The sequence below is a fragment of the Halosegnis longus genome (assembly GCF_009663395.1).
GTDB classification, from domain to species: Archaea; Halobacteriota; Halobacteria; order Halobacteriales; family Haloarculaceae; genus Halosegnis; species Halosegnis longus.
Map to the genome: position 1 here is coordinate 442,091 of NZ_QKNW01000001.1, position 215,595 is coordinate 657,685.

263 protein-coding genes and 3 tRNA genes (1 of these 266 running past the window's edge) are annotated in these 215,595 nt (G+C 66.1%); 128 read left to right on the forward strand and 138 right to left on the reverse strand.

Translation table 11 applies throughout. The features are described from left to right. Positions 1-138: the 5' portion of a MaoC/PaaZ C-terminal domain-containing protein gene (locus DM818_RS02415; RefSeq protein WP_075938253.1), read on the reverse strand. 300 nt of this gene lie to the left of the window's left edge; the window shows 138 of its 438 coding nt (coding positions 1-138); it begins with the start codon at positions 136-138; its stop codon lies off the left edge, out of view. 44 nt (positions 139-182) lie between these two features. Beyond that, positions 183-1,562 (reverse strand): NAD-dependent succinate-semialdehyde dehydrogenase, encoded by a 1,380-nt coding sequence (locus DM818_RS02420; protein WP_123123901.1) that lies wholly within the window; start codon positions 1,560-1,562, stop codon positions 183-185. 85 nt (positions 1,563-1,647) lie between these two features. On the opposite strand from DM818_RS02420, the gene DM818_RS02425 reads away from it, so the two are divergent. Continuing rightward, a complete protein-coding gene (locus tag DM818_RS02425) occupies positions 1,648-1,872 on the forward strand; it encodes a hypothetical protein (RefSeq protein ID WP_075938251.1) in 225 nt (74 codons plus the stop codon). Here the strand turns inward: DM818_RS02425 and DM818_RS02430 are convergent, their stop codons facing one another. From DM818_RS02430 to DM818_RS02440, 3 genes are all read right to left on the reverse strand, one after another. After that, on the reverse strand, positions 1,873-2,562 hold the full coding sequence (locus DM818_RS02430) for an SDR family NAD(P)-dependent oxidoreductase (protein ID WP_075938250.1): 690 nt from the start codon (positions 2,560-2,562) through the stop codon (positions 1,873-1,875). 49 nt (positions 2,563-2,611) lie between these two features. Further along, entirely contained in the window at positions 2,612-2,848 is a 237-nt protein-coding gene (locus DM818_RS02435; RefSeq protein WP_075938249.1) for a hypothetical protein, read from the reverse strand. 69 nt (positions 2,849-2,917) lie between these two features. After that, positions 2,918-3,565: an adenylate kinase gene (locus DM818_RS02440; RefSeq protein WP_123123900.1), complete on the reverse strand. Its 648-nt coding sequence runs from the start codon at positions 3,563-3,565 to the stop codon at positions 2,918-2,920. Between the two features lie 195 nt (positions 3,566-3,760). Here DM818_RS02440 and DM818_RS02445 point away from each other — a divergent pair, with 195 nt between their 5' ends. Continuing rightward, positions 3,761-4,786, forward strand: a complete 1,026-nt coding sequence (locus tag DM818_RS02445; protein WP_123123899.1) for a deoxyhypusine synthase — start codon at positions 3,761-3,763, stop codon at positions 4,784-4,786. 5 nt (positions 4,787-4,791) lie between these two features. Here the strand turns inward: DM818_RS02445 and DM818_RS02450 are convergent, their stop codons facing one another. The 5 genes from DM818_RS02450 to DM818_RS02470 form a co-directional block, all read right to left on the reverse strand. Continuing rightward, the gene (locus DM818_RS02450; protein WP_123123898.1) at positions 4,792-5,913 is read right to left on the reverse strand and encodes a thiamine pyrophosphate-dependent enzyme; all 1,122 of its coding nucleotides are present in this window, start codon (positions 5,911-5,913) and stop codon (positions 4,792-4,794) included. 292 nt (positions 5,914-6,205) lie between these two features. Then, positions 6,206-7,762, reverse strand: coding sequence for a TrkH family potassium uptake protein (locus DM818_RS02455; RefSeq protein ID WP_075938245.1), 1,557 nt, complete (start codon positions 7,760-7,762; stop codon positions 6,206-6,208). 115 nt (positions 7,763-7,877) lie between these two features. Continuing rightward, on the reverse strand, positions 7,878-8,564 hold the full coding sequence (locus DM818_RS02460; protein ID WP_075938244.1) for a potassium channel family protein: 687 nt from the start codon (positions 8,562-8,564) through the stop codon (positions 7,878-7,880). 56 nt (positions 8,565-8,620) lie between these two features. Then, a complete protein-coding gene (locus tag DM818_RS02465; RefSeq protein WP_075938243.1) occupies positions 8,621-9,064 on the reverse strand; it encodes a universal stress protein in 444 nt (147 codons plus the stop codon). Further along, the gene (locus DM818_RS02470; RefSeq protein WP_075938242.1) at positions 9,057-9,416 is read right to left on the reverse strand and encodes a hypothetical protein; all 360 of its coding nucleotides are present in this window, start codon (positions 9,414-9,416) and stop codon (positions 9,057-9,059) included. Before DM818_RS02470 ends, DM818_RS02465 begins: the two co-directional genes overlap by 8 nt. 746 nt (positions 9,417-10,162) lie before the next feature. Between DM818_RS02470 and DM818_RS02475 the strand changes: the two genes are divergently transcribed. Further along, positions 10,163-10,906: an Lrp/AsnC family transcriptional regulator gene (locus tag DM818_RS02475; protein WP_075938241.1), complete on the forward strand. Its 744-nt coding sequence runs from the start codon at positions 10,163-10,165 to the stop codon at positions 10,904-10,906. A gap of 208 nt (positions 10,907-11,114) precedes the next feature. Here the strand turns inward: DM818_RS02475 and DM818_RS02480 are convergent, their stop codons facing one another. The 6 genes from DM818_RS02480 to DM818_RS02505 form a co-directional block, all read right to left on the reverse strand. Beyond that, the gene (locus DM818_RS02480) at positions 11,115-12,047 is read right to left on the reverse strand and encodes a tyrosine-type recombinase/integrase (RefSeq protein WP_123123897.1); all 933 of its coding nucleotides are present in this window, start codon (positions 12,045-12,047) and stop codon (positions 11,115-11,117) included. Then, entirely contained in the window at positions 12,047-12,256 is a 210-nt protein-coding gene (locus DM818_RS02485; RefSeq protein WP_153952258.1) for a hypothetical protein, read from the reverse strand. Before DM818_RS02485 ends, DM818_RS02480 begins: the two co-directional genes overlap by 1 nt. A 460-nt stretch (positions 12,257-12,716) precedes the next feature. Then, the gene (locus tag DM818_RS02490) at positions 12,717-13,619 is read right to left on the reverse strand and encodes a glycosyltransferase (protein WP_075938240.1); all 903 of its coding nucleotides are present in this window, start codon (positions 13,617-13,619) and stop codon (positions 12,717-12,719) included. 202 nt (positions 13,620-13,821) lie between these two features. After that, the gene (locus tag DM818_RS02495; protein ID WP_123123896.1) at positions 13,822-15,117 is read right to left on the reverse strand and encodes an O-acetylhomoserine aminocarboxypropyltransferase/cysteine synthase family protein; all 1,296 of its coding nucleotides are present in this window, start codon (positions 15,115-15,117) and stop codon (positions 13,822-13,824) included. 92 nt (positions 15,118-15,209) lie between these two features. After that, complete coding sequence (locus DM818_RS02500; protein ID WP_123123895.1) at positions 15,210-16,214, reverse strand: halocyanin domain-containing protein; 1,005 nt, start codon at positions 16,212-16,214, stop codon at positions 15,210-15,212. Positions 16,215-16,218: 4 nt separating this feature from the next. Beyond that, the gene (locus tag DM818_RS02505; RefSeq protein ID WP_123123894.1) at positions 16,219-17,361 is read right to left on the reverse strand and encodes a multicopper oxidase domain-containing protein; all 1,143 of its coding nucleotides are present in this window, start codon (positions 17,359-17,361) and stop codon (positions 16,219-16,221) included. Positions 17,362-17,513: 152 nt separating this feature from the next. Here DM818_RS02505 and DM818_RS02510 point away from each other — a divergent pair, with 152 nt between their 5' ends. Genes DM818_RS02510 through DM818_RS02520 form a run of 3 tightly spaced genes read left to right on the forward strand, consistent with a single transcriptional unit; the run spans position 17,514 to position 18,786 of the window. Further along, a complete protein-coding gene (locus DM818_RS02510) occupies positions 17,514-18,143 on the forward strand; it encodes a helix-turn-helix domain-containing protein (protein ID WP_075938236.1) in 630 nt (209 codons plus the stop codon). Next, on the forward strand, positions 18,140-18,508 hold the full coding sequence (locus DM818_RS02515; RefSeq protein ID WP_153952259.1) for a winged helix-turn-helix domain-containing protein: 369 nt from the start codon (positions 18,140-18,142) through the stop codon (positions 18,506-18,508). Before DM818_RS02510 ends, DM818_RS02515 begins: the two co-directional genes overlap by 4 nt. After that, a complete protein-coding gene (locus DM818_RS02520; protein ID WP_075938234.1) occupies positions 18,505-18,786 on the forward strand; it encodes a DUF7521 family protein in 282 nt (93 codons plus the stop codon). The genes DM818_RS02515 and DM818_RS02520 overlap by 4 nt, the downstream gene beginning before the upstream one ends. Here the strand turns inward: DM818_RS02520 and DM818_RS02525 are convergent. Then, entirely contained in the window at positions 18,778-20,064 is a 1,287-nt protein-coding gene (locus DM818_RS02525) for an MFS transporter (RefSeq protein ID WP_153952260.1), read from the reverse strand. The genes DM818_RS02520 and DM818_RS02525 overlap by 9 nt on opposite strands. Before the next feature lie 84 nt (positions 20,065-20,148). Between DM818_RS02525 and DM818_RS02530 the strand changes: the two genes are divergently transcribed. The 6 genes from DM818_RS02530 (at position 20,149) to DM818_RS02555 (ending at position 25,951) form a co-directional block, all read left to right on the forward strand. Continuing rightward, on the forward strand, positions 20,149-20,889 hold the full coding sequence (locus DM818_RS02530; RefSeq protein ID WP_153952261.1) for a proteasome assembly chaperone family protein: 741 nt from the start codon (positions 20,149-20,151) through the stop codon (positions 20,887-20,889). Positions 20,890-20,963: 74 nt separating this feature from the next. After that, positions 20,964-22,472 carry a phosphoenolpyruvate carboxykinase (ATP) gene (locus DM818_RS02535; protein WP_153952262.1) on the forward strand — a complete coding sequence of 503 codons (1,509 nt, stop codon included), beginning with the start codon at positions 20,964-20,966 and terminating at the stop codon, positions 22,470-22,472. A gap of 47 nt (positions 22,473-22,519) precedes the next feature. Next, entirely contained in the window at positions 22,520-23,353 is an 834-nt protein-coding gene (locus DM818_RS02540) for an ion transporter (protein ID WP_153952263.1), read from the forward strand. 38 nt (positions 23,354-23,391) lie between these two features. Further along, positions 23,392-23,940, forward strand: a complete 549-nt coding sequence (hpt, locus tag DM818_RS02545; protein WP_075938230.1) for a hypoxanthine/guanine phosphoribosyltransferase — start codon at positions 23,392-23,394, stop codon at positions 23,938-23,940. 113 nt (positions 23,941-24,053) lie between these two features. Next, entirely contained in the window at positions 24,054-25,451 is a 1,398-nt protein-coding gene (locus tag DM818_RS02550; protein ID WP_123123890.1) for a uracil-xanthine permease family protein, read from the forward strand. 41 nt (positions 25,452-25,492) lie between these two features. Beyond that, positions 25,493-25,951: a hypothetical protein gene (locus DM818_RS02555; RefSeq protein WP_123123889.1), complete on the forward strand. Its 459-nt coding sequence runs from the start codon at positions 25,493-25,495 to the stop codon at positions 25,949-25,951. Here the strand turns inward: DM818_RS02555 and DM818_RS02560 are convergent, their stop codons facing one another. Continuing rightward, complete coding sequence (locus tag DM818_RS02560; protein WP_123123888.1) at positions 25,952-26,674, reverse strand: hypothetical protein; 723 nt, start codon at positions 26,672-26,674, stop codon at positions 25,952-25,954. 51 nt (positions 26,675-26,725) lie between these two features. Further along, positions 26,726-27,595 carry an aminotransferase class IV gene (locus tag DM818_RS02565; protein WP_153952264.1) on the reverse strand — a complete coding sequence of 290 codons (870 nt, stop codon included), beginning with the start codon at positions 27,593-27,595 and terminating at the stop codon, positions 26,726-26,728. 75 nt (positions 27,596-27,670) lie between these two features. Between DM818_RS02565 and DM818_RS02570 the strand changes: the two genes are divergently transcribed. The 4 genes from DM818_RS02570 (at position 27,671) to DM818_RS02585 (ending at position 29,373) form a co-directional block, all read left to right on the forward strand. After that, positions 27,671-28,177: a DUF5817 domain-containing protein gene (locus tag DM818_RS02570; protein ID WP_123123887.1), complete on the forward strand. Its 507-nt coding sequence runs from the start codon at positions 27,671-27,673 to the stop codon at positions 28,175-28,177. Then, positions 28,174-28,617, forward strand: a complete 444-nt coding sequence (locus tag DM818_RS02575) for a hypothetical protein (RefSeq protein WP_235907903.1) — start codon at positions 28,174-28,176, stop codon at positions 28,615-28,617. The genes DM818_RS02570 and DM818_RS02575 overlap by 4 nt, the downstream gene beginning before the upstream one ends. A gap of 136 nt (positions 28,618-28,753) precedes the next feature. Then, positions 28,754-28,972: a hypothetical protein gene (locus DM818_RS02580; RefSeq protein WP_075938224.1), complete on the forward strand. Its 219-nt coding sequence runs from the start codon at positions 28,754-28,756 to the stop codon at positions 28,970-28,972. Continuing rightward, positions 28,969-29,373 carry a PIN domain-containing protein gene (locus tag DM818_RS02585; protein WP_123123886.1) on the forward strand — a complete coding sequence of 135 codons (405 nt, stop codon included), beginning with the start codon at positions 28,969-28,971 and terminating at the stop codon, positions 29,371-29,373. Before DM818_RS02580 ends, DM818_RS02585 begins: the two co-directional genes overlap by 4 nt. A 92-nt stretch (positions 29,374-29,465) precedes the next feature. On the opposite strand, the gene hmgA is transcribed toward DM818_RS02585, so the two are convergent. Beyond that, the gene (gene hmgA, locus DM818_RS02590) at positions 29,466-30,707 is read right to left on the reverse strand and encodes a hydroxymethylglutaryl-CoA reductase (NADPH) (protein WP_123123885.1); all 1,242 of its coding nucleotides are present in this window, start codon (positions 30,705-30,707) and stop codon (positions 29,466-29,468) included. A gap of 85 nt (positions 30,708-30,792) precedes the next feature. Between hmgA and DM818_RS02595 the strand changes: the two genes are divergently transcribed. The 5 genes from DM818_RS02595 (at position 30,793) to DM818_RS02615 (ending at position 37,137) form a co-directional block, all read left to right on the forward strand. Further along, on the forward strand, positions 30,793-32,319 hold the full coding sequence (locus tag DM818_RS02595; protein WP_123123884.1) for an amidohydrolase: 1,527 nt from the start codon (positions 30,793-30,795) through the stop codon (positions 32,317-32,319). Between the two features lie 149 nt (positions 32,320-32,468). Beyond that, positions 32,469-33,593: a quinolinate synthase NadA gene (nadA, locus tag DM818_RS02600; RefSeq protein WP_172977328.1), complete on the forward strand. Its 1,125-nt coding sequence runs from the start codon at positions 32,469-32,471 to the stop codon at positions 33,591-33,593. Further along, a complete protein-coding gene (locus tag DM818_RS02605; protein WP_075938219.1) occupies positions 33,590-35,086 on the forward strand; it encodes an L-aspartate oxidase in 1,497 nt (498 codons plus the stop codon). The genes nadA and DM818_RS02605 overlap by 4 nt, the downstream gene beginning before the upstream one ends. After that, entirely contained in the window at positions 35,076-35,885 is an 810-nt protein-coding gene (nadC, locus tag DM818_RS02610; RefSeq protein WP_394351326.1) for a carboxylating nicotinate-nucleotide diphosphorylase, read from the forward strand. Before DM818_RS02605 ends, nadC begins: the two co-directional genes overlap by 11 nt. 73 nt (positions 35,886-35,958) lie before the next feature. Next, entirely contained in the window at positions 35,959-37,137 is a 1,179-nt protein-coding gene (locus tag DM818_RS02615; RefSeq protein ID WP_153952265.1) for an MFS transporter, read from the forward strand. Here DM818_RS02615 and DM818_RS02620 read toward each other — a convergent pair. From DM818_RS02620 to DM818_RS02630, 3 genes are read right to left on the reverse strand one after another with little or no spacing between them, the layout of a single operon-like run. Further along, entirely contained in the window at positions 37,119-37,595 is a 477-nt protein-coding gene (locus DM818_RS02620; protein ID WP_153952266.1) for a GNAT family N-acetyltransferase, read from the reverse strand. The genes DM818_RS02615 and DM818_RS02620 overlap by 19 nt on opposite strands. Then, positions 37,592-39,106, reverse strand: coding sequence for a 2,3-bisphosphoglycerate-independent phosphoglycerate mutase (gpmI, locus tag DM818_RS02625; protein WP_075938216.1), 1,515 nt, complete (start codon positions 39,104-39,106; stop codon positions 37,592-37,594). Before gpmI ends, DM818_RS02620 begins: the two co-directional genes overlap by 4 nt. Before the next feature lie 36 nt (positions 39,107-39,142). Next, positions 39,143-40,168, reverse strand: coding sequence for a hypothetical protein (locus DM818_RS02630; RefSeq protein WP_075938215.1), 1,026 nt, complete (start codon positions 40,166-40,168; stop codon positions 39,143-39,145). A gap of 91 nt (positions 40,169-40,259) precedes the next feature. Here DM818_RS02630 and DM818_RS02635 point away from each other — a divergent pair, with 91 nt between their 5' ends. Both DM818_RS02635 and DM818_RS02640 read left to right on the forward strand, forming a co-directional pair. Next, a complete protein-coding gene (locus DM818_RS02635; protein WP_075938214.1) occupies positions 40,260-41,516 on the forward strand; it encodes a DNA double-strand break repair nuclease NurA in 1,257 nt (418 codons plus the stop codon). A 178-nt stretch (positions 41,517-41,694) separates the two neighbouring features. Then, the gene (locus DM818_RS02640) at positions 41,695-42,876 is read left to right on the forward strand and encodes an outer membrane protein assembly factor BamB family protein (protein WP_172977276.1); all 1,182 of its coding nucleotides are present in this window, start codon (positions 41,695-41,697) and stop codon (positions 42,874-42,876) included. Here DM818_RS02640 and DM818_RS02645 read toward each other — a convergent pair whose 3' ends face one another. Both DM818_RS02645 and DM818_RS02650 read right to left on the reverse strand, forming a co-directional pair. Continuing rightward, positions 42,877-43,212 carry a DUF7113 family protein gene (locus tag DM818_RS02645; protein WP_123123877.1) on the reverse strand — a complete coding sequence of 112 codons (336 nt, stop codon included), beginning with the start codon at positions 43,210-43,212 and terminating at the stop codon, positions 42,877-42,879. It abuts the gene before it with no gap. 36 nt (positions 43,213-43,248) lie between these two features. Next, positions 43,249-43,725: a GNAT family N-acetyltransferase gene (locus tag DM818_RS02650; RefSeq protein WP_075938211.1), complete on the reverse strand. Its 477-nt coding sequence runs from the start codon at positions 43,723-43,725 to the stop codon at positions 43,249-43,251. A gap of 229 nt (positions 43,726-43,954) precedes the next feature. Between DM818_RS02650 and DM818_RS02655 the strand changes: the two genes are divergently transcribed. Beyond that, the gene (locus DM818_RS02655) at positions 43,955-46,552 is read left to right on the forward strand and encodes a valine--tRNA ligase (RefSeq protein WP_123123876.1); all 2,598 of its coding nucleotides are present in this window, start codon (positions 43,955-43,957) and stop codon (positions 46,550-46,552) included. Positions 46,553-47,085: 533 nt separating this feature from the next. On the opposite strand, the gene DM818_RS02660 is transcribed toward DM818_RS02655, so the two are convergent. Then, on the reverse strand, positions 47,086-47,820 hold the full coding sequence (locus DM818_RS02660) for a DUF1405 domain-containing protein (protein WP_123123875.1): 735 nt from the start codon (positions 47,818-47,820) through the stop codon (positions 47,086-47,088). Positions 47,821-47,919: 99 nt separating this feature from the next. Between DM818_RS02660 and pdxS the strand changes: the two genes are divergently transcribed. Further along, positions 47,920-48,825: a pyridoxal 5'-phosphate synthase lyase subunit PdxS gene (gene pdxS, locus DM818_RS02665; protein ID WP_075938208.1), complete on the forward strand. Its 906-nt coding sequence runs from the start codon at positions 47,920-47,922 to the stop codon at positions 48,823-48,825. Here the strand turns inward: pdxS and DM818_RS02670 are convergent. Further along, positions 48,822-50,345 carry an HPP family protein gene (locus tag DM818_RS02670; RefSeq protein WP_123123874.1) on the reverse strand — a complete coding sequence of 508 codons (1,524 nt, stop codon included), beginning with the start codon at positions 50,343-50,345 and terminating at the stop codon, positions 48,822-48,824. The genes pdxS and DM818_RS02670 overlap by 4 nt on opposite strands. 101 nt (positions 50,346-50,446) lie before the next feature. Between DM818_RS02670 and DM818_RS02675 the strand changes: the two genes are divergently transcribed. Continuing rightward, on the forward strand, positions 50,447-50,758 hold the full coding sequence (locus DM818_RS02675; RefSeq protein ID WP_075938206.1) for a putative quinol monooxygenase: 312 nt from the start codon (positions 50,447-50,449) through the stop codon (positions 50,756-50,758). 10 nt (positions 50,759-50,768) lie between these two features. Here DM818_RS02675 and DM818_RS02680 read toward each other — a convergent pair whose 3' ends face one another. After that, positions 50,769-51,494, reverse strand: a complete 726-nt coding sequence (locus DM818_RS02680; protein WP_075938205.1) for a nucleoside phosphorylase — start codon at positions 51,492-51,494, stop codon at positions 50,769-50,771. Between the two features lie 101 nt (positions 51,495-51,595). Between DM818_RS02680 and DM818_RS02685 the strand changes: the two genes are divergently transcribed. Beyond that, positions 51,596-52,684, forward strand: coding sequence for an NADH:flavin oxidoreductase/NADH oxidase (locus DM818_RS02685; RefSeq protein WP_123123873.1), 1,089 nt, complete (start codon positions 51,596-51,598; stop codon positions 52,682-52,684). 1 nt (position 52,685) lies between these two features. Here the strand turns inward: DM818_RS02685 and DM818_RS02690 are convergent, their stop codons facing one another. The 6 genes from DM818_RS02690 to DM818_RS02715 form a co-directional block, all read right to left on the reverse strand. Further along, positions 52,686-53,222: a SprT-like domain-containing protein gene (locus DM818_RS02690; protein WP_153952268.1), complete on the reverse strand. Its 537-nt coding sequence runs from the start codon at positions 53,220-53,222 to the stop codon at positions 52,686-52,688. Further along, positions 53,222-54,562 carry a glutamyl-tRNA reductase gene (gene hemA, locus DM818_RS02695; protein WP_153952269.1) on the reverse strand — a complete coding sequence of 447 codons (1,341 nt, stop codon included), beginning with the start codon at positions 54,560-54,562 and terminating at the stop codon, positions 53,222-53,224. Before hemA ends, DM818_RS02690 begins: the two co-directional genes overlap by 1 nt. Next, on the reverse strand, positions 54,559-55,206 hold the full coding sequence (locus tag DM818_RS02700; protein WP_075938201.1) for a precorrin-2 dehydrogenase/sirohydrochlorin ferrochelatase family protein: 648 nt from the start codon (positions 55,204-55,206) through the stop codon (positions 54,559-54,561). The genes hemA and DM818_RS02700 overlap by 4 nt, the downstream gene beginning before the upstream one ends. Then, positions 55,203-56,288: a siroheme decarboxylase subunit beta gene (gene ahbB / locus DM818_RS02705; RefSeq protein WP_153952270.1), complete on the reverse strand. Its 1,086-nt coding sequence runs from the start codon at positions 56,286-56,288 to the stop codon at positions 55,203-55,205. Before ahbB ends, DM818_RS02700 begins: the two co-directional genes overlap by 4 nt. 44 nt (positions 56,289-56,332) lie before the next feature. Next, positions 56,333-56,737, reverse strand: a complete 405-nt coding sequence (locus DM818_RS02710) for a DUF5778 family protein (RefSeq protein ID WP_075938199.1) — start codon at positions 56,735-56,737, stop codon at positions 56,333-56,335. Positions 56,738-56,868: 131 nt separating this feature from the next. Next, the gene (locus tag DM818_RS02715; RefSeq protein ID WP_075938198.1) at positions 56,869-57,063 is read right to left on the reverse strand and encodes a cold-shock protein; all 195 of its coding nucleotides are present in this window, start codon (positions 57,061-57,063) and stop codon (positions 56,869-56,871) included. A gap of 99 nt (positions 57,064-57,162) precedes the next feature. Between DM818_RS02715 and uppS the strand changes: the two genes are divergently transcribed. Both uppS and DM818_RS02725 read left to right on the forward strand, forming a co-directional pair. Beyond that, on the forward strand, positions 57,163-58,071 hold the full coding sequence (uppS, locus tag DM818_RS02720) for a polyprenyl diphosphate synthase (protein ID WP_123123872.1): 909 nt from the start codon (positions 57,163-57,165) through the stop codon (positions 58,069-58,071). A 162-nt stretch (positions 58,072-58,233) separates the two neighbouring features. Then, positions 58,234-59,547, forward strand: coding sequence for a metallophosphoesterase (locus tag DM818_RS02725; RefSeq protein ID WP_153952271.1), 1,314 nt, complete (start codon positions 58,234-58,236; stop codon positions 59,545-59,547). Positions 59,548-59,684: 137 nt separating this feature from the next. Here DM818_RS02725 and DM818_RS02730 read toward each other — a convergent pair whose 3' ends face one another. Beyond that, positions 59,685-60,293 carry an undecaprenyl diphosphate synthase family protein gene (locus DM818_RS02730; protein ID WP_123123871.1) on the reverse strand — a complete coding sequence of 203 codons (609 nt, stop codon included), beginning with the start codon at positions 60,291-60,293 and terminating at the stop codon, positions 59,685-59,687. Positions 60,294-60,372: 79 nt separating this feature from the next. Between DM818_RS02730 and DM818_RS02735 the strand changes: the two genes are divergently transcribed. From DM818_RS02735 to thrS, 5 genes are all read left to right on the forward strand, one after another. Further along, positions 60,373-61,254, forward strand: coding sequence for a Vms1/Ankzf1 family peptidyl-tRNA hydrolase (locus DM818_RS02735; RefSeq protein ID WP_153952272.1), 882 nt, complete (start codon positions 60,373-60,375; stop codon positions 61,252-61,254). Positions 61,255-61,296: 42 nt separating this feature from the next. Then, positions 61,297-62,322, forward strand: coding sequence for a DUF1611 domain-containing protein (locus DM818_RS02740; protein ID WP_153952273.1), 1,026 nt, complete (start codon positions 61,297-61,299; stop codon positions 62,320-62,322). Between the two features lie 23 nt (positions 62,323-62,345). Next, positions 62,346-63,335 carry a dipeptide epimerase gene (locus DM818_RS02745; protein ID WP_153952686.1) on the forward strand — a complete coding sequence of 330 codons (990 nt, stop codon included), beginning with the start codon at positions 62,346-62,348 and terminating at the stop codon, positions 63,333-63,335. 27 nt (positions 63,336-63,362) lie between these two features. Continuing rightward, complete coding sequence (locus DM818_RS02750; protein ID WP_233571930.1) at positions 63,363-63,788, forward strand: PaaI family thioesterase; 426 nt, start codon at positions 63,363-63,365, stop codon at positions 63,786-63,788. 233 nt (positions 63,789-64,021) lie between these two features. Continuing rightward, positions 64,022-65,965, forward strand: a complete 1,944-nt coding sequence (gene thrS / locus DM818_RS02755) for a threonine--tRNA ligase (RefSeq protein ID WP_153952274.1) — start codon at positions 64,022-64,024, stop codon at positions 65,963-65,965. 1 nt (position 65,966) lies between these two features. Here the strand turns inward: thrS and DM818_RS02760 are convergent, their stop codons facing one another. Genes DM818_RS02760 through trkA form a run of 6 tightly spaced genes read right to left on the reverse strand, consistent with a single transcriptional unit; the run spans position 65,967 to position 73,390 of the window. Beyond that, positions 65,967-66,968, reverse strand: coding sequence for a hypothetical protein (locus tag DM818_RS02760; RefSeq protein ID WP_075938192.1), 1,002 nt, complete (start codon positions 66,966-66,968; stop codon positions 65,967-65,969). A gap of 46 nt (positions 66,969-67,014) precedes the next feature. Continuing rightward, complete coding sequence (locus tag DM818_RS02765) at positions 67,015-68,016, reverse strand: hypothetical protein (protein ID WP_075938191.1); 1,002 nt, start codon at positions 68,014-68,016, stop codon at positions 67,015-67,017. A 36-nt stretch (positions 68,017-68,052) separates the two neighbouring features. Next, positions 68,053-68,883, reverse strand: a complete 831-nt coding sequence (locus DM818_RS02770; RefSeq protein ID WP_075938190.1) for a PspA/IM30 family protein — start codon at positions 68,881-68,883, stop codon at positions 68,053-68,055. A gap of 44 nt (positions 68,884-68,927) precedes the next feature. Further along, positions 68,928-70,526: a TrkH family potassium uptake protein gene (locus tag DM818_RS02775; protein ID WP_394329550.1), complete on the reverse strand. Its 1,599-nt coding sequence runs from the start codon at positions 70,524-70,526 to the stop codon at positions 68,928-68,930. Positions 70,527-70,577: 51 nt separating this feature from the next. Beyond that, the gene (locus tag DM818_RS02780; RefSeq protein WP_123123868.1) at positions 70,578-72,062 is read right to left on the reverse strand and encodes a TrkH family potassium uptake protein; all 1,485 of its coding nucleotides are present in this window, start codon (positions 72,060-72,062) and stop codon (positions 70,578-70,580) included. After that, positions 72,059-73,390, reverse strand: a complete 1,332-nt coding sequence (trkA, locus tag DM818_RS02785; RefSeq protein ID WP_153952275.1) for a Trk system potassium transporter TrkA — start codon at positions 73,388-73,390, stop codon at positions 72,059-72,061. The genes DM818_RS02780 and trkA overlap by 4 nt, the downstream gene beginning before the upstream one ends. A gap of 270 nt (positions 73,391-73,660) precedes the next feature. On the opposite strand from trkA, the gene DM818_RS02790 reads away from it, so the two are divergent. Continuing rightward, a complete protein-coding gene (locus tag DM818_RS02790) occupies positions 73,661-74,605 on the forward strand; it encodes a transcription initiation factor IIB (RefSeq protein ID WP_123123867.1) in 945 nt (314 codons plus the stop codon). A gap of 244 nt (positions 74,606-74,849) precedes the next feature. Here the strand turns inward: DM818_RS02790 and DM818_RS02795 are convergent, their stop codons facing one another. The 26 genes from DM818_RS02795 to DM818_RS02920 form a co-directional block, all read right to left on the reverse strand. Then, positions 74,850-75,044 carry a hypothetical protein gene (locus DM818_RS02795; RefSeq protein WP_075938186.1) on the reverse strand — a complete coding sequence of 65 codons (195 nt, stop codon included), beginning with the start codon at positions 75,042-75,044 and terminating at the stop codon, positions 74,850-74,852. A 116-nt stretch (positions 75,045-75,160) separates the two neighbouring features. Further along, positions 75,161-76,633 (reverse strand): preprotein translocase subunit SecY, encoded by a 1,473-nt coding sequence (secY, locus tag DM818_RS02800; RefSeq protein WP_075938185.1) that lies wholly within the window; start codon positions 76,631-76,633, stop codon positions 75,161-75,163. A 1-nt stretch (position 76,634) separates the two neighbouring features. Continuing rightward, on the reverse strand, positions 76,635-77,129 hold the full coding sequence (locus DM818_RS02805; protein WP_075938184.1) for an uL15m family ribosomal protein: 495 nt from the start codon (positions 77,127-77,129) through the stop codon (positions 76,635-76,637). Further along, entirely contained in the window at positions 77,129-77,593 is a 465-nt protein-coding gene (locus tag DM818_RS02810; RefSeq protein WP_153952276.1) for a 50S ribosomal protein L30, read from the reverse strand. The genes DM818_RS02805 and DM818_RS02810 overlap by 1 nt, the downstream gene beginning before the upstream one ends. Next, positions 77,593-78,228 (reverse strand): 30S ribosomal protein S5, encoded by a 636-nt coding sequence (locus DM818_RS02815; protein ID WP_123123866.1) that lies wholly within the window; start codon positions 78,226-78,228, stop codon positions 77,593-77,595. Before DM818_RS02815 ends, DM818_RS02810 begins: the two co-directional genes overlap by 1 nt. Beyond that, entirely contained in the window at positions 78,225-78,770 is a 546-nt protein-coding gene (locus tag DM818_RS02820) for a 50S ribosomal protein L18 (protein ID WP_075938181.1), read from the reverse strand. Before DM818_RS02820 ends, DM818_RS02815 begins: the two co-directional genes overlap by 4 nt. A gap of 2 nt (positions 78,771-78,772) precedes the next feature. Further along, positions 78,773-79,213 carry a 50S ribosomal protein L19e gene (locus tag DM818_RS02825; RefSeq protein WP_075938180.1) on the reverse strand — a complete coding sequence of 147 codons (441 nt, stop codon included), beginning with the start codon at positions 79,211-79,213 and terminating at the stop codon, positions 78,773-78,775. Continuing rightward, positions 79,206-79,913 (reverse strand): 50S ribosomal protein L32e, encoded by a 708-nt coding sequence (locus DM818_RS02830; protein WP_075938179.1) that lies wholly within the window; start codon positions 79,911-79,913, stop codon positions 79,206-79,208. The genes DM818_RS02825 and DM818_RS02830 overlap by 8 nt, the downstream gene beginning before the upstream one ends. After that, a complete protein-coding gene (locus tag DM818_RS02835; protein WP_075938178.1) occupies positions 79,913-80,449 on the reverse strand; it encodes a 50S ribosomal protein L6 in 537 nt (178 codons plus the stop codon). Before DM818_RS02835 ends, DM818_RS02830 begins: the two co-directional genes overlap by 1 nt. Next, positions 80,439-80,831 (reverse strand): 30S ribosomal protein S8, encoded by a 393-nt coding sequence (locus DM818_RS02840; protein WP_075938177.1) that lies wholly within the window; start codon positions 80,829-80,831, stop codon positions 80,439-80,441. Before DM818_RS02840 ends, DM818_RS02835 begins: the two co-directional genes overlap by 11 nt. A 3-nt stretch (positions 80,832-80,834) precedes the next feature. Next, complete coding sequence (locus tag DM818_RS02845; protein ID WP_075938176.1) at positions 80,835-80,996, reverse strand: 30S ribosomal protein S14; 162 nt, start codon at positions 80,994-80,996, stop codon at positions 80,835-80,837. After that, complete coding sequence (locus DM818_RS02850) at positions 80,993-81,511, reverse strand: 50S ribosomal protein L5 (RefSeq protein WP_075938175.1); 519 nt, start codon at positions 81,509-81,511, stop codon at positions 80,993-80,995. The genes DM818_RS02845 and DM818_RS02850 overlap by 4 nt, the downstream gene beginning before the upstream one ends. Further along, a complete protein-coding gene (locus DM818_RS02855) occupies positions 81,508-82,206 on the reverse strand; it encodes a 30S ribosomal protein S4e (RefSeq protein ID WP_075938174.1) in 699 nt (232 codons plus the stop codon). Before DM818_RS02855 ends, DM818_RS02850 begins: the two co-directional genes overlap by 4 nt. Then, a complete protein-coding gene (gene rplX / locus DM818_RS02860) occupies positions 82,203-82,556 on the reverse strand; it encodes a 50S ribosomal protein L24 (RefSeq protein WP_075938173.1) in 354 nt (117 codons plus the stop codon). Before rplX ends, DM818_RS02855 begins: the two co-directional genes overlap by 4 nt. Beyond that, positions 82,553-82,951: a 50S ribosomal protein L14 gene (locus tag DM818_RS02865; protein WP_075938172.1), complete on the reverse strand. Its 399-nt coding sequence runs from the start codon at positions 82,949-82,951 to the stop codon at positions 82,553-82,555. The genes rplX and DM818_RS02865 overlap by 4 nt, the downstream gene beginning before the upstream one ends. Continuing rightward, positions 82,951-83,280: a 30S ribosomal protein S17 gene (locus DM818_RS02870; RefSeq protein ID WP_075938171.1), complete on the reverse strand. Its 330-nt coding sequence runs from the start codon at positions 83,278-83,280 to the stop codon at positions 82,951-82,953. Before DM818_RS02870 ends, DM818_RS02865 begins: the two co-directional genes overlap by 1 nt. Beyond that, the gene (locus DM818_RS02875) at positions 83,271-83,546 is read right to left on the reverse strand and encodes a ribonuclease P protein component 1 (RefSeq protein WP_075938170.1); all 276 of its coding nucleotides are present in this window, start codon (positions 83,544-83,546) and stop codon (positions 83,271-83,273) included. The genes DM818_RS02870 and DM818_RS02875 overlap by 10 nt, the downstream gene beginning before the upstream one ends. Before the next feature lie 4 nt (positions 83,547-83,550). Then, positions 83,551-83,760: a 50S ribosomal protein L29 gene (gene rpmC, locus DM818_RS02880; RefSeq protein WP_075938169.1), complete on the reverse strand. Its 210-nt coding sequence runs from the start codon at positions 83,758-83,760 to the stop codon at positions 83,551-83,553. Then, positions 83,760-84,689: a 30S ribosomal protein S3 gene (locus tag DM818_RS02885; RefSeq protein ID WP_075938168.1), complete on the reverse strand. Its 930-nt coding sequence runs from the start codon at positions 84,687-84,689 to the stop codon at positions 83,760-83,762. The genes rpmC and DM818_RS02885 overlap by 1 nt, the downstream gene beginning before the upstream one ends. After that, positions 84,689-85,150: a 50S ribosomal protein L22 gene (locus tag DM818_RS02890; RefSeq protein WP_075938167.1), complete on the reverse strand. Its 462-nt coding sequence runs from the start codon at positions 85,148-85,150 to the stop codon at positions 84,689-84,691. The genes DM818_RS02885 and DM818_RS02890 overlap by 1 nt, the downstream gene beginning before the upstream one ends. After that, on the reverse strand, positions 85,150-85,572 hold the full coding sequence (locus DM818_RS02895; RefSeq protein WP_075938166.1) for a 30S ribosomal protein S19: 423 nt from the start codon (positions 85,570-85,572) through the stop codon (positions 85,150-85,152). Before DM818_RS02895 ends, DM818_RS02890 begins: the two co-directional genes overlap by 1 nt. 2 nt (positions 85,573-85,574) lie before the next feature. Beyond that, on the reverse strand, positions 85,575-86,303 hold the full coding sequence (locus tag DM818_RS02900; protein ID WP_075938165.1) for a 50S ribosomal protein L2: 729 nt from the start codon (positions 86,301-86,303) through the stop codon (positions 85,575-85,577). Then, entirely contained in the window at positions 86,304-86,552 is a 249-nt protein-coding gene (locus tag DM818_RS02905; protein ID WP_075938164.1) for a 50S ribosomal protein L23, read from the reverse strand. Continuing rightward, on the reverse strand, positions 86,549-87,295 hold the full coding sequence (gene rpl4p / locus DM818_RS02910; RefSeq protein ID WP_153952277.1) for a 50S ribosomal protein L4: 747 nt from the start codon (positions 87,293-87,295) through the stop codon (positions 86,549-86,551). Before rpl4p ends, DM818_RS02905 begins: the two co-directional genes overlap by 4 nt. After that, positions 87,292-88,302 (reverse strand): 50S ribosomal protein L3, encoded by a 1,011-nt coding sequence (locus tag DM818_RS02915; RefSeq protein ID WP_075938162.1) that lies wholly within the window; start codon positions 88,300-88,302, stop codon positions 87,292-87,294. The genes rpl4p and DM818_RS02915 overlap by 4 nt, the downstream gene beginning before the upstream one ends. 7 nt (positions 88,303-88,309) lie before the next feature. Next, positions 88,310-89,176, reverse strand: coding sequence for a putative RNA uridine N3 methyltransferase (locus tag DM818_RS02920; protein WP_075938161.1), 867 nt, complete (start codon positions 89,174-89,176; stop codon positions 88,310-88,312). 208 nt (positions 89,177-89,384) lie between these two features. Between DM818_RS02920 and DM818_RS02925 the strand changes: the two genes are divergently transcribed. From DM818_RS02925 to DM818_RS02945, 5 genes are all read left to right on the forward strand, one after another. Then, positions 89,385-89,455, forward strand: a tRNA-Gly gene (locus tag DM818_RS02925). A gap of 53 nt (positions 89,456-89,508) precedes the next feature. Further along, positions 89,509-89,856 carry a hypothetical protein gene (locus DM818_RS02930; RefSeq protein WP_153952278.1) on the forward strand — a complete coding sequence of 116 codons (348 nt, stop codon included), beginning with the start codon at positions 89,509-89,511 and terminating at the stop codon, positions 89,854-89,856. Next, complete coding sequence (locus DM818_RS02935; RefSeq protein WP_153952279.1) at positions 89,853-90,797, forward strand: hypothetical protein; 945 nt, start codon at positions 89,853-89,855, stop codon at positions 90,795-90,797. The genes DM818_RS02930 and DM818_RS02935 overlap by 4 nt, the downstream gene beginning before the upstream one ends. Continuing rightward, entirely contained in the window at positions 90,794-91,414 is a 621-nt protein-coding gene (locus tag DM818_RS02940) for a hypothetical protein (protein ID WP_123123864.1), read from the forward strand. The genes DM818_RS02935 and DM818_RS02940 overlap by 4 nt, the downstream gene beginning before the upstream one ends. 221 nt (positions 91,415-91,635) lie before the next feature. Next, a complete protein-coding gene (locus DM818_RS02945) occupies positions 91,636-93,069 on the forward strand; it encodes a PAS domain S-box protein (RefSeq protein WP_075938158.1) in 1,434 nt (477 codons plus the stop codon). Between the two features lie 102 nt (positions 93,070-93,171). On the opposite strand, the gene DM818_RS15340 is transcribed toward DM818_RS02945, so the two are convergent. Then, positions 93,172-93,435, reverse strand: coding sequence for a DUF7386 family protein (locus DM818_RS15340; protein WP_075938157.1), 264 nt, complete (start codon positions 93,433-93,435; stop codon positions 93,172-93,174). A gap of 336 nt (positions 93,436-93,771) precedes the next feature. Here DM818_RS15340 and nadE point away from each other — a divergent pair, with 336 nt between their 5' ends. From nadE to DM818_RS02975, 6 genes are all read left to right on the forward strand, one after another. Continuing rightward, complete coding sequence (gene nadE / locus DM818_RS02950) at positions 93,772-94,578, forward strand: NAD(+) synthase (protein WP_079988940.1); 807 nt, start codon at positions 93,772-93,774, stop codon at positions 94,576-94,578. 169 nt (positions 94,579-94,747) lie between these two features. After that, the gene (locus DM818_RS02955; protein ID WP_075938155.1) at positions 94,748-95,065 is read left to right on the forward strand and encodes a thiamine-binding protein; all 318 of its coding nucleotides are present in this window, start codon (positions 94,748-94,750) and stop codon (positions 95,063-95,065) included. 42 nt (positions 95,066-95,107) lie between these two features. Then, complete coding sequence (locus DM818_RS02960; protein ID WP_153952280.1) at positions 95,108-95,842, forward strand: SDR family NAD(P)-dependent oxidoreductase; 735 nt, start codon at positions 95,108-95,110, stop codon at positions 95,840-95,842. 39 nt (positions 95,843-95,881) lie between these two features. Continuing rightward, a complete protein-coding gene (gene mch, locus DM818_RS02965) occupies positions 95,882-96,814 on the forward strand; it encodes a methenyltetrahydromethanopterin cyclohydrolase (RefSeq protein ID WP_153952281.1) in 933 nt (310 codons plus the stop codon). Continuing rightward, positions 96,811-97,296 carry a hypothetical protein gene (locus tag DM818_RS02970; protein WP_153952282.1) on the forward strand — a complete coding sequence of 162 codons (486 nt, stop codon included), beginning with the start codon at positions 96,811-96,813 and terminating at the stop codon, positions 97,294-97,296. Before mch ends, DM818_RS02970 begins: the two co-directional genes overlap by 4 nt. Positions 97,297-97,332: 36 nt before the next feature. Beyond that, complete coding sequence (locus tag DM818_RS02975) at positions 97,333-97,995, forward strand: HAD family hydrolase (protein ID WP_075938151.1); 663 nt, start codon at positions 97,333-97,335, stop codon at positions 97,993-97,995. On the opposite strand, the gene DM818_RS02980 is transcribed toward DM818_RS02975, so the two are convergent. The 5 genes from DM818_RS02980 to DM818_RS03000 are packed head-to-tail and all read right to left on the reverse strand — an operon-like array spanning position 97,966 to position 102,721. Further along, positions 97,966-98,895, reverse strand: coding sequence for a M48 family metallopeptidase (locus DM818_RS02980; RefSeq protein WP_075938150.1), 930 nt, complete (start codon positions 98,893-98,895; stop codon positions 97,966-97,968). The two genes, DM818_RS02975 and DM818_RS02980, sit on opposite strands and share 30 nt — an antisense overlap. Continuing rightward, the gene (locus DM818_RS02985) at positions 98,895-100,511 is read right to left on the reverse strand and encodes a GTPBP1 family GTP-binding protein (RefSeq protein ID WP_153952283.1); all 1,617 of its coding nucleotides are present in this window, start codon (positions 100,509-100,511) and stop codon (positions 98,895-98,897) included. The genes DM818_RS02980 and DM818_RS02985 overlap by 1 nt, the downstream gene beginning before the upstream one ends. 44 nt (positions 100,512-100,555) lie before the next feature. Beyond that, a complete protein-coding gene (locus tag DM818_RS02990; protein WP_075938148.1) occupies positions 100,556-101,443 on the reverse strand; it encodes a DMT family transporter in 888 nt (295 codons plus the stop codon). After that, a complete protein-coding gene (locus tag DM818_RS02995; RefSeq protein WP_153952284.1) occupies positions 101,430-102,122 on the reverse strand; it encodes a phosphoglycolate phosphatase in 693 nt (230 codons plus the stop codon). The genes DM818_RS02990 and DM818_RS02995 overlap by 14 nt, the downstream gene beginning before the upstream one ends. A gap of 29 nt (positions 102,123-102,151) precedes the next feature. After that, a complete protein-coding gene (locus tag DM818_RS03000) occupies positions 102,152-102,721 on the reverse strand; it encodes a J domain-containing protein (protein ID WP_079988939.1) in 570 nt (189 codons plus the stop codon). Between the two features lie 76 nt (positions 102,722-102,797). Here DM818_RS03000 and DM818_RS03005 point away from each other — a divergent pair, with 76 nt between their 5' ends. Then, the gene (locus DM818_RS03005) at positions 102,798-103,010 is read left to right on the forward strand and encodes a hypothetical protein (RefSeq protein WP_075938145.1); all 213 of its coding nucleotides are present in this window, start codon (positions 102,798-102,800) and stop codon (positions 103,008-103,010) included. On the opposite strand, the gene pyrF is transcribed toward DM818_RS03005, so the two are convergent. Genes pyrF through DM818_RS03025 form a run of 4 tightly spaced genes read right to left on the reverse strand, consistent with a single transcriptional unit; the run spans position 103,007 to position 105,272 of the window. Next, a complete protein-coding gene (pyrF, locus tag DM818_RS03010; RefSeq protein WP_153952285.1) occupies positions 103,007-103,804 on the reverse strand; it encodes an orotidine-5'-phosphate decarboxylase in 798 nt (265 codons plus the stop codon). The two genes, DM818_RS03005 and pyrF, sit on opposite strands and share 4 nt — an antisense overlap. Before the next feature lie 42 nt (positions 103,805-103,846). After that, on the reverse strand, positions 103,847-104,419 hold the full coding sequence (locus DM818_RS03015) for a mechanosensitive ion channel family protein (protein WP_075938143.1): 573 nt from the start codon (positions 104,417-104,419) through the stop codon (positions 103,847-103,849). Positions 104,420-104,463: 44 nt separating this feature from the next. Further along, on the reverse strand, positions 104,464-104,832 hold the full coding sequence (locus DM818_RS03020; RefSeq protein ID WP_153952286.1) for a hypothetical protein: 369 nt from the start codon (positions 104,830-104,832) through the stop codon (positions 104,464-104,466). Beyond that, the gene (locus DM818_RS03025) at positions 104,832-105,272 is read right to left on the reverse strand and encodes a DUF2240 family protein (protein WP_075938141.1); all 441 of its coding nucleotides are present in this window, start codon (positions 105,270-105,272) and stop codon (positions 104,832-104,834) included. Before DM818_RS03025 ends, DM818_RS03020 begins: the two co-directional genes overlap by 1 nt. Before the next feature lie 89 nt (positions 105,273-105,361). On the opposite strand from DM818_RS03025, the gene DM818_RS03030 reads away from it, so the two are divergent. Beyond that, positions 105,362-105,736: a 30S ribosomal protein S8e gene (locus tag DM818_RS03030; RefSeq protein WP_153952287.1), complete on the forward strand. Its 375-nt coding sequence runs from the start codon at positions 105,362-105,364 to the stop codon at positions 105,734-105,736. A 30-nt stretch (positions 105,737-105,766) separates the two neighbouring features. On the opposite strand, the gene DM818_RS03035 is transcribed toward DM818_RS03030, so the two are convergent. Beyond that, on the reverse strand, positions 105,767-106,762 hold the full coding sequence (locus DM818_RS03035) for a phosphate uptake regulator PhoU (RefSeq protein WP_075938139.1): 996 nt from the start codon (positions 106,760-106,762) through the stop codon (positions 105,767-105,769). A gap of 269 nt (positions 106,763-107,031) precedes the next feature. On the opposite strand from DM818_RS03035, the gene phoU reads away from it, so the two are divergent. Next, a complete protein-coding gene (phoU, locus tag DM818_RS03040; RefSeq protein WP_075938138.1) occupies positions 107,032-107,712 on the forward strand; it encodes a phosphate signaling complex protein PhoU in 681 nt (226 codons plus the stop codon). Here phoU and DM818_RS03045 read toward each other — a convergent pair. Together DM818_RS03045 and DM818_RS03050 are read right to left on the reverse strand one after the other, a co-directional pair. Next, on the reverse strand, positions 107,702-108,046 hold the full coding sequence (locus tag DM818_RS03045; RefSeq protein WP_075938137.1) for a hypothetical protein: 345 nt from the start codon (positions 108,044-108,046) through the stop codon (positions 107,702-107,704). The two genes, phoU and DM818_RS03045, sit on opposite strands and share 11 nt — an antisense overlap. After that, complete coding sequence (locus DM818_RS03050) at positions 108,039-109,265, reverse strand: NAD-binding protein (protein ID WP_153952288.1); 1,227 nt, start codon at positions 109,263-109,265, stop codon at positions 108,039-108,041. Before DM818_RS03050 ends, DM818_RS03045 begins: the two co-directional genes overlap by 8 nt. A gap of 71 nt (positions 109,266-109,336) precedes the next feature. On the opposite strand from DM818_RS03050, the gene DM818_RS03055 reads away from it, so the two are divergent. The 5 genes from DM818_RS03055 (at position 109,337) to DM818_RS03075 (ending at position 113,008) form a co-directional block, all read left to right on the forward strand. Beyond that, positions 109,337-110,560, forward strand: coding sequence for a potassium channel family protein (locus DM818_RS03055; protein ID WP_123123855.1), 1,224 nt, complete (start codon positions 109,337-109,339; stop codon positions 110,558-110,560). Further along, on the forward strand, positions 110,557-111,717 hold the full coding sequence (locus DM818_RS03060; protein ID WP_075938134.1) for a TrkA C-terminal domain-containing protein: 1,161 nt from the start codon (positions 110,557-110,559) through the stop codon (positions 111,715-111,717). The genes DM818_RS03055 and DM818_RS03060 overlap by 4 nt, the downstream gene beginning before the upstream one ends. A 23-nt stretch (positions 111,718-111,740) precedes the next feature. Continuing rightward, complete coding sequence (locus DM818_RS03065; protein WP_123123854.1) at positions 111,741-112,082, forward strand: ferredoxin; 342 nt, start codon at positions 111,741-111,743, stop codon at positions 112,080-112,082. 152 nt (positions 112,083-112,234) lie between these two features. Next, a tRNA-Leu gene (locus tag DM818_RS03070) sits at positions 112,235-112,319 on the forward strand. A 191-nt stretch (positions 112,320-112,510) separates the two neighbouring features. After that, on the forward strand, positions 112,511-113,008 hold the full coding sequence (locus tag DM818_RS03075) for a DUF5813 family protein (protein ID WP_123123853.1): 498 nt from the start codon (positions 112,511-112,513) through the stop codon (positions 113,006-113,008). Here DM818_RS03075 and DM818_RS03080 read toward each other — a convergent pair whose 3' ends face one another. Beyond that, positions 113,009-113,200: a hypothetical protein gene (locus DM818_RS03080; protein ID WP_075938131.1), complete on the reverse strand. Its 192-nt coding sequence runs from the start codon at positions 113,198-113,200 to the stop codon at positions 113,009-113,011. Between the two features lie 41 nt (positions 113,201-113,241). After that, positions 113,242-114,432, reverse strand: coding sequence for a redox-regulated ATPase YchF (locus DM818_RS03085; protein WP_123123852.1), 1,191 nt, complete (start codon positions 114,430-114,432; stop codon positions 113,242-113,244). A gap of 645 nt (positions 114,433-115,077) precedes the next feature. Here DM818_RS03085 and DM818_RS03090 point away from each other — a divergent pair. Then, positions 115,078-115,617: a putative phosphothreonine lyase domain-containing protein gene (locus tag DM818_RS03090; RefSeq protein ID WP_123123851.1), complete on the forward strand. Its 540-nt coding sequence runs from the start codon at positions 115,078-115,080 to the stop codon at positions 115,615-115,617. A 12-nt stretch (positions 115,618-115,629) separates the two neighbouring features. Here the strand turns inward: DM818_RS03090 and purQ are convergent, their stop codons facing one another. Then, positions 115,630-116,319, reverse strand: a complete 690-nt coding sequence (gene purQ, locus DM818_RS03095) for a phosphoribosylformylglycinamidine synthase I (RefSeq protein ID WP_123123850.1) — start codon at positions 116,317-116,319, stop codon at positions 115,630-115,632. Continuing rightward, on the reverse strand, positions 116,316-116,570 hold the full coding sequence (gene purS / locus DM818_RS03100; RefSeq protein ID WP_075938127.1) for a phosphoribosylformylglycinamidine synthase subunit PurS: 255 nt from the start codon (positions 116,568-116,570) through the stop codon (positions 116,316-116,318). The genes purQ and purS overlap by 4 nt, the downstream gene beginning before the upstream one ends. 120 nt (positions 116,571-116,690) lie before the next feature. Here purS and DM818_RS03105 point away from each other — a divergent pair, with 120 nt between their 5' ends. After that, positions 116,691-117,629, forward strand: a complete 939-nt coding sequence (locus tag DM818_RS03105; protein WP_123123849.1) for a formyltetrahydrofolate deformylase — start codon at positions 116,691-116,693, stop codon at positions 117,627-117,629. Here the strand turns inward: DM818_RS03105 and DM818_RS03110 are convergent. After that, positions 117,626-118,654 carry a phosphoribosylaminoimidazolesuccinocarboxamide synthase gene (locus tag DM818_RS03110; RefSeq protein WP_123123848.1) on the reverse strand — a complete coding sequence of 343 codons (1,029 nt, stop codon included), beginning with the start codon at positions 118,652-118,654 and terminating at the stop codon, positions 117,626-117,628. The genes DM818_RS03105 and DM818_RS03110 overlap by 4 nt on opposite strands. Before the next feature lie 699 nt (positions 118,655-119,353). On the opposite strand from DM818_RS03110, the gene nreA reads away from it, so the two are divergent. After that, a complete protein-coding gene (gene nreA / locus DM818_RS03115) occupies positions 119,354-120,619 on the forward strand; it encodes a DNA repair protein NreA (RefSeq protein ID WP_123123847.1) in 1,266 nt (421 codons plus the stop codon). Positions 120,620-120,656: 37 nt separating this feature from the next. After that, positions 120,657-120,785 carry a hypothetical protein gene (locus DM818_RS15280; protein WP_268891805.1) on the forward strand — a complete coding sequence of 43 codons (129 nt, stop codon included), beginning with the start codon at positions 120,657-120,659 and terminating at the stop codon, positions 120,783-120,785. On the opposite strand, the gene DM818_RS03120 is transcribed toward DM818_RS15280, so the two are convergent. Then, on the reverse strand, positions 120,782-121,228 hold the full coding sequence (locus DM818_RS03120; RefSeq protein ID WP_123123846.1) for a DUF302 domain-containing protein: 447 nt from the start codon (positions 121,226-121,228) through the stop codon (positions 120,782-120,784). The two genes, DM818_RS15280 and DM818_RS03120, sit on opposite strands and share 4 nt — an antisense overlap. Before the next feature lie 39 nt (positions 121,229-121,267). Beyond that, positions 121,268-121,552, reverse strand: a complete 285-nt coding sequence (locus tag DM818_RS03125; RefSeq protein ID WP_075938122.1) for a DUF5789 family protein — start codon at positions 121,550-121,552, stop codon at positions 121,268-121,270. 91 nt (positions 121,553-121,643) lie between these two features. Here DM818_RS03125 and DM818_RS03130 point away from each other — a divergent pair, with 91 nt between their 5' ends. Then, positions 121,644-121,928 (forward strand): transcriptional regulator, encoded by a 285-nt coding sequence (locus DM818_RS03130; RefSeq protein ID WP_075938121.1) that lies wholly within the window; start codon positions 121,644-121,646, stop codon positions 121,926-121,928. Here DM818_RS03130 and DM818_RS03135 read toward each other — a convergent pair. Genes DM818_RS03135 through DM818_RS03145 form a run of 3 tightly spaced genes read right to left on the reverse strand, consistent with a single transcriptional unit; the run spans position 121,921 to position 124,185 of the window. After that, positions 121,921-122,433 (reverse strand): hypothetical protein, encoded by a 513-nt coding sequence (locus DM818_RS03135; protein WP_123123845.1) that lies wholly within the window; start codon positions 122,431-122,433, stop codon positions 121,921-121,923. The two genes, DM818_RS03130 and DM818_RS03135, sit on opposite strands and share 8 nt — an antisense overlap. 29 nt (positions 122,434-122,462) lie before the next feature. Continuing rightward, positions 122,463-123,320, reverse strand: a complete 858-nt coding sequence (locus tag DM818_RS03140; protein WP_123123844.1) for a carbohydrate kinase family protein — start codon at positions 123,318-123,320, stop codon at positions 122,463-122,465. Between the two features lie 49 nt (positions 123,321-123,369). Continuing rightward, entirely contained in the window at positions 123,370-124,185 is an 816-nt protein-coding gene (locus DM818_RS03145; protein ID WP_123123843.1) for a DUF63 family protein, read from the reverse strand. Positions 124,186-124,276: 91 nt separating this feature from the next. Here DM818_RS03145 and DM818_RS03150 point away from each other — a divergent pair, with 91 nt between their 5' ends. Genes DM818_RS03150 through DM818_RS03165 form a run of 4 tightly spaced genes read left to right on the forward strand, consistent with a single transcriptional unit; the run spans position 124,277 to position 127,645 of the window. Continuing rightward, a complete protein-coding gene (locus DM818_RS03150; protein WP_075938467.1) occupies positions 124,277-124,657 on the forward strand; it encodes a hypothetical protein in 381 nt (126 codons plus the stop codon). A gap of 42 nt (positions 124,658-124,699) precedes the next feature. Continuing rightward, positions 124,700-125,335, forward strand: a complete 636-nt coding sequence (gene deoC, locus DM818_RS03155; RefSeq protein WP_123123842.1) for a deoxyribose-phosphate aldolase — start codon at positions 124,700-124,702, stop codon at positions 125,333-125,335. 50 nt (positions 125,336-125,385) lie between these two features. Next, on the forward strand, positions 125,386-126,666 hold the full coding sequence (locus DM818_RS03160; protein ID WP_123123841.1) for a tRNA (N(6)-L-threonylcarbamoyladenosine(37)-C(2))-methylthiotransferase: 1,281 nt from the start codon (positions 125,386-125,388) through the stop codon (positions 126,664-126,666). Between the two features lie 55 nt (positions 126,667-126,721). Continuing rightward, complete coding sequence (locus DM818_RS03165) at positions 126,722-127,645, forward strand: acetamidase/formamidase family protein (protein WP_153952289.1); 924 nt, start codon at positions 126,722-126,724, stop codon at positions 127,643-127,645. Between the two features lies 1 nt (position 127,646). Here the strand turns inward: DM818_RS03165 and DM818_RS03170 are convergent, their stop codons facing one another. Continuing rightward, entirely contained in the window at positions 127,647-128,567 is a 921-nt protein-coding gene (locus DM818_RS03170; RefSeq protein WP_075938115.1) for a cation diffusion facilitator family transporter, read from the reverse strand. An 80-nt stretch (positions 128,568-128,647) separates the two neighbouring features. On the opposite strand from DM818_RS03170, the gene larC reads away from it, so the two are divergent. Next, a complete protein-coding gene (gene larC / locus DM818_RS03175) occupies positions 128,648-130,054 on the forward strand; it encodes a nickel pincer cofactor biosynthesis protein LarC (RefSeq protein ID WP_153952290.1) in 1,407 nt (468 codons plus the stop codon). On the opposite strand, the gene DM818_RS03180 is transcribed toward larC, so the two are convergent. After that, positions 130,051-130,779: a hypothetical protein gene (locus DM818_RS03180; protein WP_075938113.1), complete on the reverse strand. Its 729-nt coding sequence runs from the start codon at positions 130,777-130,779 to the stop codon at positions 130,051-130,053. The genes larC and DM818_RS03180 overlap by 4 nt on opposite strands. Positions 130,780-130,855: 76 nt before the next feature. On the opposite strand from DM818_RS03180, the gene radB reads away from it, so the two are divergent. Next, on the forward strand, positions 130,856-131,554 hold the full coding sequence (gene radB / locus DM818_RS03185; protein ID WP_075938112.1) for a DNA repair and recombination protein RadB: 699 nt from the start codon (positions 130,856-130,858) through the stop codon (positions 131,552-131,554). 1 nt (position 131,555) lies between these two features. On the opposite strand, the gene DM818_RS03190 is transcribed toward radB, so the two are convergent. Then, on the reverse strand, positions 131,556-131,975 hold the full coding sequence (locus tag DM818_RS03190) for a pyridoxamine 5'-phosphate oxidase family protein (RefSeq protein WP_075938111.1): 420 nt from the start codon (positions 131,973-131,975) through the stop codon (positions 131,556-131,558). Between the two features lie 96 nt (positions 131,976-132,071). Between DM818_RS03190 and DM818_RS03195 the strand changes: the two genes are divergently transcribed. After that, a complete protein-coding gene (locus tag DM818_RS03195) occupies positions 132,072-132,392 on the forward strand; it encodes a tRNA-binding protein (RefSeq protein ID WP_075938110.1) in 321 nt (106 codons plus the stop codon). Between the two features lie 20 nt (positions 132,393-132,412). Here DM818_RS03195 and DM818_RS03200 read toward each other — a convergent pair whose 3' ends face one another. Then, positions 132,413-133,270 (reverse strand): isoaspartyl peptidase/L-asparaginase, encoded by an 858-nt coding sequence (locus DM818_RS03200; protein ID WP_075938109.1) that lies wholly within the window; start codon positions 133,268-133,270, stop codon positions 132,413-132,415. 229 nt (positions 133,271-133,499) lie between these two features. Here DM818_RS03200 and icd point away from each other — a divergent pair, with 229 nt between their 5' ends. After that, the gene (gene icd / locus DM818_RS03205) at positions 133,500-134,762 is read left to right on the forward strand and encodes an isocitrate dehydrogenase (NADP(+)) (RefSeq protein ID WP_075938108.1); all 1,263 of its coding nucleotides are present in this window, start codon (positions 133,500-133,502) and stop codon (positions 134,760-134,762) included. A 70-nt stretch (positions 134,763-134,832) separates the two neighbouring features. Here icd and DM818_RS03210 read toward each other — a convergent pair whose 3' ends face one another. From DM818_RS03210 to DM818_RS03230, 5 genes are all read right to left on the reverse strand, one after another. Continuing rightward, complete coding sequence (locus tag DM818_RS03210) at positions 134,833-135,171, reverse strand: cupin domain-containing protein (RefSeq protein ID WP_075938107.1); 339 nt, start codon at positions 135,169-135,171, stop codon at positions 134,833-134,835. Between the two features lie 24 nt (positions 135,172-135,195). Continuing rightward, positions 135,196-135,822: an anthranilate synthase component II gene (locus DM818_RS03215; RefSeq protein WP_075938466.1), complete on the reverse strand. Its 627-nt coding sequence runs from the start codon at positions 135,820-135,822 to the stop codon at positions 135,196-135,198. Between the two features lie 321 nt (positions 135,823-136,143). After that, on the reverse strand, positions 136,144-137,610 hold the full coding sequence (locus DM818_RS03220) for an anthranilate synthase component I family protein (RefSeq protein ID WP_123123840.1): 1,467 nt from the start codon (positions 137,608-137,610) through the stop codon (positions 136,144-136,146). Positions 137,611-137,649: 39 nt separating this feature from the next. Continuing rightward, positions 137,650-138,120, reverse strand: coding sequence for a helix-hairpin-helix domain-containing protein (locus DM818_RS03225; protein ID WP_123123839.1), 471 nt, complete (start codon positions 138,118-138,120; stop codon positions 137,650-137,652). A gap of 25 nt (positions 138,121-138,145) precedes the next feature. Next, positions 138,146-138,946 carry a shikimate dehydrogenase gene (locus tag DM818_RS03230; RefSeq protein WP_075938104.1) on the reverse strand — a complete coding sequence of 267 codons (801 nt, stop codon included), beginning with the start codon at positions 138,944-138,946 and terminating at the stop codon, positions 138,146-138,148. An 82-nt stretch (positions 138,947-139,028) separates the two neighbouring features. Between DM818_RS03230 and DM818_RS03235 the strand changes: the two genes are divergently transcribed. The 5 genes from DM818_RS03235 to DM818_RS03255 are packed head-to-tail and all read left to right on the forward strand — an operon-like array spanning position 139,029 to position 143,124. After that, a complete protein-coding gene (locus DM818_RS03235) occupies positions 139,029-140,396 on the forward strand; it encodes a sodium:calcium antiporter (RefSeq protein ID WP_075938103.1) in 1,368 nt (455 codons plus the stop codon). 45 nt (positions 140,397-140,441) lie between these two features. Continuing rightward, positions 140,442-141,356: a rhomboid family intramembrane serine protease gene (locus DM818_RS03240; protein WP_123123838.1), complete on the forward strand. Its 915-nt coding sequence runs from the start codon at positions 140,442-140,444 to the stop codon at positions 141,354-141,356. Then, entirely contained in the window at positions 141,356-142,096 is a 741-nt protein-coding gene (locus DM818_RS03245; RefSeq protein WP_123123837.1) for an endonuclease V, read from the forward strand. The genes DM818_RS03240 and DM818_RS03245 overlap by 1 nt, the downstream gene beginning before the upstream one ends. Positions 142,097-142,120: 24 nt before the next feature. Beyond that, positions 142,121-142,942, forward strand: coding sequence for an SDR family oxidoreductase (locus tag DM818_RS03250; protein WP_123123836.1), 822 nt, complete (start codon positions 142,121-142,123; stop codon positions 142,940-142,942). Beyond that, on the forward strand, positions 142,939-143,124 hold the full coding sequence (locus DM818_RS03255) for a hypothetical protein (RefSeq protein ID WP_123123835.1): 186 nt from the start codon (positions 142,939-142,941) through the stop codon (positions 143,122-143,124). Before DM818_RS03250 ends, DM818_RS03255 begins: the two co-directional genes overlap by 4 nt. Here DM818_RS03255 and DM818_RS03260 read toward each other — a convergent pair. Next, positions 143,121-144,161 (reverse strand): ArsA family ATPase, encoded by a 1,041-nt coding sequence (locus tag DM818_RS03260; protein WP_123124585.1) that lies wholly within the window; start codon positions 144,159-144,161, stop codon positions 143,121-143,123. The two genes, DM818_RS03255 and DM818_RS03260, sit on opposite strands and share 4 nt — an antisense overlap. Before the next feature lie 87 nt (positions 144,162-144,248). On the opposite strand from DM818_RS03260, the gene cofH reads away from it, so the two are divergent. Then, positions 144,249-145,622 (forward strand): 7,8-didemethyl-8-hydroxy-5-deazariboflavin synthase subunit CofH, encoded by a 1,374-nt coding sequence (gene cofH / locus DM818_RS03265; protein WP_153952291.1) that lies wholly within the window; start codon positions 144,249-144,251, stop codon positions 145,620-145,622. Positions 145,623-145,721: 99 nt separating this feature from the next. Here cofH and cofG read toward each other — a convergent pair whose 3' ends face one another. The 5 genes from cofG to DM818_RS03290 form a co-directional block, all read right to left on the reverse strand. Beyond that, positions 145,722-146,807, reverse strand: coding sequence for a 7,8-didemethyl-8-hydroxy-5-deazariboflavin synthase subunit CofG (gene cofG / locus DM818_RS03270; RefSeq protein ID WP_075938096.1), 1,086 nt, complete (start codon positions 146,805-146,807; stop codon positions 145,722-145,724). A gap of 189 nt (positions 146,808-146,996) precedes the next feature. After that, positions 146,997-147,605, reverse strand: a complete 609-nt coding sequence (gene cofC / locus DM818_RS03275; protein WP_075938095.1) for a 2-phospho-L-lactate guanylyltransferase — start codon at positions 147,603-147,605, stop codon at positions 146,997-146,999. Then, positions 147,606-148,385 carry a hypothetical protein gene (locus tag DM818_RS03280; RefSeq protein WP_123123833.1) on the reverse strand — a complete coding sequence of 260 codons (780 nt, stop codon included), beginning with the start codon at positions 148,383-148,385 and terminating at the stop codon, positions 147,606-147,608. Then, positions 148,363-149,541, reverse strand: coding sequence for a tubulin/FtsZ family protein (locus DM818_RS03285; protein WP_172977277.1), 1,179 nt, complete (start codon positions 149,539-149,541; stop codon positions 148,363-148,365). The genes DM818_RS03280 and DM818_RS03285 overlap by 23 nt, the downstream gene beginning before the upstream one ends. 101 nt (positions 149,542-149,642) lie before the next feature. Then, entirely contained in the window at positions 149,643-150,632 is a 990-nt protein-coding gene (locus tag DM818_RS03290) for a complex I NDUFA9 subunit family protein (RefSeq protein ID WP_123123832.1), read from the reverse strand. 87 nt (positions 150,633-150,719) lie between these two features. Here DM818_RS03290 and tmk point away from each other — a divergent pair, with 87 nt between their 5' ends. Beyond that, positions 150,720-151,298, forward strand: coding sequence for a dTMP kinase (tmk, locus tag DM818_RS03295; RefSeq protein WP_075938092.1), 579 nt, complete (start codon positions 150,720-150,722; stop codon positions 151,296-151,298). Here tmk and DM818_RS03300 read toward each other — a convergent pair. The 3 genes from DM818_RS03300 to DM818_RS03310 are packed head-to-tail and all read right to left on the reverse strand — an operon-like array spanning position 151,287 to position 152,618. Continuing rightward, the gene (locus DM818_RS03300; RefSeq protein WP_123123831.1) at positions 151,287-151,766 is read right to left on the reverse strand and encodes an NUDIX hydrolase; all 480 of its coding nucleotides are present in this window, start codon (positions 151,764-151,766) and stop codon (positions 151,287-151,289) included. The genes tmk and DM818_RS03300 overlap by 12 nt on opposite strands. Continuing rightward, positions 151,763-152,077, reverse strand: coding sequence for a hypothetical protein (locus tag DM818_RS03305; protein WP_075938090.1), 315 nt, complete (start codon positions 152,075-152,077; stop codon positions 151,763-151,765). Before DM818_RS03305 ends, DM818_RS03300 begins: the two co-directional genes overlap by 4 nt. A 37-nt stretch (positions 152,078-152,114) precedes the next feature. Then, positions 152,115-152,618, reverse strand: a complete 504-nt coding sequence (locus tag DM818_RS03310; RefSeq protein ID WP_075938089.1) for a hypothetical protein — start codon at positions 152,616-152,618, stop codon at positions 152,115-152,117. A gap of 87 nt (positions 152,619-152,705) precedes the next feature. On the opposite strand from DM818_RS03310, the gene DM818_RS03315 reads away from it, so the two are divergent. Both DM818_RS03315 and DM818_RS03320 read left to right on the forward strand, forming a co-directional pair. Next, positions 152,706-154,331, forward strand: coding sequence for a DUF255 domain-containing protein (locus DM818_RS03315; protein WP_075938088.1), 1,626 nt, complete (start codon positions 152,706-152,708; stop codon positions 154,329-154,331). A 48-nt stretch (positions 154,332-154,379) separates the two neighbouring features. After that, positions 154,380-155,186 carry a TrmB family transcriptional regulator gene (locus DM818_RS03320; protein ID WP_075938087.1) on the forward strand — a complete coding sequence of 269 codons (807 nt, stop codon included), beginning with the start codon at positions 154,380-154,382 and terminating at the stop codon, positions 155,184-155,186. Here the strand turns inward: DM818_RS03320 and DM818_RS03325 are convergent. The 3 genes from DM818_RS03325 to DM818_RS03335 form a co-directional block, all read right to left on the reverse strand. Next, a complete protein-coding gene (locus tag DM818_RS03325; protein ID WP_153952292.1) occupies positions 155,183-156,505 on the reverse strand; it encodes a prenylcysteine lyase family protein in 1,323 nt (440 codons plus the stop codon). The genes DM818_RS03320 and DM818_RS03325 overlap by 4 nt on opposite strands. 45 nt (positions 156,506-156,550) lie before the next feature. After that, positions 156,551-157,480 carry a GTP cyclohydrolase MptA gene (gene mptA / locus DM818_RS03330; protein WP_075938085.1) on the reverse strand — a complete coding sequence of 310 codons (930 nt, stop codon included), beginning with the start codon at positions 157,478-157,480 and terminating at the stop codon, positions 156,551-156,553. A gap of 66 nt (positions 157,481-157,546) precedes the next feature. Next, positions 157,547-158,359 carry an NAD(+)/NADH kinase gene (locus tag DM818_RS03335; protein ID WP_075938084.1) on the reverse strand — a complete coding sequence of 271 codons (813 nt, stop codon included), beginning with the start codon at positions 158,357-158,359 and terminating at the stop codon, positions 157,547-157,549. A 104-nt stretch (positions 158,360-158,463) separates the two neighbouring features. Here DM818_RS03335 and DM818_RS03340 point away from each other — a divergent pair, with 104 nt between their 5' ends. From DM818_RS03340 to fer, 3 genes are all read left to right on the forward strand, one after another. Next, complete coding sequence (locus DM818_RS03340; RefSeq protein WP_075938083.1) at positions 158,464-159,600, forward strand: KaiC domain-containing protein; 1,137 nt, start codon at positions 158,464-158,466, stop codon at positions 159,598-159,600. 295 nt (positions 159,601-159,895) lie between these two features. Next, a complete protein-coding gene (map, locus tag DM818_RS03345) occupies positions 159,896-160,804 on the forward strand; it encodes a type II methionyl aminopeptidase (RefSeq protein WP_075938082.1) in 909 nt (302 codons plus the stop codon). A 54-nt stretch (positions 160,805-160,858) separates the two neighbouring features. Continuing rightward, on the forward strand, positions 160,859-161,596 hold the full coding sequence (fer, locus tag DM818_RS03350) for a ferredoxin Fer (protein ID WP_075938081.1): 738 nt from the start codon (positions 160,859-160,861) through the stop codon (positions 161,594-161,596). A gap of 6 nt (positions 161,597-161,602) precedes the next feature. On the opposite strand, the gene DM818_RS03355 is transcribed toward fer, so the two are convergent. Further along, positions 161,603-162,139 carry an HD domain-containing protein gene (locus DM818_RS03355; RefSeq protein WP_123123828.1) on the reverse strand — a complete coding sequence of 179 codons (537 nt, stop codon included), beginning with the start codon at positions 162,137-162,139 and terminating at the stop codon, positions 161,603-161,605. Positions 162,140-162,229: 90 nt separating this feature from the next. On the opposite strand from DM818_RS03355, the gene DM818_RS03360 reads away from it, so the two are divergent. After that, positions 162,230-162,760: an HIT family protein gene (locus DM818_RS03360; protein ID WP_075938079.1), complete on the forward strand. Its 531-nt coding sequence runs from the start codon at positions 162,230-162,232 to the stop codon at positions 162,758-162,760. Here DM818_RS03360 and DM818_RS03365 read toward each other — a convergent pair. After that, positions 162,757-165,264: a DNA topoisomerase I gene (locus DM818_RS03365; RefSeq protein WP_153952293.1), complete on the reverse strand. Its 2,508-nt coding sequence runs from the start codon at positions 165,262-165,264 to the stop codon at positions 162,757-162,759. The genes DM818_RS03360 and DM818_RS03365 overlap by 4 nt on opposite strands. Positions 165,265-165,955: 691 nt before the next feature. On the opposite strand from DM818_RS03365, the gene truD reads away from it, so the two are divergent. From truD to DM818_RS03405, 8 genes are all read left to right on the forward strand, one after another. Further along, complete coding sequence (gene truD / locus DM818_RS03370) at positions 165,956-167,281, forward strand: tRNA pseudouridine(13) synthase TruD (RefSeq protein WP_123123827.1); 1,326 nt, start codon at positions 165,956-165,958, stop codon at positions 167,279-167,281. A gap of 50 nt (positions 167,282-167,331) precedes the next feature. After that, a complete protein-coding gene (locus DM818_RS03375; protein ID WP_075938076.1) occupies positions 167,332-168,048 on the forward strand; it encodes a class I SAM-dependent methyltransferase in 717 nt (238 codons plus the stop codon). Positions 168,049-168,093: 45 nt separating this feature from the next. Beyond that, positions 168,094-168,816: a DUF2103 domain-containing protein gene (locus DM818_RS03380; RefSeq protein WP_123123826.1), complete on the forward strand. Its 723-nt coding sequence runs from the start codon at positions 168,094-168,096 to the stop codon at positions 168,814-168,816. 45 nt (positions 168,817-168,861) lie between these two features. Next, the gene (locus DM818_RS03385) at positions 168,862-169,131 is read left to right on the forward strand and encodes a 50S ribosomal protein L37ae (RefSeq protein WP_075938074.1); all 270 of its coding nucleotides are present in this window, start codon (positions 168,862-168,864) and stop codon (positions 169,129-169,131) included. Then, positions 169,132-169,266 carry a DNA-directed RNA polymerase subunit P gene (locus DM818_RS03390; RefSeq protein WP_075938073.1) on the forward strand — a complete coding sequence of 45 codons (135 nt, stop codon included), beginning with the start codon at positions 169,132-169,134 and terminating at the stop codon, positions 169,264-169,266. Beyond that, a complete protein-coding gene (locus DM818_RS03395) occupies positions 169,263-169,508 on the forward strand; it encodes a KEOPS complex subunit Pcc1 (RefSeq protein ID WP_075938072.1) in 246 nt (81 codons plus the stop codon). The genes DM818_RS03390 and DM818_RS03395 overlap by 4 nt, the downstream gene beginning before the upstream one ends. Positions 169,509-169,598: 90 nt before the next feature. Continuing rightward, on the forward strand, positions 169,599-169,985 hold the full coding sequence (locus DM818_RS03400) for a prefoldin subunit beta (protein WP_075938071.1): 387 nt from the start codon (positions 169,599-169,601) through the stop codon (positions 169,983-169,985). Continuing rightward, on the forward strand, positions 169,985-170,236 hold the full coding sequence (locus tag DM818_RS03405; protein WP_075938070.1) for a DUF3194 domain-containing protein: 252 nt from the start codon (positions 169,985-169,987) through the stop codon (positions 170,234-170,236). The genes DM818_RS03400 and DM818_RS03405 overlap by 1 nt, the downstream gene beginning before the upstream one ends. Here the strand turns inward: DM818_RS03405 and DM818_RS03410 are convergent. The 3 genes from DM818_RS03410 to DM818_RS03420 form a co-directional block, all read right to left on the reverse strand. Beyond that, positions 170,219-172,090, reverse strand: coding sequence for a DUF2070 family protein (locus tag DM818_RS03410; protein ID WP_075938069.1), 1,872 nt, complete (start codon positions 172,088-172,090; stop codon positions 170,219-170,221). The two genes, DM818_RS03405 and DM818_RS03410, sit on opposite strands and share 18 nt — an antisense overlap. Positions 172,091-172,186: 96 nt before the next feature. Beyond that, complete coding sequence (locus DM818_RS03415) at positions 172,187-172,735, reverse strand: GMP synthase subunit A (protein ID WP_075938068.1); 549 nt, start codon at positions 172,733-172,735, stop codon at positions 172,187-172,189. A 75-nt stretch (positions 172,736-172,810) separates the two neighbouring features. Further along, positions 172,811-173,338: a DUF7097 family protein gene (locus DM818_RS03420; protein WP_075938464.1), complete on the reverse strand. Its 528-nt coding sequence runs from the start codon at positions 173,336-173,338 to the stop codon at positions 172,811-172,813. A 109-nt stretch (positions 173,339-173,447) separates the two neighbouring features. On the opposite strand from DM818_RS03420, the gene DM818_RS03425 reads away from it, so the two are divergent. From DM818_RS03425 to DM818_RS03460, 8 genes are all read left to right on the forward strand, one after another. Then, entirely contained in the window at positions 173,448-174,191 is a 744-nt protein-coding gene (locus DM818_RS03425) for a phosphoglycerol geranylgeranyltransferase (RefSeq protein ID WP_075938067.1), read from the forward strand. Positions 174,192-174,248: 57 nt separating this feature from the next. Beyond that, entirely contained in the window at positions 174,249-174,878 is a 630-nt protein-coding gene (locus DM818_RS03430; protein WP_075938066.1) for a helix-turn-helix domain-containing protein, read from the forward strand. Between the two features lie 6 nt (positions 174,879-174,884). Next, positions 174,885-175,523 carry a helix-turn-helix domain-containing protein gene (locus DM818_RS03435; protein ID WP_123123825.1) on the forward strand — a complete coding sequence of 213 codons (639 nt, stop codon included), beginning with the start codon at positions 174,885-174,887 and terminating at the stop codon, positions 175,521-175,523. A 45-nt stretch (positions 175,524-175,568) separates the two neighbouring features. Then, positions 175,569-176,870 (forward strand): aspartate--tRNA(Asn) ligase, encoded by a 1,302-nt coding sequence (gene aspS / locus DM818_RS03440; protein ID WP_123123824.1) that lies wholly within the window; start codon positions 175,569-175,571, stop codon positions 176,868-176,870. 121 nt (positions 176,871-176,991) lie between these two features. Further along, the gene (locus tag DM818_RS03445; RefSeq protein WP_153952294.1) at positions 176,992-177,813 is read left to right on the forward strand and encodes a pantoate kinase; all 822 of its coding nucleotides are present in this window, start codon (positions 176,992-176,994) and stop codon (positions 177,811-177,813) included. 44 nt (positions 177,814-177,857) lie between these two features. Beyond that, the gene (locus tag DM818_RS03450; protein ID WP_123123823.1) at positions 177,858-178,634 is read left to right on the forward strand and encodes a 4-phosphopantoate--beta-alanine ligase; all 777 of its coding nucleotides are present in this window, start codon (positions 177,858-177,860) and stop codon (positions 178,632-178,634) included. Positions 178,635-178,660: 26 nt separating this feature from the next. Continuing rightward, positions 178,661-179,389 carry a 3-oxoacyl-ACP reductase family protein gene (locus tag DM818_RS03455; protein ID WP_075938061.1) on the forward strand — a complete coding sequence of 243 codons (729 nt, stop codon included), beginning with the start codon at positions 178,661-178,663 and terminating at the stop codon, positions 179,387-179,389. 48 nt (positions 179,390-179,437) lie between these two features. Beyond that, positions 179,438-180,532 (forward strand): guanosine monophosphate reductase, encoded by a 1,095-nt coding sequence (locus DM818_RS03460; RefSeq protein ID WP_123124584.1) that lies wholly within the window; start codon positions 179,438-179,440, stop codon positions 180,530-180,532. Here the strand turns inward: DM818_RS03460 and DM818_RS03465 are convergent. Further along, positions 180,529-181,665 (reverse strand): pyridoxal phosphate-dependent aminotransferase, encoded by a 1,137-nt coding sequence (locus tag DM818_RS03465; protein WP_123123822.1) that lies wholly within the window; start codon positions 181,663-181,665, stop codon positions 180,529-180,531. The two genes, DM818_RS03460 and DM818_RS03465, sit on opposite strands and share 4 nt — an antisense overlap. Before the next feature lie 143 nt (positions 181,666-181,808). Between DM818_RS03465 and DM818_RS03470 the strand changes: the two genes are divergently transcribed. Then, a complete protein-coding gene (locus DM818_RS03470; RefSeq protein WP_153952295.1) occupies positions 181,809-181,961 on the forward strand; it encodes a hypothetical protein in 153 nt (50 codons plus the stop codon). A 17-nt stretch (positions 181,962-181,978) separates the two neighbouring features. Here the strand turns inward: DM818_RS03470 and DM818_RS03475 are convergent, their stop codons facing one another. Together DM818_RS03475 and dcd are read right to left on the reverse strand one after the other, a co-directional pair. After that, positions 181,979-182,869 (reverse strand): thiamine-phosphate synthase family protein, encoded by an 891-nt coding sequence (locus tag DM818_RS03475; protein ID WP_075938059.1) that lies wholly within the window; start codon positions 182,867-182,869, stop codon positions 181,979-181,981. A gap of 67 nt (positions 182,870-182,936) precedes the next feature. Then, positions 182,937-183,521, reverse strand: coding sequence for a dCTP deaminase (gene dcd, locus DM818_RS03480; protein ID WP_123123821.1), 585 nt, complete (start codon positions 183,519-183,521; stop codon positions 182,937-182,939). A gap of 80 nt (positions 183,522-183,601) precedes the next feature. On the opposite strand from dcd, the gene pth2 reads away from it, so the two are divergent. Next, positions 183,602-183,940 carry a peptidyl-tRNA hydrolase Pth2 gene (gene pth2 / locus DM818_RS03485; protein ID WP_075938057.1) on the forward strand — a complete coding sequence of 113 codons (339 nt, stop codon included), beginning with the start codon at positions 183,602-183,604 and terminating at the stop codon, positions 183,938-183,940. On the opposite strand, the gene DM818_RS03490 is transcribed toward pth2, so the two are convergent. Further along, on the reverse strand, positions 183,937-184,572 hold the full coding sequence (locus tag DM818_RS03490; protein ID WP_075938056.1) for a ribonuclease HI: 636 nt from the start codon (positions 184,570-184,572) through the stop codon (positions 183,937-183,939). The two genes, pth2 and DM818_RS03490, sit on opposite strands and share 4 nt — an antisense overlap. A gap of 107 nt (positions 184,573-184,679) precedes the next feature. On the opposite strand from DM818_RS03490, the gene DM818_RS03495 reads away from it, so the two are divergent. Continuing rightward, on the forward strand, positions 184,680-185,597 hold the full coding sequence (locus DM818_RS03495; protein WP_123123819.1) for a DMT family transporter: 918 nt from the start codon (positions 184,680-184,682) through the stop codon (positions 185,595-185,597). A gap of 46 nt (positions 185,598-185,643) precedes the next feature. Then, positions 185,644-186,633: a PrsW family intramembrane metalloprotease gene (locus DM818_RS03500; RefSeq protein WP_153952296.1), complete on the forward strand. Its 990-nt coding sequence runs from the start codon at positions 185,644-185,646 to the stop codon at positions 186,631-186,633. Here DM818_RS03500 and DM818_RS03505 read toward each other — a convergent pair. The 3 genes from DM818_RS03505 to DM818_RS14885 are packed head-to-tail and all read right to left on the reverse strand — an operon-like array spanning position 186,630 to position 188,307. After that, positions 186,630-187,607: an aldo/keto reductase gene (locus DM818_RS03505; protein ID WP_153952297.1), complete on the reverse strand. Its 978-nt coding sequence runs from the start codon at positions 187,605-187,607 to the stop codon at positions 186,630-186,632. The genes DM818_RS03500 and DM818_RS03505 overlap by 4 nt on opposite strands. 36 nt (positions 187,608-187,643) lie before the next feature. Further along, entirely contained in the window at positions 187,644-188,063 is a 420-nt protein-coding gene (locus tag DM818_RS03510; RefSeq protein WP_075938053.1) for a hypothetical protein, read from the reverse strand. Between the two features lie 37 nt (positions 188,064-188,100). Next, a complete protein-coding gene (locus DM818_RS14885; protein WP_075938052.1) occupies positions 188,101-188,307 on the reverse strand; it encodes a hypothetical protein in 207 nt (68 codons plus the stop codon). Positions 188,308-188,403: 96 nt separating this feature from the next. Between DM818_RS14885 and DM818_RS03515 the strand changes: the two genes are divergently transcribed. Next, complete coding sequence (locus tag DM818_RS03515) at positions 188,404-189,606, forward strand: GNAT family N-acetyltransferase (RefSeq protein ID WP_172977279.1); 1,203 nt, start codon at positions 188,404-188,406, stop codon at positions 189,604-189,606. 41 nt (positions 189,607-189,647) lie between these two features. Then, positions 189,648-190,181, forward strand: a complete 534-nt coding sequence (locus DM818_RS03520; RefSeq protein ID WP_075938050.1) for a hypothetical protein — start codon at positions 189,648-189,650, stop codon at positions 190,179-190,181. Between the two features lie 306 nt (positions 190,182-190,487). Here DM818_RS03520 and DM818_RS03525 read toward each other — a convergent pair whose 3' ends face one another. From DM818_RS03525 to DM818_RS03535, 3 genes are read right to left on the reverse strand one after another with little or no spacing between them, the layout of a single operon-like run. Further along, positions 190,488-191,510 carry a tyrosine-type recombinase/integrase gene (locus tag DM818_RS03525; RefSeq protein ID WP_172977280.1) on the reverse strand — a complete coding sequence of 341 codons (1,023 nt, stop codon included), beginning with the start codon at positions 191,508-191,510 and terminating at the stop codon, positions 190,488-190,490. Then, positions 191,503-192,087 (reverse strand): J domain-containing protein, encoded by a 585-nt coding sequence (locus tag DM818_RS03530; protein WP_153952299.1) that lies wholly within the window; start codon positions 192,085-192,087, stop codon positions 191,503-191,505. Before DM818_RS03530 ends, DM818_RS03525 begins: the two co-directional genes overlap by 8 nt. Next, positions 192,084-192,299 carry a hypothetical protein gene (locus tag DM818_RS03535; protein WP_153952300.1) on the reverse strand — a complete coding sequence of 72 codons (216 nt, stop codon included), beginning with the start codon at positions 192,297-192,299 and terminating at the stop codon, positions 192,084-192,086. Before DM818_RS03535 ends, DM818_RS03530 begins: the two co-directional genes overlap by 4 nt. Positions 192,300-192,681: 382 nt before the next feature. On the opposite strand from DM818_RS03535, the gene DM818_RS03540 reads away from it, so the two are divergent. The 4 genes from DM818_RS03540 (at position 192,682) to DM818_RS03555 (ending at position 195,051) form a co-directional block, all read left to right on the forward strand. Next, positions 192,682-193,035 carry a hypothetical protein gene (locus DM818_RS03540; RefSeq protein WP_235907906.1) on the forward strand — a complete coding sequence of 118 codons (354 nt, stop codon included), beginning with the start codon at positions 192,682-192,684 and terminating at the stop codon, positions 193,033-193,035. 96 nt (positions 193,036-193,131) lie between these two features. Continuing rightward, positions 193,132-193,341, forward strand: a complete 210-nt coding sequence (locus DM818_RS03545; RefSeq protein ID WP_153952301.1) for a hypothetical protein — start codon at positions 193,132-193,134, stop codon at positions 193,339-193,341. Positions 193,342-193,417: 76 nt separating this feature from the next. Further along, complete coding sequence (locus DM818_RS03550; RefSeq protein ID WP_153952302.1) at positions 193,418-194,497, forward strand: hypothetical protein; 1,080 nt, start codon at positions 193,418-193,420, stop codon at positions 194,495-194,497. Continuing rightward, the gene (locus DM818_RS03555; protein ID WP_153952303.1) at positions 194,494-195,051 is read left to right on the forward strand and encodes a hypothetical protein; all 558 of its coding nucleotides are present in this window, start codon (positions 194,494-194,496) and stop codon (positions 195,049-195,051) included. Before DM818_RS03550 ends, DM818_RS03555 begins: the two co-directional genes overlap by 4 nt. Before the next feature lie 106 nt (positions 195,052-195,157). On the opposite strand, the gene DM818_RS03560 is transcribed toward DM818_RS03555, so the two are convergent. The 3 genes from DM818_RS03560 to DM818_RS03570 form a co-directional block, all read right to left on the reverse strand. Beyond that, positions 195,158-195,604, reverse strand: a complete 447-nt coding sequence (locus DM818_RS03560) for a homing endonuclease associated repeat-containing protein (protein ID WP_235907907.1) — start codon at positions 195,602-195,604, stop codon at positions 195,158-195,160. Positions 195,605-195,792: 188 nt separating this feature from the next. Continuing rightward, the gene (locus DM818_RS03565; RefSeq protein WP_153952305.1) at positions 195,793-195,966 is read right to left on the reverse strand and encodes a hypothetical protein; all 174 of its coding nucleotides are present in this window, start codon (positions 195,964-195,966) and stop codon (positions 195,793-195,795) included. Between the two features lie 342 nt (positions 195,967-196,308). Then, positions 196,309-196,905 (reverse strand): site-specific integrase, encoded by a 597-nt coding sequence (locus DM818_RS03570; protein WP_153952306.1) that lies wholly within the window; start codon positions 196,903-196,905, stop codon positions 196,309-196,311. Positions 196,906-197,205: 300 nt separating this feature from the next. Here DM818_RS03570 and DM818_RS03575 point away from each other — a divergent pair, with 300 nt between their 5' ends. From DM818_RS03575 to DM818_RS03670, 20 genes are all read left to right on the forward strand, one after another. Further along, the gene (locus tag DM818_RS03575) at positions 197,206-197,427 is read left to right on the forward strand and encodes a hypothetical protein (RefSeq protein WP_153952307.1); all 222 of its coding nucleotides are present in this window, start codon (positions 197,206-197,208) and stop codon (positions 197,425-197,427) included. Positions 197,428-197,984: 557 nt separating this feature from the next. Continuing rightward, the gene (locus tag DM818_RS03580; protein ID WP_153952308.1) at positions 197,985-199,184 is read left to right on the forward strand and encodes a hypothetical protein; all 1,200 of its coding nucleotides are present in this window, start codon (positions 197,985-197,987) and stop codon (positions 199,182-199,184) included. Then, positions 199,177-199,761, forward strand: a complete 585-nt coding sequence (locus DM818_RS03585) for a hypothetical protein (RefSeq protein WP_153952309.1) — start codon at positions 199,177-199,179, stop codon at positions 199,759-199,761. The genes DM818_RS03580 and DM818_RS03585 overlap by 8 nt, the downstream gene beginning before the upstream one ends. After that, positions 199,758-200,291 (forward strand): hypothetical protein, encoded by a 534-nt coding sequence (locus tag DM818_RS03590; RefSeq protein ID WP_153952310.1) that lies wholly within the window; start codon positions 199,758-199,760, stop codon positions 200,289-200,291. The genes DM818_RS03585 and DM818_RS03590 overlap by 4 nt, the downstream gene beginning before the upstream one ends. After that, a complete protein-coding gene (locus tag DM818_RS03595; protein ID WP_153952311.1) occupies positions 200,288-200,842 on the forward strand; it encodes a hypothetical protein in 555 nt (184 codons plus the stop codon). The genes DM818_RS03590 and DM818_RS03595 overlap by 4 nt, the downstream gene beginning before the upstream one ends. Continuing rightward, the gene (locus tag DM818_RS03600) at positions 200,832-201,026 is read left to right on the forward strand and encodes a hypothetical protein (protein ID WP_153952312.1); all 195 of its coding nucleotides are present in this window, start codon (positions 200,832-200,834) and stop codon (positions 201,024-201,026) included. The genes DM818_RS03595 and DM818_RS03600 overlap by 11 nt, the downstream gene beginning before the upstream one ends. Further along, the gene (locus tag DM818_RS03605) at positions 201,023-201,820 is read left to right on the forward strand and encodes an ATP-binding protein (RefSeq protein WP_235907909.1); all 798 of its coding nucleotides are present in this window, start codon (positions 201,023-201,025) and stop codon (positions 201,818-201,820) included. Before DM818_RS03600 ends, DM818_RS03605 begins: the two co-directional genes overlap by 4 nt. Continuing rightward, the gene (locus DM818_RS03610; RefSeq protein WP_153952313.1) at positions 201,817-201,972 is read left to right on the forward strand and encodes a hypothetical protein; all 156 of its coding nucleotides are present in this window, start codon (positions 201,817-201,819) and stop codon (positions 201,970-201,972) included. Before DM818_RS03605 ends, DM818_RS03610 begins: the two co-directional genes overlap by 4 nt. 89 nt (positions 201,973-202,061) lie before the next feature. Then, positions 202,062-202,352 (forward strand): hypothetical protein, encoded by a 291-nt coding sequence (locus tag DM818_RS03615; RefSeq protein WP_153952314.1) that lies wholly within the window; start codon positions 202,062-202,064, stop codon positions 202,350-202,352. A gap of 2 nt (positions 202,353-202,354) precedes the next feature. Next, on the forward strand, positions 202,355-202,831 hold the full coding sequence (locus DM818_RS03620; protein WP_153952315.1) for a hypothetical protein: 477 nt from the start codon (positions 202,355-202,357) through the stop codon (positions 202,829-202,831). A gap of 2 nt (positions 202,832-202,833) precedes the next feature. Further along, positions 202,834-203,559 (forward strand): hypothetical protein, encoded by a 726-nt coding sequence (locus DM818_RS03625; protein ID WP_153952316.1) that lies wholly within the window; start codon positions 202,834-202,836, stop codon positions 203,557-203,559. A gap of 2 nt (positions 203,560-203,561) precedes the next feature. Beyond that, positions 203,562-203,819, forward strand: a complete 258-nt coding sequence (locus DM818_RS03630) for a hypothetical protein (RefSeq protein ID WP_153952317.1) — start codon at positions 203,562-203,564, stop codon at positions 203,817-203,819. Beyond that, positions 203,816-203,983 carry a hypothetical protein gene (locus DM818_RS03635; RefSeq protein ID WP_153952318.1) on the forward strand — a complete coding sequence of 56 codons (168 nt, stop codon included), beginning with the start codon at positions 203,816-203,818 and terminating at the stop codon, positions 203,981-203,983. The genes DM818_RS03630 and DM818_RS03635 overlap by 4 nt, the downstream gene beginning before the upstream one ends. Continuing rightward, a complete protein-coding gene (locus DM818_RS03640) occupies positions 203,980-204,582 on the forward strand; it encodes a hypothetical protein (protein ID WP_153952319.1) in 603 nt (200 codons plus the stop codon). The genes DM818_RS03635 and DM818_RS03640 overlap by 4 nt, the downstream gene beginning before the upstream one ends. A 1-nt stretch (position 204,583) precedes the next feature. Then, the gene (locus DM818_RS03645) at positions 204,584-204,889 is read left to right on the forward strand and encodes a hypothetical protein (protein WP_153952320.1); all 306 of its coding nucleotides are present in this window, start codon (positions 204,584-204,586) and stop codon (positions 204,887-204,889) included. 90 nt (positions 204,890-204,979) lie between these two features. Continuing rightward, positions 204,980-205,321: a hypothetical protein gene (locus tag DM818_RS03650; RefSeq protein WP_153952321.1), complete on the forward strand. Its 342-nt coding sequence runs from the start codon at positions 204,980-204,982 to the stop codon at positions 205,319-205,321. Continuing rightward, positions 205,321-205,698, forward strand: a complete 378-nt coding sequence (locus tag DM818_RS03655) for a hypothetical protein (protein ID WP_153952322.1) — start codon at positions 205,321-205,323, stop codon at positions 205,696-205,698. Before DM818_RS03650 ends, DM818_RS03655 begins: the two co-directional genes overlap by 1 nt. Then, a complete protein-coding gene (locus tag DM818_RS03660; RefSeq protein WP_153952323.1) occupies positions 205,698-206,849 on the forward strand; it encodes a hypothetical protein in 1,152 nt (383 codons plus the stop codon). The genes DM818_RS03655 and DM818_RS03660 overlap by 1 nt, the downstream gene beginning before the upstream one ends. Before the next feature lie 61 nt (positions 206,850-206,910). Beyond that, on the forward strand, positions 206,911-207,672 hold the full coding sequence (locus tag DM818_RS03665) for a hypothetical protein (RefSeq protein ID WP_153952324.1): 762 nt from the start codon (positions 206,911-206,913) through the stop codon (positions 207,670-207,672). Further along, positions 207,669-208,040, forward strand: coding sequence for a hypothetical protein (locus tag DM818_RS03670; RefSeq protein WP_153952325.1), 372 nt, complete (start codon positions 207,669-207,671; stop codon positions 208,038-208,040). The genes DM818_RS03665 and DM818_RS03670 overlap by 4 nt, the downstream gene beginning before the upstream one ends. Positions 208,041-208,059: 19 nt before the next feature. On the opposite strand, the gene DM818_RS03675 is transcribed toward DM818_RS03670, so the two are convergent. The 9 genes from DM818_RS03675 to DM818_RS03715 form a co-directional block, all read right to left on the reverse strand. Then, complete coding sequence (locus DM818_RS03675) at positions 208,060-208,224, reverse strand: hypothetical protein (protein WP_153952326.1); 165 nt, start codon at positions 208,222-208,224, stop codon at positions 208,060-208,062. Position 208,225: 1 nt separating this feature from the next. Further along, positions 208,226-208,378 carry a hypothetical protein gene (locus tag DM818_RS03680; RefSeq protein WP_153952327.1) on the reverse strand — a complete coding sequence of 51 codons (153 nt, stop codon included), beginning with the start codon at positions 208,376-208,378 and terminating at the stop codon, positions 208,226-208,228. Beyond that, positions 208,375-208,980: a ribbon-helix-helix domain-containing protein gene (locus DM818_RS03685; protein WP_153952328.1), complete on the reverse strand. Its 606-nt coding sequence runs from the start codon at positions 208,978-208,980 to the stop codon at positions 208,375-208,377. The genes DM818_RS03680 and DM818_RS03685 overlap by 4 nt, the downstream gene beginning before the upstream one ends. A 172-nt stretch (positions 208,981-209,152) precedes the next feature. Next, the gene (locus DM818_RS03690) at positions 209,153-209,545 is read right to left on the reverse strand and encodes a hypothetical protein (protein ID WP_153952329.1); all 393 of its coding nucleotides are present in this window, start codon (positions 209,543-209,545) and stop codon (positions 209,153-209,155) included. Between the two features lie 276 nt (positions 209,546-209,821). After that, positions 209,822-209,896: transfer RNA gene (locus DM818_RS03695), tRNA-Ile, on the reverse strand. A gap of 59 nt (positions 209,897-209,955) precedes the next feature. Then, positions 209,956-210,522, reverse strand: coding sequence for an FxsA family protein (locus DM818_RS03700; protein ID WP_075938049.1), 567 nt, complete (start codon positions 210,520-210,522; stop codon positions 209,956-209,958). Positions 210,523-210,604: 82 nt separating this feature from the next. After that, the gene (locus DM818_RS03705; RefSeq protein WP_075938048.1) at positions 210,605-211,174 is read right to left on the reverse strand and encodes a peptidylprolyl isomerase; all 570 of its coding nucleotides are present in this window, start codon (positions 211,172-211,174) and stop codon (positions 210,605-210,607) included. A 52-nt stretch (positions 211,175-211,226) separates the two neighbouring features. Beyond that, entirely contained in the window at positions 211,227-213,212 is a 1,986-nt protein-coding gene (gene acs, locus DM818_RS03710; protein ID WP_075938047.1) for an acetate--CoA ligase, read from the reverse strand. A 93-nt stretch (positions 213,213-213,305) separates the two neighbouring features. Continuing rightward, entirely contained in the window at positions 213,306-214,367 is a 1,062-nt protein-coding gene (locus DM818_RS03715; protein ID WP_075938046.1) for an anthranilate phosphoribosyltransferase, read from the reverse strand. 102 nt (positions 214,368-214,469) lie between these two features. Here DM818_RS03715 and DM818_RS03720 point away from each other — a divergent pair, with 102 nt between their 5' ends. Both DM818_RS03720 and DM818_RS03725 read left to right on the forward strand, forming a co-directional pair. After that, positions 214,470-214,970: a GNAT family N-acetyltransferase gene (locus DM818_RS03720; RefSeq protein ID WP_123123814.1), complete on the forward strand. Its 501-nt coding sequence runs from the start codon at positions 214,470-214,472 to the stop codon at positions 214,968-214,970. A gap of 136 nt (positions 214,971-215,106) precedes the next feature. Next, positions 215,107-215,574 carry a redoxin domain-containing protein gene (locus DM818_RS03725; protein WP_075938044.1) on the forward strand — a complete coding sequence of 156 codons (468 nt, stop codon included), beginning with the start codon at positions 215,107-215,109 and terminating at the stop codon, positions 215,572-215,574. Positions 215,575-215,595 lie beyond the last annotated feature (21 nt).

Consider the following 215,595-nt stretch of genomic DNA (forward strand, 5'->3'; position numbering starts at 1 on the left):
GCGGGCGGCCTCGGGGTCGAGGTGCATCGGCTGCGGGTCGAACTGCTCGGCGAAGGCGACCATCGGCTCCCGCTCCATCTCGGCGGGACCGTACGTCGCAGACCAGCCGACGTGAAGGTCATCGTAGGTCGTTGGCATACTCGCGGCACACCCGTCCGGGACAAAAATCTCCCGGCGGGGACTCAGGGCTGGTCGGCCGTGTCCTGTACCCAGACCGTCTTCTCGTTGCAGAACGCCTTCAGCCCCTGTTCGGCGAGTTCGCGGCCGTAGCCGGAGTTCTTGATGCCGCCGAAGGGGAGCCGCGGGTCCGACTTCGCGAGTTCGTTCACGAACACCGCGCCCGACTCGATGCGGCGCGCGACTGCCTGCCCCCGCCGTAGGTCCTCGGTCCAGACGCTGCCCGCGAGTCCCAACGCGGAGTCGTTGGCGAGCGCGACGGCCTCGGCCTCGCTCTCGACGCGGAAGACGGCGGCCGCGGGACCGAACACCTCCTCGCTGGCGAGCGGTGCATCCGGCGGAACGTCGGTCACGACCGTCGGCGGGTAGAAGTAGCCGGTGCGGTCCAGCGGTTCGCCCCCGGTCTCGACGGTGCCGCCAGCCTCGACGGTCGCCGTCACCTGCTCGTGGAGGTCGTCCACGAGGTCCGCCCGAGCCTGTGGTCCGATGTCGGTGTCCGGGTCGGTCGGGTCGCCGACGGTCAGCGATTCCATCTCGGCGACGAAGGAATCGAGGAAGGCGTCGTACACGTCGGCGTGGACGATGAAGCGTTTCGCGGCGATACACGACTGCCCGGAGTTGAGCGTCCGGGCGCGCGCGCCGACGGCCGCGGCCGCCTCGATATCGGCGTCGTCGAGCACGACGAACGGGTCGGAGCCGCCGAGTTCGAGCACGGACGGCTTCAGCTCCTTGCCCGCAGCCTCCCCGACGGCGCGACCGGCCGGCTCCGAGCCGGTGAGCGTCACCGCCCGGATTCGGTCGTCGGTTATCATCGCGTCGACGCGGTCGGAGTCGACGACGAGCGTCTGGAACACGTCCTCGGGGAAGCCGGCCTCTCGGAGTATCGACTCGATGGCGAGGGCGCATTCGGGCACGTTCGAGGCGTGTTTGAGGATGCCGACGTTGCCGGCGACGAGGTTCGGGGCGATGAACCGGAACACCTGCCAGAAGGGGTAGTTCCACGGCATGACGGCGAGGACGGGACCGAGCGGTTCGGTGGCGACGAACGACTCCGCCTCCGTCTCCGTGCCGACCGGTTCGTCCGCCAGGTACTCGGGGGCGCGCTCGGCGTAGTGGTCACACACCCACGCGCACTTCTCGACTTCGGCGCGTGCACCGTCGATTGGTTTGCCCATCTCCTTGGTCGCCAGTCGCGCGAACTCGTCGGTCCGGTCGCGCAACACGTCGGCCGTGGCTTCGAGCAGGCGGCGGCGCTCCCGGAGGTCGGTGTCGCGCCACGTCCGGAACGTCTCACTTGCGGTCGCAAGCGCCGCCTCTACGTCGTCGTCATCGTGGCTCGCGACCGAGGAAAGCGACTCCTCCGTCGCCGGATTCGTTCGCGTCATGTGAGGAGATAGCACGACCACGCGTAAAGCTGTCGGGGTCGAAGCGAACGGAGGGAGTTTAGTAGACGGCCGCTAACAGACGGGTATGTTCGACCGTCTCGTCGCCGTCGATAGCGCGCTGTCGGAAAGTCAGAAGCTGTTCGGCGGTGCCGTCATCGTCGCGCTCGGCGTCGTATTCATCGCGCTGATGAGTTTCGGGGAAATCGGCGCGGAGTCAGTGAAGATTGTGTTGGGTATCGCCGGCGCAATCTGCGTCATCGTCGGCACGCTGCTCGTCGGCACCTCGGAGAACCGCGAGCACGCCGTCTGATTACCAGTCGATTCGCTCCTTGTCGCGCCAGAAGGCCCCCGACGGGTTACCGGGCGTGAACCGACACAGCCACGTCGGCGTCGCTGCCCCCTTCTCGACCGATCGCTCTGCGTCCTCGCCGCCGAGGTCCGTCCGCACCCAGCCCGGACAGACGGCGTTCGCCATCAGCCCCTGTTCGTTGTACTCGCCGTGGAGATACGTCGTCAGCCCGTTGAGGCCGGCCTTCGAGACGCGGTAGGCGGGCGAGCCGCCGTCCATCCCCGACAGCTGTCCCATCCCCGAGGAGACGTTGACGACGCGACCGCCGTCCTGCTGGACGAGCAGCGGGACGAGATGTTTACACACGAGCATCGGGCCGCGGAGATTCGTCGCGAGCGTCCGGTCGATGCGCGAGGGCGGCTCCGCGACGATGTCGTCGCCGAACTCGCCGATGCCGGCGTTGTTGACGAGGATGTCGAGCCGTCCGACCTCGGAGAAGACGCCGTCGGCGATGGCGTCGATGTCCCCTTCCTGTGTCACGTCGAGCAGGACCTTCTCACACCCGTCCGGCACCTCGGCGTTCATCGACCGCGCGCCGGCGTACACCGTCGCGCCGAGGTCGTTCAGGTTCCGAGCGATTTCTGCGCCGATACCTCTGTTCGCACCGGTGACGAGCGCGACCTGTCCGCCGAGGTCGTCGTGGAGTTCCATACCTGCGTGTCGGCGGGCGAGAAGAAGGGTCTGGCTGTTCGGTCTCGGGTCAGAACGCGTAGGGGTCGTCTGCACCCGCGATTTCGGGCACGACCCACGTGCCGTCGGCGTCCTGTTCGACCTCGCCGGCGTCCTGTAGCCGTCGCAGTCGCTCCTTGGCTTCCTCCGTCCCGATGCCGATCGCGCCGGCGATACCGCGGGCCGTCACGCCGTCGCTCTGTTCGAGCACCTGGAGCACGTCGTCGCCGGGTGCCTCGTCGTCGAATCCCCCGTCGTTGTGTTGCATGGCCGTACGTCGCTGGCGGGGGTATTTGAGGATGTGGTTGTGCGGCTGCCGTGTGAGCCGACCCCGTGGTTAGGCTCGCTGCTCGATTGCCTCCTGCACGTCCTCCCACACCTCGTCGGGCGTGCCCTCGCCGTCGATTTCGGCGTACGCCTCCGTGCCGGCGTAGTGGTCGATGACCGGTTCGGTGTTCTCGGCGAAGACGCGGAGCCGCTCGCGGACCGTCTCCTCGGTGTCGTCCTCGCGCTGGGTGAGTTCCGCGCCGCACTCGTCACAGACGCCCGATTCCTCGGGCTGGTCGAACTCGACGTGGTAGTTCTCGCCACACTCCGGGCAGACCCGGCGGCCGGTGAGCCGGTCGACCAGCTCCTCCTCGCTGACGGCGAGTCGGAGGACGGCATCGAGGTCCGTCCGCTCGTCGAGAAACTCCGCCTGCTCGATGTTGCGCGGGTAGCCGTCGAGGACGAAGCCGTCGGCGTTGTCGAGTGCCGTGACGACGATTTCGTTGACGACCTCGTCGGGGACGAGTTCGCCGGCGTCCATGAAGCCGCCGGGCGTGTCGAACTCGAAGCCCAACTCGGAGATGTCCATCCCCTTGTTGGCGCGCAGCGCGTCGCCGGTCGTGATGTGGTCGACGCCGAACTCGTCGCTGATTCGTGAACTCTGGGTTCCTTTGCCGGCACCGGGAGCACCGAGTAACAGCACGCGTGGCTTGCTCATGGGCTGGGTTCTCGACCCCTGCGTAAAACTCTGAAGAAACTGGCCGCACTCGCCCCGATTGTCCGTGCGAGCTGTTGGTCTGATTACGGACCGCGCCGCCGTGCGGACCGGCGCGGACTACGGACCGACTCGCCGTGCGGGTCGAGGCGGACCATGGACCGCGCGGTTGAAACCGCTCCCCGGTGAACCGCGAGTATGAGCGACGAGAGCAACGAGTGGGAGGAACCCGACCGCGAGGAGTTCAGCCACGACCCGCTCGGCCACACGCACGTCTGGGAGGAGATGACCGTCGGCGACCTCGTGGAGGGGTACGGCGAGGCCGGCATCGGGGCCGCCGACGTGCACGAGGCCGCCGACATCTACACGGAGATGCTGGCCGACGACGACTGCACCGTCTTCATGTCGCTGGCCGGTGCGATGGTCCCGACGGGAATGCGCCGCGTCGTCGCGGACCTGATTCGCGACGGCCACGTCGACGCGCTCGTCACGACGGGCGCGAATCTCACTCACGACGCCATCGAGGCCGTCGGCGGCAAACACCACCACGGCCGCGCCGAACACGAGGAGCGCACCGAGCGCGAACACGACGAGACCCTCCGCGACGAGGAGGTCGACCGCGTGTACAACGTGTATCTCCCACAGGAGCACTTCTCGCTGTTCGAGGCCCACCTCCGCGAGGAGGTGTTTCCGCCGCTCGAAGCCGAGGGGACGGTCGGTATCGAGCGGTTCACCCGCGAACTCGGAAAGGCGAACGCGGCCGTAAACGAACGCGAGGACATCGAGGAGGGACCGGGAGTCGCGGCCGCGGCTTACGAATCCGACGTGCCGATTTACTGTCCGGCCGTCGCGGACTCCGTGCTCGGACTGCAGGCGTGGATGTACTCACAGACCTCCGACTTCTCGCTCGACGCCCTCTCGGATATGACGGCGCTGACCGACCTCGCGTACGACGCCGACCGCGCCGGCTGTCTGCTCGTCGGCGGCGGCGTCCCCAAGAACTTCACCCTCCAGACGATGCTCGTCACGCCGAACGCCTACGACCTCGCCGTCCAGATTACGACCGACCCGTCGAGTACGGGCGGGCTGTCGGGCGCGACGCTGGACGAGGCGCGCTCGTGGGGAAAACTGGAGAAAGGTGCCCGCAACGCGACCGTCGTCGGTGACGCGACCGTCTTCTTACCGCTGCTCGTCGCGGCCGCCCGCGAGCGACTGGCCGAGTAGCCTGCTCACTTGTCGCGCGTGAGTCGGTCGTCGCCGTGGCGCTCGCGCAGGTCGCGGAGATACGCCCGCTGGTCGACCATTCGCGGGGTCGGCTCCGCGAACGCGTCGGCGAACATCTCGTCGGGGTCGGCCTCCACCTCCGAGAGCTGGTCGACGGCCGCAGCCATCCGGTCTTCGTTCGCCTGCTCGATTGCTTCGACCGCGTCGTCATCGAGCACGCCCTGTCGGCGAAGATACAGCTCCAGTCGGTCGATTGGATCGACGCGCTTCCACTGGTCGACCTCGCTGTCCTCGCGGTAGGCCGTCGGGTCGTCGGCGGTCGTGTGCGCGCCGTAGCGGTACTCGACCGTCTCGATGAGCGTCGGCCGCGACTGCGCGTCGGGGTCGGTCGCCTTCTCGCGGGCCGCGAGCGTCACCTCGTAGACGGCGAGGGGGTCCATCCCGTCGACCTGTACGCCGTCGAAGCCGTACGCCTCGGCCTTCTGCGCGATGGTGTCGGCGGCGGTCTGCTCCTCGCGGGGCACCGAGATAGCCCACTGATTGTTGTGACAGATGAACACCGTCGGCGTGTCGTAGACGCCGGCGAAGTTCAGCCCCTCGTGGAAGTCCCCCTCCGACGTTGCGCCGTCGCCGAAGTGACAGACGACCACCTCGTCGTCGTTTCCTTGGAGCTTGGCGGCCATCCCGAGTCCCGTGACGTGGGGGATGTGGTCGGCGATACAGATGTTGAGCGGGAAGATGCGGTCGTCAGCGAGCGCGGCGTTGCCCGACTCGTGGCCGGCCCAGTAGTGGAGGTATTCGGGCGGAAAGCCACGCACCAGCGGCGCGGCGTGTTCGCGATACTGGTACGACACCCAGTCGTCCTCGTCGAGCGCGTACATCGACCCGAAGCCGGACCCCTCTTGGCCGGCCATCGGCGAGTAGGTCCCCATCCGGCCCTGTCGCTGGAGACTCACCATCCGGTCGTCGAAGTGGCGGCCGAGCTTCATGTCGGCATAGAGGTCGCGAAGCGTCGTGTCACTCGCCGTCGGCTCGTACCCCTCGCGCAGGTGGCCGTCGGGCGCGAGCAGGCCGACGCGGTCGTCGTAATCGCGGGCCAACAGCGTGCGGCGTGCCGACTCGTCCATACTTTCCGTGTGGCGCGCGCCGACATAGTTCTGTCCGAGCGCTTTTTCTTCCAGACCCAGTAGCCACGGGTGGCCGATGACGAGCGACCGGGCCGAGCCGGTGTAGGCAGCCGGCGGTGACGAACCCTATGAGTGCCGAGGCCGACCACTCTGGTCCCGTTATTTAGCCTGAAACGGAAGATAATGGCACTAATGGCGTGAAGACAGAAGCGGAAGTTGAATAAGCTCGTTTCTCTCATCGTCTGTAATCTGAAAAATAAATCATTGACAGAGGATTTGATTAGACCCAGTTTCAACGGTAGAGATTGAATCGCTGGAAAATGGCACCAATCAGTACCGCAACGGGGATGATTTCGAGGCGTCCGACCCACATATTGATGATCAACATTGCCTTGGCCGAATCAGGCATCGTCGGGCCGGTAATCCCTGAGTCCAGCCCGACGTTACTCTGGGCGCTCATTACGTCGAAGATAACGTACTCGAGGGGATGAGTTGGTGAGAGAACACGGAGCAAGACAGCAACGCCAATCGCCAAGAAGACAACCCAGAAGATGAATACGACGGTTGCTTCCGTATACTCACGTTGCGCCTGTCCTTCGTCAAGTCGTCGTTTGCCGATTTGGAGATACTGAACCGCGGCCGATGGCCTGAATACGTCTCGAATCTGCCAGGCGGTTCCCTTGACTAGTGTGATCACACGGATAAGTTTGAGGCCACTTGTCGTTGACCCAGCTGCGCCCCCCGTAAGCATTCCAAGACACATCAATAGTGTTGCGCCAGCACTCCAGACCTGTTCTGTCCCCTCACCGACCGTCGCAGTACCGAATCCAGTATTCGAGACCGCGGACACGAACTGGAACAGCCCGAGTCTAAATGTTTCTTCAAGTGTATCGTACTGACCATTCGCATACAAGATCCCTATCAGCGTAAGTGAGCCAGCAATAAACCAAATGAATACCCACCGCGTCTGCAAATCGGCGTAGAAGTTCCGTATCTCGCCCTTATAGATCAAATAGTGGATAGGGAATGCGATACTGCCGGCGAACATCACCGGCACGACGGCGTATTCGATTAGTGGGTTATTGTAATGTCCGATCGACGCCGCGTGGACGGAGAAACCGCCGGTTGCGATTCCTGTCATCCCATGATTGATCGCGTCCCACAGCGGCATGCCGACCAGCAAGAACAGGATGACTGACCCGAGAGTGAGCCCCACAAAAATCTTCCAGATTTCCCTAACCGTTGTCACGATACTTGGATGAATCTTTTCCGACCGAGCTTCACTCTCGTAGAGCGTATACGACCCACTGGTTCCGCCACCCCGACTGAGAATTGCGACGGTCAGTACGATAACGCCGACGCCGCCAATCCATTCGATGAATGACCGCCACCAGTGCAGCGACCGTGGCAGCTGCTCTTCGACAGCAGCCATCGTGAGCCCCGTCCCGGTGAAGCCACTCATACTTTCGAACACCGCGTCCAAGGGCTGAAGGAAAATAACCGTCGTGTCATCCATTGGTGGGGTATTCATCCAGACTGGAAACGGGTCAATCTGGATCGTCCACGCGATGAACAAGAACGGCAAACCGCCGAGAATGCCGATAACAGCCCACGCAGTCGCTGCTGTGACCATTGCATCGCGTTTCTCTGGCGGATCAGCGTCCTGGTATCGCCAGGCGAGTCCAGTTCCGAGTACACCCATTATTACCGCCGTTACAGCAAAGGAGGGGATTGCGTAATACTCACTATTAACCGCTGACACGATGATCGAAATTGCCGACATTAGCGAAATAGCCTGTATAATCCGACCAACGTCGTGTCCGACCGCTTTTGTGTTTACTCTTAGCATGAATCCTCAGTTAAGATACCGAATAAACGGCTTTTTACACGTACCATCAGCCTGTATCGAGTTACCCCGACCGGTGGAGAAGTTAGCCACATTAGCAAAACTATATTTTTGTCAGTTATATCGCCCTGTCCTCGTGGTGACCAAAAAGATCGGTGAGTTCTGGGTCGGCTCCGTTCGCGGAATAGACCGTCAGTAGATCGTTCACTTTGATGTGGGTGTTTCCGCGCGGCGTTAGTGGCTTGTCTTCTGTTTCTCGGCCGATAGCAACAATCAATACGTCATCTGGCAACAGGCCTTCTTCACCTGCTTCGTTGAGTGTCTTTCCAGCAATTGGTGCATCCTCTGTGACCGTAATTTCAAAGACTTCGGCCTCCTCGCCGATTCTCATATAATCGACAATTGCTGGTCTGGCGACTGCCCTGTACAGATGTCCAGCGATTAGCTGTTGTGGGTTTTCGATCGTGTTCACGCCGATCTGGCGGAAGAGGTTCATGTGCTCCGCGTTATGAACGACTGACGTAATCGCTGGAATCTCAAGTTCCTTGGCTAGCAGACAGACCATCACGTTCGTTGCGTCCTGATCGGTCGTCGAAATGATCGCGTCAGCACGATCCGCACCGGCGTCCTCCAGCGTCTCCTTCGTAGTTGCATCCGCATTCAGTACCATACAGTCGTAGTCACTGGCGATTTCGTCGGCTTTCTGTGTGTCCCGTTCGATAACGACCACTTCGTTACCTGACCGAGTCGCAATGTCGATCAGTGGCGATCCGATGTCACCTGCTCCAACGATGATGATGTACATGTGTAGTATGAATTATGCGTTTGTTGGCATTTCACGCGACTGGCGTCGGGTTACACTCACGCTCCGCTCACCTCTCGGTCTGGTAGAACCAGAATCGGAATGTCGCTGCTCTGAACGAGATTGTGGGTGACGTCGCCTGTCAGCAGCTTGCGCCAGCGGCTCCCCCCACGAGGAGTAAAGACGATTGCACTGGCAGTACTGTCGTGGGCCGCATCCACGATCGACGATGCGATGTCGGTTCCGTAGCGGAGATCTGTTTCGAGCGTGATCTCCGAGTCGGCCAACTTGTCGGCAACGATTTGGAAAATCTCCTCGGCACGCTGTTCACGTTGCTCAACGGATGCTTTATCAGGGGCACCACCAGCCTTTTTAATTACGTGGACGGCGATTACAGTCGAATCCGACCCCTCAACATATGGGCGGAGTGCAGCTGTCGTCGCCGTGGCGTCATCACGGTTGGCAACTGGAACAATAACCCGCTGGGAGAACGGTTCAGTCATCTGAATCGCCTCCGGCGTCCTCATTGACTTTCCCAAGATAGTGCCATTTGTACCGGCCCCCCTCGTCGTCGATATGTGGTTCCCATCTGACTCTGTAGGCGAACGGACCGCGTGCCTCACCCGTTTCATCCGGTCGTTCTACGACAGCGATTGTGTACGCGCCGTGATCCTTTACAAGAGCGAGTTCCTTCCCAGGGCACGATTCGATTGCATCCGTTATCGACGGATGTTCTCGAAGGAGTTGCTGTGCGTAATCGATAATCACCCTGAGTTCGCTATCACTGCGGTCTTCAATTGCAGTAATAAGTCGTTCAGGGAGATCGTCCGGGGGATCGATATCAGATGAAGTCATACGTTGTAGTGAATCACTGCCGTTTTTCATTCGGCTGGGTGGACTACGGGACTACTGTCACAGAGTCTGGCTACCATATGAAGAATTTTTGCTGCGCAATAAATATTGGCATTCTATTTCGTTTTAGAGTATTAATTGGCCTACAGATTTCGCAGAGGCGAAATTTAATCGCCGAGCTGAACTTAGTAGGTATTAGATGGGGGTCACCACTCTTGCCTGACCAATTTGATCTTCCAAGGAAATCACTACGCGGGCGAGTTGCAAGAACCATCGAACGAGTCTGTGTAATTGCTGCTCGCTGGTCGATCCCGCTGTTTCTTTCCGTCGGTTTCGTTTTCTTCGTGTACCTAATTGGGGGATCTATCGCAATCTCAGCAGGGTTGTGGTCCCCATCCTATGAGTTTCTATCACTATCAGATGATATTTACCTTGCATGGCTTGGATTTCTCTCAGGGACCACGATTTGCATCGGGACAGGTTCATTGATCGGACTCGCATTTCTTACCGAAGGGGATGGACAGATTCACAACGAAATCTCGATTCTAGCTTCCTTCATTGGGTTTGGTTTCGGGGCTGGACTTCTTCGGATCACACATATGACTGTGTTAACATCGCTAATCTAACCGTTGGATCACCCGTTTATTTGTTCCGGCTACGGGCCTCAGCTAGTATGACAGTACATGCTTCTACAGACCACCGAAGGACAACAGGAAAGACCCTATATCAACCCCGATTGTAGTTCTGGTATGGCTTACCACGTTGATGAGATCGATAAACGCATCCTCTACCGTTTAGCAGGAGATGCTCGAAACACGTCAACTTCAGACATTGCGGAGGAGATGGACGTAACCCCAGCAACGATCCGGAATCGGATCAAACAACTCAAGGAGGAAGGTATTCTTCGGGGGTACCGTGCTGATATCAATTACAAATCTATCGAAGGGTATGTGACGTACCAATTTAGATGTACGGCCGCTATTCCGGATCGTAAGCGACTTGCTCAGTCTACTCTGGAGATTCACGGGGTAATAACAGCTCGAGAATTAATGGCCGGTTCTTCAAACTTGGTGATTACCGCTGTCGGAGCAGACACCAATGAGATTACCCAAATTGCACATAAAATCTCTAATCTCGGGTTAGAAATCGACGATGAAAGTGTGATAGAAGATGAATACCACACTCCATACAGTGCCTTCGGTCCTGATGACGTGCCGAAAGGGCCGTCATTAACTGATTTTATGAGTCTCACTGGGGACGCGGAAGTCGTTGAATTTACCGTCTCAGAAGAGGCCAAGGTCGCAAATAAGACTATTGAGCAGGCTGTCGATAAAGGGCTGCTGGCCGACGAAATGCTTGTAGTTGGCATTGAACGAAACGGCGAAGTACTCACCCCGAAGGGAAGCACCGTCATTCAACCAGGAGATGTTATTGCCCTGTTCTCAAAGACACCGTTAAAGAAAGATTCTTTAGAAGAGTTTGGAACAGGGTAATATTGTATACCCGCGAGGTCTCCACCTTAACGATGGCTTACGTTACCAAATTAAATTTCTGCATTTGTGCTCTATATTACAAATTTTTCCAAGATATTAGAGACAATATTCGTTACCACTCGCCACTTCCTATTTATTCGTTCAATAACGAATGCCTCTCCTATGTAAAAGATGCAGACCTCGGCATTCGATTAGGAAATCAAAGTCGTTAGAGCCCGATGGGTTTGATGTAGTCAAGATACTCTTCTCTTGCCTCGGAGCGGTCAACGCGAGTGTAGATATCCATCGTCTCGCTTTCCGCATCACCACGGATATACTGGAGGATGTGCTGCTTCATCCCCTGATTCCTCATCAGCGTCGTGAATACCGTCCGGAAAGTATGCGGTGTGAACTTCTTGTGGAACCGATCCTCGCCATCTTCCATGACTCCTTCACTGGTCGCCGCCTCTCGGACAGCACGCTGAATCACCGTCTTCGTCAACCGGTCATCACGGATACTCACGAACAGGTAGTCCAGATCCGTATCCCGTCGAATCAGCCTGAACCGCTTGATCGTCCGAATCGTCTCACGGTCAATCGGCACCACCGTCTGCTTCCCACCCTTTCGTTCTCGGAGCCGAACAAAACCGTCGTCCAGCATCAGGTCGTCCATCTTGATCTCCAAGGCTTCCTCCAGCCGACATCCGGTCTTCGCCAGTAAGACGGCGACGGCCTTGTTCCGCGGATTCGGAATCGCCTTCACGATTTTCTTCGCGTTCTCCCACGTCGCACAGTCGGGGCGCTGCCGGATCTGCTTCGGAATCTCCTCCAACACGACGCCAGCTGGATTTCCGGTGATGTTCTCGAACCGTGGTCGCTTCATCGCATAGCTGAAGAACGCTGATAAAGATTCGAGGTAGCGCCGTTTCGTATTCTGACTGACCCCGCGGTTATCCAAGATACGCAAGTACTCCTCAATGTGCCGTACCTCCGTCTTCTCCGGCGTGAGATCGGGAAAGTGCTCATGGTAGTGCCGCTTGAGTACCCTGCTGTAGGAGTTCAGCGTTCGCGGACTGCGCCCTGTGGTCTGCTTCTGCTTGATGAAGTCGTTGATCGCGTCGTGCTTGTTCTCGTAGACCGTCTCGTACCAGTCATCGGCCATCACTCCTCACCTCCAGCAAGTCGCCACCCGTGACCGTGCTCGAACTCGACCTCCTCACGATCAGCCAAGAAATACAGTTCGTCCTCGATTGGTTCTCGCAGCAGTTCGTCGACCGTGTCACTCTCGACGACCTTCTGTAAGACCCCGTCGAACGTCTGGTACTCCTCAGTGAGGAATTGTTTCAGGAACGCCGAATCGTCAATCGTCACCGAGTCACGATTCTGCTGTTTCGCCTGCGCCAAACGGTCCTCCAACTCCTCGATTTTCTTCTTGAGTCGCTGAACTTCTTGGTCGCTGCCCTGGGGCGCGAGGAACCCTTCGTCCCTGATCGCCCGGGCTTCCTGGATCAGTTCGTGCAGGTACTTACTAGTACTCTTATAATTTTTTTTTCATCCGCTTCTTGCTGCCACGTCTCCTTGTGGCTCATCGGTACGTAGATTTTCACCAGTCCGGTGTCTTGCGACATACCCATGTTCTCTTTCCAGCCAGTCATCTAACAACACCTCCGTTCGTCTCCATATCAACAACATATTCATCAATATTTTTATACTTAGTACTAACCGGAGCTTCCGTGAGTGCCGAGGCCACCCATCCAGAGACGTATGAGACAACTGGTAGCTTCGGGAGCAACCTGGCCACACTGCGTATATTGAGTTGGCTCGAAACGCGCTACTCGTCCAGTACCTCAACGTCGAACTTCGAGCGCCAGCGGTACCGCCGGCCACCCCAAACGAACGTGTCGCGTGAGAATGCATACACTGCTAGTGGAACAGCAGCCGCGAGTGCCGGCACGGTCAACAGGAGCGAGAGCCGTCGGATTCCGAAGCTTGCACTGACGCCAACTGTCAGCAGTGTGAATCCGACCGCGAACAACGGCGAAAGAACACAGCCGACGAGAACGGCGACGAGCGCGCCAAAGGAGAGTTTCGCTACCGTTGGGTCGTGTGTCGCGAAGATTTGGTTGAATCGGACGTGCCGTTCGAGCGTCTGCCGGAAGGTGCCGCCCATCGGCACCCGGCGTACGCGCCGAACTGACGTCACGTCGGTGTGTTCCCCGAGCAGTCCATCGTCGCTAATCGTCTGGCGAAGCTCCGAGAGAAACGCGGCCTCGTCGATATCGCTTCTGTCGAAGATGACGGCTCCGCCCCAAGCGTGGTCACCCGCGTACGTCCCGAGCGTGCCACCGAGGACGTAGACCGGTTCCAGCAGAACCGCAAGCGGGTCTTGGCCGACGAACGCCGGTAGCTCCGTCGTTGGTCCGTGTTCGGCGTAGTCGGCCTGGAGTTGGGCGAGCCAGTCCGGCGGGTGGTGGAAGTCGTCGTCGGTCCAGACGAGCCGGTCGTGGTTAGCGGTCTCCATCCCCGCGGCGATCGCGTTTGCCTTCCCGGAACACTCGACGGGGTCGCCGGCGGCGACCAACTGGACGTTTTCCGGAAGTGGTGTTCGGTCCACAACGGGGTCATCCTCGCTGTCGTGGATAACGAGGAGTTCGTCTTCGGGACCCAACTGTGCGGCAACGTCGTCGCAGGCATCCGTCCACGACACAGTCGGGAGGAGTACACTCGTTGGCATGTATTCAGCGGTGTAGCGTGGTGACGTGCCGCAGTTGGATGGTTTCGAGTACCGTGTGTGTCTGTGTGGCCAACATCGGTGTCTGGATAATAAGCGTAGGCATCAATGGGGTTTTTGTTGTGTTACCACCAGCGGCTCTGAGCTTCCCGGGGCGGCGAGACACACATCGAGACGAGAAGAACCGAGCAGTTGTCAGGTTGTCCTACGTCGCGGCTTCGATTGCGGCTTCGAGGTCGGCGATGATTTTCGCCGGGTCCTCGATGCCGACGGAGAGTCGGACGAGTTCGTCGGTGACGCCCGAGGCCTCTTTCTCCTCGTCGGTGAGCTGTTGGTGGGTCGTGCTCGCGGGATGGATGATGAGCGTCTTCGCGTCGCCGACGTTGGCGAGCAGACTCGCCAGGTCGGTGGATTCGACGGTTTTCCGGGCCGCCTCGTAGCCGCCCGCGAGACCGAAGGTAATCATCCCGCCGTAGCCGCCGTCCAGATACTTGCTGGCGTTCTCGTAGGTCGGGTGGGATTCGAGACCGGGGTAGTTCACCCACTCGATGTCGGGGTGGGCGTCGAGCTGTTCGGCGACGAGCATCGCGTTCTCGCAGTGGCGCTCCATCCGCAGCGGGAGCGTCTCGATCCCCTGAATCGTCTGCCACGCGTCGAACGGTGACTGCTGATTGCCGAGATCGCGCAGTCCGCGGGCGATAGCGGCGTAGGTGAACGCCGCGTCGCCGAACGTCTCCGCGAAGTTCACGCCGTGGTAGGCGGGGTTTTCGCTGGCGATTTCGGAGTACTTCTCGGGGTAGTCGGCCCACGGGAAGGAGCCGCCGTCGACGACGACGCCCCCGACGGTCGTGCCCGAGCCGTGGAGCCACTTCGTCGTGGACTCCCAGACGAGGTCGGCCCCGTGTTCGAGCGGGCGACACAGCGCCGGCGTCGCGAACGTGTTGTCCACGAACAGCGGCACGCCGTGGTCGTGCGCGATATCCGCGACGCGCTCGATGTCCGGCGTGTCGAGGGCGGGGTTGCCGATGGTTTCGAGGTGGACGTAGGCAGTGTCCTCGTCGATAGCCGCCTCGTATCCCTCGTAATCGAGGGTGTCCACGAACCGGGTGCTCACGCCACGTCGCTCGACGCTGTGGGTGAGGTAGGTGTAGGTGCCACCGTACAGCGAGTTCGAACTGACGATGTTGTCGCCCGCCTCGGCCAGCAGGAAGGTCGTGAGATCGAACGCGGCCATGCCGGAGCCGGTGGCGGCCGCGCCCACGCCGCCTTCGAGGGTGGCCAGTCGCTCCTGCAGCGTCTCGACGGTCGGGTTCATCAGCCGCGAGTAGATGTAGCCCGGCTTCTCGAGCGCGAACTGCGCGGCCGCGTCCTCGGCGTCGTCGAAGACGTACGAGGTCGTCTGGTACAGCGGCGGTGCCCGTGCACCGGTCGCGGCGTCGGGTTCCTGTCCGGCGTGTAGCGAGTCGGTCGAAATCGAACGGGAGTCTGGGTCGTCGCTCATACGCTACTCGCGCAGCGAACCCGCTTACAGCTACCGCTGTGTGCAACACTCACACGGCTGGAGCGAAAACGAGACGGGAGTCGGGCGACTCGCTACTCTTTCGGCCCGTGGCTCTTGCCCGAGCGCGTACTCGTCTTGTGGTGGAGGCGGACGGCGAGCGCGAGCGGGACCGACAGGAGCGTCCCGACCGCGCCGGCGACGCCGACGCCCTGCCAACTGAGCGCCTGCTGTGGCCCGTTGCCGACGATGACGACCCCGCGCATCCCCTGGTCGCTGTATTCCTCACACTCGTAGGTGGAGAGTCCGTCGCCGCCGAACTCGACGGCGTACTCGTAGTCGGACGACGACGTGGTGGCCGACTCGTAGCCGAGTTCGGGGTCGACCACGTCGTACTGGTTCGGGCCGTCCCACACCCAGCGGACGGTGGTGTCCGGCGAGACGTGAATCGCCGGCGGGTCGAAGGCGAGTTGGCCGCCGTTCCCCTCCGCGCCGACGGTGACGGTCACCTCGTCTGTGCCGCGCTTGTCGACGACGCCGGTGTAGTTGTCCGTGTTCGCGAGCCAGCCGTCGAACGACCGGGCGTCGGGCGCGTCCTGCTCGCCGGTGTCGGTCTCGTTGGCCGACGGCGTCGGGGTCGCGGTGCTGCTTCCGGGCAGCGACACGCTCGCGTCGCCCACGACGACGGCACCGCGCATCCCCACGGCCTTGTGGGGCGTACAGTAGTAGCGGGTGACGCCGGCCGACTCGAAGGTGTGTTCGAACGTCGCGCCCTGGTCGCCCTGCATCGAGGACTCGAAGCTCCCGTCGGAGGCGACGACGTTGTGACTCCCCCCGCCGCCGGTCCACTCCCAGCGGATGGTCGCGCCGGGGTCGATGCGGACGACCGGCGGACCGTAACCGAACGCCCCGCCGTTGGCGTCGGCGCCGACGGTGACGGTCACCGTGTCGCTGCCAGTCCGGTCGGCGACGGAGCCGGCTCCGTCTGTGTCCGCGAGCCAGTCGGTCAGGTCGGTCCCCTCCTGTGCTGCGACCGGGCTAGCGGCGAGGGTCGCGCCCGCGCCGGCCGCGCCCAGCATGAACGTTCGTCGTGTTGGCATAGTATCACCCCTCGTAGCCGGCGTACTCCATCAGGTCGGCGAAGATGTCCGTGTCCATCGCCTCCTCGTAGACGATACCGGTCAACATCCCGCCCGGATAGCTCGACCCGTTGCGGACGTGGTCGACCTTGTGACAGTGCATCAGGTAGATGCCGGGGTCGGCGTCGGCCTCAAACTCGACGGTGTAGCGTTCCGCCGGCGAGACGGACTGCACGTCACGCTTGTAGCGGGCGGCGTCGGGCACCTGTGAGCCGTCCCGTTCCACCACCTCGAACCGGTGGTTGTGCATGTGCAGCGGGTGCGACCGGAAGCCGGCGTTAATCCAGTGGAGCCGGACGGTGTCGCCCGAGGAGACGACGATCGGACTGCCGTCTTCCGGATTGAGCGTCCGGGGCGCACATTTCCCGTTGATGGTGAACACGTCCGGGCGACGGTTCGTGATGTCGTAGGTGGCGTCCTGCCCGGCGAGCTGGCGGGAGAGCCGCGAGTCCCACTCCTTGACGGTCATGAAGTACTCCTTGTCGGCGGGCTCGTACCCCTGCGGGTCGACGCGGAGCGTCCCGTACATCCCCATCTCCATGTGCCGCGGCGTCTGGTAGTGACAGTGGTAGATGTGGGTGCCGGGGACGTTCGCGGTGAACTCGTAGGTGTGGGTCTCGCCCGGGCCGACGGTGATGCCCGTCGTCGTCGGGACGCCGTCGTTCTCCCAGGTCTTGTGGATGCCGTGGAGGTGGAAGGTGTGGGGCATCTGGGCCTCGGAGTTGTCGAGGGTCACCTCGAACTCCGACCCCTCATCGATGCGCAGGATGGGCCCCGGAACCGACGGGTCGCCGTCGTCTGCCTGCCACGCCCACACCATCGGGAGGTCCACCGGGCCGCCCATCGACTCGCCGGGGTGGGCGCGGTGGGCCGCCCGCACCGTCTTCAGCGTCACCGAGTTCCCCTGCTCGTTCAGGTCGACGACCTCCGGCGGGCTGGTCGTCGGCATCGACTGCGACAGCGTCGACGCCGCGTTGCCCCGTTCCTCGACCGTGGGGTCGGTCGTCGTCATACAGCCGGCTGCCGCGACCGCGCCGGTCGTGCCTGTCGCCGCCACGAACTCTCGCCGCGTGATACCGTCGCCGGGTGCGCCAATCTTCGGGGTCATACAGATACGCCTTGTCGGGGGTCACAAGTAGCCCCCCACGGTGAGTCCCACGCTCGGGGATGCGAGCGAACACGTTCGGGACGTAGTATATAAACCGACGGTCGAGAACTTCGGCAGGGTAATGAGTCGTGGGAACTGGACCACCGACAGGGATGGCACGCGCACGACTCACCGTCACGACGCCGGAGGGTTCGTGGGCGGGGCGAGTCACGCGGGAACACCCCGACGCGCACGTCCGGGTCAGAACCGCGAGCATCGGTGAGCCGGCGACGCTCGTCGCGGAGGTGCGAGCGCCCTCGCTCGCTCCCGTCGTAGCGGCCATCTCGGAGGCGGACGGCGTCGACTCGCTCGATATCCTCGACCGCCACGGCGACACCGCGGTGTGTCGGCTCACCGTCGCGGACGCCGGGCCGCTGGCTGCTGCCGCGGCCGCCGGCGCACCCCCGGAGTATCCGTTCACCGTCGCGGACGGCACCATCGAGTGGGAGCTAACCGCCACACGGGCGGCGCTCGCCGACCTCGCGGACGAGCTCTCGGAGCGCGGCCTCGAGTTCACGGTGGCGGAGATGCGCCCCGGCGACGACGGCGAGCCGCTGCTTACACCCCGACAGCGAACCGTCGTCCAGACGGCCGTCGACAGCGGCTACTACGAGGTTCCCCGCGGCTGTTCGCTCGCCACGGTCGCCGAACGGACAGACCTCTCGAAGTCGACGTGTAGCGAGATTCTCAGACGCGCCGAGAAGCGGCTGCTCCGGCGGTATCTCGACGGAGGGCGAGCGTGAGCAATCCGTTCGAGGAGTCGGTCGACCCGGCGGCGGTGTTGGCCGCGCTGGACGACGACGCCTGTCGGGAGCTCATCCGCGAACTCGACGCCCCGCACACGGCGGACGAACTCGCCGACGCGTCGGACATCGCCCGGTCGACCGTCTACCGGAAGCTCGACACCCTCACCGACGCCGGACTGGTCGAGGAACGGACCGAGGTCCGGTCGGACGGCCACCACACGACCCGCTACGTCCTCGATTTCGAGGCCGTCCACGTCCTGCTCGACGACGACCGCCACCTCGACATCGAGGTCGACCGCCCCGAGGAAGGACCAGACGAGCGCGTCGCACGTCTGTGGACAGAGATTAGAGATTCGACATGACACACCCATACGCAATTGCAGCACTGAAGACAGTCACGCTGGCGCTCGGACTCGTCATCACCTACTACAGCGTGCAGGCGTATCGCCGGACGGACGCGGAGCCGCTTGCAGCACTCGCGCTCGGCTTCGGTATCATCACCATGGGCGCGTTCACCGCCGGCATCTTGGACTGGTTTGCCCCCGTCAGCCGCGACCTCGCGCTCGTCGTCGAGAGCGCCTTCACCGCCCTCGGCTTCGCGGCCATCTTCTATGCCCTGTTCGTCGACCGGTCAGGCTGACGGGTATCGCCGCGAGAGTCCCCGCAGCGTGGCGACGAACAGCCCGCTCGCGAGGAGAAGGCCTCCCGCGAGCGCGAACGCGACCCCGTAGCCGGCCGTCGCGACCCAGCCGCCGAGCGCGCTCCCGACGCCGCCGCCGACCGCGCCGAGCGCCGTGTAGATGCCGAGCGTCTCGCTGCGAATCGCCGGCGGCGCGTGTCTGGTGACGAGCGCGGTGCCGGCGACGGCGATGACGGCCCACGTCGCCCCGATGACCGTGAATCCGACCGCAGCAGCGGCGAAGGCGACCGACTGGCTCGCCACGCCCGCCAGCAGAGCGACGGCCGGAAACAACAGCCCACGAACGAGCAGTCCACTCGCCTGTAGCCGCCGGAGGTCGACTCGGGCGCGGCCGACCCACCCGTACAACAGCGCGGACGCGGCAGAGGAGAGCAGATAGAGGAAGAACACCTGACTGGAGCCGAAGGCGCGCTCGGTGAGAAAGAGCGGCAGCGGTGCCCAGAAGACGGCCGAGCCGGTGAAAAAGAGGAACGCGGCCGCGAGATACGCCGCGAGCGTCGGGGTGAGCCGAGCGCGAAGCTGTGCCGGGTGGAACCGTCGGGTCGCCCAGTAGAGCCGGTTCGGGGTGAACGGGAACGTCGCGCCGGCGACGTTCCGGCTGGAGGACGCGAGCAGGCGCGCGACCCGGTGGGCGCGGCGCTCGTCGGGCGCACCCGTTCCGGACGTGCGGGGGAGCGTCCGCGCGACCCCGACCGCACTCACCGCGGCGGCCACGGCGAGCAGCCAGAACAGTACGGCAGTCGGGTCGCCGACGAGTCGCCCGCCGACGAGAGGCCACACCGTCCCGAGCACGAGGCCGCCGGCCCACCCGTACCCCTGGTACGTGTTGAGCCGGCCGATCTGTTCGTTCCACTGGGGTTCGGGGACGCCGTCGACGACGAGCATCGTGACGACGAGCGGGACGGAGCCGGCCGCGAGCCAACAGACGGTGTTGACCGCGATGATGGCGGGTGCACGCTGGAGGAACGGAAGCACGGCGAGCGAGAGCGCGACGGTCGCGAGCGTCCCGAGGACGAGCCAGCGACGGTGGGCGACCGTGGTCGCGAGCCGGCCGAAGAGCAGACTCCCGGAGGCGGCGACGAGCGCGGCGGCGGCGGCCAACAGCCCGAGCTCGGCGACGGAGCCGCCACGCGCAACCAGATACAGCGGGACGAGCAGCGAACTCCCGCCGAAGGCGACCGACCCGATTCCCCACGGGACGAGCCACGGGCGTCTCATGTGTTCGGTCTGCTCACACCACAGGGAAAGTCGCTTCGACAGGTGAACCCAGGGATTATGGGAGCGACAGGCGACTCAGCACGCATGAGCCGCGACCCCGCATTCGATGTCTCGACCGACACGGACCCGAACGACATCCTGCTGGTCGGCACCGCAGACGTTGGCGTAGCCGGTCTCACCGCCGTCGACTACGTCACCACGCAGGCCGACGCGACCCAAATCGGCCATCTCGCGACCCGACATCTCCCCGATATCACGCCGTTCACCGACGGAGTCCCCCGTCGCCCGATTCGTCTCTACAACGTCGGGGAGAACGTGACCGTCTGCGTCTGTGAGCTGTCGCTGCCGCCGTGGGTCTCCGAACTGGTGAGCGAGGAGCTGCTGGCGTGGGCGAGCGAGACGGGTGTCGAGACGATTGCCGCCGTCTTCGGCGGGGCTTACCCGCACGCCGAGGAGGACCACACCGTCTCCTACGTCGGCACCGAGCCGTTCCGCGAGGAGGCGATGGCCGACCTGCCGTTCGAGCCGCTGTCGGCCGGCTACTTCGACGGCCTGCTCGGGGAGCTGCTCACGGCCGGTCTCGACGAGCCGGAGCCGGCGGTCGGTGCACTGGTCACGCCGGCGCACCCGCCGGGACCGGATATCGACGCGGCCGTCCGGCTCGTGGAGGCGGCCGAGACGGCCTACGGCGTCGGCGTCGAGACGACCGAACTCCGGAACCGCTCTGCGGCACAGCGGCAGTACTACGAGGCGCTCGCAGAGCGGATGGCGGCCCTGCGAAACGAGGGGAGCGACCGGCCGTACGACGACCGGATGTTCATGTAGCTACGCCGGCAATCGTTGCCGGGCCGACGCATGTGGGAAGCTTTTACCCGCTGATTCGCGAGTTTACACATACGATGTCAGAACGTGGAGCGACGTCCGACTCGCTCGATACCACTCTCCCTGCGCCCGACTCGACGGACCGCATCCACCACAACCCCAGCGCGGCGACCCTCCGTTCGCTGTCCGCCCACCTGGAGACGGAGACAGAGTTCGGCGCGCCCTCCTACGTGAGCGAGCAGCGCTCGCGCCAGTCGGAGTTCACCCGCAACGACACGGACAGCGACTTCGACGCCGAGGATTACACTCACGTCGAGACGGCCCTCGACGGCGTCCGCGAGAGCGACCGCGAGTTCGTCTGTCTCGACCTGCAGGTGGGTCGCCACCCCGACCACACCTACGACGCACGCTACTTCGTCCCCGCCGAGCAGGCGCGTATTGCCCTCTCGCTCACCCGCCTGTTCGAGCGGAGCGAGTTCGACGAGCCGGATTTCTGCACCGTCCAGCTCCCCGACCACGACACGCTCGCCATCCGCACGCTCGTCGACGAGGGTATCACGACCGTCCTCGGCAGCGACTACACCGGCGAGGCCAAGAAGTCCTTCCTCCGGCTGTTCATGCAGCGGACGAAGGCCGCGGGCGGACTCGGACTCCACGCCGGCAGCAAGCGCGTCACCCTCGAAGACGACGGCGACACCCGCGAGGTCGGCCAGCTGTTCTTGGGGCTGTCCGCGACGGGCAAATCGACGCTGACCGCCCACGGACTCGGCCTCTCGGGCGCGGAGTCCGCGACCATGCTACAGGACGACGTGTGTGCGCTCCTCCCGGACGGCACCGTCGCCGGCAGCGAGGGGAACGGGCTGTACGTGAAGACCATCGGACTCGACCGCGAGGAACAGCCCGCCGTCTACGACGCCGTCACCGACGAGTCCGCGGTGTTGGAAAACGTCGACGTGAGCGAGGACGGCACCGTCGACTTCGACAGCGACCGATACACCACGAACGGGCGGGCCGCCATCCTCCGCGACCGACTCGCCTCCGCGGGCGAGGATATCGACCTCGAAGAGGTGAATCAGGTCTTCTTCATCACGCGCAATCCCGCGATGCCGCCGGTGACGAAGCTGGATTCGGCGTCGGCGGCCGCCGCGTTCATGCTCGGCGAGTCGATTCAGACCTCGGCGGGCGACCCGGACGCGGCGGGCGAGGCGATTCGCGTCGTCGGCACGAACCCGTTCATCGTCGGCTCCGAAGGGAAGGAGGGGAACCGCTTTCGCGACCTCATCGAATCGCTCGACGTGGAGTGTTATCTGCTCAACACCGGCCGCGTCGGCGAGCGCGACATCGGCGTCACGGAGTCGGTGACGATTCTGCGCGAACTCGCCCGCGGGTCGGTGTCGTGGCGCGAGGACGGCGACACCGGCCTGTCGGTGCCCGCCGACCTCGACGGCGTCGATATCGAGCAGTTCGACGTGACCGCGAACCTGGCGGACGCGTCCGCGCGACTGGCCGAGCTGCGCGAGGAGCGGCGCGCGTATCTGGCCGCGTTCGAGGACCTCGACGACGCCATCGTCGACGCCGTTTACTGAGCCGTCCGTCGCGGGGGGATTTTGTACGCGCGCACCGACGCGTCGGTATGACCGCCCCGAGTGGCTCCGACTCTCGCCGCGAACAGGTCGAGTTCTACCTGCTCGACCACGAGACGCCGGCGGGGAAAGCCGTCGATATCGGGCTGCTCGTGTTGAATCTGCTGTTCGTACTCGTGCTCGTCGTCGACACGTATCCGTTGGCTCCGGGCACCGAGACGGCGCTGTTGCGGTTTGAGATGCTCGTGAGCGTCGTGCTCGCGGGCGAGTACGTGCTCCGCATCTACAGCGCTTCGAACCGCGTCGCGGAGCTGTTGAACCCCTACACGATTGTCGACGGGGTGTCGATTCTGCCGGCGCTCGCGGTGTTGCTCGTGCCGAATCTCGGCGTCGGCGCGCTCGAAGTCGGGCTGTTGCGCGCGCTGCGTGTCGCCCGCGTCCTCCGATTGTACCGGTTCACCGACGACGAGGTGTTCTTCTTCGGTCGCATCGAGGAGGAGACGCTCCGTGGACTGCGGCTGCTGCTCACCGTCTTGACCATCTTCTTCATCTCCGCCGGACTGTTCTATACGGTCGAGCAGGGGCCGAATCCCGGCGTCGAGACGTTCGGAGACGCCTTCTACTACGTCGTCGTCACGCTGACGACGGTCGGCTTCGGCGACATCACGCCCGTCACGCCGGCGGGTCGGTGGGTGACGGTCGCGAGCATCCTGGCCGGCGTGCTCGTCGTCCCGTGGCAGGCCGGCCGTATCGTCCGGGAGTGGACGGCGAGTGACAAGGAGGACGTGACCTGCCCGCAGTGTGGGCTCTCGTATCACGACCCCGACGCCTCCCACTGCAAGGCGTGTGGCCACGTCATCTACCAGGAGTTCGACTCCCGGTAGAACGAACCACTTTTTGCCCGATTGTCGGAACCGACGACATGGAGCGACTCCGCGACTCACTGCACGACGCGCCCATCATCGACAAGGACGGCTACGAGTATCTCGTCCATCCCATCTCGAACGGAGTGCCCGTGCTCGACCCCGCACTCCTGCGCGAGGTCGTCGTCGGCATGGTCCGGCGGGCGGACTTGGAGGTGGACAAAATCGTCGCCCCTGAGGCGATGGGTATCCACATCGCCACGGCCCTCTCGCTCCAGACGGACGTGCCGCTCGTCGTCATCCGGAAACGCGAGTACGGGCTGGCGGGTGAGGTCGCGCTCCACCAACAGACCGGCTACTCCTCCTCGGAGATGTTCATCAACGACGTGGAGCCGGGCGACCGCGTCCTCATCGTGGACGACCTGCTCTCGACGGGCGGGACGCTCGCAGCCATCTGTGGTGCGCTCGACGACATCGGGGCCGACATCGCCGATATCGTCGTCGCACTCCGCAAGGTCGGCGACAACGCCTTAGACGAGACGGACTACGACGTGAAATCGCTCCTCGACATCACGGTCGCTGACGGCGAGGTCACCATCCACGACTGAGCCGTCCACGTTCGTGACGCAGTAATGCAGTAGTGTGTATATCATCGCCGTCTAAATGCCGATTCTGTGCGCCGATGCGGAACAATTTTACACGAAGGTGTGTACCGACCGGTATGTCAGAATCGGAGATGGACATCGAGTACGGCATCGACGAGCAGCCGCCGCCGCTGAAGGCGGTGTTGCTTGGTCTCCAGCATCTCGCGGTGATGATTGTGCCCGCGACGGCGGTCGCGTACGTCGTCGGTGGCGCGGTCGGCCTCTCCGCGAGCGACCTCACCTACACGGTGCAGATGGTGTTGCTCTTTTCCGGGATTGCGACGGTCGTCCAGTCGTACGGGGCCGGCGTCGTCGGCGCGCGACTCCCCGTCGTGATGGGGTCGAGTTTCACCTTCGTCGGTGCGGCAATCGCCATCGGGAACAACTACGGGCTGGCGACTGTGTTCGGCTCGATTCTCGTCACCGGCGTGCTCGTCGAGTGGCTCATCGGCTGGCAGTTCAAGCGCATCGAGGAGTACTTCCCGCCGCTGGTCACCGGGCTGGTCGTGCTCATCATCGGGCTGTACCTCGTTCCCATCGGCTTCGAGTACGCCGCCGGCGGCGCACCCGTCGACGGGCCGCAGTTCGGTGCCTTGTACAATCTCGGACTCGCCGCGCTCGTGCTCGTGGTCGCGGTCGTCCTGAACCTCGCGACCGACGGGCTGACGCGGATTTTGAGCACGCTCGCGGCTATCGTCGTCGGCTACGTCGCCGCCATCGCGCTCACCCTCGGCTCCGGGCTTGCGTTGGTGAGTTTCGAGGCCGTCGGCCAGGCCGCGTGGCTCGCGCTCCCACAGCCGGGCCGGTTCGGCGTCCCCGAGTTCCGCCCCGTCCCGATTGCGACCTTCGCATTCTTATTTCTCGTCTCCGCGATGGAGACGGTCGGTGACATGTCCGGCGTGACCAGCGCCGAGGGGCGCAATCCGACCGACGAGGAGTTCCGCGGCGGGCTGTTCACCGACGGGCTGTTCTCGTCGGTGGGTGCGGCGTTCGGTGCCTACCCCATCACCTCCTTCTCCCAGAACGTCGGCATCGTGAACTTCACCGGCGTGTTGAGCCGGTACGTCGTCACCGTCACCGGCGTCCTGCTCGCCGTCCTGGGGCTCTCGCCGAAGGTCGGCGCGGTCGTGACGACGATTCCGAGCGCCGTCTTCGGCGGCGCAGTCCTGCTGATGGCCGGGATGGTCGCCGCCAGCGGCGCGCGGCTCATCACCATCCACTGTGAGATGAACCGCCGGAACATGACCGTCATGGGCGTCTCGCTCGGGCTGGGACTGGGCGTCGCGACGGCCCCGAGCGCGGCCTTCGCACAGCTCCCGCAGTGGGCGAGCACGTTCTTCAGTCAGGCAGTCATCATGACGGGGCTGTCGGCGCTCCTGCTGAACACGTTCGCACCCGGCACGCAGAGCCCGCTGTTCGGCGGCGAGCCGGAGACCGAACCGCCGCTCGAAGAGCCGGTCGGAAGCGACGACTGAGTCGGCGGGCGGTTTTGTGGCGGCGGCGCGTACCCCGCGGTATGGACCTGGACCAGTTCGCCGACGACACGCCCGCCGACGACGCCGACCCGGACGCGCGCTGTTGTGTCGTCGCGACCCAACAGGAGACGTTCGGGCGGTGTCGCGACGGCATCTACCCGTCGCCCCGGTCGTACGACCGCACCCGTCGCGCGTTCGACTACATGGCCTTCTACCGGACCGCACCCGTCTCCGCGATTACCCACTACGCACCCGTCGAGGCGCGCGTCGAACAGCGCCGCGGCGAGTCCGGCCCGATGACCGACGACGACTGGGCGACACTCATCGACCCCTTCTCCGACGAGCGCGTGGTCGTCGTCTTCGAACTCGGCGACCTCGTCCCGCTCGATACGTCCGTCGAGAACGACCAGAACGGGGTTCGGGGCGCGTGGTACTGCAGTGTCGAGGACCTCCGTGTGGCCGGGACGCTGTCGGCGTTAGCAGACCGCGCCGAGACCTGATTACGACTCGATGACGGCGTCACACCGCAGACACAACACCGTGTTCACGACGTGGTTGATGTCGTTCGCGCCGCAGTCGGGACACTCGTAGCTGTCGTTGCCGTACTCGGTCGAGCCGCGAGGCGCGTGGAGATGGCCCGCCCGTTCGCGGGCGTCGAGATACGACGGCAGGCGAGCGCGGGCGAACCGGACCCGGCGCGCGAGCGCGTCCGAGCCGTCGCCGTGGATGTCGTCCCACGCGTCGTCGTCCGGGCGCGACAGTTGGGTGAGCAGGTCGGTTCCGGCCTGCAGCAGTGGCTCCGTCGTCGCGCCGGCGGGGTCCTCGACGCTCGCCGCGGCGTACGCCTCGCTCGCGCGGTCGTAGGCGGCACTCGCCTTCTCGTCGTTGCCGGCGACGACCTGACAGTGGCCGATCCACTCCTCGCAGGCGGCCGCCGCGAGCGGGTCGGCGTCGCGTCGGTAATCCGTCGCGACGAGTCGAGCCTGGAGCGCGCGGTTGTGGGCGGTCGTCTCGTCGCCGGCGATACGGGCCGCGACCCCGGCGAGCAGGAGATACCGAAGTCCGTCGCCGGCGCTCGTCCGGTCGTCGGTGAGGGTGCGCTCGAACCCCTCGTAGCCGGCCATCGTCCCGTACGCCCCGAGGGTGTAGCCGTCGACGATGTCGGGCCACCGCTCGGTGTGAAGCGTGCGAATCGCGCGGGCGGCGTGGTCGCGGTCGGACATGGGGGAAGGAGGGGACCACGCCGGGGAGTCGTTCGGGTAGCGGCAACGCGTTCAGTAACAGCGCGCGTCGACCCGCTCGTCGTAGAGCCGCTGACACAGCGTCGTTATCGGCCCGGTGCCGATCGTGATACCGTCGACGGATTCGATTGGCCGAAGTTCCCACGTCGAGTTCGTCAGGAAGGCCTCGTCGGCCTCGCGCACGTCGTCGAGGTCGTACTCGCCGGTCTCGACGGGAAACGACTCGCCGCGGGCGATATCGAGGACGTGCTCGCGGGTGATTCCGGGAAGCAGTTCCCCGCGCTCTGGCGTTTTCAACACGCCGTCGCGCACAAAAAAGAGGTTGCTCGTCGTCCCCTCCTGCACGCGGCCGGACTGGTCGCGCATGAGGGCCTCGTCGGGCTGGTGGTCCTCGGTCGCCGCGCGTCTGAGTTCGAGTCGCGCCATGATGCCGTTGAGATAGTTGTGGGTCTTCGCGTCGGCCGGAACGGCGTTCGAGGGGACCCGCCGGGTCGTCACCGTCTGGACCGTCGCCGGGTCGTCCCAGACGCGGTCGCCCTCCAGTCCGCCACGCGGGAGCGGCTTGACGACGACCACGACGGTCGGGTCGGTCGCCGGCTTGGGCGTGAGCTTCCCCGACTGGACGCCGCGGGTCACCGACACCCGGACGTAGGCGTCGTCGAGGTCGTTCGCCGCGAGCGTCTCGTCTACGCGCTCGGTCAGGTCGTCGGGGACGGCCTCGGCCATCCCGAGCGTCTCGCAGGTGGCGTCGAGTCGGTCCCGGTGTTCGTCCCACGCGAACACCTCGCCGCCGTAGGCGCGGCAGGTCTCGAAGGCGGCGTCGCCGTAGCGGAACCCCCGGTCGTCGACGCTGACGGTGGCGTCCTCGCGAGCGACGAGGTCGCCGTCGACGTGATACTCCATACCGACACCACGGCCGGGGGCTACCTCGGTCTGTCGGACCGAGCGAGTGAAGGCGACGGCTCCCCCAGTCGGTGTATGTTCTCGGTCGTCGGCTGCTCGAACTGCGACGAACTGTGGGTCGTGGAGGGGCGACCCGACACCACCCGGTGTCGCCGGTGTGGCACCCGCCGGCAGTTCTCGAAGCTGAAGAAGTTCGCCGAGACCGACACCGCCGAGGCCGCCAAGAACGTCCGCTCGGTGATGAAACAGCGGCAGGCCGGCGACGACTCCGACCTCGACGACTTCGTGACGATGGGCGAGGAGGCCGCCGACGCCGGGATCGACGACGCCGACTACCTCGACGCGGTCGGGGTCGACAGCGCGGCCGTCGCCGAGGCCGGCACGGTCGAGTCTGGTCGCTCGCTGTCGAAGCGCGAGGCCGTCGAGACGGCGCTCGATGAGTTGGACCGGCCGACGACGGACGCGATCGCCGAGTTCGCGGCCGAACACGGCGCGAGCCGCGACTACGTCGAGCGCGCGCTCGACAAGCTGGAGCGCGCCGGCGAGATAACGGCGTCGGGGGGTGAGTACCGCAGGCTGTGAGCGATTCGAGGGGCGACTCGAACGGCGACTGGGAGCCGGACCCCGAGTGGGACGACCCCGGCAGCGACGGCGAGCCGGTCGGCTGGCCCGGAGTATCGGAGTTAGACCTCGTCTCTATCGTGGTTGGGACCATCGTCGGGATTGCCGGCCTCCTGTTGTTCCTCCAGCCGTCGGTGCGCGTAATCGAACTGTTCGGCGTACGGATTCCGACGTTCGTGCTTTCTTCCGGTGTGCTCTCGCTCGGCTTCGCGGTTGGCGCGCCGGCGTATCTTCGACGGGGGTACTGGCTCCGCGGGGTCGCCCACGCCATCGGCGCGGTCGGCTTCGGCGGGCTCTTCTTCGCCGCCGGCTTCGGGAGCCTACTGTTGCTGTGGGCGGGGCTTGCGGTCATCATCGGCGGTGTGCTCTTTCTTGCCGCCGAGTCGCGGAAGTTGGAGTAGTCAAGCGGTCGTAGCTCCTCGGTTGCACGCGACGGCACTGGGGACGAGTATCAGTGTACACCGACGTGTCGCCACGGCCCGAGCGAGACGCACGACCGGGAACAGATTCATCTGTTAACGTCGTTAACGATTCTGTATGGGAACCAAACATCTCCGGGTGGACGAGGACCTCCACGCCTACATCAAATCGGAGCGTCGGGACGGCGAGACGCTCAACGAGACGCTAAAGCGGCTGCTCGACGGCTACTCGCTCACACAGTTCGCGGACGATGCCGCCGAACTCGACCTTGAGTTCAGCGTTGAGGAAGCCACGGACGGCGCGGTCGACGCCACGCCACCGGGGACGGAGTCGTGATTGTCGACACGCAGTATCTCGGCGCGTTGGCCGACCAGGACGCCGCCGCACGAGAGAAGGCGGGGGAACTCAGCGGCGCCGCCGTCCCGATTCGTGTGCCGACGGCCGTCGTCTGGGAGGCGTACACCGGGCTTGGAAACATCGCCGCTGAATCAGATGCTACCGCGCTCCGCAGCCTCTACGAGCGTCTGTTACAGTCACACTCGTCGCTGGAGATGACACCGGATATCGCCAAGCGTGCGGGAGAGCTGAACGGAACACACATGAACTCGGACACGCGCTCACAGCTTGACGGCGCAGACTCCGTCGTCGCGGCTCACGGTCTCTCCCTCGGTGAGCCGGTCATCTCCAACGATAGCGATTTTCAGGACGTAGAGGGGCTCGACGTCGTGACCTACTGACCGAGACAGATTCGACTGAACAGTTACGTCCGGTAAAGCGCGTGTCGAGCAGTCGTGTATGAGTTTCCGTCGATATTCGTCGGCGAGTGACGTTACCGCCCCAACTCCTCGTGGGCGCTGGCGAGATGTGAGGAGGCGAGCGCGCCGAGCAATGAGAGTTCACCGCCGAGCGCGGCGGTCGTAATCACTTCCGCGAGCGCGTCGGCGTTGGAGCCGGCGGGGTCGCCGCCGCCCCGCACCCCGACCACGTCGAGGGATTCGGCCTGTGTCGGGAGCTTCGTCCCGCCGCCGACGGTACCAACTTCGAGGGAGGCGATCGAGAGGGAGGCGTACAGCGTGTCGCCGCCATCGCGCACGTCGACGGTCGTGATGGCGTTGCTCCCCTCGACCACCTGCGCGATGTCTTGCCCGGTGGCGAGGAAGGCGGCGGCGATGGTGTTTGCGGCGTGGGCGTTGAAGCCGAGCGAGCCGGCCTTCGCCGAGCCGACGAGGTTCTTGCGCGTGTTCGCCTCGGCGATGGCTTCCGGCGTCGTCTTCAACACGTCGGCGACGGTCTCGCGCGAGAGGGTCACGTCGGCGCTGACGGTGCGCCCGCGCCCGTTGACGGCGTTGACGGCGGCGGGCTTCTTGTCCGAACAGAGATTGCCCGAGAGGGCGACGAGCTCGGCGGGCGTCTCGGCCTCGATGTGTTCTGCGGCCTCCTGAGTGGCGATGGTGGCCATGTTCATCCCCATCGCGTCCTTCGTGTCGTAGGCGAACCGGACGAAGACGCTGTCGCCGACGACGTGCGGGGTCGCGCTCGTGAGTTCGCCGTGGCTCGTGGTCGATTCGGCCGTCTCGGCCAGCGCGTCGAAGTTCTCGCGCACCCACGCGGCGACCTCGGCGGCCTCGCCCACGTCGGCGACGCGGAACACCGGCGCGCGCGTCATCGCGTTCTGGAGGACGCGGGCCGTCGCGCCGCCGTCCGTCCGCATCGCCGCACAGCCGCGGTTGACGGAGGCGAGCAGCGCCCCCTCGGTCGTCGCGAGCGGGAGATACTTCTCGCCCGACACCGCGCCGTCGTCGTCGCCGTCGTTGATTTGGATGGGACCGACCATCCCCATCGGGACCTGTGCGCCGCCGATGAGGTTCTCGACGGCGGTCTCGGTCGCCTGCTCGGCGTCGAAGGCGTAGTCGGCGACGGTCGTCAGGTCGGCTCCCGTCTCGTCGGCCAGCAGTCGGCGGCGGGCCGCGGCGGCGGTGACGGCGTCGACTTCGTCGTCGAGTTCGTGCAGCCGGAGGTCGCCGTCCTGCACGCGCTGGGCGAGGGTCTCGGGGTCGGGTGTCTCGGTCATACGGGTGGGTCGAAGCGACGGGTCAAACCGTTTTGCATCCGACGCATGCCCGAACGCTTACCGACCGTCCCGCCGACCGACGAGTATGACAGCGCCAGCCGACACCATCCTCACCGACGCCGAGGTACACACGCTCGGCGACCCCGACGAGACGTACGGTGCGATCGCGATTCGCGACGGCCGCGTCGTCCGGCTCGCCGACAGCTACGAAATCGAGTTCCTCGAAGGCGCGGAGACGGAGGTCATCGACTGTGATGGGAAGGTGGTCCTTCCCGGCTTCGTCGACGCCCACACCCACCTGGAGATGGTCGGTCGCCACCTCGTCCACGCCGACCTCCGGGACGTGTCCTCGCCCGAGGCGGCCGTCGACCGACTCCACGAGCGCGCGAGCGAGACGGACGGCCCGGTCCTCGGTTACGGCTACGACGAGTCGACGTGGGACGAGAGCCGGTATCTCACGACCGCCGACCTGAATCCCGTGACCGACGACCGGCCGGTCGTCGCCTTCCGCGAGGATATGCACACGGCGTCGGTCAACGGCGCCGCGCTCACCGAGTACCGGTCGGCGATGCCCGACGAGGACGTACAGACCGAAGGCGGCGAGCCGACCGGCGTGCTCGTCGAGGAGGCGGTCGGGGCGCTCTTCTCGGCGTTCGACCCCGGCGTCGAGGGCACCGAGGACCTGCTTCGGGCCGCACAGGAGCACGCGAACGCGCTCGGCGTCACCGGCATCCACGACATGTGTCGCCGGAGTCACAAGCCCCGCGTCTTCCGTGACCTCGACGCGCGCGACGAGCTAACGCTTCGTGTCCGACTCAACTACTGGGAGAACCACACCGACGCCGTCGTTGAGACGGGGCTGCGCTCGGGCTACGGGAGCCCGATGGTCCAGACGGGGGCGATAAAGACGTTTACCGACGGGAGCTTCGGCGGGCGCACGGCCAAGCTGCGTGAGCCGTACAGCGACGACGAGAGCACGGACGGTCAGTGGGTCGTCGACCCCGAAGAACTGGAGGGGATGGTCGCCGCCGCGGTGGAGGCGGACCTCCAGTTCACGGCCCACGCCATCGGCGACGCGGCCGTCGCCGAGACGCTGGACGTGCTCGCGGCCCACGATAGCGACCGGCTGCGCCACCGCATCGAGCACGCCGAACTCCTGACCGACGACCTCGTGGAACGGTTCGCGGAGACGGGCGTCGTCGCCTCCGTCCAGCCGAACTTCCTGAAGTGGGCGCGCGACGGCGGGCTGTACGAGTCGCGACTCGGTGACCGCCGCAGCGAGGTGATGCCGTTCCGCGAGCTGCTCGACGCCGGCGTCCCGCTCGCGTTCGGGTCGGACTGCATGCCGCTCGACCCACTCTTTGGCATCGAGCAGGCCGTCACCGCGCCCGAACCGAGCCAGCGGCTCACCGTCACCGAGGCGCTGCGCGCGTACACCTACGGCGGTGCCTACGCCGCCGGTCGCGAGGCGGAGTTGGGCACCCTCGACGTTGGAAAGCGGGCCGATATCGTCGTGCTCGACGAGTCGCCGTGGGAAGCCGCCGGAGACGCGGTGGCCGACATCGGCGTGACCCGGACGCTCGTCGACGGCGACACCGTCTACGAGGCGTAACGCGGCGACGTTTTGCTGTTGCCGTCGGTTGGAGAGCGACAGCCACGCACAGAGCAGAGAGTGGCTACTTTGCCACTCACCAGTCCTTATTGAAGACAAAATCTTTTCACACAGTGGCACAAGTGAGAGAGTACACACAGATGGCGCGAATGGAGACCGCAGACTTCGAGACGGACCTGAGTCTGTTCAAGTACGACAATCTGGAGCAGCTACCGCCGGCCTACCGGGAGCTAACGGAGGCTGAACGGACGGAGCGCATCGAGGCGGCGACCGAGGCGTTGGGCGATGACGTGCTCATCCTCGGCCACAACTATCAGCGGCGGGAAATCGTCGAACACGCCGACTTCACCGGTGATTCCTACGCGCTGTCGAAGCGCGCCGCAGAGTCGGAGGCGAGCCACGTCATCTTCTGTGGCGTGACGTTCATGGCCGAGTCGGCGGACATCATCACCGACGCCGACCAGTCCGTCCTGTTGCCGTCGATGGAGGCCTCCTGTCCGATGGCCGGGATGGCCGAGGCCCTGCAGGTGGATGCGGCGTGGGACCAACTCACCGCCGCCGCGCCCGACGCGGATATCGTCCCCATCACCTACATGAACAGCTACGCCGACCTGAAGGCGTTCTGCGCCGAGCAGGGGGGACTGGTCTGTACCTCCTCGAACGCCGCAGACGCCTTCGAGTGGGCCTTCGAGCGCGGGGATACGGTGTTGTTCTTACCCGACAAGCATCTCGGCGAGAACACCGCCCACGAACTGGGGATGGCCGACGCCGTCGCCGAGTGGGACCCGTGGGCAGAGGGTGGAGCCGACGCCGCGCAGGCGGCCGACGCCGACGTAATCCTGTGGGACGGCTACTGTCAGGTCCACGAGCGCTTCCGCGAACACCACGTCACCGAGGTGCGCGAACGCTACGACGACGTGAACGTGGTCGTCCACCCGGAGTGTCGCCGCGAGGTCGCGGCCGCCGCCGACGTGGTCGGCTCGACGGCCACCATCTGCGAGACGGTCGCGGACGCCGACCCCGGCGACCGGTGGGCAATCGGCACCGAAATCCACCTCGCGAACCACCTCGACCGCTGGCACGAGGACGTGGCGGTCGTCCCGCTGTGTGGTGACGCCTGCATGGACTGTAACGCGATGCGGCAGATTGACCCGAACTATCTCACGTGGCTGTTGGAGGAGCTGGTCGACGACACTGAGCGCAACCGCATCGAGGTCGCCCCGCAGGAGGCCGAACTGGCCGAGGTCGCCCTCGACCGGATGTTGGAGCTATGAAGACGAGTGAGTCGGAGACGCTCGTGGTCGGTGGGGGCATTGCGGGCTGTGCGGCCGCGCTCGCGGCCGACCGCGCCGGCGGCGACGTGGTGCTCGCGACGAAGGCGACCAGACCGGAGGAGACGAACAGCTACTGGGCACAGGGCGGCGTGGCGGTGACGCGTTCGGACCCGGAGACGTTCCGGGAGGACATCATCGAGGCCGGGGCGGGCGCCTGCGACCCGGCGGCCGTCGAAACGCTCGTCAGGGAGGCGCGGCCCGCAGTCGACGACGTGCTCGTCGAGACGCTTGGAGTCCCGTTCGACACCAACGGGGAGGGATTCGACTACGGCCGGGAGGCCGCACACAGCGAGTCGCGCATCCTCCACGTCGACGCCGCGACCGGCGCGGCCATCCTTCCGCGCTTCCTCGAACACCTCCGCGAGGAGACGGCCGTGACCGTGCGCGAGGACACGGCCGCCCTCGATTTGATAACCCACGAAGGACGGGTCCACGGCGCGTTATTGGAACGCGACGGCGACGTGTCCGCGCACTTCGCCGGCGGGACGGTGCTCGCGACCGGGGGTATCGGCGCGGCCTACGACCGGACGACGAACCCCGACGCGGCGACCGGCGACGGCATCGCGATGGGTGCACTCGCCGGCGCTGACGTGGCGGACATGGAGTACGTCCAGTTCCACCCGACCGCGTTCGCGGGCGAGGAGGAGAACGGGACCTTCCTCCTGAGCGAGGCGGTCCGCGGGAAGGGAGCCGTCCTCCGGAACGGCGACGGCGAGCGGTTCATGCCCGACGTGCACTCGGACGGCTCGCTCGCCCCCCGTGACGTGGTGGCCCGGGCCGTCGCTACGGAGCGCGCGGAGACGGGTGAGGTTCGACTCGACGTGTCCGAGGTTGCGTTCGAGTCGTCGTTCCCCGGGCTCGCGAAGCGGTGTCGCGACCGCGGCGTCGACCCCGCCGAGGGGATTCCCGTCGCGCCGGCCGAACACTTCTGTTGTGGCGGGCTGGCGGTCGATATGGACGGCCGGACCTCGCTGGACCGGCTGTTCGCCGCCGGCGAGTGTGCCCGGACTGGCGTCCACGGCGCGAACCGGCTGGCCTCCACCTCCCTGCTCGAAGGCCTGGTCGTCGGTCGCCGCGCCGGTCGCGGGGCGGTCGGCACGTCCCCCGAGCGCGTCGAGGTGAGCGAACCGCGCGACAGCGACCCCGACCTCCCCGCCCGGTTCGCGACCGAGAAGGGCGACCGCCTCCGGCGGACGATGACCGAACACGTCGGTATCGAGCGCACGAGCGACGGCCTCCGACGAGCGGCCACGAGCATCCGCCGGCTGAAGGGCGAGGTCGACGCCTACACCCGGACGCGGACGAGCCGCGAGCTGTACGAGCTCCGGAACGCGACGGTGACAGCGCTGCTCGTCGTGCGCGCGGCGACCGAGAACGACGAGTCCCGCGGGTGTCATTACCTCGCGGACACAGAGGTGCAGTATGCTGATTGAGCAGTCGCAGATCGAGGCGTGGCTCCGGGAGGATATCGGCCACCACGACGTGACCAACGACGTGCCCGGCGAGACGACCGGCCGACTCGTCGCGAAGCAGGACGGCGTGGCGGCCGGAGTCGAGGCCGCACAGGCGGTCTTCGAGTATCTCGACGTGTCGGTGACCGACAGGGTAGAGGCGGGGACGCACGTCGCCGCCGGCGACGAACTGCTCGCCGTCGAGGGGACGGCCAGTGACCTCCTGCGCGGCGAGCGCGTGGCGGCGAACCTCGTCGGCCACGCCTCCGGCGTCGCGACGACGACGCGGCGGGCCGTCGACGCCGCACGCGAGGTGCGCGAGGACGTCGCCGTGGCCGCGACCCGGAAAACGACGCCCGGACTCCGGGGCATCGAGAAGCGCGCCGTCGCCGCCGGCGGCGGTGACACCCACCGGCTCACCCTCTCGCACATGGTGCTCGTCAAGGAGAACCACATCGCGGAACTGGGGATGGCAGAAGCCGTCTCTCGGTGCGTCGACCGCGTCTCCTTCGCGACGAAGGTGGAGTGTGAGGTGGAGACGCCGGCCGACGCGACCCGGGCCGCCGAGGCCGGAGCCGACATCGTCCTGCTCGACAACATGAGTCCGGCAGAGACGGCAAACGCCGTCGACTTACTCGACGGGGAGGCGCTCATCGAGGCGTCGGGCGGTATCACCCACGAGGACGTACCCGCCTACGCGGAGACCGGCGTCGACGTGATTTCGATGGGGGCGCTCACCCACTCGGCCGACCAGTTGGACCTCTCCTTCCGGACGGGGTGAGCTGAATCACTCGGATTCCATACAAAAATTCGCTATCGGAATCACTCATGGCTCGCGTCCACGAACACCGTGTATGGACCGGGTGGTCGCGAAGTACTACCTGTTCGAAGCGACACGCAACGCGCATCTCTCGGGGCCGGTTTGGGTGTTGTTTCTCCTCTCGCGGGGGGTCAGCTACTCCGGCGTCGGGCTGTTGGATGCTGCGTTTTCGGTGACAATTCTGCTCTCGGAGCTTCCGACCGGGTACGCTGGCGATAGAATCGGTCGACGGCGTGCGCTCCTCATCGGAACTGCCGGTACCACTGTCGGCTCTATCGCCTTCGCGTTCGGCCAGTCGCTGGCGACGTTTCTACTGGTGTACGTGTTCCTTGCTGTCTCACAGACGTTCGCATCCGGGAGCGACAGCGCATGGCTGTATGAAACGCTGGAGACGAGGCTTGAGGCCGACGCGTTCACGCGGGTCCGTGGTCGTGGCCGTGCACTCGGACTGGTGACGGGCGGGGTGGCGGCGGTCGCTGGCGGAATACTCGGGTCGGTGAATCTCGCGTGGCCGTGGCTCGCCAGTGGGCTCGTGACGGCGGTCGCCGTGCCGGTCGTTGCGACGTTCCCCGCCTCGGCGACTGCAGACACGAGCGAGCAGACACAGCGGGCCGTGATTCGGGCGGTCCGAGACAGATTACTCGGGACCGACCTCCGGTGGTTTATCGTCTACACGGGAGTATTCGCGGCGGTGATGGGGGTGGTGAACTTCTTCGTTCAGCCGGTGACACAGGATGCGGTAACGGGGGTGACGGTCGCGGGCTACAGCCCGGATTCGGTCGTAATCATCGGTGGTGTGTACGCGGCGTTCTCACTCGTGTCGGCGGTCGTGACGGCAAAGGCCGGGCGTGTCCGTGCGGCGGTCGGAACGGCAGGCTGGTTTCGGGTGGCTCCCCCGGCGCTCGGTGCACTCCTCGCCGGGGTCGTAGTCGTGCCGGCCGCGACAGTGCCGTTGTTTTTTGTTCTACGGGCGGTTCGGAGCGTCACGGAGCCGCTACAGGGGCAGTATCTCAACGACCGGACGGGGTCGCTCGGTCGAGCAACGACCCTCTCTGCCGTGGCGATGGCCCACTCGCTCGTCGTCGCCCCGTTCGAGGTAGTCGGGGGAAGCATGGCCGATGCACTCGGCGTCATTGCCACAATCTCCCTGCTCGGCGGGGGACTGCTCGCGGTCGGGCTAGTGTGGTCGGTCGCTCACAGCGACTTCTCGTAGCCGACGTAGTCGTGGTCGGCGTCGTCGTTCTCCCAGACGGTGTAGCGGTCGTAGCCCCGTTCCTCGTAGAAGTCGATGAGGAACGGGTGGCCAGTGTAGGTTCCCAACTGGAGCCGGTTGTACCCCTGCTCGCGGGCGTACGCCTCGGCGCGCTCAAACAGCCGGGTACCGACGCCGTGACCCTGTTCGTCGGGCGCGACGGCGAGCCGTTCTGCGAACGGGTGGTCCTGGCTTTCGAGGATGCGGACTGCGCCCACGATGTTCCCGTCGCGCTCGGCGACGAATTCTGCCGAAGGTTCTGCAGAGTCGAACCACGACCGGACGTACTCTGCGTCCACGTCCGTCATCCCCGTCGGGTAGCCGAGGTCGGCCGCCGTCTGGTACGCGGCGCGATACAGCGGGACGAGGGCAGCCACGTCGTCGGTCGTCGCGCGGCGAATCTCGACTCCCCTGCTCACTCGAGTAACACCTCGCCGGTCATCGCCTCGGGGACGGGAACGCCAATCGCGTCCAGCAGGGTCGGGGCGATATCACAGAGCGCGCCGCCCTCACGGACCGTCGCGTCGGCGTCGCCGGCCGCCGGCACGGAGACGAACGGGACCGGATTCGTCGTGTGGGCGGTGTGTGGCGACTCTTCGGTCCCCATGTCGTCTGCGTTGCCGTGGTCGGCGGTGACGAACAGGTGGCCAGCGGCATCGCGAACAGCCGTGGCGAGCCGCGAGAGATTCGCATCGACGGCCTCGACGGCCGCGACCGCGGCGTCGAAGTCGCCCGTGTGGCCCACCATGTCCGCGTTCGCGTAGTTGAGTATCAACACGTCCGGGTCCTCGCTCTCGATGTGCTCGACGGCGGCGTCGGTGAGTTCGGGAGCCGACATCTCGGGCTGTCGGTCGTAGGTCGCCACGTCCGGCGACGGGACGATGTGGCGCGACTCGCCGGCGAACTCCACTTCTCGCCCGCCGTTCAGGAAGTAGGTGACGTGGGGTGACTTCTCCGATTCGGCCATCCGGAGCTGGGTGTGGTCGGCGTCGGAAAGCGTCTCTCCGAGCGTCTGCTCGGGCTGATTCGGCGGGAACGCCACTCGTACGTCGAAGGTGGCGTCGTACTCGGTCATCGTGACGAGATGCGGCTCGGGCGGGGTCACGTCCACGTCCCACGTCGGCCGGATGTCGGCGAGCATCCGCGTGAGCTGGCGGGCGCGGTCGGCCCGGAAGTTGAAGAAGACGACCGCGTCCTCGGGGGCGAGGGCGTCGCCGTCGGCGACGAGCGTCGGCTCGATGAACTCGTCGGTGTCGCCGCGGTCGTAGCTCGCCTCGGCGGCGGCGACGGCGGCGTCGGCGGCGTGTGGAGCCTCCCGGTTCACGATGGCGTCGAAGGCACGCGCCGTGCGCTCCCAGTTCTCGTCGCGGTCCATCGCGTAGTAGCGGCCGGAGACCGTCGCGACGTCGCCGGTGTCGTGCTCCTCGACGGTCGCTTCGAGGTCGGCGAGGAAGCCAGCGCCCGACTTCGGGGCGGTGTCGCGTCCGTCGGTGAAGACGTGGGTGACCGCATCGACGCCGGCGTCGGCCGCGGCGGCGATGAGCGCGTGGAGGTGGTGCTGGTAGGAGTGGACGCCGCCGTCCGATACGAGGCCCATGAAGTGGACCTGTGCGTCGTTCGCGCGGGCGTGGGCGAAGGCGTCGGCGATGGCCTCGTTCTCGCCGATGCGGCCGGCGTTGCTCTCCTCGCTGATGCGCGTCGAGTCCTGGAGGACGACCCGACCCGCACCGATGTTGAGGTGACCGACCTCGCTGTTGCCCATCTGGCCGTCGGGAAGTCCGACCCGGCGGCCGTGGGTTTCGAGTCGGCCGGCCGCGCCGCGCTCGGTGAGCCCGTCCACGGTCGGCGTGTCTGCCGCGCGGACGGCATCGCGCGCGTCGGGGTCGTCGTTCAGCCCCCAGCCGTCGAGGATAACGAGTGCCGCGTGCATGCGCGAGGATTCGCCGGCGGGCGTAAGTAGGGTTCGTTATCGGGCCGTGACGTAGCCGCTGCCGGCACCCGTCAGCCCGACGCCGACGACGAAGCCGAGCAGCGAGCCGAGCGGGAGCGCGCCCTCGAAGCCACCGGTCTCGGTCCCCGACACGGGCGAGAAGACCATGAGCGCGACGAAGACGACGAGCAGCAGACCGACGATGCCGACGGCGGCGGCGAGTCCGCCCGCGGCCGCACCCTCGGACGGGTCGTCCGCGCGGTCGCCGACGATGCGCCCGACGAGTATCGCCACGATCGGCGACAACAGGAGCGCGAACACGAGCGCGACGGCCACGCCGTTGAACAGGCCGCCGCCGAAGCCGAGCGACTGGGCAGACGGGGGCCGGCCGCCGGGACCGAGCGCGCTCGCGAGGAAGATGGAAATCGTGTAGCCGACGCCGAAGACGAGAAACGTCGCGACGCCGGTGACGGCAGCGCCACGGAGCGCGTTGCCATCGGCCACGGGGACGGCCACGGTGTCGGCGCGCGTGACGGCCGCGGCACCGGCGGCGGTCAGCCCGATACCGACGGTGAAACCGACCAGCGGCCCGGCACCGATGACGCTCGTTCCGGTGTCGCTCGCGGCGCCACCGAGCGCGCTCGCGACGGCCAGCCCCGCAAAAACCATCACGAGAAAGCCGACGACCGACGCGAGCGCGGCGTCGACGGCCGAGCGCACTCCGTCGTCGGCGGCGATATCCCGCCCGACGAGGACGGCGACGAGCGGCGACAACACGACCGCGAGCGCGAAGCCGACGACCGCACCCGCACCGCCGAACAGTTGGCCCGCGACCGCGTCCGTCGTTCCGCCCCCGATGAACTGATTCACGAAGAAGAACGTCAGGATGAAGCCGAGTCCGACGGCTGCGTACAGGCCGACGGCCGCGACGACGCGCCGGTTCGTCGGCGGCGACTCCCGCCCGTCCGTCGCAGCCGTCGCAGCCTCACCGTCGTCTCCGACGGTCGCAGCTGGTTCCCCACTCCCAGTGTGGGACGCCGTCTCGGTTGGGTCGTCTGTCATCGGCCGGGAGTGTCACCCGTCCGTCAAAAAGCTACCCATAGCCCGTGCGCCGAGTCACTTTTTGCCGGCGGCCACCCGACTCCGACAACGAATGACGCTCGACCCCGTCCACTTCAAGGCCATCTCGCGGTTGGCGAGCGGCGTCTCCCGCAGCGTCGACGAGTCACAACACCGCGAGTTCGGCGAGACGGTGTGGGCGGAGTGGCTCGACCCGCTCGTCTCGGACGGCCGCGAGGTGGTCGAACCGCTCGGCGAGCAGCGGCGCTACCGCGTCAACGCCACCGATATCGCGCTCGAAGCCGACGAGTACCACCCCCGCCACGGGCTTGACTCAGGGACGATCAACCCGACCACGTTCAAGAACGGGCTGGTCGCGGACGTGGCCCACGCCGCGATGAGCCGCGTCCCCTCGGACCTCGAACTGCACCGTGGCCGCACCAACGTCGTCGCCGTCCACTCCAACGACGTGACCATGGGGAACGTCGGCGGCGACTGGCAGATGGACGACGGCGGCTACGTCCGCCAGCGACTCCTCCACGTCCCGACGACCGACCACGCCAAGACCGCCGTCGTCCACGAACTCGCACTCTACATGGCCGAGGCGACCCACGCGACGGAGAACGCCGACGCCGTCACCGACCTGCTCGTGATGGACGGGCCGATCTATCCGAAGGGGTTGTTGACGTGGCTCCAGCGCGACCCCGAGCTCGCGGAGCTGCTCGCGAGCGACGAGCGCCCGCGCGAGGTGCTTCAGCTGTACATCGACCTCGTGGAGCGGTTCATCGAGCGTGACATCCCGATGCTCGGCTTCGTGAAGAACCCGGCGAGCCGGCTCATCACCCGCGCAATCCGCGAGAAGGAGGGGAACTCGCCGTGGCTCAACGACGCCGCCTTCTTCTCACAGCTGCTCGAACAGGGGGAGATGGACGACGGTGAGTGGGTGCGCGAGACGGAGGAGCTCACGTACACGAACTGGTTCGTCTCCCGCGGGAGCACGGACCGCGCGCTCGTCTCCCCGGACGTTCCGGGGGTCGAACACGCCTACGAGACGGCGGCGTACGAAGTCACCTTCGCGATGGTGTACGACCCCCGGACCAATACGGTCTACCGGGTGGAAGCGCCCCGCTACTTCACCGACGACGCCGACCGTCGCGAGCGACTCATCCGCCAAGTTCTGAAAGGCGTCGCGAGCGAACAGGGTCCGCCGGCCGTCGTCGGGAAGGCCGACTCGCTGGCGAAGATTAGCGCACGCGAGACGACGGCGCTCCGGCGCGCGCTGGAGGAGGCGTTCGACTCGGAAATCGACGCCGACTACAACGACGACCGCTGGGGGCCGTTCGTCGAGTAATGACGGCAAAGCATACATATCAGTGCTCGTGAACGGTAGGGATAAGATGAGTGAACATGGGACACAGAGACGAACAGTACTGACGACAGCAGGGGGTGTCGTGGCGGTGCTGGCTGGCTGTACGTCTTCGGAAACACCGTCGACGGACGGTGGCTCGGACGCGACGACGGGAAGCGAAGTGACAGGCGAGACAGCGGACGCGACGGGCTGGCCGACCGCCTTCGGTACCGCCGGGAACACCTGTTTCTCGACGGATTCCGGACCGACCGACGGCACCCCGAACTGGACGTTCTCGCGTGACGAATTTCAACCGCGTGCACCGTGCGTGGCTGATGGAACCGTGTACGTCGTCGGTGCCGTCGGTGAGTCGGGGAGCGAACAGATGCGCGTGTTCGCACTCGATGTCGCGACCGGCGACCTGCAGTGGGAACAGACGGTTCACGACAACTCGCTCCCCCGCAGGAGTTCCGCGCCGACCGTCGCGGACGGTATCGTCTATGTGGTCACCAACGACAGCTATCTCGACGGACTCGGACTTGTAGCACTTGACGCTGCAGACGGCGAGATTCTGTGGGAGCTGTCGGGCGCAGCGGGAAACCACTACGGCGGTCCGGTCGCGCTCAACGGGCGAGTCCACACGATAACCGAATCCCCGGACGAAGCGAGTGCCCTCCGTGCGTTCGAGCCGGATGGCTCGCTCGCGTGGGAAAATTCCCCCGGCGACCAGGCGCTGAGTGCGTACGGCATCGCCGGCGGGGGAAACAGCCTCGTTGTTACCGACGTGACCGGCGTGTACGGTGTCGATGCAGCAGACGGCGAGACGCGCTGGGAGATTCCAGCGGATGAGTTCGAAGAGCGTCTTCAGCTACCGCCGGCCGTCGCCGGAAACACCGCGTTCGTCGCGACCGGCGCGACCAGCATGACCAGAGGACGAACGGAGCCCGAGTCAACGTATCGCCTGTATGCACTCGATATCGCGAACGGAGCACAGCGATGGCGGACCAGCATGAGCAACGATGACGAACCGGCTGCTCCGGCTGGACCGCTGGCGGTGACCGACGACGCCGTGTTCGTGGTACAGGCACCAATTACCGACGGTGGTCGCGAACTTGTCGCCTACGACCGAACGTCGGGAACAGTTCAGTCGCGGCAGTCGCTTCGTTTTGTTCCGAATCTCGCTAGTCCGACGGTCGCGGGGGGGACCCCGTACGTTCCAGCAGATTTCGGTATCGTGACCGATGACGGTACGCTGGCGGAGTCACTTGAGTTGTCGGCGGCGCTGCAGGCGAACTGGGGGGTTCCCGTGTTCGACGGGCAGGCGGCGGTCGTTACCAATGAGGGAATCGCGCTGTTGCAGTAATCAAGCTTCCGTCGGTTCGAGCACGTCGATAATGACCTCATTTTCCGCGACGCCGAGGCGGGCGAACTGCGTGCGGAGATGCTCCTCCGCGGCGGCAATGGCGCGGTCGCGCTCCTCGAAGCCGCGCGGCGTCGGCGACTCGAAGGCGACGCGAATCTCCTTGCCGCCGATGGTCTGGGCCTGTCCGCCGGTGGCCACCTGATAAAAGGAGTCACACACCCAGACGTACGGCGCGTCGGGGTCGGCCGCACCGCGGTAGGAGGGTGGCTCCTCGCCGGGTTCATACAGCGTGCCCGTCACCCCCGTTCCGCCCGCGAAACCGCGAATCTGTAGCATACCCGACGTAGGGGTGGGAGACGTAAATGGTCGCCGTCAGTCGCTCCCGGCTATCGGCTGGGCGAACTGCACCTGCTTCGGTCGCAGACCGACCCGGCGGTAGAACCGTCGTGCACCGTCGTTGTGCCACTCACAACTCACTTTGAGTTGGTCGCAGTCCCGCTCGCGGGCGATAGCGCGCACGCGCTCAATGACCGCCGTGCCGTGACCCTGACCGCGGTGTTCCTCGTCGATAGCGAGGTTCTCGATACGGAGGTACCGGGCCTGTTCGCGCGAGGGGTGGTCACCCTCGCGAAGGGTGAGAAAGCCAATCGTCTCGCCGTCGTGGGCGATGAGGTAGTTCGAGACGGCCTCGTCATCGAGGAGGGCGCGGAAGCCGTCGTCGGGAACGTCGCCGAGCGCGTCGTCGCTGAGTTCGTTCAGGTCGTCGTACTGTTCCATCTCGCGGGCGAGGGCGTACCAGCGGCTGGTGAGCGCGTCGAGGTCGTCCGCGGTCGCATCGAGGAGACGCATACCGACGCGTTGGACGTGGGTGGCTTGATGATTTGGCCGGTGTGGTACCTGTTGGCGTGGCGTCGCATCGCACGTCGCCAGAACGCATAAACCGTCGCCGGGCGACGTGTGGATATGCGCAGTGTTCGGACGACTGTGTTCGTAGGCCCCGCGTAGGGCCACCACTATCCTCTCTCGGCGCGCGCACCGTTTCCGAACAGTCTAAACACACCACACAGTATCACGACACATGAGCACGGACGATATCGAGGGGAGCTACGACCCCGAGGCCGTCGAGTCCAAGTGGCGCGGCCACTGGGTCGACGACGGCACCTACGAGTACGACGAATCGAACACGGACCCGAACACGGCCTACAGCATCGACACCCCGCCGCCGACGGTGTCCGGGAGCCTCCACATGGGTCACCTGTACAGCCACATCGCGCAGGACTTCGCCGCCCGCTACCACCGGATGGCCGACGGTGATGCATTCTTCCCCTTCGGCTACGACGACAACGGCATCGCGAGCGAGCGGCTCACGGAGCGCGAGCTCGACATCCGCCACCAGAACTACGAGCGCCGGGAGTTCCAAGAACTGTGTCGCGAGGTCTGTCAGGAGTACGAGGCCAGCTTCACCGAGGAGATTCAGGAGCTCGGCATCTCCATCGACTGGTCGAACACCTACAAGACCATCGAGCCGCGCGTCCAGCGGCTCTCTCAGCTTTCCTTCCTCGACTTGTACGAGCAGGGCCGCGAGTACAAACAGCGCGGGCCGGCCATCTGGTGTCCCGACTGCGAGACGGCCATCTCACAGGTCGAAACCGAGGACGCAGAGCGGGACGCCCACTTCAATGACATCACCTTCGAGATCGTCGACGGCCCCCGCGACGAGGTGACGATTGCGACGACGCGTCCGGAGCTGATTCCGGCGTGTGTCGCCATGTTCGTCCACCCGGACGACGAGCGCACCGACGACCTGCCGGGGTCGACCGCGCGCGTCCCGCTGTTCGGCCACGAGGTCCAGATTCTCGAAGACGAGCGCGTCGACATGGAGAAGGGCACCGGCGTCGTGATGTGTTGTACCTTCGGCGACCAGAACGACATCGAGTGGTATCAGGCCCACGACCTCGACCTCCGCGTCGCCATCGACGAGTCGGGGACGATGACCGAGGAGGCCGGCGACTACGCCGGCATGTCCACCCACGAGGCCCGCGAGGCCATCGTCGAGGACCTCGACGCGGCGGGCCACCTCGTCTCCCGCGAGGGGATCGTCCACGACGTGCAGGTCCACGAGCGGTGTGAGACGGACATCGAGTACCGCGTCACCGACCAGTGGTACATCGAGCTGCTCGACAAGACGGACGAGTATCTGGAGGCCGGCCGCGAGATGGACTGGTACCCCGAGAAGATGTTCACCCGGTACAAGCACTGGGTCGAGGGGCTGGAGTGGGACTGGTGTATCTCCCGCCAGCGCGACTCGGGCATCCCGATTCCGGTCTGGTACTGCGACGCGTGCGACGAGACCGTCTTCCCGGAGAAGGCCGACCTGCCCGTCGACCCGCTGTCGGACGACCCGCCCGTCGCGGAGTGTCCGGCATGTGGCCACGACTCCTTCGAACCCGAAGAGGACGTGTTCGACACGTGGGCGACGAGCAGCCTGACCCCGCTGATTAACGCCGGCTGGGACTGGAGCGAGGAGGAGGGCTTCGCCTTCGAGAACCCGGAACTCTATCAGTTCGACCTCCGGCCGCAGGGCCACGACATCATCAGCTTCTGGCTGTTCCACACCGTCGTCAAGTGTTACGAGCACACCGGCGAGGTGCCGTTCGACTCGGTGCTCATCAACGGCCACGTTCTCGACAGAGACCGTCGGAAGATGTCGAAATCGAAGGGGAACGGTATCGACCCCCGCGAGGTCATGGACGAGTACCCCATCGACGCCATCCGCTACTGGGCCGCCTCCACGTCCGTCGGCGAGGATTTCCCGTTCAACGAGAACTCGATGCGACAGGGCGAGAAGCTGCTCCAGAAGCTGTGGAACGCCTCGAAGCTCGTCGACTCGCTCGCTGACACCGACCCCGCCGAGCCCGACGAGTTCACCGCGATGGACGAGTGGCTGCTCGCCTCCCTCGATGACGTGACCGAGACCGTCACAGCGTACTTCGAGGCCCACGAGTACGCGAAGGCGCGCGACGAGCTCCGCGCGTTCTTCTGGCACACGTTCTGTGACGATTATCTCGAAATCGCCAAGCAGTCGGACGCCGACTCGACGCCGTACACCCTGCGTGTCGCCCACCGGCGCTTCCTGAAGCTGTTCGCGCCGTTCGTCCCGCACGTCACCGAAGAGATACACACGACGCTGTACGGCGACGACTCCGTCCACACGCTCGCGTGGCCCGAATCGGAGGGGTACGAATCGAACCGCGCGGCCGGCGAGACGGCACTCGAAGTCATCTCGGCGCTGCGCGGCTACAAGACCGACAACGGTCTCGCGCTCAACGCCACCCTCGACGACGTTGCCGTCTACGGTGACATCGAAGGGTTCGAGAACGCGATTTCGGGCGTCATGCACGTCGAGAGCCTCGAGCGGCTCGACGAGGCTCCGGCGCTCTCGACGGAGATTTCGGGTATCGACCTCGACTACTCGAAGGTCGGCCCGGAGTTCGGGAGCAAGGTCGGCGACATCGACTCGGCCATCGAGGCCGGCGAGTACGCCATCTCCAACGACCAGCTGCACGTCGCGGACGAGGTGCTGGACTCGGAGCTGTTCGAGGTCGAGGAAGAACGAACCTTCGCCGGCGAGGGTGAGTTCATCGAGACCGAGAACGCGGTCGTGATTATTCGGTAACGGCTTCCATTCTGTCTTTTTGTTCTGATTTCGGCTTTCTGTCGGTGTCTGTCTGGACAGTGACTACTCTGGCTGAGGTGACCCTTCTAGCAACAGCACCACTCTGGTTGCTTGGCACAGGGGAAACCGCACCGCGCCAACCCTCCCCCGCGACGCACACGCGCTATCGCGCGGTGCGTCAGGCCACCGCCACAGTTGCCCAATCAAGCAGCACAACGCGGGGGCGTGAGCCGGCGCGCCTTGTGCGCGCCTGTCGTCGCGAGGGATGAACGAGCGCAGCGAGTGAATCGGTTGGGGAGGCACGTGGACGGTGTGGTGGGACTGAAAGGGGCGGCCGTGTCGCGTTTACTCGGTCGGTCCCGTGACCCCTCTCGACGTGAGCGAAGCGAACGAGAGATGTCACGGAGAGACCGCGACACGGCCGGGGCTTTCCGGCTGTTCATAACAGGATAATCAGCGGACGACACGGCCGGGACTTTCCGGCTGGTCACAACAGAGCAAGCAGACCAGTCAAAACAACAAAACCAACCAAATCACTCAGAAACAGACCCAGAACGAACGAGCCACACCCGAACGGAGAGTGACAGAAAGATAGCGAGCATCGTCAACAGCACGGCGAAGCCGGCAGCCAAGTCGTGGGCGGCGACGTCATGGACAATCTCACCACCGACGTACTCGGCGTTCAACACGGTGTGGTGTGGCTCGCCGACAATCGGAACGAAGTAGTCGACGATGTCGTTGAAGCCGTACCACGCGAACGCGACGGCGACGGCCCAAATCGGGAAGTCGGCGTACTGCGGAATCAGGAACCCCTGCACGACCATGCCGGCGTGACTCCAGATGAGGAACTGATACAGCCACAGCGGGGTCGCGCCCTGCCCCTCGATGACGAGTTGGACGAAGGGTGCCCACGCGCCGAGCTTGAGACAGCCGAAGAAGGCGAGCGCGTGCAGCCACGGCACGTCGTACTCGAGCCGCCACGCGATGAGCGAGAGGGCGATAAAGAGGGTGGCGACGGGCGAGTCCGGGACGACGGGCCACGCCGCGAGCACCGTGCGCTGGAACTGCGGGATGTAGTAGTAGAAGCCGGCGACGACGCCGAGCAGATTGACGATGGCGATGGGCCACGCGAGCCGGAGCCCGAAGGCGGCGAGCCAGTCGGGCAGCGGGGCGAGATACCACGGGAGGTCGCGCTCGGGTGGGTCGATATCGCCGCCCGGCGTGCGGGCCGCGAGGGCGTTCAGTCGGTCGCCGAGCGAGCCGGTCATACGCGGGGGGTAGAGCGACCGGGAGAAAAACACGGCGAAAACGGAGCTATCGCCGGTGGAAGGGCACGGATTAAGTGAGTGAGACCCCTACTGTTGGGTATGTCAGAGACCGATATCGAAGAGCTCCGACGCGGGACGGACCTCGTGAAACGCGGGTTCGCGAAGATGCAGAAGGGCGGCGTCATCATGGACGTGGTGAGCCGCGAGCAGGCCCGTATCGCCGAGGACGCGGGCGCAGTCGCCGTGATGCATCTCGAGTCCGTGCCGGCCGACATCCGCAAGCGCGGCGGCGTCGCACGGATGGCCGACCCCGGCAAGCTGGAGGAGGTCATCGATGAGGTCTCGATTCCGACGATGGGGAAATGTCGTATCGGCCACACCGCCGAGGCACAGATTCTCGAAGCCGCGGGCGCGGACATGCTCGATGAGTCCGAGGTGCTCACGCAGGCCGACGACCGCTATCACATCGACAAGCGCGACTTCACCGCGCCGTTCGTCTGTGGCGCGCGCAACCTCGGCGAGGCGCTCCGCCGCATCGACGAGGGCGCGGCCATGATTCGCACGAAGGGCGAGGCCGGCACCGGCGACGTGAACCAGGCCGTCACCCACCAGCGCAACATCCAGCGGTCCATCCGGAAGCTGTCGGGGATGAACTACGAGGAGCGCGACGAGTGGGCGCGCGAACACGAGGCCCCCCGGCATCTCGTCCACGAGACCGCAGACCGCGGTCGCCTCCCCGTCGTCAACTTCGCCGCTGGCGGCATCGCCACCCCCGCCGACGCCGCGTTAATGATGCAACACGGCTGTGACGGCATCTTCGTCGGCTCGGGTATCTTCGGTGCAGAGAACCCCGAGGCGATGGGCGAGGCAATCGTCGCGGCGGTCAACAACTACGACGACCCCGAGACGCTGAAGGAGATCGCGAAGTCGCCGGGCAAGGGCATGAGCGGGCAGGCAAACGCCCTCCTCGACGAGGACGAGAAGCTGCAGGGTCGCGGCGTCTAGTACCGGACGTTTCTGTCCAGGACTGCCATGTCCGTCTCCAGTTCGCCGACGCGCTCGAAGGTGGGCGGCGAGACGATACGCGAGGCCGTCGACCGGTCGCGTGAGGCACCCATCAACACGAGGTCGAACCGGGGAGCCGCGCGCTCGATGAACGGCTCCACGGGCTGTCTGGAGACGCGCGTCTCCACGTCGAACTCACACGTCTCCGCCAGGTTCGCGAGCATCGACTCCGCGCGCCGGCGGTCGCCCTCCGAGCCGATACAGGTCGCCAGCGTCACGCCGCCCGGCTCGGCGAGGCGGCCGGCGAAGGCGAGCATCTCGTGGGCAACGTCGCTGGCACGCCGCACCGGGACGAGCACCGTGTCCCACTCGCTGCGGTGGCGGTCGACGGGTTCGTGGGCTAACACGTCGACGGAGCCGCGAAACAGCGACGTGATGAACGGCGACAGCTGGCCGTCGGTCCCCTCGTAGGCCGTCGCGATGAGGCCACAGTCGAGTTCGAGCGCGGTGGCGTCGATGACCTCGGCGGGCACGTCGCCGGTCGCGACGACCTGCTCACACTGCGCGCCGGTCGTGGCGGTGACGCGCTCGGCGAGTCCTTCCAGCCGAGCAGCGCTGGGCGCGGCGACGGCAGCAGGGTCAGCCGCCTCGGTTTCGGGCGTATCGAGTCCGAGCGTCGCGGCGTCCTGTCGAGTTGCCACGTCGTCGGGCGCGGCCGCGGCGCTCGGGGTAGCACTCCGGAGCAGGTCGCGCTCGGCTTCGGCGACCGTCTCGGAGTCGACCACGTCGGCCAAGACGACGGTCCCCGTCTCGCCGGCGATACGCCCCGCGAGCATCGCGGTGACGGTCGTCTCGTCGCCGAGCGTCGGGACGAGGACGCGGTTCGCGCTCTCGGTCGAGCGGTAGAGGATGTCGGCGCGGCGCTCGTAGACGGCGTCGCGCCAGAGGACGAACGCGCCGGCGACGGCCCCGCTCGCAGCGGCGGTGAAAATCACGTACAATGCGAGGGGTCGATACGGCGCACCGGCGGCGGTCGGCACCAACAGCGCGAGCAGCGCCGTCGAGAACGCCGACGGCTCCTCGATGTCGAACGCCCAGGTGACCGCGGCGGTGAGAAAGACCGCGAAGCCGGCGGCCAGCGGCGAGACGACCGAGAGGAGTTCCCGCGCGCCGGGAGCGATGAGGCCGGTCTCGATGGCGACGACGACGGCGAGTGAGCCACACAGCGCGCCGACGGTCAAGCCGAGCGTGAACCGCCACGGGTCCGCGTACTGTCCCTCGGGGTCCGAAAAGAGGGTGAACGTCCCCGAGGCGAGCGGCGGAAACAACACGAACGGAAGCAGGTCGACGCTGTTCGAGGCGGCCGTCACGACGACGATGAGGACCGGAACGGCGACCAGCCCCGTGAGGTGGACGAAGTTGGTCGTCGTCTCCAGCCACGCGGCGAACTCCGCGAGTTCGCGCCGTTCGACCCGACGTACCCTGTCGAGCAGTCGGCGCGCGCGGTCGCGGATACCCATCGCTCGAATCGAAGGCGGGCACAGACTAAACGCTCTCGGCGGCGGAGAGAGCAGATGCTCGGTCAGCGTTTATACGTGGCTCGCCCGTCTGTGTGAGTGCAATGGGGGATTCCGAGTACGCACTGCTTGCACGGTTCGAGGCGAACGACGGGAGCGAGGAAGCACTCGCCGGCTTCCTGACCGACGCGCTCGCGATGGCGCGCGAGGAGCCGGGGATGACGACGTGGTTCGCGCTCCGATTCGACGAGTCGACGTTCGGCATCTTCGATACGTTTCCGGACCAGGCGGGCCGCCAGGCGCACCTCGAAGGCGAGATTGCGGCCGCGCTGCTGGCCGACGAGGATAATCTGCTCGCCGGCGAGCCGGAAATCGAGGAGGTCGACGTGCTGGCGGCGATGCACGCCGACGAGTAGTAGTCGGAGGTTACAGGTCGCTCGCGGCGTCGAGGGCGATGCCGATGGCGCGCTCGACGTTGTTCTTCGCTTTCTCCGGGAGTTCCTCGTCGGAGTCGGCTCCCTTCTGCGTGCCGGCGACGAGGTTCCCGTCGACGGTACAGATTGCGCCGGCGGCGAGTCCGCGGCGGCGCGCGAGCGAGAAGACGGTGGCGGCCTCCATCTCGATGGCGAGCAGATTCGCCTCGTTCCAATCGGCGACGTACTCGTCGGACTCGTTGTAGAAGGCGTCGTCCGAGACGATGGGGCCGACGTGAATCGCCTCGTCGTTGGCTTCCGCCGACTGGACGAGCGCCGTCAGCGTCTGGTAATCCGGGACGGCGGGGTAGGTCTCGGACTCGTAGCGCTTGGAGGTGCCCTCCTCCTTGGCCGCGCCGGTCGCGACGATCATGTCGCCGACCTCGATATCCTCCTGGAGTGCGCCGATGGTGCCGACGCGGATGAACGTCTCGACGCCGACGCGGGCCAGCTCCTCGACGGCGATAGCGGCCGACGGACAGCCGATACCCGTCGAGCAGATGGTCAGCTCGCGACCCTCGTAGGTGGCGTTGACGACCTTGTACTCGCGGTTTTCGGCGACGGTCTCGACGTTCTCACACTGCGTGGCGATGCGCTCGACGCGGCCCGGGTCGCCGGGGACGAGCGCGATGTCGTTCACGTCTCCCTCCTCGACGAGCAGGTGCGGCTGTTTTCCCATACGCGCGTCTCTCGACGACGAACAAAGAGTGGTCCGTTTGCGCCGCCGGCAGTATCGACCGAACCCGGCCGGCTTTTCTCCGTCCCCCGTGAAGCGTCCGTATGCCGCATCTCTTCGACGAACTCGAACTCCGCGACACCACTCTCAGAAACCGCATCGCCGTCTCCCCGATGTGTCAGTACTCCTGTGACGACATGGACGGGCTGGCGACCGACTGGCACAAGGTGCATCTCGGCTCGCGCGCGACCGGCGGCGCGGGGCTCATCATCAGCGAGGCGACCGCCGTCGAGCCGCGCGGGCGCATCTCCCCGCAGGACCTGGGTATCTGGTCGGCCGAACACGCCGACGCGCTCGCGGACACAACGGCGTTCATCAAGAAACACGGCGCGGTGCCGGCTATCCAACTCGCGCACGCGGGGCGGAAGGCCTCGACCTACCGACCGGGCGACCGCGACGACCGCACCACCGTCGCGGACGAGGACGGCTGGACGCCCGTCGGCCCGACCGAGGAGCCGTACCCGTACGAGCAGCCGCTCGACACGCACAAGCTCACCACCGAGGAGGTCGAGGAAGTCGTTGAGTCGTTCCGCGAGGGGGCCGAACACGCCCTCGACGCCGGGTTCGAGGCCGCCGAGGTCCACGCCGCCCACGGCTATCTCCTCCACGAGTTCTACTCGCCGCTCACGAATACGCGCGACGACAAGTACGGCGGCGACTTCGAGGGTCGCACCCGGCTCGTCCGCGAGGTGACCCGCGCGGTGCGGGAGGTGTGGCCCGACGACAAACCCGTCTTCGTCCGCCTCTCCGCGACCGACTGGATGGGCGATGAGAACTGGACCGTGGAGGACACCGCGCGGCTCGCTCCGCTTCTGGCTGCGGACGGTGCCGACATGCTCGACATCTCCGGGGGCGCGAACCACCCCGACCAAGAGATTCCACACACCGGCCCGCATTATCAGGTGCCGTACGCCGAGACGGTGCGCGAGGCGCTCGACGACACGGACTGTACCGTCGGTGCGGTCGGCGCAATCAACACTGCAGAGGGTGCCGACGCGCTCGTCCGCAACGAGCGCGCCGACCTCGTCTTGCAGGCGCGCCAGAGCCTCTACGACCCGAACTTCCCGCTCCACGCGGCCGAGGAGTTGGGCGTCGAGCCGCCCGTCCCGCGGCAGTACTACCGCGGCTTCTGACTCACCACGACTCGATGCGCTCGCGGGCACCGCGGTAGCCCGCGGCGGTCCGCCACCGCTCGCCGGAGGCGAGATGTTCCACCTCGTAGCGTGCGCCACACTCCCCACAGCGGCGAGTCTCGGGGTCGGTCACGACCGCCGAGGCGCGGTGTCTGTCGGCCGTCCACGCGCAGTTCGTACACTCCAGCCGGAGCCGCGGGGTCGTGAACGCCGGACACGTGACGGAAACGTCGAGCCGGTCGGCCTGCTCGCGAAACCGCGCGCCGTGGCCCGCCTCGCCGGCCGTCTGGTACTCCCACGCGTGGATGAGTTCGTGGCGAATCACCCGTTCGAACTGCGCGCGGTCGAATCGCTTCGCGGCACCCCACGCCAGCCGAATCGTTATCGCGTCGCCGTCGTACGTGCACGCGCCGGCCCGCTGCTTGGCCCGCGTCGACACCTCCCAGTCGAGCGAGTCGGTGTCGACGGGAAGCGGGACGCTGTCGGCGTACGAACGCGCGTACTCCAGAAGAGCGTCGTGGCTCCCCGGCGGCCACATCAGTCGTCGGTCGCGCCGAGCTGATCCAACACCGCGGGGGGCATCTGCTGGCGGACCGCGTCGGGAATCTCGTCCGGCTCTGCGTCGGCCAACTGGCTCGGTGCGCCGCCGGTCGGGTCGAACAGCTGGAGGGCGGTGTGGATGGTGGTCCAGTCGTCCTCCTCGGCGGCGGCGCGGAGACTCTGTGTCGGCGCGGCGAGCAGCTGAGAAACGAGCGTGTCGGCCATCGCCTCGATGGTGGCGCGCTGGTCGTCGGTCAGCCCGTCCTCCTCCAACTTCGAGAGCGCCGTCGAGAGTTCGCGCTCTTTCATGCGTTCTGCCCCTTCGTACATCGCGGAGATGACCTCGTCGGCCCGCTTGCGCTTGTACTGGGCGAGCAGGTGGTCGAGTTCCGTCTCGATGATGTCCTCGACCTCGCGAGCGGCGGTCTGCCGGGAGGCGAGGGTCGCGTCGGTCAGCGAGCGCAGGTCATCGAGGTCGCGCACGTCGACGCCGGTGACGCCGGCGGCGCTGGGTGCCACGTCGCGCGGCTGGGCGATGTCGATGATGAACGTCTCGCCGGCGTTGAGCAGCGTCTCGCGGTCGAGGACTGGCGTCGAGGAGCCGGTGGCGGTGACGACCACGTCAGCCTCGGTGACGGCGACCGGAAGCGCGCCGAGTCCGACCGCCGAGACGTTCCCGTCGAGCGTCTCGGCGACGTGGTCGGCACGCTCCCGTGTCCGGTTCGCGACGACGACCTCGGCCGCGGAGTCGGTGAACGACTGGGCCGCGAGCGTCCCCATCTCGCCGGCCCCGACGACGAGCGCGGTCGCGCTCGCGAGGTCACACTCCGTGCCGGCGAGTCGCGCGGCAGCGGAGCCGAGCGAGACGACACCTTCGTTGATTGCCGTCTCGGTGCGGGCGCGCTCGCCGACGTGGAGCGCCTTCAGGAGTGCATCGTCGAGCACCGGGCCGACGGCACCGGCGGTGCGGGCGGTGTCGTATGCGCTGCGGAGCTGGCCGAGAATCTGGTCTTCGCCGACGATGAGCGACTCCAGACCGCAGGCGACCCGGAGTAGCTGTTCGAGCGATTCCTCGTGGTCGAGCTCGCGGGCGGCCTCGGCCGGGGCGTCGGTGGCGTACTCGTCGAGGACCTCGCGACCACGAGGTTCCTCCTCGGTCACGACGTACGCTTCCGCGCGGTTGCACGTCTGGAGGACGAACGCCTCCTCCACGCCCGGCTGAGCGGCGAGGTGTTCGACGGCCTCGCGTTCGCTCAGCGAACAGACGGCCTCGATATCGTCGATGGAGGCGCTGGCGTGGGAGATGCTAACACCGGAGATGAGAGCGGAGTCAGTCACGTATTGTCACCTACTGTGTCACGAACGACGCGGTCGGCTCGTTGCCGTGCGTTAGTTCCTCCTGTACCTAAATGCTTCCAAACCCCATCGTCTCGCACCACCGCCCGAACCGCATCCCGGCGGCGCGACGGGTCGACGCCGTCGGCCTGTAGCTCGTCGCGAATCTCGCCCGCGAGCGCCGCCATCTCGCCCGCGTGCTCGATGTCCGTCTCTATCTGTTCGCGCAGATACTTCGAGAGCGCCGGTGCGCTCCCGCCCGTCGAGATGGAGACGACCACGTCGCCGTCGCGCACGGTCGCGGGGACGACCACGCTCCCGAGGTCGCGCTGGCCGTGCGTGTCGGTCCGGTTCACGAGGACGTTCCGAGCGCGCGCGTCGGCCTCAATGCGGGCGTTCAGCGTCGCGTCGTCCGTCGCTGCGACCACGAGCGCCGGCTCCGTCCGGTCGAGCCAGCCGGCCACGTCCTCGGGCGCGGGGGCCTCGCGGACGAACTCCGCGCCGCCGAAATCGGTGTCGGCGAACTCCGGCGCGACGACGACCACCCGCGCCTCGCGGGTGAAGCGTCTGGCCTTGCGCGCGCCCACGCCGCCGCCGCCGAAGACGAGCACCGTCTCGCCGGCGAAGTCGTGTAACAGCGGAATCACGCCGTCTCCTCTGTCTCGACCGTGTTCGCCTTCGCTCGCTCGTCCAGCCGGATGCCGGTCTTCTTCAGGATGCGCGTCGAGAACAGCGAGTCCCACTCGTCGTCGTCGACGTCCCAGTACTGTGCCATCACGTCCCGCACCTGCTGGATGCGGCGCTCGCTTTCGGCCTCGTCGCGGCCGTGCGTCATCGCGAAGAAGTTGTACGGCCACACGCCCTCGTGGCGCGGGCGACGGTAGCAGTGGGTGACAAACTCCAACTCCGCGATTTCCGGCCCGACCTCGTCCACGAGGTCGTCGGGCACGTTCCAGACTGTCATCCCGTTTTCTGTGTAACCGAGCGCGTAGTGGTTCGGGATGACGCCGACCCGGCGTACCTTCCCCTCCTCGTTGAACCGTTTGACGGTCTCGAGAACCCACGAGACGGGCTTGTCGATGTCCGCTGCGATGTCGGCGTACGGCGTCCGCGTCGTCGGGAAGCCGCCCTGAATCGCCATCACGAGGTCGTACTCGTCGGGCGAAAGCGAGCGCCGGTCCGTCGGCGTCACGTCCGGGCCGAGTCCCGAGAGGTCGATATCGCCGTCGGGAATCGGCCCGTCGAGCAGGAACTTCGCGCCGACGTGGAACTCCCGGAGCTTCGGCATATCGTACGTCTCCTGTCCGGTCCGTTCCTCGATGCGGTCGAGCACGTCCGCGACGCCGTCGCTGTCGGCGACGGAGACGACGAACCACATATTCAGATGCGGATGTTCCCGCTCGTAGTTGTGGGCGACCTCGCGGAAGTCGTTCACCTGTTCGGCGATTTCGTCGTAGCGCTCTTCGGGGGCGTGGAGGGCGACGAGCGAGGCCGCACCGCCGATCTCCTCGGCGTTGACGAGCGCGCCGTACCGCGAGAGCGCGCCGGCGTCGACCATCTCGGTGAGGCGGGCGTGGAGCTCGTCGGCGTCAATGTCGACGCCACGCTCCGTGAGCTCGTCGGCGGCCGGCTCGAAGGGGTCCTCGACGACTGGAAAGCCACCTTGGAAGGCGTTCACGATTGCGCGGTCGAGACGGTCGAACTCGTAGTCGACGGGGCCGCGAGTCATTGCCGTAACTGGGGGCTACCGGGTGATAAGCCCCTCGCCGTCGGCTACTCGCCGAGGACGCTCGTCACGTCCAGCCCCTCGTCGTCGAGGGCCGCGACGATTGCGTCCTGGTCGGCGCTGGCCTCGTAGTAGAAGACGACCTCGTAGTGTTGGTCTCGCATCAGCTGCTGGCACTCCCAGACGAACTCGTCGCCGTCGAGGGTGCGTCCCTGGTGTTGGTTGACGCCGAAGTCGGGGTCGTCGTTGCCCGAGTAGACGTACGTGTCGGCGGGGTCGAACCCCGCGTTCGCGGCGATGGTCTCGCCCACGTCGAGGGTGAGCTGGTGGAGCGTCGGCTCCTCCTCGCCCGTGAGGTCGGTGTGGACGATGAGACCGTTCAACTCGATGTCGCCGGGTTCGAGCAAGGCCTTCGCTCGCTGATAGAGGTCGCGGTCGGTCACGTCGCTCATACACGAACCAGGAGTGTGGCCACTAAACAGCCACCGATACGCGCGAGGCGGCGCGGTGGCTGGGAGGGGTTGTATCGACGCCGTAGAAACACGCCGCCGCAGTCTGAAACCGCTACCGTGACACTACCGAGTTACAGTCGGGTGACGTTCGTCGCGCGCGGGCCCTTCTCGGCCTGCTCGATGTCGAACTCCACTTCCTGTCCCTCTTCGAGGTCCGGACCGCCGACGTCTTCCATGTGGAAGAACACGTCCTCGTCTGCGTCCTCGGTGTCGATAAAGCCGTAACCGCCAGTGTCGTTGAAGAAATCAACAGTTCCTGTCGCCATTGCGTCTGAACGAAGAGTGGACGTAGGTAAAAACCCACCGGCTACACTCGCCGGCGGACGGTCACAAGACTGATACGGGTACGCGGCAGAGCAAATCCAATGACGACGCCGCTGCGTCGCGTCGCGAGCTCGCTGTACGAGCGGCTCTTGGCCTACGGTATCGACGCGACCCCCAGTCACGTCGCCGTCATCCAGGACGGCAACCGCCGGTACGCCCGCGAGCAGGGCGACGACGAGACGGACGGCCACCGCGCGGGCGCTGAGACCACCGAATCGGTGCTCCGGTGGTGTCGCGACCTCGACATCGAGGAGCTCACGCTGTACGCGTTCTCGACGGAGAACTTCGAGCGCCCCGACGACGAGCTCGAATCGCTGTTCGACCTCATCGAGTCGAAGCTGTACGAGTTCGCCGACAGCGACGAGATTCACACGGACGAGGTGCGGATTCGCGCCATCGGCGAGACCGACCGGCTCCCGCCGCGGGTGCGTGCGGCCGTCGAGTACGCCCACGACCGCACCGCCAGCTACGACGGGCTCCAGTTGAACATCGCGCTCGCGTACGGCGGCCGCGCGGAACTGCTCGGGGCCGCCCGCGAGGTCGCCCGCGACGTGCAGGCGGGCGAGCTTTCGACCGACGACATCGACGCCGCCGAACTCGACCGCCGGCTCACCACCCAGCCGACCCGGGACGTGGACCTCATCATCCGGACCGGCGGCGACGAGCGCACGTCGAACTTCCTGCCGTGGCACGCCAACGGCAACGAGGCGGCCGTCTTCTTCTGTACCCCGTTCTGGCCGGAGTTTCGCCGCATCGACTTCCTGCGCGCGATTCGCACCTACGAGTCGCGCGAGGCGTCGTGGCGGACGACCCGGACCCGGCGCGCCCGCACGCTCGTGGAGTCGCTGCGCGACAGCGAGCTTCGGGAGGCGAAGCGCGTCCTCGGTCGAAGCGAGTCGGGCAACCCGGAACTCGACGTCGAGGGCGACGTAGAGCCGACCGCCGACTGACGGCGCACATCACTACCACATTGGCCTATCACTGGCACAGCGTCGGGTGTACTCACCGCAGACTCTCGGTGCGTGCCCGTCGTCGTACTCGTGGGGGACTCGATTATGCCCCGCTCTGGCCGGACGGAAACAATTTCAGTCTCGGACGCGGTCATTCAACGAATGAGTGATGTGGCCGATGACCGGGTTTATTATGTTATCAGCGACCTCCACATCGGCGGCGACGAGCAGCTGGAGGAGGTCGAGTTCCGCGAGGAGCTGCTGGAGTTTTTACAACGGCTGGAAGAGACCGACGAGAACGCCGAACTGGTGATTAACGGCGACGCGTTCGGGCTGTGGGAGTTCACGACTGTCGACGGCATCGAGAAGTTCGACACGCTGGAGGAGGCGTATCCGACGCTGTTCGAGCAGTTCCGTCGGACGGGAGCGAACGTCCAGATTACGCTGCTTCCGGGCAACCACGACCACGAACTGGCCGCGTACGACGAGTACGTCGAACGGTTCGGTGCGTACAACGTCGACCTCGTCCAAGACGAGTCGATTTCACGCCGCGTCGGAACGCAGGCGATTCACTTCGAGCACGGCCACCAGCAGGACCCAAATAATCGAATCGAAGACTGGGGGAATCCACACGCGACGCCGCTCGGCTACTTCTACAACACGCTCATCACCAGCCGTGCCGGCCAGCTGTCCGACCGCGGGCGGTACAACTGGCTGCGGGATGTCCAGACGGTCACCCCGACCGAACGAATGCCGATCTGGTTGTTCTCGAAGTACTTCTATCGCGAGATGAACCCGCTCCTTCGGTACTCGCTCGTGCCGTTTCTACTGTTGTTCAACGTGAGTGCCGTCTTGGCAGTGCTCGCCGCCCTCGATTTGACGGGCGTCTGGTCGATGCCCGTCGCACAGGCCAGCGCATTTCTCGGGCAGTTCGGCTGGACCGGAACTGCGATTTGGTTCCTGTTCGCCATCAACGTGGCAGTGACCGGCCTCCTCCTACTGATTGGGATTCCGCTGTACTTCCTCCGCAGGGACGTTCGCAAGACCATCAATCGGTTCGGCGTTTTTGAGACCGCACTGACCGTCGACACTGAAGCACCGTACGAGGAAGCCGCCCGTGAGGTGTTCGACGACCGGCCGGAGACGGCGGTGTTTTGCTACGGCCACACCCACCGCCCATCGGTTCGGGAGGTCGACGGCGGCCTGCTGGTCAACACCGGTACGTGGCTCAAACGGCTCCACCGACGCGACGGGATAATCGGGCTTCTGCCGCCGGTGTTCTATCCGTCGTACCAGTTGACAGCGGTCCGCATCGCCAGCGAATCCGAGGGCGTCTCCGTCGAGTATCAGACGATCAGGAAGCCGAGTCCGGCAGCCGAGGAGCTGACGCTTACCGAGCGTCTCCTTACCATCGGTCGAGGGCCAGACTTTGCCGTCCCCGACCGGCACGTCGTGGAAACGGAGACCGAAGAGTAGCTTCAGAGCGACCGACTGGATTCGGACGGTCGTTGCACGCCTCCGTCGAGTCCAACCCAACGGAATGAGTGACAGTACCGGACGAGCTACCGGCCAAACCGGAATCAGACTCACAGGCTCGTCTGATAGGATTCGGACTATCGTCCGAATCTCCGCTGACGGTCCTGGTACTCCCGGAGCGCGCGCAGATACTCCCGTTTCCGGAAGTCGCGCCAGTTCACGTCCGTGAAGTACAGTTCCGAGTACACCGACTGCCAAATCATGAAGTCAGAGAGCCGCTCGGCTCCCGTCTTGATGAGGAGGTCGGGCGCCTCGGGGAACAGCAGTCGGTCCTCGATGGTCTCCTCGTCGATATCCTCGGGCGCGAGGTCGCCGTCCTCGACCGCCTCCGCGACGCCCCGAACGGCAGTAGCGAACTCCTCGCGCCCGCCGAGCCCGATAGCGACCTGGACGGGCGCGTCGGCCGGCGTGTCGTCGTCGGGACCGCGAATCGCCATCTTCCGAGGGACATCGAGTGATTCCAGCGAGGTGCGCAGCGTCGGAATCGCGTCGGCGTCGAGCACGCTGACGGAGACGGTGACGCGGGCCGCGCCGTAGTCGAACGCCCACGCGAACAGGTCGGTGAGCGTGTCGTACGCGCCGGGTTCCAGCAGGTCCCGTTCCGTGATGACGAGCGCGACCTGTGCTGGCAGCGGGGCGTCAGCGAGCCGGAGCCGCGCCGAGAGATACCGGTCGTACAGTCCCACGGCCGTACTCCCGCGTCGCGTGGCGTAAATCTCGTGGTCTCCCGCCAGCGTTTTTATCGAGAGCCGGCGAACCCCGAGTATGCTTGATGACCTGCTCGGCCGGACGAAGCTGAAAGAGCGAATCGAGGAACTCGAAGAGCAGGTCCACCACCTCGAACGCGAGCGCGACGCCGAAAGCGAGCGCCGCAGCGACGCCGTCGCCGCCAAACAGGAGGCCGAGCGCGAACTGAATCGCCTGCGCGACCGCATCGCCGACCTCGAGGGGCGCGTCGAGGAGGAGGGCGACGATGAACGGGAGTTCCGGCGGACGGAGACGCTCACCGGCGACCGTCGCGACGAGGTACTCGCGCGGCTCCAGCGCGTCGAGACGGATCGGGAGGGCGCGCTCACGGCCGTCGTCACGGACGAACACGACGTTCCCGAGGCGGTGCGCGCGCAGTTCGGCGACCGCACGCCGCTCGTCGCGCGGGCCGCGCCGTGTGTCGTCTACGCCGACGACGCCGACCTCGTGAACGTGGCACTGCGCCCGGCACTCGTGCCCGAGGAGCGCGTCGCGTGGAGCGAGTCGTTCGACGTGGACGAGTCGTGGTTCCGGCCGACCGGCCGGTTCGCGTTCGCGCTCGTGCGCTCGGACCTGTTCGCGCTCGGCGTGTACGAAGACAGCGAGCGCGTCTCGCTGACCGGCTTCACGACGGACGTGAAATCCGACCACTCCAAGGGCGGCTTCTCGCAGGGGCGGTTCGAGCGCATCCGCGACGGCCAGATTCGCGACCACGTCAGTCGGTGTCGCGAGGCGATTGCCGAGACAGATGTCGAGAGACGCTACGTCGCCGGCGAATCCACGCTGTTGGGGGAGTTCGACGCCGACGCGACGGCGAGCGTCGACGCGACGGGCAAGCCCGAAGCCGCACTCGACAGCGCAGTCCGGGACTTCTGGAGCGCGCGGCTGTTCGCGCTGTGAGCGATAGCGAGATTTTTGTCCGGCGCTTCAGTCTGTGAGACTATGACACGACGGATTGCGGTACTCGCTCACGGCGGGTTCCCCGACGGCGCGAAGACGGCCACCGGCGTTCTCCGGTACGCCGACGCCGAGGTCGTCGCCGTGCTCGACCGCGACATCGCGGGCGACGACCCAGACGCTCGCATCGCCGACCACCTCTCGGGCGTGGCCGACGCGCCAATCGTCGCCAGCAGCGCCGACGCCCCCGAGTTCGACGCGCTCGTCATCGGCATCGCACCCATCGGCGGCGGCTTCGACGAGACGTGGCGCGCGGACGTGACCGACGCCATCGAGTCCGGCGCTGACGTGGTGTCGGGACTCCACTACTTCCTCGCCGACGACCCGGAGTTTGCCCGCCTCGCCGGCGAGCACGACGTGGAACTGTGGGACGTGCGCCGTCCACCCGAGGATGTGACCGTCGCGGAGGGTATCGCACGCGAGCTCGACACCGAGATTATCACGACCGTCGGCACGGACTGCTCGACGGGGAAGATGACGACCACCCGAGAACTGTACGAGGCGGCCGTCGACCGCGGCGTCGACGCCGGCTTCATCCCCACGGGACAGACGGGCATCATCATCGAGGACTGGGGCATCCCCATCGACCGCACGGTGAGTGATTTCACCGCCGGCGCGGTCGAGCGCATGGTACGCGAGCGCAGCGACCACGACTACCTGTTCGTCGAAGGACAAGGGAGCATCGTCCATCCGGCGTACTCGCCGGTGACGCTCGGCATCCTCCACGGCTCGATGCCCGACTCGCTCGTGTTGTGTCACGAGGCGGGCCGCGAGGCGATTCACGGCTACGAGGAGTTCGAGATACCGAATCCCGGCTACGTCGCCGAACTGTACGAGTCGCTCGCGGAGTCGGTCGCCCCGACGGAGGTCGTCGCCGGCGCACTCAACACCGCCCACCTCACCGAGAGCGGGGCTGACGACGCCAAGGCCCGCTACCGGTCACAGCTCACCGCACCCGTGGCCGACCCGATTCGCGACGGCGTGGACGAACTGCTGGAGGCGGTTCTGTGAACGCCGAGTTCGAGCGCGTCACGATGGCGCTTTCCGAGCCGTTCGAAATCGCGCGCGGCGTCCAAACGGAGAGCGAGAACGTCGTCGTGGAACTCACCCACGAGGGGGAGACGGGCGTCGGCGCGGCCGCACCGTCGACCCACTACGGCGAGACGGCCGACACGGTCGAGGCGGTTTTGCCCCGGCTGTTCGACGTTCTGCCGGCGGACCCGCACGATATCGACGCGGCACACGCAGCGATGGATGAAGCTGTCGGAGAAAATCCGGCGGCGAAGGCGGCCATCGACATCGCGATGCACGACCTCGCGGCGACGCTGCACGACCTTCCACTCTACCGGTATCTCGGACTCGACCCGAGTTCGACCCCGACCTCCTCGTTCACCGTCGGGCTCGCGTCGACCGCAGAGATGGCCCGGAAGGCCGAGGCCGCGAGCGACGCCGGCTACGACGTGTTGAAAGTGAAGCTCGGCACCGACAGGGATACCGAGATTGTCGAGACGCTCGCCGAGACGGCTCCGGACGCCCGGCTTCGAGTCGACGCGAACGAGGCGTGGACGCCCAAACAGGCGATTCGACTGTGTCGGAAGCTAGAGGGTCTCGTCGAGTTCGTCGAACAGCCCGTCCCGGCGGCAAATCCCGACGGCATGCGACGCGTGACCGAGCAGTCCCCGCTCCCGATTGCGGCCGACGAGTCGCTCGTCGACCCCTCGGACGTGCCCGCCGTCGCCGATATCGCTGATATCGCGAACGTGAAGCTGATGAAATGCGGCGGGATTCGCCCGGCAATCGAGGCGTTTCACGCCGCCCGCGCCCACGGGCTGGAGACGATGCTCGGCTGCATGATCGAGTCGAACGCCGCCATCGCGGCGGGGGTCCAGCTCGCGCCGCTGCTCGATTACGCCGACCTCGACGGGGCGCTCCTGCTCGCAGAGGGGACAGACCCGTTCGACGGTCCGCCGGTCCCGTCCCTCGACCCGACGGGCGTCGTGGGCACGGGTGCGCGCCGGAACTGATTTTTACTGGTCGTCGGTGTCACCCGTATGGGCCACTACGAGAAGCTCGAACGGATGTATCTCTCCTCGCCGACCAGCGAGGACTACGACGCCGATATCGACATCACCGAAGGGGAAGCAACGGTGACCGTCCCGGTACAGGAAAAGCAGTTCCACGCCGCCGGCGGCGTCCACGGCTCGGTTTACTTCAAAGTGCTCGACGACGCGGCTTTCTTCGCCGTGAACTCCCTCATCGAGGACGTGTTCGTGTTGACGACGAACTTCAACGTCCACCTGACGCGGCCCGTCTCGGAGGGGGAGATTCGCGCCGAGGGGCGGGTCGTCAACGAGAACCCCCGACAGCTCATCGGCGAGGCGGTCGCGTACGACGACGACGGCAACCAGATTGCCCGCGGCTCGGGGACGTTCGCGAAGTCGAACTCGGAGCTGCGGCCGGAAATCGGCTACGAGTAGCCGGGCGACGGCGAGACCGCCGTCGTCTGCTGGTCGGCGTCGAGTGTCGGGGCCGCGCTTCGAGCTCGGCAACCGCCCCGGAGCCGACCGGGTCCCGCAAGCGACGTGGTCGGCCGGCGTCGCCGGTGCTGGCTCGCCCCGCACTTCGCTCGTCGGGCGAACAGAGCGTGGGAAGTTCTAGCACGCGGCGCGCTCTCTAAACGCTTATACGGCGCGTCCGGCTTCACGAACACATGAGCGACGTGACGGTCACGCTTCCCGACGGCTCCGAGTTGACGGTGCCCGAGGGGTCGAGTGTCGAGGACGTAGCATACGAAATCGGTCCCGGACTCGGGGCCGACACGGTGGCGGGGGTCATCAATGGCGACCTCGCAGACAAGCACGACGAGGTCGAGGACGGCGACCGGCTCGTCATCGTCACCGACCAGAGCGACGAGTATCTGCAGGTGTTGCGCCACTCCGCGGCCCACGTCTTCGCGCAGGCCCTCCAGCGGCTCCACCCCGAGGCGAAACTCACCATCGGGCCGCCGACCGACGACGGCTTTTACTACGACGTGACGAACGTCGACCTCGACGAGGAGGACCTCGCGGAAATCGAAGTCGAGATGGAAGAAATCATCGAGGCCGACTACGACATCGAGCGGGTCGAACGCTCGCGTGAGGACGCGCTCGCGACCTTCGAGGACAACGAGTACAAACGCGAGATTCTCAACGACGAGGCCGCAGACGCAGACACCGTCTCCTTCTACGTGCAGGACGACTGGGAGGACCTCTGTCAGGGGCCACACGTCGAGTCGACGGGCGAGATCGGCGCGGTGAAGCTGCTCAACGTCTCCTCGTCCTACTGGCGCGGCGACGAGGACAACGACACCCTCACGCGCGTCCACGGGACGGCCTTCGAGTCGGAAGGCGACTTGGAGGAGTTCATCCAGATGCGCGAGGAGGCAGAAGAGCGCGACCACCGGAAGATCGGCTCGGAGATGGACCTGTTTTCGATTCCGGACCACTCGCCCGGCTGTGTCCACTTCCACCCGCCCGGGATGGCGATTCGCCGCGAACTGGAGGAGTATATCCGCGCCAAGAACGACGAACTCGGCTACGAGGAGGTGTGGACGCCCGAACTCAACAAGGCGGAGCTGTGGAAGCCGACGGGCCACTACGAGAACTTCACCGAGAACGGTGAGATGTTCAACTGGGAGCAGGACGACACCGAGTACGGCCTGAAGCCGATGAACTGCGCGAACCACGCGCACATCTACGACGACACCACCCACTCGTATCGCGACCTCCCGATTCGGCTCTCGGAGTTCGGCACCTGCTACCGCAACGAGCAGTCTGGCGAGCTGTCGGGACTGCTCCGCGTGCGCGGGTTCACCCAAGACGACGGCCACGCGTTCATCCGCACGGACCAAATCGAAGGCGAGATTCGCGACGCGCTCCGCATCGTCCAGACCATCTACGGCGACTTCGGCTTCGACATCAGCTACAAGCTGGAGACCCGCGGCGAGGGAGCCGTCGGCAGCGAGGCGGTATGGAACAACGCGACGGACGCGCTGAAGGCCGCGATGGAGACGGAGAGTCTCGATTACGACATCGAGGACGGCGAAGCCGCCTTCTACGGGCCGAAAATCGGTATCGACGTGCACGACGCCATCGGCCGCGAGTGGACCGTCGGCACCATCCAGCTCGATTTCAACATCCCCCGCGAGCTCGACTTGACGTACGTGGGCGAGGACAACGACGAACACCACCCGGTGATGGTGCACCGGGCGCTGCTCGGCTCCTTCGAGCGGTTCATGGGCGTGTTAATCGAGCACTTCAAGGGGAACTTCCCGACGTGGCTCGCGCCCGAGCAGGTCCGGATTCTCCCCATCTCGGAGGACCAGCTCGGCTACGCCCACCGCGTCAAAAACGAGCTCGGCGACCACCGCGTCGAGGTCGACGACCACGACTGGACCATCGGCCGGAAGATTCGCGCGGCCCACGACGACCGCGTGCCGTACATGCTCATCGTCGGTGGGAACGAGGCCGAGGCCGGCACCGTCTCCGTGCGCGACCGCTTCGAGAACGAGCGCGACGACGTGGCGACCGACGAGTTCGCCGCCCACCTCGAGACTGAAATCGAGTCGCGAACGATCGAGCCGGACTTCATCGCCGACAGCGAGTCCACCGAGTAGCCTACGCCTCGGGATCGTCGTCCGCTCTGAGCATGAACGGGCCGGTCGTCAGCGTCCGCTGCGTGATGGTGACGATACGGAGCACGTAGGAGACGAGCAACAGGAACGGGAGAACCGCGAGTGTCACCGCGGCCGAGACGCCGAGCAGGAGATTCGAGACGCCGAGCGTCGCCCCCGGGATGTCGCCTGTATCGACGAACAGGAGCACCGCGACCGTGACGCCGAGTGCCGGCACGGCGGCCGAGAGAATCACGCGAGAGAGCCGGACGAGTTCGTTCTGGAAGTAGAGCCCGCGGACGTGTTCGCGGGCCGGGCCGAAGAACGTGAGCGCGTCGATGAAGGCGTCGAGCGCCTCGGTTCCCTCCTCGGTGAGCGCGTCGCCGTGCTCGCGGCGGAGCCGCCGGGCCTGGTGGACGCGGTAGGCGTAGTTGTAATCGAGGGCGGCCCGCAGCGCCGAGAACTCCAGGTAGCGTGCGCCTTCCAGTTGGGCGGCGACGGTGTCGGCGTTGGCGTCGTGTTCGCGGGTGAACTGCGCGACGCGCTCGCCGGTGATGCCCTCGGTGACGGTCTCGCGGAGCGTCTGTGCGCGGGCGTTCGTCTCACCGAGCAAGGCGCGCAGGAACTGTGCCGGCTCGGCGGGGGAGACTCCACCGAGCAGTTCCTCCACGTCGCGGCGGAAATCGAGGGAGTCGCCGAGTCGCGTGCGGTGGTCGTCGAGGGTTCCGAGCTGCTGGGACAAGACGAGCTGGTCGATGGTGACGACGAGCGTCACGCCCGTGATGATGCCGGTAATGAGCCCCTCGAACACCGTCTCGACGGGGTCGGAGCCGGACATTACCACGCCGAGCGGCGAGGGGTCGAGCGTGCCGACGAGGATGAAGAAGGCGAACAGACAGCCCGCGAGCAGCCCGGCGACGGCCCACCGGTTCCCGTCGAGCAGGAGCCAGCGGCGCAGCCGCGTCTGTCCACCGGTCCGGGCCGTCCCGTTCGACGCCTCGGTCATGCGAACCCGTTCGCGGGCGGACGCGAAAAAGTGGGGTGGCGCGGCGTCAGTCGTCGGTGCCCCGGAGGATGAACGGGCCGATCGAGAGGGTGTGTTTCGTCACCGTCGCGATGCGGAGCACGTACGACAGCAGGATGGCGAAGGGGACGAGTCCGATTGTCGCGCCGAGCGCGAAGACGAACACCAGCCCGTCGACGCCGAACGCGGCGGCCTCGAACGTCGCGACGTTGAAGTACGCCACCATGAACAGCGAGACGACGAGGGCCGGAATCGCGGCCGTGAGAATCGTCCGCGACAGCGCCGTCAGCTCCCACTGGAAGTAGAGCGTCTTGAAGTGTTCACGCGCGGGCCCGAACAGCGTCAGCGTGCGCCGCAGCGAGTCGAGCTGGTCGCTGGTCTCCTCGTCGAGTCGGTCGCCGAACTCGGCGTCGATGCGCTGGGTCTCGTACACCTTCCACGAGTAGTTGAAGTCCAACGCGGCGGACACCACGTCGAACTCGCCGAACGAAGCTCCGTCTAAGTCCTCGGCGACGGAGTCGGCGTTACCGACGATGCTCTCGGTGAGCGACTCGATTGCCTCGCCGGCCTCGCCGTCGGGCGCGTTCTGGCGGAGCGCCTCAGCCTGTTCGCCCGCCGTGCGGACGAACGAGCCGAGAAACTGCGCGGGCTGTGCGGGCGCGACGGTGGTGTCAAGCACGTCGGCGGCGTCGCGGTGGAAGGTGACGGCCCCGTCCATCCGGTCGCGCTGGTCGCCGACAGCGCCGAGCTCCTGGGATAAGACGAGCTGGTTCAGCGTCAACACGAGCGTCACGCCGGTGATGGTGGCCGTGAGCAGCCCCTGGAACATCGTGTCGACGGAGTCGGTCTCGCGGAGCGTCACCTCCGCGCCCGGATACGCCTCACCGGCGACGAGCAGCGTCAGAAACACCAACAACAGCAACACACCGGCGACGACCCGACGGTCGGCGTTCATCACCAGCCACAGCCGCCACTTCCCTTCGTCTGCACGCTCGCGCAGCGTGTCGTCCGGTCGGTTCTCCTCGTCCATGTCGCTACTCCAGACGCCGACGAGAAAAAGCCCGGCCTACTTCGACTCGTCGTCCTGCAGCTCCGCGAGTTCCGCCTCCACGTCCGCGTCCGACGACTCGGTCGCGTCGAGGTCTTCGAGCGCGTCGTCCTCGGTCTCTGTCGTCTCGGCGCTCGATTCGCTTTCGGTCTCCACGCCCTCCTGCTGGCGGAGCGTGTCGAGTTCGGACTCGATTTCGGCGTCGGCACGCCCGCTGTCGAGTTCCTTCTCGATGTCCGAGCGGTCGTCCATCGCGTTCTCCAGCGCGCCGGAGCCTTCGAGTTCGTCCATCGCCTCGGCGCGGGCCTCCATGTCTTGGGTCTGTTCGCGCGCCCGCTCGATGGAGCGGGACACGTCTTCCATCTCGTCGCCCGCGCCGGTCATCGCCTCGGAGACACGGGTGCTGGCCTCTGCGGCCTCGTAGCGCGCCTTCATCGTCTCCTTTTCCGTCTTGAACCGCTCGATCTGCTGTTGGAGTTCGTCCTTCTTGGAGACGAGGTTGTCCTGCGTCTGCTGGAGGTCGGCGATCTGTGTCTCCAGGTCCTCGATTTGGCTCATCTTGCTCTTCTTTTTTTCCAGTGCGCGCCGCGCGAGGTCCTCGCGGTCCTGCCGGACGGCTTCACGCGCCTGCTCGTTGTGTTTCTCGACGTTCTCCTCGAGCCGGCGCTTCTGGATTTCGAGCCGTTTCTTCTGAGTCGTCAGGTCGGCGATGCCCTGTTTCACGTCCTGCAACTCGTCGCGCATCTGCTCGTAGGAGTAATCGAGCTGTTCGCTGGGGTCTTCCGCGCTCGAGATGAGCGTGTTGAGCTTCGACCGGATGACGTACGACGCCCGCGAGAGGATTCCCATACCATCCCTATGTGTCGGACAACTAAAATCCTCAGCACCGGCCGCTACGACCGCCAGTACGAGGAGGTGAGCAACACGAGCACCGGGATAATCTCGAGTCGTCCAATCCACATCAGGAAGGTCATGAGCAGTTTCGAGGGGACGGGGAAGAACTCGTACGAGCCCATCGGTCCGAGCCGACCGAAGCCCGGCCCGACGTTCCCGACGGTGGAGGCGGCGGCGGCGATACCCTCAAACGCGCTCAGGTCGACCCCGGTGCGAGCCGCATCGAGCATCAACAGCGCCGCGCCGAAGCCGAAACAGAGCATATAGACGAGCGTGAACGTCTGGATACCACGGACCGCACGCTCGTCGATTGCGTTCCCGCCGAGCCGAACCGGCGAGACGGCCTCGGGGTGGACCGAGGTGAACAGCTCTCGTTTGATGCTCTTGATGATGACAATCCACCGGACGATTTTGATACCACCACCGGTTGATCCGGCGGAGCCGCCGACGAACATCGCAAACAGGAGGAGATACTTCAGCGGCTGTGACCACGCGTTGAAGTCGATGCTCGCGTAGCCGGTCGTCGTCACCATCGCGAGCACTTGGAAGATGGCGTGGCGCAGCGACGCCTCGATGTCGCCGGCGATACCGGAGTAGAAGTCGAGGGCACCCGGTCCAACGTCGGCACCACCGGTGAACAGCAGGGCCGCGAGGACGACCGAGAACACGCCGATGATACCCGAGTACGCACGAAACTCGATATCGTTGAGCAGCGCGCGCGGCTCACCCGAAAGCAGCCGCCACGTCAGCGCGAAGTTGACGCCCGCCGCGAACATGAACGGGATGATGAGCCACTGGACCGCCGCCGAGAACGCCTCGATGGAGCGCGCCTCGGGCGAGAAGCCGCCGGTCGGCATCGTCGTCAGCCCGTGGGCGACGGCGTTGTACGCGGCCGCGGCGTGGTCGGTGCCGGCCACGAGATTATCCATCGCAGGCGCGAGTCCGACGAGATGGAAGACGAAGAGCAGGACGATTTCGAGGGCGGTGATGCCGGCGTAGACGAGCCAGAGGACGCGGGCCGTCTCGGCGATGCGAGGCGTGAGCTTCTCGATGCCGGGGCCGGGGGCCTCGGCGTCCATCAGCTGTGCACCACCGACGGAAAGCTCAGGGAGGATGGCGATAGCGAGCACGACGATACCCATCCCACCGAGCCACTGGGTGAGCTGTCGCCACAACAACAGCGCGTGGGAATGTTGCTCGAAGGAGATATCCCCCATGACGGTCGCGCCGGTCGTGGTGAAGCCGGACATCGACTCGAACAGCGCGTTCACCGGATGGGCGAGCGTGCTGTCGGTTCCCATCCCGGCGATGAGATACGGAAGGGTGCCGACGGCGGCGATGGCCAGCCACGTGAGCGCGACCATGAGCAGCGCTTCGCGCCCGCCGAGGTCGGGGTCGGGGTCAAGCTGTTCGATAGCGAAGCCGAGGAGAAACGTCGCGACGACGGCGATAGCGAAGGTGAGGATATCGTCGCCGTACAGCAGGGCGACGACGAGGGGGACACACAGCGGGACGGCGAGATACTTGAGGACGCGCCCGGTCAGGGCGACGCTGGTCCGCCACTCGACGCGGACGCCCCCACCAGAGCCGATACTCAGGAGTGACACGGCGGGTCAGACTTGCGGCGTGAGCAAGAATCCATCGTCTCTCTACGACCGCCAGAATCGCGGCGTCAACAGGACGAGCACGGGAATAATCTCGATTCGACCCACCCACATCAACACCACCATCGCCGTCTTGCTCACCGTAGGAAAGTCGGCGTAACTCCCGTAGGGGCCGGCCGCGCCGAATGCGGGCCCGATGTTGAGGAACGTCGACGCGGCCGCACTCATCGCGTCGAACTCACCGACGGCGAGTCCAGACCGCGTCGAGTCCACGACAACGATGACCGTCAACAACACGAAGATGACGATGCTCAACAGGATGTACATCGTGGTGTCGTGGACCGTCTCCTCGTCGACGATGTCGCCACCGAGTCGCACCGGGCGGATGGCCTCCGGGTGGAGTTCGGTGAACAGTTCCCGGCGGAACGACTTCACCACGACGAGCCAGCGGAACGTCTTGATGGAGCAGGTGGTCGAGCCGGCCATCCCGCCGACGAACATACACAAAAAGAGGACGTGTTTGACCGCCGGCGACCAGAGGTTGAAGTCGACGGTCGCGTAGCCGGTCGTCGTCAGTATCGAGACGACCTGAAACAGCCCGTGGCGTATCGTCGGCTCGGCGCCGGTGAACTCGCCGTCGATAGCGAGGATTGCCGTCGCGAGCGCAGTCACGCCGGCGACGAGCAGCGCGTAGAAGCGAAACTCCTCGCTCTCGCGCAGGGCTTGCGTGCGTCCCTGCGTGAGCGCGTACAGGATGACGAAATTTGTCGCGCCGACGAACATGAACAGCGTGATGAGATACTGGGCGGCGGGCGCGAACGCGCCGACGCTGTCCGGCTCCGGCGAGAAGCCGGCGGTCGCGAGCGTGGTGAGCGCGTGCGACACGGCGTTGAACGGGTCCATGTTCGGCGCGATATCCAGCAGAAACAGCAGGTACAACAGGACCGCGAGCAGGAGCGTCAACCCGACGTACAGCGAGCCGAGGAGCCGTGCGGTGCGTGACATCCGAGGGGCGAGCTTCGTGAGGTCCTCGGTCTGCGTCTCCGTCTCCATCAGCCGTGCGCCACCGACGGAAAGCTGCGAGAGCAGGCCGACGGCGAGCACCAGAATACCGAGCCCGCCGAGCCACTGGAGCAGCTGTCGCCAGAACAACAGCCCCCGTGAGTGCGCCGAGAAGTCGTCGATGACGGTCGCGCCGGTCGTCGTGATGCCGGACATCGACTCGAACAGCGCGTTCAGCGGCGACGTGAACACGCCGGTGCCGGCGAGCAGGAACGGGATGCTCCCGACGAGGGCGACAGCCAGCCAGGTGAGCGCGACCATCAGAAACGCTTCGCGGGGGTACAGCTCCTGTTGGGGGAACCGTTCGAGCGCGAAGCCGGCAAGCAGCGAGCCGGCGGCGGAGATGAGAAACGGCGTCGGCGGTTCGGCGTAGACGACGGCGACGAGTGCGGTGACCGCGAGCGGGACCGCGAGGCCCTTCAGGACGGCACCGACGAGACTCACACTCGTTCGCCAGTCGACTCTCATAAAACGCCGGTGACGGCGTCGACGGCGCTGGCGCTGGCGAACACCACCACGTGGTCGCCGGCTTCGAGGACCGTGTCACCGCGGGGCGTCGTGAGTTCGCCGTTGCGCGTGATTGCGCCGAAGACGACACCGTCCGGCAACTTACCGGCCAACTCGCGGATGGTACAGCCGACGGCGTCGCCGGCTTCGTCCACCTCGAACTCCAGCACCTCGGCGCGGTTCCCCTCGATGAGGGCGATATTCTCCGCGTGGCGGCCGCGCGTGAACCGCGTAATCTCACCGGCGGTCGCCTTCCGGGGCGAAACGGCCACGTCGACGCCGACCGCCTCGAAGATGTCCGCAAACTGGACGGTGTCGACGACCGCGACGGTTCGGTCGGTGCCGAGCCGCTCGGCGAGCAGACACGCGAGGAGGTTCTGTTGGTCGTTCTCCAGCGTCGAGATGAGCACGTCGGCGTTGCCGACGTTTTCGCGGTCGAGGAACTCGCGGTCGGTCGCGTCGCTTTGCATCACGGTCGTCCCCGGCAGTTGCTCGGCGAGCCAGCGCGCGCGGTCGGGGTCGTGTTCGACGAGTCGGGGCGAGAAGCCGCGGGATTCGAGCAGCTTCGCCGTCTGATAGCCGACCTCGCTCCCGCCGACGATGACGATGTCGTCGGGGCCGGTGCGCTCGGGCGCGATGGCGGCGCTGAACGCGCGGGTCGAGTCGGGACTCCCGATGACGATAACGTCGTCGTCGGCCTCGATGCGGGTCTCCCCCCGCGGAATGATGATAGCGTCGTCGCGGAGGATGGCCGCGAAGGTGAGCGAGTCGAAGCGGTCTGCTTCCTCGATGGTTTGGCCCGCGACGGGGCTTTCTGCCGGAATCTCGAACTCGGCCATCTGGACGACCCCGTCTGCGAAGGTGTCCACGTCCTGTGCGGTGGCGAGGCCGATGACGCCGGTGATGGTCTCGGCCGCGAGCAGGTCGGTACACACCATGAAATCCGCGCCGAAGACGCGGGAGCCGCGCTCCCACGTGCGGAGATACTGCGGGCTCTTCACGCGGGCGATGGTGAACACGTCCGAGAACACGCTCGCCGTGCCGCAGGTGACGATGTTCGTTCGGTCGTCGTTCGTCGAGGCGATGAGCATATCCGTCTCCTCGATGCCCGCCTCTTCGAGCGTCTCCACGTCGCTTCCGTCGCCCTTGACGCCGAGTACGTCTTCGCCGTAGCTGATTGACTCGACCTGTCCGCCGTCGATGTCGACGACCGTGACCTCGTGGTCGCTGGACAGATCGGCGGCGATACTGGAGCCGACCTCGCCCGCTCCGACGACGATTACGCGCATCTGTCCGGACCTCTCATTACCTGGTACTCACTCGCCCGCGATAAGTGGATTTTCATCCGAGAGCGAGGGCGTTCTGGTATCTGTCGGGACCATAGACAAATTATATAAGAGTGTGGGCTAACTACGTTAGCTACAGTCGGACAGTCAGGCGTCGTGTCGAGCTGTGCCCCTCGACACGTCGATACGGCACGCGGTGGTTCGACTCGGGGTCAGGGTCCGAGTCGGCGACGACCACCGTGTACCGTCGTTACCACCCCTCGACCGGAGCCAATGACACGAATCTCAAAACGGCAGGACAAAACCGACGCACAGACAGACAAACAGACCGACGACATCGACCCGGAGAACCTCGTCCGGACGGCCAACGGCGAGTTGATGGACGAGGAGACCGGTCTCATCGTCGAAGAGGACAACATCGACCGCGGCCCGGAGTGGCGCGCGTTCTCACACCAGGAACAACAGCAGAAGTCCCGCGTCGGCGCGCCGACGACGCGCACGATGCACGACAAGGGACTGACCACGAACATCGACTGGCAGAACAAAGACGCCTCGGGCCGCACGCTCTCACAGGAAAAGCGAAGCCAGATGCAGCGGCTCCGAACCTGGCAAGAGCGCATCCGAACCCAGGAGAGCGGCGAGCGCAATCTCCAGTTCGCGCTCTCGGAAATCGACCGGATGGCGAGTGCGCTCGGCGTTCCGCGGTCGATTCGCGAGGTCGCCTCCGTCATCTACCGACAGGCGCTCGACCGCGACCTCATCCGCGGGCGCTCAATCGAGGGCGTCGCGACCGCGTCGCTGCACGCCGCGTGCCGACAGGAGTCGATTCCCCGCTCGCTCGACGACATCACGGAGGTCTCACGCGTCGAGCGGCGCGAAATCGGCCGGACGTACCGCTACATCTCACAGGAACTGGAGCTGGCGTTAGAGCCGGTCGACCCCAAGTCGTATCTCCCGCAGCTCGCGAGCCAGCTCGAGGCGAGCGACGAGATTCAACAGGAGGCGGTCCGAATCGTCGAGAAGACGACCGAGCTCGGGCTCCACTCCGGAAAGTCGCCGTCGGGATACGCGGCCGCCGCGCTGTACGCCGCCTCGCGCATCGTCGGTCCGAAGCTGACACAGCGTGCCGTCGCCGACGTGGCAGACGTGACCGTCGTGACGATCCGCAACCGGTATCAAGAACAGATGGACGCGCTCGACGTGAGCGTCACCCACTAAACCCCGACCGTGCTACGGTCGTCGCGCGTGACACCCTTTCCTCCCCCCAGTTTTAATTCATCGCCGGTAGTTCCGTGAGATAGCCGACCGACACGTTGACGACTGCGTCAGGGGCAGCGTGATTACGTCGGTACGGCCCACACCCTGCAGGTGTGGCGGTCGTTGCGGCTCGCACCTCGGTGTGGGCTGGACGCCGGCGGTCGCGGGACGGCCGCCGGACACGCGACCGGTTTTCACCAGTGGTTCAGTGCTGTCGAGCGTCGCGGCCGTACCAGTAGACACCGACGGCGAGCACGGCGAGACTACACGTCGTCGCGACCAGACTGCTCGCGGACAGCGAGATACCGACGCCGATGCTCCCGGTCGCGATGGCGACAACCGAGAGTGTCCCGACCGGCCAGCGGCTCCTCGTGTCGGGCCACTCGACGTCGCGTGACATGTTCGTGTGGAAGCCGCGACTGCTACTAAAATAGTGGGCGGCGTTTCAGTTTCCGAAACCGAGGAGCGACAGGGTTGCCACTGGCGACCGAAGAAAGCGGAAGGAAATTCGCCGGCTTAGGAGTCGCCGAACATCTGGCGCATCATCGGGTGCATCTCCATCATCTGCTCTTCTGCGATCTCCTCGTACAGCTTGTACGTGATGGAGACGGTGAGCAGCAGTCCCGTGCCGGAGACGTTACCGATGGTCCCGAGCATGTTCGCCATCACGGCGAGTGCGCCGACGAGCGCACCGCCGATGACGGTGACCTGCGGGATGTAGCGTTCGAGTACCTTCTCGATGACGCCGGGCGACTGCCGGAACCCGGGAATCTGCATCCCCGAGTTCTGAATCTGCTGGGCGGTCGCCTCCGGTCCCATGCCGGTGGTCTCCACCCAGAAGATGGCGAATATCGCGCCGCCGATGACCATGAACGTCAGGTCGATGCCGATACGCAGGAACACCTGCCACAGCTCCACCGGCAGGTCGGTGATGAAGAACATCCAGTCCTCGTAGTTGTAGATGGGCGCGACGTAGTAGAAGAACCCATCAATCGCTTGGCCGTTGGAGTTGAAGTCTCCGAGCCAGGTCGGCATCCCGTCTCCCATCTGAGAGTGGATGATGCGACCGAGGAACTGCAGGTTCGTCTGGAGTGCGCGGACGAGAATCATCGGCAGGACGGACGCGTAGATGAGCTTCACGGGGAAGCGACCGCGTGCGCCCTTGACCCGCGCGTGCGAGAGCGGAATCTCGACGCGGACGGACTCGGCGTAGACGACGACCACGAAGATGAACACCGTGGTGAACAAGAACAGGAGCTGTCCCTGTTCGAGCAGGAGTCCCTGTAGTCCAGCGCCGCCGAGCACCGACCCGAGATTCGCGTTGGTGAAGATGATCTGATACCAGCCGAAGAGGAAGCCGCTCTGTCCGGTGATATCCGGAACGCCGAAGAAGCCACCGACGAGTCGCTGGCTGATGCCGGCGATGATGAACAGCCCGACACCGGAGCCGACGCCCCACTTCGAGATGACCTCGTCCATGAACAGGATGAGGAGACCGCCGACGAAGATCTGGGCGAACATCAGCCACCTGACGCCGCCGAGACCGATGCCGAGGCTGTTCGCGACGGCGTCGCTGGCCGGCAGGAAGTTGCCGGCAAACACCATCGGCAGCCCGGTCAGACAGATCATCACGACCACCAGCAGCTTCTGGAGCCCCTGGTACAGCACCTGGTCGCGCGGGTCGTTCGTGTCCAGCCCGAGCAGGTTCGCACCGCCGAGCAGCTGCAGGACGATGGATGCCGTAACAATCGGGCCGATACCCAACTGCAGAATGGTTCCCTGTCCACCCGCGAGGATGGAGCGGAACTGACCGAACGCGTCTGAACCCTGCCCCGCGAGGCCGTAGACGTAGACGTTCGTCAGGAAGAAATACAACACGAGCACGCCTGCCGTCCAGGCGAGCTTCCGGCGGAACGGCACGTGGCCCTCTGGCCGGGTGACGCCCGGCATTCGCGTGAGCAGCGGTTCTGCGGTCTCCTTCCAGCCCATTTTACTCTCCTTGCTCGTCGTCGTCGGCTTCCTCGGCTTCTTCGAGCAGTTCCTCGCCGAGTTCCGTCAGGACGGCCTCGCCGCCCGCGGCGTCGAGGGCGTCTGCGGCGTCGTCCGAGAAGGCGTCAGCGGTGACGGTGAGCGCCGTGTGACACTGGCCGCCGCCGAGCACCTTCACGCGGTCGACGTCGTTGCGGCCGTCGACGACATCGCGGGCGTCGACGGCGTAGCCGTCGTCGGTCTCCTCCGCGACGCCGTCGGCCGCGAGCAGGACGATATCCTCGTCCAGCTCGCGGAGGTTGACGGTCTCGACGACGCGGTCCGTCTTCTGGGGCCGCTTGAAGCCGTGCTTCTGTCGAGGGGGATACAGATTCTTCTCGTGTTTCTTGCGACCGGCGCGACCGCGACCACCGCGGTGGCCTGCGCCGCGTCGCTTCTTGTGCGAGCCGCCGCCGTGCGTGCGCGAACCACGCTGTCGTCGTTTCTTACTCGTCATTATCGCATCGCCTCCAGGAGCGAGTCGAGCGCTTCGGTCTCCTGTTTGCCGAGCATCCCACCCTCCTTGCCGGGGTGTTTGATGCCGTCGTGCCCGCCGCGTGGCGGGTGGAGTCGGAGCGTCGGGGAGAGTCCCTGCTCTTTGAGCGTCGTCTCCTCGTCGACGAGGGCCGACGCGAGCGCGTCGATGTCGTCGTACTCCGTGTTCGATTCGACCCAGTCATCGTCGATGTCGGCCTCGCCCTTTGCGGGCTCGGCGCGCTTCGCGATGAGCAGGGCGACCGTCTCCTCAGACGGGGTCCCGTGTGCGACCCAGTCGTTCACCTTGGTAATCATGCCGCGGTAGGTGTCCGTCTCGGGGACGAACGTCAGGTGGTTCACCTTGTGCAGATTCAGCATCGAGAGCGTGTCCCGAACTGCGTGGCTCTGATTCACCTCGCCGCGGAGTTGCACGATTGCTTCCATTACTCGATCACCTCACGCTTCTCGAAGGCTCGCTGTGGGACGCGGGCCTCGCTGGTCGCGCGAAGGGCGTTGAACGTCGCCTTCGCGAAGTTGACCGTCGTCCGGGTGTTGCCGGACGAGCGAGTCCAGATGTCTTCGATGCCGGCGAGATCGAGGACGTGTCGGACGGTCTCACCGCCCGCGAGTCCGAGCCCGCGCGGCGCGGGACGGAGTTCGACCTCGACGGAACCGGCCTTGCCGGTCGTGCGAAGTGCGACGGTGTGGGGACGCCCACAGCCACACTCCCACGACCCGCAGCCGCGCGACACGTCGATGACGTTCAGCTTGGCCACCTCGATGGCCTTCTGGATTGCGCCGCCGACCTGCTCGTCGCGGCCCTCGGCGTAGCCGACGAAGCCGTCGCGGTTCCCCACGACGACGACACACCGGAACTTCACCCGGCGGCCGGAGTCGGTCATCCGCTGGACCATGTTGATATCGAGCACCTCGTCGTCCATCCCCGGGAGGAGCTGGTCGACGATTTCGGGCTCCTTCAGCGGGAGTCCGCTGTTCAGGGCCGCCCGCATGTCGGTGATCTCGCCCTCTACGACCTTGTTTCCGAGCCGCGTTCGCGGCTCCCAGCCTCTGTCGCTCATTCTAGTAGTTCCTCACGGAGTTCGTCGAAATGCTCGGGCAGTTCGGTGGCGTCGAAGTCGCCGCTGTAGAGACCGCCCTCCTGCTCGGCGTAGTCGGCGATGTGGGTGCCGCGCGTGCGGTCCCAGTCGGCGAACACGTCGTCGTTGTGGGGAATCTCCAGACCGGCGTCGATTGCGCCCTCCTGCACCGCGAACACCTTGTTGCCGGGCGTCGCCGTGTTGAGGCCGATATCGAGCACCGCCTCCTCGACGCCCGCCTCGACGGCGCGCGTACCGAGCAGGAGCCCGGTGAGGTACGCCGCCGGCAGATTGCCGGTGGGTGCCTCCCAGCCGTACTCGTCGAGGTCCTCGGAGGTTGCCTCGACGACCGTTTCGTCACCGTTCTGTCCTCGCGTGACCAGCTGCGCCGTAGTGTGCTGGTTGCTCTTGCGGGCGACCAGCCGGGGTTTCCCGGATTTCAGCAGGCGCAACCTCTGATGGTAATTCGTTCGTGCCTCGCGGCGACGCCGCATCGGCACTTTGTATCGTGGTCCGGTTGCCATTGTTAGTAGTTGTTCTCGATGTATCGTTCGAGGTCAGCGACGGAGTCGAACTCGCCACCGGACGCCATGTCGTAGACGTCGCGGTAGGTGGAGCGGTCGATGTCGCCGTCCTCGCGGAGCTGTTTGAGTGTGGAACGCTGGGCGCGGATCTTCGACTGCCACGCCTCTTTCTCGTTTTGTCGACCGCCGGCTTTCCCCTTGCGGGAGCCGGCACCCTTCTTGTGACCGTAGGCGCGCTTTGCCGCGCGCTCGCGGGCACGGCCGCGCGAGTTGGACTTGGCGTCCTCCGCGCGAATCGCGCCCTCGTCGATGAGGTCACGGACGTCGTCGCGGGTAATCGCGTCCGCGAGGTCCTCCTGTCGGTCGGGGTCGAGCCAGATGCGGTTCTTGCCGACGTCGAGGATGTCGGCGGCGAGTCGCTTCTGTGCGGTGAGGTCACTCATTCACTTCCACCTCCTCGTAGGTCGGGTTGAGAACGCGAATCTCGCGTTCTTCAGCCACGTCTTCGATGTCCTCGCGCTTGCGACCGCCGACGGTCGACCCGATGCGGACGGCCTGCGTGTCGCCGTCGACGTCCTCGAGGTCGTCCACGTTGTGGACGTGGACCTCCTCGAAGCCCGACGGGTGCAGTCCGCGCGCCTCAACCGGCGAGCGGAAGCCCGCCTCGACCTTCTGTCCCTTCCCCTTGATGCCACGGCGCTGCTTCGACAGCGCGCCGCGGGGCTTGCGCCACGAGGTCGGGGTGCGCTTTTTCTTGTGGTAGTCCTGTCGGTTGAACTGCGGCGTGGAGACGCGGCTCCGCTCGCCGAGCAGTCGTTCGGTCTCCTCGTCGAGCTCGGGCGTCTTGTCCGCGTGCCCGCGTGCGACGAGTTCCGTCTCGACAGTCGTTTCCTCTTCGTCCGGCTCGGAGTCGCTCTCGTCTTCGACCTCCGCCTCGGTCTCCTCTTCGACTTCGAGACCGCCGACGTCGGCCTTGATTCGGGCCGCGAGGGCGTTTCCGATACCGTCGATGTCGGCGAGCTCAGACTGCGAGGCGCGTCGCACGTCCTCGACAGTCTCGAAGCCCGCGCCCTCGAGGGCCGCGGCCTTCGCGTTGCCGACACCGGAGATGTCTGTCAGCTCTTGTGGTTCGTCGTCTGCCATCAGGCGTTACCTCGTTCCGGTTCGCTGGTGATGTACACGCCGTCTTGGAAGACGCGGGTGTCTTTCCCAGAGACGCGTGTTCGCTGTTCGATGTCCGCGGCCGTCTGGCCGACGTCCTCGATGCTGGGGCCGGAGACGGTGAGCTCCTCACCGTCGACGGAGACCTGCGTGTCGCCGTGGATGGGGACACGCCGCGGCTCCCGCTCGCCGATGAAGTTCTCGATGACGACGGTGCCGTCCTGCACGGAGACCTGCATCGGGAAGTGAGAGTAGAAGACTTCCATCTCGTACTCCCACCCGTCGGTGACGCCCTGAACCATGTTCTGGACGTGGCTCGCGAACGTGCCGACGGTGGCGTTCGTCTTGGCGTCCGACTCCTCGGACGCGATGACGACGTCGCCGTCTTCGATGTCGACGCTGATGTTCGGATACCAGAGCCGGCGCGTGACGGAGCCGTTCGGCCCCTCGACTGTCACGTCGAGGTGGTCGATGCTCGCGGTCACGTCGTCCGGCACGGTGATACGTTCAGTAGACATATGCAATCACCTGTCCGCCGATGCCCTGTTCGCGGGCCTCGTAGTGGCTCATCACGCCGTGGCTCGTCGTGACGACGAGCGTCCCGTAGTCGCGGGCGGGGAGGAACCGCTTTTCCCACTTCTCGTAGTCGTCCGCGGTCACGGAGTAGCGCGGCTTCACCGCGCCACAGGCGTTGATGGAGCCTTTCAGTTCGACCTCGAAGCGGCCGGCCTTCCCGTCGTCTACGAACTGGAAGGTGTCGACGTACCCGCGGTCTGCGAGCACTTCGAGCACGGAGCCGATTTCGTTCGAGGCGGGCTCTACTGTGTGGTCGAGATGGCCGACGCTTTCCGCGTTGTCGATACCCGAAAGCGCGGCGGCCAGTGGATCGTTTGCTGTCATGGTTTAGCTGTACTTCTCGAAGCCCATGTCGCGTGCGATCTCGCGGAAGCACTGTCGGCACAGCCAGATATCGTACTTGCCGACAAGCCCCTGCTTGCGACCACACCGCTGACACTCTTCGGTCTGTCCGGTCGGGACAGACTCCTCTGTTTCAGTTTCGCTCATTCGTTCACCTCAACGTCGTACTCAGCTTCGAGGTACGCGACTGCGTCCTCGGGGGTGAGTCGGTGGCTCCCCGGAATCTGTGTGCTGGCCTTGTCGCGCTTGTGGACACGGTAGCCCGGTCGCACGAGGTTGACCGTCACGTCCAGCCCGTAGATACCGATTTCGGGGTCGTACTCCTGGCTCGGGAACGCCGTGTGTTCCTCGACGCCGAACGAGAAGTTCCCCGTCTCGTCGAACTGCGACGCGTCGATGTCTGCAAGCGGGAGCGCCGTCGCGAGGAACTCCTCGGCGAGGTCACCACGGAGAGTCACCTTCGCGCCGATCGGGTCGCCCTCGCGGACGTTGAACTCCTGGATGGTGCGCTTTGCGGTCGTGCGGACCGGCGTCTGGCCGGCGATTTCGGCGAGGATGTCCTCGGCGTTCGCCAGCTCGCGGCCACCGCGACCGACGCCCATGTGGACGACGACCTTCTCGACCTGCGGCGTTCGCATCTCGTGGAGGTCACTCACGCTCATGCATCATCACCCGTGAAGTTCTCGTCGATGACGACGACGTAATCTTCGACCGTCTCGAAGCGGCCGTCGTCCTGGTCGACGAGGACGTTGTTCTGTGAGGAACCGGTCGTCACCTGAATCTCGTCGACGGTGCCGATTTCGCCGGCGTGTTCGCCGTCGACGGCCGTGACCAGCGCGCCCTCCTCGTACGAGAAGTGCGCGACGACCGACTTGTCGTCGTTCGAGACGACAATCGAGTCGTTTTGCGTGATGGTGTCGTCGTCGGCAAGCAGCGTCGTTCCGTCGTGGAGCGTGAGCTGCGTGTCGCCGCCGGCGACCTGCTGTTTCTTCACGACCTTGCCGAGCCGCGAGTCCGCGGCGTCGGCGTCGATTTCGGTGAGCGCGAGCCGCCCACCCTCGTCGGGGAACACGCGGTAGTACTCCTCGCGTTCCACGAAGGCGAGAATGTCGAACATGCCGATCGGGCGCTGTTCGTCGCTCAGCGCCTTCCCGTTCACGAGGACGGAGTCCTGTTCGAGGGCGTAGCGCGCCTCCTTCTTCGAGTCGACGTAGCCGAGCACGTCGCGCAGAACGATGAGGAGAGGAACTCCCTCTTCACCGTGCGGGCCCGCACCCGCCTTCACCGTGTAGGTCTGCTCCTTGCGCTCGACGGGCCACGAGTTCGGTACCGAGAGTCGTTTCTGGTGTCGCGTCATTCGTTGTCCTCCAGGCGCGCTTCGCGCCGGTCGTCTTCGAGGTCGAGGTCCGTCACGACGAGGTTGGACGCGTCGAGCGGCCGCGGCACTTCTTCGCCGTCGGCCGTCTCCTGGGTCACGTCCTCGACGTGGATGTCGGTCGAGCGGAGGTCGACGTTGACGACCTCGCCTTCCTCGCCGGCGTAGTCGCCGCGCTGGACCTCGACGGTGTCGCCCGCGTTCACGCGAACGCTTCGCTGGTCGTACTCCTCGCGGAGATCCTCCGAGAGGTGGGCACGGACCTGCTTTTGCTTCTCGTGAAGCGGGGCACGTCGCTGTCTGCTTCGTTGTTTCTCTGGCTGTCGTGTCATACTATCATCGTCGCCGTGCTGGCGATTGCGCCGAATCGTTCGGCGACCTCACGCGCGATGGGGCCTTTCAGCTCCGTCCCGCGCGGGTCCTCGTTCTCGTCGATGATGACGGCGGCGTTGTCCTCGAACTTCAGTCGGGTGCCGTCCGGACGGCGGATGGATTTCCGCTGTCGGATGACAACCGCTTCGAGCACCTGCCGTCGCATCTCCGGGGTTCCCTTCGTGACCGAGACGGTGATCTTGTCACCGAGGCCGGCCTTCGGGTGTCGGTTCTTCGCGCCCGAGTAACCCGAAACGGAGGTCACCTTCAGCTGTCGTGCGCCCGTGTTGTCGGCACACGTGATGAGCGAGCCCTTCTCAAGGCCCTGCGTCACGTCTGCGTTGAGCGCTTCCATTAGTTCTCACCCTCCGTATCCGTCGCGACGACGACGTGCGACTTCGTCTTCGATAGTGGGCGGGTCTCTGCGATACGAACCGTATCGCCGACCGAGATGTCGAGACAGTCAGGGTGGTGTGCAGAAATACGGGACCGTCGCTTCATGAGACGGTCGTATTTCGGCACTCTGACGTCGTACTCTCGCTCGACGACGACGGTTTTGTCCATGTCGGTGGAGGCGACTTCGCCCTCGACCGTCTGTCCGCGCACGCTCAGCGTGCCGTGGAACGGACAGTTCGGGTCAGAGCAGCCGGCCTCCGGTTCCGGTACGTTCAGTCCTAGCGCCATGTGTGTGGTGTTGTCAGTTCGGTTCGCCGGGCGGGACGAGCAACGAGCCGTTCGCCCTCGATGATGACCGTCTCATCCTCAAGAGTGACACGGAACGTCGCCGCCGCCTTCGGAACCTGTTTCGTCCCGTCGCCGGCCACGAGCAGGGTGTGCATCGTCTCATCGACGATGTCTCCCTCGATGCCGACGAGGTCGGCGTTCGACGACTCGATTACCTCCGCGTGGAGGCCCGCGAGTTCGTGTCGTGGCAGGGTCTGGGCGTTCATTGCGTTATTCCTCGTTGTCGCCTTCTTCCGCCTGGATCGTCTTGATCTGGGCGATGGTGCGGCGCAGCTCCTTCGTGCGACCCGGGTTGTCCGGGGCGCCACCGGCGGCCTGCACTGCCTTCGCGTTCAGCAGTTCCGTCCGAAGCTCCTCGATTTCCGCCTCGCGCTCTGCGGGCGTCATGTCGCGGATCTCCTCGACGTGCAGGATAGCCATTATTCGTCACCCTCCTCGGACTCCTCGTCCATCTCGTCGAGCAGCTCCTCGGCTTCCGCCTCGGTCTCCTCGTCGAGGTCGTCGACCTCTGCTTCGAGGTCGTCGATTTCGGACTCGATGTCGTCGTCCGACGGTGCCGACGGTGCAGCACCCTCTTCGGACTCGATGTCCTCGTCGACAAGCTCCTCTTCGGCGAGGTCGAGGGCGTCTCCCTCGACTTCCGTCTCGTCGGCGGCCGGCTCCTCGTCGAGGTCGCCCTCGATCGCCTCGTCGGCCTCCGCGAGCAGCTCGTCCACGTCGTCTTCCGCTTCCTCGATGAACGACTCCACGTCGGCATCTTCGGTGATGGTGAAGTCGTCGGGAAGCTGGGTGTTCGGCGGGATGATCTTCACCTGCACCCCGATGGTGCCGAGCTTCATCACGGCCGTTCCGACGCCGGAGTCGACGATCTCCTCTGCCGGCTCACCGTTGTGCTTCACGTAGCCACGGTTGAACTTCTCCACGCGCGAGCGTGCACCCGTGACCTTCCCGCTCAGGATGATTTCGGCACCGCGTGCGCCGGCATCCATGATGCGGTCGATGGTGGTGTGGCCGGCCTTCCGGAAGTACCAGCCGCGTTCGAGCGCGTTCGCCAGTCGGTCGGCGACGATCTGCGCGTTGAGGTCCGGCTCGTCGACCTCCTGCACGTCGATCTGGGGGTCGTCCATGCCGAACCGCTCTTCGATTTCGGTGGTGAGCTTCCTGATGTTCTTCCCGCCCTTGCCGATGACCATCCCTGGCTTCTCGGCTTTGAGGACGATCTGGGTCCCCATCGGCGTCTGTGCGAGCTCCATCCCGCCGTAGCCGGCTCGCGCCAACTCGTCGGCGAGGAACTCGTCGATCTGGGTTCGTTCGAGCCCCTGCTCGATGAACTGGTGTTCGTCTGCCATTATTCGGATACCTCCTCGGTGACGATTTCGACGTCGACCTGCGGTGTGTTCCACGCGGACGCGCGGCCCATCGCGCGGGGCTTGCGACCCGGCGACTCGCCGACCTTGTGGGCGGCGACGTGGATAATCTCCATCGACTCGCCGTCGAAGCCCTGGTGGTCGGCGTTGTTCGACACGTTCTCGAGCAGATCGAGGAACGCTTCGCTGGCCTTCTCCGGGAAACGCCCAGCGTCCCAGCCGTCGATGTCGGACCGGTGTGCGACACCGCTGTTGTGGGACTTGAACGGAACCGACCGCTCACCGGCGATGACGGCGTCGAGATACTCGGACGCCTCGCCGACGGTCATCCCCTTGATTTCCCGGGCGATGGCCTTGCTGTGCTTGTGGCTCATATGACGCTCTCGGAGCATGGCTTTCGCCGTCGTGTCCGAGTCTGCGTCGATGCTGTAGCTGATTCCCATTATTTGAGCGGGACGAACTTCGAGGACCGAGTCGCCCCAATACCGGCCTGCCCGTGTTCGACGGAGTTGCGCGTTAACACGAACTCACCGAGATAATGGCCCAGCATCTCCGGCTCGACACGGACGCGTTCGAACTCGTGGCCGTCGTAGACGGCGAACGTGAGTCCGACGAACGACGGGAGCACCGGCATGTTGCGCAGGTGCGTGCGGATCGGGTTGTTGGCCGTCTCCTCCTCGCCGCTCTCGCGTGCGTTCTCGAGCAGCTTCTGCTGTTGCTCGGTGAGACCACGGGTGATACTTCGCCGCAGACGTGCGGGGAACAGTTCGGCAACCTCGTCGAGCTCCATCGACTGGAGTTCGTCGAGCGTGTGGCCGCGGTAGGTGAACTCACCCTCGCGGCCGGTCTGGTACTCTGTACTCATTGTTAGTTACCTCCCTTGCCGCCACGGCCCGTGGAGCGCGACGCGATGTCACCGACCTTGCGGCCCGGTGGCGCGTTGCGCGAAACGGACTTCGGCTTGCCGGGGTGTTGACGGCCGCCGCCACCGAACGGGTGGTCGACGGCGTTCATCGCGACCCCGCGCACGTTCGGCCACTTCGTGCCGCGTGCGCGCATCTTGTGATGCTTGTTGCCGGCCTTGACGAACGGCTTTTCCGTTCGTCCGCCGCCCGCGACCGCGCCGATGGTGGCGCGTGCCTCGGGGCTGAGACGGCGAACCTCACCGGATGGGAGCTGGACGACCGTCACGTTGCGGTCGTGGGTCATCAGCGTCGCGTTCACGCCGGACGCGCGAGCGAACTTCCCACCGTCGCCGGGCTGTCGCTCGACGTTACAGATGGGGATCCCCTCCGGAATCTCCGCGAGCGGGAGCGTGTTCCCGACCGCGATTTCGGCGGAGACACCCACCTGCAGGGTGTCGCCGACGGCCACGCCCTCGGACGCGAGGACGAGCCGCTGGTCGCCGTCCTCGAACTCGACCGCCGCGAGCGGGGCCGAGCGGGCCGGGTCGTGTTCGATGTCGACGACGGTCCCGCTGACCACGTCACCGTCTTCGATCGTGCGGTGCGACAGATCTGCCTTGTAACGGTGTGACGGCGCTCGGAACGTCGGGCCACCACGACCGCGTCGTTGTCCTTGGATTCGTCGTCCCATTTAGAACACCCCGATGCGCGAAGCGACTTCCTGCGCGTCGTCGTCCTCAGAGAGGGAGACGACGGCCTTCTTCGTCCCTTGCGGCGTTACCTGTGTGTTGACGCTCGTCACGTCGACCTCGAAGCGGCTCTCGACCGCTTCGCGAACGTCCGGCTTCGCGGCGTCCGTGTCGACGATGAACTGCAGCGTGTTGTTGAAGTCCATGTCGTTCATGGCCTTCTCCGTCACGAGCGGATACTTGATCGTCATCGGTCGGCCACCTCCTCGAGTGCCGACTCGGTCCACACGGTCAGTCGCCCCGGGTGCGTCCCGGGCGCGAGGTCCTCAGCGGAGACGTTCGCCGCGGTGGCGACCGTCGCGCCCGCGAGGTTGCGTGCGGCCTTCGACGGCTCCTCGCTCGTCACGAACAGCACGGACGATGGCTCCTTGTGCTTGCGGCCACGGGTCGTCCCGCGTCCGGCACGCACTTTCTTGCCCTCGTCGGCGCGCTCGATGTCGGCGTGTGCGCCGACGGCTTCGAGGAAGGAGACGACCTCCTTGGTTTTGAGCAGCTCCTCGAACTCGTCGCTCACGACGAGCGGCAGTTCGAGGTCGTCGTCGAAGTTGTGACCGCGCTCCGCGACGCGCTCGGCGTCCGTGGTGGCCGCGATGGCCGACCGGACGGCGAGCTTTCGCTCCTTCGTGTTGATGTCGAGTCCGCGGTCCTTCTCGGCCTTCGGCGGGTGTGCCGGACGGCCCTTGACCGCCTGCGGGACGCGGCGACCCTGACCGTCCTGTCGGGGGACGTGGGCCATGCCGCGACCGGAGCCTTGCGACTCTGCAGGGGTGCGGAGTCCGGCGAACTCGTCTGCGCCGTAGTCCTGTTGTCGATTCGCCTGTGCGGCCTGAACGGCGCGCTTGATGAGGTCGGGCCGGTAGTGGGTCTCGAAGACCTCCGGCAGCTCGACCTCGCCAGCGTCCGAGCCGTCGAGATTACGTACTGTCGCGTTCATTGTCCTTGGTTAGACGCCGTAGAGACGTAGCGCACCTCGGGGTCGAGACGCGGCTGGTCGTTCGGTCGCACGGCGGGGCGAAGACGGAGCAGACGCTTGTTCGGGCCCGGGAGCGAGCCTTTCACGAGCGCGTAGTCACCGTCGACCTCGCCGTAGTTGACGAAGCCGCCGTCCGGGGTCACGTCCTCGTCACCGAGCGCGATGAGCCGCTTGTTCAGCTCCGTGCGCTGGTGGTAGCCCGTCTGGCCCAACTGCGGGACCGTCGACCGGACGCGCGATGGGTTCCACGGGCCGAGGTTGCCGATGCGTCGGCGCCATCCCTGGCGTGCGTGTTTGCCCTTTCGCTTCTGGACGCCCCATCGCTTGACGGGACCTTGGGTTCCTTTCCCCTTCGTGATGCCCGCAACGTCGGTGTACTCGCCCGCGCGGAACACGTCCGTCGCGGAGTGTTCACCGCCGTCCTCGACGAGGTCGAGCGCGAACTCGACGCGGTCGGCGATGGAGCCACCGCCGACGCGCGTCTCCATCACGTCGGGCTTGTCCTTCGGCACACCGCCGAGCACGCTCGGCGTGGTGTGCGTGACGACGCGAACGTCCGCGATGTCGCCCGCTTCGAGCGCATCGTGGATGGCGTCGGTGTCGGTGCTCTGTTCGTCCGGGGCCGAGAGCGCTCGGTCGAGGTCGTCGTGAAGCTCGGTGCTCCACGCCTCGGTGAGCGGTCGCAGCCCGTAGTTCGTTTCCTCGTAGACTCGAAGCGCTGCGGCGCGCATCGGTGGCGTCTCAACGACGGTGACAGGGACCGTCTCCTCCATCCCCTCGCGCGGGGAATTCGGTTCGTCGTTGATGGCCACGACGTGGGACATGCCAGCCTTGTATCCGGCAAAGCCCTGGAGTCCCGGCTGCCCGTCGTCGTCGGGCCAGCTATTGAACCGCGGCACCTCGCTGGCGGCGCGGACGCGCGGGCCGAAGCCCATCGAGCCTTTTCGTGGTCTGCTTGGTTGTGGCATTCTGGTCTCACTCCATTGTGAGGACAGCAAGGGAGGCGAACATCGCTTCCTCAGTTCGCACGACCTTGCTGCCTTGATTCGGGACCGTGTTGAGCCAGAGGTCGAACCGCGAGAGCGGTTCGTCTGTGTCGCAATCAGAGCCGGGCCCGTCGCCCGACCCGTCGGTTACGTCGCTCGGTTCGACACCGAGTATCTCCGGCAGCCCCCGCTTGGGAGCGCCGAAGACGACGGTACTGTCTCCACGCGCGGGCTCGATATCCTCGAGCAGTCGCGTAGAGACCGGCTCGCCGTGTCGCGACGCAGCGATACGAACGCCGGCGTCGGAACGAGCGAGCACGGTTTGCAGGTCCGCGCGTTCCACCTGATACCCCGACGGCGGGGTTGCAAGCAGTCGCGCGCGCACCGGTCGTCGCGAAGTAACCCTGACTGTGACGCGTTCTCCCTCCCGTGGCGTCGCCATCGTCGGCGGCACGGGCAGCGAGACCGGGTGTTGCATGCCGCAATTGACCCGAACGCGGTCGTCAGATCCGACCTCGGTCACGATTCCCTGTCTTAACGACCCCGAATCGTCTGATTCGGAGCCGGTCTGTGAAGCGACGCGGAGCGGCGGCAGGACGCCAACGTACGCCAGTTCGTCACGCCTCCCCCACAACTCCTTTCGGAGTTCCGGGGGCGTGGCCGCGTACCGTAAGACGGTATCGACGAACCCGTCGCCGAACCGCCCGTCGTCGCCCGACGAATCGGGGTAGACGACGAGACGGTCCACCCGAAAGATGACCGCCGCGCGTGCGACGTAACCGAGTTTGCGAGTCGCCTCGCGTTTGTCCTCGGCCTCTCGGGTCAGAGACGACGGCACGAGTACGGTGCGTGTCATGCCGAATCGCTTCCGTGTCTGCTCACTAGACTGTGACAACGATACCGAACCCGGACATAAAAGTGGCCCGCTTTGCGCGCCGGCTGTCGCCCGTTCACAGGCGTTTCAGCGTGTGTCGCCGTCACACGGTACGGCGTGGCGACCGACCCGCCCTCCCCCGTTTCGGAAGCCTTTTACTCATCACCGCTCTCGCTTGGAATGCAGACGTGCACCGATAGTGTAGTGGTATCACGTGACCTTGCCATGGTCACAACCCGCGTTCAAATCGCGGTCGGTGCATCCCTACCTATAGTTTTTGTAGGGTGTACTGACATGTCTCGGGGGTGCTCGCCATGAGCACCGTCGAGCGTGACGTCGACGTCTACCTCGACGAAGACGGCAATGCCGCCGTCGCGAGAGTAACCGAGCGCACTCAGTTGCGACTGGATGACCTGTTCCAAGACGGCGAGCTTCGGCTGTGGGAAGACACGGCGGGCTGGAGTGGCTTCCTTCGCGAAGAGACTGACGACGGCGACGTTGTCTACTACAGCGTCAATCGCCTCGAGGACGGTAGCAGCGAGGAGTGGATTCGGAAGGTCCGTTGCGGAGAGAAGGCTGTTCGCGACGGTATCCAGAAACACATCAAGGACCCAGAGGCAGGAGAAGCTGGGCAGTTTGTCCGGAGGTGTTCGCCACCATGAGCGCGTCCGCCACTCCGGACGATGTCGATCCCGACGAGTACGAAGTCGAAGATGTCGACTGGCTCGAACGCAACGCCGGGCCTGTCGATATCGCTAGCGCTCGCGAAGACAACCTCGGTGCGTGGGAGCGTGGAAAGTCGAGCGCTAGCGAAGCAGCGGTCGACATCCGGGAGGCAACTGGCGCTGCAGTCGTCCGACTCCCAGACGGAGATCCACACGCGACACTCCTCGTAGAGGCCGCCGGCGACGACCGTGGACCGTGGACCGGTGCGTGCGACTGCGAGGGTTGGCGATATAACAACATATGCGCGCACGTGGTCACGCGTGCGTGTAGGTCGGTCATCCGCTCCGGGGAGGTGCCGACGAACGTGGACTACTACGAGCAGCTACTCACCGACGACCAAGAGGACGCCGACGGTCAGGATGGCCCGCTCTCCGATATCGGTGGGCTGGAAGCAGACGGCGGTGAGTCGAAGCCGACCGTCGACAACACCGAAGAAGACGATTCTCCCGACGTGGTCGACGTTGAGCCGCGAGGCAAAGATGCACAGACGACCATGCCCCACACCGCAGGCGATCCATTCGCTTCGGAACTCGCGACGAACGTTCCCGAGCGGTTCGTGATGGACATGGGTGGCGAGCCGTACATCCGCCGTGCTGGGTACGCCGCCATCGCGAGAAATGCAAATCTGCGTGTGACGGTCGACCCCGTCACTGCTGCAGAGGAGACCGAGTTCGAGCACGCTCGGTACAAGGCGACTGTTCGCGATGCCGACGGCGAAGTGTTGGGCGAAGACTTCGGCACTGCCCACCTGGAAGGCGAGGACCTCGCCGGAGCCGAGTACCAGCTCGACGAACTGGCTTCCACCCGCGCCATTCGCCGCGCACTCGAGTGGGCTACTGGTGCCGGGTCGACACTCCAGCGAGGTGGTGGAGCATGAGCCAGCGCACCCTCTCTCCCGAGATCGAGGAGCGGTTCGAGGAGCTTGAGGAAGAGGTCGAGCGGATCGACGCGAACACGAACGGTGTGTTTCCGAAGCTCTCGTCGCTAGGTGATGCCATCGAGCAACTGGAGAGCCGGTTCGATGATATCGAGCAGCGGCTCGACGGCGTGGAGAGCAACGCAGAGATGGCTTACGCGCTCTCTGCCCGTGGGCCTGCGGAGACAGACGGCGGTCAGACGAAGGCAGGTCGTGCTCGACGACTCTCTCGTGACGAGGTGATCAGGGCGACCGCCGACGGGAAGAGTGCCGGTGCGAAGGACTTCGCGACCGGCGAACGCTCGGACGCTGTCGGCTCGGTAACGGTGGCCGACGTGCAAGACATGGCGAAGCCACGAACGGAGCTGAAGTGGAAGACCGTCGCGAAGGACGCGTGGCCTGCACTCGTCGAGGAGTTCCCATGCTTCCGCATCGAGAATCCTGACGACGGTTCGAAGCGGCTGACGGTGAATGCGTCAGAGATTCCACCGGAGCTAGCGCGGGTCGTCGAGCGGTCGTTGGAGCGTGACGACATCGCCAACCGGGTTGTAGGTGACCGCGGGTCTGGAGGGGCCTGAGTATGCTTGGAACCATCCGCGGAGTTCCACCACCGATTGCACGCGACTAAACCTCGCTTGCAGCACGCTGTGCAAACAACACTTGATTACTGCTGGGTAAATCTGCTGTAGCGGTGCGGAGCGGTGCGGATGTCGGATTACATAGTCAGTAGAGACGCCTCAGGCGACCTACAACCGAGTTGACCGGAACTGACTTGATATACCCTACTAATCGAGAAATAATGGAAGATGACGTTTTACCTGGAGAGAACGATACGCATGGAGTTGAGTGGTATCAGACGCTTGTCGAAGAGGTAAACGACCTCGCTACCGTCGTCGATACCGACGGCACCATAACCTACGTCAGCCCTGCTGTCACGCGGATTCTCGGCTACGAGCCAGAGGAACTGACTGGGCGTGAAGGCTATGAGTTCGTCCACCCCGACGACCGGGAACGGAATGCCGACGCGATGGAGGCTTTACTCTCAGATCCGTCCACGTCAGAGACCGTCGAAGTCCGATTCCGTCACGACGACGGCTCCTGGCGCTGGATCGAAGCTACAATCCAGAACCGACTTGACGACGACATCATCAGCGGTATCCTCATCAGTAGCCGAGATGTCACGGAGCGGAAAGAGTATGAACTCAAAACAGAGGAACTCGCTGAGGAATACGAAGCGCTCCTCGGCAACGTAGAAGACGCTATCTTCCTCATCAACGTCGAAGATGATGGTAATTACCAGTTCAGGTTCGAACGGCTCAGCCCATCATATGAGGACGCTACCGGTATTACGACCGAGGAAGTCAGGGGGAAGACGCCACAGGAGGTGTTCGGCGAGGAGCAGGGGGCTGAGTTGGCAGAGAACTATCACCGCTGTGTCAGGGCTGGCAAGCCGATTTCATACGATGAAGAGCTCCGGGTCGACGCCGGAGCGAGGTTCTGGCAGACGAAAATCGCACCCGTCGTTAATGATGGTGAGGTTACCCGTCTCGTCGGCATCACGCGGAACATCACCGAGCGCGTTGAGCAAGAACGACGGTTACGTCAGCAGAACGAGCGTCTTGATGAGTTTGCAAGTGTCGTCTCCCACGACTTGCGGAACCCGCTCAACATCGCTCAGGGTCGGGCGGCGCTGATTGCCGAGCAGAGGGAAAGTGATCACCTCGATTCACTTCTTGACGCGCTCGATCGTATGGAAGCTATCGTCGAAGACACGCTAACCCTCGCTCGCCAAGGTGAGACAATCCGCGAAACAGAGGTGGTCAGTTTGACTGATCTCGCGGGAAAGTGCTGGGTCACAGTCGAGACAGGGAACGCCTCCATCGAGATTGTCGACGAGGTTACGTTCCAGGCCGATTCAGATCGGTTACGCCATGTGTTTGAGAACCTGTTTCGGAACGCTGTCGAACACGGCGGGTCCGATATAACAGTCCGTGTTGGGTCTCATCATGAACAAGGGATCTTTGTCGAAGACGACGGGCCAGGAATTCCAGCCGAAAAGCGTGAAGAAGTGTTCAAAGCGGGATACTCGTCGACAAATGGTGGTACTGGCTTCGGGTTGACAATCGTCAAGCGAATCGTGGAAGCCCATGGCTGGGAGCTCTCTGTAACTGATGGAATTGATGGTGGAGCACGGTTTGAGTTCCAATTGACAGAAGATATAGAGGTTGAGTGAGCAGTCTGCTACATTCGCTCCCTCTATGGAGCACGTCTGTAACAACATATTACTGATTGAGGATTTCACCAGAAGCGAAATGTTGTAACAAGACGTAGGTTTTCACCGCCAATCAGACTCAATAGATGTACGGTAGCGAAGCCCCAAAACAGACGTACTTGCGATTTCTTTTATTTCATTCGCCGGATACTCACCACGAGCAGTATTGAGATTCTCGTGTGATTCAATCAGGTGCGTTAAAGCGGCATCAATCACGTCTGAACGTGGAGGATCGTCATCTGGACCTGCGGCCACGATTTCGCCGGCTTGGTCAAGCAGTCGCTTCCGTTCGTCGCTGAGTCTGAGAGTTGTTTGGTCGGTTCTCACGGTTACTTACCTATCCGTGTCCGTACAGGGCTCGAACTGCGTTGTGCTGGAGTCGGGAAGGCGAAACGATGCACACGAAATGACCGGCCGTCACACGGTTTCGGTACCGATAGCCGGGGGAATCCAGTGTGGACCGACGGCAGTTGCTGACACTCGGGTCGGCAGTCGGACCCCAGCCAGACCGCGTCTTTAGTCGCGTATAATCACCTTCCATCGCTTGCAGACATCCCAATCAACAGTTAACCGTTTGCAGTTGATTTCGCTTAGTATGTACATACGCGTCCAAAAGCAGTCGCGTTCGCGTGACGAACGCCTTGCAATTGCCGTAGAGAGTCAATGACTCAGATGGAAGCGTCGCTGCCGACCGACCGGACGCCGGCGACGCTGCACGAGCAGGCCGAGCAGTTCGTGCTCGACACCGTGACCGAAGCGGGAGCCGAGGGGGTGGTGCTCGCACTCGACGGGAGCGTCGAGACGGCGACGCTCGCCGCGGTCGCGACGGACGCGCTCGGTCCCGACAACGTGACCGCGCTCGTCATGCCGGCGTTCCTGACGAGCGAGGCCGCCGCCCGCGACGCCGAAATCATCGCACAGGGGCTCGGCCTGACCCCGCAACGCGTCCAGCTTCAACCCCTACTGGGCGCGTTCCGCGAGGCGATGGACGAGACGGGCGTCCCTGCCGACGACACCGTCGCCGTCGAGAACGCACTGGCGCGGTTCCGGATGGTGTGTCGCTACTACGTCGCGAACACGAGCGACCTGCTTGTCGCCGGGGCGGTGACGCGCACCGACCGCCTGCTCGGAACGGTGACGAAACACGGGACCTTAGGCGCTGACCTGCTCCCGTTCGGCGCGTGCTACCGGAGTGAGGTGATGGCAATCGCCGAGCGACTCGACGTGCCCGCGTCGTCCCCGGCCGGCTTCGAGTCGAGTCCGACCGACGCCGAACGGCTCGGCGTCGACCACGCGACCCTCGATACCGTGCTCGTCGGGCTGGTCGAAAGGGAAGAGTCACCCGCGGCCGTGGCCGAGCGCGTGGGCGTCGACACGGCCACCGCTGAACGGGTCGCCGACTGGGTCGCCGCGACGGCGCACAAGCGCCGGCCGCCGAAGGTGCCCGACTACTCCCACGAGTCCCACTGAATCACGAGTTCGCCGGACTCGCGGTTTCCACTCAGGACCGACGGGCGCTCGACGGTTCGGACCGAGACGCGCGGTCATGGGTCGAAGTTGCTGTATCCAGGATAGACCAAGGGAAGAGAAGTAGCTGGCTCCCACCAGAAGATAAGAGCCGCCGGCGCGAACGCAGGGTATGACAGTCGTTGCACTGCTGAGTGTCGCCCCGGTCATCGAGGGGAGCATGGCGAGTGAGGTGGCCAAGGCCGTCGCCGCGCTCGACGCCTTCGACGTGGAGTACGAGACGAATCCGATGGGGACGGTCATCGAGGCCGACGACATCGACGAGCTGATGCTCGCGGCCACGGCCGCCCACAAGGCCGTCGACGGCGACCGCGTCAGCACGTTCCTCAAAATCGACGACAAGCGCACCGCGGACACCACGGCGGAGTCGAAGGTGGACCGCGTCGCCGAGGAACTCGGCCGCGAGCCGCGAAGCGACCCCGACGAGTAGCCCCGCCGCCACAGTTATTGTCTGGTGGTACAACCGACCAATATGCGCGTGCTCGTGACGGGCGGAAGTCGCGGTGTCGGCCGAGCGACGGCCATCGAACTGGCAACGGACCACGACGTCGCGGTCGGCTACGTCGACAACGAGACGGCAGCCGAAGAGACCGTCGCGGCGTGTCGCGACCGGGGCGCGACCGCGGTCGCCGTCGGCGGTGACGTGCGGGATTCGGCCGACGCGGACCGACTCGTCGCCGAAACCGTCGACGCGCTCGGCGGCCTGGACGCGCTCGTCTCGAACGCCGGTATCGTTCGCCCGAACCGCGTCGAGGAGACGACCGACGAGGCGTGGCGCGACGTGCTCGGTGTCAACCTCGACGGGGCGTTCTACGTGAGTCGGGCCGCGACCCCGCATCTGCGCGAGAACGGCGGCGCGCTCGTCTACGTCTCCTCGGTCGGCGGGACCGCCGGCACGGTCGATGCGGCCTACGCCGCCTCGAAGGCCGGGCTTCACGGGCTGACCCGCGCGCTCGCGCGCGAACTCGGCCCCGACGACGTGCGGGTGAACGCGGTCGCGCCCGGCCCGGTCGAGACGACTATGAACGACGCCATCATCGAGTATCTCGAAGCCGAGTCGTTCCGCGGCCACGAGAACGTCGACACCCACCTGCCGGCGTACGCCTGCACGCCCGAAACCGTCGCCGAGAGCGTCCGCTTCCTGTTGGAGACGGAGTACGTCCACGGGGAGATACTCAGACTCGACGGCGGGATGAGTCTCGGCTAAAACGGACATTCCTTTCCTGTCGCCCGCACAGAAGGGTGTATGGAGAGTCTCAATCGGATGGCCCTCGAACTCGTCGACGAGGCCATCGACTTCGCGGACGAACTCGCTATCGAAACCGAGACGCTGGACAACGGCGCGACCGTCCTCGATTTCGGGGTGAACACGGCCGGCGGCTACGAGGCCGGCTTGCTGCTCGCCGAGCTCCAGACCGGCGGGCTGGCGACGGTTCAGACCGAATCCGGGGAAATCGACGGGGTCCCGATTCCCCACACAACCCTCCACACCGACCACCCCGCAATCTCGCTGCTCTGCTCACAGAAGGCCGGCTGGGAGGTCTCCGTCGGCGACTTCGAGGGGCTCGGCTCCGGGCCGGCGCGCGCGCTCGTCGCCGAGGAAGACGAGTTCCGGCGCATCGGCTACGCCGACGCCTCCGACTTCGCGACGCTGTGTCTCGAATCCGACGCCCTCCCCGACGCGGCCGTCGCCGACCACGTCGCCGACATGACGAACACCGACCCCGGCTCCGTCTTCCTACCGACCTTCCGCACGGACTCGATTACGGGGAGCGTGACGCTGGCGGCCCGTGCCGGCGAGATGGTCGCCTTCCGGCTCGCCGAGCTCGGCTACGACCCGCTGGATATCATGACCGTCCACGCCAGCGCGCCAATCGCGCCCGTCGCCGACGGGTATCAGGCCGCCATCGCACGGACGAACGACGCGCTCGCGTACGGCGGCAAGGTCCACGTCACCGTCGACAGCGACTTCGACCGCTTCGACGAACTGCCCTCGACGGCGGCAGACGAGTACGGCCGCCCCTTCGCCGACATCTTCGAGGCGGCCGACTGGGACTTCTACGACGTGCCGACGGACGTGTTCGCGCCCGCACAGGTGACGGTCGACGTGGTGGGCGGTGAGACGTACAGCCACGGCCGGGCCGACGAGGCCCTGCTCGCGGAGTCGTTCGGACTGTGAGGTTCAAGATCGTCCCGCCGGTGCCCGACTCGCCGGCGCGCATCGAGACGGTGTGGAAGGCCGTCCCCATCGTCCCCGACCCGGAGGACTCCTGTTGTCAGCGGCTGATGGCCGACGCCGGCGTGCCCTCACAGGACGAGGCGAAGGAGTGGCTCACCTTCTGTCGCGCGCTCGAACTCGCCGAGGAGGGGCCACGCGGCTACGCCCGGGTTCGCGACGGCTACGACCCGGCCGCCTTCCCCGAGCGGTTCCGCGAGCGCGTCTACGCCGTTCCCGAACTGCTCGCCGTGCTCGCCGATGCCGACGAACCGCTTTCGCCCAAACAGGTGTTCGACCGCCTGCGCGAGCGTGTGCCCGCGTGGGAGCGCGCGCGGACCGACGACTGGGAAGGGACGTGGACACGGCGGGTCGAGCGACTGCTGGAGTGGGCGGTGTTGTTCGGTCTCGCAAAGCGGGCGGGCGACGGCTACCGCGCCGCCTGACAGAACGGTTATACCCGTTCAGTGATACCGCCGACCATGTACGACGCCGTCCTGTTCGATATCGACGACACGCTGTGTCGCTACCGACGCGACGCCGACGAGGTGCTCGCCGAGGCGTTCGCGGACGTGGGCGTCGACCCCTACTTCGGACAGGACCACTACCACGACCGCTATCCGGAGTTCGTGGACTCGACGGACGGCATCGACCACCTGCGCGAGGAGTGTTTCGCCGCCATCTCCGCCGACGCCGGCCGGGACCCCGATCTCGGGCGCGCGGTGGCACGTGCCTTCGCCGCCGCCCGCGACCACTCCAACGTCGAACCCCTTCCCGGCGTGCACGACGCCGTCGAGACCATCGCGCGCGACCACCGCGTCGGCGTCGTGACGAACGGCGCACCCGAGATGCAACGGGCCAAGCTCCGTGGTCTCGGCCTCGATGACGCCTTCGAGACGGTGGTCCATGCCGGCTACGACGCGCGCGCGAAACCGCACCCCGAGCCGTTCGAGCGGGCGCTCGACGCGCTCGACGCCGACACGACGCGGGCCGTCCACGTCGGGAACTCGCTCGCCTCTGACGTGGCCGGTGCACACGCCGCCGGCATCGACTCGGCGTGGCTCGACACCGGCACGACGCCCGACCCGACGCCGACCCACACGCTCACCTCGATGTCAGACCTGACGACCCCGCCGTGGCGCTGAGTCGCGCTGCCGGAGCCGTTCGATGCGCTCGTCCATCGGCGGGTGCGTCGCCAACAGCCGGGTGAGCGTTCCCGTCTCGTCGCCGTGGATGTACAGCTGCGCGAGCGGGCCGGAGGGCGTGCTCGCCCGCCGAATCCTCGACAGCGCCGAGGCCAACGCCCGCGGATTCCCCGTCAGCTCCGCGGCGGTGTCGTCGGCCGCGAGTTCGCGACGCCGGGAGTACGCCCGCAGGAGCGCCGTCAGCCCGAACAACAGGACGACGGCGAGCGAGCCGACCGCCGCCTGTGCCCACGCCGCAGTCGCCTCCATCTCTGCAGGGGAGTCGCCGCGCGCAAGCGCAAGCGACCGCGCGACCCCGACCGCGAGCAACGCCGCCGGCAACAGGAGCAGTCCGAGCAGGCCGGCGACCGTCGAGGTGGCCGTCGCCCCGAGCGTCCCCACGAGCCCGTCGCGGGCACGCAGGTGGGCGAGCTCGTGCGCGAGGATGCCATCCAACTCCGGCCCGGAGAGGAGCCGGAAGAGTCGCACGTCGAGCACGAGCACGCCGTCGCGTCGACCCCCGAGCGCGAGCGCGTTCGGCGTCTCCATCCGCGCGACACACACTGTCGGCGGGTCGATGCCCAGTTGGTCGGAGAGGTGTGCGACCCGGCGGTGGAGTTCGGGACTGCGCTCGGGAGCGAGCGGCTCCGCGCCGAGCGACTCCACGATAACGCGCGTTCCGACACGGTAGGAACCGTAGCCGAAGGCGATAGTCACGCCGGCAATGATGAGCACCGTCGCCACCGGATCGGGCCGGTGGCTCCACACGGCGAGGAGTGCGGCCCACGCGAGTGCCGCCGCAGCCGCGTAGAAGACGAGCGTGGCGAGTGCGGCGAGCAGCCAGGCCGGTCCCCGCTCCATCACTCGACGCTGGTGACGGTGCCGACGCCCTTGCTCGACCCCTCGCGGAAGACGAACCGCTGGCCCTCCTCCACCAGATACGGGCGGAACTTGAATCGGACCGTCGCCTCGCCGGAGTCACCGGGGAGCAGTTGTCCACCCTCCGGGTGGATGGAAGCGGCCTCGCTCACGGTTTCGAGGTGGACGACCGGCTCGTAGCCGTCGTCGATGCGCGTCGGATGGTTGAGCACCATCACCTCGGCCTCGAACTCACGGACCGGCGTCGGGTCGCGCTCGCGGGGGACGAGCACCATCCCGCGCTCGATCTCTTCTTCCTTCACGTTCGAGAGCGCGATACCGACGATGCGACCGGCCTGGGCCTCCTCGACCTTGTGGTAGTGCATCTCGATGCTCCTGGCTTCGACCTCCCGAAACTGGCCGTCGGCCATCGGCCCGAGCAGGAGTTCGTCCCCGACCTCGACGGTGCCGGACCTGACGGTGCCGGAGGCGACGGCCCCCACGCCCGTGACCGAGTAGCTCCGGTCGATGTACATCGAGAAGTCGCCGGCGGTCTGGGCCGTCTTGGGGAGCCGCTCGAAAATCTCATCGAGCAGGGGCAGCCCGTCCATCGTGACGGCGCTCGTCTTCAGTACGGGGACGACCTGCGGGGAAATCTCCTCGACGGCGGCGTCCACGCCGTGGCGCTCGACCGACAGCGGCGTCTTCTCGGCGTTGCGGAGCAGTCGCTCCACCTCGCGTTCCACCTCGGCGACCCGTTCGTCGGACACCATATCCGTCTTGGTGACTGCGACCATCGTCGGCAGGTCGGTCGCGAGCAGGATGCCGAGGTGTTCGCGGGTGGTCTTGGTCGGGCCGTCGTCGGCCGCGACGACGAGGAGTCCGTAGTCCAGCTTCTGGCCGACGATGCCCCGAATCGTGGTGCGGAGCCACGGCTCGTGGCCCACGGTGTCGACGAAGGAGACGAGCCGTTCTGCCTCCTCGACGACGCCCGCGCGGTCGCTCTTGCGGTCGGGGTTGTCCATCCGGACGGCCATCCCCTGCTCGTCGAAGCCGTAGACGCCGTACGAGAGGTCGGCCGACAGCCCGCGTTCCATCTCGTGGGGCTGTACGTCGAGAAACGACCGCGTGCCGCCCTGGCCGTCGTCGGGGTCGCCGGTGACGAGCGAGCCGACGAGCGTCGACTTGCCGTGGTCGACGTGGCCGGCCGTCCCGACGACGATGTGGTCGTCGTCGCTGTCGAAGACGGCTCCCTCCTTGAGGGTCGCGACGCCGATGAGCCCCTCGGTGTCGCTGTCGTCGGCGTCGCCGGCGTTCCACGTCTGGACGTCGTCGATATGTGCACCCGCTTCCTCGGCGAGGACGGAGAGCACATCCATCGTCTCGGAGAAGGCGTCGGGGTCGATACCTGCGATGCCGCCGTCGTCGGTGACGCCGACGGCATACGTCGCCTCACCGTCGCCCGAGAGGACGCGGTGGCGAAGCTGTGCGGCGAGCGACTCCATGCGGCCGTCGGCGAGGTGGACGCCGCGGGTGAGCCGCTCTTTGAACTCCACGCTTCCGTCCTCGCGTTCACCGTGTTCGAGGGCGAAATCGAGCGTACCGCGGTCCGCACTCATTGATAACTGGTAGCGCCCGCCGGGACTAAAGCCTTCCTCGGGCCTCAGGCTGTCGAAACAAGCCCGACGCCGACGGCGAGGACGACCCCGCCGGCGACGAGCGCCGGACCGATAGCCTCGTTCAACAGTAGCCCGCCGAGCGCGATACCCACGACCGGCTGTGCGAAGAAGGCGACCGCCGTCGTCGATGCGGCCGCCCGCTCGATACCCTTGTACCAGAGATACCACGCCAGCGCGGTCGAGACGACGCCGAGATACGCGACCGCCGCGACCAGCGCCGGCGACCACACGATAGCGCCGAGCGAGGCGTCCGTGAGCGTCAGCTCCGCGAGCGCGCCGAGTGCGAACAGCGGGACGGCGAGCGCCGTCGCGTACGTCGCCGTCTCCAGCGCCGAGTAAGTCCGAATCAGTCGCTTGCCGAATGCCGTGTAGCCGGCGAAGGTGGCGGCCGCGACAACGAGCAGGGCGGGGCCGACGAGCGCGTCCGAGGCGAGCTCCGCGAGCGTGTACCGGCCCGCGAGGACGATTCCCGTGCCAGCAGTCGCGAGCAGGATACCGACGGCCTTCCGTCGGCCGAGCGACTCACCGAGCACCGTCACCCCGAGCGCGACGGTGAACACCGGCGTCAGGACGGTGATGAGCGACCCCTGTGCGGCGGTCGTGAGGTCGGTCCCGAGAAACTGGGCCGCGAGCGAGACAGCGAGCAGAACCCCCAGGGCGGCGAAGCCGCGCCAGTCGCGCCGCGAGAAGGAACGCGTCGGCTTCACGACCCGGACGAGCGGGAGTAGGACCGCCGCCCCGAGGACGGCCCGCATCGTCACGAGGGTCAGCGGCGGAATCTGGGCGAACCCCCACTTGGAGACGACGTACATCCCACCCCAGATGCTCGCGGCCAACAGCGGCGCGAGCAGCGGGGAGTTACGCAGCGCCATCGACCGAGGCGTGGTCCAGCGCCTCTAAGAAGCCGTCGGCAAAGCCCGCCTCGGTGACGGTGTCGGCCGCCGCCTTCGCGGTGTCGTCGGCGTTGGCGACGGCGTACGACTCCCCGGCGATGTCGAACAGTTCGGCGTCGTTCTCGCTGTCGCCGATAGCGAGGAACTCGCTCGGCTCGTAGCCGAGGTCGGCCGCCATGGTCTCTAAGCCGGTTCCCTTGTCGACTTTCGGAGCCTTGACGTGGTAGGCATAGCCCGTGTCGACGACCTCCAGTCCGTGTTCGGCGGCGAGCGACTCCAGCGGTTCGAGGGGTTGGTCGATGGCGACGGCGACCTCCGTCTCGCGCCAGTAGTTCGCGAGGTCGGGCGTCCCCCAGCCGAGGTCGTAGCCGGCCGCGCGGTAGGCGTCGGCGACGGCGGTCGCCGCCTCGGGGTCGCCGTTGTGGGTGATTCCGACCGACTCACACAGCGTGACGCCGCCGTTCTCGGCGATGACGCGGTTGGGAAGATTCAGATACCGACACAGCGCGGTGGGAAACGGGAACGCCTTCCCCGTCGCGATGACGACCGGCGCGCGCTCGGCGTAGGCGCGCAGCGCGTCGAACACCCGCGGGTCGAGGCCCACGTCGTCGTGCGTTCTGGTGAGGGTCCCGTCGATATCGACAGCGAGCGGTCGCATGCGTTCGCTCACACCGGGAGCAACAAAAGCTACTCCGTCAGGCGGTCGTACGCCGCGGTCACGTCCTTGAACTCCTCCTCGTCGCCCCCGCGGTCGGGGTGTTTTTCCTTGACCGCTTCGCGGTAGGCTCGCTTGATGGCCTGTTCGTCGGCGTCGGGCGCGACCCCGAGGATGTCTGCCGCCTCGGTGCGCGAGGGACCGGAGGGCGTCGACGGGTCGATACGCTGGCCCTGCTGTGTCCGACCGCCGGCGCGGGATTGGCGACCGAACCGGCTGTTGGCGTCGCCGAAGCGCGGCCCGGCACCGAACCCACCGGTCTCACCGCGCGTCCGTCCCTGTTCGCCCGGCTGCGTGCCACCGGCCTGTCGGCGGCGCTGTTCGTTCGCCATCCGGGCCTGTCGCGCCTGCTGTTCGATGCGTTCGCGCATCTTTCCCGACGCCTGCTGGTAGAACAGATACGTCGCCGCGGCAAACGGGGTCGCGAAGATGAAGACGACCGGGCTCCCCAGCGTCAACGCCAGCAGGACCATCACCACGGTCATGCCGGCGAAGACGCCCATGAGCCCGACGACGAGCGACGAGCGATTCACACCCGCCATACGGCCGTGGGTGTGGTAAGTCACTCGCCCGATCCACCCGCCCCAAGCTTTTGACTGCACACAGTGTAACGCCGGTATGAGCATCTCCGGTGGCTGTGAGCTGTGCACGACCGGTGACGCATCGTTCGGCTGTGACCGCTGTGGCAAACTAGTGTGCGACGAGCACTACGACCGCGATTCGGGCTACTGCACCGAGTGTGCCGCGGAGCTTCGTCGTCCACACGACCCCGTCGAGGAGCGCGACGACGACGGGTTCGACGACGGCGTCGACACCTACCGGGTCGACTAGCGGTACTCGTTGAGCCGGCGCTTGAGCCGGCGTGCAGCGTCACCGGCCGCGTCGAAGTACGCCGACTCCTCGCTCGTTTCCTCGCCCGCGAAGATGATGCCACGCGAGGAGTTCACCAGTCCGACCCCGTCGGCGAGTCCGTGCTCGACGGCGGCCTCGGCGTCGCCACCCTGTGCGCCGACGCCCGGCACGAGGAAGGGGAGGTCGGGCACGAGCTCACGCACCGCTTCGAGTTCTTCCGGAGCCGTCGCACCCACGACGAGACCGACGTTGCCGTCGCTCCACTCGGCGGCCCGCTGAGCGACGTACTCGTACAGCCGCTTGTCGTTGCCGACTTCGAGATTCTGGAAGTCGCGGGCACCCGGATTCGAGGTGCGCGCGAGGACGAACACCCCCGCATCCGACCGGGAGAGGAACGGCTGGAGCGAGTCCTCGCCCAGATACGGATTGACGGTGATCGCGTCGACGGTATCGAGGACGCTCGCGTACTGGCGCGCGGTGTTGCCGATGTCGCCGCGCTTGGCGTCGAGCAGCACGGGGACGCCCTTCCCGTGGGCGTACGCGACAGTCTCCTCCAGCGCCCGCCAGCCGTCGGGGTCCTCGTAGAAGGCGGCGTTGGGTTTGTAACAGGCCGCGTGCTCGTGGGTCGCATCGATGACCCGACGGTTGAACCCCCACCGCGGGAGGTCGCCGTCGAGGAAGTCGGGGATTCGGTCCGGGTCGGGGTCGAGACCGACGGAGACGACGCTGTCTGCCGTCTCGATGCGCGCGGCCAACTCGTCGAAGAACGCCATACCGGGAGCGCGCGAGGCGACTACTACAACGTTGTGTTCTGGTCACTCGGCCTGCGTCGAGGCGGTCTGGTTCGTCCACTTCTTTTCCACGTCGCGGTTCGCGACGACGACGAGGTCTCCGTTGTCGGCCCGAATCCGCGTCTTCCGCAGGTCGATATCCACAATCGTGCCGGTGACGGAGGCGGTGTTGACGGCGTCGCCGTGGTTGAAATCCGGGTCGCGGAGCAGATACACGCCCGCGACCGTGTCGGCGATCATCTCCTTGAGCGCGAAGGCGACGCCCAAGCCGATGAAGCCGGCCGCGGTCCCGAGACTGGCCGCGATATCGCCCAGCCCGACGATTTTGAGCAGAGCGAGCGCCGCACCGAACCACAGGAACAGGCCGATGACCGCGACCGAGAGGTCCACGATGAGTTTCTGCTCGGCGGGCAACAGCCGACTGAGGACGAACCGGGTGACGGTCAACGCGAGTTTGATGACGAGATACGAGCCGAGGAGAAAGACGACACCCGAGAGGATGCGCGGAACCGCACCGACGAGTCCGTCGAGGAACTCGACGAAGACCGCCCGCGCGACGGATTCACTCCCCGGTTCGGGCGTAGCTTGCGAGAGCATACCGTGCCCGTACAGGGACCACGCGTAAATCCGTTCGGTTGACGTTACGCGAGCGCGACGAGCAGGTCCGTCGCGCGTTTGACTTCCGCGCCGTCCTCGATGAAGACGAGCGTCTGTGGCGGCTCGACGGCCTTCGGCCGGACCCGCAGACCGAGGTCGCCGGCCAGTTCGGTGACGCGGTCGGGAGTGGTCGCGATTTCGAGGTGAATCCGGTCCGGGTGGATGTGGACCGTCGCGACCGGCGCGTCGTCCCGCGAGACGGTGAACGCGTACGCGCCGTCCTCCCGCGGTTCGACCTCGCGGTCGGCGTCCGTAACGGTGAGTGAGCCGAGCGCCCCGGACTCCCGGCCGTGAATCTCCGAGGAGAGCAGCTCGGCGATGCGGGTGCCGTCCGTGGTGCGGTCCTCGACCATCAGAGCTCCTCCAGTGCGGCGTCCGCCTCCGACTGTACGTCGATACCGCGCTTGTGGGCAAACAGGACGGCCGCGGCCTCGATGGTGACCGCGAGGTCCGCCTGTAGCTTGTTGATGCCGGCGACTGCGGTCTGTTTCTCGATGCCGTGGTCGAGACAGCGGTCGAGGACGGTCTCGAAGACGGAGCGCTGCTGGAGGATGGACTCGTCGGGCCGGAAGCCGTCGGGGACGGTGACCGTCTCCGGGTCGAACGTGGGACGGAGGTCGCCGTCCTCGCGGGAGAGCAGCCCCTCGCCGGTGGCGACATCGACGAGCCGCTTGGCCTGGTCGGGGGAAAACCAGTCGCGGTCGAGCGACAGGTCGACGACGAAGCTGCTTTCTGGCATCGACCGCGAGCCGGCCGCGAGGAACGGGGCGGCGACGGCGATACGGATGCTCATGTCCCTCCAGAGATGGCGAGCCGTTTTATTCCCGTCGCTGTCGGAGTCGGAGTCGAACGATTCAAGTCTGCGAGCGGCGAGTTCGGGGTATGAAGAGCCACGGACGTTCCACGACGAAGCGAACCGGCGGACGGCGACGCACGACCCACAAGAAGCGGAAACACGAGCTCGGCAACTCCCCGACGGAGACGACCGTCGGCGACAAGAAGCTGAAGGTCGTCGAGACGCGCGGCGGCAACACGAAGGTTCGCGCCATCAAGAGCGACACCGCCACCGTCGCCACCGGCGACGGTGAGACCGTCTCGACCACCATCGAGAACGTGACCGAGAACGACGCCGACCCGAACTACGTCCGACGAAACATCATCACGAAGGGTGCCATCATCGAGACGCCGGAGGGGAACGCCCGCGTCACCTCCCGCCCGGGACAGGACGGACAGGTCAACGCCGTTCTCGTCGAGTAAGCGCAGCGTTTCTGCTTTTCCGTCGGTGAGCTACGGCTTCGGCGCGGCCTTCTGGAGCGCCGATTCGGCGATGTTGCCGCCGTAATCGCCCGCCCGCGACAGCGAGTCCACGACGAGTCCGAGCAGCTGCGCCTGCTGTGGCTCCAAATCGAGCAGCAGCGTGTCCGCCTCGCGGACGTGGTCGTCGACGGCGGTGACGGCCTCGTGGGCCTCGGTCGCGATGCGGGTCGCCTCCTCGGAGTCGTCGGCGAGCATGGCGTCCATCGCCTGCTCGATGACGGTGTCTGCGGCCTCGTGGAGCTGTTGGAGCTCCGACGCCACCTCCTCGGGCGGGGCATCGAGCGTCTGTGCGTTGGCGGCAATCTTCGAGGCGTGGTCGGCCACGCGTTCGAGCTGGCGGGCACACGAGTGGTAATCAAAGGTGGTCTCGCGGTCGAAGCCGATTTCGGCGGCCGCAGAGGGGTCACGCAACACGGACCGGAAGACCCGCGACACCATGTAGTAGAGCCGGTTCACGTCGTCGTCGCGCTGGCTCACGTCGGTCGCGAGGTCGTCGTCGTTCTCGACGAGCGCCTCAACGGCGTCGGAAAGCATCGTCGTCGCGACGAGTCGCATCCGGGTGACGGCGTTGTGAATCGACAGCTCCGAGGAGTCGAGCAGGTCACGCAGTTGGACGTGTTCGCTCGTCTCGCCGATGACTTCCAGTCCGACGAGGCCCTGTGCGGCCCGGCGGATGGTTCGCCGCTGGTCGGCGGTGATGCGGGGCGTTTCGAGGGTGATGATGTCGAAGCCGCTCACGTACATCATCATCACCGCACGCGTCAGTTGGTCGTCGGTGAGTCCCGTGATGTCGAGCGTCCCCTCGGTGTGTTCTTCCTCCTTGCGCGGGGTGAGCAACAGCGACCCCTCCTCCGGGTGGAACTCCACGACGCTCCCCCCCGAGATGCCGTTGGCGGTCGCCCACTCCTTCGGAAGACTCACCGTGTACGTCGACCCGCCGGTCACCTGCACCTTCCGTGTCTCCATACCACGAGTGTACGGGGCACAACCATAAATCGTGTGCGTACTATATAGTCAAAGTTAGCAGTACCCACATCTACCCGGGACAACAGTCCGGTACGGGCCGCACAGAGCAATGCTTTTTATTCTCATCGGCGCAGGCTGACGTGGAAACCGCGTCGGTGCGGCGCGACGACGTGACACCGCGGTCCACTGCGGCCAGCCCCGGCCATAGGATACCGTGATATATATTGACATACCCAAAGGTATTTTCCGTCGCCTGCGGTCGTACCAGTATGGCACGTGAGGGGTACCAGATGAAGCTCGGTCAGCTTCAGGAGGACGTACTGTACATGAGCGAACTCGTGCTCGAACGGCTCCGCACGGGACTGTCGGCGCTCGACGAGAAAGACGACGACCTCGCGTGGGAGGTCATCGACGGGGACGACGAGATCAACGAGCTGTATCTCGAGCTGGAAAGCGACTGCATCGACCTGTTGAGTCTCCAACAGCCCGTCGCCGGCGACCTGCGGTTCATCGCCGCGTCGTTCAAAATCATCACCGATCTCGAACGCATCGGCGACCTCGCCACGAATCTCGGGGAGTACACGCTCGACGCGGAGCAGGACCGCTACCCGGACGTTGATATTCAGGCAATCGGCGACGCCGTCATCGAGATGGTCGAAACGGCGATGACCGCATACGCCGACGAGGACGCCGAGCGGACCTTCGAGGTGGCCGACCGCGACGACGAAATCGACCAGCAGTGTGAACGCGCATCCACAATCGTGGTGCGTGACCTCATCGAGACGGAGATGGACGCCGACAGCGACGAGAGGGAAATCGAGGCGCTGATGGCCGACGTGTCCCGGTTTCTGCTCACCGTGCGCGACCTCGAACGCGTCGGCGACCACGCCGTCAACATCGCGGGTCGGACCCTCTACATGGTCGAGTCCGACGACGAGCTCATTTACTGAACTCGGCCGCGAGCTCGTCCGCGCGGTGTTCGCCGACGTTCTCGACCGCAAACCGGTACAGTTCGTCGTCGGCGACGACGACGAGCACCGCCTTTGAGGAGCGGAGCCACAGGTAGAACGCGGCCGGCGAAATCACGAACAGGCCAGCACCCAGCGGCGCGACCGTCCAGAAGTCGACGCCGACGGCGACGCCGGCCGTCGGGACGAGCACGGCGAGGAGAATCAGGCTCATCCCGGCGACCAGCGGACGGAAGTCGCGGCGACCGTGAGAGATGTGTGCGTCGGAGATGGCGTCGGGGTCGAACGTGCGGTCGCCGATAGTGACCTCATCCATCCTCGTCAACCTCGATTTTGTCTTCGTCCGGCACGTCCATTATTTGTGCGGCGAGGGATTCCATGTCGCCGGTCTCCATGGCGCTCTGGACGAGCAGGTGGCCCCCGATGACGGCCGGCGAGATGACCGTGTCGGCACCGGCCCGCCGGAGCTTCTTGGCGTTCTCGCGTTCGGTCGCGGCCGCCACGATGTTGAGTTCGGGGTTGAGCTCGCGGGCGGTGAGGATGGCGAGTGCGTCCTGTGCGTCGTCGTCGGTCGCGGCCACCAGAGCCCGGGCACGTTCGATACCGACGCGGGAAAGGGGTTCCTCGTCGGAGGGGTCGGCGACGACCACCTCGATATCTTTCGTGCGCAGTTCCTGTGCCCGGTCGGGCGAGCGCGTGATGACGACGAACTGCGGCGGCGCCGTGGCGGTGGCGAGTTCTTCGATAACCGGTTCGGTGAGGTCTGAGACCCCGACCACGATGATGTGGTTGTCGAGGATGTCGAGTGTGGAGTCGTTCATGATTCCGAGAGCGTTCGTGAAGCGGGCCTCGATGGCCGGGCCGACGAGGGTGGTGATGGCGACACCGAAGCTGGCGACGCCGAGCACGACGAGCGACATGGTGAACAGCCGTGCTTCGGGCGAAGTTGTGGCGGGGATGGCGTCACCGTAGCCGACCGTGGAGGCAGTGACCAGCGTGAAGTAGAAGGCGTCGGTGACCGACTGGATGCCGGTGAACTCCTCGCGGAGCACGTACGAGCCGATGGTGCCGTACGCCTGCGTGCCGACGACGGCGAGCAGCGCCGCGAGCTGGGCGGTCGAGAGGTCGAACTCGCGGTCGAACAGCCGGTGGTTCGCGAGCACGGTCGGGATGGAGACGAGCGAAACCACGACCAGCGGGTAGGAGTACTGGCTCGCCTGCGCGAGCCCCTGGACCGCCGTGACCGGCAGCAGGACGACCGTGAGAAGCCACGCGACCCGCAGCCGGTTCCGGAGCCCGTAGGCGGCCGCCATCATCAGGAAGCCGGTGAGCACGCCGGTGAACCCGACGGTCCGTTCGACCGTCGGCGGAACGTACGGCGCGAGCGGCCCGGAGACGTTCATCGAGCCGATGTTGACGATACCGGTGACGACGGACAACACGGCGACGAGTGCAGGGAGCCACAGCGCAGCCTGTGCGCCGAGAACGCGTGCCAGCCGCTTCGGTCGCGTCGACGGTGCGGCCCCCTCGCTCATACCCGCTGGAACCGCGGGCGTCGGCATAAACCGTCCGATAGCTGTATTTGGTTCCCGCGCGAGTGGCGCGTATGGCTGCGCTTCCCGTCGAGATACTCCAAGGTATCTATCTCGGTATCCTCACCGGGCTGTTGCCGACGCTGATTGCCTTCAGCCTCGGCTTCGGCTTCAAGTACATCACCGGCGTGACAATCCCCGGTTTCGGTGTCGTCGTCTTGTCGCTCGCGCTCGCGGGCGTCAACGGGGGACTGCTCGCGCTCACCGACCAGACCATCACGCAGTCGGCGACCGGCCCGGTCGTCGTCACGGCGATTCTCGTCATCCTGATGTTGTCGCTGTACGCCCACGCCAAGGGCGACGCGCTGGGGGCGACGTTCCCGCGACGGTTTAGTCTCTCCGCGCTTCGGGCCCAGACGCTCTCGAACGACGTGGTCGAGTTCGTCGGCGGGCGCGGGCAGGTGACGCTCGAAATCGTCGGCGACATCGCCGACATGGAGGCGTATCCGCCGCTTCCGGACGACATCCGTACCAGCATCAAGGCGGAGACGTGGAAGCTGCCAGCCGACCTCGGGCTCGATGAGCTGGAAGCGCGATTCAGAGAACGGCTCCGGACGGAGTTTGACCTCGCGGACGCGGCCGTCACAATCAACGCGCAGGGGCAGGCGACGATCGCCGCCGCGCCGCCCGTTTCGGCGCTCTCGAAGCGGATTCCCGCCGGGAAGCGAGCCGTCTCCGTCGACGCGCTCGTCCCGACCGGACTGGCGCGAGGCGATATCGTCACCCTCCACACGAACGAGGCGACTATCGAAGGAACGCTCGTCAGCGCACGCTCCAGCGGCAAGAGCGACCCCAAGCCGGTCGCGACGGACGGCGGTACCGCGACCGAACCGGCACAGCCGCCGACCGGCGCACCCGACGCGACCACGACCGGCGGTGACGGCCGAGTGACGGTGGCGGTGAGCCGGAGCGACGCGCGGACGCTGTTGGCCGCGACGACCGCCCACGTCGTCGTTCAGCCGCGCGGTACGAGCCGGGAGTTCGAGCTCCTCTCCCTGTTGCGACGTTCCGGCAAGCGCTTTCGGAAGTTCACGCTCGCCGCAGACGCGCCGCTCGTCGGAGAGACCGTCGGTACTGCCGGGCTGCGAGACACCCACGGCGTCGGTGTGCTCGCGGTTCGGTCCGACGGGACGTGGCGGTTCGTCCCGCCGCAGGAGCAGCCGCTGGCCGCGGGCGATGAGCTGTTCGTCGTCGGGCCGCGCGAGGGACTCGACGCGGTCGCCGGGGTGGTTTCGTGACCCAGCAAGAGGTCGCCATCCTCGCCCGGATCATGGACAATCTGTTGCGAATCGTCGGTCTGAGCCTACTCTCGGGACTGCTCGCGGCGCTGCTCGCGGTCGGATACCGCTGGTACGCCCGGATGCAGGTGCCGACCGGGCTGTCGATGCTCGTCGGTCTCACGGGCGTCGCGCTGGTGTTGAACCTCGACACGACGCTGGCGTCGCTGCTGGAGCCGACCGGCGGAGCGGACGACGTGTTCGCCACTCCGACAATCGTCGTCAACACGCTCACCCTCGCCGTCAGCGGCGTCACCGCGACTGCGGGCGGGCGCGTCGGCGACCGCATCGCCGGCACCACCGGTGCGCTCTCCGGCGGTGGCGGTGCCAACGTCGACGTATCTGCGGTCGTGAAGGCCGTCGGGCGCGTCATCACCGTCGAACTCCCCGAGGACATCGAGGACATGGACGGCCACGACCCGGTGGCCGCGAACGTGAAGGAGCGCATCGCCGGGCTAACGTTGGTCTTCCCGCGGCGGCTGACGGTCGAGGAGCTCCGGAACCGGCTCGTCGCCCGGCTCCGGGAGGAGTACGGCGTCGGCGTCGTGGACGTCGACATCGAGGCGGACGGTACCGTGACGTATCTCGCGGTCGGCTCCCGCGAGATCGGGCTCGGGACGACGCTCCCGCCCGAGACCTGTGCGGTCGCCATCCGTGCAGACCCGGCGTTCAGCGCGAGCGCCGGCGACGTGGTCCACATCTACGACACCACGGGCGAGGAGTCGAAACGCGTCGCCGTCGGCGAGGTGCGCGGCACCGCCGACGAGGTGGTAACCGTCGCCGTCGACGCGGACGACGCCACCCGGCTGAACAGCACCCAGCGGTACCGGCTCGCGACACTCCCCGTCGAGCCGCGGGTCGACCGCGAGTTCGCGTCGCTGTTGCGCGCGGCCGACGAGACGGTCACCACGATTACGCTCGCGGCCGACTCGCCGCTCGCCGGCCAGACCGTCGGGGCGCTCAATGCAACAGTCATCGCAGTTCACGGGCAAGCCGGCACCGAGCCGCTCGTTCCCAACACGCGGACGCTCACCGCCGGCGAGACGCTGTACGTCATCGCCAAGCCCGACGCGGTCCGGCGGCTCGAAGCCGCGGCCACCGGAGCCGACACCGACTAATCCCGTCGGCTCCACGTACCCGTATGGCAGACGACGCCCAGACGATCGACCCGAGCGAAATCGGCGAGACAGACGCTCCGCCCGTCGACGAGGCACCGTACAAGCTCGTCTTCGAGGCCAACAAGTGTATCGCCGCCGGGAAATGTGCCGAGGTCTCGACCAACTGGGAGATGGAGCTTTCCACCGGGATTGCAAAGCCCAACACCTACTTCTTCGCCGAGGAGGACCTCGACCACAACGTCCGGGCAGCGGAGGTGTGTCCGGCGAAGAAGGACCGCGGCGTCATCCACGTCATCGACCGCCGGACGAACGAGGAAATCGCTCCCGACCCGGAGGGAGACGGCACGCTCTCCGTCGACTGGTAGCGAACAGGCGACCCCTCGCTGTCCCGGACCGTGGGTCACGCTCCTGCCGTGGCGGCCCGGGGCCGTGTCGTTACATCGACGGGGGTGGTGCGGCATCCGTGTTAAACGCCGACCGTAACGGCTTTTCGACGCGCGCGACCACAGAGTGGTAGGCGGGGATGGCTGAGTCTGGCCAAAGGCGGCGGACTTAAGATCCGCTCTCGTAGGAGTTCGTGGGTTCGAATCCCTCTCCCCGCACTTTTTTGCCGACTCGGGCTTCCTCGCGCGCCTTCGGCGCGCTGTGGGAGCCACTCGCGGCAAAAACCTGCACTAAAAACCGCAGCCGCGCCTCCCGTCGGTCGGCGCGGTGAAACGCCTCGCTCCGCTCGGCGTATGCGCTAGAGTACGGCAACGTGCGGCTTTTCTTCCTGTCTCGCCAATCGCCCGTAATGACGATTCCCGAGAGTGCCGAACGCGCGTTCGACGCACACGATGCTTACGACCGCGACGGCGACGAGTACGAACTGACGACGATTACGTTCGAGAGCCGCGTCGAGGCGGCCGAAACCGACGACTGGGCACACGAGTACACCATCGTCGTCCGCGCGCCGATGCTGTCGTCGGTCGTAGATGGCGAGGTCGGCCCGGACCTCGAAGCCGGCTGGTTCGACACCTTCGCGCTCCGGATGGAAGACGCCCCCGACGCCGTCCGCGACAATCTGGAACTGGACCGGCTCGACGTGCACGAGGAACTCGGCGATGCGGTCGTCGTCTTCGAGTTCACGTGGGGGAACGCGGACCGCGCGCCCGCGATTGCGAAGGCGCTGGCCGAGTACGTCGAGGGCACGTACATGGAGGGTGTCGTCCCGGGCTTCGACTACACCGACCCCGTCGATTCGCTGCTCGCGTCCGCGAGCCAAGGCGACGGGACCGGCACCCCGCTGTAGCTACTCGATAACGAGCGCCCGCGAGCCGCAAAACAGGCAGTTGTCCCCGTGTTTGATGGCGACGAGCTGTCGACCACAGTCCAGACAGTGACACAGCTTCCGGTCGCCGGTGGTGAGTCGTCGCGCAATCGCCGTCGACTGTGGTGGAATCGCCCGGTCGGTCTTGCGAAGCGGCGGCTCGTCGTCGCTCATACCACCAGTACGAACCGGACCCGCTTGAACTGTCTGCCGAATCAGGCCGTCGTAATCAGTTCGATGACGTCGCGCTCATCGAGCACGTGGTCGCCGCCGACCTGTCGCTCGGTCCGGCAGTCGATGCCGTGGAGCAGGCCGTCGCCGATATCCGAGTGGATGTGGTAGGCGAAATCCGAGGTGGTCGACCCGCGGGGCAGGAGAAAGCAGTCGCGGAACTCACCCTCCTCGTCGGCCTTCCCGTTCGCGCTCCCCGGAAAGACGGGCATCACGCCGAGCACGTCGAACAGCGCGCGCTCGATTGCGCCCTGAACGCCGGTTCCGTCGTACTCGCTCGTGAAGTCGGCAATGGCCTCCAGCCCCTGCTCTTGCTCGTCGGAGATGTCGCCGACGATATCGAACTCGGCGTCACCGGGCGTGTAGTCGACGACGCCGCCCTCCGCGGCGTTCTTGAGTGCCTTCTCCGCGTGCGCGCTCGTCGGGACGAAGGTGAGGTGCTCGTAGTCGTCGTCCGTGGTCACTTCCTCCCAGTTTGCCTGTGCCTCCGGCGTGTCCATCTTGTTGGCCGCGATGAGGATTGGCTTCGTCTCCTTGCGAATCTCGCGAGCCAGTTCGAACCGGTCGTCGTCGTCCCACTCTCCGGGTTCGAGCGAGAGGTCACACCGGAGGATGAGCTTCTTGATTTCGTCTTTGTTGGTGCGGAACGCCGACATCTGTTCGGCGAGGACGACCTCTACGTCGGTGTTTTCCTTGTCGTAGGCGTCGGCGTACTTGTCGAGTCCCTTGCCGAGAATCTCCAGATACCACTGGTCGAGTTCGTCTTCGAGGAAGTCGATGTCCTCGCGAGGGTCGTGACCCTCGGTGCGTTCACCCTCGGCGTCGGTCGTCCCGGAGAAGTCGACGACGTGGACGAGCGCGTCGGCCTCGTTCAGGTCGGTGAGAAACTGATTGCCCAGCCCCTTCCCTTCGTGTGCGCCGGGGACGAGTCCGGCCACGTCGAGCAGTCGGACGGGGACGAATCGCGTGCCGTCGTCGCAGTAGCCGACGCTCGGGGTGCAGGTGGTGTCGAACTCGGGGGCCGCACAGTCGACGCGCACGTACGCCTCGCCGACGGAGGGGTCGATTGTCGTGAACGGGTACGCGCCCTCAGGCACGTCGTTCATCGTCGCCGCGTTGAAGAACGTGGATTTGCCGACCGACGGCTTCCCCACGAGACCGATAGTGTAGCTCATTATCTGTCTCCGGCGATTCGCGTATTTCAATGTTGTTGCCGCGCCGTCCAGTGGTATGTGTTGTCGTGGTAGGGTTGATGAGGCGTGTTTGACTCTCTTGCTCGGCGTGTCTGCTTCGACACCGTCTCGGAGGAACTCGTCTGTCGTTCCGGTCACTTCGACAGTACCTCGAAAGCCCCCGCGCCGCTACGGTCGCACGGCGAGCGGTGCGGTATGGGCCACGGCTTCGATTGCCTATTCAGTCGATGCGGTGGCGTGGTCCGAGCGCGCCTCGTGCGCGCGAGTCAGCGCGAGGGATGAGCGACTGAAAGGAGCGAATCGGTTGGGGAGGCTCGTGGTGCTGCTGCTGTCGGGTGGACTGAAAGGGGCGGGCGTGTCGCGCCTGCGTGGTCGGTTCCGTGACCACTATCGGGAGCGAGCACCGCGAGCGACCGATATGTCACGGAGAGGCCGCGACACGCCCGGGGCTTTCAAGCCGTACTCACCAACGTAGTTGCGGTCACCAGACGACACGCCGGGGATTTCAAACTGAAACCAACAGAGCAGTCAGAGTAATCGAACACAAAGCCAAATCCACACCTCCAGACAGACCACTTTCACCACGCTTGGCGAGCACCCTTACCCCAGCCGACCGACGCGAATTCCATGCAGTCACCGAGCACAATCACGGCAGACGAGACGTACTGGCTCCGGGGGAGCGCGGTCACGGACGCGGACACCGCGACGGACGCGTACTTCGAGGACCACGACGTACTCCGCCCCGCGGAGACGACGAAAACCGACCTCCCGCCGACGGACGACGAGGCCGTCGCGCGAATCGACCGGGACGCACTCGGTGAGGAGAAGTTCATCGGCAAGTGGCAGGTCACGGGGTCGGCCGACCGCATCGACGCGCTGTGGCCGGATATCGTGGCGAGCGTCGAGTCCCAGACCATCTGGGCGGCGAAGGCGATGACGGGATTCGGCTTCGACGCGCTGGAGATGTACGACGAGTACGTGCTCGCGGTGTACACGCCGAACTACGTCGACACCGACGACGTGTATCGGGTGCGCGAGCACCTCCGCGAGGCTCACGGGGTCACGGAGCCGTGTTACTACAAGCCGGATATCTACACGGCGAACGGAATCGTCGCCGACAACATGGATGAGTTCGGACTGGAGAAGCCAGCGCGCTACGTCGAATAGCGTCGGAACGGGTTACTCGAAGGCGCGCAGGACGCCGGCGCCGTCCGTCCCGGCACCGTTCGACATACCGATATCGTCGAGCGTGGCGCGCTCTGGGTGGGGCATCAACACGGCGACCGTCTCGCGTTCGCCGAGCACGCCCGCGACGTTGTCGGTCGAGCCGTTCGGATTCGCCGCGTCGGTGACGGTGCCGTCGGGCGCACAGTAGCGGAACAACACGCGGTCGTCCTCGCGAATGGTGTCGAGTCGGTCGGACTCGATTTCGAATCGCCCCTCGCCGTGGGCAATCGGTAGCGAGATGACCTCGCCCTCCGAGAACGCGCTAGTGAAGGGCGTGTCGGCGTTCTCGACGCGCAGGTGGACGTGTTCACACTGGAAGCGCGCCGACCGGTTCGTCGTGAACGCGCCGGGCGTCAGGCCGGACTCGGAGCCGATTTGCGCGCCGTTGCACACGCCGAGCACGGGAGTGCCTTCCTCGGCGAGGGCGCGCACCTCGTCCATGATTGGCGAGCGGGCGGCCATCGCGCCGGCGCGGAGGTAATCGCCGTAGGAGAACCCGCCGGGGATGACGATGCCGTCGGGCGATTCCGGCAGGCCGTCCTCGTGCCAGACGATGTCGGCGTCGATGTCGAGCGAATCGAGCGCGAGCGCGGCGTCGCGGTCGCAGTTCGAGCCGCCGAATCGGATGATGGAGACGGTCATTCCGCCTCGACCACGTCCACGTCGTAGTCGTGGATGGTGGGGTTCGCGAGGAGGCGTTCTGCCATCTCGTCGGCGCGCTCGCGGGCGCTTCTCGCGTCGTCTGCATCGAGGTCGATATCGAAGCGGTCGGCGCTCCGGAGGCCGTCGAGGTCGAAGCCGAGCCGTTCGAGCGCCTTGCGCGTCTGGTCGGCCTCGGGGTCGAGCACCCCGTGTTTGAGCCGAACCGTCACCGTCGCGGTGTAGGCTGTCATACGCGGGGGTGCGTATCCGTGGATGAAAACGGTTCCGGGTTCGGTGGCCTGTACACGGAGATGCACAGCGATGCTTGCGCGGAGCGCGCGGCTTTTGCCCGCCGGTGAACGTTGGCCGGTATGACCCGCGAGTACACCCAGATAACCGTCATCGGCGAGGACACGACGGGTATCATCGCCCGCGTGACCACCCTCCTGTACGACCGCGCCATCAACATCGAGGACCTCGACCAGGCCGTCCGCGAGGGGCTGTTCCGGATGACCCTCCACGTCGACACGAGCGAGATGACCTGCTCGCAGGAAGAGCTCCGCGAGGCGCTCGACGAACTGGGCGAGGAAATCGGCCACGAGGTCCGGGTTCGGTTCCCCGACGACCGCGACACGCAGACGATTGCCGTGCTCGCGACGAAGGAGACCCACGCGCCGGAGGCGCTGTTTGCCGCCCACGAGGAGGGGAGTCTCGACGCCGACATCTCCGTCGTCATCTCGAACCACAGCGACCTCGACGACCTCGCCGCCGACTACGATGTCCCCTTCCACGACATCGGCGACGAGAAGGGGACCCCCGACGAGGACGAACTGCTCACCCTCTTGGAAGAGTACGACGCCGACCTCATCGTCCTCGCGCGGTACATGCGCATCATCGGTCCGGAGGTCGTCTTCCGCTACGAGGACCGCATCATCAATATCCACCCGAGCCTGCTCCCCTCCTTCCCCGGCGCGCGCGCCTACCAGCAGGCCCGACAGGAGGGCGTCCGCGTCGGCGGCGTCACCGCCCACTACGTCACGACCGACCTCGATCAAGGGCCGATTATCGCCCAGCGCGCCTTCGACGTCCCTGCCGACGCCACCGTCAAGGAACTCGAACAGCGAGGCCAGCCGCTCGAAGCCTCGGCGCTGCTCGAGGCCGTTCGACTTCATCTGGACGACGCGGTCTACGTCCACCAGGGTCGCGTCGAACTCCGCGACGGCGTCGAGGCCGACGACTACCAGCTCGGTCTCCCGGAGAAGATGCGCGAGTGGAACCCCTCGACGCCGGTCGACGGCGAACCGCTCTAACGCAGGTCGCGCACGGCCTCGACCGCCTCGGAGAGCGGTGGCGCGTCGAACAGGTCCCGGCCGAGATACGCGTTTGCACCCGAACGGTACATCTCGCTTGCCGTCTCCAGGACGGTCTCGGGGAGCGACTCGGGGTCGTGCTCGCACAGCTCCCGCCAGTCGGCAACGTCCTGTTTTTGTGCTCGCACCTTCGCCTCGCTCACGGCTTCGACCCACGCCTGCTGCTCGCGCTTGTGGTACTGTCGGATGACCTCCTTCGAGAGCTGTTGGCCGTCGTAGGAAAACCGGTTCTCGTCGAACGTTCCGACCACGTCGGCGACGAGAATCTCGCCGTTGAAGTAACAACACTCGATTTTGCCGTCCTCGTGGACGAGTCCCGCGCGGGCGGCTTTCCCCGTCACGAGGTCGTTCACGTCACGCGCGACGGTTTCGAGGGCGTCGATGTCGGCCTCGCCCGCGATCTCGTCGGCCTCCTCGCGGGTGAGATACCGGTCTGACTCCTCGTACTTCGTCGAGAACTCGATGACCGCTTCCGGGAGGTCGACCGACTCGTCGGGCCACGATTCCATATCGAGTCCGTACTCGCTCGGCTCGCCACGCGACCGGAGCGACGACCCGACCGGTACCGTGTTCCGGAAGACGATTTCGAGCGGAACCAGGTAGTTCGAGCCGGCGTCGGCGTGGAAGGCGTCGTAGTCGTACGCGCGCCCCTCGTGTGGCAGGTCGGGAACCTGCGTCAGTTCGATTGCCATCTCGCGTGGCGGCTCCTCGGCCTCGGCGAGCGGAATCGGCTCGTCGCCGTCGTCGGGGACGACCCCGCGGTAGTGCGTGGAGATGCCCTCGGCTTCGAGCGCTTCGAAGTTCGCAGCCCCCATCGCACAGAGGCTCCGGCCCTTCTGTGGAATCTCGTCCGGCATCTTGCCCCAGTCGAAGACGGAGTAGTCGTCGGTGAACACGAACGCGCCCCGGCCCAGTCGTGCCGAAGTCGCCCCCTCCGCGACCCGGAACTCCTTGACGCTCGTCATACGTCTCCGTTCTGGCGGCGTTGTATAGTCGTTTCCTCTCGTTTGTTTGGTGGTGATTGTGTTTCGAACAGTTCCTCGGCGTCTTCGACATCGTCTCGGAAGTGTTCGCTCGGGTCGTCTACTGCTTCGATACGCCCTCGAAAGCCCCCGCGCCGCTACCGCACCAACCTTTCCCCACACCGCACACGCTCGCACGGCGAGCGGTGCGGTAGGCCACCGCCTCGGTTGCTTGTGCGGTGGCGTGGTCCGAGCGCGCATCGGCGCGCGAGTCAGTGCGAGGTCGTCGCGAGGGCACCGAGCGACGGCTTGTCAGAGCGTGCGCTGACAGTGGACGAGTGAGCACCGCGAGCGAGTCGGCTGGGGAGGCGTGTGGGCGGTGCTGTCGGGTGGACTGAAAGGGGCGGGCGTGTCGCGCGTGTTCGGTCGGTTCCGTGACCACTATCGGGAGCGAGCGCAGCGAGCGACCGATATGTCACGGGGAGACCGCGACACGTCCGGGGCTTTCAAGCCGTACTCACCAACGTAGTTGCGGTCACCAAGCGACACGTCCGGGGCTTTCAGGCTGGTCACAACAGAGCAGTCACCAGACGACACGCCCGGAGTGTTCAAGCGGTCACCAATAACAGAGCAGTCAAATGAGTAGAGAGGTCCAGAAACAGGCGAACAGTTCAAGACCGAGAAAGCAGAAACTGAACCCGAATGCAGCTCGACGACTACATCGACGGGCTCGGCGACGACGAGGAGGCGCGGCGTCGCCAGCTCGCGAAGGAGAAATCCTACGAGATAACCGAGTATCTCGAGGACGTCGAGCAATCCATCGACGAAACCCTCCAGGACGACACCCTGTTCGGCTCCACGGCACCCGGCATCTTCGTCGGAAGCTCGTCGTATCCGGACGTGTCGGCGGGCGTGCTCGCCCCGGTCAGCGAACCCGACCGCGCCGCCGAGTTCGAAACCGGGCCACACTGGTACAAGCGCGGCTACACCATCGACGACGTGTTCCAGTCGCGGACGAACCTCCTCAACTCCGCGAAACGGACGAACGTCCACGTCGCCGACGAGTGGGACGGCTTCACCGGCGTCCAGCGAGAGGTCGCCATCGCCGACCGGCCCGTCGACGTGGAACTCGGACTCGACGGCCGTCCCGAAGTCGACATGGACCTCTCCGTCGACGACATCTCGACGCCGACGGGACCCCGTGCGACCGCCGAGTACGCCGACCTCGCGGAGAATCCACACGTTCCAAAGCCCGTCGAGTACACCCTCTCTGACGACGACTGGAAGGCCGAGGGCGCGATGACGTACCTCTACAACCGCGGGCTCGACGTGTACCAAATCGAGAACGTGCTCGCGGCCGGGGCGCTCGGAGAGACACAGAATCGCAAGCTCGTCCCGACGCGGTGGTCGATTACGGCCGTCGACGACACCATCTGTAACTTCCTGCGCGGACAGATTCACAACCGCCCGAGCGTCGACGCGACGGAGGTGTGGTACAACGAGTATCTGGGCAACCGATTTTGGGTGCTTCTCGCGCCCGGCGACTTCGAGTTCGAGCTCGTGGAGCTGAAAGCCCCCGGCTCCGTCTGGAATCCGGCGGGTCGTGGCTACAACGTCACCAGCGACTACGAGGGGTTCGAAGGCCGGACGAGCTACGCGAGCGAGACGGCCGGAGCCTACTACGCCGCCAAGCTCGGCGCGTTAGAGAACCTCGCCGACCGCGGCCGGCAGGCGAAGGTGCTCGTCGTCCGCCACGTCACCCCCGACTACTGGGGACCGGCGGGCGTCTGGCAGGTGCGCGAAACCGTCAGAAACGCCTTCGAGGAGGGCGAGCCGGGAGAGGCCGAAACCCTCCACGACGCCGTGCGTGAACTCACGCCGCGGTGGCCCGTCGACATCGACACGCTCCGGCGCAACTCAGAGCTCGTGGCTGGCGTCCAAGCGAGCCTCGCGGATTTCGGACGATGAAAAAGTAATAACTGCGTCCACCGGTCAAGCCGTTGGTATGCTCGCGCCGCTCGCGTTGGGTCCCCTCGACGTGGTCGTCGTCTTGGGACTACCGCTACTGATTATTTCTATCGCGGCGTGGCGGATGATGGAGGCGTTCGAGCCGGAGTCGGACGAAGAGGATTAAGCCGCGTCGAGGTGTTCCCACGCCTCGCTCACCAGGTCGCCGGTGTCGGCGATGATGTCGGCCATCGTGTCGTCGTCGGGCGCAATTCCCGAGAGACGCGCAATCTTCATGATGGAGACGTGATAGACGACCTGCCGGCCGGGCGACTCCTCCCACACGACGACGTTACACGGGAACAGCGCGCCCAGCTTCTTGTCCGAGGCGTCGAGCGCGCGGTCGGCCATTCTCGGGTTGCAGGCCCCGAGCACGTAGTAGGGGTCGCGGTCGGCGTCGACCTTCTCGTTGAGCATCTCCGAGGGCGAAAACTCGACCGGGACGCCGAAGCCGGCGTCGGTGAACACCGCACGGACGTGTTCGATTGCCTCGTCGTGGTCCATCTCCAAGACTGCGCGGTGTTCGCCGATCTCTTCGGGGTCGAGCGTCGCGGGGTCGAACGGAAGCATAGCTACGGGTTCGGGCGCGGAGACAAAAGGTATGGCAGGTCACTCGGTCGCGACGGGGCCGGTGCCGGCGACGGCACGGACCGCCTGTTCGAACTCCTGTCGGGTCGGGAAGTAGGTCTCGTCGCTTTCCTCCAAGAGCGTCCCCAGTTCGCGGGGGCCGTCGGGCGTGCGAATCTCGGTGTCGCCCTCGCGGCGCACGATTTCGCTCACCTCGATACCGAAGTGGAGTCGCGAGGTGACCTGTGCGAGCGGGACGCCGGCCACGTCCGGCCCCTCGCCAAGTTCGACAGCCGGTTCCTCGGGTTCCGCCTCGTCGTCAGCCATACTACTGATTCCGGTGGCCGGCGGTTAATCGTTGCGGACCGGCGGAGACAGCGAGCAGAAGACGTATTCACCGGCCCGCGGTACCACGCGTATGGCCGAGCGAACGACCCGCGAGCAGATCGCCGACCACCTGCGCGAGCAGTCGGCCGAGGCCGGCACGCTCGCAAACGAGTTCGAGATTACGACGGCGGCCGCGCTGTCGCACGTCGACCACATCGCCAAGTCGCTCGACGGCACCGACGAACAGCTGCTCGCCGCACCCCCCACCTGCAACGACTGCGGCTTCGACGACTTTGACAACCTCATCAATCGCCCGTCGCGGTGTCCGGAGTGTAAAAGCGAATCCCTCACCGAACCCGCCTTCACCATCAGATGAGCAGCCGGAGGAAGCCGGGGACGATGACGCCGAGCGCGAGCACGTACGTCGTCGCCGTGGCGAGCCAGTCGCGGCGAATCTGTCGGTAGCTCCCGGATAGCGAGTCGAACCGCGGAAGGACGACGTACGAGAAGAAGCCGACAAGGAAGACGAACGTCACCAACAGCGCGAGCAGATGCGTCAACAGCGGGAGCTGTGTGCCGCCGACGTACAGCTCCGGCGGGGGCGTGACGCCCTCGATACCGTACTCGACGGCGGTGTAGAACACGCCCGCGAGGATGCCGGCCGCGTAGTGGAGCCCGGAGGCGAGCGTCGGGTCGACGCCGTCGGGGGCAGAGTTGGTGAGGACCCCGGCGGCGACGAACGGCGGGGTCGACCCCTCGGGGAGCCGATGCATCGGCACGTTCGAGACGATTGCGGCGAGCAGGCCGGCGACCGCCCCGAGCACGTAGACGGTCGACGTCGTCAACGCCGGACTGTGCAGAAACACGTCGAAGGTGAACACGGGTAGAGACGTGCGCTCCAGCGACAAAATCACTCGCGTTTTCGCGCTATCGCGTCGAGCCGCTCCCACCCGAGGTCGGTCTTCGGTCCCTTCGACTCGGTGGCGAGCGCGCCGGCCGCGTTCGCCGTCGCGAGCGCCTCGGGATGGTCACAGTCGCGGAGTCGGCTGGCGATGTAGCCGGCCGCGAAGGCGTCGCCCGCGCCCGTGGTATCGACCGCCGGCGGCCGGTAGCCGTCGTGTTCGTACCGCGACTCGGGCGTCTCGACGACCGCGCCGTCGGTGCCGCACTTCCTGACGACCACCGGCGGGGTCGGCGCGTCGAGACAGTCGGCCTCGCGGTCGTTCACGAACAGCAGGTCGGCGGCGTCGAGGACCGGCCCGTACTCGCGTGACTCCACGCGCCGTCCGGGGTCGATGGAGAGCGGGACTCCGGCGTCGGTCGCGATATCTGCAACGCGAGCGACGGTGTCGGGTCGGTGGGCCGTCACGTGGACGTGGTCGGCGGCGCGAATCGGCTCCGGGTCGATGTCGTCGGGCCCGAGCGCCTCGTTCACCCCCGGGGTCGCGAGCACCGACACCTCGCCGGTGTCGTCGACGAGCAGGTACTTCGTCGTCGTCTCGCCGTCGACGGTTCGGAGCCGGGAGAGGTCGACGCCCGCGCGGTCGAGGTCGCGGCGCGCGAGCAGCCCGTGTTCGTCGTCGCCGACGCTTCCGACGAGAGTCACGTCACAGTCGAGGCCGGCGAGCCCGACGGCGACGTTGGCAGCAGAGCCGCCGCCGGTCTGGCTCGTCTCGCGGACGACCGCCTCGGCGTCGGGGTCGGGGAGCGCATCGAGTCGGAGGGTCACGTCCCAGTTGACGTGGCCGACACAACAGACCCGGGACATACCCCCATCTCGCGCCGGTCGCGGTGAAAGTCTCGCGGTTTCGGGCCGGTCAGGCGATGGTGAACAAGACGAGATTGTGGACGCCGGGGCCGAAGCCGACGGCGGCCACCAGCCCGAGAACCAGCGACCCCTCGCCCGGGTCGTCGCGGACGTAGTCCCGGAAGGCGAACAGCACGAGCGTCGCGACGACGATCTTCACGAGGACGAACAGCCACGCCTCGCCGAACACGGCTGCGGGCGGGAGACCGTTGCCGGCCTCGATGAGCGCGGCCGATAGCGGCGTCTGCTCGCCGAAGCCGAGGGCGATGCCCTGTGCCGTCGAGATGCCGTCGAGCGTGTGGCCGAACAGGGCGAGCACGCCCGGAAGCCCCGTGACGCCGACCCACGAGCGAACGGCGAGCCAGAGACCGCCCGTGACCACGACCGACAGCGCCAGCGCGCGCACCGGTCCGGCGGGCGTCACGGTCCCCGTGGCGAGGGCGTACCGGATTCCCACGCCGACGAGAACGGCGAAACAGGCGCTGCCGGCGAGTGCGAGCGCGCCCGGAACGCCGGCGAGCGACCACGCATCTGCGGGGCGGTCGGCGACGGCGAGCCAGAGTGCGCCGGCGACGACGAACGTCGTCGCGTACACGGTCGGGTTTCCGAACAGCGGGGCGACAACGTCGGGGACGGCGTCGGCCTGATACAGCGCGTAGCCGGCCGCGCCGGTCGCCATCCACGGTGCGAACCCGCCGACGACTGCCGGCGTAACCGCGGGGCGGCGACGGCGGAGACCGAGCCCGACGGCCCCGAGACCGAGGAGGACGGCGAGTAGATACGGCAGCGGCGGGAGGGCCGTGCCGGCGGGCAACAGCGGTGACATACTCGTGGGGTCTCCCGCGCGAGTGAAAGCGTTGTGGACTTGCCGCTGGTCTGGCCGTTATCAGCGTCGAGCCCGAACTACTTGGGTGTCTGTGAGTTCGCAGTACGAAGCCGGGGTCTGCAACATCGGGGGCAGCGAGCGACGGAGGCGACGGCGCTACGCCGCGGTTGCCTTCGTCGCCGCCCTCGCGTATCTGGTCGTCGTGCTCGCGAGTTCGCTCCCGACGCTGCTGCTCGTCGGCCTGTTCGTTCCACTCGCTATCGGCTTCGAGATGGCGCTGCAGGCCCGCCGAGCCTTCTGTGCGAGCCTCGCACTCTCGGGCGAGTACGCCTTCGACGACGAGCGCGGGCAGGTGGCCGACTCCGACGCGCGACGGACCGACCGCGCGGCCGGGCTGAAGCTCACCGTGCTCGGCATCGCCGGGGGCGCTGTCACGACGGCCGTCGTCTACGGCGTCGTGAGCCTGCTGTAGCGCGACCGGGACGTTTTCCATCACGGCTTTCGAGTGTCGGGTATGAACCGCGAGGCACTCGCCGCCAGCATCGACCACACCGTTCTCGGTCCGGAGACGACACGCTCGGACGTGACGACGGTCCTCGACGAGGCCGCCGAGTACGGGATGAACGCCTGCATCCCGCCCTGTTACGTCGCCGAGGCGAGCGAGTACGCCCCGGACGTGCGCCTCGCGACGGTCATCGGCTTCCCGCACGGGCAGCACGCACCCGGGGCGAAGGAGTGCGAGGCCGAACTCGCGTGGGAGGCCGGCGCAGACGAGCTGGATATCGTCATCAACGTCGGCAGGCTTCGCGCCGGCGACGACGAAGCCGTGCAGGCAGAACTGGAGGCCGTCGTCGCGGCCGTCCCCATCCCGGTGAAGATCATCATCGAGACGGCGCTCCTGAGCGAGGCGGAGAAACACCGCGCCTGCGAGGCGGCCCGCGACGCCGGCGCTGACATGGTCAAAACGTCGACCGGGTTCGCGGACGGCGGCGCGACCGTTGAAGACGTAGAGCTGATGAGCGAGTATCTCCCCGTGAAGGCCTCCGGCGGCGTCGGGAGCTACGAGGCGGCGCTGGCGATGTTCGACGCCGGCGCGGAGCGTATCGGCGCGTCTTCGGGCGTCGCTATCGTCGACGGGTACGAGGACTGAGTCACCGAAGCGTCGCGTTTTTGCTCGCGCGTCCGTTTGTACGCGTACGAATGGCCCGCTATCACATCGAGACGTACGGCTGTACCTCGAACCGCGGCGAGAGCCGCGAAATCGAGCGGCGGCTCCGCGACGCGGGCCACCACCGCACCGACCTCGCCGAGGCTGACGTCGCCATCCTCAACACCTGCACCGTGGTCGAGAAGACCGAGCGCAACATGCTCCGGCGGGCCGAGGAACTCGAAGCCGAGGTGGCAGATCTCATCGTCACCGGCTGCATGGCGCTGGCACAGGGCGAGGAGTTCGCCGACATCGACGCACAGGTGCTCCACTGGGAGGAGGTGCCGACGGCCGTCACCAACGGGGAGTGTCCGACGACGACGCCCGACGCCGAGCCGATTCTCGACGGCGAAATCGGAATTCTCCCGATTGCCCGCGGCTGCATGTCGAACTGCTCGTACTGCATCACGAAGTTCGCGACCGGGCGCATCGACTCCCCGCCCGTCGAAGCGAACGTCGAGAAGGCGCGCGCGCTCGTCCACGCCGGCGCGAGCGAGATTCGCGTCACCGGCCAGGACACGGGCGTCTACGGCTGGGACGAGGGCGAGCGCAAGCTGCCCGAACTGCTCGACCGTATCTGCGCCATCGACGGCGACTTTCGGGTTCGGCTCGGGATGGCCAACCCCGGCGGGATTCACGGCATCCACGAGGAGCTGGTCGAGGTGTTCGCCGACAACGAGAAGCTGTACAACTTCATTCACCTGCCCGTCCAGTCCGGCTCCGACGACGTGCTCGAAGAGATGCGCCGCCAGCACAGAGTGGGAAAGTTCCGCGAAATCGTGGAGACGTTCGACGACCGGCTCGACCACTGGACGCTCTCGACTGATTTCATCGTCGGCTTCCCGACCGAGACGGACGCCGACCACGAGCAGTCGATGGAGCTGCTTCGCGAGGTGCGCCCGGAGAAGATCAACGTCACGCGGTTCTCGAAGCGGCCGGGCACCGACGCGGCCGACATGAAGGGGCTGGGCGGCCAGACGAAGAAGGACCGCTCGAAGGCGATGTCCGAACTGAAGATGGACGTGGTCGGGGAGGCCTACGGGTCGATGGTGGGCGAGCGCCACGAGGTGCTCGTCGTCGAGGAGGGGACCGGCGACTCGGTGAAGTGTCGCGACGGCGCCTACCGACAGCTCATCGTCCAGCACGCGGGCGAGCACGGCGTCGAACCGGGCGATTTCCTCACCGTCGAGGTGACGGGCGCACAGTCCGTCTACGCGTTCGCCACCCCCGTCTCGACCCCGGAGTCCGACGAGGACCTCGCCATCGCCGACTGAGCAGACGACGCTTGACTGGCGCGGATTTTTACCCACGACCGGCCCACCACCAGGTATGGCCGACCACGAACTCGCACGCGAGGACGACCACGTCCACTACGATTTCGACCGCGAGCGCGACCCCGTCTTGACAGTCGATTCGGGCGAGACAGTCGCCGTCGAGTGTGTCGACGCCGGCGACGGGCAGCTCCCGCCGGACGCCGCACCCGAGGACGTACAGGCCGTCGACGCGCCGGGCCACCCGATGACCGGCCCAATCGCAGTCGAGGGGGCAGAGCCGGGTGACACCCTTGCCGTCGAGATTCTGGACGTGAGCCACGTGGGTATCGGGTGGACCTACGTCGCGCCGGGAGCCGGCTTCCTCCCCGAGGAGTTCCCCGACTTCGCCGTCCACACGTGGGACCTCGACGGCGACGTGGGCTACTTCCACGGCATCGAGGTGCCGCTTCACCCGTTCCCCGGCAATCTCGGACTCGCGCCCGCCGAACCGGGCCCCCACTCCACGATTCCGCCCCGCGACGTTGGCGGTAATCTCGACATCAAGCATCTGACTCCCGGGTCGACCCTGTATCTCCCCGTCGAGGTTGCGGGCGGTCTCTTCTCCATCGGTGACCTCCACGCCGCACAGGGCGACGGCGAGGTGTGTATCACGGCCGTCGAGATTCCGGGGACGGTGACGGTTCGGCTTCGGCTGGCCGACCGCGACGTGGATGGACCGCAGTTAGACACGAGTGGACCGTTCGCGCCGGCCGGCCACGTCGACGGCGAGGTGGACGTGCGGGCCGTCGCCGGCCTCGGCGACGACGTGAACGAGGCGTCCCGCGAGGCAGTCAGGGAGATGATTGCCCTGCTCGTCGACGAAACCGACCTCACCCGCGAGCAGGCGTACATGCTCTGCTCGACGGCGGTCGACCTGAAGGTGAGCGAGGTCGTGAATCAGACGGTCGTCGTGACGGCGTATCTCGGCGTCCGGCTCTAGGTTACTCCTCTTCGAAGGCGGCGAGGCGGTCCACCTCGCTGTCGGCTTTCCACTCGTCCAACTCCTTCGGGTCGACGTGGACGAACACGTCGTCCACTTCCGGTATCTCGCGCACCGACTGGACGACGGCCGTCTCGATGTCGTGGGCCTCCCGGACGGTCGTGGCCCCCTCGATTTCGATGTGGAGCGACACGTCGACCTCCGGGCCGACGTAGTGGGCGACCACGTCGTGTGCGCCGGCCACGTCGGGGTGTGCGAGCGCGCGCTTGAGAATCTCGGCGCGGAGTTCGTCGGACGGTGCCCCGCCGACGAGGTAGGTGAGGTTGTCGCGCACGACCTCGACCCCGGTGTAGCCGATGGCGACGCTGACGACGAGCGCGGCGACGGGGTCGAGCAGCGGGAGGCCGGCCTGTGCGCCGAGGACGCCGAACAGCGCCGCTCCGCCCGCGAGGATATCGTTGCGGTTGTCGAGTGCGGTCGCGCGGAGCGCGGGCGACTGCTCTCGGTTCGCGACCCGGAGCACGTACCGGTAGAGACCGAACTTCGCGAGCGCGCCGGCGGCGAGCACGGCGGCGGCGGTCGGGCCGCGCGAGACGGTGATGGACCCGGACAGGAGGGTCGTGATGGCGTTGTACGCGACGGCCCCACCGGCCAGAAAGATACCGCCGGCGACGACGAGCGAGACGAACGGCTCGATGCGCTCGTGGCCGTGCGGGTGGTCCTCGTCGGCCGGCCGGGTGGTGAGATACAGGCCGGCGAGCACGACCGCGGAGTAGGCGCTGTCCGAGAGGCTGTTCGCGGCCTCGGAGCCGACCGCGAGGCTCCCGGTCGTCTGCCAGACGACCGCCTTGACGGCGAATAATCCGAGGTTCGCGACGAGGATGACGAGACCGACCCGTCGCAGCGACTCCGCGCGGGACATACCGGAACCTGACGAGCGGGCGACTTGGCTGTGTCGCTCACGGTCGAACCGCTTTTCGCCGGTGCGGCCCGCTTGCGGGTATGCGAACGCTCGCCTTCGACGGCCGGACGGGTGCGGCCGGCGATATGCTGCTGGCCGCGCTCCTCGCGGCCGGCGCTGACGCCGACGCACTCACCCCCGTCACCGACGCGCTCCCCGTCGAGTACCACATCGACCGCCGGGACGAACACGGAGTGTCAGCCGCCACGGTCGACGTGCTCCTGACCGACGAGGGAGGAGACGACGAGAACCGAGACGACGACTCCCCGTCGCTCGATAAAGCCGGTGGACACGGACACAGCCACGACGAGGGAGATAGCCACACGCACGAACACGGCGACGGAAGCCACGACCACGAGCACAACGATGAGAGCCACGACCACAGCCACGGTTCTGACGGACACACGCACGACCCGGACGGCCACAGTCACGGCCCTGACGGCCACACCCACGCCGAGGGCCACGGCGTCACCCGCACCTACCCCGAGGTGGTCGGTATCGTGGAGTCGCTGAACCTAGGCGAGCGCGCCGAATCAATCGCACTCGGAGCGTTCCGACGATTGGGGGAGGCCGAGGCGACGGTTCACGACACCGACCTCGACTCGACCGCGTTCCACGAGGTGGGGGCCGACGACGCCATCGCCGACATCGTCGGCGTCGCGCTCCTCGTCGCCGACCTCGACCCCGAGGCGGTCGTGACGACGCCGGTCTTCGCCGGCGGCGGCGAGACCACGATGGCACACGGCACCTATCCGGTTCCAGCGCCCGCGGTCGTCGAGATTGCGAGCGAGGCCGACTGGGAACTTCGCGGCGGCCCGGTCGACGAGGAACTGCTCACCCCGACCGGCGCGGCGATTCTGGCCGAACTCGCCGACGGCGCGGAGTCGCTGCCACCCATGGAGGTGACGGAGTCGGGCTACGGCGCGGGAACGCTCTCGCTTCCCGACCGGCCGAACGTCGTCCGCGCGGTCGTCGGCGAGGCACGTTCGGGACTCGTGCGCGACGAGATTCGCGTGCTGGAGACGAATCTCGACGACGCCAGCCCCGAACTGTTGGGGAGTCTCCAGCGCTCGCTGAAGGCGGTGGGTGCACGCGACGTGAGCATCGTCCCGGTGACGATGAAGAAGGGGCGACCCGGCCACCTGGTGAAGGTCATCGTCCGCCCGCCGGACGTGCAGGCGGTGGCGCGGCGACTCGCCGAGGAGACCGGCACTCTCGGCGTCCGGGAGACGGGCGCTGGCCACCGGTGGGTCGCGACACGCGCGTTCGAGACGGCCGAACTCGACATCGACGGTGAGACGTACGGCGTGAGCGTGAAGGTCGCCAGCGACGCCGACGGGACGACCTACGACGTGAGCGCGGAGTTCGATGACGCCGACGCCGTCGCGGAGGCGACGGGGCTGTCGGTGCGTGAAGTGATGCGCCGCGCCGAAGCACAGGTTCGCTAGTCGGGTCGTTCGTGTTCCGCGAGCGCGGCGTCGAGCGTGAGGTCGCCGCGCGCGACCCTGCGGGCGAGGTCGGCGTCGATGGTGCGGTCGTTGTCGCTCTGCTCGCGCGAGCGGCGCTTGATCTGTTGAATCTCGCCGGCCGTGGGTTCGATATCGCGCTCCTCGGTCTCGTCGCCGGCGATGCGGGCGATGTTGACGGCCGCGAGCACGTCACCCATCCCGCGCGCGCCGGTGCCGAGGGCGGGGGTCGTCCCCGTTTCGTCCACGAGTTCGACGGTGTACCCTTCGAGCGCGTCGATGATGCGCGCACTCTGGAGTCGGGAGCCGTCGCCGACGCGAATCAGGGGGTCGTCCACGCCGTCGAGTTCCTGCGCGATGGTTTCGCCGACGTGGTCGAGCGGGATGTGAAAGGCGGCGACGACGGTGTCGCCGACGAGGACGGCAATCCCGGGGCGGTCGCCGGGGTCGATACCGACGACCGTGCGCCCGTCGTCGGCCCGGAGGAAGGCGAGCGCTTCCTCGACGCCGCGGCGCGGGGCGTCGGCCGTCGCGCGGATGACCGGGGCAACGTCGGGGACGGTGTCGTCGCTCCCAGTGATAATGACATCGCAGTCGGGCATCTCGTCCGTCGTGGGGTCGACGGTGGTGAAGGTGACGTTGCGGGCGTCGAGTTCGTCCACCAGCCCGTGGTACAGTTCGAAATCCGTCGTGGCGACGACGAGCACAGCCGAGATACGGGGTCGGCGACGAAAAGCGCCGCGGGAAGCGGGTGTTTTTCGGCGATGCCGCCGAAGCAGGCGTGTGAGCGAGCCGATTCCGACGGGGTGTGCGAGCATCGACGACCTGCTGGGCGGGGGGTTCGAGCGCGGAGCCGTCACGCAGGTGTACGGCCCACCCGCGGCCGGCAAGACGAATCTCGCACTCGCCGCCGCCACGGAGGTCGCCGCCGGTGGCGCGAAGAGCCTCTACATCGACACCGAGGGCGTCTCCGTCGACCGGTTCGAGCAGCTCGCCGCCGCCCACGCCCGCGACGGCCAAACGCTCGAGGATATCGCCGGCCGGGTCATCATCTCTGACGCGCTCGACTTTCAGGAGCAGGAGGAGGCCGTCCGCGACGCCGAGGCCTTCGCCGACCAAGTCGACCTCATCGTGCTCGACTCCGCGACCGGCTTCTACCGGCTCGAACGCGACAGCGACGACGGCGGCGAGACCCTCCGGACGGTGGCGCGCCAGATTACGCATCTGCTCTCGCTGGCGCGCAAACACGACATCGCCGTCGTCGCGACGAATCAGGTGTTCACCGACCCCGACAGCGACTCCGACCGCGTGAAACCGCTCGGCGGGAACACCCTCACCCACTGGTCGGGGGTCGTCCTCCGGGTCGAGCGGTTCCGCGGCGGGATTCGCCGCGCCACCCTGGAGAAACACCGGTCGAAGCCCGCCGGTGAGACGGCCCGGTTCAGGATTACCGGCGACGGGTTGGAGGCCGTCGAGGAGTAGCTTATCGGGAGTCGCGCGCCGTCAGCGTCCCCACGTCGACGCGCACGAGCACGTCGTCGGGGTCGAAGGTGAGTTTCTCGCCCGCGACGCCCCACGCTTCGGGGTCGTCGCCGTCGAGGTACTCGGGGAAGATGCGGCGGGCCGCGTCGTTGATTTCGGCCACGTCCTCGCTGACGGTGGCGGTGCCGCGAATCGAGACGTGCCAGCGTTCCTCGGGGTTGCGAACCGAGAGCGCGACCTTCGGATTCTCGCGGATATCGGCCACCTTCTGGCCCTTACCGAGGAACTCGATGACCTCGCGGTCGGGGTCGTAGGCGTACCAGACGGGCGAGACCCGCGGTTCGTCGGCCGTCGTGGTGGCGACGTGGGCCACGTAGGCGGTGTCGGTCACCAGCTCGGCGGCGTCGGTGTCGAGTGCCATACCGGCGGTACGCCCGCCCGGCGCAAGAAGAGCGAAGAATCGGCTCGTCTTGCCGGGTTCCCGACGGGCTATGTGACCGACTCGCGAGGGAGAGACATGGACAGTCCACTCGCCAACGAGGTCGTCGTCGGGAAAATCGAGTCGGCCGAGGTGTTCGAGACCGCGCGGAAACCGAAGCTCGCGAAGCTCGACATCGACCTCGGTGACGAACGCGCACAGTCGGCCGCCCAGCTGCTGTACCACCACGACATTGACGACCTCCCGGGGACGCGTGTCCTCTGTGTGACCGACCTCGGGACGGTGAACATCGCCGGCTACACGTCGGAAGTACTCACGGTCGGCGTGCCGGGCGAGGACGGGAACCCAGTGCTCGTCACGCCCTCGAAGGACGTGCCTCTCGGCGGCGAACTCTACTAAGTTGAAACGACGACAGGGAGCTACTCCTCCGCGACGGCGGTCTGCATCGCCTCGGAGTTGAACGCCTCGCCGATCTCGCCCTTGTTGTCGGCGACGATGATACCGGCCGTCGAGCCGGTGAGGTCGGCGAACTCCTCCATCGCGAGGTCGGCCGCGTCGCTCGCGGTGCGACCCATCTCTAAGTGGTCGACCGCGCGGCGCGCGAGCGTGACGCGGGCGATATCCTCACCGGCCCCGGTCGCACTCGCGCCACCGGCACGAGTCGCGTAAAACCCCGCCCCGACCTGCGGTACGTCGCCGACGCGCCCCGCGAGCGCGAGCCACCGACCGCCCGTCGAGGTGGCGGCCGCGATGCGGTCCTGATTGCGTGCGACAGCGCCGACCGTATCGCTTCCCCCGAACTGCTCGCGCAGCCAGTCGAGCTGTTCGCGTTTGTCCGTCGGGTCCGGCCGCGAGTCGAGCTCGCGCCACTGCTCGCGCCGGCGGTCCGTCCAGAGGTCGACCTCGGTCTCGACGCCGAACTCGTCGGCGAGGTCGACGGCGTGGACGCCGGAGACGAGGATATGTGGCGTCTCCTCCTTGACGACGCGGGCGGCGTCGACGGCGTGTTCGACGCCGGGCATCGACGAGACAGCGCCGACGGCACGGTCGTCGGTCATCAGCCCCGCGTCGGTGCGGATGATGCCGTCGGACTGGACCGTCCCGCCGACGCCGGCGTTGAATCGCGGGTCGGATTCGAGAACGGCGACGGCAGCACACACCGCGTCGGTGACGGAGTCGGTCGCGACGCCGGCCTCGGCGGCCTCGTCGATGACGGCCTGTCGCTCGGGCGGTTCCTCGGGGGGCGACCCCGCACCGCCGTGGACGATGATGTTCATACTCGCTCCTGTGAGCCGACCCGTTTAGTCGCCTCGCCTCGCGAGCGTCGCCGAAAACGGACTATCGTTCGTGATATATTCCGCCACTGTGTGAAATTCTGACACAGCCAATCCGGCTGCAGTCTATCGATTTTCGCACCAGCACGGAGTCGACAAACTATCACTATTGTACATTTCGATTCGTACGAATAACGGTACGCCTTTCCGTACCGACTCAGAAATCGGTGTAATGTCACACGAGTACGAGCAGGTTGACGTGCCGGAGAACGGCTCGACCATCGACGTAGACGAGAACGACGAGATCGTCGTTCCGGACGACCCGATCATTCCGATTATCCACGGAGACGGTATCGGGACGGACGTCGGCCCGGCCGCCCAGAAGGTACTCAACGCAGCCGCCGAAGCGACCGGTCGCGAAATCAACTGGATGCGCGTCTACGCCGGCGAGTCCGCCCGCGAGAAGTACGGCGAGAACCTCCCGGACGACACCGTCGAGGCGATGAAGGAGTTCCGCGTCTCCATCAAGGGGCCGCTCACGACGCCGGTCGGTGCCGGCTTCCGCAGCCTGAACGTCGCGCTCCGCAAGAAGCTCGACCTCTACGCGAACGTTCGCCCGACCTACCACCTCGACGGCGTCCCGTCGCCCGTCAAGGAGCCGGAGAAGATGGACATGGTCAACTTCCGCGAGAACACGGAGGACGTCTACGCCGGCATCGAGTTCGAGGCCGGCACCGACGAGGTCCAACAGGTCAAGGAGTTCGTCGAAGACGAGATGGGCTTCGACTCCACCATCCACGATGGTCCGGTCGGCATCGGCATCAAGCCGATTACCGAGTTCGGTACGAAGCGGCTCGTCCGGCGCGCAATCGAGTACGCCATCGAGAACGACCGCGACTCCGTCACGCTCATCCACAAGGGGAACATCATGAAGTTCACCGAGGGCGCGTTCCGCGACTGGGGCTACGAGCTCGCCGAGGAGGAGTACCCCGAACGGACCATCGACGAGGACACGCTCTGGGAAGAGTACGACGGCGAGGCTCCCGAGGACGTCGTCGTCATCAAGGACCGCATCGCCGACAACATGCTCCAGCAGCTGCTCACCCGCACGGAGCAGTACGACGTGCTCGCCATGCCGAACCTGAACGGCGACTACCTCTCTGACGCCGCCGGCGCACAGATTGGCGGGCTCGGCATCGCACCGGGCGCGAACCTCGGTGAGGGCCGCGTGCTCGCAGAGCCGGTCCACGGCTCCGCACCGAAGTACGCCGGACAGGACAAGGTGAATCCGAGCGCGATGATTCTCTCCGGTCGACTCATGCTCGAACAGCTGGGCTGGGAGGACGCCGCGCTGCTCGTCCGTGACGCCGTTGAGGCGCAGATTTCCTCCGGCGAGGTCACGTACGACATCGAGCGACAGATCGACGGCGGCGAGAAGCTCGCCACCTCCGAATTCGCCGAGGGAGTCGTCGAGCACATCCACGACCTCGCGTAAGCTCACGCGACTCACTTCTCAGTTCTTTCACCCGCGATAGCCGCTGCTCTCGACCCGAGAAACAGCGGCGTTACTCGTCGCCCCAGTCGGGATTCGTGCGCGGCGGCGAGAAGATATCCACGCCGAGGAACGGCTCGTCGCCGCGGTTCTCGACGCCGTGGACCTCGTTCCCTTCGAGCACGTACGAGTCGCCCGGGCCGAGCGTAATCTCCTCGCCGTCTTCGAGCAGGAAGGTACCCTGCCCCTGATAGATGAAGCCGGCCTGCTCGTGGTGGTGGTCGTGTTTCGGGACCGTGGCACCCGGTTCGATGCGGAAATGCTGGACGCTCGTTTTCTCGCCGCTCGCCATCTGTGCGAGGAACACGTCCTCGACCGCCTCGGTCTCCGCGCCGATGTCGTCGGTGTCCATGGCGACTGCTCACACGCCCCGGGCTTAATCCCGTCGGGAAGCCGTGGCGAGGAAGCTACGGACCATCTGTCGCCCGTGGTCGGTGAGGATAGATTCGGGATGGAACTGCACGCCGACGTGGGGGCGGTCGGCGTGGCGCACCCCCATCACGACCCCGCGCTCGTCTTCGGTGCGTGCGGTCTCGGTGAGCGCGTCGGTCAGGTCCGCGCGCTCGACCGCCAGCGAGTGATACCGGCCGACGTGCAGTTCGTCGGGGAGGTCGGCGAAGACGCCCCGGCCGTCGTGGCTGACGACCGAGGGCTTCCCGTGGACCACCTCGTCGGCCTGTCCGACCGGGACGCCGTTTGCCGCACACAGCGCCTGATGGCCGAGACAGACCCCGAGGGTCGGATACGCGAGGTCGCGGAAAATCGGGAGCGAGACGCCCGCCTGCTGTGGGGTTCCCGGTCCCGGCGAGACGACGACTGCGCGCGGGGTCATCCGGTCGATGTCGCTCGTCGTGACGGCGTCGTTTCGCCTGACCTCGATTGTATCGCGCGCCTGTTCGTTCGTCAGCCCCTCAGCGAGGAGTGCTTCGCCGACGTACTGGACGAGATTGTACGCGAACGAGTCGTAGTTGTCGATGACGAGGATGGGATTTTGTTCGTTCATCTGTTCCACCCAGTGATTTTGTTCGTGATGGAGGCAACTGCTGGAAGAGTACTGCTTCCGAAGCCCTCGCACTTGCTCCGGTCGATGCGCCGGCTGCGCGCCTCGGGGTCGCGCTGTCGCGCGGCCACCTGCGGTGCTTGCTCGTGCGCGTCGTCCCGGAGCGGGCTCGCCCTTCGAGTCCGCCGAGGGACCGCACCGCCCACACGCCTCCCCAACCGATTCCGTCGCTCACGTTCGTTCGCTCCGTCATCCCTCGCGCTGACTCGCGCGCACGAGGCGCGCTCGGACCACGCCACCGCAGGAGGGCGGGGAGAATCGGAGTTACACATCACCATCACCCTCCACGGAGAGCCGGGTTTCGAGCGCGGTATCGAGGGCGGTAATCAGGGCGCGACCCTTGTCCAGCGTCTCCTCGTACTCGGCGTCGGGGTCCGAATCGTGGACGATACCGGCACCGACCCGGAGCCCGTACTCGCCGTCCGTGTGGACGAGCGTCCGGATGACGATGTTGAGGGTGGCGCGCCCGTCGAAGCCGAGCGCGAACATCGACCCCGTGTACGGCCCGCGCTTCGTCGCCTCGACTTCCTCGATAATCTCCATCGTCCGGGGCTTTGGCGCGCCGGTGATGGTCCCGCCGGGGAACGCCGCCGCAATCGCATCGACGGCGTCGAACTCCGGGCGGAGTTCACCGGCCACGAGCGAGACGAGATGCATCACCTCGGAGTAGCGGTCCACCCGGCGGTACTCCTCGACCTCGACGCTCCCGAACTGCGACACCTTCCCGAGGTCGTTGCGCTCGAGGTCGACGAGCATGGCGTGTTCGGCCCGCTCCTTCGCGTTCTCGGTGAGTTCGCGTTCGAGCGCGGCGTCGATATCGGCGTCGCCACCCCGGGGACGGGTGCCGGCGATCGGCTCCGTCAGGAGTCGGCCGTCGTCGACGTCGAGCAGGAGTTCGGGCGAGGCGCTCACCAGGTCCACGTCCGGGAACTCCACCAGCCCGGAGTAGGGAGCCGGATTCACCCGCCGGAGGGCGTCGTACGCCGCGACGGGGTGGACGGCCGCGGGCGCGGTGAGCCGCTGGCTCACGTTCGTCTGGAAGGTGTCGCCGGCGCGAATCAACTCTTTCACCCGGCGCACGCGGTCGGCGAACTCGGCACGCGTCGCGTCCCCGACGAACTCCACGGAGTCGGTTTCGACCGGTGGGTCGGGCAGCGACGGCTCGCCCGTCGTCAGGTCGGTCGCGAGCGATTCGGCCCGGTCGCGCGCCCGCTCGTAGATTGCTTCGGGGCCCTCGTCGCCGTCGACGCGCGGGCAGACACACACCCGGAGCGTCGGGTCGCCGTCGCGCGCATCGGCCGCCTCCCACGCCACGACGCTGTCGAAGCGGCCGAACTGGACCCGGGGAAGCCCGCGGTCGTCGACCGTCTCGTCGGGCAGCGCTTCGAGTTCCCGGACCGCGTCGTAGGAGAGCCAGCCGAACAGGCCACACGGGTACGGAACCGCACAGTCGCCGCGGACGAGCCGTTCGTCGGCGACTGCATCGCGGAGCGTATCGAAGGCCGACGTCTCGGGACCGACGCTGACGACTTCCTCGGGGTCGGTCGCGAAGTAGCCCCACCCGTCCTGTCCGCCGGTGGTCTCGTAGAAGACGCCGTGGTCGCCGCGCGCGCGGCGATAGGCGTCGAAGGGGTCGGCCACGACGCGCGCTTCCACGGGGATGCGCGCTCCGGCCGGCGCGTCGGCTGCCAGCTCGCGGAAGGCGGTCTCGTCGGTAGCGACCCGAACCATGTGGAAAACAGCGTCGCGGCCGATAACGGGGTTTCGGTTCTACTGCTCGCCGGCGCGGGCGATCCAGTCGGTCAGCCGCTTCGCCGAGATGCCGGTCTCGTCGGCGAGCCAGTCGGCGTCGGCGTCGGCGAGTTCGGCGACCGACTCGATGCCGGCCTCCTCCAGTCGCTTGGCGTAGGCCGGGCCGATACCGTTGATGGATTCGACGTGCGGGCTTCCGTCGGTCGGCTCCTCGGGGACCGGACCCGCGGCCTCTGCCGGTTCCGCGGCGGACGTCTCGGTGCCGGCGTGGTCGGTGACCTCGGTCGCCTCGGCCGGCTCCGCCACGTCGTCCTCGGGCGGCTCCTCCGTCATCGCGGCCGACCCCTCCTTGTGGGCGACGGCTTCGTCGTCTTCCTTCTCACTCGTCGGCGATTTGACGGCGTGCTCGCTGCTCGCGTCCGGCTGTGGCTCCGTGTCGCGGCCGGAGCCGAGCCCCAGTACGGATTTGATAGTGTCCAACAGTCCCATATTCGGACGTACTCGCGCGCCTGACTTAAAGCCGGTCCCGGAGCGCGCGGTTCATCGCGTCGACGGGCGCGTCCTCGCCGGTCCAAAGCTCGAACGCCTCGACCCCCTGAAACAGGAGCATCCACGCGCCGTCGACGGTCGTCGCGCCTGCCGCGTCGGCCTCGCGGAGCAGCCGTGTGTCGAGTGGCGTGTACACCGCGTCGAGCACGGCGAGGTCGGCGTGGAGCGCGTCGCCCGGCACGATCGTCTGCTCGCGGTCGTCCATCCCGACGCTGGTACAGTTGACGAGCACGCTCGCCTCCTCGATGAGCCGCGGCAGGTCCGGGAGTCCGTGCCCGCTCGCGCGGGGTATCTCCGCGGCCAGCTCGCGGGCGGTCTCGACGGTCCGGTTCGCGATTTCGACGTTCATCCCCGCGTCGGCGAGTCCGAAGGCGACGGCCCGGCCAGCGCCGCCGGCCCCGACGACGACCGCCGTACCGGAGAGGTCCACGTCGTGGTGGCCGAGGGCGCGCACCGCGCCGGCGGCGTCGGTGTTGTGGCCGGTGACCGTCTCACCGGAAAAGTCGAGTGTGTTGACCGCGCCGATGCGGGCCGCGAGGTCGTCCGGCTCCACGAGGTCGTGGGCCTGCTGTTTGAACGGAATCGTGACGTTCAGCCCGCGGATGTTGAGCGCGTCGGCCCCGTCGAGCGCCTGGGGGAGCGTCTCGGTCGTCGGCTCGAAGGTGACGTACCGGGCGTCAAGGTCGCGTTCGGCGTAGGCGGCCTCGTGCATCGGCGGCGACAGCGAGTGCTCGACCGGGTTGCCGAGCAGTCCGAAGACGTGCATACCGGCGTTCGGCGGCGGCGGGCGATAAAACGGTCGGCCCAGAGCAAAAGAGATAGGTCCGCCCCTGCCGGCTGTCTACAAAATGGGCTTTACCGACCGATTCCGGCACCCGCTGATTCCGGTCTTCCTCGCCGTCGGCTTGACGCTCCCGTGGGTAGTCTCCGACCTCACCGGCGCGGCCGACGGCTTCTCGGAGCTGACGGTCGTCGCCGTCGCGGGACTCGCCGTGCTCGGCGCATCGTTCCTCCTCGCGTGGGGGGCAGAGACGGCAGAGAAAGACGTTCCCCGCGCCTTCGCCATCGCCGTGCTCGCCGTGCTCGCAGTCGCCCCCGAGTACGCCGTCGACGCGCTGTACGCGTGGCAGGCAGGCAGCGGCGGCGCGACCGCCGAGGCGTGTGCACAGTTCACCACCGCACAGATCGAAAACGAGATCAACGACCTCGCGTCGGCGTGTCACAACGCGAATCTCGCCGTCGCGAACATGACCGGCGCGAACCGCATCCTCATCGGGCTCGGCTGGTCGGGCATCGCCATGTTCACGCTCTTCCGGGCGGGACGGAGCGAAGACCCCGCCGTGGAGTCGCGCGAGGGCTTCCTCGCCGACCGCGTGAACCTCGACCCGAGCATCTCCACGGAGATCGCGTTCCTCTTTTTCGCGACCGTGTGGGCCTTCTTCGTCCCGCTGGGCGGCGGTATCGACATCCTCGACATGACCGTGCTCGTCGGGCTGTACGTCGTCTACATCGGCATCATCCTGAAGGGTGACGTGGACGACGACGACCACCAGGTCGGCGTGCCCGCGTACTTCCAGGCGAAGGCGCGCCACATCCGCGTCCCGGTGGTGCTCACGCTGTTTGCGTACTCGGGCATCCTCATCTTCACCGCGGTCGAGCCGTTCGCCCACGGGCTGGAGTCGCTCGGCCAGCAGTTCGGAATCCCCTCCTTCTTCATGATTCAGTGGGTGGCACCGCTGGCCTCCGAGTCGCCGGAGCTCATCGTCGTTGCGTATCTCGTCAACAAGGCGCGCTCAACGGCCGGCTTCAACGCGCTCATCTCCTCGAAGCTGAACCAGTGGACGCTGCTCATCGGGACGCTGGTCGTCGTCTTCTCCATCGCGTCGGGCGGCTACGAGCATCTCCCGTTCGACGCGAAGCAGTCGGCCGAAATCTGGATTACGGCCGCCCAGTCGCTGTTCGCGCTGGCCATCCTCATCAACTTCAACATCAGCGTCCGCGAGGCGGTCGTCCTGCTCGTCCTGTTCGCCTCGCAGGTCATACTGGAGTTTCTCATCATCCGCGACGTTGCGATTCCGTTCACGAGCCGGGAGCTACTCATCGGCTACGCGGTCGCGTACATCGTGTTCGCGCTGGCACTGTTCGTCTACCGGCGGAACGCGCTCCGGCAGCTGTTCGCGCGGCTCGCGGAGACGGTCAAGACAGTCCGGGGCTGAGAGGCGACCCAAACCCCTTTGCGGGGGACCCCCGTACCCGAGGTAATGGCGGAATGTGACGTGTGTGGCAAGCATATCGACATGCCCTACGAGTGTCGCCGCTGTGGCGGTAACTTCTGTGCGGAACATCGCCTCCCCGAGAACCACTCCTGTCCAGGCCTGAACGAGTGGAACGACCCGGAGGGCGTCTTCGAGTCCGACATGGATGACAAACAGACCGGGCGGGCCGGCAGTGGCATCTTCGATTCGCTCTCCTCTGGTGGTGGTCTCCTCTCCTACTTCGACGGCAACGTCTCGTATCTGTTCTTGGGTATCATGGTCGTCGTCTTCGCGTTCCAGTACATGATTTACCCGCTGCTCGGCTTCGAGGCGGTGTTCAGTGACGTGTGGCGTGCGAGCTTCGTTCTGACGGCAGAGCACCCGGAGTACGTCTGGACGTGGCTCACCTCGGTGTTCTCACACGGTGGCTTTACTCACCTGTTCGGGAACGGCATCGCGCTGTTCTTCTTCGGGCCCATCGTCGAGCGGTACATCGGCTCGAAGCGGTTCACCGCGCTGTTTCTCGCCTCGGGCGTTCTCGCCGGGCTCGGCCAGATTGCACTCGGACTCGCAGTCGGTGACTTCACCGGCGTGCTCGGAGCCAGTGGTGCCATCATGGCCATCATGGCGCTGCTCACGGTTCTGAACCCGGATATCAAGGTGTTGTTGTTCTTCTTCATCCCGATGCCGATTTGGGGGCTGACGCTCGGCTACGCACTCATCTCGGTGTTCGGTGCGTTCGGCACGTTCGGCGGCGGTATCGCACACATGGCACACCTGCTCGGTCTCGTCGTCGGCTTCGTGTACGGCAAACGCATCGAGGATGAGGTGTCGCTGCCGAACCAGTTCCAGTTCGGCGGCGGCGGTGGCGGCGGCATGGGCGGCATGGGTGGCGGTGGCGGCGGTCGCCGACGGTTCTGATGGACTTCGCGCCCGACCCCGCCCTCTCGCGTTCGGAGATGGAGTCGCTCCAACGCGAGATTGCGGCCGCGGCTACCTTCACGGACGACATCGACTTCACCCCCGAGGACGTGCGCGACGGCGACGCACTCGTCGCCGGCGTCGACCAGGCGTTCCTCCTCGATGAGGACCCCGAGCGAGCACTCTCGGCCGTCGTCGTCGCACGCGGCGGCGAAGTAATCGAACGCACCCACGCCGTGACGGAGCTGTCGATACCGTACATCCCTGGTCTGCTCGCCTTTCGGGAGGGCGGACCGATTCTCGCCGCACTCGACACGCTCGAGTCCGACCCGGACCTGTTCCTGTTCGACGGCTCGGGGCGTATCCACTACCGCGAGGCCGGACTCGCCACACACGTCGGCGTCATCACCAACACACCGAGCGTCGGGGTCGCGAAGAGCCTGCTGTGTGGAGAACCGCGCGCGTCCGTCGACGGACTGGCCGAAGGAGAGCGCGTCGCCATCGACGGCGACGACCAGATGCCGACCGACGAAGTGGTCGGCTACGCCTACCAGAGTCGGCAGTTCGACTCCGGGCGCATCAATCCGCTCTACATCTCGCCGGGCCACCGCGTGAGCGCCGAGACCGCGGTGGAGTTCGTCGCCGCCTGCGGCGGGGAGTACAAGCTCCCGGAGCCGACGCGGCAGGCAGACGCCTACGCCGACGAGAAGAAACAGGAGTACGCAGATACAAACGCCTAACATCGGGGCGAGAGACTGGCCCATATGGAACGCACCGCACTCGTGACGGGCTGTTCGTCCGGTATCGGGCGGGCGACGGCCAGAGCCTTCAGCGATGAGGGCTGGACCGTCTACGCGACCGCACGCGAGGACGCCGACCTCGCCGACCTCGCCGGACTCGACACCGAGACGGCGACGCTCGACGTGACCAGCGACGACGACGTGGAGCGGGTCGTCGACCGCGTCATCGAGGAGACCGGCCGCGTCGACTGTCTCGTCAACAACGCCGGCTACGGCCAGTACGGCCCGCTGGAGGACGTGACGGCCGACCAGCTCACCGACCAACTCGACGTGAACGTCGTCGGCCCCCACCGGCTCGTGCGCGCCGTGCTCCCGCACATGCGCGCGGCCGAGGAGGGGACCATCGTCAACGTCTCGTCGGTCGCCGGCCGGGTCGCCCCGCCGGGTGCCGGCGCGTACGCCGCCTCGAAGTTCGCGCTCGAAGGCTACTCCGACACCCTGCGCAACGAGGTCGCCGGCCTCGGTATCGACGTGGCGCTCGTCGAACCGGGTCCGGTGGAGACGCCGTTCCGCGACCGCGTCGAGCAGGAACTCGACACGCTCGCGCGCACCGACGACTACGAGTGGGTGTACGAGATGCAGGAGGACGCTGGCCTGCTCTCCGGGTCGGAGTCGCCGTTCGCCTCGACGCCCGAGGAGGTCGCCGCGACGATTCTGGAGGCCGGCGTCTCCACGAATCCGAACGCGCGGTACGCCGTCGGTGGCTTCGCGAAGGCTCTGCTGTTGGGTCGGTTCCTCCCCGATGGGCTCCGCGACCGCGCCAGTGCGCTGTTCCGAAAGCTATGAACACGGCAGTCACCGCGACGTACGCGATTCACGGGCTCGTCTGTGTCGTCTTACTCGGGCTTGCGGTCGGCAACTACCAGACGACCGGCGACCCGTTGAGTGCCGTGACGCCACTCCTGATGGCGTTGCTCGTCGCCGGGCTGGGCGTGACGGTGGGTCGGGTCGTCGCGAGACGAGACTAGTCGAGACAGGCCGCGACGACGCGCAGCGGAGCCTCGCCGTGGACCTCCTGTGCGAACAGCGGGACGCGCTTCACGTCGTGGCCGCGGAACAGCTCTTGCGCCTCGGAGAGCGCGCTACGCTGGACCTCCCAGCGGCGCTGACAGAACTCACAGTTGTCGAGGTCGGGCGCGACAAACCACTCGGCGTCGGTGTCGGCCACGTCCGTGAGCGGCTGCATCACGCGGTTCACGACGACCGTTCCGACCGGGATACTGAACTCGTTTAGCTGCGAGACGAGCCGCTTCGACTCGGTGACGCTCATCGATTCGGGAATCATGACGACGCGGAAATCCGTCTTCGCCGGGTCGGTGAGCACGGCGCGAAGCCGTTCGACCTTCGCGGAAAGTTCGCGCAAGCTCTCGACGCCTTGCTCCATCTCGGCCTCGCTCGGGCCGTCGCCGCCGAACATCCCCGTGATGGACCCCATCATGCCGGACATGCGCTCGCGCAGCGACAGCAGCTTCCCGACCATCGAGTCCATCACGTCCGGCAGTTCGAGCAGTCGGAGGGTGTGGCCCGTCGGCGCGGTGTCGACGACCACGCGGTCGAAGCGGTCGTCGTCCATGTACTGGAGGAGGAGTTGGAAGGCGGCCGCCTCGTCGGCACCGGGCATCGAGCCGGGCTGCATCGGATTCTCGCCGCCGAGCAGTCCGCCGAGTCCACCCATCCCACCCATGCCGCCAGCGCCGTCCGCGCCCGCGCCGGCGAAGGGACCGCCCTCCAGAGTGTCGGGGTCGATTTCCGCGCCGTACAGGGGATACTCGTCGTCGATACGCCCCGGCGTGGCGGGCACCTCACGGCCGAGCGCGTCCGACAGAGAGTGGGCCGGGTCCGTCGAGACACACAGCGTAGCGGTCCCGTCACGCGCCGAGGAGAGTGCCGTCGCCGCGGCCATCGTCGTCTTGCCGACGCCGCCTTTGCCCCCGTAGAGGACGTACTCAGGGGCGTCGACCGTCGGCGTCACCGACTCGACCGCCTCAACGTCGATTTCGCTCATACTCGCGGTCGGTCGCCGCGGGACATGGGCCTTGTCCATCGGACGCGGGGCCGGCACGGTTTTGGTGCCGGCCACGTCAGGTCGAGTATGGACAGCGGCGACGAGTTCGACTTCGAGCACCTCCCCACGTCGGGACAGTCGTTCGAGAACGCGCTCGCGAAGGCGCGCTCCGGCGACCGTCTCAGCGTCGACGACGCCATCGAACTGTTCACAACCGGCTCGGCCACCGAAGGCATCGACCCGCGCCGGAAAGAACAGGTGCTCGAAGCCGCAGACAACCGCCGCCGCGAGACGGTCGGCGAGGAGGTCACCTTCGTCGCCAACCTCAACAACAACGTCACCACCGCCTGCAACACCGGCTGTCTGTTCTGTAACTTCAAGGACACCGCCGCGAACTTCGAGGCGGACTCCGATGTCGACCACGTCGGCTTCACGAAGACGCCGGCCGAGTCACGCGCCGCCGTCGAAGCCGCTCTCGACCGGGGCGTCTACGAGGTCACCTCCGTCTCCGGACTCCATCCGGCCTTCGCCCTGAACGAGGAACACCACGAGATTCTCCAGACGTACGAGAACCCCGACAGCGAGGTGAACTACAAGCCGCCGGAACGCTACGACACCGACCCCGGCACCTACGTCGAGCAGATGGAAGCGATGAGCGTCGGCGGCGCACACCTCCACTCGATGACGCCCGAGGAGGTGTACCACGCCGTCCGCGGGACGGAGTGGAGCTACGCCGACGCCTACGCCGAACTCAAGCGGGCGGGACTCGCCTCCGCGCCCGGCACCGCAGCCGAAATCCTCGTCGACGAGGTGCGCGAGATACTCTGTCCGGGAAAGATGGATACCGGGGCGTGGCTCGACGCCATGGAGGGGGCCGACGACGCCGGTCTCTCGACGACGGCCACTATCATGTACGGCCACATCGAGAACGAGGCGCACCGCGCGCTCCACCTGAAGCGCGTGCGCGACCTGCAGGACCGGACGGGCAACATCACCGAGTTCGTCCCGCTGTCGTTCGTCCACGAGACGACGCCCCTGTACGAGCGCGGCATCGTCGACGGGGGAGCGTCCACCAGCGAGGACGAGCTGATGATTGCCGTCTCGCGACTGTTCCTCGACAACATCGACCACATCCAGTCGTCGTGGGTGAAGTACGGCGACACGCAGGGGCTGAAGATGCTCTCGTGTGGCGCGGACGACTTCATGGGGACGATTCTCTCCGAGGAGATTACGAAACGCGCGGGCGGCGACCACGGGGAGTTCCGGTCGTTCGGCGACTACGCGGAGATGATTCGCGCCGTCGGCCGAACGCCCGTCGAGCGGTCGACGGATTACGAGCAGCGCCGGCGACTCCCGGAGACGGGACCGTACGGGCCGAAACTCGGCCCGCGCGCCGACGGGACGCCGATACTCGACACCGGAAGCGCCGCTGCGGCGTCGGGCGCAAACGCGGACGACTGATTATATACCATCCCGCGCCAGCCGGCGCGTGTAACGGGGTCGACTCGTGCGCGCCGAGGCGGGTGTGTGACCGACCGCACGAGAAGGCGAGGTCGCCTGTTAGCTACTGAGAACGGACCGATAGCGGTCGCCGGCGGAAGTGTCGGCAGCGAGTGCCGACTCGATGCGAGGAGAGAGCCAGCCGTCGTCGATGAACCGCTCGTACACCGGGAGCCGCTCGCGGAGTGGGACACCGCCAGCGTCGGCCACGGATTCGAGTTCACGCAGCGCCGGCCACGCGTAGTCGGGGTTGATGTGGTCGTCGGTCACCGGGGAGACGCCGCCGAGGTCGTCGATGCCGCAGTCGAGGAGCTTCGCGACCGGCGCGAGGTTCGGCGGCGACTGAACGCTCACTTCCTCGGGGAGACACGCCCGCGCCATCGCGGTCGTCTCGCGCATGATATCGAGCGCGGGCGCGGGGTCCGTCCACCGCTCGTTGGGCGTCACCGGCTGGACGATTATCTCCTGGATGTGGCCGTACTGCTCGTGGAGGTCACGAATCGCCAGCAGACTCTCCGCGCGGTCGCGGCGCGTCTCCCCGATGCCGACGAGGATACCCGTCGTGAACGGCACGCCCAGTTCCCCGGCCACGCGGAGGGTGTTGAGCCGCTGGCCCGGCGATTTCGCGCGCGGGCCGCCGTGTGCCTGCACGTCTGCCGTCGTCTCCAACATCACGCCCATCGAGGCGTTCAGGTCCGCGACCAGCCCCATCTGCTCGTAGGTCTGGTCGCCGGGGTTCGCGTGCGGAAGCAGGCCGGCGTCGAGTGCCACCTCGCAGGCGGCGCGCAGATACGCGTGGATTGAGTCGTACCCCCACGCGTCGAGCTGGTCGTGAATCTCGGTGTAGCGGTCGTCGGGGTCGTCGCCGAAGGTGAACAGCGCCTCGGTACAGCCGGCATCGGCTCCCCGTTCACAGATGTCGCGCACCTCCTCCAGCGACAACAGCGTCGCCTGCCCGGGGGCGTCGTAGTAGGTGCAGTAGGTGCAGGTGTAGCGACACGCCGTCGTCAGCGGAACGAACACGTTGCGCGCAAAGGTGAGTTCGTCGGCGCTCGCCACGTCGTCCGGCGTCGTCGCGAGCAGCGACTCGACCGCCGTCGGGTCGATATCGACCGTCACGTCGTACTCGTTGAGGCCGGAAATCACGACAGATAGTGACGCCTCTGTGAGCAAAAGTGTGCGGATGCGCGCGAAACGAGGAAATGGACGCGCCGAGCCAGTGACAGTCAGGGTGCCCTCGACCGGCAGTTCCGGATCGGCGCGACCAGCGCGAGCGGGACTCGCGCACTCACTGGTACGGAGTGCTACGGTAAAATGGTTACTCCCTACGTGATATCAATCCCGCCCGTCCCGACGAAATCGCGTGCGTCCGTCGGTGGTCTCGACTCGCCCGCCGTGCTCGCGGAGCCAGCCTGTTGTCTTCCCGTCACCGTGCAGGAGCACCTCGACGAGGTCGGCCGGCTCGTCGATATCGACGCCGAGCCGGTAGGAGTCGACCGTCGACACCGTCGCGCCGACGGCGCGGGCGCGCTCGCGGTGGTCTCGCACCGAGACGCCGTGGTAGTCGGTCTCGAACTCCGGGTGGCGCACGACGAGCGCGTTGGTCCCGCCGCCGAGTCCGGGCGCGACGACCACGTCCCCCTCGGTGTCGAGGAGCCGCGTAATCGTCTCGCCGCGCACGAGCGGCAGGTCCGCCATCACGACCGCGGTCGGCCCCTCTCCGAGTCGCGCGTTCACCGCCGTCGTGAGCGGCCGGTCGTCGACTCGCGTCGGCGCGGCCGCGTCGACGGGTGCGTTCGCAACGACGACCGGCTCGTGGTCGGAAAGCGCCGCGAGCACGTCGTCAAGCATCGCCTCGGCGAGGTCGCGGCGCTCTGAGGGCGAGAACACGGACGAAAGGCGGCTCTTCGGGTCTCTCGCCCCGAACGGGACGAGCACGCGCATCTATCCGAGCTTGTCGTAGCTGTCCTGCTGGGAGCGCCAGTAGGCGACGCCGCCGACGAGCAGGCCGATCACGACGAGTCCGGCGACCGCATACAGGATGAGCTGGTTGCGGTTCTCCGTGCTCTCATCCTGTCGGGCCTGCTGTTCGGCGTTGTTCGCGAACGTCACGGCGGAGCCGAACTCCTCGTTGTTGTACGCCTCGATGGCGTTTTCGAGCGTCGTCTGGGCCTCGTTTCCGGCGTTGGTCTCCTCAATCGTCTGTTGTGCGGTCTCGATTGCCTCGCGCGCCTCCTGTGAGTCGGGCGTGAAGTGGTGGACCGACGTGCTGGAGAGGGCTTGGCTCGTGCCGCCCGAGCGGACGAGTCGGAACTGCGCGAGCGTGTACGTCTCTTCGGGCTCGAACTGGTAGCTCTCGATTTCCGGGGTCGTTCCCCGCACCTCGACGGTGACGCTGTTCGTCTCCGCGGAGCCGGAGTCGATGTCGATGCTCGCGTCGAACTCGCCGCCGTCGTACGACTGCTGGTCGATTTGGTTACCCGCTTGGTTGTACTTCGTCACCGTCCACGTGACGCCCGTGAGATTCGTCTGTCCGTTGAGCGTCCACGACTCGTAGTCGGTGTACAGTTCTGTGAAGGTGTAGGTAGCCGTCACTTCGGTGCCAACCTCGGACTCCTGTGGAACGCCGTCGCTAGCTGTCTCGACCGCCGCCACCGCACCGACGGCAATCGAGAGGACGACTAGCGCGGCGATGACCGCGCTAGAATAGCGGCTCAAGTTCATCTTCGTCGTCTTCGACGAGTCCGTGTAAATTCTCTTCGCTCTCGTTTTTGATCTCCTCGATGTTGTCCTGTGCCTCGATTGCCACCTGCTGGAGCTGCTTGATGCGTGGCACGTCCGTCACGCCAGACAGCAGGATGACGCCGGCGACGAAGCCGGACTCCGAGACCGGGTAGTCGCCGCCCCGGACCTCCATCGAGCCGGTCTGCTCTTCGAGCCACTTCCGCCCCCGCTCTATCCCCTTCCGATTCAGGTACTTCGGCGGTCCGGACATGACGAGCAGCGCCCGCTCCGTCCCATCGATTTCACACGGGAGCGTGAGTCGCCCCAGCGCGGCCTTGCGCACGAGCGACGTGATGCGGTTCGTGGTGTTGGCAACGTCGAGGTCGTCCTCGTCGTCTCCGCCTTTAAACCGTGAGAGCAGTCCTCCGGAAGACTGCTTTTCCACCTCCTCGGCGGCGTACCCGACCGTCGAGACGCCGCCGCCAGAGAGCGTGTTGATGATCTCAGAGGAGTCGACGACGGACTCGGCGACCTCGCCGCCCGGCTCGATTTCGCCCGCGCCAAAGAGGATACCGAACCGCTTGACGATTTCCTCGTTGATTTCGTCGTAGCCGCTCTCGACGGACTGGCCGGTCTTGCGCCAGGCGTCGTTGTCGAACACCATGAGGTTGTCAACCTCGCGGACGAACGTCTGGAACGAGCGGGCCGCGTTGAGCGTGTAGATACCCCCCTCGTCTTGGCTCGGCAGGATACCGAGTCCGTAGACAGGTTCGGTGTAGATGCGCTGGAGATGCTTCGAGAGGACGGGCGCACCGCCCGAGCCGGTTCCGCCGCCGAGTCCCGCGAGCACGAGGAACGCGTCCACCTCGTGGACGGGAATCGAGTCGATTGCACCCTGCACCTCGTCGATGTCCTCCTCGGCAATCTCGGCTCCGAGTTCGTTGTCGGCCCCGACGCCGTGGCCTTTCACTCGGGCCTGTCCGATGAGAACCCGGTTTTCCTCCGGGACGTGTTCGAGTCCCATGAGGTCGGCCTTCGCGCTGTTGACGGCGATGGCCGCTCGGACAATCTCGCTGCCCGAGCGTTTGTCGTACTCGAGGAACTTGTCGAGTACTTTCCCGCCGGCTTGCCCGAAGCCAATCATTGCGAGTTTCATTCTCTTGGCTATACGCGGACTCGCGCACTTGATAAGCTTTCGCCCCAGAACGGCGCCCGATAGGCGGTTTCAGGCACCGCCATACCCGTCACTGCCCGCGATTATGCTTCGAGGTCGGCGTCTGTCACGCCGAGATACGACTGGAGCGTCGTCAGCTCCGAGGCCTCCCAGCCGAACGCGTCCACGTCGTTGTCCTGTGTCGTGTTGTCGAACTTCAGCGACCGGTACTGGTCAGAGCCCATCGGCGCACCGGGCACCAGATCCAGCATCGACAGCCCGATGCCCGCAAGCGCCATCGGCACGGGCAGAATCGAGACGGGCTTGTTTTTCGCCGCCCACGCCAGCTCCGCGACCTCCGCCAGCGTCAGCTCCTCCGGGCCGCCAATCTCGTAGGTGCGACCGGCGTGGGGGTCGTCGTCAGACTCGCCGACACGGACGATAGCCTGCACGACCTCGTCCTCGTCGTCGTCCGTCTCGGCGTTCGGTCCCGTCGTCGTCCCCTCGACGCCGTCGGCAATCATCTCGACCAACTCCTCGACGAAGACGGGCTGGAAGCGGGTCTTGCCCGCACCCGGCAGCGGCGTCAGATACGGCGTCGCCAGCTTCCGCGTGAACGGGACGAACTCGCCGCCGTCGCCGAAGACGACCGACGGTCGGTAGATGACCCACTCGCGGGTCGACCCCTTGACGACCTCCTCGGCCTGTCCTTTCGACTGGATGTACGCGGTCGGACCGTCCGGGTCCGCACCGAGCGCGGACAGCTGGACGAACCGCGGCACGTCGTTTGCCTCGGCGGCCTTGACGGCGTTTTCCGTGCCGCGGAGGTGCACCTCGAAGTGGACCTCGTCGCCGCCGTCGGGCTTGAACAGCGGCGACAGCGCCACCAGCTGCACCACGCAGTCGACGCCCTCGAAGTGGGGTTCGATGGAGTCGTAGTCGGTCACGTCACCCTGTACCGTCGCCACGTCGCGGTCGAAGTCGGCCTCGTGTGGATTGCGCGCCAGCGCGGTCACCTCGTGGCCGCGAGCCGCGAGCGTGTCACACAGATACGAGCCGACGAAGCCGGTCCCACCAGTTACCAGTACGTGCATACTCCCCCCTACGCGTGAACGAAACCTAAAGACTCGCCATTGGCACGGTTCCCCGGTGTTGATGTGCGGGGGCGACGACGACCGGGTATGCTCGTCACGCTCGAAGGAATCGACGGCGCGGGGAAGACGACGGTGCTGGAAGCCCTCTCTGACGCCTACCCCGATGCACGCACCACCCGCGAGCCGACAACCTCGTGGTACGGCGACGCCGTCAACCGCTCCATCTCCTCGCCCGACTCCGACTCGCTAGCGGAGCTGTTCCTGTTCATCGCCGACCACGCAGACCACCTCTCGCGGGTCATCGAGCCGGCGCTCGACGACGGCGACCTCGTCATCTCCGACCGCTACGTCGACTCCCGCATCGCCTACCAGGGCGCGGCGTTACAGGGACAGGTTCCCCGACCGATGGAGTACATCCGCGGCATTCACACCGCCTTCACGCGGATGCCCGACGCCACCATCTACTTCGATATCGACCCCGAGACCGGCGCGGAGCGTGCCGGTGCGACGAACAAACTCGAACACGCCGACTTCCTGGCCGAAGTCCACGAGAACTACGAGCGGCTCATCGACCGCGACCCCCAACGGTTCCACCGTATCGACGCCAGCCGGTCGCCCGAGGCCGTCATCGACGCGACCGAGGACGTGCTCGAGTCACTCCTGTAGATACGGCGCGAGTAGCTCGCGCTCGTGGAAGTCGTCCGGAAGCGACGAAACCCACCGCGCGTCGTGAATCTCCCCGTCGTGGACCCCGAGCGCGTCGGCGTCGGCGAGTTCCCCGTCGGCACGCGCGTCGAAGACGACGTACTCGGCGGTGAACCACTCGTCCCCGTTCTCATCGCAGTAGCGCTGGTCGAGCACCACGAGCGGCTCGCCAATCTCGGCGTCGAGTCCCGTCTCCTCGCGCACCTCCCTGCGGGCGGCCGCGCGCGGCGTCTCGCCGGCCTCGACACCGCCGCCGGGGAGAAACCACCCGTCGGCCCACTCGTTTCTGATAAGCGCGAGCCGGCCCGCGGAATCGCGGACCCGCGCCGCGGCCGCTCGTCCGGTGCCATCGACGGCCCACGGCTCGAGTTCGGCGAGTCGCGACTCGGAGAGTCGGAGCGTCTGTGGCTGTCTGGGCGCGTCCTTCACAGGTTGTCGGGCACCTCCACCTCGTCGGGGGAGGGCTGCCAGAAGTAGTCGAACGACATCCCCAGCGCGAGGGGCATCACGACCGTGAGTCCGAGCACGGTCGCGGCGCTGCCGAGATTCGGGCCGAGTCCCGCCCCGCCCATCACGAGCACGAGCGTCACGAGCACGAGCGGCGTCAACAGCACGGAGTAGACAATCGGCCCCCACTGGGTGTTGAGTTGGACGCGGAAGAATCGAGTGAGCAGCGCCGCGACGACGCTGTTCACCCCGAGGATGACGAACAGCCCGACGATATCGACGGCCGAAACCATACCTCCGGTACGGGTGGGAGGGGTTTGGGTGCTCCGCTCACGTCCGACGCGTCAGCACAGTCACCGCGACCGCGACGAGCAGCGACGGGAACCCCGCCTTCACCAACGTGCCGACGTAGCTACCCACATTGAGTGAGCCGCCGCCATCTCCACCGCCGCCCGACAGCCGGAGACTCAGGAGAATCACGACGAGCAGCCCCATCACGAGGAAGCCGACGAAGTTCCCGACCGCCGCCGTGACGCCCGCCGGCCCCAGCGCGTCACCGAGCGACTCGTCCACGTGAAGGGTGACGGCGACGGCGACTACCGGACCGACCAGCGCCGCAAAGAGGATGACGACGAGCGCGAACAGCCCGGAGAAGAGTTGGCTCTCCCCGCCGCCCCCGAGTGCGCCAATCATCAGGTAGCCGGTCAGTCCGATGCCGACCCCGAGGATGGCGAAGACGGCGAGGATGACGCCGAGCGGCCGGAGGCGAATCGGGGCGTCGCCGCCCGCGTCAGGTGCCGGCTCGCGCTGGTCGGCCGATTCGTCGTGTGACATATCCGCACGGGGACGGGGCAGGTGAAAAATCGTTCGGCGCGTGCCGGGAACGCCGACGCTTTGCCGGTGGGCGCGTGAGTGTGGGCAATGAGAGACGAGACCCTCGTGGAGTGGCGCGAGTGGGGCGAGGAAGCGTTTGCCGAGGCCAGCGCGCAGTCGAAGCCGCTGTTGCTCTCGCTGTCGGCGTCGTGGTGTGTCGCCTGCGACGAGATGGACCGCGGTGCGTACGCCGACCCGCGGCTCGCCGGCCACCTGAAGGAGAGTTTCGTCCCCGTCCGCGTGGACGTGGACCGCCAGCCCCGCGCTCGCGAACGGTACAACATGGGCGGGTTCCCCTCGACCGTGTTCTGCACCCCCGAAGGGAAGATTATCACCGGCGCGGGCTACCTCTCGGCCGACGGTCTGCGGCAGGCAATCGACACCGTCCGGGAGACGTGGGACGCGAAAGGGACCGAGGCCGGCCGCATTCCCCGCGCACTCCAGAATCCCGACCCGCCACGGGGGGCGGTGACGGCCGAAATCGAGGCGCACTTCGTGGAGCAGGTCGCCGAGGCGTTCGACGCGGAGTTCGGCGGCTGGGGGACGGACGCGAAGTTCCCGCTTCCCCGCACCGTCGAGTTCGCCGCCAAACGCGACACCGAGCGCGCGAGCCGCACCCTCCAGGCGATTCAGGCGCACCTGTACGACACCTACGCCGGCGGCTTCTACCGGTACGCCACCAATCGGAACTGGGCGGGCGACATCCACCGCGAGAAGCTCACCGACGAGAACGCCGCGCTCGTGCGAGCGTTCGCGACCGGCTATCTCCACACCGGCGACGAGTCGTACCGCGACACCGCACGGGGGACCGTCGAGTATCTGACGACCGACCTCTGGACCGGCGACGCCTTCGCCGGCTCGCAGGCCGGCGGCGACTACTACACCCTCGGTCCCGCAGAGCGCGAGGAGGCCGACCCGCCGGTCGTCGACGAGACGGTGTACGCCGACCGGAACGGACTCGCCGCGGACGCGCTGTTCCGATTCGCCGGCTACACCGACAACGAGCGCGCCCGCACCTACGCCGCACGCGCCATCGAACACGTCACGGACACGCTGGTCTCGGACGGCGTCGTCACCCACTTCGACGAGCCGGACGCCGAGTCCGGGCTCCTGCTCGACGGCGCGCGCGTCCTGCTCGGGTTAACCGCCGGCACGCAGGCCACCGGCGACGCGTCGTATCTCGACACCGCACGCGAGATTGCCGACACACTCCGGGTACAACAGGCCGACGACGGCGCGTTCCTCGACGGCCCGGAGACGGGTATCGGCCTGCTCGACCGCCCGCTGCGACCCCTCGACGCGAACATCGAACTCGCGAACGCGCTCATCGACCTCGCGGCGCTGACCGGCGAGGACGCCTACCGCGAGACGGCCGGCGAGACGCTCGAAGCCTTTGCGGGTGCAGCAGAGCGCATGGGCGCTGACGTGGCCGAGTACGGTGCCGTCTGTGCGCGCTACGTCTACGACCCGCTCGTCATCGAGACGCCGGAAGCCGGCAGCGACCTCCACCGCGCGGCGTGGCGCGTGGCCGACCACGAGAAGGTTGTCGTCCCGAGCGACCGGTCGGACGCCGTGGTCGTGCGTGGCGGCGAGCGCTCCGAGCCGGCAGAGACGCCCGAGGAACTGCTGGAGCGGGCCAGCGAGACCCGGCCGGAATCCGTCATCGGCGAGTAGCCGGTAAACGAAGCGAGTGTTTTTGTCCCCGGAGGGGAATACCGGACAATGGCAACCCTGCGGGATTTGGGCCTCTCCGAGTACGAGGAGCGCGCCTACCGGGCGCTGCTCGATGCCGGACCGACAACGGCAAAGGAGTTGTCGGCGGCGAGCGACGTGCCGATGGGCCGCATCTACGACGTGTTGAACAGCCTCGACCAGCAGAGTCTCGTCCGGTCACAGACCGCGAGTCGCCCCAAGAAGTACGCGCCCGTCGAGCCACAGACCGCACTCGACCGCCTGCTCGACGCCAAGAAGTCGGAGCTCGCCGCCCAGCGCGAGCAGTACGAGTCCATCGTCGGAACGCTACAGGGTGAACTCGAAACGACCGACACGCCCGACGAGACGTTCTGGACGGCCGCCGTCGGGACCGAAGAGACGGCCGAACTCCTCGTCGAGCGGCTCGGCTCCGCGAGCGAGGAAATCGTGATGTGTCTCTCCTCACAGACCCCGCAGCTGTTCGATATCGACCGCTACGGCGAGACCGTGCTGGATGAACTCGTCGCCGCACTCGACCGGGGGGCGACCGTCAGACTCCTGCTCCGGCGGAATCTCGTCCCGGCGCTCCCGGAGGCGATCGGCGTGCGCTACCGCGAGTCGCTGTCGGACCACGACCGGTTTCAGGTCCGGACCAGCGACGACATCACGGGGACGTTCACCTTCGTCGACACCGTCGAGACGGTCGTGGAGGTGCCACACCCGCTCGACCGGTCTGCCACCTTCGGCGTCATCGACCTGACCGACCGCGAGTTCGCCAACTCGCTGTCGGACACTTTCGAACCCCGGTGGAGTGAGGCCGACCCGCTCTCGATTTAGCCGTCGCGCGCCACCAGATTCGCAACCGTCCGGCCCGCGAGCGCCTGTGTCTCCATGGTCGAGGCGACCGACTCCATCGCGTTCACGTAGTAAAGCCCGTCAGCGAGCCGGAACGGCGGAATCGGCGTCGTCGGCTCCAGTCGCGGGAACGCCCGCCAGCTCACCTCCTCCAGCTCGTCGATGGAGGCAAACAACGACTCCAGTAGCGCGGGGGTGGCCCCCTCGCGGGTCGTCAGCTTGTACACCGACCCGTCGGCGCGCTCGCTCACGTCGCGCAGGTGGACGAACTCGGTCGGCGAGTCGGCGCTCGTGACGACCAATCCGGGGAGGTCCTCGACCGACTGCTCCCCGAAGTAGACGGGGTCGAGTCGGCCGGCGACGTACGCGACCGACAGCTCCGAGAAGTCGCGGTCGCCGTAGCCGGCGGGCGTCGAGACGCCCGAAAGCTCGATGTCGGCGAACTCGGCGGGCGCGGCGAGACAGACGGCGTCGTACTGTTTTCTCGTGCCGGACGCAGTGAGACGGGTCGTCTCCTCGCTGACCGCGACACGTTCGACCGGCGTCTCGGTGTGGACGGTCGCGTCCGCCGCTGCGAGCAGTCGCCGACACAGTTCGGCGTTCGGCACGTCGAGGGTGTAGGTTCCGCTGCCCATTCCCGTCAGCGCGACCAGACAGGCGACGGCGTTCAGCGTCGGGTCCTGCCCGTAGATGGTGCGGGTCGTCCCGGCCACGAGTTCGTCGACGAACCGGGAGCCGACGCCGTGGTCGGTGAGATACTCGCGGCCCGACTGTGTACACACCTCCCCGAGTCCGACCGTCTCGAACAGTCGCTCGGGCGTCTCGAAGGCCGTCTCGGCGTGGTCGTAGATGGCGTCGAACCGGTCTGCGACCGCCGCCGCCTCGGCGCGTGCTCGGCGGGGTGAGAGCCCGTACCGCGTGAGCAGCCGAAACAGCGTCACCGGCTCGGTCCCCGCGGTGGTGAGCGGGAACCGACGCCCGTCCCAGACGCCGGTGCGTCCGGTCCCACGACTGACGGACTGGCGCTCGAAGCCGAACCGGTCGACCAAGGAGCCGATACAGCGGTTGCGCTCGTGGATGTGTTTCCCGCCGGCCTCGAACCGTCGCCCGCCGACGGAGACGGAGCGGAGCCGACCGCCGACGCGCTCGCTCGCCTCGTACACGTCGACACGCGCCGTGTCGGACCGCTCGCGCAGAAACCACGCCAGCGACGCGCCGCCGATGCCGGCCCCGACGACCGCGACTGCCGGCCCCGACGACCGCGACTGCCGGCCCCGACTCGTCTCGTCGCATGTGGTAATTTATTTGACGAGCGAGGAAGCTAAAAGACTACGTCTGTTTTCTCGTCAGTCGTCGCCGTTCATCTCCGCGCGAAGCTGGCCGAACTCGGCGACGCGCTCTGCGTGGGCGTTGTGCTGGTGGATGGACTCGTCGTTCGACTGCACCATCGTCAACACGGCCTCGTCGGGGAGGTCGAGCCGGTCGACCGAGAGTTCGGCGAGCGAGCGCACGCAGTCCTCGACGAACTTCGCGTTGGCGTGAGACTCGTACGTCATGTGGTCTTCGTCCGGGCGCTTGGCGTAGTTGTAGATGCGCGCCGACATCGAGTCGCGCGCGACGTCGATGAGGTCGTGCAGCTCGATATCCGGCGTGCCGGGCGTCTCGACGGTGAGGGTGGCGTGGCCACGCTGGCTGTGACCCGGCTGTGGAACCTCATCGAGGAACTGTTCGATGACCTCGCCGTCGACGCCCATCTGATCGAGCGTCTCGCGGGCGCGCACCTCGCTCATCCCCTGTGAACAGGGACAGACCGTCATCCCGACGACGTGACAGCCAATCTCCTCGTGGGTGCCGTCCTCGTCGGCCGTCGCGCCGGCGATGATGTCGGCGGTCGCCTGCGTCTGGCGACCCGACGCCGGCGTCTCCTCGCGGATGACGTACTCGGCTTCCATGTTGACCTCCGCGCGGGAGGTGTAGTCGTGTTTCTCGAGCAGGCGTTCCGCCACATCGCCACACACGTCCTCGACGCGGTAGGCCGGCTCGTCGAGCGCCTCCTCCAGCATCTCGTCGACGACCTCCATGTTGCGGGACATGTCGATGCCCTTCCGCCACTTCGGGAGGTCGACGTACGCTTCGAACTCCGCCATCAGAACAATCGGTCGCTCGTGTTCGCGGTCGATTTTCACGAGCTTCTCCACCCCGGTGACCCCGACTCGATTCAGACCGACACTCACGTCCGGACTCGACGCCTGCACGTCCGGCAGTTGCTGACTCATTGGGCTAGCAAGGGCCGGGACCCCTTTACGGGTTTCTACCCCCGTACTCGTTTGTGGGTTTTCCGGCTACTCCAGCTTCGCTAGCGCGGCGAAGAAGTCCAACTCCGGACCGACGGTCCGGGTGGGTGTCTGTGCCGTCTGGACCGTCAGCTCCGCGGGCGGTTCCAGCTGTGCCCGCGAACGGCCGTCGGCGACGACGTACGCTGTCTCCGCGTTCGACACGCGCACGGAGACCTCGTCGTCGGGGTCGATGACCAGCGGCGGCATCGCGCCGTCGGCTGCCATCTCGGTCACGACCAGCCCGTCGGCCCGCGGGTGGACCACCGGTCCCCCTTCCGAAAGGTTGTACGCGGACGACCCCGTCGGCGTCGCGACGATGAGTCCGTCGGCGTGCGCCTCGGAGTAGGTCTCGCCGTCCAGCCGCACCTCGATGTCGAGTCCGTTGCCGTGGCCGCGCTGCGGGCCGAGCACCGACACCTCGTTGAGCGCCGGCGGCAGGTCGATACCCTCGCCGACGGCCTGCACGCGCCGCAGTTCCCGGTAGCTCGCCTCGCCGGCCCGAATCGCCGCCACGGTGTCGGCGACGACCGCCGGCGCTTCCTCGGGGGTGAGCGGGTTCAGAAAGCCGACTTCGCCGAGGTTCACGCCCAGTATCGGCGCGCCGTCGGTGGTCCGAGCGGTGTAGAGGAAGGTCCCGTCGCCGCCGACGGAGACGACGAGGTCGTAGTCGGTCATCGACGCCGGCTCGACGCCGTCGCGGTCGAGGGCGCTCGCCGTCTCCGGGTCGAACCGGACCGTCGCGTCGAGGAGGCTATCGAGGTCGGCCGCGAGCCTGACCGCTCGGTCGTTGCCGCGTTGCGCGACGACACCAACGTGCATCGTCGGCGATTCGCTCGGCCCGCCGATAAGGGTCACGACCCCGAGGCCACACTTATCTCTCTGCGTCGGGAACGGAGAGATATGCGCGGACAGGAGGGGGAAACGTGAGCGAAGACGCCGAGGAGGACGACTGGTTCGAGTCGGACGCGAGCGACGACGAGTCGGACGAACTCGACTGGGACGACTGGGAGACCGGCTCGGACGGCGACTCGGACAGCGACTCGGACGAGGAGCCGTCGGAGGAATCCGGAGCCGAAGACGGCTCGGACGGCGGCTCGTTGACCGCCGGTCTCGGCGGCGCGTCGGACGCCGAAATTCCCCCCGACGCTGGCGACGAGTCGCCGGAGCCGGCCGCCGAGCCGACGGCCGACGAGTCCGGCGACAGCGCCGGCGGTCTTGGGAGTTCGGAGTTCTTCGGCGGTGAGTTCGGCACACCGGAGATGCCGAGCGACGACGAGATGGACGACCCCTTCGCCGAGGACGACGAGGAGGAGGAGTCGCTGGAAGCCGCCCCCGGCACGGAGTTCGACGAGGAGTTCGAGTCGGAAATCCCCCGCATCGACATCGGGGTCACCGGACTCGACCAGATGATTCAGGGCGGGGTACCAGCCCGCTCGCTCATGGTCGTCATGGGCTCTGCCGGGACCGGGAAGACGACGTTCGGCCTCCAGTTCGCCAATCGCGGCCTGGAGAAGGGAGAGAAGGCGGTGTACATCACGCTGGAGGAGACCCGCGACGCCGTCATCGCCGCCGCCAGCGAGAAGGGCTGGGACTTCGAACGGCACACCGAGAACGGCGACCTCGCAATCGTCGACCTCGACCCGATCGAGATGGCGAACTCGCTGTCCTCCATCCGAAACGACCTCCCCCGGCTCATCGACGACTTCGGTGCCGAGCGGCTGGTGCTCGACTCCGTGTCCCTGCTCGAGATGATGTACGACGACCAGGCGAAGCGCCGGACCGAGGTGTTCGACTTCACCAAGTCGCTGAAGAAGGCCGGCGTCACCACGATGCTCACCTCCGAGGGGAGCGAGGACAACCCGTACGTCTCTCGCCACGGCATCATCGAGTATCTGACCGACGCGGTGTTCGTGCTCCAGTACGTCCGCTCGGAGTTTCAGGAGACCAGACTGGCCGTCGAGATTCAGAAGATACGGAACGCGAACCACTCGCGCGAGACGAAGCCGTACGAGATTACCGACGACGGCATCTCGGTGTACCAGCAGGCGAACATCTTCTGAACCTTTTTACACGGCGGGTCTGCGACCCGCCGGCAAAAACGTTCACGAAAAAGACACGTCGGGCCTCCAGTCGCTGGCCTCCGGCCAGCGGTAGTCGGCCCTCGGTCCTGCGGCTCGCTCCGCTCGCCGCAGCGAAATGCCTCCCGTTGGTCGGCGTACACTGAACTGACCGCAACCTCGACAGTGACCACAACGGCACAGCAACCACACCACGACCGCACCGCACCAGCACAGCAGTCGCACCGCCGTCGCGCCGGACGGAAAGCCCCTTGAGGAGTCCACTCCGAGTCGGGGTATGAGCGATATCGACCTCGAGGCGGCGAAGTACGAGAAACACCGACAGGCCGGCGAGATTCTCGGCCAGGTGCGGGATGAGGCCGCCGAGCGAACGGAAATCGGCACGGGCTATCTCGAAATCTCCGAGTGGGCCGAAAACCGCATCCGCGAACTCGGCGAGGAGAAGGGCATCGACGCGAAGCCCGCGTTCCCGGTGAACGTCAGCGTCGACCACGAAGCCGCCCACGGGGCCGCCGGCCCCGACGACGACCGCACCATCGGCGAGGAGATGGTGAAACTCGACATCGGCGTCCACGTCGACGGCTGGCTGGCCGACACCGCCGTCACCGTCGACTTCACCGGCGAGACCGAGTTGGTCGAGGCCGCAGAGCAGGCGCTCGATGCCGCGCTCGACCTCGTGGAACCGGGCGTCCACACCGGCGAGGTCGGCGCGGAAATCGAGTCGGTCATCGACGGCTACGGCTACAACCCCATCGTGAACCTGACGGGCCACGGCCTCGGCCACTGGGACCAACACACCGCGCCGAACATCCCGAATCGCGCGGTCGACAGCGGGACCGAACTCGAGGTCGGCGACACGGTCGCCATCGAGCCGTTCGCCACCGACGGCGGCGGAAAGGTCACCCAGGGCCAACAGGAGGAGATTTACTCGCTCGAACAGGAAGCGTCGGTCCGCAACCGACAGGCGCGACAGGCGCTCGAACAGATTGTCGAGGAGTTCAAGACGCTCCCGTTTGCCCGCCGGTGGCTCGACACCGACCGCGCGGAGATGGCGCTCCGTCGGCTCGAACGGCAGGACGTGGTTCACGGCTATCCCGTCCTCCAAGAGGACGAAGGCTGTCTCGTCGCCCAGCGCGAACACACGATTATCGTCACCGAAGACGGCTGTGAAGTGACGACGAAGTAACACGCAGATTGTCGGAGGCCGAGGGGATTTACACCCCGAAACCGTACGAGTGGTGTGGAGAATCCGTACGAGGTGCTCGGCGTCGAGTCGGACGCCGACGAGGCGACCGTCGAGACCGCCTACCGCGAGCGCATCAAGAACGCACACCCCGACCACGGCGGCGACATGGAGGAGTTCCGTCAGGTGCGTGCCGCGTACGAGACGATTCAGGCCGACGACCTCCCCGCGACGACCGAGGAACCGGATGCCCCCGCCACGACGGAGGAAGAACCCGACGACGACGCATCGACCGGTCCCGGCGAACGACGGGGCGCGCGACGGCGCACCAGCCCCGACGAGGAGGAACCGGCCGACCCCGACTCGACGCCGGACAAGAGCCGCGTCGAGTATCTCAACTACGAGGTGTTCGACGACTACGGCTGGGAACTCACCGACGACGACCTCTTCGCGAAGGCCAGCGACGCCGACTTGGACCCCGAGGATTACGGTCGCCTGCTCGTCCAACAGAACGAAACCCTGCTCGAAGCCGCCGAGAATCGCGGCTTCGCGTGGCCCTACTCCTGTCGCGGCGGTGCCTGCTCGAACTGCGCCGTCGCGCTCGTCGAGGGGGAGATGCCCACTCCCGCCGGTCACATCCTCACCGAGGAGTGGCTCGACCGCGGCATCCGGCTGTCGTGTCTCTCCGCGCCCGTCACCGAGTCCGCGAAGGTCGTCTACAACGTGAAGCAGTTACCCGGACTGGAGGAGCTTATTCTGCGTCCGAGCCGATTCTCCAGTGCGAGGATGGACTGAGCGAGGTTACGAATCCTCGATTTGTTCCCGTACAGCGGGGAGCTTCTCGGCTAGTTCCGCGTGTATCGCCTCATCGCCGATGTACGGCTCCGATTTCTCGATGAAGTAGTCCATCTTCGCGAGGAGCTGCTGTGCCAGTTCATCCGACGCTGCCAGCCCGTAGTAGTCGCTGTTGTCCAGAATATCCGCGGCCTTGACGAGGACCGCAGGTCGTCCGAGCGCGAAGCAGCTATCGTAGATGTCGTAGTGGCGTTCGAGATAATCGTCGATACTCGGGTCGAAACTGGCCGCGGCGACGATATCCGCGACTTCCGGTCCGAACCGCGACCGAATCTTGTCGGCGGTCACGTCCGTGTCCTCGATGAGGTCGTGGAGGAAGCCGGCGACGACAGTTGCTTCCTCGTACCCCCGGTCGTAGAGGTCCATCCCCACGCGCGTGCTGTGGAGCACCACCGGCTTCGGGTTGTCGCCCGAGGCCTCGAACGAGTGGACCAGATACTGGAGCGCCCGCTCGATTTCCTCGTCTTCGGTCGCGTCGCGCATCGTACCGAACGCGAGTCGCGGAGGAGTAATGTCCCTTCGGTCGACGCGACAGCGGGCGGCTATTTTACCCGCGGCGCGCACACGTCGGGTATGGACCAACTGTTCGCCCCGTGGCGCATCGACTGGATCGAACGCGACGAGACCGACATCGAGGGGTGTCCCTTCTGCGTGTTGCCGGACCGCGACGACGACCGCGACTCCCGCATCCTCGCGCGCAACGACCACGCGTTCGTCATCCTCAACAACTACCCGTACAACCCGGGCCACGCGATGGTCATCCCCTACCACCACACCGGGGAGTACCGCGACCTCGACGAGGAGACGCTGCTCGCGATCGCGACGCTCAAACAGAAGACGTTCGACGCGCTCGATGCCGCGCTCGGCCCGGAGGCGTTCAACACCGGGATGAATCTCGGCGGTCCCGCGGGCGGTTCCATCACCGACCACGTCCACGCCCACGTCCTCCCGCGGTGGGGCGGCGACACGAACTTCATGCCCGTGCTCGCGGACACGAAGGTCATCGTCGAGGCCGTCGACGACACCTACGAGCGGGTTCGCGAGGCCTTCGCCGACCTCGACGGGGCACACGACCCCGGCGAACCGGCCGCAGTCGAGTTCTAGTCGGCGGCTTCGGCGTCTGTGACCTCGGCCTGCCAGTCGCGCAGGCGGTCGGCAGAGACCCCCTGTACGTCCCCGGCGACGGTTTCGGGGTCGGCCGCAGAGAGGTCTGACAGGCTCTCGATGCCCGCGGCGGCGAGCTTTTCCGCTGTTTTCGCGCCGACGCCGTCGAGGTCCTCGATTGCGCTCGCGGCCTGTCGCTCCTGGTACTCCGCGTAGTTACAGATCGGACAGCCCAGTTCCCACGGCTCGTCGTCGTCCTCGCCGTCGCGCACGACGAGTTCGGGCAGGTCGTGCTCCTCGCAGCGGGCGTCCGTCACCTCGATGTCGCCCCGGCGCGGGAGCGGGAGCGAGTAGTCACAGTCCGGGTAGCGCGTACAGCCGACGAGCCGCGACCCCGACCGAAGCTGTTTGATAGCGAGTTCGCCACCGTGGTCCCCGCCGCACTCGGGGCAGGCACCGATGACCCTGTCCTCGGTCTCGTCGGCCTCGTCGGCCTTACAGAGGGGACAGCCGTGGGTGAACGTCGACCGGCCAGCGAGCATCTTCACGTGACCGAGCCCGTGTTCGTCACACACCTCGTCGGTGACGGTCGGCTCACCCTGACTCGGGAGCGGGAGCGTGTACTCGCAGTCGGGATAGCCGTCACAGCCGACGAAGTACGAGCCGCGGCGCGACCGGCGAACGAGCAGGTCGTCGCCACACTCGGGACAGGGACCGAGCGTCTTGTCCTCCTTCAGCGACGTGCGCAGGAAGTCACCGATTTCCTCGCGGTGTTCGTGGAGGTCCTCGAAGACGCGCTGGAGCATCTCGCGCGACTCGTCGGTCACCTCGTCCAGCGACTTCTCGCCGGCCGCGATGGCGTCCATATCGGCCTCCAGTTGGGCGGTCATCGCCTCGTCGGTGACGTGGTCGGCGAACTGCTCTGCGGCCTCCACGACCGCCATCGCCAGCCCGGTCGGTCGCGGCGGGTCGTTCTCGATGTAGCCGCGGTCGTACAGCTTCTGGATGGTCTCGTGGCGGGTCGCCTTCGTCCCGATGCCCATCGACTCCATCGTCTCGATGAGCCGCGACTGCCCGCGGCGACGCGGCGGCTGGGTCTCCTTCTCCTCGAGCCGCACGTCCGAGAGGTCGAGGTCCTCGCCCTCCTCGACTTCGGGAACGACGTTCTCGCTGGCCGAGGAGTACGGGTAGACGGCGTGGTAGCCGGCCTCGACGAGCCGCTTCCCGTTGGCCTTCAGCGAGCGACCGTTTGCGGTCGCGACGACGCGCAGATGTGCCCACGTCGCCGGCTCCGCACAGGTCGCGAGGAACCGCCGCACGACGAGTTCGAACACCTCCCACTCGTCCTCGCTGAGGTCCTGGCGGCCGGGAATCTCGCCGGTCGGGTGGATGGGCGGGTGGTCGGTCGTCTCCTCGTCGCCCTCGGTCGGCTCGATGTCGTCCTGTTCGAGCAGGCCGGCGGCGTCCTCGCCGAACGCGCCGGTGTCGGCGAAGGTGGCGAGCAGTTCCTCGGGGTCCAAGTCCTCGGGATAGACGGTGTTGTCCGTACGCGGGTAGGTAATCCAGCCGGCGGTGTACAGCTCCTCGGCGATTGACATCGCGCGCTGGGCGGAGTAGCCGAGCGACCCGGCCGCGCGGATGAACTGCGTCGTGTTGAACGGAGCCGGCGGGTCGTCGGTTCGGGTGCGTCTGCGCACGGACTCGACGCTCGCGCTCGTCGCCTCCCGGAGGTCCTCGTAGGCGGCGTCGGCGTCGGTCTCGTTCCAGACGCGCTCGTTTTCGGTGCCGTCTTCGCCCTCGTAGAAGTACTGCGCTTCGAACGCCTCGTCGTCTTTGGTGAGGTCGCCGAAAATCTCCCAGTAGTCGTCGGGGTCGAACGCCTGAATCTCGCGTTCGCGGTCGACGATGAGCTTCAGCGTGGGCGACTGGACCCGACCGACGGAGATGAAGTCGTTGCCGAGTTGGCCGGCGGTCAACGAGAGGAACCGCGTCAGTGCGGCCCCCCACATCAGGTCGATAATCTGGCGCGCCTCGCCCGCGGCCGCGAGGTCGAAGTCGAGGTCGTCGGGGGTGGCGAAGGCGTCCCGTACCTCGCGTTCCGTAATCGAGGAAAACCGGACGCGCTTGATGGGGATGTCCGCCTCCTCCTCGATGAGTTCGTACGCCTCCTTCCCGATGAGTTCGCCCTCGCGGTCGTAGTCGGTGGCGATGACGGCCTCGTCGGCCTCGCGGGCGAGGGATTTGAGCGCGGTGACGATGTTCTCCTTCGTGGGCGTCTTGACGACCGAGGCCTCGGAGAGTTCGACGGGCTGGACGTTGCGCCAGTCGCTGTACTCGGGCGGGAAGTCGACGCCGACGACGTGGCCCGACAGCCCGATACAGCGCGTGTCACCCCACCGGTAGATGTTGACCCCGTTCGTGCGTTCGACACCGTGGCCGCCCTCCGAGAGAATCTCCGCGATGCGCCGGGCGGCGTTGTCCTTCTCGGTGACGATGAGTTCCATTATCGGAATTAGGGCCGACAGGCGAAATAAACGCTTCGACGGCCGAAATCGACAGCAGGCGCGCCTGTGCGCGTGCTCTCGCGTGTACGTGCTCGTGCGTGTCGTGGTCGGGTTGGAGTGGTCTGTTTTCGATACTGCTGACGCTGTTTGGTATGGTTTCGACAGCACCGCGACCACTCTCGATGCTTGGCATAGGGGAAACAGCACCGCGACCGCAGCGGTCGCATCGCGCCACGAGGGCGCGACGGACCGCTCGCTCGCGTGTCGCTGCGCTCCCGCTCGCTGGCCCGCGGCCTCCGGCCGCTCTCCCAACCTTTCACCACGACACACACGCGCCACGGGCGCGGTGCGTCAGGCCACCGGCTCGGTTGCCTGTGCGGATGGCGTGGGCCGGCGCGCCTCGTGCGCGCCCGTCGTCGCGAGGGACGAGTGAGTGAAACGAACGAGTCGGTTGGGGAGGCTCGTGGGCGGTGCGGCCGGGGGGACTGAAAGGGGCGGGCGTGTCGCGCGTGTTTGGTCGGCTCCGTGACCCCTCTCGACGTGAGCGAAGCGAACGAGAGATGTCACGGAGAGACCGCGACACGCCCGGGGCTTTCAAACTGTACTCACCAAAGCAATCAGAGAAGTCGAACTCCTAATCAGAATCGGGCAAGCGACACGTCCAAACCACCGCCACCCGAACACCGAGAAAGTGAAACAGGCCCACCGCCACGAGCGTCCGACGGGCGTCGAGTGGTACGTCAGCGACACCGACGGCACCGGCGGCCACCTTCGCGACTCCGCCGACGCCTTCCGGGTGCGCGAACTCGAAGCCGTCGAGCCGGAGCCGCTCGACGCCGACCCCGGCTCGTACGCACACGTCGTCTTCCGGGCGACGCTGCGCGAGTGGGACACCAACGCCTTCGCGGGCGCGCTGGCGTCGAAACTCGGCGTCTCCCGCGAGCGCGTCTCGTGGGCCGGCACGAAGGACAAGTACGCGGTGACGACACAGCTGTTCTCCGTTCGACTCGACGACGAGCGCGACCTGCCCGAACTCGACGGCGCGGACATCGAGCCGCTCGGCCGCGTGGGCCGACCCGTCCTCTTCGGTGACCTCGCGGGCAACGAGTTCGAGATTTCGGTCGCGGAAGCCGACCATCCCGAACGCGCGAGCGACATCACCGCGGAACTCCGGGCGTTCGCCGGCGACGACGAGCGCGTCGGCGTGCCGAACTACTTCGGGCCACAGCGGTTCGGGAGCGCGCGGCCCGTCACCCACCGCGTCGGGCTGGCGATTCTCCGCGGCGAGTGGGAAGCGGCCGTCCGGACCTACGTCACGTTCACGAGCGAGACGGACCCCGAGGAAAGCGCGAAAGCGCGGCGGGCCGTCGACGACCGGTGGGGCGGCGACTGGGGTGAGCTGACGGAACTGCTCCCCGGCCGACTCAACTACGAGCGGTCGCTGTTGCAGGGACTGGCCGAGACCGGCGGCGACGACCCCGAAGACTTCCGGGCCGCGCTCGAACGGTTCCCGTCGAATCTCCAGCAGTTACTCGTCCACGCGGCGCAGTCGTATCTGTTCAATCGCATCGTCTCGACGCGGCTGGAGCGGGGGCTACCCTTCGACGGTGCGGTCGCGGGGGACGTGGTCGCCTTCGCCGACCGGGACGCCCCGCTTCCCGTGCCGGACATGGACCGGCTCCAGCGCGTGGACGAGAACCGCGTAACGACCGTCAATCGCCACGTCGAGCGCGGGCGGGCGTTCGTCACCGCACCGCTCGTCGGCACGGAGACCGACCTCGCGGGCGGCGAGCCGGGCGATATCGAACGCGAGATACTGGCCGACGAGGGAGTCGAGCCGTCGGATTTCGACCTGCCCGGTGAGTTTCACTCCGAGGGGACCCGGCGTGCCGTGCTCGTGACGACAGACCTCACGGTGACGGAGCCGCTGACCTTCCAGTTCCAGCTACCGAAGGGGAGCTACGCGACGACGCTGTTGCGGGAGTATCTGAAGGTCGCGCCCGACCAGTTGGGGTAGCGTCACACGCCGCCAGCAGACTTTTTTCACCGACCCCCGGTAGACGGCGTATGGACCCCGAGAACGACGCCTACGGCCAACTGCTCCGCGACCACGTGGACGGCGAGGCAGGGCGCGAAATCCTCGAACGCGACGACGGATTGGTGTCGGTCGCGCCGCCGCCGGACCGCTATTTCGCCGAGCGCGAGGAGTGGAGTCCACGCGAGCAGACGGCCATCGAGCGCGCCGAGGGCCGCGTGCTCGACGTTGGCTGTGGCGCGGGTCGGGTCGGGCGCGCCCTCGATACCGAGGTCGTCGGTATCGACGTGTCGCCGGGAGCCGTAGCGGTGAGCCGCGAGCGGGGCGTCGACGCGCGGGAGGTGGACGTGACCGAGACCACGCAGTTGGCTGGGGAATTCGACACGGTCGTCATGTTCGGCAACACCTTCGGGCTGGTCGGGACGCGCGAGCGAGCGCCGCGGGTGCTCGACGCGCTGGCGCAGGTCACGACCGACGACGCCCGGATTCTCGCGGACACGCGCGACCCACACGCCACTGACGATGCCGTCCACCGCGAGTACCACAACCTGAACCGTCGGCGCGGCCGACTGCCGGGGGCGCTTCGGGTGCGGAGTCGCTACGAGACGACCGCCACCCCGTGGTTCGACCTGCTCACAGTGTCGCCCGACGAGCTGCGTGAGGTGCTCGCACCGTCGCCGTGGGACCTCCGCGAGGTCGTGGCGTCGGACGAGCGGGGCAGCTACGTCGCCGAGCTACGGAAGTCCTGACGCCGGCTCCGGGCGGTTTATCCGCCGGCGTCGTCTCTCTCAGGTATGGACTGTCGGCAGTGTGGCACGGCGCTCGAACGCCCCGGCGATTTCTGTCTCACCTGCCGCACCCCGAACACCGACACCGTCGTCATCGCCTGCGACCGCGACCGCGCGACCGTGACCTGCCTGCTCGACGAGGAAATCGTCGCAGAACGGACCGTGACCACGCTGCCGGAGGACGACCCCGAACAGGAGCCGCGCGAGCTCCGGAACTTCGCCGGCAGAGTCGCCGACGAGGTCCACCGGAAACGGCCGGAGGAGGTGTACGCGGCCGGCGACAGGGAGGTGCTTGGCGCCGTGCGCGCGGAACTGCATTACACGCTCTACCGTGTTCCTGACGAGGACCCCGTCGCGCACGTGCTCGAACGGCAGGGCGAACCCGCCCTCGAAGTCGTGAACACGCCGCCGCGCGAGAAGTTGGGCGGGAGCCACACGACGCTCATCGGGGAACGCGACGGGATGGAGGCCATCCAGACCGTCGGCGACCACCCGCACGTGAAGAAGATTATTCCCGGCCCAATCGACGCGGGCGGTGCCGGCTCGAACTCGGGGGTACGGGCGAAGGCGACCCGCGCCGACGACACCGGCAACGTCCGGCTGTTGATTCGTGACGGCTCCTCGGTCCAGGAGAATCGCGTCGTCACCACCGCCGACAGCCGGGAGTTGGGCGAGCGCATCCGCGAGGACCTGAACCACGCGCTGCGCGAGACGGAGCTTCAGGAGTAGGGGCATCTCGCAGGGTTTATGCCCGCGACACCAGTTCGATACGACATGAGCAACAGTATCACCGGGAGCGCCGGCCGCTTTGGCGCACGCTACGGCCGTGTCGCTCGTCGCCGCGTCGCGGAGATCGAGGAGGACATGAACGCAGACCACAGTTGCCCCTCCTGCGGTGAGGACCGCGTCAACCGCAAGGGCACTGGCATCTGGCAGTGTGGCGCCTGCGGCCACAAGTTCGCCGGCGGCTCCTACCGACCGGAGACCCCGGCCGGTCGCACCGTGCGACGGTCGCTGCGTGCGGCACTCGGCGACGAGGAGTAAATGACGTACAAGTGTTCCCGCTGTAAGCGCGACGTGAGTCTCGACGAGTATGGCGGCGTGCGCTGTCCGTACTGCGGCCACCGCGTCCTGCTGAAGGAGCGCAGCCGCGACATCAAAACCGTCCAGGTCAATTGAGCCGGCCACACGCGGCGACGCTCGTTTTCGACTACGCCGACTCGACAGCCGCGCGACTCGTCGCAGCGAGCGTCGAACAGGAACTCGACGACATCGGGGGCGACCGCACGCGCGCGACGCTGACACAGTCCGGGGCGTCCATCGAGGTACGGGTCACCGCCGACGACCTCACCGCGCTTCGGGCCGGGATGAACACTTGGTTCTCGCTGGTCGAGGTGGCGGAGTCGGTCGCCGAGGTGTGAATCGAATCCGCTGCAGGCGGTCGAATCGGCGGCTGAACGGAGGAAGACGGAAAGCGGGGGTTTTTGGGTAGCAAGCCCGTCGCCGGAGATATGCAGGGCAACCTTCCGCCGGAAGCACAGGAGAAAATCGAGGAGCTACAGGACCTTCAGGACACGGCCCAGCAGGTCGCCGCTCAGAAGGAGCAGGCCCAGACCACGCTGCAGGAGTCCAAGACCGCACTGGAGACGCTCGAAGACCTCGACGAGGGGCTGGAGATGTACCGCGAGGTCGGCGAGCTGCTCGTCGAGACCGACTACGACGACGCCTACGAGGCGCTCGAAGAGAAGGTCGACTCGCTCGAAGTCCGCGTCGAGACGCTCGAAAAGCAGGAAGAGCGCGTCGAAGACCAGTTCAACGGGCTTCAGTCCGAGCTTCAGAACATGCTCCAGCAGGGCGGTGGCGGTCCGCAGGGTCCGCAGGGTCCGGGCGGCGCGTAATGGGCAACGACGAGCCGACTGACGAACAGGTCGTCGAAACTGCCTCCGACGCCGCGGAGGGACTCGTTTTCTCACGCTACGCGCAGAGTGACGTCCGCGACCTCGACGTGACCGTCAGCTTCGAGGACGGCGTGCTCGACGTGGACGTGTATCTCGACGCCGAAGAGCACGCGGCGGAGGTCGCCGACGAGGCGGCCCGTGCCGCACGCGACGCCGTCGACGAGCTGTTCGAGTCAGGTCAGGAAGAATAACACGACCGAGATGAGCGTGACGGCGAGGATGAACGTCGCCGCCAGCGCCCCACCCATCTGGACCATCGCGTTCGCGTGGGCAGCAAGCGACTCGGTGCGGTCGTTGCCGAACACCGTCACCTCGGCGCGTTCCGTCGCCATCCCCGCTTCCACCGGTTCGAGGTCGTCGCGCGCTTCTTCGAGCAGTTCGACGGTGAGCAGCCGGAGGTCGTCGCCGTCCATGCGCTCGCCCACCTGATTCGACGCCTCGACGGTGTTGACGATGTGGGTGTCGGTCGTCATCACCTCGGCGAAGTCGACGTGCGTCTCCAGCGTCTCGACGATTGTATCGCGCAGCCCCGGCTCCATGTTGTTCCCGTCGACGAGGACGTAGGCCGTCTCCTGGCCGTTCACCTCGATGACGGCGACGCGGACGCCGAGGGGACCGATACCGTCGAGCGGTTCCCAGCGGGTGCGGTCCCACGCCGTGCCGAGCTTGACCGGATACCGGGTCGCCTCGGCCAGTTGATTGCCGGACGCGCGTGCGCCCTCGATCATGTCGAACGAGCGCTTCGAGCCGGGGACGACGTGGCCGAGGTCGTCGCCTTCGAGCCCGTTGTTACAGTTGTGGGCGTCGGCGAGCATGATATCCTCCAGCCCGCCCTGTCGGGCCTCCGCCTGTGCGGAGAGCCCGACGGCGTACTCCACGTCGTCTGCAAAGCCCGGCGCGTAGGTGGCGGTCATGAACGCGTCGTCGCCGAACGCCTGTGCGAGCAGCGTCGCATCTCCCTCGGTCGTGCGGACGCTCTCGGTCGCACAGTCGTGATACTCCAGCTCCTCCATCGCGCGGTCGGTCGCATCGAGCAGGGTGTCGACCTCGCGGGAGGTGACGAGATTGAAGTCGTGGCCGGCGGTGGCGTGGGGCGGGAAGGCGAGCCCGTCGGCCTGCCGAGAGACGCGCTCGGGGAGGTTCCCGCCGCCGATTTCGCCCATCGGTCCCGGATGAATCATCGGGAGGACGAACCGGGCTTTTTCACCCTCGTCGGTACGGAAGGAGAGAACTGTAACGGGAACGACCGCCTCCTCGCCGATGCGCTCGAAGAACGTCTCCAGCTCGCGGGTCCCCTCGGCGATGTGGCCGATGAAGCCGCGGAGGAAATCCAGCACGGAGATACCCATCGACTGCTTCCACGGGCGGTCGATGACGGCGACGAACAGCGTCACCGCGGTCGCGTAGAGCACGCACATTCCGCCGAGCAGGAGGAAATCGGAGGGGACAACGATGAGCAGTTGCAGTTCCACCGGGGCCTCGCTGGCGCGCGTGGCCGGCGAGAGGAACGACTCAGTGAGCGACCCGCCCTCCAGATAGCGGGCCGCACCGGTGTAGACGAACAGCAGTATCGCGGCGGTGACGGTCTGGATGCTGGCGGGGAGACTCGCCCGCAGCGGCGACCGGTGGGAGATGGCCATCGTCACGAGCAGCCGGAGCGCGAAGACGGCCGCGAGCGCCGCGAGCAGCGTGTCGAAGACGAAATCCTGCCCCAGTCCCGAGACGAATACCGCGAGCACGCTCGCTGCGACGAGCGCGCCGACGAGGAGCAGTTCACAGACGAGAGCGAGCAGGGAGGCACGGTTTGGCGTGAGGTTCCCGCCGAGGAGCCGGTCGACGTAGGGCGTCACGACGCTGGCGACGACGGTCGGTATTCCGATGTAGAAGATCCCCTCCCACGCGTCTTCGAGGATGAACCGCGAGTCGAAGGCCGCGATACCGGCCAGGGCCGCGACGGCGAGCGCGAACGCGAGACTGGAGTACCAGCTCGGGGCGCGGAAGATGAACCGCGACAGCGAGGCGAGGTCTCCCTGCGATGCCGTCATTGGCGCGGCTTGTCGCTCGGGTCAAATAACGCTACTGACAGTGTGGTGGGGTGTGAGGCGTTCACACCCCCGTTCCGTCTGACCGGCGTCAGACGCTCACGAACAGCGGGCGATGAAGTTCTCGAACAGCTCCTCGCCGCGCTCGGTGTGGGCCACCTCCGGGTGCCACTGGACGCCGTAGAGGTCGCGGTCGGTGTCGCCCATCGCCTCGACGCTGCACACGTCGCTGGAGGCGGTCCGCTCGAACCCTTCGGGCACCTTCGTCACCTCGTCGGCGTGGCTGGCCCACACCCGCGTCTCCGGGGCGAGCGAGCCGACGAGCGGGTCGGTGTCGTCGTCGATGTACACGTCGACGTCGGCGTAGCCGCCGTACTCGCCGGACGCGACCTCGCCGCCGAGTTCGGTCGCGATGAGCTGGTGGCCGAGACAGATGCCGAGGACGGGCACGTCGGCGTCGATGTACTCCGGGGCGCGGCCGACGCGGTCCATCGACGGCCCGCCCGAGAGGACGTAGCCGTCGGCGTCGGTGTCGGCGAGCGGCGTCTCGTTGTCGACGAGTTCGACGTCGACGCCCAAGTCGCGCAGCGTCCGGTGTTCGAGGTGGGTAAACTGACCGTGGTTGTCCACGACGACGATGCGGGTCATGGACCGGATAGCACATCCGTGGTGAAATATCTGCGGAATACGACGACTGTCGCCGTCAGTACCCATCCCCGTGCATTACTCGTCGTCGTAGCGGTCGGCCGCGGTCGTGAAGCTCGTCTCCGACTGCTCGTCGCTGCGGCGCTGTTCGCGGGCGGCGAGCGCCTCGGCGTCGGGGCTGGCGTCGTCGTCCACGCGCGCCCACGACTGGTGGACCTTCGCGTGACACCACCGACACAGCGAGACGGTGATTTCGTGGCTCAGCTCCCGGCGGTCGTCGTCGGGGTATTCGAGGTGGTGTTCCTCGAGGAGGGGGCGGCTGTCGTCGTGGGCCTGCCGGTGGGCGGACAGTCCACACCGGATACACTCGTCCCCGTGCGTGCGCGAGCGGAACTTCGGACAGTCGGCCCACTCCCACTCGCCGTGGGGGTCGGCGGCGGGACACCGGAGGTCGTCCTCTCTGCGCTCGCGGGCGAACTCGGGGTCGTTGTGGCCGTGTTCGACGGCGTAGCGACAGCGTCCGTCGTCCGTCAGATACTCACACCGGTCGACGAACGCGTAGGGGTCGTCCACGCCGACGGAGGTCCCTTGCGGCGTCTGTCGCACCATACCCACGCGTTCGGTATCGCGCCGTTATACCGTTGCGTTCGGCCGTGTGACCGTGAACTGATAGGTATCCGAAGGGGTTTTCTCCCCGCGCCGGGTTTCGGCGAGTATGACCGCTCCGTGGACCGACTGGGACCACATCGTGAAACTCGACCCCGATAAGACGCTGTACGGCGACGAGACGTTCACGGATGTGTGTGCGACCGGCACCGACGCAATCGAAATCGGTGGCACGCTCGACATTACGGCGGAGAAGATGCGCGAGTATCTCACCCCGTGTCTGGCGGCGTGTGCTGAACACGACGTTGCCTGTTACATCGAGCCGTCACACGCGAGTGCAGTCGTTCACGAGCCGAGTCCCGACGGCTTTCTCGTGCCCGTCGTGCTCAACGCCGGCGACACCTTCTGGACGACCGGCGCACATCTCAACTGGGTGAAAACCGACGAGCAGATCGACTGGAGTCGGACGTTCAACGAGGCGTACATCATCATGAATCCGGACGCCTCCGTGGCGACGTACACCGAGGCGAACTGCGACCTGGACGCCGACGACGTCGCCGCGTACGCAACCGTCGCCGAGCGAATGCTCGGACAGGATATCGTCTACGTGGAGTACTCGGGGATGTTCGGCGACACCGACATCGTCGGTGCGGCCCACGACGCGTTGGACGAGGCGACCCTGTTCTATGGGGGCGGCATCGGAACGTACGACGACGCCTACCGGATGCGACAACACGCCGACACCGTCGTCGTCGGCGACCTCATCCACGACGAGGGGGCGGACGTGGTCGCGGAGACGGTCGACGGCGCGAAGGCCGCGGCGAGGGAACTCACCCCTGACAACACGGCATAATTTCAGCCGGCGAGAACGGCACATAGAGTTATATTCGGGGAATTCGACGGGTATCTTGTGAGCGTGATTGCTCGGTACGCGATTCAATCCGATGCACTACCCCTCGCCGAGACGTGCTCGCAGGGGTCGATTCGGCTCGTACTCGAACGGACGGTCGGGGTAGACCCGTCTCGGCCGGCACACTTCTCGTGGGTCACGGAGGGGGCGACGGCGTTCGAGGCGGGAACCGAAGCCGACCCGACGGTCCGTGACGTACGATGTCTCACCGAAAAGAACGGTCGCCGGCTCTACCGGTACGAAGTGACCGACGAGGCGCACACGACGTATCCGAAGCTCGTCGACATCGGCGCACAGCGGCTGCACGCACAGTACGCCGACGGCTGGTGGCACGTCCGGACGCGGTTTCCCGACGCGGAGACGTTCACCGCGTACAGGGAGTGGCTCGACGACGAGGGCGTGACGGTCCGACTGCTCCGCGAGTACACGTCGGACGCTCCGGGCGACAGCGGCCTCACACCCGAACAGGAAGCGGTGTTGAAGCTCGCGAGGGAGCGCGGCTACTTCGCGATTCCGCGGGAGACGACCGCGAAAGCGCTGGCCGAGGAGCTGGGTATCTCCGGGCAGGCGGTGAGCGAACGACTCCGACGGGGGTTGGCGCGCCTGACCGAGCGCCACGTGGGGGTGTGACAGCCGGTGAGCTGCATCTTCTCGTACAGCTTCCGGTCGCCGGAGCTCGCGCTCGCAGAGACGCTGGCTGGTGAGGATATCGAACTGGAGGTGGAGTATATCGGCGCGCAGGGACCCGAGGAGCTTCGGCTGTTCGTCTGGGTCTCGGAGGGCGTGTCGGCGTTCGACGACGGCATCGAGCGCGACCCGACGGTGACCGACCCGGTCGTCGTGAGCGACGACGAGACGGAGCGACTCTACAGTCTCGCGACGACGGACGCCGTCGAGACGACGGTGTACCCGCTGTGGGCGACGCGGGACGGCGAGGGGTTGTCGGCCCACTACGAGGACGGATGGTGGCACTCGGAGATTCGGTTTCCGACGCGTGAACAGCTTGCAGCCTACCGCGAGGCGCTGCTCGAATCGGGCGTGCAGGTGGAGATGCGCGGCATCTACAGGGAGGAGTCACACGAGCCTGCGCCGGGGCTGACGACCGAACAGCGTGAAGCGCTGACGGCCGCCTATCGGAACGGCTACTTCTCGGTGCCGCGGGAGACGACGACGGCCGCGCTGGCCGAGACGCTGGACATCTCTGGGCAGGCGGTGAGCGAGCGGCTCCGGCGCGGGTACGCCCGGCTCGTGGACGCGACGTTCGGCGACGAGTGAACCCGGAAAGACGGGGCTTAAGTCGCGACCGCGGAAACTAGCCGTATGGACGAACGGACGTACACGGCGGACGCGACGCCGGGCGACACTGTGACCGTCGCCGGCTGGGTGCACGAACTGCGCGACCTCGGCGGCATCGCCTTCCTCATCGTACGCGACACGAGCGGGAAGATTCAGGTGAAGCTCGAGAAGGACGAGATGGACGAGGAGCTCGTCGAGACCGGACTCGACGTGGCCCGCGAGTCGGTCGTCAAAATCGTCGGCGACGTGAAGGAGGAGCCGCGCGCCCCGACGGGCGTCGAGGTCGTCCCGACCGGTATCGAGGTCATCGCCGAGGCCGAGACGCAGCTGCCGCTCGACCCGTCCGGGAAGGTCGACGCCGAACTCCCGACCCGGCTCGACAACCGCACCCTCGACGTGCGCCGCGACGAGTCGAAGGCCATCTTCGAGATTCGCTCCGAGGTGCTGCGTGCGGTGCGCGAGGAGTTCCGCTCGTTCGGCTCGACGGAGATTACGACGCCGAAAATCGTTGCCACCGGCACAGAAGGTGGCACTGAGCTGTTCCCGATTACGTACTTCGGCGAGGAGGCGTTCATGAACCAGTCGCCACAGCTGTTCAAGCAGCTGATGGTCGGCTCCGGCCTCGAACGCGTCTTCGAAATCGGTCCCATCTTCCGCGCCGAGGAGCACAACACGCCGCGTCACCTCAACGAGGCCACCTCCATCGACTTCGAGTCGGCCTTCTTCGACCACACCGAGGCGATGGACGTGTGTGAAGCAGTCACGAAGGCAGCCTACGAGGGCGTCGCCGAGAACTGCGCCGACGAACTGGAGACGCTCGGCATCGACGACTTCGAAGTGCCCGAGGAGGCGTTCCCGCGGCTCACCTACGAGGAAGCCATCGAGCGCATCAACGCGACGGGCGAACTCGACGAGCAGCTCGTGTGGGGCGACGACCTCCCGACCGAGGGCGAGCACGTGCTCGGACAGGACGTCGGCGAACACTACTTCATCACCGACTGGCCCTCCGAAATCAAGCCGTTCTACATCAAAGACCACGACGACGACGAGACGCTCTCGACGGGGTTCGACATGATGCACCCGCGCATGGAGCTCGTCTCCGGCGGGCAGCGTGAACACCGCTTCGACCACCTCGTCGAAGGGTTCGAACAGCAGGGACTCAACCCCGACGAGTTCGAGTACTACACCAAGATGTTCAAGTACGGCATGCCGCCACACGCCGGCTGGGCGATCGGTGGCGAGCGGCTCATCATGACGATGCTCGGGCTGGACAACATCCGTGAAGCCGTGCTGTTCCCGCGCGATCGTCAGCGTCTGAGTCCGTAAGACGAAGACCTGAGAGCCAGCGAGGCGAACGAAGTGAGCCTCGCACGGACACGCAGCGACTTTCGCCGTAGGCGAAATCGCCAAACAGATTCTTTAAACCGAGCCACACCGACGCCGGAGTATGCACGCGACGGCGTTCGTCCCCGGTCACGTGACCGGGTTCTTTTCCACGCATCCCGACGAGCAGCCGCTTCGCGCCGGCTCCCGGGGCGGCGGCGTCGCACTCTCACACGGCGTCGAGACGACCGTCACCGACGAGGCGGGCGTGACGCTCAACGGCGAGGCGATTACCGTCGAACCCGTCGAGCGAGTGTTGGACGCACTCGGCGTCGACCTCGGGGTGGCGTGTGAGACGCCGCTCCCGCTCGGCTCCGGCTTCGGCGTCTCGGGCGCGATGGCGCTCGGGACCGCCTACGTCGTGAACGCCCACACCGAGGCCGGCCTCTCGGAGAACGACCTCGTGTCGCTGGCCCACCGCGCGGAGGTGGAGTCCGGGACCGGACTCGGTGACGTGGTCGGGCAGGCGCGGGGCGGAATTCCCCTGCGGCTCGAACCCGGTGCACCGGGCTACGGCGCGATGGACGGGGTGCCGGGCGGGTCGCGCGTCGAGTATTTTTCTTTGGGTGGGCTGTCGACGGCGGACGTACTCGGCGGCGACACCGAGACGCTGTCCGCGGCGGGCGAACGCGCGCTCGACACGGTGCGGGAGACACCGACGCTCGCGACCTTCGTCGCGGCGTCGCGACGCTTCGCCGAGGAGGCCGGCTTGCTCACCGACGAACTGCGGGGGATTCTCCACGACGTGGACGAGACCGGCGAGACGGCGTCGATGGCGATGCTCGGCGAGACGGCCTTCACGCTCGGGACCGGACTCTCCGATGCGGGGTACGACCCCGCAGTCTGTCGGATTCATCCGCCGGGAGCCGGTCTGCGCGTCGAGTGAGCAGCTATCCGGTGACATTTGTAGCCGGCGCGTCGAGAGATGGTATGAGCGACGAGCCACAGATACCCGTCTCTCCGGACGACGAAACCGAGATTCCGGAGTCACACCCGCGCTACGAGTCGCTGCTCACCCGCCACCGCATCGAACACGGCGTCGACATCGGCATCACCTCCCGACAGGGGCTCATCGCCCAGGGGCGCGGCGAGGCCTACGACTACCTGCTCGGCGAGCAGACCATCGAGAGCGCCGACGACGCGGCCCGCGCCGCCGCCGCCCACTTCCTGCTCGCGGACCAGGCCGTCGTCTCCGTCAACGGGAACGTCGCCGCGCTCGTCCCCGGCGAGGTCGTCGAGCTCGCCGACGCGACCGGCGCGGACATCGAGGTGAATCTGTTCAACCGCACCCGCGAACGGATGGAGGCCATCGCCGACCACCTCCGCGAGCACGGGGCCGAGGACGTGAAGGGACTCGCCGCCGACGGCGAGATTCCCGGGCTCGACCACGCCCGCGCGAAGGTGGACGCCGACGGTATCGGGTCGGCCGACGTGGTGCTCGTTCCACTCGAAGACGGGGACCGCGCGCAGGCGCTTTCCGCGATGGGAAAGACGGAGGTCGTCATCGACCTGAATCCGCTCTCGCGGTCGGCACAGGCCGCGAGCGTCCCCATCGTCGACAACATCATCCGGGCCGTCCCGAACATCACGCGCCACGCCCGCGAACTGCGGGACGCGGACGAGGCCGAACTGCGCGCGGTCGTGGACTCGTTCGACGCCGAGACGGCCCTCGAAGCCGCCGAGCGCGCGATTCGACGCGGGGAGTAAAGACGGAGCCGAGTGTCGGCGGCGGTATGGCAAGCGCAGTCATCACCGGTTCCTCCCGCGGGCTCGGTCGTGCAATCGCACTCCGGTTCGCCCGCGACGGCTACGACATCGCGGTGAATTACCACTCGAACGAACAGCAGGCCGAGACGGTCGCGGCGCGCGCCCGCGAACACGGCGTCGAGGCGGTCGTCGTCGGGGCCGACGTGTCGGCGTACGACGCGGCCGAACGACTGGTCGAGACGGCCGCCGACGCCTTCGGCGGCGTCGACCACCTCGTCAACAACGCGGGCATCGACCAGCACGTCTACACGGAGTCGCTCTCACCCGAGGATTTCGACCGCGTGAGCGACGTGAACGTCAACTCGGCGTTCAACTGTACGAAGGCCGCACTCGGGTATCTGCGCGAGTCGGCGGACGAGCCGTCGGTCGTGAATCTCTCCTCGATTCTCGCCTTTACCGGCGCGCCGATCGAGTGTCACTACGCGGCCTCGAAGGGGGCGCTGGTGTCGCTCACGAAGAGTCACGCCCGGGATTTCGCCCCCGAGATTCGGGTGAACGCCATCGCGCCGGGCCACATCGAGACGGATATGACCGCAGACCGCACCGAAGCGGAAAAACAGGAGGAGTTGGCCGCGATTCCGCGCGACAGGTACGGCCAGCCCGAGGACATCGCCGAGGCGGCGGCGTATCTCCGAGACGCGGGCTTCGTGACCGGCGAGACGCTCCACGTCAACGGCGGCGAACGGATGGAGTAGTCGTGTCGATTCACTTATCAAGCAGCGAGCGTTGCTGACCGAAGGATGATGGATTCGCTACGCACCGGACTGAGCTACGGGGACGTACTGCTCGTGCCGCAACGCTCACCAGTCGACAGCCGCGGCGACACCGACCTCTCGACGCAGTTGACGCCGAACGTCGAGCTGTCGAACCCGCTCGTCTCCGCGGCGATGGACACCGTCACGGAGGCCGACCTCGCGGTCGAACTCGGGAAGGCGGGAGGACTCGGCGTGCTCCACCGCTTTCTCACCGCCGAGGAGCAGGCCGAACAGGTGCGGGAGGTCCACGAGGCGGGCCAGCAGGTCGCCGTCGCAATCGGCATCAACGAGGATTATCTCGCCCGGAGCGAGGCGGTCGTCGCGGCCGGCGTCGATGCGCTCGTCGTCGACGTGGCCCACGGCCACCTCGAACGCGCGCTGGACGTGGTGGAGACGCTCGCCGAGGCGTTCCCCGACACCGACCTCGTGGCCGGCAACGTCGCCACGCCCGAGGGCGTGCGCGACCTCGCGGCCGCCGGCGCGGACTGCGTGAAGGTCGGTATCGGTCCCGGCTCACACTGCACGACGCGGAAGGTGGCCGGAGCCGGCGTGCCGCAGTTGACCGCCGTGGACGACTGTGCCGACGCCGCGGCTGAGGTCGGCGTGACCATCTGTGCCGACGGTGGCATCCGCACCTCCGGCGACGCGGTGAAGGCGCTGATGGCCGGCGCGGACACCGTGATGCTCGGGAGCCTCTTCGCCGGGACCGAGGAGGCACCGGGCGCTGTGGTTGAGGTCGACGGCACCCAGTACAAGCGGTCGCGCGGCATGGCGACGACGGCCGCCGCCGAGGACCGCGAGGACAAGGACAGCGAGGTGCGCGCCGACGAGGGCGTCGAGGCGCTCACCCCCTACAAGGGGCCGGTGGCCGATGTGGCTACCGAGTTCTGTGGCGGGATTCGCTCGGGACTCTCCTACTGTGGTGGCCACACCATCGAGGCGGCCCGCGAGTCGGCGGAGTTCATCCGCGTCGCCGCCAGCGCACAGGAGCGGGAGGGCTACCACTCCGACCACGACTGGGAGGGCGTCAGCGTCGACAGCGTCGGCGAAGCGAACGGAACGACGGTCCAGAGCGACGATTAGAGGTAGGCGTCGAGTCGGTCGAGTCCCGTCTCCAGTCGGTCCAGCGAGTTCGCGTACGAGAGTCTGAGTTTTCCCGCGCCGGCGTCACCGAACCCGGAACCGGGCGCGAGCACGACGCCCGCTTCCGTGACGAGATTCTTCGCGAGCGCCATGCTGTCGTCGTAGCCCTCGGGGTCGAGGAACGCGTAGAAGGCACCCTGTGAGCGCGGGGCGTCGACGCCGTCCAGCTCGGCGAGCCGGTCGGTCACGTAGTCGCGCCGCTCTCTGAATGCGGTCTGCATCTCCCGAACGGGGGTTCGGGGTCCCTCGAGCGCAGCGAGGGCGGCGTGTTGTGACGGAGTCGGCGTGCTCGCAGTCGTGGATTCGCGAATCTTCGTCGCCTCGTCCACGACGCTGGATTCGGTGGCGAGCCAGCCGACGCGCCACCCGGTCATGGCGTAGGCCTTCGAACAGGAGCCGATGGTGATGACGTGTGCGGAGTCGTCGACGAGCGTCGCCATCCCGGTCGGGTCGCGGTCGTAGGTGAGGGCGGCGTACACCTCGTCGGCGATGACGTACGCGTCGTGGTCTCGGGCCGCCTCGATGACGCGCGCGACCGCCTCGTCGTCGAAGACGCGCCCGGTCGGGTTCGACGGCGAACACAGCATTACGGCTCCGGTGTCCGAGTTCATCCGGTCGATGAGCCGGTCGGCGTCGAGGTCGTACGGGAACGCCATCGGCACCTCGACGGGCGTGGCGTCGGCGAGTCGCGCCTGCGTCCAGTAGTTCGGCCACCCCGGCGAGGGAATCAGGAGGTCGTCGCCGGGGTCGAGCACGGCGAGACAGGCCAGATGGAGCGCCTCCATCCCGCCCGTGGTGACGAGCACGTCGTCGGCCCCGTAGCTGTGGTCGTACTCGCGGGCGAGCGTGTCGGCGATGGCGGTCCGAAGCGCTGGTAACCCGGCGTTGGAGGTGTAGTTCGTCTCGCCGCGTTCGATGGCGGCGACGGCGGCTTCCTTCACGTGAGCGGGCGTGTCGAAGTCCGGTTCGCCGACCTCCAGTCGGACGAGGTCGCCGTCGGTCCGTTGCGCGAGGTCGAAGAGGACGCGAATCGAGGAGCGGTCGCACCTCCGGACGCGGGCGGTCGGTTGCATACCCAGACGGGCGACGGCGCGGGGCTTCAACTTTCCCCGCCGCTCCGACGGTCGACTCCCCCACCGCCGGGTCGGCAGGTGGCGTTTTCACTCGCTGAAGTTCTGCACCCGTTTTACCACGCCGACAGGCAAAGCGTGGCGGCGTGGGACTCACGGACCTGTTCGCGTCTACCGTCGCCCGACGGGAGTATCGGTGTACGCGCTGTGGGCACGAGTTCGAGGCCCCCGACCGCAATCGCGTCCAGTGTCCGGGGTGTTTGGGCTACCGGGCGACCGTGCCGATTGCGCCGGAGTAGTCGCCCGAGCGGGACGGCTACAGGAGTTCTCTGATGCGGTCGGCAACCACGCCGGCATCCGACCCCAGCAGGTACGCCGCCGGCTCGATGCCGAAGCCGCCCGACTGGAACACCACGTCCACGTCGTCGGTCACGGCGTCGGCCACGGCCGTCTCGACCGCTGCGTCGGCGTCGAACTCCGCGGTCGTGAGCCCGGCCTCGGCGAACCGTGTCGCGATCTCGTCGTCGTAGCGGATGTTGAGCGCCGCGCGCGCGTCGCTCCCGCCGGCGCGGGCCGCGAGCAGCACCGTCGCGACGTGTTCGGAGACGCCGAACTCCGGGTCGCCGGGGACGGTCGCCCGCCCCTTCACGTCGAGGATCCGACCCGGCACGCCGGCCACGTCCTCGATGCCCGCGGCGTCGGGCAGCGTCTCCACGAGATTCGAGCCGACCGCCGGGATGAGACCCGCGAAGCCGCTCGTGTTTTCGAGGGTGCGCACGCCCCGGCGGACGGACGCGAGCACGCGCTCTGCGGTCCGCACCTCGGAGTCGGCGTCGTGGACCGCGAAGTCGCCCTCGTACTCCGCGAGGGCCGGGAAGGTCTCCTCGTGGAGCCGCGCGAGCACGTCGCCGCGTTCGAGCTGTCGGATGAGCACCTCCGTCTCCACGAGCGCCTGCACCGGCGTCACGTCGCCGCTTGCAAGTCCTTCGCCCAGTCGCGCGACGAGTTCCTGGACGCGCTCGTCGCCGGCGAGCCGGTCGTTCGTCTCCACGTCGCCGTGGGCGTATTTCGACACCGCACTCTGTGAGATGCCCAGTAGCTCGGCCACCTCGCTCTGTGTCAGCCCGCGGTCGCGCAAGTCACCGGCCAGCAGCGCCCGGAACGTCGGCAGAAACTCGTCGACGACGACCTCCTCGATGAAGCGCACTACTGGTCACCACCGAACTCACTCGTTCGTTGCCGAGAATCGCCGGTCTCGCACGGCTCGACACGGCTCATTGGTCACCACCGAACTCTCTGTCTCCCTGAATCCGAGACGCCTGCGGTCCGGTCTGTCCCTGGTACTTCGAGCCGCGCTCGCTCCCGTACGGGCGGTCGGCTTCGGTTTTCAGTTCCGTGAAGGTGAGCTGTGAGATGCGCATCCCCGGCGAGAGCGCGACCGGCGCGCGGCCGAGGTTCGACAGTTCGAGCGTAATCTGGCCCTCGTAGCCGGGGTCACACAGCCCGGCCGTCGCGTGGACGACGATTGCCAGCCGGCCGAGCGAGGAGCGACCCTCGACGTGGGCGATCAGGTCGGCGGGAATCTCGACGCGCTCGACGGTCGTCCCGAGGACGAAATCCCCCGGATGGAGGATGTAATCGTCACCCTCCGGAACGGTCGTCTTTCTCGTGTACTCCTCGGTCTCCGTCTCGTCGTTCGGGTGGATACACGGGATGTTGGCGTGTTGGAACTCCAAGAACTCGCTGCCGAGCCGGAGGTCGATGCTCGCCGGCTGTATCTGGATGTCGGGGTCGTCGAGCGGCTCGACGACGAGGTCGTCGCCGAGTCGCCGCTCGATGTCGGCGTCCGAGAGTATCATACGAGAGTGACCGGGCGAGAGGACGAAAAATGGGGCGGTCGTGTCTGAAGGCCTATGACCGTCGCCCACGAGCGACGACCATGAAACAGGCAATCGTCGTCCGCACGGATATCGGCATGGGGAAAGGAAAGCTGGCCGCACAGGCCTCCCACGCCTCGCTGAAAGCCTACGAGAACGCCCACACCAAGAGCCAGTCCGAGTGGAAGGAGGGGGGCCAGAAGAAAATCGTTCTGAAGGTGTCGAGCGAGCGCGAGATTCACGAACTCGCCGACCAGGCCCGACGGGAGGGGTTGCCCAATGCGGTCATCAGCGACGCCGGCCACACCCAGCTCGAACCGGGGACGGTGACGGCACTGGCCGTCGGCCCGGGCGAGGAGAATCTCGTGGACCGGGTGACGGGCGACCTCTCTTTGCTCTAGTCGGCGTGGCGGTCCGCCCGCGACGGCGGCGGGATCTGCTCGCCCGTCGAGTCGGCGGTCGATTCCAGCGTCGAGGGGACGACACACCGGTCGGGTTCGTGGTTGACGTGGCTGTAGCCGGTCGGGTCGTTGGCGAGCGGGTGGGCCGGATTCTCCCGGGAGTCGAGGCGGGCGGCCCGAAGCTCGCCGAAGCCGCCGATGCGCGCGAGAATCCCGCGCCAGTGGTTCCCCGTGGCGGTGGGGAGCCGAACCGGATGTGGCGGCTCGGATTCGGGCGTCGCGAGCGCGAGCATCGCCCGGTTGACGTTCGCCGCGAGGTCGTCGTGGTCGAGGACGACGCCGACGCGCGCGGACGGCGGTGCACGCTCGGCCAACACGTCGAGTCCGAGATGGAGCGCGCGATACTCCGCGACGTTGTTGTTCGGGGGTGAGTCCGCGACAGCCAGTCGCGCGACCGTCTCGCCGTCACCCGTCTCGATGAGCACGCCCAAGCCGCCGGCTCCGGAGTTGCGGTAGGAGCCGTCAGTGGCGACGTAGAAGTCTCGGTGGTGGGTGCGCGGCGGGTGCGCGATGTGGGGTGTCGGGCTGTCGTCGAACAGCGACCTGAGTGCGGGCCGGCCGTATGCGGCCATGGTGACATGTGGGGTAGCTGTACGCATAAAGCTACGGCATTCGTGCGACACGTTGACACGAAACTCCGGTCCGAAAGCTTCTCCCATCGACCGGGGCGAGTGTCGACGTGCGACACCGCAATCTCCTGTTGTTCGCGACGTTAGCCGCCGTCTGGGGGTCGGCGTTCGTCGCTATCAAGGCCGGACTCGGCACGCCCGACGCGCCGGCCGGCTTCTTCGAGACGCCCGTGCTGTTTGCCGCGCTCCGCTTCGATATCGCCGGCGTCGTCATGCTCGCGTACGCCGCCGTCGCGACCGACCGACTCGTCCCCGAGGGTCGCCGCGAGTGGGCGAGCGTCGTCTCGACTGCCGTCCTCATCATCACGCTGTATCACGCCCTGCTGTTCGTCGGCGAGACCGACCCGGCGGTGTCGAGCGCCGCCGCGGCCATCGTCGTCTCGCTGTCGCCCGTGCTGACCGCCGGCTTCTCGCGGCTCCTCCTCCCGAGCGAGCGACTGACGCCGCTTGGCGTCGCCGGACTCCTGCTCGGCTTCGTCGGCGTCGCGATACTCGCCGTCGAGGACCCGCGCCGGCTCACGGTCGCGCCCGGGCTGGTCGCCGTCTTCTTCGCCGTGGTCGCGTTCGCGGCCGGGTCGGTCGTGAACCGGCGACTCGACGCCGCGCTCCCGGACGCCTCGCTCGAAGCGTGGGCGATGGTCATCGGCGCGGGACTGCTACACGTCGGCAGTGTCGCAGTCGGTGAGTCCGTGGCCGACGTGGCGGTGACGCCCCGGTCGGTCGGTGCGTTGTTGTTCCTGTCGCTGGCCGCGAGCGCGGTCGGCTTCCTCATCTACTTCGACCTCTTGGCGCGACTCGGCCCCGTCGAAATCAACCTCGTCTCCTACGCGGCCCCGGTCGCAACCGCGGTCGTCGGCTTCCTCTTCCTCGGCGAGATTATCGACGCGCGGACAGTCGTCGGCTTCGCCGTCATCCTCGCGGGGTTTCTGCTCGTGAAGCGGCGAGCGGTCGCCACGGCCCTGGGGTGAGACGCCCCGTACTGTTTTGCCCGCGGGCGGTGAGTCGCAAATCAAGATGGGAGATTCGAGCGCGGGCGACCCCGTCGGGGAACAGTTCGGCGACGAGGACCTCTATGACGTAGCCGAGTGGGACCAGCGGAGCCTGCTCGATACGCTGGCGGTGAAGACGCACGGCGCAGTCCGGTGGGGCGGGAAGGGACTGCTCATCCTCACGGCGCTGCTCCTGTTGGTCGCGCAGGTGGGCGTCATCGGCTACGCCATCTACCGGAATCCGGCGATCGGAGGGTTGACGCTGCTGTCGGTGGTGCCGGCGCTCGGGCTGGCCGGCTTCGTCTGGTACCACGACGAGACGATGCGGGAACCGTGGTGGCCACTCGCGGTCACGTTCATCCTCGCTATCCTGTTTGCCTCCTTCGCCGCGACGGTGAACACGGCGCTCAGCCCGCTGTTCGACGGGATTCAGTTCGGGATGGTGCTCTTCTTCTTCCTCGTCGTCGGTCCCGGCGAGGAGTTCGTCAAGTGGCTCGCCATCCGGGTGTACGCGTTCGACCGCTCGGCGTTCAACGCCGTCATCGACGGCGCGGTGTACGGAGCCGTCGCGGGGCTCGGCTTCGCCACCGTCGAGAACGCGCTGTACATCGTGCAGGGCGTCATCCGCGCGAACGCGCTCACCGGCCCGGGCACCGTCGAGGCGGGCTTCCAGACGGCCTACGCCCGCGCGTTCGTCGGTCCCGGCCACGTCATCTACTCCGCCTTCGCCGGCTACTATCTCGGGCTCGCGAAGTTCAATCCCGAGGACGCCGGACCCATCGTCGTGAAGGGGCTGCTCATCGCCGCGGCCATCCACGCGACGTACAACAGCATCGTCACCTACGTCTCCTTCCCGGGGATTACCTTCCTGCTCTTCATCCTCGTCTACGACGGCGTCTTCGGCTACATCCTCTACCGGAAGCTCAGCCGCTACAACAGCTACTACACACGCGTGACCGACGAGGACGACGAGCCGACCGTCGAGCCGGCCATCACGCGCATCGACGACGTCTAAACTAACGACGGGGCGTCCTTCGCCTCGCCCAGCCGCTCGACCTGTTCTTCCGAGAGGTCGACCTCGGTCGCGCCGAGATTCTCTTCCAGCTGATCGACCGTGCGCGCCCCGATGATGGGGGCGGTCATCGTCTCCTGTTCCAGCAGCCACGCGATGGCCACCTGCACCGGCGAGGCGTCCTCCTCGTCGGCGACGGCCCGTACCTCGTCGAGTACGTCGAAGTTCTCCTCTGTCAGGTAGCGGTCCTCGAACCGGTCGCTCTCCGCGCCGCGGGTCCCGTCGGGAATCTCATCGCGCGTGTACTTCCCGGAGAGGAAGCCGCCGCCGAGTGGCGACCACGGACACATCCCGATGTCGTACTCGGCGAGCGCGTCGACGTAGTCGTACTCCACCTCCTTCGTGACGAGGCTGTAGCGCGGCTGAGCGACCGTGAACGGCTCGTACCCCTCGCGCTGTGCGATTTCGTTCGCCTGGGCGATGCGCCACGCGTTCGGCTCCATCGTCGAGGTGCCGAGGTGGTTCACCTTCCCCGACCGCACGAGTCCATCGAGGGTGCGCATCAGCTCCTCGGCGGGCGTGGCGTCGTCCCAGCGGTGGATGTAGAGCACGTCGATGTACTCCGTACCGAGCCGGTCGAGAATTCTGTCGATCTGTCGGCGGATGTGTTTCCGGGAGAGTCCCCGCCCGTTCGGGTCGTCCTCGCGGGTGGGCCAGTACACCTTCGAGGCGATGACGAAATCCTCGCGGTCGTGGTCGGCGAGCCAGTCGCCGATCCACTCTTCGCTCAGGCCGCCGCCGTACACGTCGGCGGTGTCGATGAAGTTGCCGCCGGCGTCGGCGTACGCGTCGAGCAGTTTGTGCGCCTGCCGTTTGTCGACCTCGTAGCCGTCGTCCGTCTCGCGGCCGAACCGCCACGTCCCGAAGGAAATCTCCGTCACCGCCGTCCCGGTGTTGCCGAGTTGGGTGTACTCCATACCGACCGTCCGGCCGGCGGTCACCTCAACGTTCTGCTACCCGAGGGTGACGACGGAAACCTCGTGGCTCCCCTCGACGGTGTCGATGGTGGTGGACTCGAGCACGCTCGTCGCGACCGTTCGCCGCCAGTCGTCGACGGCCTCGGCGTGGGCGTCGCGGTGGCGCTCGACGGAGTACTCACCCGCCTCGCGAAGCTGTTCGTCGGTGTCGTCGGGCGTCGGAAACGCCGGCACGTCAGCCACGAGCAGTTCGGGGGCGACGTGAATCGGCCGCGGGTCGTCGTAGTCGGCCTCCTGGCCGTCGAGATGAAGCCGTGCGCGGATGCGACCCGAGAAGGGCGGCGTGATACGGAGGACTGCGCCGGCGTCGCGCCGGACGTTCGCCTCCAGGGCGGTGACGATGTCGTCGGTGTGGACGACGACGCGGTCGATGACGGTCGGGCTGTCGGACTCCACGCTCGACGGGACGGGACACAGCGAGAAGAGCGTTCGGCTACTGGGGGTCGAACGTCTGCCCGCGGAACCACAGCGCCCACGCCGTGACGACCACGCCGCCGTAGCCGAGCACCCAGATGAGCGACCCCACGCGCCCGAGTCCCAACTGTGCGAAGACGTAGTTGCCCAGCCCGGCAATCGCGATAATCGCCGCGAACAGGCCGGCAAGCGGGAGCCAGTCGGGGCTGTCCGTGCTGTCTGCCATACCCGCAGTTACCGTCGTAGCCACCTGAATCCGCCGGTCCGTGACGCCCTCTCACGCGGTCGACGCGATTATCAGCCGTCGTCTAAATCCTCGTGTATGCACCTCCACCGACTGCCGGACGGCACCGACGACCTGTTCTGGCGGTACGTCCAGTACGCCTTCCAGCCGGACGCCGGTCCCGAACTCGAGGAGTCCGATCGCCCGGACCCGCCGCACACGCGCTACGGTCTGTACCCGGACACGTCGGTGACGGCCGACGGCGAGCCGGTTACCATCTGCTCGTCGTACGACTTCTCGATGTGGGCGCGCGACAGCCGCGTCTCGGCGGGCGGACTCTCGACCGTCGCGACCCCGCCGGAACACCGGCGCAACGGCTACGTCGAGGTGATGCTCCGGAAGCTCTGTCGGCGCTACCGCGAGACGGACACTCCCGTTTCGGTCCTGTGGCCGTTCAAACACGCCTTCTACGCGCAGTTCGGCTGGGCGACCGCCAGCCGCAGACTGAAGTGGGAGACGGAGCCGTCCACGCTGCGGTCCGCGGCCGCGACCGGCGGCACGTGGGAGCGGGTCGGCCGCGACGCGTGGGAGTCGCTCGACGCGATTCACGAGGCCGCCACCGGCACGGACGACCTCTCGCTCGACCGGTCGGAGGCGTGGTGGCGCACCCGCCAACTCCGGAGCTTCGACACCGACCCGTACGTCTACCGGTGGCGCGACGCCGACGGCGACGCCCGGGCGTGGCTCGCGTACACCATCGACGGCGACTGGGGCGACCGCACCCTCTACGTTCGGAGCTACGACGCCGCCGATACCGAGGCGTTCCGCCATCTGCTCGGTTTCCTCACCGACCACGACTCGCAGGTCGGCGAGGTCCAGCTTGAGACGGCGACCGACAGCCCGCTGCACGCGATGGTGGACGACCCCGACGACCTCTCGCCGAAGCTGACGACCGGGCCGATGATTCGGTTCGTCGACGTGCCGGTGGCGCTCGAAGCGCTCTCGTACCCCGACGGCGTCGACGCGACGGTCGAGGTCGGGATTCGCGACCCGCTGCTCGATTCAGTGGCCGGGCGCTACCGGCTCGCCGTCGCCGACGGGGCGGCGACGGTCGAGCGACGCGGCGACGACCCGACCGGCGACGCGGTCGCCTCGATTGGTGCGTTCTCACAGCTCGCGGTCGGCTATCGCGGCGCGAGCGACCTCGCCGCGACCGACGACCTCGACGCCGACAGCGAGGCGGTCGAGACGCTCGCCGCCGTGTTTCCGGCGACCACGACGTATCTCCGGGAGGGGTTTTGACACCCGGCGATTTATTTCGGCGGCGCGTCTCCGGGTGAACGATGGCGAGTGGACAGTCGGTCAGAGAAATCGTCGAGCCACACCTCGCCCGCGGCGAGGAACCGCGAGCGGTGTACACGGACGACGATGCCGTCACGGTCGTGACCGACCGGCGTATCGTCCGCTCGCGCGACCACGAAATCGAGGGGACCGACGCCACCGACGTGGAGTCGATTATGCTCACCGGCCCGCAGATTCTCGGCGCGCGCGTCCGGACGTATCCGGCGACTGCACCCCAATGGGGGAAGATCGGTCTCGGCTCGCTGTTCACCGGCGTCGGGGCGCTGTTCGCGTACGCGAGTCTCGTTCAGAACTTCCTCGGCACGCCAATCGAGAGCGAACTCGCGCTCATCGTCGCGCTCGCCGCACTCCTGCTCGTCCCGTCGGGGGCGTACATCGCCTACGAGGCGTTCAACACACAGGAGAGTCACATCCGCATCGAGGTCATCTCGACGGGCGGTGACACGACGTTGCGGCTCCCGCTCGACGCCACCGAGGTCGCAAACGCCGTCTCCTCGGTCGTCGGCGACAACTAACGTCGGTCAACGAGACGACCCCGAGCAGTCGCTGATTGCAACACCTGCCCGCGCCGGGAGTCGATGTTTCCCTGCCGTTGGTAGGGTGCCACTGGCGGCGCGAGTCACCGTCGCCACTGTGACTTGTGAATCCACGGTAGCGACGGCTCTCGCTCGTCGTTGGTAGCGTCAGAAGTTGAGTTGGCTGGGGAGGCCCACGCCCGAATTGGAACGGTTTCGGCCCGTTCGCGGTTGGGATGGGCCAACTCGGGTGAGGCGAATTGGGTTCCTGTGCAACGCCGCGAATCGAGAGGTGTGTAGTCGTGTTCATCGGTCATCAGGCAAGTAGTCGCGTCGCTGTTCCATCTTCTCGCGCTGTGTACGCCGGTCATAGTGGCGGTCCAGCACCTTCTTCGAGACATCCATCCGGTCGCCGACAATCTCGGCCGGCGTATCGTTGAGCAGGTACGACGTGATAGCCCCGCTCCGAACGTCGTGAGGCGACCGGCTCGACGGGCACTTGCTCGCGCCGTCGAACTGCGCCGCCTCACAGTCGTCCGGGTCGCGGTCGTGAGGGCACCCCTCGCCGACCACACAGGGCCGGGTCCAGCGGTACATCGTGTCCCGCACCGTCGACCGCGAGACGCGGCCCTCTCGCGTCGTCAGCAGTGGGTCACATCCGTAGTCGTCGGTGACAGCCTCGCGTGGCCCGTCAATGTAATCCTGCACCGTTTGTGCCGTATCAGGAGAGAGCGCAACCCACCGCTCACCCCGGTTACCATTCTTCAGCGGCGTATCCGTCTCCGGCGAGTGAACAACGTGGGCCGCACCCTCTTCGAGGTCGAGGTCGTCGAGGTCGAGCGACCGAACCGAGCCGGTACGCATCCCTGTTCGCCACAGCAACAGCGCGGTCACGTGGGCACGGCTCGCGTACTGGTAGCGACCGAGATAATCGAGCATCGCCTCGGCGCGAGCGGGATCGAGCGTCGTCTCGCTCACCTCGTCGTCGCCGCTCACGGTCGGCAGCAGTATCTTCGACCGAAGGGACTCCTCAACGGCGTCGATAGACGCACAGAAGCCGAGGAAGACGCGGAGCGTCGAAAGCTGGCCCTGTAGCGTGACGGGCTTGAGGTCGCCCTCCTCACGCCGCCAGACGCGGTAAGCGTGCAGGTCACGCCCGCTCAGTTCGTTCATGTTGGTGATGCCTTCTACTTCTTCACACCACTCGACAAACGGCGCGAGTCGATACTCGTGAGACTCGTGCGTGGACGCGCTCACCTCGTCGCTTCGCTGGTCGAGATACAGCTCGACAGCCGACTCCGGCGCGAGCGGTTCGAGGTCGTCACTCATCGAGCATCGCCTCCTCTGCGTCCACAACGCGCTTGAACTGCGCTTCGTCACCGCCAGCGTCCGGGTGGTGCTCCTTCTTCAGCGAGCGCGCGGCAGCCCGTACAACGTTGTCCGGGGCGTCAGAAGCGACACCGAGCACGTCGTGGGCAGGTGGCTCCGCGGCGACCGCGTCGTCGTCACCGCTCGGGAGCGCCTGCGTACTCATCTCCGTGCCGACCGTCGCGACGCCGTACCGCTCGATGGCCCGCTTCGCGTCGAGGTACTTCGCAATCGCCTGTGCGTTATCGCGGAGACGGTCCCAGCGGTCACACGGAACGGCGAAGCCGTCACCACCGCGCTCGAAGTACGCGACGACACCGGGGTGGTCCGGGTCACGGTCGGCGTACGGCCGGTGTGGAGCCTTCGAGGTGTGTGGAGCAGCCGTTTCGACGCGGACGTTCACCGCACCCAGCTTCCCCAGCTCCTCGACGATGTTGTCGAACGCCTGTGACCGGGACACGCGGAATCGGTGCGGATACGGTTCGCGGTCGCTCGCTGGTGTCCGGTCGAAGTCGTCCGGCCAGTCGAGGTCGTTCATAGGAACCGAGCCACCTCCTCAGGGTCAGGCTCGACAGTGTCGACGAGTTCGTAGTCGCACGCGCCGCAGTCACCACACCACTCGCAGTAGACCACGGCGAAGCCGTTTCCATACGCGACAGGGCGTGTGACGCTGTACTCCTCGCCGTCGCAGCCGTCGGCATGTCGATCGTGGAGTACGCCCATCACGGATGACCCTTTCAGCCCGCTCATGGGCCACGAATCACCCGCGTTGCGCGACCGCGGGCACAGCGCGAACACACCGGCTTTCCGGTGCGTGCATCAACGCCGTCAGCCTCGCGCCCGCAGATATAACACTCGGCGTGGTCGTCGGTGTCGCTACTGTTTTCAGAAGTCGTTACGTCTGGTCGTGCGGGGCCGGCACAGGCCCCGAGGGTTCGGGTTTCCATGGGTTCGCGACCGAACCCGCTTCGGGCCGTGTTCCAGCACGGCCCGGTCTTCTCACCGCCAACAGAGTCATCATCAGCCTACATGCAGGCTCGTACCCTATCCAATGAAGCACCATTGCATAAATCCAACGCCTCGCTAAGAAGTGAGCAGTACGTTTACAAAGCAGAATTACTCGCAATTAGGTATGAGGGTGAGAAAGTACACAGTAATGCGAAAGAGCGCGAGCTGGCAATCCGCGCCGGACGACCGGATTCTTGAGATTGCCGCAGAGGATGAAGATGGTTTCGTGAAGGTGGGCAACCTCACGAAAAACGACTACATCCACGTCGGCAACTCACAGGTGTCTCGGCGTTGCTCGATTCTTGCAGAACATGGACTGCTTCGGGCACTTGGCGACGGAGTCTACGTCATCACTGACGAGGGACGAGGTTACCTCAACGAAGAGTATGACGTGGAGCGCGGTGTCTGGATGAATGAGAAACAGGCAGAGGGCGAGTCGTCAACTGAGCCGAGCGCTGGAGAGGTGAACGGGACCTAACCCATGACTGTCCGCCGCCAAGCCGATTATCAAATCGGGCTCGACGACAGAATCTTAGAATATCTCGCGGAAGAGCCATGGGCGACAGCGGGGGAGATGGCTAAGTTAAACGCGTTCGATGTACCGGAGGGAACGATTCAGGAGCGCTGTAAGGTGCTTGCCGATATCGACTTTCTCGCGCCGGCGATCGACGAGAGTAGTTCTGACCCAGATTTGTGGGAGATTACTGGGTGGGGAGAGCTATATCTGGAAGGCGAGATTGACGCCCGGTATCGGCAGCCGACGAAGCGGGCGTTGCGCGGGTAGAGACGCTATTTTACTTTCACTCTACACGGACTAGGTTAATATTTACTTAGACTAATCTACGAATCGAGAAATCACGATGGCTGTCAACAAACTCATCCCATACTGGATTACCGTTCGGGAAGTGGAAGAACCACAAACTGAGTGGGGGCTGACGGAGATTCACGAAGAGGAACCCGAGTTCCCAAATGATAATCTGGCAGATTACTTTGAGAGCTTCTGTCGCGATTATATTGGCGATGTGTACGTTGATGAGGAAGAATACAAGACATTCTCAATTGAGCAGGGATCTTTCCGCCGAGAGGGCAATACGATTGAGGGAGTCATCAAGTCAGGAGAGTGGGGACGGAACGCGGATTTCTGGGATGTTGACGAACACGAGCGAATCGAAGATGCTCGTGAAGAAAATCACGCTGAAGAGACACCCTACTATTTCCTGTTCCACATTCCGGACGAGGATTCCCACCAAGCGCTCCTGATACTTCGAAAATACAAGAGGAAAGGGATCAAGACGTTGTTTTCCAGTCTCTTCCATCCGCGCCACCACGACGTGGATATCGGGAAGGCATACATGAACATAGAGCCGCATTACTCATCGGAAGTTGCTGAGAAGTTGGACGAAGCTGATGGGATTGCATCAGTTAAGTTCCGTGGGAGGGAGACAGTTCCTGCCCGGGAGCAGTATGCCGACCGCAACGATATCCAGCGGGTTGAGAATGATATCAGTGGGCAGCTGGACGTTGGAACGGAACTAAAGCTTACCCCGAAAGATAACGAGGGAAAATTCCGTACTTTCGCAAAGGGCCTAATCCCCGGTAACGACCACTCAGAAGACTTTGACTACGGTCGGGTTGAGGACCAGAACTTCAAAAATGCCAACGTTACCGTGGTTGAGGGCGAATCACGGCTTACGTTCTCACTCTGGAAGGAGCAGATTCAGATGCGGATGGATGTTGACCCTGACGAGTACGATTTGGATGTTTACGGAGGCCACCCAACGCCGCACACACTGGGTGGAGTGGCCCGTCAATTGGCAAACGATCTAATGAGGGATATCAACACCAATCTCAGTACGACATCGCTCATCCCAAGAGATATTGGAGTACCAGAGGAAGCATTAGATGACGAGCAGGGGGGTCCACCCGAACCAGAGATATGAAGTCACTCAATGTCGCACCGATTGTAAATAACTTCTACAGTCAAATCTACGACGATAGGCAGAAATCCAACTGGGAAGGATACATACTACTACTGGTCCCTGCGCTTATTGCTCAGATTGCTATCTTCCGACCGATTGATGCCGAGTTCATGTCGACAATGTCGACAACACTGGCCATTCTCTTCGGGTTTACATTCACTTCCTTGATGAGTACTGCCCGGTACTCTGCAAAGGATGATAAGGTAGAGGAGAAGGTCGTTCGGGAAACCCGGACCACAACGGCGTACGCGCTACTCATCAACCTCTCTGCGTTGGTTTTGGTCGTTGGGACAACCATCGCTGTGGTCGATTATGCCTCGTTACAGTATTCCGTGGCTACGGCGGTGTCTGCGGGAGTGTACTTCTTCATGTTCCACTACCTGATGGTGATGGTCCACCTGATGCGCTATCTATATTTGCTTGCCATCGGCGGGGCATTCGAAAATTCAGAGAACAACACTCAGCACACCCAAAGTGAGCAAGGCGACAGAACTCCCGAAACCGTTCACCAGTAAACCAGTGACGAGGCTTTCTGATCTACGCAGTAGATAGTGCTTCGCCAATCAGCCCCTCAATCGGCTAAATAAGTATCTGTGGCCGATGGAAAGGCAGGGGGCAGAGTCATTCGTCTGGCTTGTAGTCTGCTTGATCGAGCTTGTCAAAGAACTCGTCCGCCTCATCTTCGGGGGACTCATCCAGATCAATTACGCCAGCCAGTTCTTTCGCCTCAGACCATGACCCGCAGAGCTTCTGCACGGTTGAGAGGGATGGCTTCATCCGGTTGGTCTTGTAGTCAGATACTGTTGGTTCCCGGTTGAGAGTAACAGCTAACGAGCGAATTGCCTCCAAACATTCTTGTTTAGTGTACTGCTGCGAGGATGACTCCTCCGCTCCTACTTTTTTGAGTGCCAGGTTCCAGCCACCGCAACGATCGGCGATAACTTGTGCAGAGGGGGGTATGTCCAGATCGTCGTACTCCTGCATCGTCAAGCCTTCACCGTAATGCTCAACGGCAGATTGCAACGATTCGAGGCATTCATCCTCTGAGTATCGGTGTCGTGCAGTCATTTTCTATATGGGCGGGTCTCACAGGTGGAGAGGTTGTTTAGGGGACACATTGTGTGTGAATCGTTGTAATCTTACTCTCGTTTGTTATTGTATCTTTACACAAACGTTATGACGGCGCTAGTACTACCCGTCTGTGTGTGAAGCGTGGGTGTCCGGTGTTAAACCGAACACTCAGTTTCTGAGGACTGCTATATCGGAATAGCCACGCGTGAGAAGCTATACCCAATAGCACCGAGGGCCACCACTATCTTAGCGAGTAGTGTGACCAGTTCTCGATACATCCTGTATTTCTCTTGGCGCATCCGATAGACTGCAGTCCTCAACGGCGGTTCGTTGTCCGTGTTGTTCTCTTCCTGGGACATAGTATGGACTGTTCGTAGGAGGTAAGGGAAGGAATCCCAGCGTGTGTGAAGCGTGGGCGTTCTTCGCTTCCGCCTACACTATCCCTGTTCTGCGGGTATAACTAAAGTCTACCGTGAGAATAAACAATTCCAGTTGAAACGAAGGGGTGTTACAAGTTGAGTGCACATATCAAAACAGGACACACAGAGCCTCAGATAGCGGATTTCAGAGACGCAAGATTAACACCGTATTTCATATCTACGTATTGTCTGGTAGTACGACTATATTTTACCCAAACCTGAGCCTAACTAAGCCGTCGCGCAACTACGTCGGGGGCAGGGCGTGAGAGTGAAGTGTAAATTTCAGACTCGCATAGCATCTCCAATCCGCCCCTCAGTCGGTTCTGCAAGATATGGTTCGATAGCCGAGTAGTCCGACCAGCCGCCGACGCTCATCATCGTGCGCACGTCCACCTGCCGTTCCACCAAGTGATACGTCGCCCACGAGCGCCGGAGGTCGTGACTCGACACCTCGCGCCATCGCTCGGGCTGTGTAGCATTCTGTGCGACTTCTTCAGCAGCTTCTTTCACCCACCGCCGGATGCTCGACTTCGACGCCCGCACCCACGACTCGCCCGTCTCGCGCCCACGCTCCCGACTGAAGCGGGTGATATTCGTCTGCGCGGTCTCAGGAACCCACGCATCACGGATTTTCGGATCACCGCCGCTCGTGTTCTTCCCGCGAACCTCGACGAACCAGCACTCGCCGTCTTCACTCCAGCGTAGCTCGGCGTCACCGGGATAGTTCACCTCATCGGCGCGGAGTCCGCACCGACCCATGAGCGTTACCGCAATCTCACGCTCCCAATCGGCGCGGGCGGCAGCGGCTTCGAGCTGCCCCAGTTCCTCGCGGTCCAACCAACACTTCGTCACACTGCCTGCGTCATCAACGCGAACCATACACGAGTTTGCAGGCCAATCCGTCTAGATGTTTCGGTGAGTGACCCGGGATTGAGCCGAAATCACGGGGGTATCAGCAGAATATGAACGACTTGTCCCACAAGTCGCTTACTTGCCAAAGGGCTCTACCGACCGTCATACATCCTCTCAATTCCGACCGAATGGTGTGGTGTAGTGACCGTGGTGGGTTCTATCAGATACAAATGATGTCGCAGGAGTCGTGCTGCATACACAGCGCGAGTCTGTCAGGATGGGCGTATTCCACGAAACATTTTCACGGGTACTTCGTTTAGTTCAGTTATGTCCACGACTGTAGCGACGCCGAGCGCGGAGGAATCCTGTGCGTACTGTGACTCCCGGATTTTCGACCACGACCCAATCTGTGTGCGTGACTGTGCCGATGATTGCGGCTCCCCCGAGTACTTCTGTAACTACGCGTGTCTCTCGGCCTATATCGAAGAGGACGACCTAACAACGGGAAATGCGTGCGAGTGGACTCCCGACGAAGACGAGTGTTGCTAATCGGCTGTATCCCTACCAGAGGCTGGTGAACCCATTCTCTATATTCAGCACGCGGTTACTGACAGAGGATAGGTAGAACACGTCTCAGAGTGGTAACCCACTGCTCTATATCCGCCGCCAGAGGTAACTGAGGTGTTCTACAAGCCGGCCATTCGACCGTATGGCGAATCACCGATTGTCTGTTGAGTCCTACTCAGACTTCCGCATAACAAACTCCTCCTCAAGTGGGTTGTGCTCTACTCGAAGAATATCACCCGGCTCGATACCTTCGTCGAGCGCGGTATCCTTCGGCAGACTCACTCGTAGTCCGTTCTCTTCGTCTCCCGACACTGTGACGAACCCAAGTAGAGTTCGCGCTGCTTGTTCATCGCCGTCTGCCCGACCAGTCTTCGACATACGGGCGCACTAACGACTCAAGGCTAGTAACCTTCGGGTTCCCGTGAGCGCTCCGTCGGGAGGTTGGATGCTTTCCGTCAAATTCCGGAGATGTAGGTGAGTACACCGCTGTTCGCGCCTGTGGACAGCACAGCAAGCTTAGAATACTGGAGGGGTGACAGGTGAGCGAGGCAGTCGAGTTCGGCGACAAGTCGGACGCCGACCGCTTCCGTGAGGAGCGCCCGGCGTACATCTGCCCCATCGACGACGACAAACGCACTCGCACGGTGCATTTCACCAGCGATACGCCGGCAGACGTTCTCGAACAGGCCCGGACGGTCGCAGAAGCGGGCTTCGCTGACCGGGAAGCACGCGAAGCCAAGCCCGGGAATAGAGAACTCACGGAGTCAGAAAAGCGGGGCCTCGATTTCTCCCGCGACGGCGTGAGCTACGTGAAGGCGAAAGCACTCGCGAACGTCGCGGAGGAGTACGGCGTTAACGCCTTCGAGCACGTCGACGTGGCGGAGGTCGACACCGCCGACGACGCCCGGCCGATCTTCGAGCGAGCACGCCGGTCGGGCGGCACCGGGCGCGGTGGTGGCACCGCCCAGTACGACGACGAAGCCGCCGAGCGGGAGGACCGCGAGCAGCGCAAGCGGGGAGAACGGCAGGAACAGGCGGGTTGTGACCACGCTCGGGATTTCTGCCAAAGCGGGGACAGCGAAGCCTGCGAGTACCTGCAAGAGCGGTGCGGCCTGAGCGAGGACGAAGCGACCAGCCTGCTCGCCGAGCGGGAGCCGGCCGGGGAGGAAGCGGCGGACGCCAGCGAAAGCGAGCCGTGGATTCCGGGCGAGAAGTGGGCGGACCTGAGCGGCAGCGAGCGCGGTGCTGTCTCGCGTGCCGCCGGAGGCTATCACGGGGCGACCGACACAATGCGCCGCTCGCTCGCGGAGTTCACCGCCGCGTTCAAGCAGGCACAGGCGGCGGCGAAAGCTATCAACGGGCTTCGGGCGGGCGTGGATGAAGGCCCGCTCCACTTCAGCGAGCTGGAGGACGCAAACGCCGCCCTGCTCGATGCGGCCCGCATGGCCGCCGAGCACTGCCACGAGTGCCACGCCGACCACGCCGACCACGATCACGACGTGACGGAGGGCGGCACTGAAGACCTCCGGCGATTCGTCCGGGCGGGCGGGGAAGCAACGCCGGTCGGCCTGCAAGACGGTATCGGCCCGGCCCGCTCGCCGGCCGAGCACCCGGATGCAGTGGTCGCCGACCGGGAACCGAAGCCCGGTGATACATCGCATCCCGACCAGTCGGCTGAGCGGACCAGTGCTGGATATATTCCGGAGGAAGCGGACGAGGTGCTACATTCTCATGACTGACAACGAAGACAACGACCAGACAGTAGCGTGCCCCATCTGCGGCGACTACGAGGGCAAGGTATCGAGCGTAAAGAGCCACATCACCGGCACCGGCACCGGCGAGCACGAAGGCAAGAGCGGCGGACAGTACGACGAGCTGCTTCGACGCCGAGCCGGACTGCTCGATGAAGACGACGCGGATGACGAACCGGACGACGACACTGACAAATCGGACGAACAGGCGGACGAGAGCGGCGAAACCGACGATGCTGACGACACGGAGGACGACGTGGCAACACCCGAAGAATACCAAGCCCAACAGGAGCGACTGAACAGCGACGACGAGGACAACACCGACGACGAACCGGCTGCGACGGAGCCGGTCCAGACCTCCGGCGGCGGTCTCGGCGGTCTCGGCGGTCTCGTCGACAACATCCCGACGAAGTATCTCGTGGTCGGCCTGCTCATGGCGCTGGTCGTGGCGTACCTCATGCTGTCGGGCGACGAGAGCGAGGAAGATGTGGTCGACGTGGATGCACAGGAACCGGACGACGCGGGCGATGACGACACCCTTGAGACGGGGGTGATGCTCGGATGAGCGACGGCCCTGACGAAGCGGCAGAAAGCGAGGAAGCACCGGACGAGACCGCCGAACAACCAGAGGAGCAGCCCGAACAGGAGCAGGAACCGGACGCCGAGCCGGAGAACACGGACGAGCAGCCCGCCGTGGACGACGGCGCGGCGGACCTCGACGGTCTCGATGTAGATACCTCGGAGATGGACCCGAACGCCGAGGAGGACGACGAGACCGACGCCGAACCGGCCGACGAGAGTGACGGCGTCCCGTCGCCGGCCCGCGGCGAGTGGGGCGATATGTACGTCGCCCTGTGTACGCAGAGCACGAACGCGATTATCGAGAAGCACGGCGACGGCCACACTATCGACGAAGACCACTTCCGGAGCATCGACTTGGACGACCACTTCAACGCGGTGTTGGAGAAGTACGCGTCTGATTCCCAGATGGAACCAGAGCAGGCGCTCGTGGTCGGGACCGCGGTCGCAGTCGGCGGTCCTATCGCGTTGCATACTGACCTGCTGGCGGACCTCGCGGGTGAGTTCGAACTATGATGCGCTCGATGGTGTCGAAGCTCGTGGACTCCGAAGCCGGCGAGCACGCACTCGGTATCTTCGCCGAGATGGAGATCGAGATTCTGCAAGCGACGTTCGACCTCGCCGACGCAGCGGGCGTCGACCGGCCGGACAACATCCCGCCGAAGGAAGGGCGCAAGCAGGCGCTTCAGGCCGTCGTCTCGGCGGTCGTCTCCGGCGACTTCGCCGAGTTCTGGGCGGAGGAGATGGGCGCGGAGTTGTTCGAGTCTACGCCGTCACCGAAGCACGTCGCGGCGGGGGCGGACTCGGACGTGTGGGAGTCGCAAATCGAGACGTGGGCGGCCGGCGTTCGCGAGCAGCACGACGGCATCGAAGCGACCGACCGCGAACTCGCCGGCATCGTCTGTAACGACCTGTACGGTGCCGAACTGGCCGAGTACGAGAATCGAGTCGTCGCCGTCGAGCAGTCCGACCTGATGGAGCAGCTCGTCGCCGGGAATATGCGGACGGCGAAACAACTCATCACGGACGCAACGGCGGAGATTCAGGAGGAGGACAATGGGGAGTAACCGCTCCCGTCGGGCGTCACTCGGGCCAATCGAGGTGTACGCGTACCACGACTACCCGACGGTTCCGTGGCAGTCGCCGCTGTACGCCGGGCTTCGAGTCGGCCGGTGGTTCTCCACGGAACTCTACATCAGCCCGGACTCACGGCTTCGCCCGTTCTCCGGGGAGGCCGACGCCGACACATGACTCGCCGGCTCATCGGCGCGAAATCAGGGTGGGGTAAGAGCCGCGAGCTTCAGCGAATTGTTGAAGCGAACGCTCCTGAGAAGGACTATCTGCTGGTGCTGGACCTGAAAGACGAGTATCGTGGACTCGTCAAAGGCGGGCTGGCGAGTCACTTCATCGCTGGTCCGCGAGAGCGGGACTGGACCGCGACCGACTGGCAGGCACTCCTTTCCGCGAACCCGAAGACGGTCGTCGCGCGCTACCGAATCGGAATTGAAGCGTGGCGCGAAGCGTGTGCTCGGATGATTACCGCTGCTCGCCGGCTGGCGCGTGAGGGTAACGAGGTCGTGGTAGTCGTCGAGGAGGCACACTTCGTCGCCCCACAGGACGGGAAGCTTCTCGACCCCGTGAAGGGACTCGCGACGACGGGGCGCGGTGAGGGTGCGGCGTCGATGTGGGTGTCACAGCGGCTCGCGGAGGTGGACGAGACGGTTGTTGCACAGGCAGATGAACGACTACTCGGCGGGTTCACATCGGACGCCGACCTGACGAAAGTCGGCAAGTCGGCAGAGTACCCGCCGGAGATCCACAACCCGAACGCTGGCACACAGCAGACCGAGAAGTACCCTCCGGAGCTTCTTGTTGACGGGGTGGCAATCCCGCTCCGGAAGTTCTCAGACGACGACGGCGACACCATCGGCTCAGAGTGGATATTCAGCGACGACGACGGCAAGATAGAGCGGCGCAATACGAAGGGGACCGAGATGCAGACGACCCACTACGGGAAGCGAGCAACAGAGATTATCGACCCATGACAGACAGGACCGATATTACCCTCTCGGGCACCACCTCAGCGTGGTTCGAGCGGAAGCGCGAGAAGTACGCAGAGGAGCACCGGAACGGCCAGATGCCGACGCGCGCCGAGTTCGTCCGCCTTCTTCTCGAAGATTTTGACAGAGTGACGTAACTTTCCCACATACTCCCCGTCTCTGTCCCCAATCCGCCCAAATACTTGCTGTAAGCGCCTTTACCGGCGAATCTCTCTGTTCTCCCGCAATGGAATTTGGTAAAGCGTTCGACGTGCTGTCCGACACCAGCACCTACACCGAGATGGTGGGGGCGGCCGGTGCCGGATTCATGGCATCGAGTATTACAGCTAACCTTGCCGAGCGATTCGCTCCCGGCGACCTCCCCGACGAAGCGAACGGCCTCGCCGTTATCGCTCTCGCTGAGGTCGGTGATGTGCCGTACGCCCGCCCGATGCAGTTCGGTGCAGGCGTCTACACCGCCGACGCGCTCGCTCGCCGAGCCGGCGTGAAGGAGACCATCACCTCCATCGGTAACTAATCATGACGGGCCAGCAAGCAATCACGAACCTCGGCACGGAAGACGTGGAAGCGACGGAGAAGACGAACGACACCGGCCGGATGACGGCGATTCTGGAGTTGTCGCCCATCGACGGGCTGCTGCTCAAAATCATGAACAAGGGCGGTGATGTCGATTTCTTCGCGAAGCTTCGCGACTCCAACGACGAGCTGCTCCCAAACGACACGGAACTCGTGTTCCGGTTCGATGGGCCGCGTCTCGATCAGCCGATCCACGTCAGCGAGAAGCTGACCAACATCGGCGTCTGGAACCGGCTCACACTCGCCCAGCAGCAGGACGAGGAATACAGCGACCGTATCGGCATCCAGTTCGACGGCCGCGGTGTCGCCGCGACCCAGATCGAGACGGTGGAAATCGCAATCAAGTCCAGCGCGCAAATCGACTGGGACAACTCGCAGGTCGAAATCGACCGCGACAACGCCCGTACGGTCTCGAACTGACCATGTACGAGCAAGTCAAGGAGCGGCTCCAGAATCTCGACGTGACGTCGGACACGCTCCAGAAGGCGCAGTTTGAGGAATCGACAACGACGCCCGGCTCGCGCTCGCTGCTCGCGACGTATCAGGCCAACCGACTCATCTCGTTCGACGAGACCACGCCGCTCGACCTGTCCATCGTCGCAGTAGAGACCTACACGACCGACGGAAATGCGGGCGACGCGGAGAACTTCACCGCCACGCACGGCATCGAGGACAGCAACGCGGTGCCGCAGAACCTCGTGCTGTACGACGGCAACGTTCGTGTCCAGCCCGACAGCGTCGACGTGGCTGCCAACGAGTTCACGTACACCGACCCGGACGCGAACAGCACGCTCACGGCGTTCTACACGCCGAGCGCGCAGGGACTCGTCACCATCGAGAAGGTCGCACCGAACGGCGTGTCCGAGCCGCTATTCGTGGGCGAGGTTGGCAGTCTGCACCGCCGCGATACGGCGTCTAACCCGCTGTATTTCGACTTCTCGCACGAGTGGCAGCCCCTCGTCCCGAAGGACTTCAAGGTGAACGTGTACGTCGACGCGCCGTACTCGGCGGCACTCACGTACGACGCGACCGACGACGGGACGGAGACGGTCGCCGCGAACGCGCTCATCGACCTGCCATTCCGCGGGGCGTCTGGCCCCGTTGAGGGTGTGGCTGAGCCGGTGCGAGTCGAAGGGTCGAGGCAGTAACAATGCAGGGCGGCATCATGGGACCGACGGCGGAGGCTGGCGGGCCAGCAGCGACGGCCACGACAGCCGGCGGTCTCGCCGACCCTGACCAGCCGCCGACGCCGAGTAACGACCCTGCCGAGGAGACCAGCACGCCGCGGCTCATACTCGATCTCGAAGGCCACCGAGTCGTGCTGACGGTGCAAGACCTGTTCCTCATCAGCATCGTGCTGCTGCTCGCGACCGATACGGTCGTCTCCATCGCGGAGGTGATTCGGTGACGGGCGTCGTCACGACGACGGACGACGCGGGCAGCTCGGGCGAGTCGACGGAGACGCCGCTCAACAGCGACGTGTCGGTGTCCGACGACGTGGACACGTCGACGCTGGTGCTGGTGGCAGTGCTCGTCGTGGCGTATCTCGTCGCGACCGGGGTGATAGCATGAGCGAGCGCACGAAGGGCGGCAACATCGTGCTTGAACGGGTCTCGGCACCGGATACTGTCGACCCCGGCGAGCCGTTCGAGGTTGACGCTGTCGTGAAGAACGGAGCGGCGTTCATCGGTCCCTTCGACAACGATAGCTGTCGGAAAAATGGCGAAGCCAGAGGGTACAGCTTAGAGGTCGTCTTCTCCGACGGTAGCGAAACCCGGGTCTCAGGACCGACCTGCATGGAGACCAAGCCGCTAAGCCGTAACGCCGAAACCCACACAGAGACGTTCACGGCTCCGGAATCGGGGACCATCTACGTTGATGCGTTCGTGCGGCTTCCCGGCAGCGGCAAGGAGACAGGCGAAATCAGTCAGACCGTTAGCGTGACCACCACCGACTCAGAGGAACCCGACCCGCCGGCCGACACGGACGACGAGTCGGACGACGACGGCGGGAATGACGACGACAGTGACGGCGGGAGCAACCCGCTCGCCGCTATCTTCCCGTTCCTGACCGACGGCGGCGGTGGCGGCGGTCTGAACGCGCTCCTCGGCGTGCTCGTACTGCTCGCTATCGCGTGGATGCTGGACAGTGGCAGCGACATCGCGGGGTAACATGGACGTGTTAGCCTCTGCAAGCGCGGAACTCCTCGCCCTTCTCGGGTCGGGGATTGTGCTCTCATTCTTGGCGTGGACGGCCGACCGAATCCGCCGTGAGTTCCACGAGTTCCGTCGCGAGTGGGAGCAGACGCACCGACTGGCACGAGACAACGCGGACGTGCTCGCCGACCACGGTCTCATCGAGGAGGCCGAGACGAAGCACGTCCGCGAGGAGGAGCGCGCGGCGTCGGCACTCGTCCAAGCACTCGCGACGGGCGAGATAGAATCCGACGACCTCGATTTATCGAGCGTAGACCAATGAACACAGACAATATCGAAATAACGGAGATGGTAGAACAGGAGCGTCGGGAGGCGGAGAAGGTCGCCTCACCGACCGAACCGGAGGGAAACAATGACTGAACCGCCGAACGGGGCGACACCCGTCCACGCGGTTGAGCAGGTCGTTGTTCCAGAGGGCGGGCGAGCAAGCATCACGTTCACGCCCGAGCAGTCGGGAACGACGTTTTGGCTCCCGATTATCGCAATCGGAAAGCGCGGTGGGACGACCTACGAGGTCGTTGCGGACGGCGTCACTCGGTACGCGCAGGCCGCGCTGCCGCCGACCGACGTGGATGACCTGAGCCAGTGCTTCATGCCGCCGTTGGAGTTTCAGACAAAGCTCGAACTCATCATCCGGAACACTGCCACAAAGCCGCAGACATACGGGATGCAGGTCGTGGGGTGGGAGAAATAATGGCCCCACTCGGAGCCGAAATAACCGGCGCAGAGGACGCGGACGGCGAAGCCGCGAGCGTTGCGACGAACGAGGAACAGCGACGGCAGTCGGCCGCGCTGACGAACGCGGCGACCGGGAAGGCGACCGCACACCAGCCCGGCACGGGCGAGGACCGACTCCCCAGCCAGCCCGTCGCGGCTGGCAAGGAGCTGGTACTGCTCGCCGACCCGGGGAACTCGGGGCCGATTATGGTCGGCTTCGACTCGGCGACGGTGCCGCTGTCGAAGGGCACCGGCCTGTCGTTCGGCGTCGAGAACGCCGAGGCACTCGTTGCCTCCGCGGGCAACGATAGCGACACGCTGCACATCATCGGCGAGCAGCCGGAGGAAGCCTAATGGCGGGCTTCGTCGGCGGTGCCGCTGGCGGTGGCGGCTTCGACTACGTCCAAGCCGGAACGCCGGACTCGCCGCAGCTCGGGGAAACGTGGTTCGACACCGACGCGGGGAGTGACGGCAACGGTGAGGTGAAGGTCTACAACGGCACGGACTGGCAGGTGACGGGCTACATCAGCCACGCGGACCTGCTGGACGTGTCGCCGGCCCAGCACCACAACCCGGTGTCCGTCTCTGGCCCGCTCACCGAAGACGGCGAACAAGGGCTTGGACTGTCGGTCGGCGACGGTCTCGATGTGTCGGGTGGGACGCTGCTCGCGGCACTGACGGATCCGCTGACCGTGGACGTGAACGGGAACGTCGCGGTCTCGCTCGGGAACGGCCTGACGCTTGACGGCGACGGACAGGTGTCCATCCCGGCGAGCGCAGTCGGTACGTCCGAACTCGCTGACGGTTCGGTCACGCAGGCGGAGCTGGCGTTTGCCACGGCAACACAGTCAGAACTCGACAGTCTCGCGTCGGCTACGTCGAGCGACCTCTCCGCTCTCGATACGGCCATCAACGACCACGCGACGCGGACGGACAACCCGCACCAAGTGAGCGACGACCAGACGGGTGCAGCGTCCGCGCTATCGTCGCACGCGACCGATACGGCCAATCCCCACGACGTGACCGACGACCAGACGGGCGCGGCCTCCGCGCTGTCGTCGCACGAGAGCGATGGGGACGCGCATCACACGCGGTACTCCGACAGTGAGGCGCAAGCCGCCGCGCCGGTGCAGTCGGTGAACGGGCAGACTGGGAGTGTCGACGGACTGGCAAGCGATAGCGAGCTATCCGACCACGCAAGCACTGCCGCCGCCCATCCAGCCGGAGCATATCAAGAGGTGTCGCAAGAGGACCAGACGTGGTATCAGAACACGTCGGGAGGCCCCCAGCGTCTCCGAGTTGTCTTCGACGCGGATGAGTTCCGTGGAGAAACGCAAGCAGTGCTGTACGTCGCAAGCACTCAGACAGAGCGACTCGTCGACGCATCGTACTGTCCAGATGGATGGCAAACGTCAGTCTCGGCCGTGGTGCCGGACGGACATTACTACAAATTCGACGATACGGAAAGCGGGGCCTCGGAGACCGTCTATATCGCAGAAGCATGATTCACAGACACATTACCGGCACGCACGCCGGAACGACTGTTGCACAGCGAGGTGACCACTAATGGGAGTTATTCCACCGTCGACAGGTGGCGGCGGGAGCGACCCAGCCGACCCATCCGACGTGGACCTGACGCCCGACCCAGTGCTCGATACTCCCGAGCCGGACCCGGACCCAGAACCGGAACCGGACCCAGAACCGGACCCGCCGGAGGCGAACCGGAGCGAGCGCACGGCGAGCAACCCATTCGGGCAGAGTGGTCCGACGTTCGACGAGTCGGGCGTCGTCACCGACGACAACGGTTCAAGCACGCCGATGGGCGCAGACCCGGACGGCGACGGAGACACGTCTGAGTCGGCCGCTGAGGATGATGCAGTCGGGACGATACCCGATGACCCGGAACCCGACATCGACACGGACGACGACCCGCCGACGACGCCGACAGGGTCGGATAACCCGTTCAACGACGCGGGCAGCTACGACGACAGCGGGGACGACGAGTCGGACGACACGGACGACGACCCGCTGCTGACGGAGGACGACGCCGGCAGAGCGCGGGCCTACGTGGAAGACACGACCGACGAGTCCGACACGTCGACCACGCCGGGCGGCATGAGCAACACCATCGAGGAGGCGAACAGCGACGGCGACCCGAGCACGACTGCCGTGGACGCCGTCGAGGAGGTCCGCGACGAGCTGGACGCGAGTACCGAACTGGGCACGAGCGAGCCGGAACAGACCGAGGAGTCGGATAGCGACGGGCTGGACCCGAAGTTCCTGCTCGCCGGACTCGGTGCCGCCGCTGTGGTGGTGAGTCAGCGATGAGCAACGACAGCGACGGGACGAATCTCGGAACGCGAGTGAAACAGTGGCTCCTCCGGCACGCACCGGACGGCGCGAAGGAGAGCGACACGCCCCGGCCGGGCTTCCTCTCGTACGCCGGGGAGTGGCACGCGCTGGCCGTCGGGCTCGGCGCGGGTATCGCCGCCGGGACGACTGGGCGGTGGGAACTGGCCGCGGTGGTCGTGGCAGTCGCGCTCGGCCTGAAAGCGGGCAAGGTGAAGGGTGCGGACCCGTCCGCGCCGGTCGTCGGTGAGGTCCGACGCGAGCCGTGGTACGGACTCGGCGGTGTCGTTATTGGTATCGTGTTCGGCGTACTCGTCGCCGGCACACCGTTACCGTCGTTCGTCTGAAGAAGGAGCGGCGTCGGGCTTACAGCCCGAGACTCGTTTTCTGCGGCGTCACTCGGTAGCGACCGCGCTCGCCGTGCCGGCGGTCGAGGTGGCGCTGCTTGCCGTGTTCGCCGAGGAACCGCTGGTCACAGTCGTCGTACGGACAGGGGTCGCCGAGTCGGTGGTAGAGAGCGTCGGGAGACATATCAGTCAGCCACCTCCAGCGAGAAGGCCCGACACCCGAAGTCAAACCAACAGCAAATCGTCAGCCGGTCGGTGTCCGGAGCCATGAACGGATGCGGATAGTCGATCGCCGTGAAACGGTAGTCTCCCTGCTCGTCTCCTGCACGCTCGCTCATCGGTCTGCCTCCGTCCAGACGACTTGAGACGCGACCCATGCGCCGAGTCGGAAGGGGACGTTGAGGTTTCCGCGCTGGTACTTCGCGATGTGCTCTTGCTCAGGCGTGCGGGTCTCACTCGGTGGAGGAGACGGCGAGGTAGTTTTGAGCTTGTTGAGCGTCGCGTCTCCCTCCTGTTCGGCCTGTGCGACCTGCTCCTCTGTTCGGCGACGGACGTGAATCTGCCCTCCGGCGACAGCGATGAAACCGCCCTCGGCGAGCGGCCGAAGCAGTCGGTCCTTGACGGCCGTCTTCGGACAGCGTTGCGTCCATAGCTGGTCTCGTGCTTCCTCAACACCGATTGCCCGGGAACCGCGCGGGTGGTCGGAGAGGTCGAGCAGCTTGTCGTACGCGTCGGCCAGCTCGTCGTTGTCGGGCTGGTGCAGTGTCGCGGACGGGCTGGCTTCGGTGTGGGTGGCGATACGGTTGGCGAGCGTGTCACGGATGAAGTCGGCCCGCGACTCGTAGCCGAGTTCGTCGGCGATTTCGTCGAGTTTCTGAGCGTCGACCCGTCCCGGCGCGAATGAGATGCGCGACGGGTTCGCCTCGATTTGCTTGCTCATGCCGCGACACCCCCCGACGTAATCACCGACGTAATCACGCCGTAATCACAACACGGCGCGACAGCTCGCAACTGGTAGTCGGCCTCCCCCGGTGCTGGTGCGTTCCCGGCTTCGTGCGCGGGGGAGGGCGCGTGCGCGTGCGAGACGGGCGAGATACGGCGCGGGCGGCCGTTCATCGTCGGACCTCCGTGCCGCCGTCGGCCATCGCTCGCTCGACGTGGTGGTCGGCCTGCTCCTGCTCCACGTCGACGAGTCGAATCGGCTCGCCGTAGGTGTCGGTCGTCTCCGACAGGCCGGTCTCGTTGTCCCATGCAGCTCGCCGGATAGCGCACAGGTGAGCGCAGGGCGTATCGGCGGTGTCGCGGTACTCGAAGCCCTTGCAGTCGCACTCGCCGACGAGAGCGCCGTGGTCGCGTTCGAGGGCGACGACGTGCGGCTCACCGCCGGGAAGCATCACGAGCCACTCACCGAGCGCCTGCGGCTCGATGAGCGCCCGATCTGGATGTGACCGCGTCCAACTGTCTGATTCGGCGTCACGGACACGCTGGAAGTCCAGCGGCGTCATCTGCTACCACCCGAGACGAGCATGGCGCCACAGCGACCACAGTAAGCACTATCGCGTTCATCGTGCTGCACGACCGGCGGGCCGTCGCATCGACAACTCACGCCGACCACCCCGTTCGGATACGGTAATCGCCAGACTGCGCGGTTGGCCGTTCGTGGTCCTCCTGAACTCGGGATGAAACAGCGGTTGCTCGGAAGTTGGTATCGCCAGAATTGGGTAGGCTGGGGAGGCCCACGCCCGAGATTCGGGTCGGACGATAATCGCCCGTAAGTTGGATGGGCCAACTCGGATTTGAACCGAGGGCCTCCCGGTTATCAGCCGAGCGCTCATACCTGGCTGAGCTATTGGCCCAGGTCAGCGCATCTTATCGTACCGCGGTCGGTTGTTTAACGGTTTCGTTTCGGCAGACGCTATCGGTCGTCGTCGACGTTTCGGTACTCGTCGCCGTCCATGTCTATCGTGTCTCCGTCCGTCGATTGCGACCCTGCTCCGGGGCCGGCTCCGCCGCCGGGACCGGTGCCAGCGCCGGGTCCTGCGCTCCCGTCGCCGTCGTTCGGGAACCCACCCATGTAGACGTTGCCGGTGGCGAAGCCGCCGGTCTTGGCGTCGAGATACGGCGTGACGACGTACTTCTTCACGACGATGCGAGCCGGATACCGGGTCGGCGGCAGCGCCAACAGCAGCGCGACGAAGTCGGTGACCAGCCCGGGGGTGAGGAACATCGCGCCGGCGACCAACAGGAGCGCGCCGTCGACCACTTCGTTCGTCGGCATCTCGCCGGTCGCGAGCTTCCGCTGGAGGCGGGCGAGCGTGCGTCTCCCCTCCGCGCGCACGAGCACCATCCCGACGAGTGCCGTCAGGACGACCAGCGCGACGATAGCGACCAGGGAGAGACGGGTCGCGAGGACGGCAAGCAGCATCGCGTCCAACAGCGGCACCAACAGCAGGAGCGCGATGACCCGGAAGTCAATCTTCATACCTGGTGGTGGGGGGCGGGGTCAGATAACCCTTTTCGAGCCGCGCGGCTCGCCGACGTGAAAACGGCGAAGGAGAGAGCCGTTAGGCTTCGACGGAGACGGCTTCGATTTCGGCGTCCTCCTGTGGCTGGTCCTGTCGGTCAGTCGGGAGCGAACCGAGCTCCTCGACAACGTCCATCCCGTCGATGACTTGCCCGAAGACGGCGTGTTTGCCGTCGAGGTGCGGCTGGGCGTCCAGCGTGATGAAGAACTGCGAGCCGTTGGTGTTCGGCCCGGAGTTCGCCATCGACAGCAGCCCCGGCCCGTCGTGGGTCAGGTCGTCGTGGAACTCGTCGTCGAACTGGTAGCCGGGCCCGCCGCGGCCGGTGCCGGTCGGGTCACCGCCCTGAATCATGAACCCCTCGATGATGCGGTGGAACGGCACGCCGGCGTACAGCGAGTCGCCCCGCACCTCGCCGGACTCGGGGTCTTTCCAGGTGTCCGTCTCCGGGGCCGGCGGCGCGTCGGCGGCCGGCTCGTGGCGGGCGAGCCCGAGGAAGTTCTCGACCGTCTTCGGCGCGCGGTCGGCAAACAGCTCGACCGTGATGTCGCCGTGGGTCGTGTGGAAGGTGACCGTCGGATTCTCCGGGTCGGCACGCTCGTGGTTTTCCATACCGACAGGTGGCGGGTTGCGCGCAAAAAGGTAGTGGAACCGACCGCGGCCGTTACTTCTCGGCCAGTTCGTCCCGGATTTGCTCCGGAACCGACGGGTCACGCAGCGTCGTCGTGTTGCCCAGCTTCTCCTCGTTGGAGATGTTTTCCAGGATGCGACGCATAATCTTCCCCGAACGCGTCTTCGGCAGGTCGTCGACGAAGATGACGTTCGCCGGGCGCGCGAACTTTCCAATCTCGTCTTCGACGGCGCGGATAATTTCTTCACGCACCGACTCGCTCTCCTCGATACCCTCGCGCAGGACGGCGTACACGTCGGGTACCTCGCCCTTCTGGGCGTCCTCGCGGGCGGCGACGGCGGCCTCCGCCACCTTCTCGACCTCCGAGACGGCCGATTCGAGTTCCATCGTGCCGAGCCGGTGGCCGGCGACGTTCATCACGTCGTCCAATCGCCCGAGGACGCGCCAGTAGCCGTCCTGTGACTGGACCGCCCCGTCGCCGGCCTTGTAGTTCCAGTCGCGCCAGTCGTCGGAGTCCGTGTCGGAAAACTCCGCCCAGTAGGTGTCGATGAACCGCTCGTCGTTGCCGTACAGCGTCTGGAGCATCGACGGCCACGGCCGCTCGATGATGAGGTTGCCGGCCTGCCCCGACGCCTCGGGGAGCGTCTCGCCGTCGTCGCCGACGAGCGCCGGCTCGATACCCGGACAGGCCCGTCCCGCGGAGCCGGGTTTCATGTCGTCTAGCGCGGGGAGATTCGTGAGCAGGTGGCCACCCGTCTCAGTTTGCCACCACGTGTCCACGATGACGGCGTCCTCGTCGCCGATGTGTTTGTAGTACCAGAGCCACGCCTCCGGCTGAATCGGCTCGCCGACCGTCGTCATGTGCCGGAAGTCGAAGTCGTACGCCTCGGGGTACTCCTCGCCCCACTTCATGAACATCCGGACCGCCGTCGGCGAGGTGTGGAAGATATCCACGTCGTACTTCTCGGCGATCTCCCAGATGCGACCCTTGTGGGGATGGTCGGGAGTGTCCTCGTACATCACGCTGGTCGTCCCGAGCGCGAGCGGGCCGTAGACGATGTACGAGTGGCCGGTAATCCAGCCGATGTCGGCCGCACACCAGTAGGTGTCGCCCGGCTCGATATCGAGGACGTTCTTGGAGGTGGCGGCGGTGTAGGCGAGATAGCCGCCGGTTCGGTGTTGACACCCCTTCGGTTTCCCCGTCGTGCCGGAGGTGTACATCAGGAAAAGCGGGTCCTCTGCATCGCGGGAGACGGGGTCGACGCGCGCGCCGGCGTGCTCGTCGAGCAGGTCGGCCATCCGGACGTAGTCGTCCGACACGTCGGCCTGCGGTTCGTCGTGGCGCAGCCACGCCAGCACGTCGGGGTCGCGCTCGGTCTGTTCGAGCGCCTCGTCCGTCTTCTCGACGTGGTCTAGGAACTCACCGCGGCGGTAGTAGCCGTCGATGGTGACGATGTAATCAGAGTCGGCGGAGTCGGTGCGCTCGGCGAGCGCCTGCGCGGAGAAGCCGGCGAACACGACCGAGTGGGGTGCGCCGATACGGGCACACGCGAGCATCGTAATCGGGAGCGCGGGCACCATCGGCAGATGGATGGTCACCACGTCGTCCTCCTCGACCCCTTGTGCCCGGAGGGCGGCAGCCGTCTCGTTCACCCGGCGGTAGAGGTCCTGATAGGTGAGATTCACCTGCTCGCCGTCCGACCCCTCCCAGAGGATGGCGGTCTGGTTTTTCCGCTCGTCGAGGTGGCGGTCGACGCAGTTGTGGGCGGCGTTCAGCTTCCCGCCGACGAACCACTCGAAGAAGGGGGGATTCGAACCGTCGAACGTCTGGTCCCAGCGTTCGTCCCAGTCGAGCAGTTCGGCGTAGCGGTCGAACCCCTCGGGAAACTCGCCCACCTCGTCGTAGATGTCGCGATCGGTCGCGTTGGCCTGGCCGACGAACTCCGGCGGCGGGCGGAAGTACTCCTGTTCGCGCAGCCGCGACTCCAACTGTACGTCTGCCGTGTCATCACTGGGCATGGTTCGGCCTGCGACTGCCTGTGACATTAATCCGCCGGCGAGTGTTGCCGACGAAACGGCAGCATCATCCGGAAATCGCGACCGGAACCCGCCTCAGAACGCGCGCAGTGCGTCGAGTCGGTCGGCGGCCGCGCCGGAGTCGATTGCCTCGCGCGCCTGGTCGAGTCCGTCCTCGATGGAGTCGGCGTCCTCGCCGGCGTAGATGCGGAGCGCGGCGTTGAGCGCGACCGCGTCGGCGAAGGCGTCCTCGCGCTCGCCCGAGAGCACGGTCTCGGTGATGGCGGCGGACTCGCCGGCCACGTCCTCGACGCCGAGCGTCTCCTCCTCGAAGTCCATCCCGTAGTCGGGCGTTTCGATGGTGAAGTCGTCCACGTCGCCGCCGGACCACTCGGCGACGGTCGTCGACCCCGGTCGGATGTCGTCGTACCCTTCCATCCCCTGGAACATCAGGACGCGCTCCACGTCCGACGAGCGCGCTTCCTGGAACGTCTCGATGATGCGGACGGCGTAGGGGAGATGATAGAAGGAGCCGAGATGCGTCGACGCCTCGGCGGGATTCGCCAGCGTCTCGATGGTGTTGACGAAGGTGCGGACGCCCATCGCGGCGCGGCGGTCGGAGAGGGCGTCAATCGCCGGCGCGAAGTTCGGCTGGTAGTAGAAGCCGAAGCCGACCTCGTCGGTCATGGCGGCGGAATCAGCAGGCGTGAGGTCGGTCTCGACGCCGAGTTCATCAAGGACGTGCTTGTAGGCGTCCTGTTTCTGCGTCGGCACGCGGTCGCCGGAGTGGACGACGACGGGCGTGCCGGCGGCCGCGGCGACGAGTCCGGCGGCGACACCGAGAATCGCGGTGCGACCTTTCCCGTCGTAGTTCGCGCCGCAGTCGACGGGGTCACACTCGGGCGCGGCGGTCTGGGTGTCGGCGGCCATCTCGTCGACGAACGCGCCCAGCTCCTCGGGCGTGTTGCGCTTCCAGCGGTTGGCGAGCCAGAACGCGCCCAGCGTCGTCTGGTCGGGGTCGCCGTCGAGAATCCGGCGGAACGCCTGGCTGGCCTGCGCGCGTGTCATGTCGTCTGCGGATTTGTGGCCCGAGCCGACGACCTCCGTCATCAGTCGGACGAGCGGCCACTCCTCCTCGGTCGCGTCCGTGGTAGCCATACCTGTCTGTGGGTGCGCGCGCGAGGAAAATCCGTCGGCTCCGGGTATCTCTCTACTATCTTGACGCCCGCCTTTCATCCCCGATGCGTGCGTCGCTTGTGTATGGAACTTCTCCCGCTCGCTCCAAACACCCCACACTTTCACGCCGCGTTGCGGCTCTACGAGGCGATTCACGGCGAGCGGCCGGCCAGCACGGAGCCGCGATTCCGCGCACACGCCGACCACACCGGCTACCGCGGCTTCGTCGCCCTCGACGGCCAGGAGGTCGTCGGCTTCACCTACGGCCACGACTCGAAGGCGGGCCGCGACTACCACGACCAGCTTCACGCGGATATGCCGCGGTCGGTCGCGACGGAGTGGCTCACCGACACCTTCGAACTCGTGGAGCTGGGCGTCGCGCCCGCCCGCCGCCGCACCGGCCTCGGAACCCGGCTCGTCGACCGACTGCTCGAGGGTGTCACCCGCAGGCGAGTCATCCTCACCACCGAGTCGGACAACCACGCCGCACAGTCGTTCTACGAGCAGACCGGCTGGGAGGCGGTCCACGAGCCGTTCGTCGTTTCCGGCGTCGACATGACCGTCTACGGCCGGCGACTCGCCTGAGCCGTCGGGTCGACGCCGGTGACGAGTCACCCCGCGGGTAGTGACCAAGCGTTGACGGGTCGTGGTAACGCGGGCGAGAACACGCAACACCGCCCGTCTATCCCAGGTTTATGCGTGTCTCGTTCCTTGGACGAGTATGGTTGCTACCGACGACACTGCACCACGATTCGAGGCGACGATTGCAAACGGCGAGGTCGAGGCGTTCTCGCTCGAAGACGCGCTCGGCGACGGGCCGGTCGTGTTGGCCTTCTTCCCCGGCGCGTTCACGCCGCCGTGCTCGAACGAGATGGTCGCGCTCGAAGACCACGCCGACGACTTCGGCGACGCGCGCGTGCTGGGCGTCAGCGCCGACTCCGCCTTCTCGCTGAACGCCTTCCGCGACGAGTACGACCTCTCGTTCGATTTGGTGTCGGACATGTCCCGGGAGGTCATCGAGGCGTACGACCTCCGTATCGACATCGAGGACCTCGGGCTGTTCGGGGTCGCGAACCGCGCCGTCTTCGTGCTCGACAGCGAGGGAACCGTCACCTACACGTGGACGACGGACGACCCGACGGTCGAACCCGACTACGAGGAACTGGTCGAGGCCGTCGCGGCGGCGTAGGAACCGAAAGCGGGGTATAGC

Excerpts from the sequence above, each read along its gene's own strand:
- DM818_RS02420 (WP_123123901.1), bottom strand. The coding sequence starts at position 1,562 with ATGACGCGAACGAATCCGGCGACGGAGGAGTCGCTTTCCTCGGTCGCG.
- DM818_RS02425 (WP_075938251.1), top strand. The coding sequence starts at position 1,648 with ATGTTCGACCGTCTCGTCGCCGTCGATAGCGCGCTGTCGGAAAGTCAG.
- DM818_RS02430 (WP_075938250.1), bottom strand. The coding sequence starts at position 2,562 with ATGGAACTCCACGACGACCTCGGCGGACAGGTCGCGCTCGTCACCGGT.
- DM818_RS02435 (WP_075938249.1), bottom strand. The coding sequence starts at position 2,848 with ATGCAACACAACGACGGGGGATTCGACGACGAGGCACCCGGCGACGAC.
- DM818_RS02440 (WP_123123900.1), bottom strand. The coding sequence starts at position 3,565 with ATGAGCAAGCCACGCGTGCTGTTACTCGGTGCTCCCGGTGCCGGCAAA.
- DM818_RS02445 (WP_123123899.1), top strand. The coding sequence starts at position 3,761 with ATGAGCGACGAGAGCAACGAGTGGGAGGAACCCGACCGCGAGGAGTTC.
- DM818_RS02450 (WP_123123898.1), bottom strand. The coding sequence starts at position 5,913 with ATGGACGAGTCGGCACGCCGCACGCTGTTGGCCCGCGATTACGACGAC.
- DM818_RS02455 (WP_075938245.1), bottom strand. The coding sequence starts at position 7,762 with ATGCTAAGAGTAAACACAAAAGCGGTCGGACACGACGTTGGTCGGATT.
- DM818_RS02460 (WP_075938244.1), bottom strand. The coding sequence starts at position 8,564 with ATGTACATCATCATCGTTGGAGCAGGTGACATCGGATCGCCACTGATC.
- DM818_RS02465 (WP_075938243.1), bottom strand. The coding sequence starts at position 9,064 with ATGACTGAACCGTTCTCCCAGCGGGTTATTGTTCCAGTTGCCAACCGT.
- DM818_RS02470 (WP_075938242.1), bottom strand. The coding sequence starts at position 9,416 with ATGACTTCATCTGATATCGATCCCCCGGACGATCTCCCTGAACGACTT.
- DM818_RS02475 (WP_075938241.1), top strand. The coding sequence starts at position 10,163 with ATGGCTTACCACGTTGATGAGATCGATAAACGCATCCTCTACCGTTTA.
- DM818_RS02480 (WP_123123897.1), bottom strand. The coding sequence starts at position 12,047 with ATGGCCGATGACTGGTACGAGACGGTCTACGAGAACAAGCACGACGCG.
- DM818_RS02490 (WP_075938240.1), bottom strand. The coding sequence starts at position 13,619 with ATGCCAACGAGTGTACTCCTCCCGACTGTGTCGTGGACGGATGCCTGC.
- DM818_RS02495 (WP_123123896.1), bottom strand. The coding sequence starts at position 15,117 with ATGAGCGACGACCCAGACTCCCGTTCGATTTCGACCGACTCGCTACAC.
- DM818_RS02500 (WP_123123895.1), bottom strand. The coding sequence starts at position 16,214 with ATGCCAACACGACGAACGTTCATGCTGGGCGCGGCCGGCGCGGGCGCG.
- DM818_RS02505 (WP_123123894.1), bottom strand. The coding sequence starts at position 17,361 with ATGACCCCGAAGATTGGCGCACCCGGCGACGGTATCACGCGGCGAGAG.
- DM818_RS02510 (WP_075938236.1), top strand. The coding sequence starts at position 17,514 with ATGGCACGCGCACGACTCACCGTCACGACGCCGGAGGGTTCGTGGGCG.
- DM818_RS02520 (WP_075938234.1), top strand. The coding sequence starts at position 18,505 with ATGACACACCCATACGCAATTGCAGCACTGAAGACAGTCACGCTGGCG.
- DM818_RS02525 (WP_153952260.1), bottom strand. The coding sequence starts at position 20,064 with ATGAGACGCCCGTGGCTCGTCCCGTGGGGAATCGGGTCGGTCGCCTTC.
- DM818_RS02530 (WP_153952261.1), top strand. The coding sequence starts at position 20,149 with ATGAGCCGCGACCCCGCATTCGATGTCTCGACCGACACGGACCCGAAC.
- DM818_RS02535 (WP_153952262.1), top strand. The coding sequence starts at position 20,964 with ATGTCAGAACGTGGAGCGACGTCCGACTCGCTCGATACCACTCTCCCT.
- DM818_RS02540 (WP_153952263.1), top strand. The coding sequence starts at position 22,520 with ATGACCGCCCCGAGTGGCTCCGACTCTCGCCGCGAACAGGTCGAGTTC.
- hpt (WP_075938230.1), top strand. The coding sequence starts at position 23,392 with ATGGAGCGACTCCGCGACTCACTGCACGACGCGCCCATCATCGACAAG.
- DM818_RS02550 (WP_123123890.1), top strand. The coding sequence starts at position 24,054 with ATGTCAGAATCGGAGATGGACATCGAGTACGGCATCGACGAGCAGCCG.
- DM818_RS02555 (WP_123123889.1), top strand. The coding sequence starts at position 25,493 with ATGGACCTGGACCAGTTCGCCGACGACACGCCCGCCGACGACGCCGAC.
- DM818_RS02560 (WP_123123888.1), bottom strand. The coding sequence starts at position 26,674 with ATGTCCGACCGCGACCACGCCGCCCGCGCGATTCGCACGCTTCACACC.
- DM818_RS02565 (WP_153952264.1), bottom strand. The coding sequence starts at position 27,595 with ATGGAGTATCACGTCGACGGCGACCTCGTCGCTCGCGAGGACGCCACC.
- DM818_RS02570 (WP_123123887.1), top strand. The coding sequence starts at position 27,671 with ATGTTCTCGGTCGTCGGCTGCTCGAACTGCGACGAACTGTGGGTCGTG.
- DM818_RS02580 (WP_075938224.1), top strand. The coding sequence starts at position 28,754 with ATGGGAACCAAACATCTCCGGGTGGACGAGGACCTCCACGCCTACATC.
- hmgA (WP_123123885.1), bottom strand. The coding sequence starts at position 30,707 with ATGACCGAGACACCCGACCCCGAGACCCTCGCCCAGCGCGTGCAGGAC.
- DM818_RS02595 (WP_123123884.1), top strand. The coding sequence starts at position 30,793 with ATGACAGCGCCAGCCGACACCATCCTCACCGACGCCGAGGTACACACG.
- nadA (WP_172977328.1), top strand. The coding sequence starts at position 32,469 with ATGGAGACCGCAGACTTCGAGACGGACCTGAGTCTGTTCAAGTACGAC.
- DM818_RS02605 (WP_075938219.1), top strand. The coding sequence starts at position 33,590 with ATGAAGACGAGTGAGTCGGAGACGCTCGTGGTCGGTGGGGGCATTGCG.
- nadC (WP_394351326.1), top strand. The coding sequence starts at position 35,076 with ATGCTGATTGAGCAGTCGCAGATCGAGGCGTGGCTCCGGGAGGATATC.
- DM818_RS02615 (WP_153952265.1), top strand. The coding sequence starts at position 35,959 with ATGGACCGGGTGGTCGCGAAGTACTACCTGTTCGAAGCGACACGCAAC.
- gpmI (WP_075938216.1), bottom strand. The coding sequence starts at position 39,106 with ATGCACGCGGCACTCGTTATCCTCGACGGCTGGGGGCTGAACGACGAC.
- DM818_RS02630 (WP_075938215.1), bottom strand. The coding sequence starts at position 40,168 with ATGACAGACGACCCAACCGAGACGGCGTCCCACACTGGGAGTGGGGAA.
- DM818_RS02635 (WP_075938214.1), top strand. The coding sequence starts at position 40,260 with ATGACGCTCGACCCCGTCCACTTCAAGGCCATCTCGCGGTTGGCGAGC.
- DM818_RS02645 (WP_123123877.1), bottom strand. The coding sequence starts at position 43,212 with ATGCTACAGATTCGCGGTTTCGCGGGCGGAACGGGGGTGACGGGCACG.
- DM818_RS02650 (WP_075938211.1), bottom strand. The coding sequence starts at position 43,725 with ATGCGTCTCCTCGATGCGACCGCGGACGACCTCGACGCGCTCACCAGC.
- DM818_RS02655 (WP_123123876.1), top strand. The coding sequence starts at position 43,955 with ATGAGCACGGACGATATCGAGGGGAGCTACGACCCCGAGGCCGTCGAG.
- DM818_RS02660 (WP_123123875.1), bottom strand. The coding sequence starts at position 47,820 with ATGACCGGCTCGCTCGGCGACCGACTGAACGCCCTCGCGGCCCGCACG.
- pdxS (WP_075938208.1), top strand. The coding sequence starts at position 47,920 with ATGTCAGAGACCGATATCGAAGAGCTCCGACGCGGGACGGACCTCGTG.
- DM818_RS02670 (WP_123123874.1), bottom strand. The coding sequence starts at position 50,345 with ATGGGTATCCGCGACCGCGCGCGCCGACTGCTCGACAGGGTACGTCGG.
- DM818_RS02675 (WP_075938206.1), top strand. The coding sequence starts at position 50,447 with ATGGGGGATTCCGAGTACGCACTGCTTGCACGGTTCGAGGCGAACGAC.
- DM818_RS02680 (WP_075938205.1), bottom strand. The coding sequence starts at position 51,494 with ATGGGAAAACAGCCGCACCTGCTCGTCGAGGAGGGAGACGTGAACGAC.
- DM818_RS02685 (WP_123123873.1), top strand. The coding sequence starts at position 51,596 with ATGCCGCATCTCTTCGACGAACTCGAACTCCGCGACACCACTCTCAGA.
- DM818_RS02690 (WP_153952268.1), bottom strand. The coding sequence starts at position 53,222 with ATGTGGCCGCCGGGGAGCCACGACGCTCTTCTGGAGTACGCGCGTTCG.
- ahbB (WP_153952270.1), bottom strand. The coding sequence starts at position 56,288 with ATGACTCGCGGCCCCGTCGACTACGAGTTCGACCGTCTCGACCGCGCA.
- DM818_RS02710 (WP_075938199.1), bottom strand. The coding sequence starts at position 56,737 with ATGAGCGACGTGACCGACCGCGACCTCTATCAGCGAGCGAAGGCCTTG.
- DM818_RS02715 (WP_075938198.1), bottom strand. The coding sequence starts at position 57,063 with ATGGCGACAGGAACTGTTGATTTCTTCAACGACACTGGCGGTTACGGC.
- uppS (WP_123123872.1), top strand. The coding sequence starts at position 57,163 with ATGACGACGCCGCTGCGTCGCGTCGCGAGCTCGCTGTACGAGCGGCTC.
- DM818_RS02725 (WP_153952271.1), top strand. The coding sequence starts at position 58,234 with ATGAGTGATGTGGCCGATGACCGGGTTTATTATGTTATCAGCGACCTC.
- DM818_RS02735 (WP_153952272.1), top strand. The coding sequence starts at position 60,373 with ATGCTTGATGACCTGCTCGGCCGGACGAAGCTGAAAGAGCGAATCGAG.
- DM818_RS02740 (WP_153952273.1), top strand. The coding sequence starts at position 61,297 with ATGACACGACGGATTGCGGTACTCGCTCACGGCGGGTTCCCCGACGGC.
- DM818_RS02745 (WP_153952686.1), top strand. The coding sequence starts at position 62,346 with ATGGCGCTTTCCGAGCCGTTCGAAATCGCGCGCGGCGTCCAAACGGAG.
- DM818_RS02750 (WP_233571930.1), top strand. The coding sequence starts at position 63,363 with ATGGGCCACTACGAGAAGCTCGAACGGATGTATCTCTCCTCGCCGACC.
- thrS (WP_153952274.1), top strand. The coding sequence starts at position 64,022 with ATGAGCGACGTGACGGTCACGCTTCCCGACGGCTCCGAGTTGACGGTG.
- DM818_RS02760 (WP_075938192.1), bottom strand. The coding sequence starts at position 66,968 with ATGACCGAGGCGTCGAACGGGACGGCCCGGACCGGTGGACAGACGCGG.
- DM818_RS02765 (WP_075938191.1), bottom strand. The coding sequence starts at position 68,016 with ATGGACGAGGAGAACCGACCGGACGACACGCTGCGCGAGCGTGCAGAC.
- DM818_RS02770 (WP_075938190.1), bottom strand. The coding sequence starts at position 68,883 with ATGGGAATCCTCTCGCGGGCGTCGTACGTCATCCGGTCGAAGCTCAAC.
- DM818_RS02780 (WP_123123868.1), bottom strand. The coding sequence starts at position 72,062 with ATGAGAGTCGACTGGCGAACGAGTGTGAGTCTCGTCGGTGCCGTCCTG.
- trkA (WP_153952275.1), bottom strand. The coding sequence starts at position 73,390 with ATGCGCGTAATCGTCGTCGGAGCGGGCGAGGTCGGCTCCAGTATCGCC.
- DM818_RS02790 (WP_123123867.1), top strand. The coding sequence starts at position 73,661 with ATGACACGAATCTCAAAACGGCAGGACAAAACCGACGCACAGACAGAC.
- DM818_RS02795 (WP_075938186.1), bottom strand. The coding sequence starts at position 75,044 with ATGTCACGCGACGTCGAGTGGCCCGACACGAGGAGCCGCTGGCCGGTC.
- secY (WP_075938185.1), bottom strand. The coding sequence starts at position 76,633 with ATGGGCTGGAAGGAGACCGCAGAACCGCTGCTCACGCGAATGCCGGGC.
- DM818_RS02805 (WP_075938184.1), bottom strand. The coding sequence starts at position 77,129 with ATGACGAGTAAGAAACGACGACAGCGTGGTTCGCGCACGCACGGCGGC.
- DM818_RS02810 (WP_153952276.1), bottom strand. The coding sequence starts at position 77,593 with ATGGAAGCAATCGTGCAACTCCGCGGCGAGGTGAATCAGAGCCACGCA.
- DM818_RS02815 (WP_123123866.1), bottom strand. The coding sequence starts at position 78,228 with ATGAGCGACAGAGGCTGGGAGCCGCGAACGCGGCTCGGAAACAAGGTC.
- DM818_RS02820 (WP_075938181.1), bottom strand. The coding sequence starts at position 78,770 with ATGGCAACCGGACCACGATACAAAGTGCCGATGCGGCGTCGCCGCGAG.
- DM818_RS02825 (WP_075938180.1), bottom strand. The coding sequence starts at position 79,213 with ATGAGTGACCTCACCGCACAGAAGCGACTCGCCGCCGACATCCTCGAC.
- DM818_RS02830 (WP_075938179.1), bottom strand. The coding sequence starts at position 79,913 with ATGGCAGACGACGAACCACAAGAGCTGACAGACATCTCCGGTGTCGGC.
- DM818_RS02835 (WP_075938178.1), bottom strand. The coding sequence starts at position 80,449 with ATGTCTACTGAACGTATCACCGTGCCGGACGACGTGACCGCGAGCATC.
- DM818_RS02840 (WP_075938177.1), bottom strand. The coding sequence starts at position 80,831 with ATGACAGCAAACGATCCACTGGCCGCCGCGCTTTCGGGTATCGACAAC.
- DM818_RS02845 (WP_075938176.1), bottom strand. The coding sequence starts at position 80,996 with ATGAGCGAAACTGAAACAGAGGAGTCTGTCCCGACCGGACAGACCGAA.
- DM818_RS02850 (WP_075938175.1), bottom strand. The coding sequence starts at position 81,511 with ATGAGCGTGAGTGACCTCCACGAGATGCGAACGCCGCAGGTCGAGAAG.
- DM818_RS02855 (WP_075938174.1), bottom strand. The coding sequence starts at position 82,206 with ATGACGCGACACCAGAAACGACTCTCGGTACCGAACTCGTGGCCCGTC.
- rplX (WP_075938173.1), bottom strand. The coding sequence starts at position 82,556 with ATGACACGACAGCCAGAGAAACAACGAAGCAGACAGCGACGTGCCCCG.
- DM818_RS02865 (WP_075938172.1), bottom strand. The coding sequence starts at position 82,951 with ATGGAAGCGCTCAACGCAGACGTGACGCAGGGCCTTGAGAAGGGCTCG.
- DM818_RS02870 (WP_075938171.1), bottom strand. The coding sequence starts at position 83,280 with ATGGCGCTAGGACTGAACGTACCGGAACCGGAGGCCGGCTGCTCTGAC.
- DM818_RS02875 (WP_075938170.1), bottom strand. The coding sequence starts at position 83,546 with ATGAACGCCCAGACCCTGCCACGACACGAACTCGCGGGCCTCCACGCG.
- rpmC (WP_075938169.1), bottom strand. The coding sequence starts at position 83,760 with ATGGCTATCCTGCACGTCGAGGAGATCCGCGACATGACGCCCGCAGAG.
- DM818_RS02885 (WP_075938168.1), bottom strand. The coding sequence starts at position 84,689 with ATGGCAGACGAACACCAGTTCATCGAGCAGGGGCTCGAACGAACCCAG.
- DM818_RS02890 (WP_075938167.1), bottom strand. The coding sequence starts at position 85,150 with ATGGGAATCAGCTACAGCATCGACGCAGACTCGGACACGACGGCGAAA.
- DM818_RS02895 (WP_075938166.1), bottom strand. The coding sequence starts at position 85,572 with ATGAGTACAGAGTACCAGACCGGCCGCGAGGGTGAGTTCACCTACCGC.
- DM818_RS02900 (WP_075938165.1), bottom strand. The coding sequence starts at position 86,303 with ATGGGACGACGAATCCAAGGACAACGACGCGGTCGTGGTGGCCCGACG.
- DM818_RS02905 (WP_075938164.1), bottom strand. The coding sequence starts at position 86,552 with ATGACGATCAAGTATCCGCTCGTGACGGAGAAGGCCATGAACGACATG.
- rpl4p (WP_153952277.1), bottom strand. The coding sequence starts at position 87,295 with ATGAACGCGACAGTACGTAATCTCGACGGCTCGGACGCTGGCGAGGTC.
- DM818_RS02915 (WP_075938162.1), bottom strand. The coding sequence starts at position 88,302 with ATGCCACAACCAAGCAGACCACGAAAAGGCTCGATGGGCTTCGGCCCG.
- DM818_RS02920 (WP_075938161.1), bottom strand. The coding sequence starts at position 89,176 with ATGACACGCACCGTACTCGTGCCGTCGTCTCTGACCCGAGAGGCCGAG.
- DM818_RS02930 (WP_153952278.1), top strand. The coding sequence starts at position 89,509 with ATGAGCACCGTCGAGCGTGACGTCGACGTCTACCTCGACGAAGACGGC.
- DM818_RS02935 (WP_153952279.1), top strand. The coding sequence starts at position 89,853 with ATGAGCGCGTCCGCCACTCCGGACGATGTCGATCCCGACGAGTACGAA.
- DM818_RS02940 (WP_123123864.1), top strand. The coding sequence starts at position 90,794 with ATGAGCCAGCGCACCCTCTCTCCCGAGATCGAGGAGCGGTTCGAGGAG.
- DM818_RS02945 (WP_075938158.1), top strand. The coding sequence starts at position 91,636 with ATGGAAGATGACGTTTTACCTGGAGAGAACGATACGCATGGAGTTGAG.
- nadE (WP_079988940.1), top strand. The coding sequence starts at position 93,772 with ATGACTCAGATGGAAGCGTCGCTGCCGACCGACCGGACGCCGGCGACG.
- DM818_RS02955 (WP_075938155.1), top strand. The coding sequence starts at position 94,748 with ATGACAGTCGTTGCACTGCTGAGTGTCGCCCCGGTCATCGAGGGGAGC.
- DM818_RS02960 (WP_153952280.1), top strand. The coding sequence starts at position 95,108 with ATGCGCGTGCTCGTGACGGGCGGAAGTCGCGGTGTCGGCCGAGCGACG.
- mch (WP_153952281.1), top strand. The coding sequence starts at position 95,882 with ATGGAGAGTCTCAATCGGATGGCCCTCGAACTCGTCGACGAGGCCATC.
- DM818_RS02975 (WP_075938151.1), top strand. The coding sequence starts at position 97,333 with ATGTACGACGCCGTCCTGTTCGATATCGACGACACGCTGTGTCGCTAC.
- DM818_RS02980 (WP_075938150.1), bottom strand. The coding sequence starts at position 98,895 with ATGGAGCGGGGACCGGCCTGGCTGCTCGCCGCACTCGCCACGCTCGTC.
- DM818_RS02985 (WP_153952283.1), bottom strand. The coding sequence starts at position 100,511 with ATGAGTGCGGACCGCGGTACGCTCGATTTCGCCCTCGAACACGGTGAA.
- DM818_RS02990 (WP_075938148.1), bottom strand. The coding sequence starts at position 101,443 with ATGGCGCTGCGTAACTCCCCGCTGCTCGCGCCGCTGTTGGCCGCGAGC.
- DM818_RS02995 (WP_153952284.1), bottom strand. The coding sequence starts at position 102,122 with ATGCGACCGCTCGCTGTCGATATCGACGGGACCCTCACCAGAACGCAC.
- DM818_RS03000 (WP_079988939.1), bottom strand. The coding sequence starts at position 102,721 with ATGGCGGGTGTGAATCGCTCGTCGCTCGTCGTCGGGCTCATGGGCGTC.
- DM818_RS03005 (WP_075938145.1), top strand. The coding sequence starts at position 102,798 with ATGAGCATCTCCGGTGGCTGTGAGCTGTGCACGACCGGTGACGCATCG.
- pyrF (WP_153952285.1), bottom strand. The coding sequence starts at position 103,804 with ATGGCGTTCTTCGACGAGTTGGCCGCGCGCATCGAGACGGCAGACAGC.
- DM818_RS03015 (WP_075938143.1), bottom strand. The coding sequence starts at position 104,419 with ATGCTCTCGCAAGCTACGCCCGAACCGGGGAGTGAATCCGTCGCGCGG.
- DM818_RS03020 (WP_153952286.1), bottom strand. The coding sequence starts at position 104,832 with ATGGTCGAGGACCGCACCACGGACGGCACCCGCATCGCCGAGCTGCTC.
- DM818_RS03025 (WP_075938141.1), bottom strand. The coding sequence starts at position 105,272 with ATGAGCATCCGTATCGCCGTCGCCGCCCCGTTCCTCGCGGCCGGCTCG.
- DM818_RS03030 (WP_153952287.1), top strand. The coding sequence starts at position 105,362 with ATGAAGAGCCACGGACGTTCCACGACGAAGCGAACCGGCGGACGGCGA.
- DM818_RS03035 (WP_075938139.1), bottom strand. The coding sequence starts at position 106,762 with ATGGAGACACGGAAGGTGCAGGTGACCGGCGGGTCGACGTACACGGTG.
- phoU (WP_075938138.1), top strand. The coding sequence starts at position 107,032 with ATGGCACGTGAGGGGTACCAGATGAAGCTCGGTCAGCTTCAGGAGGAC.
- DM818_RS03045 (WP_075938137.1), bottom strand. The coding sequence starts at position 108,046 with ATGGATGAGGTCACTATCGGCGACCGCACGTTCGACCCCGACGCCATC.
- DM818_RS03050 (WP_153952288.1), bottom strand. The coding sequence starts at position 109,265 with ATGAGCGAGGGGGCCGCACCGTCGACGCGACCGAAGCGGCTGGCACGC.
- DM818_RS03055 (WP_123123855.1), top strand. The coding sequence starts at position 109,337 with ATGGCTGCGCTTCCCGTCGAGATACTCCAAGGTATCTATCTCGGTATC.
- DM818_RS03065 (WP_123123854.1), top strand. The coding sequence starts at position 111,741 with ATGGCAGACGACGCCCAGACGATCGACCCGAGCGAAATCGGCGAGACA.
- DM818_RS03075 (WP_123123853.1), top strand. The coding sequence starts at position 112,511 with ATGACGATTCCCGAGAGTGCCGAACGCGCGTTCGACGCACACGATGCT.
- DM818_RS03080 (WP_075938131.1), bottom strand. The coding sequence starts at position 113,200 with ATGAGCGACGACGAGCCGCCGCTTCGCAAGACCGACCGGGCGATTCCA.
- DM818_RS03085 (WP_123123852.1), bottom strand. The coding sequence starts at position 114,432 with ATGAGCTACACTATCGGTCTCGTGGGGAAGCCGTCGGTCGGCAAATCC.
- DM818_RS03090 (WP_123123851.1), top strand. The coding sequence starts at position 115,078 with ATGCAGTCACCGAGCACAATCACGGCAGACGAGACGTACTGGCTCCGG.
- purQ (WP_123123850.1), bottom strand. The coding sequence starts at position 116,319 with ATGACCGTCTCCATCATCCGATTCGGCGGCTCGAACTGCGACCGCGAC.
- purS (WP_075938127.1), bottom strand. The coding sequence starts at position 116,570 with ATGACAGCCTACACCGCGACGGTGACGGTTCGGCTCAAACACGGGGTG.
- DM818_RS03105 (WP_123123849.1), top strand. The coding sequence starts at position 116,691 with ATGACCCGCGAGTACACCCAGATAACCGTCATCGGCGAGGACACGACG.
- DM818_RS03110 (WP_123123848.1), bottom strand. The coding sequence starts at position 118,654 with ATGACGAGCGTCAAGGAGTTCCGGGTCGCGGAGGGGGCGACTTCGGCA.
- nreA (WP_123123847.1), top strand. The coding sequence starts at position 119,354 with ATGCAGCTCGACGACTACATCGACGGGCTCGGCGACGACGAGGAGGCG.
- DM818_RS15280 (WP_268891805.1), top strand. The coding sequence starts at position 120,657 with ATGCTCGCGCCGCTCGCGTTGGGTCCCCTCGACGTGGTCGTCGTCTTG.
- DM818_RS03120 (WP_123123846.1), bottom strand. The coding sequence starts at position 121,228 with ATGCTTCCGTTCGACCCCGCGACGCTCGACCCCGAAGAGATCGGCGAA.
- DM818_RS03125 (WP_075938122.1), bottom strand. The coding sequence starts at position 121,552 with ATGGCTGACGACGAGGCGGAACCCGAGGAACCGGCTGTCGAACTTGGC.
- DM818_RS03130 (WP_075938121.1), top strand. The coding sequence starts at position 121,644 with ATGGCCGAGCGAACGACCCGCGAGCAGATCGCCGACCACCTGCGCGAG.
- DM818_RS03140 (WP_123123844.1), bottom strand. The coding sequence starts at position 123,320 with ATGTCCCGGGTCTGTTGTGTCGGCCACGTCAACTGGGACGTGACCCTC.
- DM818_RS03145 (WP_123123843.1), bottom strand. The coding sequence starts at position 124,185 with ATGTCACCGCTGTTGCCCGCCGGCACGGCCCTCCCGCCGCTGCCGTAT.
- deoC (WP_123123842.1), top strand. The coding sequence starts at position 124,700 with ATGAACCGCGAGGCACTCGCCGCCAGCATCGACCACACCGTTCTCGGT.
- DM818_RS03160 (WP_123123841.1), top strand. The coding sequence starts at position 125,386 with ATGGCCCGCTATCACATCGAGACGTACGGCTGTACCTCGAACCGCGGC.
- DM818_RS03165 (WP_153952289.1), top strand. The coding sequence starts at position 126,722 with ATGGCCGACCACGAACTCGCACGCGAGGACGACCACGTCCACTACGAT.
- DM818_RS03170 (WP_075938115.1), bottom strand. The coding sequence starts at position 128,567 with ATGTCCCGCGCGGAGTCGCTGCGACGGGTCGGTCTCGTCATCCTCGTC.
- larC (WP_153952290.1), top strand. The coding sequence starts at position 128,648 with ATGCGAACGCTCGCCTTCGACGGCCGGACGGGTGCGGCCGGCGATATG.
- DM818_RS03190 (WP_075938111.1), bottom strand. The coding sequence starts at position 131,975 with ATGGCACTCGACACCGACGCCGCCGAGCTGGTGACCGACACCGCCTAC.
- DM818_RS03195 (WP_075938110.1), top strand. The coding sequence starts at position 132,072 with ATGGACAGTCCACTCGCCAACGAGGTCGTCGTCGGGAAAATCGAGTCG.
- DM818_RS03200 (WP_075938109.1), bottom strand. The coding sequence starts at position 133,270 with ATGAACATCATCGTCCACGGCGGTGCGGGGTCGCCCCCCGAGGAACCG.
- icd (WP_075938108.1), top strand. The coding sequence starts at position 133,500 with ATGTCACACGAGTACGAGCAGGTTGACGTGCCGGAGAACGGCTCGACC.
- DM818_RS03210 (WP_075938107.1), bottom strand. The coding sequence starts at position 135,171 with ATGGACACCGACGACATCGGCGCGGAGACCGAGGCGGTCGAGGACGTG.
- DM818_RS03215 (WP_075938466.1), bottom strand. The coding sequence starts at position 135,822 with ATGAACGAACAAAATCCCATCCTCGTCATCGACAACTACGACTCGTTC.
- DM818_RS03220 (WP_123123840.1), bottom strand. The coding sequence starts at position 137,610 with ATGGTTCGGGTCGCTACCGACGAGACCGCCTTCCGCGAGCTGGCAGCC.
- DM818_RS03225 (WP_123123839.1), bottom strand. The coding sequence starts at position 138,120 with ATGGGACTGTTGGACACTATCAAATCCGTACTGGGGCTCGGCTCCGGC.
- DM818_RS03230 (WP_075938104.1), bottom strand. The coding sequence starts at position 138,946 with ATGCACGTCTTCGGACTGCTCGGCAACCCGGTCGAGCACTCGCTGTCG.
- DM818_RS03235 (WP_075938103.1), top strand. The coding sequence starts at position 139,029 with ATGGGCTTTACCGACCGATTCCGGCACCCGCTGATTCCGGTCTTCCTC.
- DM818_RS03240 (WP_123123838.1), top strand. The coding sequence starts at position 140,442 with ATGGCGGAATGTGACGTGTGTGGCAAGCATATCGACATGCCCTACGAG.
- DM818_RS03245 (WP_123123837.1), top strand. The coding sequence starts at position 141,356 with ATGGACTTCGCGCCCGACCCCGCCCTCTCGCGTTCGGAGATGGAGTCG.
- DM818_RS03250 (WP_123123836.1), top strand. The coding sequence starts at position 142,121 with ATGGAACGCACCGCACTCGTGACGGGCTGTTCGTCCGGTATCGGGCGG.
- DM818_RS03255 (WP_123123835.1), top strand. The coding sequence starts at position 142,939 with ATGAACACGGCAGTCACCGCGACGTACGCGATTCACGGGCTCGTCTGT.
- DM818_RS03260 (WP_123124585.1), bottom strand. The coding sequence starts at position 144,161 with ATGAGCGAAATCGACGTTGAGGCGGTCGAGTCGGTGACGCCGACGGTC.
- cofH (WP_153952291.1), top strand. The coding sequence starts at position 144,249 with ATGGACAGCGGCGACGAGTTCGACTTCGAGCACCTCCCCACGTCGGGA.
- cofC (WP_075938095.1), bottom strand. The coding sequence starts at position 147,605 with ATGCGCGTGCTCGTCCCGTTCGGGGCGAGAGACCCGAAGAGCCGCCTT.
- DM818_RS03280 (WP_123123833.1), bottom strand. The coding sequence starts at position 148,385 with ATGAACTTGAGCCGCTATTCTAGCGCGGTCATCGCCGCGCTAGTCGTC.
- DM818_RS03285 (WP_172977277.1), bottom strand. The coding sequence starts at position 149,541 with ATGAAACTCGCAATGATTGGCTTCGGGCAAGCCGGCGGGAAAGTACTC.
- DM818_RS03290 (WP_123123832.1), bottom strand. The coding sequence starts at position 150,632 with ATGCACGTACTGGTAACTGGTGGGACCGGCTTCGTCGGCTCGTATCTG.
- tmk (WP_075938092.1), top strand. The coding sequence starts at position 150,720 with ATGCTCGTCACGCTCGAAGGAATCGACGGCGCGGGGAAGACGACGGTG.
- DM818_RS03305 (WP_075938090.1), bottom strand. The coding sequence starts at position 152,077 with ATGGTTTCGGCCGTCGATATCGTCGGGCTGTTCGTCATCCTCGGGGTG.
- DM818_RS03310 (WP_075938089.1), bottom strand. The coding sequence starts at position 152,618 with ATGTCACACGACGAATCGGCCGACCAGCGCGAGCCGGCACCTGACGCG.
- DM818_RS03315 (WP_075938088.1), top strand. The coding sequence starts at position 152,706 with ATGAGAGACGAGACCCTCGTGGAGTGGCGCGAGTGGGGCGAGGAAGCG.
- DM818_RS03320 (WP_075938087.1), top strand. The coding sequence starts at position 154,380 with ATGGCAACCCTGCGGGATTTGGGCCTCTCCGAGTACGAGGAGCGCGCC.
- mptA (WP_075938085.1), bottom strand. The coding sequence starts at position 157,480 with ATGAGTCAGCAACTGCCGGACGTGCAGGCGTCGAGTCCGGACGTGAGT.
- DM818_RS03335 (WP_075938084.1), bottom strand. The coding sequence starts at position 158,359 with ATGCACGTTGGTGTCGTCGCGCAACGCGGCAACGACCGAGCGGTCAGG.
- map (WP_075938082.1), top strand. The coding sequence starts at position 159,896 with ATGAGCGATATCGACCTCGAGGCGGCGAAGTACGAGAAACACCGACAG.
- DM818_RS03355 (WP_123123828.1), bottom strand. The coding sequence starts at position 162,139 with ATGCGCGACGCGACCGAAGACGAGGAAATCGAGCGGGCGCTCCAGTAT.
- DM818_RS03360 (WP_075938079.1), top strand. The coding sequence starts at position 162,230 with ATGGACCAACTGTTCGCCCCGTGGCGCATCGACTGGATCGAACGCGAC.
- DM818_RS03365 (WP_153952293.1), bottom strand. The coding sequence starts at position 165,264 with ATGGAACTCATCGTCACCGAGAAGGACAACGCCGCCCGGCGCATCGCG.
- DM818_RS03375 (WP_075938076.1), top strand. The coding sequence starts at position 167,332 with ATGGACCCCGAGAACGACGCCTACGGCCAACTGCTCCGCGACCACGTG.
- DM818_RS03380 (WP_123123826.1), top strand. The coding sequence starts at position 168,094 with ATGGACTGTCGGCAGTGTGGCACGGCGCTCGAACGCCCCGGCGATTTC.
- DM818_RS03385 (WP_075938074.1), top strand. The coding sequence starts at position 168,862 with ATGAGCAACAGTATCACCGGGAGCGCCGGCCGCTTTGGCGCACGCTAC.
- DM818_RS03390 (WP_075938073.1), top strand. The coding sequence starts at position 169,132 with ATGACGTACAAGTGTTCCCGCTGTAAGCGCGACGTGAGTCTCGACGAG.
- DM818_RS03400 (WP_075938071.1), top strand. The coding sequence starts at position 169,599 with ATGCAGGGCAACCTTCCGCCGGAAGCACAGGAGAAAATCGAGGAGCTA.
- DM818_RS03405 (WP_075938070.1), top strand. The coding sequence starts at position 169,985 with ATGGGCAACGACGAGCCGACTGACGAACAGGTCGTCGAAACTGCCTCC.
- DM818_RS03410 (WP_075938069.1), bottom strand. The coding sequence starts at position 172,090 with ATGACGGCATCGCAGGGAGACCTCGCCTCGCTGTCGCGGTTCATCTTC.
- DM818_RS03415 (WP_075938068.1), bottom strand. The coding sequence starts at position 172,735 with ATGACCCGCATCGTCGTCGTGGACAACCACGGTCAGTTTACCCACCTC.
- DM818_RS03425 (WP_075938067.1), top strand. The coding sequence starts at position 173,448 with ATGACCGCTCCGTGGACCGACTGGGACCACATCGTGAAACTCGACCCC.
- aspS (WP_123123824.1), top strand. The coding sequence starts at position 175,569 with ATGGACGAACGGACGTACACGGCGGACGCGACGCCGGGCGACACTGTG.
- DM818_RS03445 (WP_153952294.1), top strand. The coding sequence starts at position 176,992 with ATGCACGCGACGGCGTTCGTCCCCGGTCACGTGACCGGGTTCTTTTCC.
- DM818_RS03450 (WP_123123823.1), top strand. The coding sequence starts at position 177,858 with ATGAGCGACGAGCCACAGATACCCGTCTCTCCGGACGACGAAACCGAG.
- DM818_RS03455 (WP_075938061.1), top strand. The coding sequence starts at position 178,661 with ATGGCAAGCGCAGTCATCACCGGTTCCTCCCGCGGGCTCGGTCGTGCA.
- DM818_RS03460 (WP_123124584.1), top strand. The coding sequence starts at position 179,438 with ATGGATTCGCTACGCACCGGACTGAGCTACGGGGACGTACTGCTCGTG.
- DM818_RS03465 (WP_123123822.1), bottom strand. The coding sequence starts at position 181,665 with ATGCAACCGACCGCCCGCGTCCGGAGGTGCGACCGCTCCTCGATTCGC.
- dcd (WP_123123821.1), bottom strand. The coding sequence starts at position 183,521 with ATGATACTCTCGGACGCCGACATCGAGCGGCGACTCGGCGACGACCTC.
- pth2 (WP_075938057.1), top strand. The coding sequence starts at position 183,602 with ATGAAACAGGCAATCGTCGTCCGCACGGATATCGGCATGGGGAAAGGA.
- DM818_RS03490 (WP_075938056.1), bottom strand. The coding sequence starts at position 184,572 with ATGGCCGCATACGGCCGGCCCGCACTCAGGTCGCTGTTCGACGACAGC.
- DM818_RS03500 (WP_153952296.1), top strand. The coding sequence starts at position 185,644 with ATGGGAGATTCGAGCGCGGGCGACCCCGTCGGGGAACAGTTCGGCGAC.
- DM818_RS03505 (WP_153952297.1), bottom strand. The coding sequence starts at position 187,607 with ATGGAGTACACCCAACTCGGCAACACCGGGACGGCGGTGACGGAGATT.
- DM818_RS14885 (WP_075938052.1), bottom strand. The coding sequence starts at position 188,307 with ATGGCAGACAGCACGGACAGCCCCGACTGGCTCCCGCTTGCCGGCCTG.
- DM818_RS03515 (WP_172977279.1), top strand. The coding sequence starts at position 188,404 with ATGCACCTCCACCGACTGCCGGACGGCACCGACGACCTGTTCTGGCGG.
- DM818_RS03520 (WP_075938050.1), top strand. The coding sequence starts at position 189,648 with ATGGCGAGTGGACAGTCGGTCAGAGAAATCGTCGAGCCACACCTCGCC.
- DM818_RS03525 (WP_172977280.1), bottom strand. The coding sequence starts at position 191,510 with ATGAGTGACGACCTCGAACCGCTCGCGCCGGAGTCGGCTGTCGAGCTG.
- DM818_RS03530 (WP_153952299.1), bottom strand. The coding sequence starts at position 192,087 with ATGAACGACCTCGACTGGCCGGACGACTTCGACCGGACACCAGCGAGC.
- DM818_RS03535 (WP_153952300.1), bottom strand. The coding sequence starts at position 192,299 with ATGAGCGGGCTGAAAGGGTCATCCGTGATGGGCGTACTCCACGATCGA.
- DM818_RS03540 (WP_235907906.1), top strand. The coding sequence starts at position 192,682 with ATGAGGGTGAGAAAGTACACAGTAATGCGAAAGAGCGCGAGCTGGCAA.
- DM818_RS03545 (WP_153952301.1), top strand. The coding sequence starts at position 193,132 with ATGGCTAAGTTAAACGCGTTCGATGTACCGGAGGGAACGATTCAGGAG.
- DM818_RS03550 (WP_153952302.1), top strand. The coding sequence starts at position 193,418 with ATGGCTGTCAACAAACTCATCCCATACTGGATTACCGTTCGGGAAGTG.
- DM818_RS03555 (WP_153952303.1), top strand. The coding sequence starts at position 194,494 with ATGAAGTCACTCAATGTCGCACCGATTGTAAATAACTTCTACAGTCAA.
- DM818_RS03560 (WP_235907907.1), bottom strand. The coding sequence starts at position 195,604 with ATGACTGCACGACACCGATACTCAGAGGATGAATGCCTCGAATCGTTG.
- DM818_RS03565 (WP_153952305.1), bottom strand. The coding sequence starts at position 195,966 with ATGTCCCAGGAAGAGAACAACACGGACAACGAACCGCCGTTGAGGACT.
- DM818_RS03570 (WP_153952306.1), bottom strand. The coding sequence starts at position 196,905 with ATGGTTCGCGTTGATGACGCAGGCAGTGTGACGAAGTGTTGGTTGGAC.
- DM818_RS03575 (WP_153952307.1), top strand. The coding sequence starts at position 197,206 with ATGTCCACGACTGTAGCGACGCCGAGCGCGGAGGAATCCTGTGCGTAC.
- DM818_RS03585 (WP_153952309.1), top strand. The coding sequence starts at position 199,177 with ATGACTGACAACGAAGACAACGACCAGACAGTAGCGTGCCCCATCTGC.
- DM818_RS03590 (WP_153952310.1), top strand. The coding sequence starts at position 199,758 with ATGAGCGACGGCCCTGACGAAGCGGCAGAAAGCGAGGAAGCACCGGAC.
- DM818_RS03595 (WP_153952311.1), top strand. The coding sequence starts at position 200,288 with ATGATGCGCTCGATGGTGTCGAAGCTCGTGGACTCCGAAGCCGGCGAG.
- DM818_RS03600 (WP_153952312.1), top strand. The coding sequence starts at position 200,832 with ATGGGGAGTAACCGCTCCCGTCGGGCGTCACTCGGGCCAATCGAGGTG.
- DM818_RS03605 (WP_235907909.1), top strand. The coding sequence starts at position 201,023 with ATGACTCGCCGGCTCATCGGCGCGAAATCAGGGTGGGGTAAGAGCCGC.
- DM818_RS03610 (WP_153952313.1), top strand. The coding sequence starts at position 201,817 with ATGACAGACAGGACCGATATTACCCTCTCGGGCACCACCTCAGCGTGG.
- DM818_RS03615 (WP_153952314.1), top strand. The coding sequence starts at position 202,062 with ATGGAATTTGGTAAAGCGTTCGACGTGCTGTCCGACACCAGCACCTAC.
- DM818_RS03620 (WP_153952315.1), top strand. The coding sequence starts at position 202,355 with ATGACGGGCCAGCAAGCAATCACGAACCTCGGCACGGAAGACGTGGAA.
- DM818_RS03625 (WP_153952316.1), top strand. The coding sequence starts at position 202,834 with ATGTACGAGCAAGTCAAGGAGCGGCTCCAGAATCTCGACGTGACGTCG.
- DM818_RS03630 (WP_153952317.1), top strand. The coding sequence starts at position 203,562 with ATGCAGGGCGGCATCATGGGACCGACGGCGGAGGCTGGCGGGCCAGCA.
- DM818_RS03640 (WP_153952319.1), top strand. The coding sequence starts at position 203,980 with ATGAGCGAGCGCACGAAGGGCGGCAACATCGTGCTTGAACGGGTCTCG.
- DM818_RS03645 (WP_153952320.1), top strand. The coding sequence starts at position 204,584 with ATGGACGTGTTAGCCTCTGCAAGCGCGGAACTCCTCGCCCTTCTCGGG.
- DM818_RS03650 (WP_153952321.1), top strand. The coding sequence starts at position 204,980 with ATGACTGAACCGCCGAACGGGGCGACACCCGTCCACGCGGTTGAGCAG.
- DM818_RS03655 (WP_153952322.1), top strand. The coding sequence starts at position 205,321 with ATGGCCCCACTCGGAGCCGAAATAACCGGCGCAGAGGACGCGGACGGC.
- DM818_RS03660 (WP_153952323.1), top strand. The coding sequence starts at position 205,698 with ATGGCGGGCTTCGTCGGCGGTGCCGCTGGCGGTGGCGGCTTCGACTAC.
- DM818_RS03665 (WP_153952324.1), top strand. The coding sequence starts at position 206,911 with ATGGGAGTTATTCCACCGTCGACAGGTGGCGGCGGGAGCGACCCAGCC.
- DM818_RS03670 (WP_153952325.1), top strand. The coding sequence starts at position 207,669 with ATGAGCAACGACAGCGACGGGACGAATCTCGGAACGCGAGTGAAACAG.
- DM818_RS03675 (WP_153952326.1), bottom strand. The coding sequence starts at position 208,224 with ATGTCTCCCGACGCTCTCTACCACCGACTCGGCGACCCCTGTCCGTAC.
- DM818_RS03680 (WP_153952327.1), bottom strand. The coding sequence starts at position 208,378 with ATGAGCGAGCGTGCAGGAGACGAGCAGGGAGACTACCGTTTCACGGCG.
- DM818_RS03685 (WP_153952328.1), bottom strand. The coding sequence starts at position 208,980 with ATGAGCAAGCAAATCGAGGCGAACCCGTCGCGCATCTCATTCGCGCCG.
- DM818_RS03690 (WP_153952329.1), bottom strand. The coding sequence starts at position 209,545 with ATGACGCCGCTGGACTTCCAGCGTGTCCGTGACGCCGAATCAGACAGT.
- DM818_RS03700 (WP_075938049.1), bottom strand. The coding sequence starts at position 210,522 with ATGAAGATTGACTTCCGGGTCATCGCGCTCCTGCTGTTGGTGCCGCTG.
- DM818_RS03705 (WP_075938048.1), bottom strand. The coding sequence starts at position 211,174 with ATGGAAAACCACGAGCGTGCCGACCCGGAGAATCCGACGGTCACCTTC.
- acs (WP_075938047.1), bottom strand. The coding sequence starts at position 213,212 with ATGCCCAGTGATGACACGGCAGACGTACAGTTGGAGTCGCGGCTGCGC.
- DM818_RS03715 (WP_075938046.1), bottom strand. The coding sequence starts at position 214,367 with ATGGCTACCACGGACGCGACCGAGGAGGAGTGGCCGCTCGTCCGACTG.
- DM818_RS03720 (WP_123123814.1), top strand. The coding sequence starts at position 214,470 with ATGGAACTTCTCCCGCTCGCTCCAAACACCCCACACTTTCACGCCGCG.
- DM818_RS03725 (WP_075938044.1), top strand. The coding sequence starts at position 215,107 with ATGGTTGCTACCGACGACACTGCACCACGATTCGAGGCGACGATTGCA.